Below are 230686 nucleotides of genomic sequence, written 5' to 3' on the forward strand. Positions count from 1 at the left end.
TCTTCTTCTCCTCTTCTTTTTTCTTTTTCTCTTGCTCTTTCTCGGCTTTCTTTTTATTTTTCTCCGATTCTTTCTTGCTTGTAAAATTCACATAATCTGGATTTAAATAAGAATCCTGAAGATCATCTGAGGTTTTAGAAGCACGTTCGATTTTTTGTTTTTTGAACAGCTTATTTACAAGCTCGCTAAAAGTATCAAAATCCACTTCGTAAGAAACACCGACACCTTGCGTATATCCAATTCCTTGTCCTATATAATTAATATCATTTTCTTTATTAAATAATCGAAGGTTCATTGTTCCGTCTTCATTTACACGATACAAAATTTCAATATCTCCAACAATTGCAGATTCATTAACCCCTCCAACCGGAACTCCGACTTTCCCATTAATAGTAATTCGCTCATTTACCTGAGAAGAAATATTAGCCACAAACTGACCATCTACTTCCTGCCCTGTTCTTCTATCAGCAGCAATATAATTTAAATCAATATTTACCTTATCATTATCTGATTTAATAATTCCTCCTAATAAACTCGATGCCGTTTCTGTCAATGTTCCAGAGAAATCGCCTTGACTAAATCCGTCTGTACTCATAAACGAACCTGTTGACAATAAATATAACGCTTGTGTCTGGCGAATATCTTTATCGTCTAATTTATATTGAATTTCAGATTTCAAGACATTACTTACGGATGGAAACTGAATATCAAAATTGGGCTCTGGACTTGCCAAATCTCCTCTTAATCCGATAACAACTTCTACAGGCACTTTTTTATTGAATGAAGAAGTATTATCCAAAAGTACGGCTGGATTTGCTTGGGTTTTATAAACTGCTTCCAGATTTAACTGAGCACGCATCGGGTTTCCTTCCCAAATAATAGAACCTCCTTTTTTAACTGCGAATTTTTTATCGATAAGTCCGCCGTATTTAAAGTTATATGTTCCTTCGTATGCCTGGAAATCTCCCCACATATTAAACTTACCTAGAGTATTGATTTTAAACAAAAGCGATCCATATCCTTTTCCTTTCATTCCATGACCAGAATTTCGATCCAAAATAACTTCTACTTCGGCATCTGGCGTGATATCAAAATCAAATTCTAGTTCAAGTCCGTTATAGTTTTTTGTTTTTTCTTCAATTCCATTCGCTAGATTATATTTTTCCTGTGGCGTAACAAAATGAATCCAACTGCTTTCTCCAACACTTTGCACATTATTAATAGGTATCTTAACCTCCGTGCCTTTTTCAGACTTAGCGTCTACTTTTATAAACAAGCCATCAACTGGACCTCTAATACTAGCCGATCCGTTTATGAATGCGGTTCCGAAATAAGCCGCGTCATCACTATCTTTTGTATCTAAGGCTAATAAGCGTTTAGAAGTTATATTCAAATCCAGTTTCCAATCGCCGAAATTCTTATGCTCAATACTTCCATTAAGCAAACCTTTTGTTCCGTATTTCGTGTCTGTTAACTGATTATTTCTAAATAAAAACTTTTCATTCGTCAAATCAATTACAGTTCGATCGCTTAATTCATAATCTGTATTGAGATACGGAATTGTCATACCTGCCTTTTCAACATACAATCGTCCATTGATTTCAGGTTTTTTCAGATTTCCGACTACCGATGCATTTCCAGAAACCGAACCTCGAATATTAGACAGCACATCGCCGCCAATCGTTCCTAAAGTTGCTAGATTGAATCCTTCCAATTTCAGACTCATATCCATGATTGTTTCTTTGTTTTCTATAGCAAAAGTTCCGTTAGCTCTAAAAGATTCTGTAAAACCATTTTGTACAGAAGAATTAACAGTAAACTTTCTAAAAGTTTCGTCTCCAGAAATATCAAAATTAAGCGTACCTAATTCTGTTTTATTCAACACAAGATGATCAATTTTAATAGATGCCGTTGGCTGATAAACATTTTTATTCTGCTTATAATTGACTCTTCCGTTTAAATTACCATCAAATACAAATTTGGAATTTAAAGGCGTAATTTTATTAATATCAACATCTTCAAAATTGAGTTCGAGATCTTTATAATCGCTTCCTTTCATCACTCCATTCAAATCAATTTTCTGATTTTCGTGAGATAAAACAATATTATCAAATGTGAAATTCTTAAAAAACTGATCAAAAACAATTTGATTATCTGGTCCCGCTTGTTCATTTAAATACCATATATAGTCTTTAAATTTCATTTCCGATTTCTTGATTCCGACAATATTATTTTTATTCTTATCAATCGTATGATATAAATCTAGATTGAAATAATCCTCGCCTTGATTTCCGCCTTTAAATTCAGAACGAACAAACAGCGTATCTTTAGAAGTAACATTAATTAAATTGAAATCTCTAATCTTGTAATAAGGCGTTTTTATACTATCTAACTCAACATAAGCGTTGTAAAGCGGATTTTTATTATCAACATTTACACGAATATTATCAAATGTATTTTTAGCTGCCGTAATTTTTTTAGATCTGAATCTAAATTTAAATTCCTGAAGATCAGAATCAATTTTCCCTCTAACAACTGTAGACGAATCAATATTAATTTCAGGATAAAGCATTTCTACAACTTTATCATAAACACGGAAATTAAATCTTAAAAATTGTCCTTTTCTAACTTTATAAGGTTTATAATTGGTATACAAACTACCAACCGAATTCATTACCAGTTTATCTAATTGGTCAAATCTAAATTTACCAACGATTTTTCCATCCACAACATCATTCGAACTAATTGTAATTGTTCTAATTCTTTCAGCATCAAAGTTTGAATTGATATTTACTTCATCAAAAACATAAGTTGCCTTTGGATTCTGATATTCTGTGTCTTTGATATAAATATTTCCTTGAAGATTTTCAATTGAATTTCCAGTTAACTGAACTTCAACATCTCCTCTAAATTTAGAAATAGAATCTCCAACAAACTTAAGTTTTCTTAAATCTGAATTTTCTACGTTAATATGAAAATCATATCGATTTTCTCTTTTGCTTAAATCTAATAAACCATCAAAAGTTAAATTCAGATTCGGATCATTTACAGCAATTTGTCCTTTATAATAAGGAAGTTTAAAATTTCCGTTTACTACAATATTATTGTACGTGTATTTATTATAATCTAACTTAGAAATATCTCCTTTTACAATGGTATTCAAGTATTTTTCTGTAAAACCAACTCCATCAACATCAAGATTTAAGGTTGTTCGTCCTACATCTTTTCGTCCTAAAACTGCTCCGACATCAAAATTATCCAACACAATATTTCCCGAATACGAAGCTTTATCAATAAAGTCCATATTATTCAGATGCAGATCGACTTTTCCGTTTCCTAAATCGGTCGCCATTTTAAAATCTGTTTCTAATGCAGTTGTAGAAACTTTAGCTTTTCCGACAATATTAAATTTCCCAATTCTTTTAAGTTCTTTTGGAAGTTTTTTGCCCAAAATTTCTGGAAGTAACACTACCAAATCATCATAACTAGAAAGCAGTTTATCAAACTTTCCATCCATGTAAAATTTCTGGGTTTTACTGCCTAAAAGATTTTTAAAGTTTATCGTTCCATTAATTTTCGATCCGTTTGTATCGCTCAATCTTAATTTAGTAAGAGTTAAATCATTAAGCGGACCATTTAATTTAGTTTTGATTTTAAAATGCTGATTCTTACCCAATCCATCATAAAAATGACGAATATCGTTGGTAGCAATTGATGCCGAATCCAAAACAACATTAAATCTTACTTTATCTGTAAAATCCAGAAAATCTGATGGTTTATAATTCAAAATAGCGATACCGTAAAGTGAAGATCGTTTTGTTTTAACGGCCAGATTTTCGACCTTAATTTGTTTTTTGGTATAGCTAAATTTACCCGCAAAATTAGAAACATACAAACCGCGATGATCCATAAAAGAAAACCTATGGATAGTCGTATTTACTTCCGGTCCATACAGTTTAAAATCGCTTATATAAGCATTTAATTTGGTGAAATCTAAAAACTTAGGCGTAGTTTTATTTTCATCGACAACAGAAAATCTTCCTTTTTCGATGTACGCATTTTTAGCAGTTAAGAGAAAATGTTTAGTCGATTTTTTCTTAGGCGTATTTTCAACCTCAAAAGCTTTAATAAATTTATTGATATTATTCTCATCTTCACCTTTGTAGGTTTTCAGATTAAAGATTAAACCCGTCAGACGCAAATCTCCAAAAATTAAATCGCCGTCAAGTAATCGGCTAAGACTGGCAATATCAGTTGTAATAATATCAGAATAAATAAGCGTTTGTTTATGATGATCTAAAATCATCACATTTTTTAGTTTAACGCCTCCAAAAATATTAATCGCAGTTTTTTCTACACTGATATTAACTTTATAATCTTCGTTTAACGAATTAGTGACATAATTGGCAATCTGAGTTTGAACAACGGGTAAAGAAAGTATGATAGCTAATGCCAGCACAAGTAAAATCAACCCAAATAGGGTTCGTGATATTATTTTCTTTACTGTTTTTATAGCTGTTTTAATTTTAGTTTTCTTTTAATTTATTTTGAGCAGACAAAGAACAACTGTTTTTGATAAAAATTCTTTAATTTTGAACACTGCTTAAATCAAAGAAATCATTTCATTTGATTTGTCAAATATAATTCAAAATTTGTGCCTTTATATGCAAAATCCAGAGGTTTTTATTCTAGCCATCGAAAGTTCATGCGATGATACTGCTGCCGCGGTTTTACATAACGACAAAGTATTGTCAAATGTTGTAGCCAATCAATTAATTCATAATCAATACGGCGGTGTAGTTCCAGAATTAGCTTCTAGAGCACATCAGCAGAATATTGTACCGGTTATAGATGCTGCACTTCGCAAAGCAAATGTACAAAAAGAACAGTTAAGCGCAATCGCATTTACGCAAGGTCCTGGATTAATGGGCTCTTTATTGGTTGGAACTTCTTTCAGCAAATCTTTAGCTTTAGCTTTAAAAGTTCCGTTAATTGCTGTAAATCACATGCATGCCCATATTTTGGCTCATTTTATTGATGAAGAAGGTTACGATAAACCTGAATTTCCGTTTTTAGCTTTAACCATTAGCGGCGGACATACGCAAATTGTAAAAGTGAATAGTTTTTTTGATATGGAAATTATCGGAGAAACCACTGATGATGCCGTTGGAGAAGCATTTGACAAAAGCGCAAAAATTCTTGGACTTCCTTATCCAGGCGGACCTTTGATTGATAAATATGCGAAAGAAGGAAATCCGAAAGCGTTTAGTTTTACCAAACCAAAAGTTCCTGGATTAGACTTTAGTTTTTCTGGACTTAAAACTGCTATTTTGTATTTCATTCAAAAAAACAAACAAGCAAATCCAAATTTCATTGAAGAAAATCTAAATGACATTTGTGCTTCGATTCAGCATACGATTATTGAAATCTTAATGGATAAAATAAAATTGGCTGTAAAAGAAACCGGAATTACGCAAATCGCAATTGGCGGCGGAGTTTCGGCAAATTCTGGAATTAGAAATACATTGAAGGAAACGGAAAGCAAATATGGCTGGAAAACTTTTATTCCGAAATTTGAATATACAACAGACAATGCCGCAATGATTGGAATTGTTGGTTATCAAAAATACTTATCTAATCGTTTTGAAACTTCTGCAGTTGTTTCTAAAGCAAGAATTCAATTTTAAATCATGCAGTTATTTTTCAATCCGAATATAGACGAAACAACCGAAAGTTTTTCTTTTGATAAAGAAGAAAGCCGACACATTATAAAAGTTTTACGAAAAAAAGATTCTGATATTCTTCAAGTTACAAACGGTTCGGGATTATTGTTTGAAACTCAGATTACTTTGGCTTCAGACAACAAATGTACTGTTGAAGTACTTTCGATAAAAAATGCAGAAAGACCAAAATTTCACTTGCATCTAGCCGTTGCACCGACCAAAATGAATGATCGTTTTGAATGGTTTCTAGAAAAAGCGACCGAAATTGGGATTCAAGAAATTACACCGATTTTCTGCGATCGTTCTGAACGAAAAGTAATTAATCGTGATCGTTTTGAAAAAATCATTCTTTCGGCAATGAAACAATGTAACGAAACATTTCTTCCAAAATTAAACGAAGCTGTTTCGTTTAAAGATTTTATTAAGCAGAAAAACAATGGTTTACAATTAATCGCGCATTGCGAAGAAACCAATAAAAAATCATTGAAAGAAGTTTTAAAACCAAATGAAGACGTTACCATCTTAATTGGTCCAGAAGGAGATTTTTCTGAAAAAGAAATTGCATTGGCATTAGAAAACAATTACAAACCTGTAACTTTAGGAAATACCCGTTTAAGAACCGAAACTGCCGCAGTTGTGGCTTGTCATAGTGTTGTTTTTTTTAATGAATAAACTAAACCTATTACAAGCTTTGTCAAAGTTTAAAACTTTGACAAAGCTGATTTATACATAAATAAAAAGTTAAGTTTGTCATTTCGACGAAGGAGAAATCTCCGCGAGAAGCTCCGCAACGAAAAACCAAACTTTGTAGAGTTACTTGTGGAGATTTCTCCTTCGTCGAAATGACAAATAAAGATCTAAAAGAATGAAAAAAATATTCTACCTATTTTTACTAATTTCAATCTCTTCTTTCTCTCAAGAAATTGCTTTGCTAAAATACAGCGGAGGCGGCGACTGGTACGCAAATCCGACTTCTTTGCCAAATTTGATTAATTTTTGCAATGCTAATATTAATACAAGAATTAAAAGCAAACCTTCAACTGTAGAACCAAGTAATCCTGATTTGCTTTCTTATCCGTTTGTACACATGACAGGACACGGAAATGTGGTTTTTAGCGATGCCGATGTAACTAATCTGCGAAATTATCTAACGGCTGGCGGTTTTCTGCATATTGATGATAATTATGGAATGGACCAGTTCATTAGAAAAGAAATCAAAAAGATATTTCCGAATAATAACTTAGTCGAAATTCCGGCAAATCATCCTATTTTTCAAAAGCCATTTCCTTTTCCAAACGGATTGCCAAAAATTCACGAACATGACGGAACTCGTCCGCAGGCTTTTGGAATTTTTATCGATAATAAACTCGTTTTACTTTATACTTACGAATGTGATTTAGGCGACGGCTGGGAAGATGCCGAAGTGCACAACGATCCTGCAAACGTACGTGACAAAGCGCTAAAAATGGGTGCAAATATCATCAATTATATTTTTACTAATTAATCGCCAATAATTACTAGTCACTAATTAGTAGTCACTTTTTACCAACAAAAAATGCAGCTTACTCACGAAGAAAATCAATTTGAAAGAAAAACATTTCCGATAACGCTAGTTTGCGATCATATTTATTTTCAGCAGAATATTGGTTCTTTGTTCAGAATTTCTGAAGCTTTTGGCGTTGAAAATATTATTTTCTTTGGAAAGGACATTCCTCTTACGCCTCGTAAAATCAACAAAACTTCTCGAAGCACGCATCTTCATGTCGCTCATTCTGTAATTGAAGATTTTACAGAACTTCAATCTTTTCTTTTGGACAATGATTTTGAAATTATTGCATTAGAGATTGCATCTAACAGCAAACCTTTAAAAGAAGTTACAATTCCTGAAAATAAAAAAATCGCTCTTTTAATTGGAAGCGAAATAAACGGAATTTCAGACGAACTCTTAAAACTTTCTCATCAAATTGTTCATATTAATATGTTTGGAAAAAACAGCAGTATGAATGTGGTTCAAGCGGCAAGTATTGCGCTTTATGAGATTACTTCTTTATAAGTATTTCAACTAAAAAAATTCATTTTAAAAGCATTATTCCAACTTTTCGATAATTTTTAAATATTAAAATCATCGTTAAAAGACTAATAATCACGACGAAATGCATAAATAAAAATAAAAAATAAGTAAAAACTTATTAATATTTTTATCTGCGATTTTGTAAGAACCAGCATTTGTAAGGGGTCGTAAAAATTCTCACAAAAAAATTGTTATAAAATTTTTCTGTAATTTCATTTTGTTATAAAATTGTGTAAATATTTAACCAAACAATGTTTTTATAACAAAAAACCCAAATTATTATGAAAAAAGTTATTATTACAACATTTGCAGCTCTAATGCTGTTCGCTTGTCAAAACGAGCAATCAGAATCAACCAATTCAGAATCTATGGCAGCTTCTCGACGCGGATGCGCAACGCAGGAAGTATTAGAAGCACAACTTAAAGCTGATCCAATGTTGGCTATTAAAATGAATGAAATTGAAGCTTTTACAGCCAAACACGGCTTAAACAACTTTACTGGACGTTTAGTTAATGGCAAAATTGAAATTCCAGTTGTTGTTAATGTTTTATACAGAACAGCGGCGCAAAACATTTCAGATGCACAAATTCAATCTCAAATTGATGTTTTAAACAAAGATTTTAATGCTTTAAACTCTGACTATAATAATGTACCTGCATTATTTTCTGGAGTTAAAGCAAATGTAGGCATTACATTTAAATTAGATCAAATCATTAGAAAATCGACTACCAAAACTTCTTGGGGAACTAATGATGCGATGAAAAAAACAGCTCAAGGCGGAATTGCTCCTACTTCTCCAACAACAAAACTAAACCTTTGGTCTTGTAATATTGGCGGCGGAATTTTAGGTTATGCACAATTTCCAGGTGGTTCTTCGTCTACAGATGGTGTAGTTATCGATTCTCGTTATTTCGGATTATCTGGTGCAGCAAATGCTCCATTTAATTTAGGAAGAACTGGTACTCACGAAGTTGGACATTGGATGAATTTACGTCACATTTGGGGCGACGCAACTTGCGGAAGCGACTTAGTTGCAGATACACCAACTCATAACGAAGAAAATTATGGAGTTCCTGCTTATCCACATTACAGCACATGTTCTGGAACGCCTGTAGAGATGACAATGAACTACATGGATTATGTTGATGATCAAGCAATGTACATGTTTACAACAGGGCAAAAAAACAGAATTGCAGCGATTTTTACCACTGGAGGTGCTAGAGCCGCTTTTGCACAATAATTGCTAACAAAATAATGCAAAAAGCGAGATGTAATACGTCTCGCTTTTTTTATTTGAGCTATAATTTTAAAATGCTTTTTCCTATATTTATAGTCTAAATTTTAACCATGGTCACATCAAAAACTATTTCGAACGGAATTTTAAGAGCTTTAGCAACCATCTTAATAATTGGTATCGTTTTATATTTTTTATATGAAATTCAAACTGTAATCGTTTACTTGTGTATTTCTTTACTGTTATGCTTAATTGCAAATCCGTTAATCTTGTTTTTGAAAAACAAATTAAAATTTGGTAATTCGATGGCAGCAACAACCACAATTATACTTTTTATCTTTTTAATTGTTGGATTTATTTTGTTGTTTGTCCCTTTAATTATTTCTCAGGCCAATAATTTAGCTTTGTTAGATACGGCTCATCTTCAGACAAAATTTATAGAAACCGAAAAACACCTCGAAGAATATTTTAATATTCAACACATTGATTTAAACAAAATTATAAAAGATTCTAAACTTACTTCTGTACTGGATTTTAGTTATTTTACGGGATTCATAAATTCGATTATCAATTTTATGGCCGATATGGGAATGGGATTGGTATCGGTATTTTTTATTACTTTTTTCTTTATTAAAGATCAAGACATTTTTAAAGATCAAGCCAGAAGAATACTTCCGGACTCAAATGAAGACAAAATTTTAAATTCAATTACGAAAATAAACCATCTTTTAACCCGATATTTTATTGGTTTATTATTACAGTTAATTGTCGTTTTTATTCTTTATTTAATTGTCTTATTGATTTTTGGAAATAAAAATGCCTTTGTTATCGCTTTCTTATGTGCAATTCTAAACATAATTCCATATTTAGGACCAATTATCGGAACTACTTTGGCTGGAATTTTGACTATGATTAGCATGATCGGACAAGATTTTCAATCTGAAATTCTGCCAACGACGATTTATGTAATTATTGGCTTTTTAATTGTTCAAGCGATTGACAATAATGTAAGTCAGCCAATAATTTCGTCAAAAAGTGTAAATTCGCACCCGTTAGAAATATTCTTGATTATCTTAATTAGCGGTATTACATTTGGAATTGTCGGAATGATTATTGCCGTTCCAGCTTTTACAATGATAAAAGTAATTTTAAAAGAATTTTTCCCTAACAATAAAATTGTCTCTGTATTAACCGAAAGAATTTAGCTTTGAACACTTCTATTTTGCATCCAGATATTCAGGAATTTATAATTCGAAATACTGGTGCAGACATTACAAAAATGGCGCTTCAGAAAAATCCGTTTCCTGAAGTCGATTGGATTTTAATTTTAAATCAAATTGAAGCGCGTTCTAAAGCAAAAGACAAACTTCCGACTTGGTTCTCTACAGAGAACATCCTTTATCCAAGTAAAATTTCTGTAGAACAAACTTCTTCAGAAAAAACAGCTGCTTACAAAGCGGATTTAATTTCTGGAGAAACTTTAATTGATCTTACTGGCGGTTTTGGTGTTGATGATTATTATTTTTCAAAGAAATTTAAATCGGTTACGCATTGCGAAATAAACGACGAATTGTCTTTGATTGTGGCGCATAATTTCAAAAAATTAGAAGTTGAAAATTGCACTTTTTTTTCAGGCGATTCCATTCATTTATTACAAGAAACAAATCAGAAATTTGATTGGATTTATATTGATCCGTCAAGAAGAAATGATGCAAAAGGCAAAGTTTTTATGCTAAAAGACTGTTTGCCTAATGTTCCTGAACTTTTAGATTTTTATTTTAAAAAAGCAGATTCAGTTCTAATTAAAACTGCGCCTTTATTAGATATTTCAGCTGGATTATCAGAATTAAAAAACGTAAAAAACATTCATATTGTTGCACTTGAAAATGAAGTGAAAGAATTGCTTTTTGAAATTCATAAAAATTATTCTGGCGAGATAACCTTAAAAACGGCTAATATTTTAAAAGAAAAAACAGAATCTTTTGAGTTTGTTTTGGGCGAAGATTTATCATTTCCAACTTATGATTTGCCTGAGAAATATCTTTACGAGGCGAATTCTGCAATTATGAAATCTGGAGGTTTTGATGAAGTGAGTTCGAATTTCAAAATCGATAAACTTCACAAACATTCTCATTTATATACTTCTAAAGAATTAATTGATTTTCCGGGAAGAAGATTTGAGGTTCAAAAAGTCATTTCGTACAATAAAAATGAGATGAAAAACGAACTTGCCAATCAGCAAGCTAATATTACAACTCGTAATTTTCCTGAGACTGTAGAAAACATCAGAAAAAAGTGGAAAATAAAAAATGGCGGGAATTTGTATTGTTTTTTTACAACAGATGTAAAAGATAACAAAATAGTTTTAATTTGCACCAAAATAATCTAAACAATGAAACAACTAATTACGCTAACATTTTTTTTATTAACCTTTACCGCATTTGCCCAAAAACAAAAACCATGTGAATACAGTGTAAATGTAAATGATTCGATTGGATCTTATAAAGTGACAAACGAATACTTAATAAGTGAAAAATATTTTGGAGGAAGCTTCAATTATATTTTCTTCTCTTTAGCTCAAACTGACGGTTTGCCAACGCTTAATCTGCAATCTATTCAGAAAAGTAAAGATTTTATTAAAGCCAATTGTTTTGATAAAAATTCGAAAATCTTCCTTCAATTAGAAAACGGAAAGATTGTTACGCTAATGCACATTAATCAAGAAAGCTGTGGTACATTGGTTCACGACGACAAAGGCTATGACAATCGTATAAACACTGGAGTTTTTATGTTTCTGAAGGATAATTTTGAAGAATTGAAAAAATCTCCAATTTCGATTATGCGAATAAAATATCTTACGAACGTAGAAGATTACATTGTAAAACGTGAACTAACTTCGGAGTTAACGGGTAAAGTTACAAACCCGAATACTTATTTTATGGAAAATATTAGATGCGTTGAGTAATCAATCGCATTTCCATTTTTCGTTGGCAACTTTATCTTTTAAACCCGTTTTTAAGTTATAGTGCCACCATTCAGAATCAAATGAATTAAAACCATTTTTGATCATAGTTTTTTTCAAATATGCTCTTTTAGCAAGAATTTGTTTTGAAAGCTGTTTGAAATTATGACTTGCCTGAATTCCGAAAAAATCGAAAGAAGTTCCCATATCTACTTCTTTTCCAGTTATATCGACTAAAGAAATATCAACGGCTCCTCCTCTATTATGGATGGAGCCTTTTTTTGGATCTGCCACATATTCTGGATTTGATACAATCTCCCACATCTTTTTCTGAATATCTAAAGGTCTGTAACAATCAAATAATTTAATTCTGTATCCTTTTTTCAAAAAATCATTATTGGCTGCTATAAGCGCTTTTACGGTCTTTAAACGCAGCATACATTCTGCACAATCGTAAACTTTCGCCTTCAGGAAATTGTCTTCGGTTGCGTATTTCATATCGTAAATAAAATCGTTGCTATAATCTCGTAAGTTTACAAATGTTGTGTCTGAAATTTGTGCAGTAGACTCTTCATCTGTATACGCTTCATTTTGCGCTTGTAATGATGTAAAACAGAAAAGAAGACCGAATATTATTTTTGAAAAACAATTCATTGCTAGATAATTTTAAAAAATTGAAATTAAGCAAAAAATCTCAAAACTGCCTCTACATTTGCTTCTTCTTTCGATTTAAAATTTATAATAATTAGTCTCTATAAACGTCTTAAATTCCTTTCAAAACAAACATAATTTTAATATCTTTATAAAAATTAGACCGTTATGACTTTATAATTTTATTATTAATTCTAAAAATCAATTATTATGAATTGCAGAGCCAAATACATTTCTCTAGTTCTATTAAGCACTTTTATCTTTATTTCCTGCAAAAAAGAAATTATAAAAAGTGTTCCTACCACAGATTCTACTTCTATAAAAACAGAAGCTTTAAAAACAGATAGTACGGTTTTAAATCCGATTGATTCTTTATACACTTTAGTAGATAAAAGCGTCATTGGTACGCAATTTTTAACCAAAAGCAGTTTGGCTCCGAGAATAAAAAAATTGTTAGGATCGGATTATGAAGAAATGGTTAAAAATTGGAATACAGAAACTCCTTTTGAAAAACAGGAAAATATACTTCACGCTTGGGGATGCAAACAGCATGACTGTAATTCGTATTCTTATGATTTATATATTGATGTAAAAAACAACAAAATAAATGTTTACAAATTTGCCGAATCTAAACTAACCGTTTTTAAAGAAGATAATTTTGACATCGAAATTAAAGATGGGCTTTTAAAAGATTTAAATATTAAGAAAGAGGATATTAAGAAGTAATTGATAATTGATAATTGATAATTGATAATTGATAATTGTTAATTGATAATTGATAATTGATAATTGTTAATTGATAATTGTTAATTGATAATTGTTAATTGATAATTGTTAATTGATAATTGTTAATTGTTTAAATCTCTCCTGTCATCAAAATATTTTCTTTTAAACCTTTGTTTTTAAGCATTCTGAAATGAGATCTTACTGCGTGATAAAACGGATATGATGTATATGGTAAATCATACTCTTTTGCGTAACGTCTAATAATTGGTGTTATATACGGATAATATGTGTGTCCGACGCCTGGGAAAAGATGATGCGCAACATGATGGGTAAATCCGCCGTATAAGAAATTTGCTAGTTTACTTTCTGTGCTAAAATCTTTCGTTACAATCATTTGATGCATTGCCCATGTTGCGGAGAGATTCCCATCTTTATCTGTATTCGGAAAATTGGCATCTTCGTCTACGTGAGTTGAAACTAACGCCACAACACCAAGTGCGCTTCCGCACATATGCAAACTTAACCAAGCTAAAAGAACTGTATACCAAGGCTGGTTTAAAAAGATCATTGGTATAAAAAGCAAATAAATGAGATTAATAATTTTTGCGGCAAATAATCGGTAAACTTCTTGTCTTGGAATTTCCTCTACGACCTTTTTTACATAATTGTCTTTCTTGCCAAAAAAGTCTTTAAAGTCACGAATATAAATCCAATTTAAGCTATAAAGCGGATAAATAAACCACATGTAAATATGTTGGTATTTATGATAATCGAATAATGGACTATTGGGGAAAATTCTAATAATATTGCTTTGTTTAATGTCAATATCCCAATCTGGCACATTTGGATAGGCATGATGCAGTCCGATATGTCTTCTCATCCAAAGCCAATGATTACTGCCAAAAAGTTCTAAAACATATAAAAACCATTGATTATGTTTTGATTTTTTAAATAAAGCTCCGTGTGCGGCGTCATGAAAGGCATTTATAAATAAGACAATCATGGTAATACCAGACAGAATATAAAAAAGAAACAATAAAGGAGTTTTATTCCCAAAAATCAAAATACAGGCATAAAACAAAAAGAAAGCGGCAAGAAGTCCTAAAGACTTCACTACATTCAACAGGTACAAAGAAGATTTTTTTAAGACCGTTTCATTAACTTCTAAACGCATCTTTTTAAAAAAATCATCCGTTCCGGCTTTAAGATAAACCGGTCGTTTTAACTTTTCCATATAGTTATAGCTAGAAATTGTTTAACCCAAATTTAATAAAAAAAAGCTTAAAATATTAAAATTCACATATTTAACAATATCATTTTAAAACAGAAAGCCACTCATTTTAGAGTGGCTTTTGTGATTCATTAATTGGTAAGTTTGTTTGATATTTTTGGAAAATTATAATTATTCCTCAAATTTCTTTTCTGCTAAGCGCAATCGAATATTATGAATACGACCTTCGATTTCTTCCAAATCATTCAGAATATTTCTTTTTTCATAAACTGCGCCAGCTTCGTTAACCATATTTTGCTCTTTTTCTGGAGCAAATAGATCATTTAAATCTACATCTGGAAAATTTTTACTTAAACTAATAATAAATTCAGAACCAATATTAGCTGTACCATGTAAATATCTTCCAATCATTGCTGGGCTAAATCCTAAAATTGCCCCTACCTCTTTTTGCTTTAATCCTTTAGCTTTAAAGAATTTGCTTAGTTTTTCGTTGTACATCATCATTTAAATTCAACACAAAATGTAGTCATAATATATTTTTTAACATAAAAAATACTAATAAAATATAATATTATTCTTACATTTACATTAAATATGGAAATATTAAGTTATAAACTGCAAATATATGTCAAAATTAATCAATAATACAGATTTTAAAGAAGATAATTCTCACAATCAAAAAGCTTATGAATTTATTAACAAGCATTTACCTTCTACGTATGTTGACTTAACTATTAATCGTTTAGTTGAAAAAGGACACACTGCTCCTAGCAAAGCTTTAATTAGAAACGTAAAAAATAGAACTATACTTAGAAATGATATTTTACTTGCTTTAGTAGAAGTTGCAAATGAAAATAAACAGGCTATCGAGAGAATTAATTTTTTGATTTCTTAATTCAAATTCAATCTATAATAAAAACTTCAGCATATTATGCATAATCAAACCACTACAGAATTTAACGATAAATTTCCAGAGAAGGAAAAAGACTCAAATTTTGAACAAAATATGATAGTACCTACTACAGATTCTTTTTATCTGTACGGAATGACTTTTGAACAATATCAAGAAGGAAAAGAAATTCATTCTAAATACTTTGATCAGTTGAAGAATTTAGTCAATTAAAGTTTCCAGAATTATTCAATTTATAAAGACCTTAAAATATACCCATACCTTCAGGTTTAATTGTAAATCCGAGGCGAATCATACTTTTGTGTTCCTGATAATCAATTAAACTTTCTGTATATCCGACGAACCATTGTAACGTTACATAGTAGTTTTCTTCTTTGTAAGGTCTCCAATTTAATTGTGTCTGCAGCGAACCATAATTAATTAGCCCGCTTCCTTTTCTAAAAAGAACATCGGCGCTCCAACGACCTGGTTTTATTTGGTAAGTTGCACTTGCTTCGCCATATCCAACATATTTTGTTAGTTCTGGATTATCTTCTTTATCAACTAAAGGAATCCATCCTCTAATACCGACAGTCCATCTTGGTGAAACTTGCGATTTTAATGAAAATGCCAACATATTCCATGTTCTCGAATAAATGGAGTCTCTTCCATTAGATTCGTGTTCAAACGAAATTGTGCCATAAGTAAGTCTTCCGCCTTTGAGATAGAAAGGACGCACCATTGCAACTCCAGGATTAAAGTTTATTTCAGAAAATGGTTTTGAACTTGCGTAAATATCCCAAAAAGCTTTCTGTGTATACATTAAGTACGGAAAGAAACCTCCCAAAATTGGTTTTGAGTTTAATCTAAGCTTAAAACTAACTTGATATTTGACGTCGGCAGAATTTCGTGTAATAGGTTCATCTAGCGGCACTCCAGTTAGGAAATAATTGTCTCGATGTACTGAAAAACTGTTTTCTTTTAATAAAGAATCTGCTGCTCTAAAGTTTTTTTTCTCTTCTACAATTTGAGAATTAGATTGTATTGAATATAAAATAAGGAAAATTAATATCGATTTTAAACGCATTATTACTTGTGATTTAGGGTTTTATTTAAAGCCTTTTACACTAAGTTACGTTTTTTTAGTATTCAATAAAAAATATTTTAAATTTCGATTCCAAATTTTATAATTGGAAATCTATTTTCAATAAAAACAAAAAACCACTCAAAATGAGTGGCTTTATTTAAATTTATATAAGAAATGCTTATAAATGATTTACATCATAAAAAACAAAGCTCTTTGAAGAACTTCAAGCTGTTTTTGCTGCATTTGTGACTTTCCGAAGGTTTTGTTGGATATTTTTGGAATTAAACTAGAAGATTTAAAATAGCTTCTTAAATCCTGAAAAATCTCAGTTTTACTTTTTGATGCATCAATCAAAATTAGATCTTTAATTTCTTCTATCATAGATAAACTATTGTAGAGATGTTTACTAAATAAACAAACCATAAAATTTGTATTTATTCCTTCTAACTCAAAGAAGTCCAATAGTTCAGAGTATTCGTAAACTACAAATACAGAATGATCGTAAGCATTTGACTTTTTTTCGTTTTCTAATAAAAATGAATCCTCAGAAAATTCAAATTCATCTTTAAATTTTCTTTTGAACATTTTTAAAAAAATCCCCTTATTATCACGAACCAGAACTCTTTCTTTATTGACCATCTCTTAAAACAAATTATATTTTAATGATAAACACCCCGTTATATATTCCGCGTATATTAATTATACCGGAATTTGATTATGAAAAAAACAAAGCTTTAGCTATTTTGAAAAATAGCAAAGCCTATAGTAATCTTAGTCTGAATTTTTACTAGAATAATGTAAAAAACCAAACGAATAGATTCTATAAAAAAATACCAAAAACAGAAGGGGCTATTATTTATCGCTAAAAGGGACTTTTATTGATACAAATCGAATAAAAGTGATTAGGCAACGTATAACAAGGAAAGAGTCTGCAGGATTAAAGATTTGCTAAAAAATCTAAAAAAAGAGACTAAAAATGGAAGATTTTGGAGAGCTTCGAATTAATGGGCGACAACTTTTGCACTACGACCAAATCTAAAAGGGATAAGCCCGATATTTTTCGAGCTAATTCCTTTTAGATTTAATCATAAAATCGTCTAAACTTTTGGATGTATTCTATTTTTACTCAATCAAAAAATGAGAGTAAAAATTCAAAAAGTAAATATTTTTTATTTCACTTCACTAAAAAGCACACTTATTAGATTTAACTTAATTAATAAGCGTACAAAGGAAAAATCTAAATATATACAGTCTTAAACACCAACATTGTAATTTTGAGTTTCTGACGGACTCAAAGTTTTCAATTTTTTGATTTTGTCATTCAATTTTAAAATTCGATCCAATTGTTTTTGTTGGATTGTGTATTTAGTATAATATTTATACCATTCTTTTCCGATAAAAAAGGTTGTAACAGAAACTCCTGTAAGTAAACCGATTAAGTAATTAGTTATGTCCATGATTCTATTAGTTTTATTAGTTTATTTTTTAAAGTTATTTTGAGTTTATTTTTAAGTTCATTATTTATTAAAAGGCGTTTTTATCTCCTTTTAAGGTTACAATTACAGTTAAGAAGCAAATTTTAATATCTTTTATTAAGCTCCATCGCTGAACATATTCAATATCTGTTGTTACGCGTCGTTTCATATCAGATACTTTTTTTGTTTCTCCGCGCAGACCCGAAACTTGAGCTAAACCTGTAATTCCAGGTTTAACAAAATGACGAACCATAAAATTATTGATGTGGTCGTTATAGTCTGACGTATGTTTAATCATGTGAGGACGAGGTCCTACTACACTCATATTTCCAATCAAAACATTAAAGAACTGCGGCATTTCATCTAAGCTTGTGCGACGGATAAACTTCCCTATCGGTGTTACCCTACTGTCGCCTTTTTGAGCTTGTTGCGCTTCATTTGCATTATTAACGTACATGCTTCTAAATTTATAACACCAAAAGCTCTGATTCTTTTTTCCGGTTCTCATTTGTTTGAATAAAACTGGTCCTGGACTTTGTTTTTTAATGATAATCGCCAACAAAGGATATAACCAAGACAAGACGAAAACAATAACCAAAATGCTGAAAACTAGATCAAATATTCTCTTTGCTAATCTGTTATATGCATTCTGCAAAGGTTCAAAACGAGGTTTTATAACATGAAAATTATTTAAATGGCTTGAGTTGAAATGCTTTTTTGAAATAGACGAAAAATCCGGCACAAATTTCAAACGCATACAATGTTTATCTCCTAGCTCAAAAAAATCATTCAGATCTGAAATAAAATCAGGTTTAGAAACAATGTATAATTCATTAATATTATCTCTCGATGCTTTATCAATTCCTGCACAAAGTGCTAAAGAAAAATCTTCATTGTTGGTGTATTCTTCAGATGAATTTTCATTTAGAATACCAACAAAATTGATAAAGAACGAATTGCTTTCTAGATGAGAGGCTAATTCAATACTTGTCTTATTAAAGCCCCAAATTGCAACTGTATATTGTCTAAAAACCCATCCTTTGATCTTTCCTATAACTAATGTGAAAAGAATTCTGGATAACAAAAAGTAAGACAATAAGAAGCTTAATTGGATCAAATTGGCTTTGGTTCCGAAGAAATACAAAACATCATCTTGAAAGATGAAAATGTATCCGTGCCATAAAACTCTTTGTGTAAAGAATGCACGCCAGCTGTTTCTAAAAAATTCATCTAAACTGAAAAGAACGTCTACTCTATATAATTGAAAATAAGTAACTGAGAACAACCAGCTTAGAATTGTAATAGGAATCATTTTATTTACAAATAAAGTATTCCAACCTACTTTCTCTTCAATCGCAAAATTCAAAAATATTATTGTGCCAAACACCATCGCAATCATATCGGCAATAGCACAACACATTATGAAGGTAAATTTATGTCTGTTTCGCATTTCTTATTTTTTTCAGTAAATTATAACTTAACGCTCCTGTAAAACTTCCTATAACTCCGTAAAAAACATCCATTAAATCTGGACTTCTTCTCTGAATTACAAACTGCCCTCCTTCGGCTACACACACTATTATGGCTGCAATAATTATATTTTGTATAAAACTTAAATTCTTGTTATAATTTATATCTGTTTGCCCTTTTTGATCTGCATATATTTCTAATAAAAAGCCAACAGCCACAAACGGAACAGCAGTACGCAAATTGTAATAATGATTACTCCAGTTCAAAAGCCATCTTGGCAAATAGGTTTCACTAGACAAACTTGGATCAGAGAGCCAAGAGAAGTAAAACACAACCCCGATAACTGTCAGCAATAGTATAAGAACTATTTTGTTAAACATTTTTTAGTTTTAAATTTTAGTAAATAAGCCGAAATTGGTCAAATAAAAGACTGATTTTAAGCTTCTTTTACTCTAAGCCCTTTTTTATACCAAGGCCTCTTTGCTTGTGCTTCTTGATACTTATATCCGTAACTTGCGCCATATCCGTATCCGTAAGCCGTTTTCATATTTACTCCGTTTATAAGAATACCTACATTTTTGAGCTGTTCTTTTTTAATTAAATTACTTGCCTGAACTAGATTACTCTTATCTGTATAATCATATTTTACAACGAATACCGTCACATCTGCCAAATGGCTAAAGTTTAATGTATCTGAAACAATTTGCACTGGCGCAGTATCCAGAATTATATAATCATAAATCTCTCTTGCTTCTTCAATCAATGTTTCGAAATTAGAATTGGTAATCAATTGCGAAGGATTTGGAGGCGTTTCACCAGCAAATAAAACATCTAGGCTTTCTGAAAAATTATTGTCTTTTTGCAAAAACTCTTTCCAATCATCTGTTTTATTAGCTAAGAAATCTGAAAGTCCAGAAGCTCTTCTATCGATACTAAAATAATCATGCAATTGAGGATTTCTTAAATCTACACCAATTAGCAATACTTTTTTATTCAGATTACTAATGGTGATTGCATTATGAAAAGCGCAGAAAGATTTTCCTTCTCCTTGAATTGCTGATGTATATAAAATGACGTTTCCTTTACTTTCTTTTTTTCTTGGTAATAAATAAGACACATTTGAAACTAAGGCTCGAGATGCTTCTGCAATCATAGAACGTGATGTAGCTGTATTGTCTAATTTGTCATTTGATTTAATTTGAGGAATATGTCCTAAAATCGGAATATTAGAAAGTACTTTCTCAATATCATCTTCATTGTGTATTTTAGTATCAAAATATAAACGCAAATATGTAATTCCGAATGGAAGCAATAAAGCAAACATAAATGAACCAAGCATAAATACTTTAGGTTGAGGAAAAATGGCAGAATAATTTGTTTCTGGCGCATTTAAAGTTTTTAAATTCGACTCTAAAATGGCACCATTTAAAACAGCTTCTTCTTTCTTTTGCAATAATGCTACATAAGTTTCTTCTTTCAAACTTAGGTTGCTATTAATGTTTCCTAAAACTTTATCTTGGGTTGGAATGCTTTTAACTTTTGCTTCAGCAATACTTTGCTCTGCTCTGTTAGCTCTGCTGTTTTGATTTAGAAAGTTCAAATAACCTTCAAGCGTATTTATCAATTCTTGTTTCTGAACTCGTAATTGTGTCATCAAACTAATATAAGCTGGATTGTTTTTTTGAGCTCTTTCTAAAATCATCTGACTGTCCATAATCTTTGCATTATAACTTATAAGCATCTGATTTACTGACTGAGAGTCCAAATTATAACCTGTTCCTAAAGTTTGAGTAGGAGCAGCTCGTTTAATATCATTTAAAGCAAAATTGGCAAGCGAAATTTGTTTTTCATTTTGCGAAGAACTTTCTTTTTTCTGAGTTCTATCTGCAGTTTGTTCAACAACATAATTGTCCATTACCGCAATGTCGTTGTTTTGTAAATATTTTTCTTTTACACTTTCGATCGAATCTTTCTCTTTTGTAAAGTTTTTGATTCTCTGATTTAAGTAAGAAACTGTATTTCTAAATACTTTTTGCTTGTTTAGAACAATACTTTTATCTAAAAGAACAATAATTTCGCTTAAAATTTTTCTTGAACGATCTGGACTTACGCTAACATGGCTAAGCTCTATAACTCCTTTTGCTTTTTCATCTGCTGCAACAAAAAGAGATTCTTTTAAATCTTTTAAAGCAATCGCTGTTGGTTGAATCACTACTTTATATTCATTTTCGAAATAAAGAGTTGGATTCTTTTTTGCTTTAGCCGATAATTGAATTTTAAATGGCAATCCTTCAACTTTTTCATTTGAAGCATATCCTTTTACATTGTACGTTTGTTCAGTCTGAGGATTTGTTACAGTAAAACCATCTCTAATTACTTTAATTTCGTAAGTAACTTCAGGAAGAGAATCTTTCGAAACAGTTGGTATTAAAGCAAAAGGCACTTCATTTACATTATTATTTTGAACCGTATATACTTTTTCGAAATAAGAGAAATTCAAATTTAATTTCTTTACAACATCCAATAAAAATTCATTCGAAGTAATTAATCTGATTTCGTCTTCCAAATTATCTTCACTACTTTTTTCAGCTGTACTAATTGTAATTATTTTAGTTTTATCTTCTTGCTTTTTGTCAAACAAAATAGTAGCCGAAGTTTCATATGTAGATGGCGTTATTTTAATAAAAATAAAAGCTGCACCCACAAATACTATCAAACTCAGTACGAACCAAGGCCAATATCTCAAATACTTTAAAAGTTCTTTTTTGAAATCCATAATTATTTAATTAAATACAGTTGCATTAATCACAACAGGTAGATTCTAATTCTGAAATACTTATATAATCTTTTTAAACACTTGCCTTTTTATTGGGCAATAACAATAATCAAAGCCGAAAGTGACGCTACAATTCCCAGCAATTGAATTGGATCTTTGATAAGTCCTCCACTATTAGCTTTTAGTTTATTTGGAGTTACCACAATTACATCATTTTGTCTGATTCTAAAATTTGGATTAGACATCCAAGAAGCTGTCGTAAGATCAATATGATATACTAAACGTTTTCCATCTACTTCTCGAATCAGTTTAATATCTTTTCGAATAGCTGAATAAGTTAAATCTCTTGCCATTCCTATTGCATCTAGCAAACTGATCGATTCTTCGCTAAAAGGAATTACGCCTGGTGCATTAACCTCTCCTAAAATGGTAAATTTGTTATTAAGCACTCGAACCTGTACAGTAGGATTTACCAAGTAATTCTCGTTTATTAAACGCTCTTTTATTTTAATTTCTGCGTTAGCTGGCGTTAATCCACCAACTTTAACTTCATTAAGAATAGGCATCATAATAGTTCCCTGCGGATTAACCAAATAACCTGACAATTTCATCATTTCAACTGAGTTTTGTGCGGTTGTAACTCCTGCACTCATGTTAAAAGGTGCCGCCACAACAGGGTTAAGATCACCAATGTCAATTTTTAAGATATCGTTAGGCTGAATTTTAGGCGATGTATAAGTTAGCGTTGAATTTGCATAACTATCCAAATCTTGCAAATACAGCATTTGTTTTCTGGTAGTACAAGACCCCAACATTAATAGCGATAAAATAAAAGGAAAGAAAAATTTCTTCATGTTAACGGTGTATATATTAATATTTTTTATCACTCTAGAATTATTGAACGATGTACTGTTTTAAAGCAAGACCTTTTTTAAGAAATACTGCTTGTGCTGCTGTTAATCCGTGATATTTATAGATTCTGTAGTCTTCATTTAAAACTTTTAATGCCGTTTTAAAACTCGTACTCATACCTCCCATTCTCATTTTAACGATATACTTATCGATGTAGCTCATTTTGATTTTATACTTGTATAAATAGCGAAGTAAAAATTCTGTATCTGAAGCTATTTTAAAATCAAGATTATACAACCCATGTTTATCAATTACACTCTTCTTCAAGTAAACAGTTGGATGCAAAGGCAACCAGCCTCCTTTTACTTTTTTAAGACTAAAAACGCCTCCAATTCTATCGCGAACTAAACGTTCATCAGAATCATTGGTTACGTAAACTCCATCACCATAAATGCCCTCAATACTTGAATCTGTATTAAAACGAGCAGCAATTCTCGAAATGGCTTTTGTATCGTAGAATTCATCATCAGAATGCATTAAACCAATTACGTCTCCAGTTGCCAATTTCAAACCTTTGTTTATGGCATCATACATACCTTTATCTGGTTCAGAAATATACTGGCTTATTCTGTCTTTGTAAGATTCTATAACCTTCTGTGTTCCGTCTTTAGAATTGCCATCAATGATGATGTATTCGATGTCGTGATAATTTTGAGACAACACACTTTTGATCGCTTTTTCTATAGTCGCTTTCCTGTTGTAACATACTGTGATAATAGTGATTCTCATAATAATTACATTTTAAAGTAAATGTTTTTCATAATTTCAAGGTAAAACTAAAACAAAAGAACGCCACTAGAAAAACTTCTCGACGAAGCGCCACAATCCTCGTTAAAACCCAAATTTTATACTATTGATGTCCTTAATAAGGAAATTGCAAAAAAGAAAAGAGTATAAAGTGATACTTCCGAATTTGTCGAAAGAAGTTTATTGATTTAACAATAACTTGTCGAAATAGTTAATTGTAGTAACTAAACCTTCTTTCAATTGAATCTTAGGTTCCCAACCACTTAATTTGCTTTTAGCCAAAGTAATATCTGGCTGTCTTTGCTTAGGATCGTCTTTTGGAAGTTCTAAATGAATGATTTTCGATTTAGAATTTGTTAATTCAATAACTGCTTGAGCAAGTTCAAGCATTGTAAACTCATTTGGATTACCCAAATTTACCGGACCAAGAAAAGCGGGATCAGAATTCATCATTCTAACCATTCCTTCCACTAAATCATCAACGTATTGAAAAGAGCGAGTTTGCAGTCCATCTCCAAAAATGGTAATATCTTTTCCTTGCAAAGCCTGCACGATAAAATTAGAAACTACTCGTCCGTCTGCAGGATTCATATTAGGACCGTAAGTGTTAAATATCCTGATGATTTTGATAGCCACTTTATTTTGATTGTGATAATCCATAAATAATGTTTCGGCACAACGTTTACCTTCATCATAACAAGAACGAATACCAATCGGGTTTACATGTCCCCAATAATGTTCTGGCTGAGGATGTACAAGTGGATCTCCATAAACTTCACTTGTACTAGCTTGCAAAACTTTCGCGTTTACACGTTTTGCCAATCCTAAAACATTAATTGCTCCCATTACAGAAGTTTTTATTGTTTTGATTGGATTATATTGGTAATGAACTGGAGATGCCGGACAAGCAAGATTGTAAATCTCATCAACCTCAGCATAATATGGCTCTGTTATATCGTGTCGAACCATTTCAAAATAAGGGTTATCCAACAGTTCTATGATATTAGATTTGGCTCCTGTGAAATAGTTATCTAAGCAAATTACTTCATTTCCTTCGTTTAGTAATCTTTTGCACAAATGTGAACCTACAAATCCAGCTCCACCAGTTATTAATATTCTTTTCATATTAATTTATATTGTTTTTTATTGAATTTACTTTGGTTTGAATTTGAAAAAAATAATGTGACTTAAAACGTGCCAAGTAAAATCCTTCTTTACCATCTAGAAATCCTAATTTTAAAAAATAGGCTCCAATAAAATAAACCGCAGGAAGCAAACCTGTATTTAAAAGACCGTATTTAATCTTTTGGTTAAATGAAAGAAGTTCGTTTTTAGATTTCTTTAATTGAAGATAACGTTGTGCTTCCCAAGAAGAATAGGCATTGTGTTTGGCTATATAATGTTCTAAGTTTTTAAAGTCTTTATGAACAACTTTAGATTTAATGACACCAACTTTTCCTTCTATAATAGGATGTTCATGAACCTCCATATCCAAATGGCTCCACAAATCTTCTTCGATTTTTTCGTAAGCTCCTTTAGATTTCTTAAAAAGAGCCGACTTTTGAAATCCGTAACCATATTTAAGTTTTCTTCCCATAAAATAGTTTTCAAACTGTATGGTAAATCCGTTATAATTTGGATCTAAGGTTTTTATTGCCACTTCATCAACAAATGCTTCTGTAACAAATTCGTCTGCATCCAAAAACAAAATCCATTCATGGCGAAGATTTCCGTTTTGAAGCGTCCAATTACGCTTTTTAGGAAATTTTCCATTCCATTCAAATTGTAATACTTCGGCTCCCTTTGCTTTTGCAATAGCTATAGTATCATCAGTGCTGCCAGAATCTACCACGATAATTTGATCAAATCGTTTTAATTTATCCAAACAAGAAGGTAAATTAAGTGCTTCGTTTTTAACAGAAACGACTACGGTAATTGGAATTTTATTCAAAGCTTCTAGATTTTATAAGTTTAGCGGGATTTCCGCCTACAATAGTATTTTTTTCTACGTTTTTTGTAACCAAACTTCCTGCACCAACAATAGCATTTTCTCCTATTGTTAATCCTGGCATTATAATGGCTCTTACCCCAATAAAAACACCTTTTTCTATCGTTATTTTTTTTGTAATCAAATTGAAAGCAGGATTATCAAAAGCATGTGTTCCCGTGCATAGATAAACTTCCTGACCTACTGTGGCATGCTCGAATATTTCTATAACTCCTAGTGAATAAGCATTGGCTCTATCTCCTAGACAAGCATGATCATGTAAAATCAAATTCCAAGGAATCTGAATTCTCGCTCTTTGATGCACAAATGGTTTTCCATAAATTTTGCATCCAAATAATTTCAGCCAGAACAATCTCCAGGCATTAGCAGGTTTGGGTGTCCAAACACAAAATAGTAACCAAACATATTCCCAAAGCAGCATTTTTACTCGCTTTGAAATTGTCCACGGCGAATCATAAGGCGAATTCTGACTGTATTCTATTGTAGTGCTATCCATTTAATATTGATTGAAAATCCTCGATAAACATTTTGGCAATTTTAACTGTAGAAAAATCATCAAAGACTTTTCTCCCATTCAAAGAAATTTTTTCACGAAGTTCTGTATCGGTCATCAATCTCGTAAGTTGTTGAGAAAGTTCCTGTACTTGATTACTGTTGCTTTGATTAAATCTCAAACAATTTACATCATCAAGTGCATATTCATTAAAACAATCGTGATTAGAGAGAACTGTTGCGCATCCGTAAGACATTGCTTCTCTTGGAGCTACAGGGCCTGCATCTCCAGTTCCATCTTGTATAGGGTAACAAAAAATTTTAGATTCAAAGTAGAATTTTGATAAGGCGTCTTGATCGTAAACAGATCCAATAAAATTAACATTCCCTTTTTTACTTTTCAAACTTTCATAATATGCTTCTCCGCCGCCGCCTTCTGCTGGATCCCAAGGACCAACAATATTTAAAGTCCAATTTTGAGCAATATGTTCTGGAATGCTGTTGAAAGCGTCAATTAAAACATGAACACCTTTTTCTTTATCCAAACGGCCAACGAATAAAATGCTGTTGTTTTTTTCAGTTTTAAAATCTTTTAATTGAAAAGGAACAGGGTTCGGAATGTAAGAGATTTTATCATGATCTTTAGGTTTAAGTTTTTCTTTTACTAAATCAAAAATCATTGGAGAACAAGCTCTAAACCTACTAGCATTTGAGTACAATTTCATTTGCCATTTAGGTCTTCTTTCTACGCTTACATAAACTTTACCTTTTCTTTTATTTCTAAAAAAAATAGGCAACCAAAAAGTATTCGATACGACAATATCACTATCTATGTGTTTTAGTGTTCGTAAAGTGTATATTAAATCGTAAAATTTTAAAACGATTAAACTTTTTGGCGTAGCAAAACCTTTAACACGAATATGTGAAACTCCATTTATAGTTTCTTCATTTTCAAATGATGGATAAGACCTGCTAATATGCGTAACTTCATGACCTAAACTAACAAACTCTTGTCCTAGTTTGTAGTATATTTTTTCGACTGCACCTCCTAATATTGGAGGAACTGGAATAAAAGCTCCTTGAACTATCGTAATTTTCATTTTTAAACCGTTTTATACAATTCAAGCATTTTTTTACCTACGTTTTTCATATCATATTTACTAATGACCAAATCTCTTCCATGTTTCCCCATCATTTCTAACAGCATTGTAGGTGAATTGAAAACTTTAAATAATGCTTTTTCTAAATTTGCAACCGACAAATCGATCCACCAGCCACATTTATGTATTTCTAAATCTTCCCAAGGTGTTCCGTGAGTTGTAATTACCGGAACTGCAACTGCAAGAGCTTCTGCTACAACAATTCCAAAATTTTCACTATGTGTAGGTAAAACCATTACATCTGCAGATCGAAGAAAATCCCATTTTTCTTCGCCATATTTTGCTCCAACAAAATGTACGTTTTTTAAATCCTGAGTACTTTGCAGAAGACTTTCTATATATTCTTGTTCACCACTTCCAGCAATTTCAAGCGTCCAGTCTTCAGTATTGCTTGTACGCCAAGCATCTAAAAGCAATTCGATTCCTTTTTTAGGATGGATTCGAGACATGAATATCATTTTTTTAGTTCCGTAATTTTCCTTGATTTTTTTCACATCTTTTAAGTGAATTCCATTTGGAATAATGTGAATTGGATTTTTAAAACCCAGCGCCTGAATATTTTCCGCCTCCATTTTTGCTGTTGCATGAAGACATATTGAGCGCTTAAGAGCCGTTTTTTGATATAACAATAATGCTATTTTTTTCTTTATCGGATTATGAGCCATAATCCAAGGCTCTAGCATACCATGTGGAGATACGATTACTTTTATTCCTAATTTTTGAGCTTCATTTTGAAAAACCCAATTTTGAGGAGTCCAAATACCATTAATGTGAACAATATCTGGAGCTTCATTTTTCAAAAAAATGCGATACTCATTAATTAAAGAAAACCAGCGAGATATTTTATTATTAAAAAATTTCACAGGAACTCCTTCTATCGAAATTGGATCTTTAGAAACGCCTGTTGCAATACTAAAAGTGGTATCCTCTTTTAGCTCTTTACTTAACAAACGAATATATTCTGTTGTTCCTCCGCCGCTCTTATCAATACTGGCTATGTAATGAATTACTTTCATATATCTTGTAAAATTTCTTTATAAATGGTTTCGATCGAATTGACGAAACCTTGAGCAGAAAACTCTTTTGAGCGCAAAATTGATTTTGATACAGCATCTTTACGTTCTTCTGGACTAAACTGAATTATTCTTTCTAATTCTTTAGCAGCAATCAATTTCCACTCTAATAATTTTTCTGAATCACTAGGTTTTTTTGGAATATAAAAACCTGCATCTGATGCAACTTCTTTCATCGGATCTTCATTTGTTGTAATAACCAAAGTGCCAGAAGCCATTGCTTCTACGATTGGCCATCCAAAACCTTCATATAAAGAAGGAAAAAGCATTACAGAAGCACCTTGATAAAACTGTTGCAATTGTACATCGTCAATATTATTTATAAAATAAATTGATTCTGAAGCGATCGAATTTTCCTTAAAAGCAATCATCTCTTCAGTCGGATTTTCTCCAGCCAAAATCAAGGGCAATTCTATTTTAAAATCGTTAGCCCATTGATCGTAAATTTGTAAAACTCCTAATTTGTTTTTATAAAAAGCATTACCGCCAACATGCAAAACATATCCTTTAGATAAATCGATGTTATGTTTTTGGGACAATTTTTCTCTAATAAATGAACAATCTTTTGCGGGTTCAAAATTCTGATTCATACCGTTGTAGACTACTTTAGAAACTACGGGTTTTCTGTTTAATAAAGAATGCAGATCAATTTGAGTTTTTTTAGAAATCGATATAAAATTTTTCGCTTTACTATAACCTAAAAAAATAAACTTTTGGTAATACTTTCCGCTTAATCCTGTTTTATTTTCTTGCAATAAACCAAAAGCCGATTGTTGGGCTAAAAAGTCATGGCAATGCACTACATGAAATCTTTTTTTTACTAATGGAACCCAAGGACCTAGCGCATTATCAGAAAAAACAAAAAGTGTTTCTTTATTATAATTAAGTAATCTGAATTTTACTTGGATTGGAAAAACAATATACTGATCCAGATAACCAAGCCATTTTTCAAGAAACGGTTTCTTAAACGAAAGTTTAAAAAAGAATGCTTTTGGGCTCCATACTGTTAGCTCATGCCCTTTTTCTTTCATCCCAGCAATTATCATTTGAGCAAATCGAGGCATGCTTTTGTGTCCTAAAAAAGAAGGATGAGTAAATAATACTATTTTCATCTATCTTGACTCAAATTCATTTTTAAACTTGCTACTAAAAGACCAACCGTAAGAACAGCACAGCCTAACATACTTGGTTGAGCCCATTGTCCGAGAACAATTAAATATAAAGCTGTACCACAAAACGTTAGTGGTAATAATCTATCTTCTTGCGGTAATCTTATTGACTTGACAAATAAGCTAATTGCCAGAACCAATCTTAAAAAAATAAGTCCGCCACCTAAAATAAGTCCTTGTTCACCACCTACTCTACCCAGTTCATCTTCAGCAATTAAGAAAGTATTACTTCCTGAAAGCATTTGTGCACCCGCATTGGTTCCCATTCCTAATTTACCCACAAAAAAGGGCATTTTTAGTAAATTTGCTATTGGTCTCACAAAATCTCCCACAACTCTCGAGAAAAAAGATTGTTCGAAACCACCGCTTTGACCGCTGGCAGTATCTACTCTACTCATAAAGACTTCTGTTCCTAAATTAAAAATTGTTGTAGTATTTTGTAAAATGAAAAATAACACGAATAGTATCAAAATAGTAAATGCCACTTTCAGTAATTTTTTCACACTTGTCGCAGAACCGATAAAAGCAAAAACTCCTACTAATGCAACTCCTCCAACGGCTGTTCTACTTACTGTTAAGGGTAAACTAAATATCAAAGCCAGCGTACTTGCATACAATAGAATCTTAGAAACACGCTCTTTCGATAACCAAAAATAAAACACATAAACAGAAACCATAATATAAAAGGAAGCCAATCCTGTTATGAAAGAAAAAGTTCCTGGTGGTCTGAAATATCCCATTGCACCAGAAAAACCAGCGCTTCCTTCTCCACCTAAACCTCTATTGATAAAGGCTGTCTGTGGGCTAATAAATTGTAAATAGACAATTAATGTCATTATTATGTTTGCGACTAGCAAAGCATGTCCCATCTTGAGAACATCCTGTTTGGTAAAAATTGATCCGATAATAAAAATTAATGGAAAATGAACCAGCATTATTCGAGCGCCATATATTCCGACAAATAAATTACCGTGACCAAAAGTAAGCGTAACAATTAGAGCCAAAAGTGTAATAATGTATGCAAAAACTACATATCCGTTAAAGAATTTCACATTTAAACTAATTGCTTTAATGATGATGAAAATTGCAATAGGATCTCGCACAATTAGTAATGGTGTTGCCAAACTTGGCAAAACCCATTTACGCAAAGCACCTTCAAAAATCCATAAGAAAAAATACAGCCAAATTGCTATTTTTATCGAATTAAATTTTTCAATATCAGTAATATTTTCTTTCATTTAAATTTAATTACTTTTAGAATTTAGTACATTACAGATTTTACTTGCATAGTTATCCCAGCTGTAAGTATCAGCAAGTTGTTTTGCTTTTTTCCCCATTTGAAAAATTTTGCTTCTATTATCTAAAAACCAATTTATTTTTTCTGAAATGGCTTCAGGATTTCTAATTGGAACCAAAAAACCCGTTTCTTCTGCTTCAACTAAATCTTCTGCTCCTGTATTGGGCGTAATAATTATTGGCAAACCCTGACTCATAGCTTCTTGAATAACCAAAGCTCTACCCTCTACAATAGATGGAAGGCAAAAAACATCGCAACTTCTCATCAATTCTAATACTTTGTCATGCGATCTTGTAGGTTCATAAGTAAATTGTACCTGATCACTATAAAAAGAAAGTGGCGCAGCTAAAGAACCCAAAACAACCAATTCGACTTTTGAAGAATCTACTAGTTTTATAGCATCAAATAAATCGCCTAATCCTTTACGTTGTGTCATGGAACCAACAAATAAAACTCTTAACCTTTTGTTGGTATTCTTTTCTTGTAAATCAAATTGGTTGGAAGAAAAAGGCGTACCGAAAGGAGATTGAATAACTTTTTTGTCTTTTGCCCATTCTGGTAATGATTCTCTAACAAAATCACTTGCAACTACAATGGTATCAGCTAGTTCTAATTCTTTTCTTTTTCTTTCTAATTTTTGATTACTATCATTAATTCCTCCGCCTAATGTAAATGCCCAATTAGGTTTTCTTAGAGCTTCTTCATGCAGCAATTCTTGCAGAAGAGTATGATAGGCAATTGGCAAATCATAAATACATTCTAGCCCTAATTTCTTTGCCGCTTTAAAAGTTTCTAATGCTCCATCTTCATACGCATAAACAGCTGTTAAACCATTTTTTTTTGCGCTTTGAAGTTTTCTTGAAATTTTTCTATCCAAATTTTGATACACTCTATCTACACAGAAAATACCTGTTTCTGCTTTTGTTAAAGAATGCAAACTTAATTTTGAAGCAATCATTCTACCCAATTCATTTATCGGGTAAACTTCTGTATAGCTCTGCAAACCAGAATCATAAGAACGTCTTTTGATATCGCCTAAACCTTTAAAATTTGCTATTTTATGCCAGAAATTATTCGGAAATACCGCTATAGATGTATGAAATTGATATAATAATCCTTGAGTTAGAAACCCTTTTGCAATAGCACGTACATTACTATTTCCTGAAGGATGGGAAATAAGAATTTTCATGAGATGGATATTGATTTTATAAACTGATTTGCAACGCTATTCAAATCAAAACCTTGAACTGGTATTGGATTTAATTGCAAATTATTTCTTTCGTACTTAATAATGTTTGGAATATTATACTGCCCTTTTGTAGGTGTCCAATCTCTAGACACGCAAATAGCATTTATTTGATGTTCTTTATATGCAGCAAAAACACCACTTTTTTCACTCTGATAATAAGGAGTTGTAGAAATCCCGAAATCACTATTACTCAATACCTGAGATATCACATATTCTGGCTGAATACCTAAAACTTCGTAACGAATATTATAACTCTCCAATACCATTGTATAATGAGCCAACTCAGGGCCATTTTTACCAATGAAAACAAATTTTATAGGTTTATTAAATTGCCCAGAATTATTCATTAAATCTTCAATAAAATCTTCAAAAGGAGCTCCATTATGAATCGTTCCGAATAAAACAAACTGTTCAAATTCTCTAGCATCTTTTTTTATAGCCGTTAGCGGAATGTTACCACAAATTGGTAAAATTTCTGCATTAATATTCTGAGACTGAAGAAAGAATTGATATAATTTATTTTGTGTATTAACAAAATGCGTTTTAGTATTTTGAATTATTTTTTTTGCTATTAATTGCTGTAATCTACCAATACATTTATGTTTTAAAGAAGATTCTGCATCTATGCCGAGCCATAATTCATGAAACATAATATGCCATTTATGATTTCCTCTAATTTTTTTTAAATAAGAAGGCAACCAAAATGGTAATCCTTTTGGATTAAAACTGTAAGGAACATATTGTAATGAAATCCAATCAGGTTCAAAATCTTTTAAAATGGCTTGCAACCAAATTAAACGTTGCTTATTGGCAGTAGAAGCTGGAATTCTGTGTACCGTCACGGGAGTATCTTCAACAACCTGACTTTCTGTACTGTAATAAATAATCTGGTCACATAAAGCTAAAATTTGCGCCTTATGACCTGACTTTATAAGTTTGCCGCATAGTCGACGAGTATAGTCGCCTACGCCATCATTTCCAATTTCGGCAGAGCCACAAATAAAGAGAATGTCCATAGTATTGTGTACGTAAAAATTAAACTTTATAAAATCTTCCTAAAAATTTACTCATATTGATTGCCAATTGCTTTTTGCGTATTTTGGTCTTAGAATGTGCCGAAATCGGACTTTTACTATTTCTCCAATAAGCAACATCTTCCTTTCTAGGAATTCTTCCGTTAAAAAGTCTCGCAAAATGATTTACTTTCCAAGGTTTTAGACTTCCTAATGCATGAAACATGATTGCTTCTCCAGAAACGAACCCCATTCCGTCTTTTCCGACATAACTTACAGGACGATTGTAAGCTTCAATAGTCGCATTTAATGCATCTTGATCTGATTTATCAAAAAACTGAAAACCTTCCATTTTTACAATGGTTGAATTATGAGTTTGATTTAAGAAAATAGATTTATCCAGTCCGCCTATTGCATCTCCCATACTTTCTTGCAGTTTAACCCATAAGTGTAAGAATGCTATATTTTTTTTGACAACGCCAACAAAACCGCCATTTACATAAATTTGATTTTTGTACGTCAGGTCAATATTATAATTTTTAAAATAGTTTCTCCAACCTTGTCTGCGCGGGTGAAATTCTTGCAATGGCGAATTAATATCTTCACAAACTGCGACACCGCAATTAGCCCATTGTTCAAAACAAGCCCAAGAATCAATTACAACAATATCTGGATCAAAATAAAAAAGTGCTTCTGCATCCTTTGCTGGACCTTCCCACAATTCCAACATAAAATCAGGCTTGTAATTTGTTAAGCTATATCCTGTAGTTAATTCTAAAAAAATAAGTTGAATACCTTCAATAGGATTTAAAATAATGGCTTCATTCCATTTACCAATAGTTTCTTTTTTGCCTTCTAATGCCCAGCTAGGCAATACTCCTCGATAACCAACATAAATAGTACCTCGAAATCCTTTGTTATATAATGAATTCGAAAGTGCCGCTACCCCATAATGGTAATGTCCTTCAAATAATGTGCAAACAGATGAAATCATATTTTATGCTCTTTTTTTTATGAAACTGGCAGGGTTCTGCCTAAAAATGAATTGTCAGTATTTATTAATTTGATACTAAAACTATTGCTCTAATTAAGATTATAACTCAATAGTTTTTAATTTATATTTTCTTATACTGAAGTAGGATAATAACCAATTTTTCTAGCTAGTCTGCCCACATTATAATATATAGAAGAGGGCTTTTTTGAGTATAACATTTTTTTTAGCAACCAATCTTTATCAATTATTTTCATCGATTCCTTAAGAAACAGATTAGAGTTGGCTTCCTCACCTAATAAACGTTTAAAATATCCTTCTCTATCTTTAAAATCATTAATCAACCAAGTTAAAATAACTCCTTTTGATCTTTTAAAAGCTTTATTTGAAAGTGATTTGTCTATTGAAAATAATTTCTCTTGAGCTGATTGAAACATCAAAGGCCAACAATCTGTAGTTATCGATTGTGATTTTACTGCATCTTGATCAGGGTGTCTTCTCCAATAATTTATTGTTTCTTTTGTAGCGTATAAATTAAAATTCATTGCATTAGAATAGATCCAGAGCCAATCATTACCGCTATGAGGACTCGAAACGAATGGATATTTTAGTAGTGTGCTTCTTCTTGTAATAGTTAGTACAGGAAAACGTGGACCATTCAAAATCGCATCTTGCAATAATTCCTTTCCTTTCATCGGTCCTGGTTTGAAATGACGATAATAGATTGCATCTTTTTTATCATTTGAAAAAGTTGCAAACGAACCAAAAAAGACATCAATATTATTCTTTTTATTATACGCCTCTTCAAATAGTTTATATGCATTTGGCTCTATTAAATCATCACTGCATAAAATAGAAACAAAATCACCGGTTGCTTTTTGAATGCACTTGTTCCAATTAGCAAAAAGCCCAGCATTTTCTTTATTTTTAAAATACTTTATTCTATCATCATTAAATGAATTACAGATTCTCTCAAACTCGTCATGATTTGAATTATCATCAACAACTAATATTTCTGTAACTCCATCTACTAATAGTGCCGATTCTAAAGCGTTCTTAAATCCAAGAATTCTCATGTAAACCGGAATAGCAATTGTATATGTTGGTGCTTTCATAATAGTTTTTATTTAAGAGAAATATTAATGAACTTAATTATCTAGTTTAAATATTTTTAGAAAAGTAAATGTTCCATAAATTACAAGCCCCCATAGAGAACTAAATAAACTTAGCATCAATACTCCGTTAATAGTCGAAACATCAACAAAAAAAAGAGGAAAAACTGTACCGAAAATATTAAAAACCATAGTTAATATCGGATTGATAACCCAACCTCTAGAAGAAGAAAAAGATATAAAAATGCTAATACCTAAATTAACACAGCCAATTAAAACACTCAATATCATCTCATAAGATAAACCTTTATAGGATTTTCCTAAAACCATAAGTATTTGTTCTGGAAATATTGCGACCAATAAAAGTAAAATGCCACTAAGCAAAAGAATCAAACAAATTGTGTATAATACTTTTTTTAGCAAGTCATTTCTTTTTGGTGCTAATCTTGCAAATCGAGGAACGATTAATGTATTTATTAGTACACTAACAATATTTAATAGAACCGCTAATCTGCCTAAAGCTCCTAATTGTGCAACAGCTGTTGTATTTCCAAAAACAGAAATTAACCAAATTGTAATTTGTCCTGAAATACAAAAATAAATAGCTCCTGGAAGAATTTTTTTTACAATTTGCATTACTTCCTTTTCAACAGCAGGATCAGATTTTTGTGTTTTGTCTGCAAACTTATCTGCTATTTTTCGCAATTTAACGTTACCAATTACACGAGGTATTCCGTTAGCCAATAAAGCAATAAACGCCCAAGGAAAAATAAACATTGTTAATCCAAGAAACAAAAACCTCACAATACCAACTGAAACCTGATTTTTTTGTAACGATACAATATCTTGATGAAGTTTAGGAACAATTTCTAAAAGAGAATCTGATAAAGCTGCAAAGAATGCAGGAATCAAAGCACCAACAATAAGTAATGTAGTCAACCAAGAAGCATTATTATGAAGTAATAAATACATCAAAACTGGTGTAGCTACTAGTAAACTGCCAACGGCAAACTTACGGCGCAAATAAAGTCCAGTTGCAAGAACGGCACCTAATTTTTCTTTGTCTTGCCACACCTTTGCTCCTTGCGACATAATACCTGTAGAAATTCCTCCATCTGCCAAAATAGTCATCGTTCCTAACATCGTATTAGCTAGAGTATATAAAGCATATTCTTCTACAGGAAGTAAGCGTATTACTAATATTCCCGAAGCAAATCCTAAAGCTTGTATAAGAATTTGTGCGCTTCCTGTAATAGAAATCAATTTTCCCCAACTAATGATTGTTTCATACTTGGGATGCTGTTTTAATTTAATCAAAGTATCTTTCAAGAAAGTAGATTTAATAACGTTCAAAAACTTATTCTTTTTTCAAATGAAAAATTTTAGCCTTTTCCAATTCCTTTTATTTGGAAACCAATAGCTTTTAATTTTTCTGAATCCAGAATATTACGCCCATCAAATACAAAAGCTGGTTTATACATGTTGATATAAATCGAATTCCAATCGTATGTTTTAAATTCGTCCCACTCGGTCAAAACAGCTATTGCGTGTGCTTGATGTACAGCTTCTTCTGGTGATTTATATACAAAGATCTGTTTCAATTTCGATTCAATTTTTTGATCCGTAAATCCCTTTAATTCCCACAGATAGCTCATATCTGCTTTGACTTTTTCTTCAGAAACTTTAGGATCATAGACATGAATTTCCGCGCCATCTTCAATTAAATGTTCCGCTACATAAATTGCTGCAGATTCACGAGTATCATTAGTGTCTTTTTTAAACGCCCACCCTAAAAAAGTTATTTTTTTACCGCTTACAGTATTAAAAAGAGAAGTAATTATTTTCTTAGCAAAGCGGTATTTCTGATAATCGTTCAGAATTGTTATCTGTTCCCAATAATTTGCCACTTCAGGTAAATTAAAATAACGGCACAAATACACTAAGTTTAAAATATCTTTTTGAAAACAAGATCCTCCAAAACCAACTGATGCTTTAAGAAATTTAGGTCCAATACGACTATCCGTTCCAATTGCTGCGGCTACCTCATCGACATCAGCTTCTGTCGCTTCACATAAAGCGGATAAGGCATTAATTGAAGAAATTCTTTGTGCCAAAAATGCATTAGCCGTTAATTTAGATAATTCTGAAGACCAAACATTTGTAGTTAAGATCTGTTTAGGAGAAAGCCAATGTGAATAAACATCAACTAGAGCCTGAATCGCTTTTTTACCGCTTTCAGTTTGATTTCCACCTATTAAAACGCGATCAGCATTCAGTAAATCTTCAATAGCTGTTCCTTCTGCTAAAAATTCAGGATTAGAAAGCACTTCAAACTTAACTCCGTTTCCTGTATGATCTAAAATAGTTTGTAAAGTTTCAGCCGTACGAACAGGAAGAGTTGATTTTTCTACTATAATTTTATCATTTTTAGCTATTCTGGCAATTTGTCTTGCGCATAATTCGACAAATTTTAGATCTGCAGCCATTCCTTTTCCTTCTCCGTAATTTTTTGTTGGAGTATTTACGGCTATAAAAATCATGTCTGCAGCTTCGATTGCGCTATCAACATCAGTAGAAAAAAATAAATTACGTCCTCTTGCTTCTTTTACAACTTCGGCAAGTCCTGGCTCATAAACTGGTAATTTATCTAAATCTTCTTCGTTCCAAGCAGCAATTCGATTTTCGTTTAAATCGACTACAGTTACTTTTATTTCAGGACATTTTAATGCAATTACAGACATTGTTGGACCGCCTACGTAACCTGCGCCTAAACAACAAATATTTTTGATTTTCATTTAATTATCTTTTACGAGGCAAAAAATGTTTGTTTTCTTTTACTAATTTATTATTCAAAATAATTCATAATCGTAAAACCAGATTCTCTCAAAAGCTGTTCTTTTCTCATTAGCTTTATATCCGATTCCATCATTTCTTTAACTAATTCAGACAATTGATATTCGCATTCCCAGCCTAATTTTGTTCTAGCTTTAGTAGGATCTCCGATTAGTAAATCAACTTCTGTAGGTCTAAAATAATTCGGATCTACAGCCAATACTTCTTTCCCGATTGGCAATTGATAATCAGGATTACTGCAAGAAACAACAAAAGCTTTTTCTTCAATACCTTCTCCTTTAAATTCTAATTCAATACCAACTTCGGCAAAACTCATTCGTACGAATTCACGAACTGGAGTAGTTTTTCCGGTAGCAATTACAAAATCTTCTGGTTCATCTGCCTGAAGAATCATCCACATCATTCTAACATAATCTTTAGCATGTCCCCAATCACGTTGTGCATCCAGGTTTCCTAAGTATAATTTGTCTTGCAATCCTAAAGCGATTCTTGCTGTTGCTCTTGTAATTTTTCGAGTTACGAAAGTTTCTCCACGAATTGGCGATTCGTGATTAAATAAAATTCCATTACAAGCGTACATACCGTAAGCTTCTCTATAATTTACAGTAATCCAAAAAGCATACATTTTTGCAACCGCATAAGGCGATCTTGGGTAGAAAGGCGTAGTTTCTGATTGCGGTACTTCTTGAACTTTCCCGTACAATTCTGAAGTTGATGCCTGATAAATACGAGTTTTCTTTTCTAAACCTAACAAACGAACAGCATCAAGAATTCTTAAAGTTCCTAATGCATCCACGTTTCCAGTATATTCCGGAGTTTCAAAAGAAACTGCAACGTGACTCATAGCAGCCAAATTATAGATTTCATCTGGTTGAATTTCCTGAATTAAACGAGTTAAATTCGTACTATCACTCATATCACCATAATGAAGAATAAAATCTCTATTCTCTATATGTGGATCTTGATACAAATGATCAATTCTATCGGTGTTAAACAATGATGTACGTCTTTTTAATCCGTGAACGATATAACCTTTTTCTAATAAAAATTCACTTAAATAAGCTCCATCTTGTCCTGTCACTCCTGTTATAAACGCTGTTTTTCGTATTGGATTCATAATATTATTTAAGGCACAAAGGCATTATACTGCAATGTTGCAAAATTGATAAAATGTTAATTTTAAAGTCTTTAATTAAGTTTATAGATTACGTCTTAGTAACTTTTTTCTTTTAAACTTTCTATGTTTTCCAGAAACCAATTGTAGGTTTTTTGAATTCCTTCTTCCAAATCTACTTGGTGTTTCCATCCGATATTATGCATCTTAGAAACATCCATTAATTTTCTTGGCGTTCCATCGGGCTTGCTGTCATCCCAGATGATTTCTCCAGTATGACCGACAATTTTCTGTATTGTCGAAGCTAACTTTTTGATGGTTAAATCTTCTCCAGTTCCAACATTATATAAATGCTCTGGCAATTTGTTTTCTAAAGCAAAAACTACTGCTTCTGCCATATCGTCAACAAATAAAAATTCTCGCATTGGGGTTCCGCTTCCCCAAAGTATTACCGACGCATTATTGCTTTCTTTGGCTTCGTGAAATTTGCGAATCATTGCTGGCAAAACATGAGAACTGCTTAAATCAAAATTGTCATGAATACCGTATAAGTTGGTTGGCATTAAACTCACATAATCTTTATTGTACTGTTTGCGAATAGCCTCGCATAATTTTACACCAGTAATTTTAGCTAAAGCATACCATTCATTAGTTTTTTCTAAAGAAGCAGTCAATAAATAATCCTCTTTTAAAGGTTGTGGAGCCAGTTTTGGATAAATACAAGAACTTCCTAAAAAAATAAATTTATCTACATCTAAATTGTAAGCTTCACTAATTAGATTGTTTTGAATCTGCATATTTTCCATCAAAAATTGATACGGAAAATCATTATTTGCCAGAATCCCTCCCACTTTTGCAGCCGCGTCTATAATTACATCCGGCTTTATTTTTTGAAGAAATTCTCGAACTGCATTTTGATCTCTCAAATCTAATTCTTTACTAGATGCACCAACAAGATTGCTGTAACCTTTTGCAGTTAAGCTTCTCCAAATGGCACTTCCAACCATCCCTTTATGTCCAGCAATATATATTATCGCGTTTTTATTAATCATTGTTTTTTTTTATTATTTACAATTACAATAATGGTGAATCGATAGATTCTAATTGCTGATAAACCTGTTTTACTTCTTGAGAATTTTCCTTTTGTAATACCATCAAAGCATCGGCAGTATAAATCAGAATACAATTTTTTACTCCTATAAAAGTTGTATGCATCGAAGTTCCAATTACAATATTTCTATTAGAATCTATTGGATGACCTTTTTCAACCAAATAATCATAAACCGATTCAAAAGAACCAAGATCAGACCATTCAAATTGTGCAGGAACAACTTTAATTGCGTCGCTTCTTTCCATAACAGCATAATCTATGCTTATTGATGGTATATTTAAAGACAATTCATAATCTAGAAAACCGTCTTTATTTCCTTCCCAAGCCGTTTTTGACGCCCAATAAACTTCAGGTTCCTGACTAACAAGCTCCGCTAAAAACTTGCCAGCTTTGAAACAAAATAGTCCACTGTTCCAGAAATAATTTCCGTTTTCCAGATATAATGATGCTGTTGTTAAATTTGGTTTCTCATGAAATGCTATAACATTTTCATCTTCAAATTCGATATAACCATATCCAGTTTCTGGTTTAGTTGGTTTAATACCAAAAGTGACTAAATAATCTTGACTTGCAAGTGCAATTGCTTTTCGCAGAGCACTACTGTACAAATCATTACCATCGATAATATGATCAGACGGAGTAATTAATAAAATATCGTCTGGTTCTGATGCAAAGGCTGCAAATGCAATTGCCGCTGCAGTATTACGAGGAAGAGCTTCTACAATATGAGTAAAAGGTTTCTCGAATTTAGACATAATATCATTGCTCATTCTGTAATTCTCAATATTGCCAACTACTATAGTTTTATCAGAAATATTTAAATTACGAGCCACCGTTTTTTCAAAAAGCGACTCTCCGTCAAAAAGTTCAAGATATTGCTTAGGCAATGTCTTTCTGGAGAGAGGCCATAATCTACTTCCTACTCCTCCAGTTAAAATAACATGTGTAACGGTATTAATTTCCATTCGAATGCACTAAAACCTCTCTTTGATAAACTTCATGACGTAAATTAGTACTCGAAAATCGATGATCTCTAGTATTAAAATACAATTCAATTCCTTTTTCCTCGCAGTAAGTTCTGCCAGTAAAATCTCTCTCTTTATATTCGTCTCCTAAAATGCGCACATCAATAGCAAAGGCTTTCAAAATGTCCTCTAAATCTTGTTCTGTTGCATAAGGTACAATTTCATCAACAAACTTACATGCCTTAAGCTGTATGTATCTTTCGACAACTGTCTGAGTTGGTTTGTTTTTGGTCGGACGATCTAATGTTGGGTCCGTTTGCAAACCAACAATTAAGTAATCACAATGTTGTTTTGCTTCTTCAAGCATTTTAACGTGCCCTGCATGTAACAAATCAAAAGCACTAAATGTAATTCCGGTTCTCATATGCTTAATGTTTTAAATTAAAAAAATATGCTTGTTAATGTTGAATGCTTAGTAAAATTAACCATTTTATTATGTTTACAGGGCTTTTTTTTAAATTTTAAAAAAGGGTTCCCCGTGAATAGTTACATTATAACTACTCAAAAAATCAAATTATAAATGGTAAAAAAATCAAATTATCATCGATTTTGACTAACTGAAAATGATTAAAACTTCTAGAAAAAAACAAGAAATTTTGGTCATTATTATAGCACTAATTCTCAATAATAATTTGAGATAAAATTATAATAATAGGGCTAATCGAAAATCTCATTTTTGTTGCTAAATGTCCTTAATAAGGACAATTTAGTATAAAACTCATCTATTGTTTTCGTGTCTTAGATTTAAATTTACCACTTAGTTTACAGACCGAAAGTCTTGTAGATATTGACAATTTATAAAAAACTCTTATTTACATCGATTGCGAAATATTTCTTTTCTAAATGTTTGTATTTTAAAAAAGCAGTTACATAAAAGAATATCGTTTTTATAAAAATTTGAAAGAATACAAAAAGAGTTAAAAACAACATTTTCTATTAAAAAACTATTTAAAATTTTTACAGAATATGAAATGGTATGTAGTGTACACAAAACCTAAATGGGAAAAAAGAGCCGCAGAACAATTAACCAAATTCAATATAAACTGTTATTGTCCTGTTATAAAAAAGATACAGCAAAGATCAGACAGAAAGGTTAAGGTTGAAGTTCCGTTATTCAACAACTACATATTCGTGCAACTGCAAGAAAAAGACAGAAATTTAATATTTGATTCTCCTGGCGTGGTAAGATATTTATTTTGGTTAGGAAAACACGCAATCGTAAAAGATCATGAAATTGCGACTATTAAAGAGTGGCTTGATAGTGGAGATACTTCTCAAGAAATATCTGTTATGCAATATCAAATTGGTGATAAGGTACACTTAAATTCTGGACCTTTTTGTGATCAAAATGCTGTCGTAAAAGATATTACGAAAACACACTATGTATTGATTTTAGAATCTCTAGGTTATGTTTTAAAATTAAAAAACATAAATAATAAATCAGAAAAGAAAGAGCTGATTTAAAAGAATCATAAATCTTTTTCATTCTTTTTTTTATAAAAAAATAGAATGATTATATCTAAAATTTTAATTTTCTAATTGAAAAATTTGACTTTTTTTGATGCCAAGAATCTTAACTAATCGATCTAGTTTTGACAACTTAAGGTCGACCATTCCGTTTTCGATTTTCTCGTATGTTTTTACACTCATTTCCATTTGAATAGCTACATATTCAGGAGTATGATTATTCTGCAACCGATACTCTTTAATCTTTAAGTAGTAATTTTCCATGATTTTATTTTTTTTTATTTTAACCTATTAGCTTTATAACTTTAATAATTAATAAATTACCCAAGAAATATCATCTAGTTTCACTAAAAAAAATGGAAACATCGAATTTAAATATGAACTCAATTGAGACCTCTAAAACTTTTGAAATTTCTATCAATTTAGAAACTGTTAAATCAACATCACCTCTTTCGATTTTCCCGTAACCGCTGGTGCTCATTTTTAATTCCGCAGCTACGTACTCTCGGGTGAAGTTTTTTAATTCTCTTATTTTTCTAATATTTTCGTATACACTATATTTCATAAAAAATAAAAAAGTATAAATAATTCATATTTTAAAGCTACTGTCATCATAAAATAAAACTCTAAAAGGTTTCAAATTACATTCGCCTTATTATTTGTAAATAAATCACCTTTTAACAGTAACTATTCAATTATTAACAACGTTTAAAGCTAAATGACAGTTTTTCTTTATCATTCATTTTAATTTTCGATCAAAAATATAGAATGTTTTGACCATATAATAATAAATCTGTTCAACGGATTTTAAAATCCGATAAAATACACCATGTTGAGTTTTACGGCTTCTAGATTAGGTCAAAAATGACCGAAAAATATATTTTATAAGATAACAACCACGTAGTTTTACCTATGCAAAAGCCCTAAATCACTGGATTTTCGCACGAAAAATATTAGAAAATGAAATAGGAATTAAATTATCTCAGAATGACGATCTAACAATTTAAAATAAAACTGCATTTAAGAAAAACGATGTATTTGAAGATAAAGTCATTTAATGCATTTTACAGATCAATTTAATAAAGCAGAAAATCATTAAATACATCTAGTTTTATCTCGACCATTTAGAGCGTAAATAAATCTTCTAAAGGAAAAATTAATCTCTACTGAAGCAAAAAAGGTTCAATTTAAGCTATCTTAAATTGAACCTTTATTCTTTATATTATATTAACGTCTTTAGTTTATCAAAATCTTCTAACTTAATTTTGCTAAAAAAAACAATGCTAACAATACTTTATTTATTGTGTAACCAAAAATTGAGGATATGAATCTGATGATGAATTAATTATTACTGTTGGAACACCTGATTTTACATTAACTAGCAATTTGCTTAATGTTGGATTCGATAAAAATGTGCTATTCACATATACAGCAGATTCTAATCCGTATCCTTTATTTGCAGGAATATTAGTTACCACATTTCCTGTAATTGTTGAATTTACAATATGATTATTTAAGGTGTTATATACAACCGGAGAAAACATTGGAGAATTGTCTAAAAATTGGCATCCCTCAATATTGGTACTAATTGAATTAAATGTTGAACCCGTAATTCTATTATTATATATTTTAGAATTATAAATACAGAAAACATTACTTGTTATAATATTTGTACCTGTAAAATTTGTAAAATCACAATTTGCTGCTAAAGGAGCATTTTGCGCATTTAAAGCAAGCGCTATTTTACCGCCATCAAACTTGCAGTCTACCCATGCATCTAAATTATCTGCTCTTGTTGCTAGCATAGAAACCGATGTACCGCAATTTATAAATTGATTTTTATAGAACATTGTTTTGTCAACAAAGCTAGAAGTATCAATATCGTTGGCATAAGGAGTACGAGGATTTTGAAAGAATCCAATATTACAATTCACAAATCCTAGATTATCAAGGAAGTTATTGTCAAATCCTTTAATTTCCTTTAATTGTATACCATAATTTTGATCTCTAAAAACTACAAATTTCATGCTTTCATAAGACATATGCTGAGATCCGTAATCTTGCGACGCATATACTCCAACACTCCCGCCTTGAAGCGTCAAGTAACTTAAAATAAAGTTAGCATCTTGTCCGCCTGTAAGAGAGATTAAAGGAAAATCATCTGTTAAGCCCACGATAACTGTTTTACCTGTACCTTGACCTACAATACCATGATTAGAATCTACAGGAAGTTTTAAAGTAGAACCGATATAAAAGATTCCTTCAGGCAAGTCAGCCACTCCTTTAGTATTGATTAAATTTTGAAGATAACTTGTCTGATCAGGTTTACCTATCCTATTTGTTTTCCAATTCGCTCCCAGAGGATCTGGCAAAGTTTCCCATGATGGTCTAGCCCACGGAGTATATTTAGTTCCTAAAATAGAACTACTAAGATTTGCCAATATTGTAGAGTTAGATATTGCCGCTACCTGTTCAACACCATTATACTTTACTGTATTGCTTCCGTTTAGGTTTCCTTGCAAATCAAATCCTGTTACAGTTCCTGATTTTCTCACATAAGTTCCTGCTCCATTAACTACAAACATATTGGCTCTCGTAGACAAAACATCTGTTGGAAAATTCATCGCCTTATCTAAAAAGAAAACATTCGCAGCATCAATATCAAAAGATGGTGTTTTAACGGCAGAATAACTATTAGCACCATTAAAAGCTGTTATTTTTACGTTTCCTACATTATTAGCACTAATCATTGCTTTTGTTCCTTCTCCAGCAAGATTCCATCCTTCAGCATCTAAACCTACAAAAGTAAGCGAACGTAAACCATCAATATCAGTAGTATTTCCATGAGGAGTAAGGAAATTTGTATGCAAACTTACATTACCATAACTCGGTGTACTGCTATTTCCTTTCAGAACCAACATATTAGAACCACCTTGTGATTGGTGTTTGATAATTTTAGTATTCCTAATATAACCAGACTGACTGCAATCAATTCTAATAGGTCCGCTCATATTAATAAATGTATTGTTCTCCAGCATTACATTTGTACCTACTAAAGTTGCCCATTTAATTGATTTAAAAGTAATATTAGAAATTAATCCGCCAGATTGCAATGTAATTGTTTGATCTACAGGCGCAACAGATTCTAAAACTATGCCTGTACTACCTGCAGCAATTGTAACGGCAGAAATTCTGCTTTGTGTTGGATGCCCATATAATCTCTGATTACTTTTCATGACAATATTAACACCAGAATAATCACCTTTTTCTAATCTTACAGCACCATATTTATCCAATGCTTGCTGAATAGTTGCTTTTTGCGTTAAAGGCAACAAATAAGCACTAAAATAAGCTGTTTCTTCAACTTGATTGTTTACAACTGGTGTTTCAGGAGTTGTTTTAACCGGAGCCTCATCTATTGCATAATGATAATTCTGAGAAAAACCAACCGTTGAAAGAAGTAAAAAATAAATTAAATGTTTCATTGTCCTGATATAATATAGGAGTTTGTTCCCGTTTTTCTAAGAAATCCAAATCTCACGTTTCCAGCTGTACTTGTAAATTTAGCGCTTCCTGATGCAGTGTAATTTAGTGTAACTCCAGAAGCTGCCTGTACCGTCAACACTGCACCATTGTGAGCTTCTAAGTTAATGGTTTCACCAACTGCCATGCTTCCAAAATCTGCTGTTAAAGTCAAAGTTGATGCTGTTGTACACTCTATTGTATTATTTACATCACCAGCAGCAATATTTCTTGAAGAAGTAAATGCCACGATAGCAGATCTAAACGGAGTGCTTGAAGTTCCTCCCGCAGTTTTAGCATACAAAGCATACGGAACACTTAAAAGTTGTGTAACTCCAGTAATATTAAAATTACTTCCTCCTTTTACATCCACTTGTGTTTCTATATAATAAGGACCTTTATCCCAAGCTATTTTACTAAAATCACCTGTTACAATAGTTCCAGTTCCTATTTCTAAAGAAACCAAACCATTCGCGTTTGTAGTTGGAGAATGTGTTTCCTGATAAACAACGGTTCCCGTTGCGGTGCTTTGATGCACAATCACTTTTAGGCTTATCTTCGAATTAACAACCAAGCTATTATCTTGTGCACGAATGATTGCCTGATAACTCATTTTTTCAGGTGATTGTGCAAATACCTTAAGCGATACAGTTATAAATAATAATATGAGGGTATGTGCCAGTTTCATTAGATCTTCCGTTTTAATTTTTAATTATTTTAAATGATTTCAAAATCTTATTATCCACATATACTACAAGTATATATATAGATGGGCTAAGATTATTTAAACTGACTTGGGTATCAGCTTGATTGATTGTATTTTGTTTTAAAAGCCTTGCTTGGATATCGTAAAGTCTGTACGATCGCTGTCCACCTTCCAATTCTATTCCATTCATACTTATATTAACAAAGTCTGCGGTCGGATTTGGGTAAACAAACATTTCAGCTTTAGCAGGTTCTTCTACATCTGGGGTGTCTAATGTTTCGTCTTTAACTTGCTGTTGAATTCCTTGAGCTACATTGTAAACGGCATCCACTCCCATATAAGTGTAAAATACTTGCCCGATTGAATAAGCTACTGTTCCAGAAGTTCCCGTTGCATTGTTTCCAGACGTAATTATAGTTTCCATTAAATTATCATTACTTTGACTAATTCCTACAAAAGGAACGAAAAACATCATTATAATGATTAGGTTTATATGTCTCAAGCGCGGATACTTCACAGTTTATTATTCTTAGATTATTTTATAGTGCAAAAATATTTAATTTCAAAAAATAATCGATATAATAAAACTTATTTCCGATAATCTGCATATAATGTAGTATTTTAGTGACTATTTACTTACATTGAAAAAGTTAAAAAAACGCTTAAAATTTTTGATTCGCCATTTTGAAAATCACAATCCGATTCAGATAAATTGTAACACTAAATATTCTTTGGCTTTTAATCTTTAGTAGGAAGATTTACAAAATAACGACGATTTATTTGTTTAATTATACACATCCATGCTTTTTATTTAATTTTTAATACAGGTACTTATATTATCTGAATTTGATAATATTTAACCATTAAAATCATAAATAATTCACTCAAACACTTTCTATCTAATTGATTTACAAATATTTAAATTTCCTTATTAAGGATATTTCGTCCTGATTTGTACAATTGATCACTTTTAGTAGATTTTAGTAAAAGAATAAGAGACGAAAAGAAGTGAAAAGTGCTTTAGAAAGGACTAAATAAACATCAAAAGGAGGCAATTAAGACAAAAATTAGTTTTGAAATTCTACTTCATATTTTTTAATAAAACTTGTCCTATTCAATTCAAAATATGCCATTCATCGAGAATAATGGCTTTATATAGAAAATGCGCGTTTTACTGAAATATTTTTCCTTTTTTTGATCATCTTATTGAATAATAAGTGATAAAATCTATTTAAACATAGAAATAAAATAAAGGCCAAAACTAATTAAATTCTTACATGAAGTAATTGATAAGCGAACAAAGCTTTAATGAAAAATGTAATCTTATTCCGCTAAATAATTAAAAAAAACACGATTAAAAGTCTTGTTTCTTTTTTTAGTCCAACGCCAATATTACCATTTTATTTTACTCAACTTTAATTTTAAGACAATTAAAATGAAAAGATCTAACAATGACAATTCAGACAAAGAGATAAATGGAGCAAAGATGGTGTATCCAAAAAATGCCCTCCATGAACTTTTTGCTCTGCAAGCGGAAAAATCACCAAGTGATATAGCATTAGAATTTGGTGATGAAAAGATTACATATGCATCATTAGCAAATAAGACTAATCAGATAGCGAATTATTTTTTAGCGCAAGGATTAAGTCCTGGACAATTTGTTGCAGTATCGATGGACAGAAGCCCCAATTTAATTGCTTCACTTTTGGCTATTTTGCAATGCGGAGCGGCTTATTTACCATTGGATCCTAAATTTCCAACAGAAAGACTAGAATTTATGCTTGAAGATTCTGAAGCCGCATTTTTGCTTACTACAGAATCTCTTTCTCATTCTTTACCAAAAAGTTCAAAAACTATATTAATTGAGGATATATTATCTTCATTAGAACAATATCCTTCTACACCACTATCAATTACGGTTGCACCAGAAAAAGTTGCTTATATAATGTATACTTCTGGTTCTACCGGAAAACCAAAAGGTGTAACTGTAACGCACAAAAATTTAGTAAACTTTCTTTTTAGCATGGCAATTGAGCCAGGTATTGAACCAGCAGATAAACTGTTATCGATTACAACCATCTCATTTGATATTGCAGGATTAGAATTATTTTTACCATTAATTAAAGGTGCGTCTGTAGTTTTTGCTGATTACGAAACTACACGCGACGGTCAGCTTTTATTCAATCTTTTACAGAAAAAAGAAATCACAATATTACAGGCTACACCAACTACATGGCAATTGCTTTTAGATTTTGGCTGGAATACGCCTCTTCCTATAAAAGCTCTTTGCGGCGGAGAAGCTATGCCTTTAAATCTTGCACGTTCTTTAACTGCAAGATGTAATTCTCTTTGGAATATGTATGGCCCGACTGAAACCACGATTTGGTCTGCCGTAAAACAAATTAAAGCCGAAGACGAATTAATTACAATTGGATTTCCTATTGCAAACACGCAGATTTATTTATTAGATGAAAATCGTAAAGTTGTTGAAGATGGAGAAATCGGAGAAATTGTAATTGGCGGAGACGGAGTTGCAGAAGGTTATTGGAAACGTGACGAACTTACTGCTGAAAAATTCATCCAAAATCCGTTTTCAGATAAAAAAGATTCTATTCTTTACCGCACTGGTGATTTAGGAAAATTACTTCCGAATGGCGAATTGCAATGTTTAGGCCGTATCGATCATCAAGTAAAACTTAGAGGACACCGAATTGAATTGGGCGAAATCGAAGCAACTTTAAATACAATTTCTGGCATTAAACAATCTGCCGTAATTGTAAGCAGACATTTTGGAAATGAAGATAAACTAGTAGCTTATCTGAAAACCAGCGGAGAATCTGGAGATGAAAAACAGATTCAAGAAGCGCTTTCTAAAGTTTTACCAGATATTTTAATTCCATCAAAATATATTTGGGTTGAAGAATTTCCAATAACACCAAACGGAAAAATCGATAAAAAGAATCTTCCTCTTCCAGAAAATACCAGATCAGATTCTGCTGTTCTTTATAAAAAACCAACTACTAAATTAGAAAAAGAGATTGCAAAAATCTGGAGCGAAGAATTAAAAATAACAGAAATAGGCATTGACGATGATTTCTTTGATATTGGAGGAAGTTCTATTCTTGCTCAAAAAGTAACAACATCTATGAAACAGCTTTTATCTGTAGATGTTCCTGTTTCAAAAATCTATATTCATCCAACAATAAAAGAACTTGCTTCTATTTTAGAAGAACAAAATGGCACAGAAGAATCATTTGAATTTAAAGCACCAAATCATTATGGAGGCTCTGCAGATATTGCCGTAATTGGTATGGCAGGAAGATTTCCTGGTTCTGATACGATAGAAGAATTGTGGGAAAATCTTAGAGATGGTAAAGAAACTATTTCATTATTTACAAAAGAAGAACTAGACAGCAGTTTGCCAGAAAGTCTTCGAAATGATCCGCTTTATATTGGTGCAAGAGGAGTTTTGCCTTCTGCAAAAACATTCGACCCAAGTTTCTTCGGATTAAATCCGCAGCTTGCCGCAGCAATGGATCCGCAAATCAGAGTATTTTTAGAAATTTCATTTGAAGCACTAGAACAAGCTGGACATCTTCCTAAACATTATAAAGGAAGCATTGGCGTTTATTCTGGAAGCGAAATCAATACCTATTACGAAAACAATATTTTTTCGAACAAAGAACTAAAAAGTTCGATCGGAGAATTACAAATTTATACTGTCAACGGAAAAGACTTTATTGCACCGCGTACTTCTTACCATTTAAATTTAAAAGGACCTTCTGTAAGTGTTCACTCTGCTTGTTCTACTTCTTTATTGGCTGTTGCCGAAGCTGTAAAAGCAATCAGAACCGGAATGTGCGATGTAGCTCTTGCAGGCGGATCGAGCGTAACTTGTCCTATAAATAGCGGACATCTTTATGACGAAGGTTTTATAAAAAGTCCTGATGGTTCTACTCGTTCTTTTGAAGCTTCTGGAAAAGGAACCGTTTTTAGCGATGGCGCTGGAGTTGTTTTGCTTAAAAGATTAGAAGAAGCAGAAAAAGATGGCGATATCATTTATGGTGTAATTAAAGGTGTTGGTGTAAATAATGATGGCGGAGACAAAGGAAGTTTTATGGCTCCAAGTCCAAAAGGTCAGGCTGGCGCTATAATTAATGCATTTAATGATGCGCAAATTTCGCCTTCTACAATTTCTTACATGGAAGCGCACGGTACTGCAACGCCAATTGGAGATCCTATAGAAATTGAAGGTCTTAAAATTGCTTACGGAAAACAAGAAAAAAACAACTATTGTGCTTTAGGATCTATAAAAAGCAATATGGGGCACACGACGGCTGCTGCTGGTGTCGCTGGATTAATAAAAGTATTATTAGCCATGCGTCATAAACAAATACCGCCAATGGTGAATTTTGAAAAACCAAATCCTAACATTGATTTTGATAATAGTCCTTTTTATATCAATAATAAATTAATAGAATGGAAATCTGATGGAATCAGAAGAGCTGGAGTTAGTTCTTTTGGAATTGGAAGCACAAATGTTCATGTTATTGTTGAAGAATATGACAAAGAACCTATACCTTCTTCAACTGGAAGACCAATGGATATTTTAATGTGGTCTGCAAAAAGTCAAAATAGTTTGTTAGGCTATGAAAATACATTAGGTCATTTTATTGATAAATCTAAAGAAACACCTTTAGCAGATATTGCTTATTCTTTAAACATTACAAGAGACGATTTTAATCATAGAAGTTTTCTACTTGCCGATTCTACAACAGATGCGGCTGAAAAATTAATTTCATTAAAAGCCAAAAATACTAAATCTTCAATATTAAAAAGTGTGCCTAGCGAATTAGGATTTCTTTTCCCTGGACAAGGATCACAATACTTGCAAATGGGCAAAACGCTTTACGATAACGAAAAAGTTTATCGCGAAGCCGTAGACAAATGTGCCGAGATGTTAATGGCAGAATTAGGATTAGATATTCGTGAAGTTCTTTACCCGAAAGACCATTTTACTGATGCAGAAGAACTTCTTAGAAATACTCGTTTAACGCAACCTTCTTTGTTTGTTACCGAATATGCTTTAGCGCAATTATGGATGAGCTGGGGAATAAAACCAACTTTCCTTTGTGGTCATAGTATAGGAGAGTTTGCTGCAGCACATTTAGCCGGAATTTTAAATCTAAAAGATGCATTGCATATTGTCGCTGTAAGAGGAAGATTAATCAGCCAATTGCCAGGCGGATCGATGCTGATTGTTCGTGTGCCAGTAGAAACATTGAATGAATTAAAACCAGATACACTTTCTATTGCGGCTATAAACTCAAAACAGTTTTGTGTTGTATCTGGAAAAAAAGAAGATATCGCAAGCTTTAATCAAGAACTTGAAGCTAAAGAAATTCCAAATAGACTTCTTAACACAAGTCATGCCTTCCACTCTTTTATGATGGAACCGATTTTGGATGACTTTAGAAATGAGTTAGAAAAAATAAAATTGAATATTCCTAGATTACCAATTATTTCGACTGCAACAGGAACTTGGCTTACCGATACAGAAGCTACAGATCCGACTTATTGGGTAAATCAGTTAAAAAACACGGTTCATTTTGCGGATGCAATGGACACAGCATTCGAACTAGAAGATTTTGTTTTATTAGAAGTTGGTCCTGGACAAACTTTGATTACTTTGGCGCGTCAGCAGGCTGCTGGTAAAATTATACCTGCATTTCCGAGTATCAATTTCCCTAAAGATGAAAATGATAATGAATACACTACATTATTAACTGCGTTGGGCGAATTATGGTTACGAGGCATAAATCCTGACTGGAAATCATTTTACGGTCAGCAACAAAGACAAAAAATAGAATTGCCAAATTATATTTTTGACCGTAAACCTTGTTGGATCGAACCTTTAGGCATTGTAGAAACAATAGTTCCTCAAAAAGAAGTTGTTTCTGAAACACCAATTATTTCAATAGAAACAGAAAATAAAACAGCCGATTCTCAACATTCTAGAAAAGACGAAATTCTTTCTAAAATTTCAGATATTATAAAAAATGCATCTGGAATAGTGTATGAATCGGAGTCTTCTTCAAATACTTTCTTAGAGTTAGGTTTAGATTCTTTATCGCTTACGCAATTATCAGGTAAACTGAAAAAAGAGTTTGATTTGCCAATTACTTTTAGACAATTAAACGAAACTTACTCAACTCCTTCGCTTCTAGCAGATTATATAGAACTTAATCTTCCTCAAGAAGTTACAGCTGTAGTAAAAGAAGTCGAAAAAGTTGTAGAAAATGTTGCGACTCCAAAAGTTTCACAAAACGGTACACAATTATCATCAAATCAAAGTCAGATTTCTTTAGAACAAATTGTTCAGCAGATTCAGCTTTTGAGTCAGAAAGTAGATCAGCTACAGAATTTTCAAAGTACTTCTGTAAACGGAAATTCTTCATTTGTAAATCTAAAAGCAGAAAATTTTGATGTTTCTAAATTCAACAATGAACTCAAACCCGAAACCAATGGTTCTGCAAAAACTAACGGAAATTCTGCGAATATTTCGGCATTTCATGATCAAGAGCGATTTGAAAACAACAATTATGAAAAGAAATATACGATAAAATCAAATGAACCGCCAGTGCAAGGAAGCAAACTCGGAAGAGATGAAAGCGGAAATCCTGCATGGTTTATAGAAGATCCAAATGAGAACGGAAGTTTCGTTAAGATTAAGCTATAAGAATCGAAAAAAAAAGATAGTTAATATTTTAAATTACCAATTAAAAATTGCAATTACATTTAAAATAGGTGCAAAATGAAAAATCAACCTCAAATACAAATAGAAATGGAAGCTGAAACTAAAATTCAATTTAATCCATTTTCCCCTGAAATCGAAAGAGTAATTCATACCACAAATTCGCAGCAGGAAATATGGACTGATTGCATTTTTGGCGGGATTGATGCTAACAAGGCTTACAACTTATCTGTATCGATAAATTTTAAAGGAAATTTAATCATTGAGATTTTTGAGAAAGCTGTAAAAACTTTAATCGATCGTCATGAAGCTCTTAGATCTTCTTTTAGTCCAGACGGTCGCTTTATGTGTATTTATAAAGATTACAACATCAAAGTTTCTCAAAATGATCTTTCTGAAGCGCCTCCAATTGAAAAAGAATCTTCTATAGACAAACATATTAGAGAACAAGTTAGCGAGCTTTTTGATCTAGTAAGCGGTCCATTATTTAGAGTTAATTTGCTTAAAATTGATGAATTTGAAACAATTGCGACATTAACAATTCATCATATTGTAGGCGATGGACTAAGTATCGATATCATTCTAGAAGAACTCGGCGTACTGTATTCTGCTTATCTTGAAAACAAAGAATACGAACTGCATGCTCCAGAAAAATTTAGTGAATTTGCCGAAAAGATAAATTCTTTTATGGAAAGCAGCGATTACAAACCATTAGAAGATTTTTGGATTGATATTTATAAAGAATCTGTTCCAACTATCGAATTACCAATCGACTTTGTAAGACCTTCATTAAGAACATACAACAGCAGCCGTCTTGATTTTGCTTTTGATGATGCTATTATTAGTGAATTAAAAAATATCGGAATAAAAACGAGCAGCAGTTTAGTTACGACTTTACTTGCCGCTTTTGAGATTTTTCTATGCAAACTTACCGGACAAAATGATCTAGTAGTAGGTTTTCCTTCTTCTGGAAATACATTATACGGTATGAAACAGCTTATTGGAGATTGTGTAAATCTTCTTCCTCTTCGCAGTAAAATCAATTCTGACATTAGCTTTCTTGACTATTTAAAACAAAGAAATACCCAATTATTTGATGCTTACGAACATCAGCAAGTTACTTTTGGGCATCTTTTAAAGAGTTTCGCTATTGCGAGAGATCCGTCTAGAATTCCTCTGGTTCCGGTTATTCTTACTGTAGATTTAAGCAGAACTATCGAAGATGATTTTTCATACAAAGGTCTTACTCATAGCTTTAAGCCAAATCCTAGAGAGTACGGAACGTTTGAGATTCAGCTGCATATTTTTAGAGCTAAAAGCGGTCCTTCATTTCAATGGACTTACAACACGACTTTATTCAAACCAGAAACTATAACAAAAATGATGGCTTCTTTTGAAGAAATCATTAAGGAAGTCATTGTAAATCCTACAAGTCCATTGTCTGATATTGTTGGCGGTAATTATTTAGCAGATTATGCTGAATTAAATAATACCGAAATGGCTTATCCTGATATTACTCTAACAGAGTTACTTAGAAAACAAGCAGAAATTACACCAAATAAAACAGCCGTAGAATTTCATGAATTAAAAACTACTTATAAAGAATTACACGAAAAGGTAAATCAAATGGCGCATTATCTGAAAGATCAAGGCGTTCAATCTGGCGATTTTATTGCCGTATCTTTTCCTAGAAGTCCAGAATTACTATATGCATTACTTGCTATTATGCAATGTGGTGCAGCCTATTTGCCATTAGATCCGGATTATCCAAAAGAGCGTTTAGAATTTATGCTTAAAGATTCTAATGCAAGAGTTTTATTGACTACTAAAACCCTGTTTGCATCTTTGCCATCATGGCCGCAAACACTTTTTATAGAAGATGCTACAGAAACATTAAATAAGTATTCTGCATTACCGCTTCCGTTTATGGTTAATTCAGAAAATAACGCTTATATTCTTTATACATCGGGATCAACAGGAAATCCGAAAGGTGTTCCAATTACGCATAAAAATTTAGTAAACTTTCTTTGCAGCATGGCATTGGAGCCAGGTATTAGCGAAAATGACCGATTACTTTCTATCACAACAATTTCTTTTGATATTGCTGGATTAGAACTGTATTTACCATTGATGAAAGGCGCGACATTGATACTGGCTGATCAAGAAACGGCAAGAGACGGAAGACTTTTACTTGATTTGGTAAAGAAAGAAAATATTAATTTCCTGCAAGCAACTCCAACAACTTGGTCAATGCTTTTAGATTCTGGATGGTCTGAAAAACTGCCACTTAAAGCATTATGCGGCGGTGAAGCAATGCCAGTAGATCTTGCCAACGAACTTCTATCTAAATGCGATACGCTTTGGAATGTTTATGGCCCTACAGAAACTACGATATGGTCGTCTGTAAAACAAATAAAAGCCGAAGATAAATTGATTACCATTGGAAAACCGATTGGAAATACTCAAATTTATTTAATTGATACCCAAGGTCAACTTGTTGCGCCTGGAAATATCGGAGAGATTGTTATTGGTGGCGATGGTGTTGCAAAAGGTTATTGGAACAGACCAGAACTTTCATCAGAAAAATTCATTTCGAATAGATTTTCTTCAAACAAAGAAGATATAATGTATCGTACGGGTGATTTAGGAAAATTACTTCCAAACAATGAAATAGAATGTTTAGGACGTCTAGATCAGCAAGTTAAAATTAGAGGTCACCGTATAGAACCTGGAGAAGTTGAACAAGCATTAATGTTATTAGACGGCATAAAATCTGCCGTAGTTCTAGCCGATGAAAATTTCTTAATCGCTCACATTGTTCCAGAAACAAGCATAGAAGAAGCTGAAAGTCTAGTTGCTTCTTGGCGAGAAACTTTAAGCACTCGATTACCAGCGCAATTAATGCCTCACGATTTTAATATAATCGAAAAAATACCAACAACTTTAAACGGTAAAATTGATCGTAAGGAATTAGCAAAATACAAAGCCAATAAAAAAATCTCTTATACGGCACCTCGCACTGAAGAAGAAAATATTGTAGCGACGATCTGGAAAGAAAGCTTAAATCTAGAGAACATAGATATTTTTAGTGATTTCTTCGAAATGGGCGGACATTCGATAAAAGGTGTTAAAGTGATGATTGAAATTGAAAAACATACTGGAATCCGAATTCCGTTGTCTTCTCTATTCAAATATTCAACGGTTGAGAAATTTGCTAAACTATTAAACACAGGAACAGAAATTTATTCTGATTGTTTAGTTCCGATAAAACCTGCTGGAAACAAAGTGCCTCTTTTCATAATTCATGGAGCAGGATTGAATGTTTTAAACTTTATGAATTTGAGTAAACATTTTGATGAAGATCAGCCTATTTACGGAATTCAAGGTACTAAACCAAAAGGTTTTGACGGATGGTATGAATCAATTGAAGCTATGGCTGCGCATTACATTGATGCTATTATCAAAGTAAATCCGAAAGGTCCTTATGCTTTGGCTGGTTTTTCTTTTGGAGGTATTGTTGCTTTTGAAATGACACGCCAATTGAAAGAACAAGGAAAAGAAGTAAGCTTAACTGGCCTACTCGATTCTTATGTTGATTCTTCTTATTATTATGGAAGTTACAGAAGAAAACAACTTGTAAGATACTTCGATTTAACTCATAAAAGATTAGACTTTTTAAAGGAAATGTTATTAAGCTGGAAAGCTTTCAAAATGCGTATTAATGGAAAAAGAGAATATATACTGCAAAGACATTTTGGAAAAAAAGTCGAAATGACCGAGCAAGAAGAATTAGCATTGCAGCAATTTATTGAAGCCGATCGTATGGTGAAAAAAATTGTTGATCTCTATCATCTTAAACCTCAAAATTTTAGAGTGGATTTATTCCGATCAAAAGATGATGAAAATTACAAATTAGATCCGACGCATTTAGGATGGAAAAAAGCGGCTTTAGGTGGTGTTACAATTCATAGCATTTCAGGAAATCACCTCAACATTGTTGCTCCGCCAAATGACAAAGTTTTAGCGAGATTACTTCAAGATATACTAGATGAAAACCATGAAAACCTCTAAGCTCTCTATTTCGTTTTTAGAGATAAAAGGTGTTGATTTTAGTCCAGAAAAAGGGTATTCTTTAGATAGTGATGATATTGTTATTTACACTATTTATTTGCCCAATTTCATGGATATGAAATCAGATTTATCTCAATTTCTAAATTCTATTGAACTCAAAAGAGTCAAAAGATATTATAAAGAAATTGACAAAGATAGATTTATCATCTACCGATCTATTTTAAAGCTCATTTTAGCAGCTTATACAAAACTAAATATCAAAAACATTTATCTTGATTATGACTTTAATAAAAAACCGTATTTAGCTTCGCATCCTTGGCTGCATTTTAATATTTCTCACTCAGAAGACTTTGCAACGATTGCGGTTTCTAGAAAAAAAGTAGGTTTAGATATTGAATATATGAGCAAAGATTTCAACTTTACAAGTATGCTGCCAGATGTTTTTAACGATGATGAAACAAAAATAATTGAGAATGCCAATGATAAAAAAAATACTTTTTACACTTTATGGACAAGAAAAGAAGCCTTTGTTAAAGCTTTAGGAAAAGGTATCGACGAAGATTTTAAATACATTCCTTGTCTTGATGGCGAACATAATCTTGATTTTTCATTAATAAAAAACTCTCAAAACTGGCAAGTAAGAAGTTTTGATCTAGCAGATGATTATTTGGGCGCGATAGCTTTTGAAGGTTTGCCAACAACTTCTGTAAACATAAATTTGTATAATGTATCGCAAAATATATTTTCATTGTTAGAAATGGTCAAATAGCATCATTTCTTCATTCTATGAAATAAAAAAAAATTAAATATCAGATTTAAAAGCTGCTTTATTAAGTGGCTTTTTTTATTTGCTTTATGTTAAATAAATACTATATCGATTTTTCTTTTTCACTTTTATGAATGTTAGCTATTTGCAAAGCAACTCAAAAACCAATTTTAACAAAATTATCGCCATTATTTTGACCATATCTTTGAAAATCATGCGAAATAATCGAAAAATTATTCCATTTACTGATAAAAGTTATAGATTTGTTTCAAAAAACAATAGCAATTTTATTCCTTAAATGGAGAATACCTCAACAGATATTTTATTATGGCAACAGATAAAAAAAGGTGATATTACCGCCTTTGAAAAGCTGTATGATATCTATGCTGATGTTTTACTTACTTTTGCTTTACAATATACTAACGAAGAATCTCTTGCCAAAGATGCGATTCATGATGTTTTCTTAGACATTTACAAATACAGAAGCGGTCTCGCCGAAAATGTAAATGTAAAATCGTATTTGTTTAAAATTACCCAGAGAAATGTTTTCAAAAAGAATAAAGCATCTCAAAAAATATTTTCTTTAAGTTCTGATTATGATTCGGTTATACTAAAAGAACTTTCTTTTGAAGACACCTTAATCGAAGAAGAAAATAATACTGCCCTAAATTCCAAACTGGCTTTTGCAATGCAGGAACTTACCGAAAAGCAACGCAAAGCATTGTTCTACAGATTTAATGAAGACAAACCTTATGAAGAAATTGCATCTATTTTAGACATTTCTATCGAGTCTTGTAGAACACTGATATACAGATGTTTGAAAGAACTCAGAAAAAAACTTTAAAAAAAGGTTATTTTTTATGTCTATGTTTTACAAGAGTTGTTCTCTTAGTATTATATACCCCATAAAAACATCGCCTTGCAAATTAATTTTAACAAAATATCGAACGATGAAAAAGATTCTTTAAAGAATCAAATTCGTCACGGACTGATCGAACTTCAGCAAAAAGAATCTAGACGCAGGAAAAAGAAAAGATTTCTTGCTTACGGAGCTGCTGCGAGTGTCGTTTTATTAGTCGCTTTATTTATGAATCAGAATTCATCAGAAAGCGCCAAACCTCTAACAGCATTAGAGCAATTTGCCCAAAATTCTAAATCGACAGAATCAAACCTAGATTTAGAGAATATTTCTCTTGTCTTGCAAGATCAGAAAACTATTTCGGTGGAAGATAGTACTGTAATTAGCTACGGAAAAAACGGCGAAAAAGTTACTGTTGGTCAACAAGCAATAAACACAAATTCTAATAGCGCTTCGGCTTTTAATACGGTTAGAGTTCCTTACGGTAAAAGAACACAAATCGTTTTGACTGACGGAACAACTGTTTGGCTAAACTCGGGTTCTTCGCTAATTTATCCGACTCAGTTTGATGGATCTATTCGTGAAGTATACCTAACTGGTGAAGCCGCTTTTGATGTGGCTCATAACAAAGCCAAACCATTCTTTGTAAAAACAAAAGAATGCAATGTAAGAGTGCTTGGAACGGTTTTCAATGTGAGTTCTTATCCAGAAGATGAAACGGTGCAAACGGCTTTATTGCAAGGAAAAGTTAGAATTACTTACAACAAAAAAGGATTCTTAAACAATCAGGAGCTTCAGGAAGATTTGACACCAGGAATGATTGCTACAATCAATAAAGATAAAAAACAGCTAAAAGTAGAACATAAAGATGTTGCTTCGATTCTGTCTTGGCGAGAAGGTTATTTTACTTTCAAAAGTCAGTCTTTGAATACCATTTTGAGCAAGCTTTCAAAATATTATAAAATAGAATTCATTAAGGGATCAAACCTAAATCTGGATGCTAATTATTCGGGTTCTTTCGCATTAAATGAAAATCTTAATTCGCTGGCAAATACATTATCCAGCATTACAAATAACAGCTGTACTGTTAACGCAAACCAAAGAACTATTACAATTAAATAAATAAAAAAATCAATTCAAAAACCGTAAATGCCTATGATATAAAACCAAAAATAAACATATCAACCTTATTTGTAAAAACTAACCAAAAAAAAACCAAAAGATGTTGGAACCATCTTTTGGCATTGTAGAACGGTAGTCAACGCTAATTGACTAACTCTTAAATTCAAAACAAAATTATGAATAAAAAACATAATTCAGAAAAGTATTTTTCTGGACGATACCACTATTACCTATATCTGCTGCTTATGAGATCTGTTACTGCATTTATCTGGATAAGTATGTGTAGTTTATATGCGAACCCTTCTTTAGGACAAAATAAAATACATGTTCGTTTCAAGAACACTCCGCTAACTGAAGTTTTTTCTACTTTAGAAAAACAGACTAATTATGTCTTTTTCTATAATGATGACGTTTTAAAGTCTGCCAATACCATTACTTTGGATAAAGACGCAACTATAGAAGAAATCTTAAACAACGCCTTAAAAAGCAATAATTTAACTTTTGATATTATTGATAAACAAGTTGTTGTAAAAAGAAATAAAAAGAAAGCAGAACAATTAGAATATGAACTAACAGGAAAAGTTACCGATAAAAAAGGCGCTCCGCTTATTGGTGTAAACGTAATCTTAAAAGGAAAACAAAACTGGGATATTACCAGAAAAGAAGGAGAATATAGAATGAGAGTTTCTCCTTATGATACTATTGTTTTCAGTTCTTTAGGTTTTAAAACCGTTACAGTTGCTGTAAACAATAAAAGAGTTATTGACGCAACATTAGTACCAGATGTTATGGAACTTCATTCTGTAGAAATCCCAGTATCAAATGGTTATACTGAAATTCCGAAAGAAAGAGTTACTGGAGCAATTGGCGTAATGACTGCAAAAGAATTGGCAGAAGTTCCAACAGTTGACATTCAGTCAAGATTAGAAGGAAAAATGGCAGGTGTAAATGTCGATCCAAGAACTGGTTCTATCAGTGTTCGAGGAACTAATAATTTTAGCGGAACGGGATCGCCGTTGATAGTTATTGATGGTTTTCCGCAATCTAGAGAAGATTTCGCCTTCTCTAAAAGAGGTGTTCCGGGATCTTCTATTTTAAGTTTTCTTAACCCAGACGATGTAGAAAGCATTACCGTTTTAAAAGATGCTGCTGCAAGTTCAATTTGGGGATCAATGGCTGCAAATGGAGTTATTGTCATTACAACCAAAAAAGGTAAAAAAGGCGAGCCAACAATCAATTTTAACACCACTACAAGCGTTGGAGAAAAAATCGATTTGGGAAAACTTCGCGTTATGAATACTGCTCAATATATTGATTACGAAAAAGACCTTGTAAATGGCGGATTCGTTGTTGACAATATTTCAAACTGGCAGGCGCTTAATCCGAGTGCTGCACAAGAAATAATGTTTAGACAAAAAAGAGGTGAAATCACTGTTGCTCAAAGAGATCAATTGTTGGCACAACTTGGACAAAATGATAATTTAGGACAGATAAACAGATATTTGTTAAGAAATTCACTTACAACTCAATATGATTTATCCATAAATGGAGGAAATGAAAAAAGCACGTATTATTTGTCTTTAGGATATAATAAGGATCAAGCAGCAATGCAAGGAAATGATTCTAAATCTTATAACATTACATTAAACAACTCTTTTCAGCTTAAAAGCTTCTTAAAGTTAAACACAGGAATTAATTACGTTCCAACAACGTATCAAACTAATACAGTTGCAAACGAAGCTTTGTCTAATGTATCGGCTACGGCTTTACGTCCTTACGATATGATTGCCGATGAAAACGGAAACGGAATTGATCGTTATTATCTTTTTAGACCAGAAGTTTCTAAAGGATTTGAAGCAAAAGGATATCTGCCTTGGTCTTACAATTTTTTAGATGAACTAAATTATTCTAATGTAATAACAAAAGGTGCAAATATCAGATTAAATGCAAGTTTAACAGCAACTGTTACAAATTGGTTAAACTTTGAAGCATCTGGAATGTATACTTCTATTACAAACAAAACCAAATCGTTAAGCGAGTTAGATAGTTATTATACTCGAAATATGATTAACCAGGCAACATCTGTTAATACAGCTGGAAAACTAGTTTATGGTATACCGTTGGGATCTTATTTATATAATACGAACACTAACAACGATAATCAAAGTATGCGTTTTCAAATGAATATCAATAAGAATTTTAACGAAAATAATAGTTTACATTTCTTAGCGGGTACAGAAGTTAGAGAAGAACGCAGAGAAGGTTCTAGCCAAAGATATTACGGATATAATATTGACACTAATTCTGGACAATCTGTAAACCCAACAGTTTATTACAATACGGTTTACGGATGGCAAAGTATGATTGGAACTTCTGATAATAGTATCAGTATATCAAGAAGTCGTTATTTATCTTACTACGGATTGGGTTCTTATGATTTTATGAACCGTTACCATGTTTCAGGAAGTATTCGTTTTGATGATGCAAACATAATTGGAGCTTCTAGAAAAAATAGAGCATTGCCACTTTGGTCTGCAGGAGGTAAATGGGATATTAATAAAGAATTTTTCTTAAGAGATGTAAACTGGCTGAGCAATTTAGCTTTTAGAATTACTTATGGTAAAGGCGGAAGTTCTCCAAGCGGCGGATTTGGAAGCCAAAGTCCTGTAATTAGTATCGGAAGTGTAGATTTTAATACGCAATTGCCAACAGCTTCTATCTCGATACCAGAAAATCCTGAAATTAAATGGGAAACAACAACAACGTTAAATTACGGTTTAGATTACGGTTTCTTCAATAATCGTTTAAGAGGAAGTGTTGATTTCTATTATAAAAAAACTGAAGATATTTTAGCAAATCTTCCTTTCAATCCAACTTACGGATGGTCTTATGTAAATTATAATACAGCAACTCTAAAAGGACACGGCGTAGATGCATCTCTTTCGGGAACTGTAATAAATGCGGCTTTTAAATGGAACAGTAGTATAAATTTCTCTTATAATACTAATGAAGTTACAGACTCTCGATATGTATTAAATAGCACCAATCAGTATTTTGGTTCATCACCAATGGTTGGAACAAGTATCGGAACAATCTATGCTTACAAATGGGCTGGTTTAGATGCAACCGGACAATCTCAAGTTTATAAAAAAGACGGCACAATTGTAACTTCTAATCAAGGTATTGCATCAATTGATAAAGACGACCTGAAAAAAATGGGAACTTCATTTGCTCCTTATTTTGGAGGATTTATGAATGATTTCTCTTTTAAAAATTTCAGATTAGGAGTACAGATGACTTATTACGCTGGACACGTATTTAGAAATACAGTATTACAAAATTATCCTTCTTATTCTGGAGTACAATATGGAGCTGTTGCTAAAGATGAACTTGTTGCACAAAGATGGAGACAAGCTGGAGACGAAGCTACTACAAATGTACCTGGTTTAACAAATATCAGCTACAACAGCTTAAACCGTTATCAATATGCAGATATTAATGTACTTCCAGCAGACAATATCAGATTGCAGCAGGTTTCATTAGGATATAATGTACCATCAGAATGGTTACAAAAAACATTTATTAAGTCGTTAAGTTTCAATTTTGCGGCTAGAAATTTAGGGTTATTATGGGTTAAAAATGATTTAGGAATCGATCCACAATACCTATCAAACGGTAACTATAATACACTTGCGCCACAACGCAACTATACATTACAGTTTAATTTCAGTTTTTAATTTTAAAAAATAGACTTATGAAATTTCTAAAATCTACATTATATATATTCCTCCCTTTACTTTTACTAAACTCATGCCGAGATTATGTTGAAGTGGAACAGGTTGGAAACAACAGAATTTTAAAATACACCTCTGATTACAGAGCTTTGGCAAACAATTATAACGATATGACTTCTTCTGGAGGAATTTATCTTATTGCAAATGATGATGTTGAATTTCCAACAACGTATCAAAATGGAGTTACTACTATTTGGGGTAACAGTTACACTTGGCAAGACAGAATATACGATCCTTCTCAAGGCGATTCAGACTGGACAGGATTATACAAAGCGGTGTATTACAGCAATGTAATTCTAGATGGCGTAATGGGCAGTGAAAAAGGAACAGACGCAGAGAAAAAAGAAATCACTGCTGAAGCTTACGTTCACAGAGCATTTGCTTACTTACAGTTGGTAAATACTTACGGACCACAATTTGATCCAACTTCTGCGAATTCAGAAAAAGCAGTTCCGCTATTATTAAAACCAGAATTATTTTCTTCTTTAGAAAGAAATACAGTTGGGCAAGTTTACGATCAGATTATATCAGATTTAAAAAGTGCTTTGGATAATGGCATTCAAAACGATCCTCAATTCAATGTGCTTCCTTCAAAAAGAGCCGTTTATGCATTGCTTGCAAGAACGTATTTGTTAATGGGACAATATCAATTGAGTCTTGAAAATGCTGATAAAGCTTTACAGATGCAAAACAGTTTAATTGATTTTAAATCATTAGCTACAGCTTACAGTTATCCAGTTTTAATTCAGAATCCTGAAGTTATATTCTCAAAAACGTTGCTTTTGACTTATAACGGAGCGCCATTATCCACAGAGCTTTTAAATAGTTTTGGAGCCAATGATTTACGTTACAATTATTACACAGCTCCAGGAACTAGCTTCTATCCTACTTACACTGGAAGAGGTTTCGGAATATACACTTACAGCTATACAAACGGAATTAATATCGGAGTTTCTGTTCCTGAAATGTATTTAATTGCTGCTGAATGTTATGCAAGATCAGGAAAAATTGCAGAAGCGGTAAACTACCTAAATATTCTAAGAGCAAAACGTTTTAAATCGGGAACAGCTTATACTGTTTCGGCAACAACAAACAAGGAAGCTTTAGATTTGGTTTTAGCTGAAAGAAGAAAAGAATTCATCGGACGTGGCTTCCGTTGGTTTGATCAGCGACGTTTAAACTTAGATCCAGTTTATCAAAAAACATATACCAGAGTTTTTAAAGGTCAGACTTACACTCTTGCGCCAAACAGCGATGGTTATGTATTCCCAATCAATCAAAATTATATCGATTTAAGCCCTGAGTTAGGGAAATAAAAAAACTTACAATGTTTACAAAAATTAAAAATATCAAATTATTGGTATTGGCGTTCTGCGCCTTTACCTTACAAGTTACAAGTCAAGAAGTTAAATCGAGATTACAAGGAATGGTCGACATTCCAACTCCTGGATTAACTTTCAGCATGACTTACGATCCAAAAGGCGGACCATTAGAAAACGTGAAAAATATCAGCGGTTATGCCTATGTTTTCAACGATTACAGATGGCAAATCGAAGATCTTAAAATGAAAAAAAATGGCGCTGTTTACAGCGCCGATTTTACAGTTCCAAAAAACTGTGCTTTTATGGCTTTCAAATTCTATGGCAATACAGAAAATGGTTTAGTTACCGATACAAATCAAGACACAGGATATATGTTGGTTGCTTTTAAAGAGCCAAAAGTAAAAATGCCTGGAGCAGATTTGGCTTGGGCTACTTTTAGAAACAAAGATTTCAATGGTCAGTTTGGCGGTTATTTTAAAGATTTTTCTATTGATGGAGATGCTACAGAATATTGGTTAAAAAAGGAAGTTTCAGCTAACGGAAATAGATTTCCTGAATTTTTTGATACTTATTTTGATGTTTTGAAAAAACAGAAACCTGAAAAATTCGAAGAATTGGGAAGTAAATTTTTGGGTGACTTTACGAAAAACATGAAAGGACTTCCTGAAGAAGTGTACACAAAAGTACACCACATTTATTTATTCGATTTAAAGAATAAAACAAAGGCTGATTCTCTTGAAACTGTAATCACAAAACAATTTCCAAAAGGAGCTTTTGTAAGACAAAAAGCGTATCAAAAAATTATGCCGATTGCCGATGCTGCAGAAAGAAACAAAGTAATGACGCAGTTTTTGGCTGATTTTCCATACAGTTCTGAAGTTCCGCCATCACAGCAGTACTTCTATGATAATATTGCCAAAATGCAGTTTACTTACTATTTCGAAAACAAAGATTACAAAACGATTTTGTCAATGATTCCGACAATGAATTTTGCTAATCTAAACGATGCTTATCATCAAAATATTTCGAAAGCATTGTATTTAAAAGTAGTTGATCCTGCGGTTATCGAAACTATGGCAGTACCAATGATTCAGCAAATGCAGAAAAAAGTAAACGACATGTCTTACATGCAGGGAATTTACTGGTCGCCAAATCAGGCAACTGAAAATGCAAAAAATCAGCTTAACAACGAATTGGTAATTCAGATTCGTATGTACGATATTTTGAAAAAATACAAAGAAGTTCTAGAAACTTTCGAATTGCTTCCTTTTGAAAAACGTTACGAAAAAGCAAGTATCAACGATATTCATATCAAAGCTTTAGAAGCATTCAATAAACCAATTATCGAGGTTCTAAAAAACGCCGCAAGAGCAAATACTTTATCAGAAGCTTCAACTGCAAAACTAAAAGAATGGTTTTTGAAAGAAGGTAAAAAAGAAGCTGATTTTCCTGCTTACTTAGAACAATTGAAAAAAGAAAACAAAGCAGAAGAAAAAATTGCCTTGATTGATATCGCAGCTCCTGCAATTAAAGTGCAATCTGCAGACGGAAAAACAAAAGATTTAGCTTTAAACAGCGGAAAAATTATTGTAATTGATTTTTGGGCAACTTGGTGCGGACCTTGTAAAAAAGCGTTTCCAGCAATGCAACAATTGGTAAACAATTTTAAAGAAGACAAACAAGTCGAAATTAATTTTATCAGTACTCAAGAAACTAAAGAAGGTTATAAAAAAGAAGCTTTAGCTTATCTTAAAGAAAAAGGTCTAAAAATCACTACTTATTTTGATTTAGTTAAAAAAGGTGGTGGAACAAATAATGCTTCTTTTACCAACTATGCTCAAATCTTTAAATCAAGCGGAATTCCTAGAAAAGTTGTCATCAAAGACGGAAAAATCCGTTTTACATCTGAAGGTTATTCTGGAAATCCAGGACAGTTAGTTGATGAACTTACAAACGTTATTAATGCTTTAAAAAGCGAATAATTGCTTTTGAAAATCAAAAAAATATGAAAAAAATAGTTTTACTATGTGCGCTCGCTTTGGGTGCGCATAGTTTATCAGCTCAGAAAAAAGCAGTAGACGAATCGGCTTATCAATCTTGGAAAAGAATTAATTCTAAAGCTTTATCTTATAATGGAAAATGGATGTCTTACACTACCGTTTTTCAAGATGAAGAAAAAGAAAACAATAAACAGATTATTATTCAGGAAGCTCCAAAAGGAAAACGTTTGGTTTTGGAGAATATTAGCGATTTAAAATTCATCGGGAAAAAAGACTGGATTCAGTACAGCAAAAACGACAGTACACTTTTGCAAAATTTAAAAACAGGAGCAAAAAAACTTTGGAAAAGCAAGCATTACACGAATCCGCTTGAAGGAACTGATTTTCTATATTACACGCGTCCAGAAACGCCAAAAGGCCAAATCTTTTTACAACGTTTGGTTTGTTATAACTTAGAAAGCAACGACAGTATTTTTGTAAACAATATTAAATCGTCTCGTTTTTTAAAGAACAAGTCGATTGTGTATTTACAAGTTGAAAAAGATCAAATATTTCTAAAGCACGGAACAATCGGCGGAAAACAAGAAACTGTTTACAGTGGAAAAGCTTCTGATTTTGGAGATTTTCAATTAAATGATAAAGAAAACGGAGGAACTTTTACTTTAAAAGGAAGCAACAGTTCTGAATTCAATATGGTTTATTATTTCAATTTGAATACGAATTCGACGAAAGCTTTATTCAATTATGATGAAATTGCTTTAAACGATCCTAATTTTTCGATTTCAAAAACCGCTTATGGTTTAAACGAAAATGCTCAATTTATTTCTTTATTGATAAATTCGAACAAACGTCCTGAAAATACTCAGATTGCAAAATCAAATGTTGAAATATGGAAATCGAATCAAGGAACTATGGAACGTAGACAGGAATTGTTGAGAAGTTCTAAAACGCTTCCAAGTGAACAAAAATTCATTTATGACATTCAAAATAAAAAAGTTATAAAAGTAGCTTCAACTGGCGAATTTGATCAGGTTTTAATTCCAGAATCTGGCAATTTTAAAGGAGTTTTTGCTATTGATAAAAAACCTTATACAGTTGAAGTAGATTGGACTTTTAACGAAAGAAGCGATATTTATTGGATTGATGCTGAAACAGGAAAATCAACCAAAGTGCTTACAGGTGTTTTTGGAGGTATTTCATGGAATCCCCAAGGAAGTTTTGCGGTTATGTATGATGAAAAGCAAAAAGTTTGGACTGTATTTGATTCAGATTCAATGCAGTTTAAAAACATTAGTTCGCAAATTCCTTTTCCGGTTTCAGACGAAAACGTAGACATGAAATCTGCTAATACTGCTTACGGAATTGCAGGCTGGTTAAATAACGGAAATACGGTAGTTTTATACGATCAGTTTGATTTGTGGGCAATCGATCTTACGAATCAAAAAAAGGCTTATTCTCTGAGTCAAGGTTACGGAAGAAAAAACAAAGTTGAACTTCGCTATGGTGAAGAAGGTTTTATTGGTAATTTAGATCAAAAGAAAACAGTTACTTTAGTTGGTTTTGATTTCGATCATAAATCCAATGGCGTTTACAGATTAATCAACAATAATTCGGTAACAAAAATATTTGCCAATCCAGATTACAATGTTCGCGTTGAAGCCGTTTCTGGAGATAATTCAAGTGTTTTATTTTCAAAATCAAGCTATACTATTTTTCCTGATTTGTGGTGGGGAACTTCTAGTTTTGGATCACAGTCTAGAATGACAGATATCAATCCGCAGCAAAAAGAATATGCTTGGGGAACTACAAAGGTATTGACTTGGAAAAGTTTTAACGGAAAAGAAAATCAAGGAAATCTATATCTTCCAGACAATTATGATAGCAAAAAAACATATCCTGTAATTGTTCATTTCTACGAAAAACACACAACCGATTTTAATACGTATCAATTGCCAGAAGTAAGTTCTTCTAATATTAATATTCCAAGTTACTTAAGCAGAGGTTATATCGTTTTTCAACCAGACGTACATTATGTTTATGGCGATGTTGGAAACAGCGTTTACAATGACGTAATGAGCGGAGTTGAATATTTAATTGCAAATGGCATTACCGAAAAAGGAAAAATCGGAATTCAAGGACATAGTTTTGGAGGTTACGAAACTTCTTTCTTAACAACTAAAACAGATCTTTTCACTTGTGCGATTGTAGGTTCTGGCGTAAGTAATTTTACGGCAAATTATCCTGTAATGCGATCAAATGGTATTTCGACTATGTTTAAATACGAAGCCGATCAATATCGTATGGGAAGTTCGATGCACGATAATCTTGACGGATACATTAAAAACTCGCCTTTATTTTCTGCGAAAAGCATCAAAACACCAATTTTGATTTTCCATAATGATAACGACCGTGCAGTTCCTTATCAAGAAGGACAATCTTTATTCTTTGCACTTCGTCGTTTAGGAAAACCTGCTTTATTAGTGAATTACAAAAAAGAAGGACATACTTTAGACGATGCCGCAAACAGAAAAGACTGGACAATCAAAATGCAACAATATTTTGATTACTACTTAAAAAGTTCAGCAAAACCAGACTGGATGTAATTTAATGCTTAAAAATTAGACGCGGATTTTACGGATTCGCTATCGCGAAGACGCGGATAAAAACGGATTTAATTTAAAAAAAAATCTGTGTAAATCCGCGTCTTCGCAAGGCGAATCTGTTTAATCCGTGTTCCATTACAACTGTTTTTTGAAGATTTCAAATAAACAGCAGGGACTTTTTATACCTTTTTCAAACTAAAATTCAATCAAAAAAAGAACAATAACTATCAAAAATGAAAGCAAAATTAATTTTAGCGCATTTCTTATTTCTGGCTTTAACTCAGGTTTCGGCGCAGTTTAAAACCACTTTTCCGTTACCCAAAGAAGTGGTACACGGAACATTGCCAAACGGAATGCAGTATTTTATTATGCATAACGAATGGCCAAAAGACAGAGCCGATTTGTATTTCGTGCAAAATGTTGGAGCAATTCTAGAAAACGACGATCAGGACGGATTAGCGCACTTCTTAGAACACATGGCTTTTAACGGAACGGAACATTTTAAAGGAAAAGGCATCATCAATATGCTCGAAAAGCAAGGTGTTTCTTTTGGGAAAGATATCAATGCTTATACGGCTTATGACGAAACGGTTTATAACATCAGTAACGTTCCTGCGGACAATAAAACCTTATTAGATTCTTGTATGTACGTGTTGCATGATTGGTCTGGATCTCTGCTTTTGGCAAATAATGAAATTGATGCCGAAAGAGGTGTAATTCGTGAAGAATGGCGTACGAGAAGAAATGCAGATTACAGAGCGGGAGAAAAAATTGACAAAGTAGTTTTTGCAGGTTCTAAATATGCAAAACGAAATGTAATTGGAGATTTGAATGTTATCAATAATTTCAAATATCAGGTTTTAAGAGATTATTATAAAAAATGGTATCAACCGCAAAATCAGGCTGTCGTGATCGTAGGGGACATCGATACGGCTTTAATCGAAAAAAGGGTTAAAGAGATTTTCGGTTCGATACCAACTCCAAAGAAAATCAACAAAAGAGAATACGAAAAAATTCCTGTTCAAAAAGAAAACCGTTACGTTCTGGCAACAGACAAAGAATTACAGCGTTCGGGAATTTCACTTTCATACACTCAGTCAAAACCTTTGGTTCAAGATGAATCAAAAATGACAAAAAGTATGCAAGAAAGCTTGGCGATGCAATTGATGAATATTCGTTTTGGAGAATATATCATTAACAATGAAACTGCAGGTTTATCTTTTGGAGTTTCTAACAATAATCTTTCTAGGTTAGCAAGTAAATTTTCGATAAACATTACACCAAAAAAAGGCAAGTTTTTAGAAGCATTTTCAGAAGCTTATAGAGAATATGAAAGAGCAATTCAAAACGGATTTACGCAACAGGAATTAGACCGTTTAAAAACTAAAATGCGCAGTAGTTATGACAATCGTCTGGCTAATAAAGATAAAATCAGCAACGGATCTTGGGCAGAGCAACTGCAAATGTATTTCTTAGAAGCCAGTCCAGTAATGACAATGGACGAAGAATACAAATGGATGAATAACTTTCTGGATAAAGTTACATTTCAGCAAATTAATAGTGTTTTTAGAGCTTTAGAACCTAAACAAAATTTAATCTTATCCGTTTCTGCTCCAGAAGATGCGTCAACTAAGTTTCCTGAAGCAAATGATTACTGGAATGCGATGAAAATCATTTCCAACAGCAAATTGGAACCTTATAAAGAAGAAGAATTAACAGCTTCATTAGTAAAAGAACAATTGACAGAAAAAGCAATTGCAAAAACAAGCGACATTAAAGCATTCGCGAATGCGAAAGAATTTACTCTTGCAAACGGCGCAAAAGTGATTATTTACCCAACAACTTTAAGCAAAGATCAGATTTTATTTTCTGCTTACAGCTCGGGAGGAAATTCACTTGTAGATTGGCAAGAACTTCCGTCGGCACAAATTGCAACGGCTGTGGCATCTTATTCTGGTTTGGGCGATTATAAATTTACCGATTTAAAAAAGAAACTGACTGGAAAAACAGCAAGTGTTAGTCCGTATATTGGAGGTTTATATGAAGGTTTTAACGGAAGCAGCAACAAAGAATCTTTAACAACTTTACTGCAGCTGACATATTTATATTTCCAGCATCCGAGATTTGACACGACAACTTTTGATAAAATAAAAGAACAATATCAAAACAAACTAAATAATGCTCACAACAGCAATGAAAAAGCTTTAAACGATACTATTTCGGTTTTAAACACCAATTACAGCAAACGAAATTGGGCATTAAATCAGGATTTTATCAATGCTTTTGATTTGAATAAAGCGAAGAAATTCTACTCTGAACGTTTTTCTAATGCAGGAGATTTTACCTTTTTATTCGTCGGAAGCATTTCTGAAAAAGATATTGCTTTAATTAATACTTACTTAGGAAATCTTCAGTCAACTTCAAAAACAGAAAAATACGTTGATCATAAAATTTATATGAAAGACGGAAAAACGGAAAAAACCATTTTCAGAACAATGGATACGCCAAAAACAACGGTTTATCTTCATTTAGAAAACAAAGATGTTGTGTATTCTAAAAAGAATAAAATTCTGAGTTATATGGTTTCTGAATGGCTTACGAAACGTTATTTGGAAACAATTCGTGAAGAAGAAGGCGGAAGTTATGGTGTTCAGGTTGGAGCCAATTTATCGCAATCACCTACTCCATTATTTTCTTTAGAAATCAATTTTGACTGTAATCCTGACAAAGCAGATGCATTGGTGAAAATTGTACACGCAGAATTGGCAAGAGTGCAAACAGAAAACATTCCGTCAAATATGTTAGAAGACATTAAACAATCTATAATCAAGAATAATCAGGAACAGTTAAAAGAAAATAGTTACTGGCTGAGTGCGCTAACTTCTTACGTTCGCAACGACGAAATGCCTCTTGATATTGAACTTCTTAAAAATACATTAAACACTATTACAGCAAAAGATTTAAAAGAATTTACCGTAAATGCTTTAAAAAAATCTAACAGCGTACAAGTGCTAATGAAAGCAAAATAAGAATCTCTTATAAACCAAGTTTCCAGATGGTTTATAATATTCTTATCGATTTTTTTATTTTTTATTTTAATTAGTTTTTAAGGGCTGTCTATTTTAGACAGCCTTTATTGTTTTTTTAATTAAGATATTTTAATTGATGGCACAATCGTGGCTCTTTGTATAAACAAAGAAATAACATGGAAAAAACAATTCTTTTATGTTGCGTCTGAATTCGTATATTCGGCCTTTATTTTGAAAAAAGAGAATGATTGCAAAATTGAATGAAAGAAAATCCTATCCATGGATTGTTGTTGGCCTGCTATGGTTTGTTGCTTTATTGAATTATTTAGACCGACAAATGCTTTCCACTATGAAATCAGCGATGATGGATGACATTCCTGAATTGGCTAAAGCTGAAAATTTCGGTCTTTTGATGGCTGTTTTCCTTTGGATTTATGCGCTAATGAGCCCTGTTTCTGGAATTATTGCGGATCGGTTTAACCGAAAAAGAATCATCATAGGCAGTCTTTTTATCTGGTCTGGAGTGACTATGGCAATGGGTTATGCCACAACTTTCAATCAGATATATATTCTGCGCGGTATTATGGGTTTTAGCGAAGCCTTTTACATTCCTGCTGCCTTATCCTTAATTGCAGATTACCATCAGGAAAAAACGCGCTCTTTTGCAATTGCAATTCATACCACTGGAATTTATTTAGGACAAGCACTCGGCGGTTTTGGTGCCACTATTTCTAAGTATTTTTCCTGGCATTTCAGCTTTCACTCCGTAGGTTTATTCGGTGTACTTTACAGTTTAATACTTATATTTTTTATACAAGAAAAGAAAACTTATTTCTTAGATCCCACAAAGAAATCATCTTTACGCAATGAATTCAAACAGATGTTTAAAGGATTGGGAATATTATTCGGTAATATTTCTTTTTGGGTTTTACTTTTTTATTTCTCTGCACCAAGTTTACCAGGCTGGGCGGCCAAAAACTGGTTACCCACCTTATTTACTGAAACTTTACATTTAGACATGTCTATGGCTGGACCAATTGCAACGGTAACCATTTCGATGTCTTCCTTTTTTGGTGTTTTAATTGGAGGTGCCATTTCAGACAGATGGGTGATGAAACATATTAAAGGAAGAATTTACACCAGCGCTATCGGATTGTTTCTTACCATTCCGGCATTGTTTTTATTTGGCTATTGCTGTGACATAACCGCTATTGTTTTTGGCGCTGTCCTTTTTGGACTTGGATTTGGAATATACGACACCAACAACATGCCTATTCTCTGCCAGTTTGTTGCTCCCCGCTACAGAGCTACGGGATATGGAATTATGAATTTTGCAGGTATTTCTGCTGGAGCCGTTATTACAGAGTTTTTAGGAAAAGCCGCTGATAATGGCGGAATGAGACACGTTTTTGTACTGCTATTATTTGTTGTTCTTACTGCAATAGTTTTACAGTTAGTGAGCCTACATCCAAAAACAATAGATATGAAAGAGGATAATGAAGTTTAAGCACACAAACATATAACTACTTCTCTTCTGCTTTCTGGACTGTTTTGTACTTTTTCTAAAATAGTTTTTTGCTGTAAATGCATTATACAATGATTAACAATCAACACATTTTATGCATTAGGATTAGTTACATTTAATTCTGCCGCAAAAGATAAAGTATAAGTCCAAAAAGTACAGTTGAAAATAACGCATACAATTTATATATGCGCAATGTATACTTAGGAATTCTTTTTTTTATTTGTTTTTTATCTCTTGCATTTAATTTTTTGTACCATAGAAAATTAAATACAAGGACGATAATAGAACCAGCAATCATAGCATATAAATAGTATACCAATTCAAGATTAACTATTTTGCAAAATAAGCACAAAATAGTATTTAAATTTATAGATTGAATAAATGAGACATGCATAAAAATGTCTATTTCAGGATCAGAATCATACTTCTTTAATTTATTATATCTTGCTATGGAATAATCAAGCCAAAATTCTTTAAAACTAATCATTGCCTAAAATTTTACTTTTTTACCAATACGATCCATTAGTTATGATATTGAACAAATTAAAAGGTTTTATTTTTTTACAAAATACATTACAACACAATATAATAGGCCTATTGTTTAACATACCTTCTATTTTCCAAAAAAGCTGCTAAATTCGTTACCGAGCATGGAGAGAAAAACTTCTTATTTGAATCTGGATCAACCGTCCCATTTGAGACAATCCCGACAAGTAAACCATTTTCATCTACTAATGGAGCTCCACTAAGTCCTCCGAATTTCTCCGGCACAAGAATATCTTTTAATAAAATACGATTTGCAATTGTTTTATAATATTCAAATTCATATACCCTTTGAGGACCATTTTCCATTGTTCTGGTCCAGCCTACAACATATAATTTTTCTCCCTGAGTTAAAGGAGTCTTTCTTATTTCCAAAGGTATAATATTGGAAGAGCTTTCTTTTATGGAAAATACCAGCCAGTCATTGTCATAAGTTGACTTGGCTTCCAATTTCTCAGACTTGTCTTCATTTAATAATTTATCACAAATTACAATTTCGGACTTATTGTTTAATGGGTATAATGCCCAATTTTTAATATAGCTTTCCAACGACAAAGTTGTCATCCCCTCGGGCTTAATAATCTTAAGTAGATGTTTTGCTGTAACAGCAAATGTTTCATTATTATATTTTAAAAGAAAGCCGCAGCTGAATTTTGGCTGATCATATTTCGGGTTTGTAAATTCGATTCCATTCACCAAAGCTATTTCTTTGAATACTTTATTTGAAGAAATCTCCTGTCCGAAGCAACCTGCTGTCCATAAAGTTGCAATAGCAAAAAAAAATTTAAATTTCATAATACTTCCAAATTTAGAGTTCACTATCAGTCAATACAAAAACTTTTGTTTATGCAAATTTTCATTTCTAATGCCTATACATATTTTAGTAGCTAGTTATAAAGAGTAGGCTTGCAATGTTTTTCTTGCCCATTTCCCCCAGTCTTTCAAAGCATCCAAAAGTATTTTGTTTAGTCCTTTATTGTCAGTAGGTTTGCCTTTAATTGGTGGAGCTAAATCTTTGTCAGAAACTGGAATTTCAGTAACTTTTGTTGCAAACCATGTCATATTTTCATGTGGCATAGCCAAGCCTAAAATTGTTCCGGGTAAGCCTGTAAAAGATTCAGGACCGCCTGAGAATGGAATTTGAATAGTGTAATAAGCAACAACATAAACAGAATCAATAATTATGGCATTTGCTCTGCGGCATTCATAACCTGCGATTTCTCTGGTCTCATCGGTAATTTTCCAGTCAATTTTGCGTAAACTATCTTTTACTAAGTATAAATCATCGTAAACATTTTTTTGTGTAATACTGGTTTGCGTATCAAGATCTGTGGCGATAACATTTTTTAAATTAGCCATTGCATCATCTGCAATCCAAGCATTGTTATTTGCTGATTGATTTGTTTCTTCCCATTTGTATAAACTCTTGTTTTTTGAAAAGCTGAGTGTACTTTTTACGGTTTTAAATTGCGGATTGTTTTTTTTATAACTTTCAAAAGCAGCTTGATAATAACTATCAGTTTCACCTTTTATTTTTTTGGTAATCAAAGCATACATATTTGATTTTTTCTCAAATTCGATTACGCCATTTTCAACAAAGTGATCATTTTGTGCAAAAGTATTGCTGCTTATCAATACAATTATTAAAATTAAAATGCGATTTATTATTGTTTTCATGGTTTTAGTTTTGTTTAATTTCTCCTCCGCCCATTTTGCTAAAATCCCAGCTTACAGAGAACATAAAGTATCTTTGAATAGTGGTATAAGTACTTTGACTGATGTTTCCATTATAAGCCGAACGATTAAATCCTACATTTTGGTTCAAAAGATCTCTTCCCGTTATAGAAACTCTTAAATTATCTGATTTTAAGAATTTTTTGGTTATAGATGCATTCCAAATAAAACGTTCAAAAGTTTCCTGAATCACTTGCGTTTTTCCATTATATTGATAATTACCATCTGTGCTAATTTCTAGTTTGAAAGGTAATTCTACACTAGTCCAGAAATTTCCATTAAAACCCCAACCATTACTATCACTATTTTCGTTTATACTTGCATCGGCAACATTGTAAGTAGGTCCGAAGCTGGTATTAAAATTATATTTTTTTTCTTTATACTTTGATAAGTTTAAATTAAAGGAATAAGTTGAATTTTTAGTTTTATTCAGTTTAGTATTAATGTAATTATAGTTTACATTTTTGTTGGCGCTTAAACCAATTCCTGCTGTCATGTCTATGGCTTTTATTGTTCTGCCAAAATTACTATTCAAATAATAACTTGTTGTCGCTTTGTTTTCTAGGTTTACAAATTGAGAAATACTTTCTCCTCTATCATTTGTAGCCACATTACTTATTATTGGATTTATCGTAAAATTATACGATCCGTTAACCGAAAAATATTGATTGGTGAGCACTTTGTAGGAGTAATAACTACCTCTAAAAATATTTCTAAAAGAAGGATCTAAATTTGGATTACCTACAATTGTATTTAATTGGTTTTGATTGTTTCGGATAGGCTGCAACTGATCTAATGTAGGCTGATCCGTGTTTCCGTTATACGACAAACGTAGTGATTCTCTTTGTTTAAAATTATATTGATAGCTTATCTGAGGCATGTAGTTAACAAATTTTTGCTTAAAATAACTATCTGTATAAACATCATATTGTTTAAAGTTTACACCACTAAATTTGGAACCAAAAGAAAAAATAGTTTTATTTTTCTTGTAATTAAAAATCGCTCCAACCTGGTTTATTGTTTGGTCTAATTCATAATTATTACTAAAGATGGAATCCAAAACATTATAATCGCCACTTGAAGATTGATTAAAAGATTTACGATCTGCTTTTCCGTTACTGATATTGAATCCATAATTAAGAATTAAAGATAAGCTTTTGGATAAAGGTTCGGTATAGATTAAATTTGATTTAAAAGCCCTATTGCTAATATTATTGACTTTGTTTTGATCCACTACTTTGGTGCTATCTGGACTAATTACGGCTGGTGTAAAAAATTCAGCCCTAGAATTTAAGTAACCATTACTTTTGCTATCTGTACTTGATTGGCTTAAATTAATAGATAATGTTCTACCCGTTTTTTTTAGTCTTTTGGTTAACAAAGTATTTATATTAAATGCTTTATCATCAACATCGTTTGTAGTTGTCTGTTTCAAATTATTCAATTGGTTACCTTGTTCGTCAGTACCTTTTCGCATTTCTGCTTCACTTGAATTACTTTTTTTAAATAATCCATCAACATTTAATTTTAAAGTTAAAGTAGTATCAATTTTAATTTCATAAGCAAGATCAAGTTTGTTTTTAGTCATGTTTTTTTCAAAACTCTTGTCTGAAGTATTATAAATGCTGCTAGAACTTAAATTTTGCTGGTTAATATCATTGCGATTTCCTGAAAGTTTGATATCGCCAATTTTGTAATTTGCATTGATAGATTCTTTATCCTTGTTCCATTTATTGTCAAAATGTATTCCTCCAGTTTGAACTACTGGAATTCCCTCACCATTAAATTGCCCGTCCCAACTATCAAACTCATCATTTCCATTGTTTGAAAAATAAATACCGCCATCATCAGTTACCTGATAACCGCTTTGGCCATATTTGTCTTTATCTCCCCATCCTAATCCTACTTGTCCTGTGTTGCCTAAAATACCATAAGCTGCTAATTTTTTCTTATCCCAAAACTTATTAAACATGGCTTGACCTTTGTAAAAATTATCAGTTCCGCCTCCGAGTTCTACTTTTCCGAAATGACCATTTTTTTTGTCTTCTTTAAGTTTAACATTCAGCGTTTTGGTTTTCTGGCCATCGTCAATTCCTGTAAAAGCGGCTTGGTCACTTTTTTTGTCATACAATTGCACTTTATCAACCATGTCCGCACGTAGATTTTTTGTAACTAAAGTCGGATCATCACCAAAAAATTCTTCACCATCAACCAAAACTTTGGTAACAGTTTCGCCTTGAGCGGTAATTTTTCCATCCTTATCAATTTGTATTCCTGGGAATTGTTTTATCAGATCTTCCACTTTTGCATTAGGCTCAATTTTAAATGCTTTTGGATCAAATTCTAACGTATCTCCTTTGATTTTCATCGCGGCTCTATTGCCTTTTATAATTATTTCGGATAATATTCTTCCTTTGTCAGCCAAATTAATTTTACCATAATCTTTGATTAACTTCGTGGAATCAACAGAAAATTGATCTACAAAATCAGCATATTTGGGATAAGAAACCAATAAAATAAATTTACCGGCTTTAATATTATTCAACTCAAAATAACCATTTTCTTTGACTCTGGTAAATTTTACTAAAATGGAATCTTGTGCTCTTAACAAAGAGACTGATGCTTTCGTTAAAGTAGAATTGTTTATAGTATCTTTTACATATCCTTTAACTGTGCCAGATATTTGTGCCTGTAAAGCGTTTGATAAAAAAAAAAGCGATAATACTAGAATTGTTTTTCTCATTAATGGGTTGCGGTTTTTTGAAAAGAGGCATTATAATTCTATTCCATTTTTTTAGAAATAGAAATAAAATGCATTTGTTGTGAGATTTTTTTTAGGTAAGCAAAATTGTAGATTGCAGATTCTACAATAGAAATTGCAATAGTATCTTTTGATCTAGACCTACTGAAGGATAGCGGCTTAATTTTATGAAATTCATGTTCTTTTTGAGTGGTTTTGTTGTTAGCAGTTTGAATTTTAATGATTTTAATTAATAATTATTACTATAACAGTTAAATATCAATATGGCTCAAAAATAAATAAAAATACTACAATATTTAAAAAAAAAGAATTTACTTATAATTTCATGATTAATTATTTACATCAGCAATAATATTTATTGCCAATTTCTTCTGACTAGTTCAGAAAAATGTCGCAACTCATAGACTTTATCGCTGTATAAACCCATTCAAAAGAGAACATTATTTTAGATTTTTTTTCTAATCTTACTCAGCAAAAAGACGAATATTAACAAATACACAAGAAATATAAAATTACCTCCAAAAATGACGAATCAATTTTGGAGGTCTGGTGAATGAAGAGGAATTGCAACTATAGGTCACAATCCTTGTCTACTCTATGTTTTAAGTATATTTCAAAAATCGTTTGGCAAAATTTTGCCACATTATTTTTATCGATTTTAAAAACAGTTAAATATAGAAAACAAAAAAGCCACTCGATATGAGTGGCTTTTGTTGTGATCCCAGAAGGATTCGAACCTTCGACCTACGCATTAGAAGTGCGTTGCTCTATCCAGCTGAGCTATGGAACCATTTCTTTTTAAACTTTATGGCAAAGTTTCTGTCGGGGTGGCAGGATTCGAACCTGCGGCCTCCTGCTCCCAAAGCAGGCGCGATAACCGGGCTACGCTACACCCCGAGGCAAATTTAAGCGGAGAGACAGGGACTCGAACCCTGGCGACGGTTACCCGTCGACAGATTAGCAATCTGCTCCATTACCGCTCTGGCACCTCTCCTTGCTCAAGGAATTGCTTCCGTTTTGCGAGTGCAAATGTATAACAACATTCCTTTTCTCACAAGCTTTTTTTTGAGTTTTTTTAGTTTTTTTTTATCTTTTTTCAAAAACACTTCACAATCAAACAAATAGAATTAACAAAAATTTGACTCAAATTTAAAATCTACCCTATTCTACACAAAATTTGAATTTATTCAAATAAAGAGTAAATTTGCTTTATAACTAATATTAACAGAAAATGAACAAAAGAGTTGTTATCGTTTCTGCCGTTAGAACACCTATCGGAAGTTTCATGGGAGGGTTATCTACCGTACCTGCACCAAAATTAGGCGCTGCCGCTATTAAAGGAGCCCTTTCTAAAATTAACCTAGACCCAAAATTAGTTGATGAAGTTTTCATGGGAAATGTAATTCAGGCAGGCGTTGGACAAGCTCCGGCTCGTCAAGCAGCGCTTTTTGCTGGTTTGTCTGAAGAAGTTGCCGCTACAACTGTTAACAAAGTTTGCGCTTCTGGAATGAAAGCTGTTATGTTTGCTGCTCAGGCAATCGCATGCGGAGACGCTGAAATTGTAGTAGCGGGCGGAATGGAAAGCATGAGCTTGATTCCTCATTATGTACAAATGCGTGCTGGAAATAAATTTGGCCCTGCAACTATGCTTGACGGAATGCAAAAAGACGGTTTGACAGATGCTTACGATAACAACGCAATGGGAGTTTGCGCTGATTTATGTGCAACTGAATACAACATCAGCCGTGAAGAACAAGATGCTTTCGCTATTCAATCTTACGAAAGAAGTGCAAAAGCTTGGGATGCCGGAAAATTTAACAACGAAGTTGTTCCCGTTGAAGTTCCGCAAAGACGCGGAGAACCGATTATCTTTTCAAAAGACGAAGAATATACTAATGTTAAATTAGATAAAATTCCATCTTTAGGCGCTGTTTTTACAAAAGACGGAACAGTTACTGCTGCAAATGCTTCTACAATCAATGATGGAGCGGCTGCTTTAGTTTTAATGTCTGAAGAAAAAGCAAATGCTTTAGGTTTAAAACCTTTGGCTTACATAAAAGGTTACGCAGATGCTGCACAAGAACCAAAATGGTTTACAACAAGTCCTGCGAAAGCTTTACCAAAAGCTTTAGACAAAGCTGGAATCTCAATTTCAGATGTCGATTTCTTCGAATTCAACGAAGCGTTTTCTGTAGTAGGATTAGCCAATGCAAAAATCTTAAATTTAGATAATAACAAAGTAAACGTAAACGGCGGTGCAGTTTCTTTAGGGCACCCTCTTGGAGCATCAGGAGCACGTATTATTGTAACTTTACTAAATGTTTTAGAACAAAACAATGCAAAAACTGGAGCTGCTGCAATTTGCAACGGTGGCGGTGGAGCATCAGCAATTGTTATCGAAAGAGCTTAAAAACAATATCAATAAAAATCAGGAGTTATAATACATAATTCCTGATTTTCAACTTATAATTTTCCATACATGTTCGGAATTTGCAATCTTGCCATAGCACCCGTTCGATCTGAACCAAGCGACAGAAGTGAAATCGTCACTCAACTCTTGTTTGGTGAACACATCGAAATCTTAGAACGCCAAAATCAATGGGCTAAAATAAGAATTCAATATGACGACTATGTTGGCTGGATGGATTCAAAACAATATCAGGTAATTTCAAAAGAACAATTTGATCAACTGAGTAAAGAAGCAATTATCTTAAACGCAGATTTAATTGATTATATCACTGCTCCAAATAACTTATTACTTCCTATTCCGCTTGGAGCATCTTTATCTTTTTTGAATAATAGCGAAATCAATACTTCGAATTTTGATTTTGAAGGAACCAAAACGAGTGGCATCAAACCAAAAAGCGCTATTATAAACACAGCATTTATGTATTTGAACGCGCCTTATCTTTGGGGCGGAAAAACTCCTTTTGGAATTGACTGTTCCGGATTTACTCAAATGGTTTATAAATTAAACGGCTATAAAATTCATCGCGATGCTTCTCAACAAGCGCTTGAAGGCGATCCGTTAAGTTTTATCGAAGAATGCGAAGCTGGTGATTTAGCTTTTTTTGATAATGACGAAGGAAATATTACTCACGTAGGAATTATAATGGACAATAATTATATCATTCACGCAAGTGGAAAAGTTCGTATTGACCGTTTAGACCACACTGGAATTTATAATCCAGAATTAAACAAGCACACTCACAAACTTCGCGTAATTAAGAAGATTATTTAAAAACACAAATTTGCTTCGCCCGTTTGCTGTAGCTCGGGTCACAAATTACCACAGATTAAAAAATCCTTTAATCCGTGAAATCTATGGCAAAAAAAATTCGTGCAAATTAGTGAAATCCGTGTTTTTAAGCACTCAATCGAATTGACTTTCTAAACTCAGATGGACTATAGCCCTTTTGCTTTCTAAAAAACTTATTAAAGTGGCTTTCATCCGTAAAACCAAATTCATAAGCAATTTCATTAATACGCTTTTCGCTAAATTGCAAACGATGTTCAATCAGTTTTGTTTTGTAATTGCTGATATATTGTTGCATCGTTTCGCTGGCATGTTTCTTAAAATAACGCCCTAAATAGGTATTCGAAATTCCAAAATAATCGCTAATTGATTCTGCTTTGATTTTCTCTGGATAATAAATATTGTTCTGAATATATTGCAGAATATCCATCGCTTTTGCTTCTGTAGAAATATTTACTTGTTCTGGAAGGTATTTTGCAATATTTCTCGCTACAATAATAATAAGTGTGTTTACCAATTGCTGAATCAATTCTTGATTGTAAACATCCTTATCCTGATGTTCACGGCAAATCGCTTCAATCATTACTTTTACCAAACATTTATCAGGATCATTTTTAAGAATACATCCCGGCTGATGATTGGCATTTTGAAGAATATATTCTAATCGCTGAATATTTTCATTCTGAAGGCTCGAATTTTTCAAATAAATATCATTAAACCTTAAAAAGAAAAATTTCGTTTCGGTTTCAATGGTAAAATTATGACAATCCTCAGGCGTTAATAAGAACAAATGACCAGGATCATATTCAAAAATATTCTTATTAATACACTGTCTTCCTGTTCCTTCCAGAATGTAAACCAATTCGAAAAAATTATGACGATCTCCCACATCTGGATATTCATTCAGCGTTTCAAAAGAAACCGTAAAAGGCTCATATAAGTTTTCTTTTTTCATAATTCCATTTATTTGAAGATGCAAATATACCTAAAAAAGACAAATATATACCAAATAAGAATCATAAAAACAGTATAATTTTGCCTCATCAATTTTAAACGAAATAAATCATTATCATGGAATATAGAAAATTAGGCAACTCAGAACTTGAATTATCAGCTATTACATACGGCGCTTTTGCCATTGGAGGAACAATGTGGGGCGGAACAGAAAAGAAAGATTCAATAGCATCTGTTCAGGCTTCAATTGACCACGGCGTTACTACAATCGATACTGCTCCTTTTTATGGATTTGGCTTAAGCGAAGAAATGATTGGCGAAGCTATAAAACCTTACGATCGTTCTAAAATTCAATTACTTACAAAATTCGGTTTGGTTTGGGACGGAAGCAACAACGAAAAAGGTGATTTCTTCTTTGATGCAGACGATAACGGTAAAAAAGTTCCGATTTACAAATATTCATCAAAAGAAAATGTAATCAAAGAAATCGAAGAAAGCTTAAAACGTCTTCAAACAGATTATATTGATTTGTTGCAAATTCACTGGCCTGACTCAACAACGCCAATTTCTGAAACAATGGAAGCCGTTGAAACCTTAATTCAACAAGGAAAAATCAGAGCTTTCGGAGTAAGCAATTATAATGTTGCACAAATCCAAGAAGCACAAAAAACGATTCAAGTGTCTTCAAACCAAGTAGCTTACAGCATGCTAAACCGCTCAATCGAAGCAGATTTAATTCCGTTTACAGTTTCAGAAAACATCGGAATCATTGCTTACAGTCCAATGGAAAGAGGTTTGTTGACTGGGAAATATTTCACAGACAGCAAATTAAAAGAAAACGATCACAGAAACGGTTATTTCGGAAAATTCGATTTGCAGCAAGTAAAAACTTTAATTGAAGAATTGAGTTCATTAGCACATTCAAAAAACATTTCAATTTCGCAATTGGTTTTACGCTGGACAACTTTACAAAAAGGAATCGCAATTGTATTAGCTGGAGCAAGAAACGCAGAACAAGCTATTTCAAACGCCAAAACTATGGATTTCGATTTATCAGCTTCAGAATTGGAATTTATCAATCAGGCAATTGCTAAAATAAAATAATGCTCTTTTTATAGACACAAAATCTGCGCAATCTTGTCATTCCGAGGAACGAGGAATCTTCGCGAGAAACTCCGCAAAGCTTGGCATTCTCTATGCGGAGCTACCAACGGAGATTCCTCGTTCCTCGGAATGACAAACTTTGATAATCTATGTGTTAAAAAAAAAAAATCTCAAAAATTTAAATAATTAGAATTTGGGCGTTTTGCGCGGCGAACCGGGCTATTCGTTCCAATCTTTTATTCCGAACCCCGGCACAAAAGGATTTCCACTGCTATCCCTCACGCATCCATTTTTATAAGAAATAACAAATTAAAATGAAAAAGATATTTATAATAAATGGCGGACAGAAATTCGCACATTCAGGAGGAAAATTCAACAAAACCGTTCAAGATTGGACAATTGAATTTCTTTCTAAAAATAATAATTACGAAATAAAAACAACTCACATTGAAAACGAAATTGATCTTCAGGAAGAAGTTGAAAAATTCGTTTGGGCAGATTTAATTATCTATCATACACCAGTTTGGTGGTTTCAATTGCCGAACCTTTTCAAAAAATACATCGATGATGTTTTCACGCAAGGACACAACAACGGAATTTATAAAAGTGATGGAAGAAGCCGCGTAAATCCAGACATTAATTACGGAACTGGCGGACTTTTGCACGGACGCAAATACATGTTGACTACAAGCTGGAATGCACCTGCAACTGCTTTTACGCTTCCTGGCGAATTTTTCGATGAAACCTCTGTTGATGACGGCGTAATGTTTGGTTTCCACAAAATGAACAAATTCACAGGAATGGAAAAAATAAACGGATTTCATTTTCATGATGTAGAAAAAGGCGCAACACCAGAAAATATTATTACCTTTAAAGAACAATATACCAAACACTTAGAGCAAACTTTTAAAAATCTATAATCATGATCTCAATTACAGCAATTTTAAAAAGTAAACCAGAGCATCTAATTGAAGTTCAGAACCTTCTGACGCATTTAGTAACCGAAACTAGAAAAGAAACTGCCTGTATTCGTTACGATTTACATACTTCAGAAAATGTTTTTATTCTATGGGAAGAATGGAAAGATCAGCCAGGTTTAGATTTACACAACAGCCAATCTTATCTTCAAGATTTCATTAAAAAAACAGAAACGCTGGTTTCTAGTCCAATTCAGGTTTACAAAACTGCACAGACTTTATAACTTTTGTTTGCCACGAATTACACGAATTAGCACTAATTTTCATTAAAACAAGAAAAAAATCATTCGTAAAAATTCGTGTAATTCGTGGCGAATAAAACTTATTTAATTCCGCCAAAAGCTCCGAAACACATATTTTTATGTAAAATTTCAACTTTTGAAAAACCTACTTTTTTCATCAAATCCAATTGATAATTCATAGATCTCGGAGAATCTTCTTTTTCAATATAATCCAAAACTTTCTTACGATATTCCTCTCCTCCAATTCCTTTTAAATAATCACCGTAACGCTGCCAAGTATATTCATTCAATAATTCTGTGTCTTGCGTAATCAAATCAGAAATCATCAAGCAACCGCCTGGTTTCAATAATTTAAATAATTTTATAAAAGTCGTTTCCCAATCCTGATCCTCTCGTAAATGATGCAAAACTGCGCCAGCCAAAATAATATCAAAACTATTTTCTTTTAAATCCACTTCACGAATATCGCCCTGTTTTATTTCTACTTTTCCGTTTGTTTCAGCTGAAACCCTTTCAAAAGCACGATTCAACATTGGCAAACTCAAATCGACCAAAGTGCAATCTAGATTTGATAATTTAGATAACATTTTTAAAGCATAATTTCCTGCGCCACAACCAACATCTAAAATAGTTGTAGCATTAGGAACAATGCGTTTTGAAGCTTCAGTTATTAATTCTAAAGAAATTGTAGCATCAATTGTTGCCACTTGTCCTGTTTCTAAATTAGAAAATCGTTCGACATCATTGTCAAATCGTTCTTTGATTTCTTCAATAGTTGATTTTTTCATGTCTTTGTTTTTTTATCTCTCGCAGACAAAGCAGATTGAGCTAATCTTTTTGCTATTATATGATTGGAAATTATTATGATTAAGATGATTTATCTAAAATTAATAATTTGCCTTATCCGCAAATCTGCGAGAGAATTATTCTTTTTTCAAAACTATCTTTTTCATAAATACTTTAAAAATACTATTTTTATCAATTAATAATACCTTAAAAGTATCATGGAATTACGTCATTTAAAATATTTTTTGGCTGTAGCCGAAGAACTGAACTTTACCAAAGCTTCAGAAAAACTTTTTATTTCCCAACCTCCATTAAGCCGCCAGATTGCTGAACTGGAAGACGAACTTCAAGCAAAACTTTTCATCAGAAATAATAAAAAAGTAGAACTTACCGAAGCTGGAAAATATTTCGAAAAAGAAGTTAAATCTCTATTTCAGAATTTGGAACGCATTTCATTAAAAACAAAAAAAATAGCAGAGAATGTGTCAGGCGAACTTTGCGCTTTTTATGGCTTTACGCCGAAAATTATTCACGAAGCCAATAACATTAATTCAATTGTACAGTTAGTCAAAAACGGTTTAGGAATTTCTATTGTTCCGTCGAACATTGCCAAAAACAATCAAGATTCTGAAATTGGTTTTATCGAATTGAAAAAGGTTAATCTATATACAAATGTCTCGTTAATTACATCAAAAGAGGATCATTCTGAAATTACTCGATCTGCTGTTGAGTTTTTATTGCCACAAAGACGCTAAGATGCTAAGTTTTTTCTACTACACATTATCCATGTAGTTTGTCATTTCGACGAAGGAGAAATCTTCGCAAGTAGCTCCGCATAGAGAGGCCAATCTTTGTAGAGCTTCTCGTGGAGATTTCTCCTTCGTTGAAATGACAAAAATGAGAGAAATCTTTTTTAATCATTATAATCTGTGGCAATAAAAAAAATTCGTTACAAATTAGTACAGAAATCCACATCATAAAAAGAGAACTTTTAAATATCTTAGCAAATTCAAATTCTACAATAAAAATTTCAATATAAAATGGCTGAGCAATCTTCAATTCAGTGTCCAAACTGCGGAACTCCTATCGACGTAAATGATGTCTTAAAGCATCAATTGGAAGATAGTATCCGTAAAGAATTTCAACAAAAAGCTACTATTCAAAATAAAGAATTAGAGCTTAAAAATGAGCAGTTTGAAAAAGCTAAAGCCGAATTTGAAGCAAAGAAAAAGCAGGAAAACGAACTTTTTGCCGAGCGTTTGGAGCGTGAAAGAAAAATTGCGGAAAAAGAAATTTCGGAAAAGTTGAAAACAAAACTTGAAGAAGAAAACAAAGATCGTTTACTCTTAATGGAAAAAGAACTCTCTGAAAAATCGGAAAAAATCAGGGAATTAAATAAAATGGAAGGTGAAATCGCCAAATTACAGCGCGAAAAACTGGAAATGAAAGATGCCATTCAAGCCGAAGCTGAAAAGCAATTGAATGTTCAACTGACTTTAGAACGTGAAAAAATTAGAAAACAAGAAGACGATAAAAACGAGTTAAAATTTAAAGAGCTTCAAAAACAGCTTGAAGAACAAAAAAAGCTTACTGAAGAAATGAAACGCAAGCAAGAGCAAGGTTCTATGCAATTGCAAGGCGAAGTAATGGAATTAGCGATTGAAGAATGGCTGGCAAACAACTTTCCTCTTGACAGTATTGACGAAGTTAAAAAAGGTGCAAATGGCGCTGATTGTCTTCAAATTGTAAATACGCGCGAACATCAAAATTGTGGTTCGATTTATTACGAAAGCAAGAGAACAAAAGCGTTTCAGCCTTCATGGATTGAAAAATTTAAAAATGATATTAGAACCAAAAGAGCCAATATTGGAGTTCTGGTTACAGAAGTAATGCCGTCTGGAATGGAAAGAATGGGCATGCGAGACGGGATATGGATTTGCACTTATGAAGAATTTAAAGGTTTAAGCGCCGTTTTACGTCAATCTTTAATTCAGATCAATCAAGCAGTTCAGGCACAAGAAAACAAAGGCGATAAAATGTCGATGTTATATGATTTCTTGACTAGCAACGAATTCCGTTTACAAATCGAAGGAATTGTAGAAGGTTTCACCCAAATGCAAAGCGACTTAGATTCTGAAAAAAGAGCCATGCAGAGAATCTGGAAACAACGTGAGAAGCAAATCGTTCAAAGTTCATACTTTTTAGAATGTACGGCTCGATTCGTGGAATCGCTGGAAATGCCGTTCAGAGTGTAAAAGCATTAGAATTGGATTTTATTGAAGGTGAATCGGAAGATGAAGAACCTAAGGAATTGTTTGAATAATTTTATTCAAATTAAAACGCCAAGTTTGTCATTTCGACGAAGGAGAAATCTTCGCAAGTAGCTCCGTTCCCATAAGTCAATCTTTGTAGATCTTCTCGTGGAGATTTCTCCTTCGTCGAAATGACAAAAAATGTGTAAAAAAGATATAAATGTTAATCGACTTTCTTCAAAACCGCTAATTTCCCAGAAGGATTTGACAACGTAAGCCTATTATTTTCAATAGAATAAGTTGTTGTGCTTTGCAATGCTTTTAAAAAATCTCCTTCTTTATTTCCAGGTGCGCAAGCCATTAAAGTCGAAACCACTTTGGTAAAACGCAAAAGATCTTTTTCGTAAAAAATTTGTCCTGTAATCGAATTACAACCTCCAAAACCTGAAAATCTGTTTTCGGTTGAATTAATTTCAAGTCTCGGAAATTCTTTCTGGAAATCGGTTGCAAAAACTTTATATCCGTTCAATTCTTCCAAAACCCAAATATCATGAAGACGATAATCTGTAATAAATTTTCCGCATCCGCTCAATTTTTTCGTTTCTAATTCTGAATTGTTTTTAATCTCAACCTTGACACTATAAGGCGAAATTGCACCAGACATAGAATCTTGACAGTCTAATTGCTGAATTGTTATAGTTGCAGAAGCAGTTTCGTTACTTACTTTATACATTCGAACATTTGCATCCATAGCTCGTATTGCCTCAACGGCAGGAAAAGTAATACTTTCTTTTCCTGCAATTAATGAGGTGAAAATAATTTGATCATTTCCTATTTTAATTCCCCAAAACGGCTCATTTCCAGTAGCTTTAAAATAAAAATTCAAATCGTCTTGAGATGTTCCTGAAGGTGTTTTATCTTTTGATTCTTTGCCCGCTGTACTTTTACAGCCTATCATTAAAACTGATAATAGCAATATTGAAAGGATTCTTTTCATAGTATTTCTGTTTAAAAAATGTTCTTCTTAAGAAAAACAACCATAAAATTCTTATGAATTTACGACATTTTTTTGAAAAGCTTATTTAGAATCTTTTCAAATTTATAAAAATATCAATTCGCCAAATTCATCTAAAAGCCGTACTACGTAAAAGATTACGACAAAATACGTAGTCATGAAAACTTCAATCTACTCAAAAAATATTTTTATTACGTATTTTTATAAGTACAAATACTTATATTTGCGTAGTAATACTTAATTAAAAAAATCATGATTAGAGTAATAGTAGTTGGAAACGGCATGGTTGGTTATAAATTTTGCGAAAAATTCATTGCAAAATCAGGACAAGAAAAGTATCAGATTACTGTATTTGGTGAAGAACCAAGACGAGCCTACGATCGCGTTCACTTAAGTGAATACTTTGGAGGAAAAACAGCAGATGATTTATCATTATCTACAACCGAATGGTACTTAGAAAACAATATTATTCTAAACACATCTGAATTAATTACAGATATTAATCGTGATGTAAAAACAATTCACACGCACTTAGGAAAAACACATACGTACGATTACTTAGTTTTAGCTACAGGTTCTTCGGCATTTGTTCCGCCAATTGAAGGTGTAGAAAAAGAAGGTGTTTTTGTTTACAGAACCATCGAAGATTTGGATGCCATTATGTCTTACGCCAAAAAAATAAAAATAAAAGGTGCAACAGAAGCTGCAGTTTTGGGTGGCGGTTTATTAGGTCTTGAAGCAGCAAAAGCCGTTAGAGATTTAGGATTGAATCCGCATGTGGTGGAATTTGCTCCACGCTTAATGCCAAGACAATTGGATCAAGGTGCCAGCGATATGCTTCAAGCTAAAATTGAAGAATTAAATATCGGAATTCATCTTAACAAAGCGACGCAATATATTGACGGAAAGGAAAGTATAACAGGAATGATGTTTGCAAACGACGAATTGTTAAAAGTAGACATGTTGGTTATTTCTGCCGGAATTAAACCTCGCGACGAACTGGCAAGAGTTTCGGGACTTGAAGTTGGTGTAAGAGGTGGAATTGTGGTAAACAATCAAATGCAGACATCAGATCCTTCTATTTTTGCAATTGGAGAAGCGGCACTTTATAACCAAAACATTTACGGACTTGTTGCTCCAGGTTACGAAATGGCCGATGTTGCCGCCGAGCAAATCTTAAATGGCGAGAAAACCATGAGAGAAACCATCGATATGTCGACTCAATTAAAATTAATTGGTGTTGAAGTAGCAAGTTTTGGTGATCCTTTTATAGAAAATGAAAATGTAACCGCTATTATATATGAGAATAAGTTAAGCGGAATCTACAAAAGAATTAACGTTACCAAAGATTCTAAAACGCTTTTAGGTGGAATTTTAGTTGGAGATTCTAGCGATTACAATTCGCTATTTCAGATTTATAATAACGGAATGGCTTTGCCTAAAAATCCAGAAGATTTGATTTTAGGTTCAAGAGACGGTTCTGAAGGTTCAAGTTTAGGAAGTGTAATGGATTTGCCAGACACAGCAGTAATTTGTTCTTGCGAAAATGTGACGAAAGGTTCAATTTGCTGCAAAATTTTAGACGAAAGCTGTTCTTCACTTTCAGACGTAGTAAAAGCAACCAAAGCCACTTCTGGTTGTGGAGGCTGTAAACCTATGGTTTCTGATTTGGTAAAAGCGACTCAAAAATCTCTAGGAAAAGAGGTAAAAGAAGTTATCTGCGAGCATTTCAGTTACACGCGTCAGGAATTATTTGATTTGGTAAAAATTAATAAGTATGAAAATTTCTACGATGTCTTAGATCATCACGGAAAAGGCGACGGATGCGAAATCTGCAAACCTGTTGTAGCATCAATTTTCTCTAGTATTTACAACGATACGGCAAACAAGCACGTAACCACGCAAGATACAAACGATAGATTTTTGGCTAATATCCAAAGAAACGGAACATATTCTGTAGTTCCGAGAGTTGCTGGTGGAGAAATTACTGCCGAGAAATTAATCGTAATTGGCGAAGTGGCAAAACAATTCGATTTATATACCAAAATTACCGGAGCGCAAAGAGTTGATTTATTCGGAGCACATTTGAGTGATCTTCCAAAAATCTGGAAAATCTTAATCGACAATGGTTTTGAAAGCGGTCATGCTTACGGAAAATCGCTTCGTGCAGTAAAAAGCTGTGTCGGAAATGCTTGGTGCCGTTACGGAATGGACGACAGCGCCGGATTTGCTATCGAACTCGAAAACAGATACAAAGGAATTCGTTCTCCGCATAAACTAAAAGGTGGAGTTTCGGCATGCATTCGCGAATGCGCAGAAGCACGCGGAAAAGATTTCGGATTAATCGCCGTTGAAGGCGGATGGAATTTATACATCGCAGGAAATGGTGGTGCAAACCCAAAGCATGCGGTTTTATTAGCCGAAAAAATCGACAAAGAAACGGTTATAAAATACATGGACAGATTCTTAATGTATTACATCCGCACTGCCGGTCCGCTAATTAGAACTTCAACTTGGTTAGAAAAACTAGACGGAGGTTTAGAGTATTTAAAAGAAGTTATTATCGAAGACAGCCTAGGAATCTGCGAAACATTAGAAGCCGAAATGCAGACTTTAGTAAACACTTTTGAATGCGAATGGAAACAAGTTTTAGAAAAACCAAGATTATTGAAACGTTTCAATCATTTTGTGAACTCAGACGAGAAAGATGACAACATTGCTTTTGTGCCATTAAGAGACCAAAAAGCACCAAAAGCGTGGACTTAAAAAAATATCTTGCAACAAAGACACAAAGCCAAAAGTCAAATTATAAAAACTTAAAGAAAAAAACTTAGCGTCTTAGCGTCTTCGTGGCAAAACACCATAAAGCTCCAAAAAAAAAAAAAAAAAATCATTAAACGTTTGCTGTCCTTCTTACCCTCTTTTTTTACTGCGCCATCATAACTCTCATGATTGTAAAAAGAGGGCTAAGAAACAGGAAATCAAAACTTAATCAAAATGGAAGAAATCTTAAATCAATACGAAACGGTTCACGCGAGCGATGCAACAATTTGGTTCAAAGCAGGTAAAGTAGAAGATTTTCCAACCAATCGCGGCGGATGCATAAAATATAAAAACAAGCAGATTGCTATTTTCAATTTCACACGTCGTAACGAGTGGTACGCTTGCCAAAACGCCTGTCCGCACAAAATGGAAATGGTGCTTTCAAGAGGAATGACAGGTTCTGCTGATGATATTCCGAAAATCGCTTGTCCGATGCATAAAAAAACTTTTTCTCTTGTTGACGGTTCAAATTTAAATGGCGACGATTTCAAAATTGCAACCTATCCGATTAAAGTAGTTGAAAACGAAGTCTTTGTTGGATTTGCAGATTAGACTTTTTAAGAGGCAAGAAGCAAGAGACAAGATGAAACAATTTTTCAAATCTTGCTTCTTTCTTCTTTCATCTCACTTTCGACTTTTGACTTTTGACTTTCGACTTTTGACTTTTGACTTTCGACTTTTCTACTTTTCTACTTAATTACGTATCTTTGAAATCTATTATTAAACCAAAAAATGACTACACCTTTTCAAAAAGCAAGCGAATGGATTGATGCGGAGAATGCACAAGATCCAAACATCGAAACAGACAATAATAAAGAATATCCTAAAGAATTATTGTATTCAAACCGGATGTACGAAAGACTGATGCAGTTTGAACCAAATGCTTCAGAAGAAATCCAAATCGCTTCAAAAGCGCAGCATATCTGCAGATGGAAAGTCGCTCGTGAATCTTACCCAATGGATCGCGTTGGTTATTTGAAATGGAGAGAAGAATTGAAAAAATTCCACGCAAAAACTACTGCCGAAATTTTGACAAAAGCTGGTTATAATCAAACTTTTATTGATCGCGTTTCATTTTTAATTGAGAAAAAATTACTTAAAAAAGATGCCGAAACTCAATTATTGGAAGATGTAATTTGCCTTGTATTTTTAGAACATTATTTAGAGCCATTCGTTCATAAACACGACGAAGAAAAACTAAAAAACATCATCAAAAAAACTTGGGATAAAATGTCTGATAAAGGTCATCAGGAAGCATTAAAAATCAATTATTCTGAAGAAAATTTAAACCTAATAAAAGCTTCTTTGGGATTGTAAAAAAGATATGAAAAAAAGCAATCAGGAAGCTGCAGAAAAAATCACTTTCAAAAATTTACGCCGTTTGTATTTTTTTGCGCTTCTTACTATTGCCTTAACTATAATTGTCAGTCAATTTTTAGTGCAATACAATCTAAATCAGCAGTTAAGCGATTCTAAGATTATCAATTTTTCGGGCAAGCAAAGAATGCTGAGTCAGAAAATTGTAAAAGAAGTATTGATTTTACACTACGTTTCAGATTCTGCTTCTGATAAAAAAACTTCGCATCTAAAAAGTGTTTTAGCACTTTGGAAAAAAAACCAAAATGCGTTAGAAAACGGAAATGACAGCTTAGCTTTTCCTAAAGAAAAATCAGAAACACTTTCTAAATTATATCTTGAAATAAATCCTATTTTCAACAAAATTGCAGAAACCACCGATCTATTTCTTCTTAATTTAAAACAGAAAAAAAACACTTTAGAAAATCAAAAATTAGTTGAAGTAATTTTAGAAAACGAAGGCATTTTTCTTTCTAAAATGAATCAAATCGTAACGCAATACGATCTCGAAGCGCACGAAAAAGTAACCGAACAACGCAGAATAGAATATTGGATTTTTGGTTTTACCTTATTGATACTTCTTTTAGAATTTTTCTTCATTTTCAAACCTACAAATAAGAAAATCGAGAAATTAATTGCAAAACTTTTATCTTCTGAGAAGAAAGCTTTAAAGCTTGCATACGACACAGAAATTATCAGCGAAATTAAGGAAAACTCCGTAAAGGAATTAAAATCGCTTAATTACGCAATGGAGAATACTTTACTCTATTGCCGAATCGCGCCAGATGGATCGATTATACATGTTGGAGAAAAATTTGCCAAACTTCTTAATTATACCAAGTTTTCATCTAACAAAAAGTTTTCAGAAGTATTAACAGTAGATGAAAAAGAGCAAGTCAATTTTGACCGTTTAATTTTCGAAAAACAACGTAGCGGATGGCAAGGCGAAGTCAAGATTTTATCGAAAGAAAACAATGAAATCTGGCTCGATTTATCAATGGTTCCGGTAATGATTAAAAAAGATGAATTGGAACTTTTAATCGTCTGCTTCAACATCACCGAACGTAAAAAAGCGCAACGAGAAGTCGAACGTTTGAACCTTGAAAACACAACCGAAAAAATTAATCAGCAAAAGATTATTTCGAGTAAAATAGTTGAAAATCAGGAAAATGAACAAAACCGAATTGCCAAAGAAATTCACGACGGAATTGGACAAATGCTCACTGGTTTAAAGTTCAGTCTAGAAAGCATCAATTTAGATGACAGAGAAAAATCAGAACAAAAAATTGAGTATTTAAAGAAACTTTCTTTAGACATCATAAAAGGTGTCCGCACGGCAACTTTCAATTTAATGCCTCCTGAATTGAGCGATCACGGAATTGTTTCTTCGCTGGCAAAACTTACACAAGAACTTTCTAAACTAACCGGAAAAGAAATCCTTTTTTACAACAAAACCGATTTTAATCAGCGTTTAGATTCTTTAATAGAAATCAATATTTATCGCCTTACACAAGAAGCGATTAACAATGCCATAAAATACGCTGAATCATCGCATATAATTGTCGGACTTTCTCATAGCGAAACACTTCTAAGTATTATCGTAGACGACAATGGAAAAGGTTTCGACATCAATTCGGTCGACAAAAAAAGAAACAGCGAATCTGGAATGGGACTTTTATTTATGAAAGAAAGAATTCAATACATCAACGGCCGCGTTTTCATCAATTCAATTCCAGGCGAAGGAACGAGAATTACCTTTAATATTCCGATTCTTAAATGAGATAATGTGGCAATTAGATAATTTGATAATTACGTAAAGTATCTCAAAACATTTTCTAATTGCCGCATTAACTAATTATCTAATTATTAGGGCGAGCCAGCATTAGAAAAAGTGGGCAAACAAACTTTGTCTATATTCGCCCACTTTCCCTAATGCTGTCGGGCTATCCGGGCTACTTCGGTAGCTTCCTCCTATCCCTCTCGCGGGCAAACGGTTTCAAGATATAATCAAGTTCTATTTGTCATTTCGAGGAACGAGAAATCTCCACAAGGAGCTCTACAAAGATTGGCGATTTAGATTGCGGAGTTTCTTGTGGAGATTTCTCGTTCCTCGAAATGACAAACTTGATGTAAAACTTTCTCAAAATTTAGAGTTTTATCCTTGAAATTTAAAATTCCCAACATTAGAAATTTTAATATTGGAATTTATTTTTAAAAAAAGTACGTATATTAGCATCTTCTTTTAGATGAATATACGTAAAAATCCAAAATCAAAATTAAGTAAAGTATGAGCAATATCATTCGTGTAGTATTGGCAGATGATCATGTTTTTGTTAGAGACGGAATCAAATCTTTATTAGAAAACGAAGCAAACATCGAGGTTGTAGGTGAAGCAATTGATGGTGCAGATGCACTAGAAGTTGTCGCAGCTACAGCACCAGATTTACTTATAGTAGATATTCGTATGCCAAACTTAACTGGTATTGAGGTAGTAGAAAAACTTAGAAGCGAGAACAATAAGATAAAAATCATCATGCTTTCGATGCACGAATCGGAAGAATATGTTTTGAAATCTATAAAAGCTGGTGCCGATGGCTATTTATTAAAAGGATCTTCAAAAGAGGAATTTTTAAAAGCACTTCACAGCGTTGCTAGCGGAGGAAAATATTTCAGCGGTGATATTTCTTCTATATTAATCGGTCAATTAACTAATTCTTCATCATCAATAGAACCAAAACAAAATCTAAGTGAAGAAATGATGATTACCAAAAGAGAAAAAGAAATTCTGACTCTTTTATTATCTGGAAAAGGAAACAAAGAAATAGCTGAAGCATTAGATATTAGTAAACGTACAGCCGAAGTACACCGTTTTAATCTGATGAAAAAATTGAAAGTAAAAAACTTAATGGAACTTTCTAACAAAGCTGCAGAGTATTCTTTAATATAAAAATTACGTATTTATACGTAAATATTTTTCAAAAACTGCGTTTTAGCAGTTTTTAACTAAGTTATAGTACTTATTTTTACATAAAAATATAAGTGCTATGAAAAATACAAACTCTTTATCGCAATCACACAAAATTTTATTTTTGAACACATTGGCTTTTACAGTGTGTTTTGCTTGTTGGACTTTAAACGGGGTTTTAGTAACCTTTTTGGTCGATAACGGAATTTTCCATTGGGATGTTATTCAAGTTGGGTGGCTTCTTGGAATTCCGATTTTAACAGGATCAATAATGCGTCTGCCAATCGGAATTTTAACAGACAAATTTGGAGGAAAATATGTTTTTTCTCTTTTACTATTGCTTTGTTCTATTCCGCTTTTCCTTCTTCCCTACGCCGATAGTTTCGCCATGTTTGCCTTATTAAGCTTTTTGTTTGGAATGGTCGGAACTAGTTTTGCTGTCGGAATTGGCTATACTTCAATCTGGTATCCAAAAGAATGGCAAGGGCGCGCATTAGGAATTTTCGGAATGGGAAATGCTGGCGCAGCTATAACAACCTTTTTAGCTCCTTCCCTATTAAATCATTTTTCTATTGAAGATCCGCAAAACGGCTGGAAAACACTTCCTGTAATTTATGCCGTTTCATTAGTCGTAATCGGAATTGCGTTTTTAATTTTTACAGAAAACAAAAAAATAGAAAACAATACCAAAACTATTTCACAAACGCTTACACCTTTAAAATCAGGAAGAGTTTGGCGTTTTGGAGCCTATTATTTCTTAGTTTTCGGATGCTTTGTGGCTTATTCACAATGGTTGTTGCCAAACTTTATGAATGTTTATCAGACTAGTTTAGTAATGGGAGGATTATTTGCAACAATGTTTAGCTTGCCTTCTGGTGTTATTAGAGCTTTTGGAGGTTACCTATCGGATAAATTCGGAGCCAGAAAAGTGATGTATTGGGTTTTAGGTTCATCTGTAATTTTAAGCGCATTATTATCAATTCCGAAAATGGAAATCACAACTTCTGGACCAGGAATATTAGCGGCCAAAAAAGGTGTTGTAAATGAAATTAGCGACAAAGCCATAAAAGTGGGAGATAAAGAATATACGATTACACAAAAGACAGCTAACGCAGCAGAAAATGCTATTTTTCCAACAACATCAAGTTGGCAAGATGTTGTTGTTGCTCACAATCAAAGCGTTGCTAAAAAAGAATTGATTGCAAAAGGAGTTACTGTTATTAAGTTTGATGCTAATATGTGGGTATTTTTAATTTTAGTAATTCTAATTGGTATTTCTTGGGGAATCGGAAAAGCTGCAGTTTACAAACATATTCCAGAATATTTTCCAAATGAAGTCGGCGTTGTCGGCGGAATGGTTGGAATGATTGGTGGCTTAGGCGGATTCTTCGGACCAATTATCTTCGGATATTTATTAACTGCAACTGGAATCTGGTCAAGTTCATGGATTTTTATTTTAATCTTTTCAATTGGGTGTTTAGTTTGGATGCATTATACTATAACACAACTTTCTAAAGAAAAAAAGGTTAAAATAAAACAAGTTGAATTAGAACCAGCCTATTAAGACAAGATTAAAAAAATATTAGAAATTATGATATAAATCATAATTAACTACGGCTTTTTCTTATAAATTTACCCTCGATAAAAAATTACCAATTTATGAAAAAACTTAAACTAATTTTAATACTTATCGTAGGATTAAGTTTTGAAATCCAGGCACAAGAATTAGATGTTAATCTTCAAATCAGACCACGTTTTGAATATAGAAATGGATTCAAACAACCGTTGAACTACGGTCAAGAAGGAACATCGCAAATTTCACAACGCTCTCGTTTAGGCATTAATTATAAACAAGAAGATTTAATCGTAAAACTGAGTTTACAAAATACAAGAACTTGGGGAGATGTACCAAGTACTACGACAAAAGATGCAAATGGAGTTGCTGTTTTTGAGGCTTGGGCACAATATAATTTTACCGAAAAATGGAGCGCCAGAATGGGACGTCAGGTTCTTTCTTATGATAATCAGCGTATCCTTGGAGGATTGGATTGGGCACAACAAGGACAAAGCCATGACGCATTAATAGTTTCTTTTCATAATGAAACACAAAAATTAGATTTTGGAGGTGCGTACAACTCAGATGCCGAAAATCTAGTTCAAACTACTTATACAGTGCCAAATATGTATAAAAATATGCAATATGCTTGGTATCATAACCAATTCAGCGAAAATTTAGGCGCTAGCTTTTTAGCATTGAATACAGGATACGAATATACTCGCAATCCAAATACTCCAGAGAGTAAAATTCTAGTAGATTATAAGCAAACTTTTGGATCTTATGTGACTTATAAAAAAGGCAAACTAGACTCCAATTTTTGGGTGTATGGGCAAACTGGAAAAAGCAATGATCGTCAAGTGAGCGCTTGGAATACTGCTGCCAATTTAGGCTACAACTTAACAGAGGCTTTTAAAATAGATTTAGGTTACGAATTTTTATCTGGAAAATCTTCAAATGACGGAAGTACCGTAATCAAATCTTTTAATCCGCTTTTTGGAACAAACCATGGATTTAATGGTTATATGGATTATTTTTATGTTGGAAATTACACCAATAGCTATGGTTTACAAGATGCATTTATCAAACTAAACTACAATGTAAACAAATGGCAGTTTGCTTTGATTCCGCATTTGTTTTTAACAGCAGCTGATGTTGTTACACCTTTAAATGAAAAATTAGATTCGTATTTAGGAACTGAGATTGATGCGACTTTTGGATATAATTTCAAGAAAAACATAACCGTAACTGGAGGTTACTCTCAAATGTTTGGATCTAAAACAATGGAATTTGTTAAAGGTGGAGATACAAGCCATACTAATAATTGGGCTTGGTTAATGATATCTGTTGATCCTAAAATTTTTAACTGGAAAAAATAGCGTTTCTTTAAAATTTGCTTTAATATTTTACCCTTTTCTTATTTACAGAAAAGGGTATTTTTTTTTTAACATTTATAAATGATTGTATCATTTAATTAATTATATTTGAGCCGATTACGAACCCCAAATTCTATTCTAATGAAACCATTTCTAAAATTATCAATGCTGACTTTTATGGTCACGCAAACTGGTATCGCCCAAAAATACAACGATGCCTTAATTTCTCAGAACTCAGAAATAAATTTTGCTAAAACGCAAAAAAGAGGAATTAAAAAAAACAACATTATTTATTATGTTGAAAATGACATGCAAACTATATCTGCCTACAAAAAAAGCAAATTGAAATGGCAAACCAATGTAGTTTCTGTTTGCGGAAAACCAAAAAAAGGAGAACCAGAAATTAGATATGTTGGTTATAATTCTAATAAACTGCTTATCGTTATCGGAAAACATAATTTTGTAGAAATTGATATTAATAGCGGTACTTCAACGCTTGTTGGTTAAGATTAAAGAAATCTCTAGATATATAAACTGCCCTTTTTCTATTTTGAGAAAGGGTATTTTTTTGGCTTTTTAAACAGTATATTTGATTAACATTTTTGAAACAAAATACTACATGAACCTGATCATCAAATCCTTAATTCTAACATTATTTTTAACGCGATTAAGTTTTGCTCAAGATAATCAACAACTTACTTCCAAAGATATTTATTCTAAAGATGGATTAATTTATAAAATTAGTAACGATTCTATCTTTTCAGGTTCAATAGAAAATCGAAGATGGACCAATAATATATTATTATCAAAAAGTGAATATCAAAATGGCTACATAATACTTCATACTCAGTATTATAACAAAAATAAAGCAGGAATTCCAAGTAAAAAAACCTACTTCTATGAACATCAATATTTTAAAAAGAAAAAAGAAGACAAATTAGATTTCGACGGAAGCATATATTCTACTATCTATTTTGATGAAAATGAAAATAAAATATTAGAAGAAGGCTTTTCAAGCGGTAAATTAATTTATAGTTGTGAATTTAAAGATGGGAAGAAAAATGGGAAGGAATTTTGTTTATCTAAAAATGGAGAAGCATTCCATTACGTTTACGAAAATGGAAAAAAAAATAAAATCTAAAAATATTTATGCTCCATAATTTCAGATCTTAATTCTGAAATCCCTAAAATTCCCACACGTTTTCCTTCGGTTTTAATTAACGCTTCTTTTTTAAGACTTGACAAAACACGAATTGCTTGTTCTTCAGTTGTTCCTGCAAAATCTGCAATTTCCTTTCGCGAAAGCTCAATATCAATCAAACCATTGACTTGCCCGAATTTACGATGAACATAAAGCAGTAAATCGACCACGCGTTCACGAACATTCATATGTGCAATCTTGCGAATATTATTTTCGCTTTTGTTTAATTCTTCGGCATAAAACAGCATTAAAGCATAGGTAAATTCAGGAATTTCTTTTAGAATTTCCAGCATAATTTCATTGCTAAAATTACATAAAACGGTATCTTCTAAAGCGTAAGCTCCGATCAAATATTTTTTACCAGTTCCGAATCCGCGAAAGCCGATTGTATCGCCATTTTTAGTTAGACGCACAATCTGTTCGCGACCATTAATTCCTGTTTTTACTGTTTTTACTTTTCCTGAACAAATAAAATAAAGCCCCTGCAATGGCGCACCTTCCGTAATAAATTGTTGCGATTTTTTACATACAAAACTCTGCTTCTTAGCGACATATTGCTTCATTTGCTCTAAATGCAGATGCTTTTTAATAAAACAATTTTCATTGACACAGCTATAACAAATTGAATGTTCTTCTTTCATGAGTTCAATTTTTTAGCATGAAACATATTTATTGGTTCTCTTTTCTTGTTATCAAAAATAATAAAAATAAATTTAAAAAATAAGTATTAATACTTAAAAAATACTTATTTTTGTTTTGAGTTAAATAAGTGATTCATCTAAAATCAGAACTTATTAGTTAAGTAGTATCCAAAACCGAATTGTAATGCAAAGTACTAAGATCAAAACTACCTGTTCCTATTGCGGTGTTGGCTGCGGAATAATCGTGACTAACGATGCTAAAAATGGTGTAATGGTCGAAGGCGACAAAGATCATCCCGTTAATAAAGGAATGTTATGTTCTAAGGGAATGAATTTGCACTACGTAGTTAACGATACATCGGATAGAATTTTATATCCTGAAATGCGCGGAAGTAAAAATTATCCGCTAGAACGCGTGAGTTGGGAAACGGCGCTTGATCGCGCTGCGGCAGTTTTTTCTTCTATAATAAAGAAACATGGACCTGACAGCGTTGGATTTTACATTTCGGGACAATGTTTAACCGAAGAATATTACTTAGTCAATAAATTGGTAAAAGGTTTTCTGAAAACCAATAATATCGATACCAATTCGAGACTTTGCATGAGCTCTGCCGTTGTTGGTTACAAAAAGACTTTTGGAGAAGATTCTGTTCCAATTGCTTACGATGATATTGAATTGGCGGACACTTTTTTAATTACGGGTGCAAATCCCGCTTGGTGCCACCCTATTCTTTTCAGACGACTTGAAAAACACAAAGAGAAAAATCCAAGAATTAAAGTAATTTGTATCGATCCTAGACGAACTGATACAGCAGCTTTTGCCGATTTGCATTTGCAGATTATTCCCGGTTCGGACATTATTTTATATCATGCGATTGCCAGACGAATTATCGAAAAAGGTCATGTAGATCATGATTTTGTAAAAAATAACGCGGAGAATTTCAAACAATATAAAGATTTAGTTTTAGGAACTTCTTTAGAAAAAGCTTCAAAACTATGCGGAATTCCAGTAAATGACATTAAACTTGCCGCTGATATTATCGGAAAAGCCAAAGGTTTTATCTCGCTTTGGGCAATGGGCTTAAATCAAAGTGCGGTTGGTGTTGACAAAAATACCGCTTTACTAAACTTATCTTTATTAACGGGGCAAGTTGGAAAACCAGGTTCTGGGCCTTTTTCATTAACAGGACAGCCCAACGCAATGGGCGGACGCGAAGTTGGCGGAATGGCAACGCTTTTAGCCGCACACAAAGACATCGCAAATCCAACACATCGCAAAGAAGTCGCCGATTTTTGGGGCGTTGACGAAATTTCAGATAAACCGGGTTTAACGGCAACAGAAATGTTTGAAGCTTTGGAATCAGGTAAAATGAAAGCCGTTTGGATTATTTGTACTAATCCGTTGGTGAGTTTGCCAGATTCTCGAAGAGCCGAGAAAGCACTTCAAAATGCTAAATTTGTTGTTGTTCAAGATATTTCTCATAATGCCGATACAGCCAAATTTGCCGATTTAGTATTGCCTGCGGCGGGATGGCTTGAAAAAGAAGGAACGATGACCAATTCTGAGCGTCGTATTTCTTATTTACCAAAAGGAATCAATGCGCCAGGCGAAGCACTTCCAGATATTGAAATTCTGATTCGTTTTGCTAAGAAAATGAATTTTAACGGATTCAATTTTAACAGTGCAGAAGAAATTTATAAAGAACATTGTGCGCTGACAAAAAATACCAATATTGACATTTCATTTTTAAATTATCATCGCCTAAAAACCGAAGGAACTTTTCAGTGGCCAGTTCCAGATTATGGACATCCCGGAACTCCTCGCCTTTTTACAGATAAAAAATTCTATACTCCTTCTGGAAAAGCAATTTTTAACTTACCTGTTTCAATCGAAAACACTTCGGTTCAGCCAAATGCCGAATTTCCTTTTATTTTAACAACGGGAAGAATTCGCGATCAATGGCATACGATGACAAAAACAGGAAAAGTTTCGAGATTATTAACGCATATTCCGAGTCCAGTTTTAGAAATAAATCCAATTGATGCTTTTAAAAATGATATTAAAAACGGTGATATTGTTACTGTAACAAGTAAAAATGGAGAAGTTAGAGTAAAAGCAAAAGTTACCGATTCAATCAAAGAAAAAGTGGTTTTTCTGCCGATGCATTGGGGAAAACAACTTGAAAATGATTTAAATAGAACCAATAATTTAACCAATACTGTTGTCGATCCAGTTTCAAAAGAACCTGATTTTAAGTTCACAACTGTTTCAATTTCTAAATATATAAAACCATTTCAGAAAATTGCAATTGTTGGCGCGGGTGCAGCTTCATTTCGATTCATTCAAAATTATAGAGAATTCAATACAACAGATGAAATAATTGTTTTTTCGAATGAAGTAAATCCGTTTTACAATCGTGTTTTGCTTCCAGAATATATGACGGGTGAATTTACGTGGGAACAGCTTTTAAAAGTGAGAGACGGCGAAGCTTTTAACAAATTAAAAATTACGATGAAAGCTGGCGTTGCGATTGAAAAATTAGACGCAACAAATAAAACTATTTTAGACAGTCAAGGCGAAAATCATACTTTCGATTCTTTAATTCTGGCAACAGGAAGCCGACCTTTTGTTCCCGAAAATGCACAACTTCATCTTCCTGGCCGTTTTACCGTTCGAAGAAAAGAAGATGCCGATCGTTTGAAAAAACACTTAGATAGCACTAATCTTCCGCCAGAAGAACAACATGTTGTAATAATTGGTGGCGGATTATTAGGTTTAGAATTGGCTGCTGCTTTAAAACATAAAAAAGTAAAAACTACGATTATTCAAAGAGCTTCACGTTTAATGGAACGCCAGCTAGATCGAATTTCTAGCAAATTATTGGCAGAAGAAGTTCAGCTTCGCGACATTCAGATTTATTTTGATAATGAAGTCAGTACGGTTTTTGAAACTGATAATCCTAATGAAATTGAAATTGCTTTAAAAAGCGGAAAAATCATAACGGCAAATGCCATTGTATATACAATTGGAACTATTCCGAATATAGAAATTGCAAGAGAAAGCGGTCTTTTATGCGGTCGCGGTGTAAAAGTTAATCAGTATTTACAAACTTCAAATCCTGATATTTTTGCTATTGGAGAAATTGCCGAATTCAACAATAAGTTATTCGGAATTACTTCGGCAGCGGAAGAACAAGCTGATATTTTGGCGAATTTCCTAGCGGGCGATATCAGCAGTTATTACAAAGGTTCGATTTTAATGAATATTCTAAAATTAGAAGATATAAATCTTTGCAGTATTGGCGATCTCACAATTCCAGAAAATGATGATTCTTATGAAGAAATTGTTTTTACCGATTTGAAAAAACGTTATTACAAAAAGTGCATCGTAAAAGACGATCTTTTAGTTGGTGCAATTTTAATGGGTGATAAAAACGAATTTGCTGAATTTAAAACGATGATTGAAAGCAAAATCGAATTATCAGACAAACGAAATACTCTTTTAAGAGGAAGTTCAAACACAAAACCAGTTTTAGGAAAATTGGTTTGTTCGTGCAGTCAAGTTGGAGCAGGAAATATAGAAGAAACCATTAAAAGCGGTGTAAATGATTTCACCGAATTATGCAAAAACACAGGCGCAGGTTTAGGTTGCGGAAGTTGTAAAACAGAAGTCAAAGAGATTCTTGCAAAATGTAAATAGGCTCTTTTAGCTACTTTACTTTGAGCATAAATTTTAACGCAAAGAGCGCAAAGTTTTTTCGCAAAGTTTCGCAAAGTATATTTAAAAGGAGACAAAGCTCTCAAAGCTTTGAGAATAAATTTTAGTCAAGCTTTGTGAACTTAAAAAAAACAATTTCACACACAAATATAAACCTTAAAAAACTTTGCGAAAAAACTTTGCGCTCTTTGCGTTAAAATCAACACAACCCAAAAACCTGAAACAAAGAAAACCTGAAACCTGAAACAAAAAGAAAAATGGAACTAACAAGATTAATAGTAAAAGGAGGAGTTATTTCGCCAGGAGAATTACGAGAAGTGGTAAATATTGCTTTGGAGGAAGGTTTAGATTCCATTTCGTTTGGTTCTAGACAGGATATTATTTTTCCTCAAGGCTTTAAAACATTAGACAAAACCACTTTAGGAAAACATCATTTTGTTTATCCCGATCAAAAAAGCGGTAATAATATTGTTTCTTCTTATGTTTCTACAGATATTTTTAGAAATACAAACTGGCTTACCGGAAATCGTTTTTTATATGTATTAGAAGAATTTAAAGAACAGCCAAAATTAAAAGTCAATATAACTGATCCGAAACAGCAATTGGTTCCTTTGTTTACGGGACATTTGAACTTTATTGCTTCAGAACATGAAGATTATTGGTATTTATATATCCGTCTGCCTAAATGGGAAAAAATGGAAGTTTATCCTGTTTTAATTTACAGCTGGGATCTTGCAAAAATTTATTACGAAATCGAAAAAATCTCTGAAGAAGATATTTCTGCTGATATCGAATTGTTGTTTACTTTGGTTAGCGAAGCTTTAGACACTAATAACAGAACTATTGATAAACCGCTGAACATTCCATTTTATCCATTTCCATATTACGAAGGAATGAATAGAATGGGAATAGACCAATATTGGCTTGGATTATATTGGAGAAATAACCAGTACGATTTGGATTTTCTGAAAGAAATGTGCGATTTGTGTTTTGAATGTAAAATTGGGAAAATCTGCATTACGCCTTGGAAATCTTTCATTATAAAAGGAATTCCAAAAGACAGAAAACTCGAATGGGAAAAATTTCTTGGCAAAAGAGGAATCAACGTTCGTCATTCTTTACTAGAATTGAATTGGCATTTGCCAGTTGCAATGGAATGGGCTTTAAACCTGAAAACATTTCTAGTTCGTACTTTAGATCAATTTGATATTAGTACTTACGGATTGAATTTCGGAATTTCAGAATACAATCGCGATGGGCATTATTTCACTTCGATTATTATCGAAAAAAATGAACTTCCAGCCGCTTTAGAATCGATTAAAATCAGAGATACTTATAATGTTTTGTTTGCTAAAAATTTCGATCCGAATACGCGCGAATATATCGTACATTCTCAAGATATTGACAAACTGGAACTGCCGACTATTTTAATTGAATTGAGCAGAAAATATTTTGAAGAATTAGGAAACACAACTACCGAAACCACAGAAAATCAGCAAAAAAAAGAAAAACCTCAATTAGACATTTATCAATGTCAGGAATGTTTAACACTTTACAATTCAGAATACGGTGATGAAACGCAGGGAATTCCGAAAGGTATTTTATTTGAAAATCTTCCAGAAACTTATTGCTGTTCTTTATGCGAAGCTCCAAAAAGCAATTTTATAGTTTTAGAACTTGTCAAACAATAAAATTATAGTAGTAAAAGCTTAACACTTATGTATTTAAAAATTATGTATATTTAGCTTAGCTAAGAAACAACGATAAATCATTATACCACAGATATTATTTATTTTCTTAGAATCAAGCTATTTTACTCAACAAAAAAATACAGTTATGATAAAACGAAATTCAAGTACTCCTGCTGTAAATAATACTGATATTCCAGCAGAAACAGCTGTAGAGACCACTACAGAAGTGCAACCAGAAGCAAAAGCAACAGTAAAAAGAACCACAAGAACTGCTGTAAAAACACCAGCTTCAAAAACAACGGCCACTAAAACAACACCAACAAAAACAGCCGCAGCAAAAACATCAACGACAAGAACAGCGGCAGCAAAAGCACCAACGGCAACAGTTAAACCTGCAGCAAAAACACCTGTAACAGCTGCTTCAAAAAGTGCTCCTAGAGCTACGGTAAAAAAAGCAAGCACAACACCGGCAAAAAAAGAACCAATTGTTTCTGAAATTGTAGAAATTCAGACAAATGATATTCCAGTGCCTTTTGAAGAAAATAAACCTGTTTTGACTATTGAAAAAATTGGCAAAAAAAACGATATAAAATCAAAACTAAAAGCAAAATTAAAAGCTAAAAAAGAGAAGGAAAAGAAAAGAGAAAAAGCGATAAAAGCTGTTATTAAAAAATTAGAAAAAGCGAAGAAAGCAAAACTAAAAGCAGCCGAAAAGAAAAAGGAAAAAGCTAAAAAGGCAAAAGAAAAAGCCAAAGCTAAAAAAGCTGCTGAAAAGAAAGCAAAAGCTTCAAAAAAGGCAAAAGCTAAAAAGAAAAAATAATATATAAGAAAGGTTTGACGAAAGTTGAACCTTTTTTTATTAATCAATTTTAACTATTCGCAAACTTTGTCAAAGTTTAAAACTTTGACAAAGTTATCTCGAAACTATTATCCCCCAATCGCAATCATACTACGATTATCAAAATGTTTTTTCGGATCATCCATTTCAGAAACACTTACCATTCCTGCACGAACTTTCTTTTTATTTTTAATCGCATTTGAAATCAAATCAGTAATAGATTCTCCATTTCTGAAAGGCGTCAGCAGATCAGTTTCTGCGTTAGAGAAAAGACAGTTTTTTATTTTTCCGTTGGCCGTCAAGCGGATGCGGTTGCAACTGTCGCAAAACGGATTTGTAATAGAACTTATGATTCCGAAATTTCCTTGAAAATTGTTTATTTTATAAGTTCTGGCTGTGAAGTTTTTTTCGTCTTCTAATTTTTTTATTTCGTTTGAAGAAAAACTGTTTTCAACCAAAGATAAAATCTCATTTTGAGAAACCATTTTGCTTCTATCCCACTTATTTCCGGCAAAAGGCATAAACTCAATAAATCGAACAGAAATAGGAAGAAACTGAGTCAGTTTTACAAAATCAACAATTTCATTATCATTAAAACCTTTCATTAAAACGACATTTACTTTTACTTCAAAATCATTATTTAAAAGCAAATGAAGATTATTAATAACTTTATCAAACTGATTTCTAAGCGTTATCGAATTAAATTTTGATGAAACCAGAGTATCTAAACTCAAATTGATCTTTTTAATTTTAAACTGTTTTAAAACCTCAATGTGACGATCAATTAAAATTCCGTTTGTTGTTATAGAAAGGGAAACTTCTAAATCGGATAATTTGGAAACAATTTCTGGAAAATCTTTTCTCAAAAGAGGTTCACCGCCCGTTAATCTAATTTTATCAACACCATTTTTTACGAAAGTCTGGGCAATTGCAAAAATCTCGTCGGCAGTCATTAAACTGGCTTTTGGAGAAAGCGCAATTCCATCAGCCGGCATGCAGTACGTACAACGTAGATTGCATTTTTCCAGCAAAGAAATGCGCAGATAATTATGCTTGCGCCCAAAACCATCCGTTAAAATAGTGTTAGAGGCTGTCATGGTTTTTTCCTTTTAAAATATGAAAAACGTGCAACAAATGCGGAAAAACAGCATCCATAGATTCTCTTGCGCCGTTTGTTGAGCCTGGCAAAGCCAATACAACTGTTTTGCCTAAAGTTCCTGCAACAGTTCTTGACAACATTGCATAAGGCATTCTCTGCTGTCCATAATTTCGAATAGCTTCTTCTATTCCTGGAATCCTGCTTTCTAATAATGGCGCTAAAGCTTCTGGCGTAACATCTCTTGGAGACAAACCTGTTCCGCCTGTAAAAATAACTAGCTGATTTTCTTCAGCGAAAGCTTTTGTTTTTTCTTGAATAATATTTAATTCATCTGGAATGATTTCGTAGTGAGAAGTTTCAACTCCGTATGAATCTAATTTTTCTACAATAACTTTTCCAGATCGATCTTCTTTATCTCCCGCAAAAATCGAATCGGAACAAACGAAAACTGCCGCTTTAATTATGTTAGGAAATTTATTTTTAAAAGATGATTTTCCGCCTTCTTTGTTGATTAATTTGATTGTTGAAATTTCAATTTCCTTATCAATCGGTTTCAACATATCGTACATTGTCAATGCAACGATTGATGCGCCGTGCATAGCTTCAACCTCAACTCCAGTTTTGTAAACGGTTTTTACTTTAAAAATGATATGAATTTCTAAACCCTCAATATTATATTCAACAGCAGTATATTCAATAGGAAGCGGATGACAGTCTGGAATTGATAAATGCGTGTTTTTTACAGCAAACAATCCGGCAGTTTTTGCCATTTCAAATACGTTTCCTTTTGGCACTAAATTGTTGACAACGGCATCAATTGTTTCTTGTTTGCTAACTTTTACAATTGCAGTTGCGGTTGCGACTCTTAAAGTGCTTATTTTATGGGTAATATCTACCATTTTATTTTTTAACTATTTTGTTTCCAAGTGAATGTATCGTTCTCAAACATTTCTTTACCAAAAATTGGCACATCGGTTTTAATCCAGTTTACAATAGCTTCTGTTGCTTCATAAACTTGCTTGCGTCGCGTTGCCGAAACAAAAACGAACAAACAGATTTCGCCCGCTTTTACAACGCCTAAACTGTGGTAAATATGCATGCAGATTAAATCGAATTTGGCAAAAGCTTTTTCTCGAATGCTATACAACGCTTCATTTGCCATGTCTGTATAAGCCGAATAATCAATTGCTACGACAGTGTTATCGTGAATAACATCGGCGCGAACTTGCCCTAAAAAGATGTTGTGCGCTCCAATTGTATGTTTCGATTGATGTTTGGCAATCGATTCGGCTATAAATTCAGGAGAAATTGGTCCTTCTACAAATACATTTTTACTCATTTTTTTGTTTTATTACAAGAACTTTAAAAGCCATTCATCAAGCTTTTCAATTCTTTTGTTCTGCTAATTGTTAGTTGCATTCTACAATCTGCGTACATTTTATTTGCTATAACTCCACCCATTCCTTCGGGATAAGATTTAAATTTACAATTTGAATCTCGAAACTTTATCCAATCTTTTTGAGCAACAACTAAAGTTGTTTGATCTTTTGTTCCTAATTTCTTTTTCAGCTGATTATAAACTTTATTCAATTCTTTATCAGCTTTATCATAAGCTTCATAAAGTTCTGTTTCGCCAGTTGCATCGACGTGCTGTTGAGAAAAAGCAAATTGATTAAAACAGAAGAACAAAAACAATCCGAACAATATTTTTTTCATAACATTACATTTAAACAATAGTTTTTTCTTGTAAAATTTGTTTCATCGCCAAAGCGCCTCCAGTAATACTTTTTATATTTTTAAATTGATGTTTATGAAGTAATTCTACTGCGATTTTACTTCGAATTCCAGATTGGCAGAAAATGTAAATCGTTTGGTTTTTATTCAGTTTTTCTAACTTATTTTCCAAATGCATTAACGGAATCTGAATTCGATTTTTTAGATTGATTTTAGGCGATTCGTCAATATTTCTAACATCTAAAAAAAGAACCTCATCATTTTCAATTTCATTTAAAACCGAATCAAAATTTATTTCTTGAACCTGATTTTCATCTGAATTATATTTCCGTTCAAAATCTTCATTTGTTATCTGAAGATTAGAAGTCTTTTCGAAATCATATTTCTGTTGTTCGTTGTTCAGAATGTTGTAAACCAATATCTTTCCATTTAAAACTTCACCGATTTCTAGAATCATTTTTATGACTTCGTTAGCTTGAAGCATTCCAATAATTCCTACTGTAATTCCTAATACGCCAGCATCTTCGCAGTTTAAAGCATTTTGATTTTCATCTGGATATAAACATCTATATGTTGGTCCGTTTTGGCAATTAAAAACCGAAACTTGTCCTTGAAATCTAAAAATAGAACCGTAAACCATAGGTTTGCTGGTTAACAAACAAGCATCATTTATTAAATATTTAATCGAAATACTGTCTGTTGCATCAACAATTATGTCATATTTTTCGAATAATGCAATCGCATTTTTTCCAGATAATCTTTCTGTAAAGGCTATTACTTTAATATCAGGATTCAATTCTGAAATCATGATTTTAGCTTGTTCAGCTTTTGATTTTCCAACGGCTGAAGTTTTGTAAATTACCTGACGATGTAGATTCGAAATTTCAATAATATCATGATCTATAATTCCGATTTCGCCGACTCCAGCCGAGGCTAAATATGGTAAAATTGCTGCGCCCAAACCTCCTGCACCAATTACCAAAACTTTTGATTTTGCTAATTTACGCTGGCCTTCCTCTCCTATTTCTGGAAGAATAAGTTGTCTGTTATATCGGTTTGATGAACTCATAATTATGTTTATCCTCCTGCAAATGGCGGTAATAATGCTACAATATCAGTTGTCTGTAAAGTGTATTCTGCTGTTTTTGAAACTATTTTTTGATTTACAGCAACGCTAAAAGTCAGGGATTCGAACTCATATTTTTCATTCAAATCCTTCAATAGTTTTTGCAATGATAATTCTTCAGAAAAAGATAATTTTTCGAATTCACATTTCGTTTTTTCAGCGACAGCTCCAAAATATTTTACCTCAATCATTATTATAAATTTAAGTTCTGGAAAATAAATTCGTCTTCAAAGTGTTCTTGAAAATACGAAATCCAGCTCGATGTATTTCTCACCACTTCGCCAATAACAATAATTGCTGGCGATGATATGCTTTTTTCAGCAACCAATTTAGTAATTGTATTGATAGTTCCAATTACTTTTTGTTCTGAATTTTTTGTACCGTTTTGGATAATCGCGACTGGCAGATCGTCATTTCTGTTTTGCTGATAAATCGAAATGATTTCGTCTAATTTATGCATTCCCATTAAAACAACTACAGTAGCTGCCGATTTTGAAGCCAGTTGAATGTCTTTTGATAATTTGTGTTCAGAAGTTGTTCCAGTAATTACCCAAAAACTTTCGGCAACTTTACGTTGTGTCAAACTAATTCCAACGGAAGCAGGAACTCCTAAAGCCGAAGAAATTCCGGGAACAATTGCGGTTTCAATTCCAAAATCTTCTGCAAATTCAATTTCTTCGCTTCCTCTTCCAAAAACAAAAGGATCGCCGCCTTTTAAACGAACAACATGCCCATATTTTTTTGCCATCGAAACAATCAAATCGTTAATCTGATCTTGTGTGTAAGCGTGACAGCCTAAACGTTTTCCAACAAAAACAATTTCAGCATTTGATGCATATTCTAGCAATTCTTCATTTACTAATGCATCGTACAAAACTACATCGGCACTTTTTAAAGCTTTAATTGCTTTTAAGGTAATCAATTCAATATCACCAGGACCAGCGCCTACAATCGTCAATTTTGGGGTTTTTAAATTTCGCATAGTCTTTAAATTAAATTGATATTCAGATCGTTTAATTCATCAGCCGAATTAATATTGGTTAAATGAAAGTTTTCGCTTTCTTCTATATTTATAATTTGATGTGGTAATTTTGCCAACAAATCCATCATTTTCAATTCGTTCGCTTCAATTGCTTCTTTAATTGTCGGGACAATACTTTTAGAATAAATCCCGATTAATGGATGTGTTTTACTCTCTGAAGCAAAAACTGTAATTTCAGCTTCTTTTGTATGTTTTGAAATTAATTCCTGTAATAATTCTGTTGAAATTAACGGAATATCGCAACTTAAGATTAGATTGAACTCGGTTTCAGAATGTGACAAAGCGGTATAAATTCCACCAAGCGGACCTTTATCTAAAACCAAATCTGGAATTTTTTCATACTCCAAATAATCGTATTCTTTTGATGCCGTAATCAATTTTATTTGATCTGTAATCGGTAAAATTGCCTGAATAATATGTTCTATAAATGGTTTTTCCTGAAACAAAACCAATCCTTTTTCTGATTTCATTCTGGAACTTTTTCCTCCACAAAGAATAAATACCGTAAGTGTTTCCATGGTTTTGTTTTTTGTTGTTTTTGTTTCAGGTTTAAAGCTTCAAGCTAACATCTATATGTTTTCATTTATACACTGCTTTTCATCGATTACCTTAAACTTTTTCCTCTTTTCACTCTAATCTATCGGCAATAATGTTACTAATTGTCCTTTTTTATATTCCTGAATATCTTCTGGAACAATAAGCAAACCATTTCCAACGGCAAAAGTATTTAGCATTGCTGAACTTTGTCCGTCGAGAATAGTGACTTTTGTTTCGTCGTATTTTGCTTTTAAGAATAATGTTTTTCCTGTACTATTTTTAATCTCCGAATTTAATTTACGTACTACTTTTGTTTTATGAATGTTCGAAAATCCTAATTTGTTTTTAATAGCGGGCGAAACATAAATGTAAAAATTCGTTAGCGATGAAGCTGGATTTCCTGGTAATGCAAAAACCAACGTTTCATTTTTAGAACCAAAAAACATTGGTTTTCCAGGCCTCTGATTGATTTTATAAAACAATTCCTGAACACCGTTTTGCAATAAAGCTTCTTTTACAAAATCATAATCGCCAACTGAAATTCCGCCAGAAATTAAAACAACATCATATTTTTTTAAAATAGCTTTAAGCGCACTTTTTGTGGCTTTCAAATTATCTTTTACTCTGTAAACTTTCGTTTTTTTGATTCCGATAGTTTTCAGAGCTGCTTCTAGCATAACCGAATTACTTTCGAAAATCTTTCCTTTTTTTAGTTTTTTTCCGGGCTGTACTAATTCGTTTCCAGTTACTAAAATGGCTACTTTCGGCTTTTTGTAAACCTCAACTTCCGTGATTCCTAAACAAGCTAAAAATCCAATTGCTGCGGGTGTGATTAAAGTATTGGCTTCAAAAACTATATCGTCTTTCGCAATTTGTTCTCCTTTTTGGCGAACGTTTGAAAGTTTTTCAGGCATTGTAGCAATCAAAATCGAATCTTTGTTTGCCATTACATGTTCCTGCATCACGACTGTATCTGCATTATCGGGAACAAAAGCACCTGTAAATATTCGAATTGCTTCGTTTGACTTTAATTTTATGTTTGAATGATCTCCTGCCTGCAAAGTCCCAGCAATATCATATTGATGTCGAATACTATACATAAAGGCATATCCGTCCATTGCAGACTGTCGAAACGGCGGCATGTTGATTGGCGAAATTACTTTTTTTGCCAAAACATATCCTAACGCCTTGCTAACCGAAATTAATTTGGTTGGCATTTTTGTGCTATTAGCTTCAATAATCGCTATGGCTTCTTCTACTTTAATCATTAGGCTATTTTTTACAAGCAAAAAAATACTTATCACAAATATAAGTATTTTTACTTAGTTCAATCAATTAAGTACATTTTTTTTTAAAATATAAATTTAGCTTAATTCTTTTACATAGATTTATAAAAACTCAAATAGCTTTAAAAGTGAAAGTAGTTCTGCTTATTTATTTCTAAAATTACCTTTTGGAAGATAATACAACCAAGCAAATCCAATAAAAAATAAGATTGAAGAAGCTATAAATGCAGGAATTAAAATTTCTTTGTTATTCTCTAATGCATTATTCAAAGAAGCATATAAAAGCCAGATTTGAATACTTACATTTAAAATCAAAATAAAAATAAGTGTCGAAAGTATATTGTTCAGCTTATTAGGGTTAGCGCGATTCTGGCTTCGTCTAAAAGTACTCATATCTCTAAATTTAAATTATACAATCTAGCTGTCTTTTTTCTCAATCATTGCTTTTACAAAAACAGCATTTTCTTTAAAAACTACTTCTAATTGTGGTAAAGCTCGCGGTGGCGGTCCGGCAATAACATCTCCAGTCGAAGCGTCAAATGAACCTTCGTGACACGGACAATGTATAATTCCAGTTCCTGGTTTGTAATATACTGAACAAGAAAGGTGTGTACATTTTTGTTCGTAAGCTCTAAATTCTCCGCTTTCTAAGTGAATTAATATATATGGAATTGTACTTCCTTCTAAAACAAAACCTCTTGTTCCTCCAACTGGAACATCTTCCTTATTGCAGATAAAATGCTCACCTTGTACTTCTTCTTTTGGTAATAAAAAAGCTTTTGCAGTTACGAATCCGCTTCCAACCATTAATCCACCAGAAACAAAAGTCAGGAATTTAGCAAAATCGCGTCGGCTGACCTGAGTTGATTCCTGTTTTTTTATGGGGAAATCTTTTTTCCAGTTTTGATTTAAATTATCTTCTTTTGACATGATTCTGGTTTAATAAATTCTTAATTCTGTACTTCCTTTTGGCATCATAATATTGACTTTTGTTTTGACTTTTTCCTGTCCAAAAATGAAGTTATTAATTGGTGTACTGTTTGGTCTCATTTCTTCGATTTGTTCTCTCGTTCCGTAAAATAATGCACCACTTGGACAAACTGTTGCGCACATTGGTTTTTTACCGACACTTGTTCTGTCATAACACATTGTACATTTCATCATCAAATCGTATTCTTCGACTTTTTTAGGCACACCAAAAGGACAAGCCATAACGCAGTTGGAGCATCCTATACATCTTTCTGTATTTGCGGTATGCACTACGCCAAATTCGTCTTGCGAAATAGCATCCGCGGGGCAAACATTCGCACAAACCGGATCTTCACAATGCATACAAACCTGAACGGTTGTTTGAATTGTCGACGAGCGATCTACATAATTTACGCTTATTAAGGTTTGCTGGCCGTTGGTTTCACATTCGGCACAAGCCATTTCGCAGGCTTTACAGCCAATACAGCGTTGCATATCTACAAAAAATTCTTCGTTTGTATTAAAATTGGTCAAATTCATAACTTCACTTTTTATAGATTAAACACTTGCATACGCTTCAGATTCTTTTGCTGGCGGCGCTATTTTTCCTTGCGGATCTAATAAGCAGGCGCAGACTTTAAATTCTGGAATTTTAGAAATTGGATCTAAAGTTCCTGGCGTCAATTGATTCGCTGATTTATGTCCGGGCCAGTGATAAGGAATAAAAACGGTATCTTTTCTAATCGTTTCTACAATATTAGCAGGGAATATTCCTTCTCCTCTTCGGGTTACAACTCTCACTAATTCTCTTTGTTTGATGCCGTATTGCGCTGCTAATTCTGGATGAATTTCTAACATTGGTTCTGGAAACTGATCTACCAATTTTCCTATTCGGCGTGTTTGCGTTCCGCTTAAATATTGTGAAACGACACGGCCTGTTGTTAATGTTATTGGATATTCTTCATCGGTAACTTCGCCCGGAAGTTTATACGGTGCGGGATTAAAATGCGCCTTCCCATCTGGCGTTTTAAACTTTTTATCTTCCCAAAGTCTTGGTGTTCCCGGATGATCTTCGGTTGGACAAGGCCAAAAAACCCCCATTTTATCTTCTACTTTTTTATACGTAATTCCGAAATAATCAGCTGTTCCACCTTTTGATGCTACACGCAATTCATTGAAGATTTCTTCGCTGTTATTGTATGTGAATTTATCTTCTTCACCTAATCTTTTGGCTATTTCTAATAAAATTGAAGTATCAGTTCTGGCTTCTCCCGGAGGCGTAACGGCTTGCCTGATTCGGATTACTCTTCCTTCTGCAGAAGTTGTTGTTCCTTCTTCTTCTTCTTGTAAAGATCCTGCTAAAACAATATCGGCATGTCTTGCAGTTTCATTCAAGAAGAAATCGATACAAACGTAAAATTCTAATTTTTCAAGAGCCGAACGCACATAATTATTGTTTGGAAGTGAAACCAACGGATTGAAACAAATCGATATTAATCCTTTGATTTCATCTCTGTGAATGGCTTCTATAATTTCATAAGCCGTAAGTCCTTTTCCCGGTAAATCTTTTTCATCAATTCCCCAAACTTCAGATATATATTTTCTGTGTTCTGGATTTTCAATATCTCTGTTTCCGGGTAATTGATCACATTTATGTCCATGTTCTCTTCCGCCTTGACCATTTCCTTGTCCGGTAATTGTTCCGTAACCACAATATGGTCTTCCTATTCTTCCTGTTGCTAAAACCAAATTAATACAGCCTAAAACATTATCAACACCTTTTGAGTGATGTTCGATTCCACGTGCGTGAAGTAAAAAGCTTGTTTTGGCTTTTCCCCACAATTCGGCGGCGGCTTTTATTTTTTCTTTGTCAATTCCAGTAACTTCTTCTGCCCATTCTAAAGTATAATCTTTAACGGCATCTATAGTTTCCTGAAATCCTGATGTATGATTATCAATAAAATCATGATCGAGCATATCGTGATCTACTAAATATTTCAGCATTGCACCATATAAGGCAGAATCTGTTCCGGGTTTTACATCTAAGTGAATATCGGCAGTTCTGGCAAGCGGAATCATTCTAGGATCGATTACAATTAATTTTGCCCCACGATCTCTAGCTTTCCAAATCCAATGCGTTAAGGTTGGGAAAGTTTCACTAATGTTTGCTCCTGTAACAATGATAACTTCGGCATATTCTAAGTCCGAATAATTGTTGGAAGCGCGGTCTAAACCAAATGCTTTTTTATTTCCTGCTCCTGCGCTTACCATACAAAGTCTTCCGTTGTAATCAAGGTTTCTTGTTTTTAGAGCGACACGGGCAAATTTTCCAACTAAATAACTTTTTTCGTTGGTTAATGAAACTCCAGATAACATTGAAAATGCATGTTTTCCGTATTTTTCTTGAATTCTTTTTATTTCAGAAATGGTTTTATCCATTGCATCATCCCATGAAATTTTTTCAAATCCTTTTCCTTCTACTCTTTGTATTGGGTGCAAAAGTCGATCTGGGTGATTATTTTGAAGATATCTTTGAACTCCTTTTGGACACAAACGTCCTTCGTTAAACGGAAATTCCATCCACGGTTCAAAACCTACTACTTTATTTTCTTTTACCAATAACTGAATTCCGCATTGCATTCCGCAAAAGCAACAATGTGTTTTTACAACGTCATCTGGTTCATCTCGTCCGTTGTAACCATCTACAGGTGCATAGTTAAGATGTGGTCCAAATGCTTCAATTATTTTTTCAGTTGATACAGGTAGTTTTGCCATGTTTTTTTGTTTTTTTTGTTTCAAGTTTCAGGTTTCAAGTTTCACGTTCTGTGCAGAACTTGAAACTTGAAACCTAAAACTTGAAACTATTTTTTATTATCCAAATAAATTTCCGCCTTCTAGTCTGGCTTTTAAATGTGCTTGTGCTAAACGAGATCTTTTCCCTTCTGGGCTTAAATCAAGGTGAGAAGTTCCGTCTTCGTGGGTAAAATCAAAACCAAGTTCTTTGGTTACAATTTTTAGATCGTCGATATGGAGTTTTGTAGCAAATTCTTCTCCGGTATGCGGACAAACTGCCATTCCTTTTTTAATTCCTTCTTGTTTATAAATATGTGCTCCAATTTGTGCGGGACGCTGAATGATATGAAAGAATTTCCCAAACGGAATCCAAATCAAAAACATGATTACAGTTACAGCATGAATTACAGCAAGGAAATCATATGCAAATCCTTTCATAAATTGATAGGAATATGTTAAACATAAACCTGTTACAGAAATTGCTATTAACAAAATCAACGGTAATAAATCGCCTTCAAAAGTCTGCGTTGCAATTAATCCAGGATTGGTTAATCTTCTTCGCAAATAATAAACAGAACCAATTATTACTAACCATGAAGACCAGTTTAAAGCATGAAAAATCAGAAATGCCAAAAATGAATTTATCTGAAAATCCATCATTTTAAATCCGAAGAAATGTGCTTCGTAAATGGATATTGAATTTGGCGCAAGCGTAAAATGAATCCATCCAAATGTAAGCGGAATTGTTATTGCAAAAGCTGACAAACAACCTAATGCAATACAAAAATGAGCAAACCAGCGCCATTTACTTCTTGGGTAAATAAACTTTTGAACCACAATATTCTGAGCAGTTTCTTTTCCTAAAAACCATAAATGCGAGAATATTTTTCCGGTAAAAAGAAATTTTAAACTTCTCTTGAAGTACATCCATGTTGGAGGTCTTTGCAACCAAACTGTATAGCGATAAACGATTCCGAAGAAAGCAAATACAGTTCCGAATAAATAAGTGACTAGTGCAGCATCAAAATTTTGTAATTTTCTGGAACCATAAAAAACGAGCACAATAGTCAATATTGAAACTAAAGTTGCAACAAGTAAAGCTTTGGTATTAAACGTTTTATTTTTCATCTTTAATAAAATTAAATGATTACTTATTTAACTCGGTTTTTCACAATTCTTACGATTGTAAAACCACCAATTGATACCTGTAGCTAATATAGTGAAAATAGCAACACCAATAAAGAATTGATTTACAGTACCATTAGAAGAAATATTATTTCCAATTAATTTAGAAAAGATAAAAGGTCCAAAAGCTGCAATTGCTGCTGTCCATCCAATTACCCCAGCTGCTTGGCGCGGATTTTCTTTAAATATTATTGGATATTGTCTAAATGTTCCTGCATTTCCAATTCCAGTAAAAAAGAACATTGCTAAAATTACGGTTACAAAAAGAGGAAATTGTTCCATGCTTGTGGGTGCAACTAATCCGTGGGTTATCAGTATTATTGCTCCGGCTAAAATTCCTAAACCTGTAATGGTTGTTAGGATTGCTCCTCCAACTTTATCAGCCACAAATCCAAAAGCAATTCGGCTGGCAGAACCTAATAATGGTCCGTAGAATGCATATACTAAAGGATCTGGCGCATTTGGAAAATCTCCGTAAAGGAATTTAATCATTAAAGGAAAAGCGGCAGATAAACCAGCAAAAGTTCCAAATGTCATTACATATGTAATGGTGCAATACCAAGTATGTTTATTCGAAAAAATATCCATTTGTTCTTTTACAGAAGCCATCATTGGAATGCTTCTTAAATAAAACCAACTTAAAATTGCCATAATAATTAAAAATGGAACATACCAAAATGCTGCAGACTGCAAGTAAATTTCCGACTTTTTAACAGCTGTATTTTCAGGATTAATGTTGTCTAATATTTTTTCGGCCAATTTCGGATTTGCATTTGCAATCGCTTTTGCTTTAGCTTTTATTGGTAATGCATTAAAAATAACAACATTATCTATCGAATTTATTGCGTTACTTACCGAATCGATGACATTTGTCTTTACGTTAGAAAGTATTTTAGTCTGAACTTCAGCATCAAAAGTGGCAAAAACTTCTTTTTGTTTTTCTAAACTTGAAGTTTGTAAAAGAGCTAACGTTTCTTTAGGATCAACACTTGTAAAACTTGAAGCAGCGCCATAAATTCCGACACTAATTATCAGAGGCGTAACAAATTGAGCAATAGAAACTCCAAAGTTTCCAATTCCAGCTTGTAGTCCTAAAGCTGTTCCTTTTAATCTTTGAGGAAAAAACAAGCTTGTGCTTGGCATATAAGAAGAGAAATCTCCTCCTCCAAAACCTGTTGTAAAAGCCAAAACTGCAAAAACCCAAAATGGTGTATTGACATTCATAATGGCAAAACCAATCCCGATTACTGGAATTAATTTAATTAATGTCGCAAAAGATACTATATGACGTGTGCCAAAAATGGGTAACAAAAAAGTATGTACAATTCTCAAAAATCCAGCTGCAAGCCCAGGAATAGCTGTTAACCAAAACAGCTGATCTTTAGAAAAATTAAATCCTAATCCTGGCAATTTAACTGCAATGACACTCATCATAAACCAAGAAGCGAATGATAATGTTAAGGTAATTGTTGTGATGGTTAATGTCCTCCATGCAATTTTACTTCCGCCAGAATTCCAAAACGCTTCATCTTCCGGATCCCATTTGTCTAACCAAGTTTTCATATGTTTATTTTTTAATGATTGCTTTCTATGTCTCTTGTAAAGTTTGGTAATTTAGTTCTGGTTGCATTTATAATTGTTCTGTGCATCCATAGAAGACATAGAACAGAAACTACGAAAATAAATATCCAGGAACTTGTCCATAATCCAGTATAATTGAGAAGATATCCGAAGATTATTGGACCTAAAAATCCTCCCAAACCGCCTATTAAACCAACCATTCCGCCTACAACTCCTACTTCATTCGGGAAATATTCTGGAATATGTTTGTAAACAGCGGCCTTACCAATTCCCCATGAAATTCCGATAAGGATTACCAAAACCAGATATACCCAGAGATTTGCACTAAAATTTATTTGCGTCACTCCCTGCGCTAATAATTCTTTCTTTTTGACTTCTTGATTTTGTTTGACTATAATTTCCTGCCAAGATGTTTTTACCGGAAAAACGGATTGCCTGTTTATTTCCGAATCTTTCTTTACTTCTATTTGATGTATTTTTCCGTTTACGATTACTTTATCTGCGGTTATTTCTGTTACAACGCCATTGTTGACTGCCATAACTCCTGGACCTGCAGTAAAAATTTCCATTTTTGGAAACATCAATAAAAAGCTTATCACAATTGAAGAGCCTAAAACCCAATACATTACTTTTCTAGCTCCGAATTTATCTGAAAGATATCCGCCAAAAGCTCTGATGACTCCAGAAGGCAAACTAAACATTGTGGCAAACATTCCGCCCATTACTAAAGTTGTACCGTAAACATTCATGAAATTGGGAAGAAGCCATTGCGAATAGGCAACGAAAAAACCGAAAACTAAAAAGTAATACGTTCCAAAACGCCAAACTCTTGTTTTTTTGAGTGGGGATAATAATTCTGTTATGTTTTTTGAAACACCTTGATTGGTTTTATTTTTAGCAAAAACAATAAAAAGTATTCCAATAACTACAAGAACAACAGCATAAATAACTGGGAGCATTTTCCAACCATTTACAGGATCTTTTTCTGAAAGATTATTTAGTAAAGTTGGCGCAATAAAAGTAGTAATTGCCGCACCAGCATTTCCCATTCCGAAAATTCCTAAAGCTCTACCCTGCCATTCTTTTGGATACCAAACAGATGTATAGCCAATTCCAACTGCAAAACTGGTTCCTACTAATCCGAAGAAAAAGCTTAAAACTGCGAAACTCCAGAAGGAATCAGCAAAGGGCAGTAAAAAAAGTGGAATGGAACATAGCAAAAGTAAAGTTGAAAAAATTATTTTCCCACCATATTTATCCGTTAAAATTCCGATTGGAAGCCTAAAAATAGAACCCGAAAGAATTGGAATTCCTAATAACCAGCCAGTTTCAATAACCGTAAAATTTATAATTCCTTTATCTGCCAAAAAAGTTACTAAAACACCATTTAATGTCCAGCATGCAAAACATACTGTAAAAGCTAGTGTATTTAAAAATAAGATACGGTGTGATTGAGAGAGGTTATTCATATTAAAATTTTAAATATTATTGAAATAAGCTGCACTTCAATAATGCAACAAAATTAAAACCTTAAATACTTACAAAATATGACATATATCATATTAAAGACAAATTAGTCTTCAACATAAAAACCGATCTAAAATACAATATATTAACTAATTACAACAAAAACAAATACCTTTTTTTTAAATAAAGCGCGATATTTATAAACGTTCTATTGTAAGAATTTTAAAATTACTAAGCGCAACTAAAATTAGTTTTGATTTTCTTGAATTTAAATCTGCATTTGACAGACTAAAAGTTTGATTACTTTCTGTTTATGAGATGCTTTTTCTCTAATCTTGACGTTTTTCTGCTTGTTTTTAAATTTTAGAAGAATTTAAAAACCAAAAAATTAAGTATAAAATACTACATTTTAAATGCTTAATTATTATTTTTCTTAACATTTGTTTGAATTTTAAATTCTTTAAAAACCCTTTAAAAACAAGGCTTTACGTAAAAAATATTTTTAAATAAATTGCTAGGAGTGAATATTTTTCAAAAAAAACTTTACAAACTTTTGGTTTTTATTATATAAAATTTAACTTTGTCTATAGGATTAGTAGAGTTTAAATAATGTTTCAAACATAAAAATTATTATTGTGAAAACGACAGAAAGCATATCGCATTACATTCTTCCTAAAATATACACTTATAACACTTTCTGTTATATGTGTATCTGTTGTTAAAAACCTACATTTAGTTATGTGCTTTTTATTGTTTATTTCAAAAGCAGATTTCTTAAAAATTCACCACCGAAAATATTTATTGAGTTTATACAAAAATCATTCAAATGCATTTTTAATGCCCGCGATTGATTCTTGAAACCATACCTATATTTCAAAATTAAAATAACTAACAATTAAAAAAACTAAAATGAAAACAATGCAAACCTGTTGCTGTAAATAAAAAAAGCCATTTCTGCGGCAACAGAAATGGCGAGGCTTAAAGAACATTTATCACTAAATCAAGAACACTTTTAGAGTGCTGTATAAACAGTGCTCAGGGCGTCTTGTTAATTACTTAAAACCAATACAAAGAAATGAAAAAAAAGTTAAATATACACATACTGCTGTTTCTACTCTTCATAACGGCAGGCATACAAGCCCAAAATACTACCCCACTTATTCAGTCAAAATTGGATGGAACTGTGGTCGATGATGTTACAAATCAACCTATTATAGGTGCATCTGTAACTATTAAAGGAACAACTCACGGTGTTGTTACAGATGCTGAAGGAAAATTCTATTTTCAAACTGGACAGAAATTCCCTTATACCTTAATTGTAAGTTATATTGGTTACAAAAAAGCAGAAATTATTGTAGAAAAAAATCCAGTTATCATCAACTTAAAAGAAGAACGTCAAGAACTTGATGAGCTTGTTGTGGTAGGTTATGGAACTCAAAAAAGAAAAGATATTACAGGTTCTGTATCTTCTGTTCCAAAAGCTAATTTATCTCAAGTAACTTCTTCTGCTGATAATCTTTTAAGAGGTGCAGTTGCTGGGGTTGTAGTTACACAAAGTTCTGGGCGTCCGGGTGCTTCTTCAAGTGTACGTATTCGTGGAGGAAACTCAATTACAGCGGGTAACGAACCTCTTTATGTTGTTGACGGAATCTTAATTTATAACGATAATGCCAATAGTTCTGCGGGAGTTACATATGCAGGTGCAAGTGTAAACGTTTTGTCTACTATTAACCCAGCTGATATTGAATCTATTGAAGTTCTGAAAGATGCTTCTGCAACAGCAATTTATGGTTCTCGTGGTGCCAATGGAGTTGTTATTATTACAACTAAAAAAGGAACAAAAGGACAAGATAATATTTCGTATCAAGGTTACTTCGGGTTTCAAAATATTTCAAAGAAATTGAAATTAATGAATGCCAGTGAATGGGCAAGTTTACGAAATGATGTTCAGGCAAGTATCGGTCAAGCTCCTTCGTTTACAGCTGCACAAATAGAAGCTTTTAAAACTTCTGGAAATTACGATTGGCAATCTGCGGCTTTTAGAACTGCAGCACCTGTTCAAAGTCATAATTTATCTTTTTCTGGTGGCGACGAAAGATCAAGATATTCGGTTTCTGCGGGTTATTTTGATCAAGAAGGAATTGTTTTAGGTTCTGATTTTAAACGTATTTCGCTTCGCGCTAATTACGAAAGAAACTATTCTCAGAATTTCAAATTTGGAGTGAATGCCAATTACACTTATTCGCTTGCAAATGGAGTAGGAACTTCTGGAAGCGGAAGAACTCCAAACCCTTTGGTAGCTGCCGTTTTAACTGCGCCTGTCGTTCCTATAAAAAATGCTGACGGAAGTTATAATGTAACCAATAATCCGTACACGACTTCTGTAAATGGTTATGTGCCAAATCCGATTAATGATTTGGAGAATACAACTAATCAAACCAATTTAAATAGAATACTAACAAGTTTATTTGGCGAATATAAAATCACTAAAAAACTGACTGCAAAAGTTGCAGTAAGCGGCGACGTTTTAAATACAAAACAAAATTATTATGCGCCTGCAAACACAACTACTGGTGCAGGAACAAAAGGTTTAGCTTCTGTTGGGGATAGATTGGTAGGTTCTGTTTTGAATGAAAATACATTAAACTATAATACAAATTTTGGAGAAAATCATAAGTTTTCTGCTTTAGGAGGTTACACGCTTCAATATACAAAAGGTGAAGTGGTAAATGCAGGAGCAAACACTTTTGTAAACGATGCTAATACTTACAACGCGCTTCAAGATGGTGTCGCTGTAAAACCTTATAGTGAAGCTTACGAAAGTGTATTGAAATCTTGGCTGGCAAGAGTAAATTATTCTTATAAAGGAAAATACAATTTTACCCTTTCAGGTCGTGCCGATGGATCTTCAAGATTTGGTTCAGAATCACTTTGGGGTTATTTCCCGTCTGCTGGTTTTTCTTGGAACATTACAGATGAAGAATTTGCAAACAATATTAAAGGTGTTACCGAAGCTAAACTTAGAATTACCGCTGGAACAACAGGAAATCAAGAAATTGGAAATTATCTTTCTCTAGCTTCAATGGGTTCTGTAAATTATTCTTTTGGAGGAACATTATACACTGGTATCGCTCCTACCCGACTGGCAAATCCAGATTTGAAATGGGAAAAAACAGATCAATATAATATTGGTTTAGATTTATCATTACTTGACAGAAAAATCAATTTTGTTTTTGATGTGTACTACAAAAAAACAAAAGATTTGTTAATCAGCGTTCCAGTTCCGTTGAGTTCTGGTTATGCAACTGTTCTTCAAAATATTGGTGGAGTTGAAAATAAAGGTTTTGAAGTTGGATTAATAACCGAAAACTTGAAAACAGAAAATTTTGCATGGAATTCTAATCTAGTATTTTCTTTAAATAGAAATAAAGTTACGGAAATCGGAAATGGTGTAAACGAGTTTTTTCCTGTAGTTCCAAACGGTTCTTTATTACAGCAACAACCTGTTATTGTAAAAGTTGGTCTGCCTTTAGGAACTTTCTGGGGGTATAGAACAAACGGAATTTTCCAGACTCAGGAAGAAGTAAATACTCAGCCAAAAATTAACAGTTTGGCAAATACTAAAGTTGGAGACAGAAAATATGTAGATGCAAATGGCGATGGTGTTATCAATGCTTTGGATAAAGGAAACTTAGGAACTTCTCAGCCAAAATTTGTTGGAAGTTTCAGCAACACCATTTCATACAATGATTTTGATTTAAATTTCTCTTTCCAAGGATCTTATGGCGGAAAAATATTCAACGCTTTAAATCAGCAATTAGAAATTTCTACTCTTGGAACTAACGCAGCGGCTACGTTGAATGATCGTTGGACTCCAACAAATCCAAGCAATGAAATTCCGAGAGCGACAAGTTCACCGTTAGGAATTGTTTCTGAAAGATATGTTGAAGATGCTTCTTTCTTAAGATTGAAATTAATAACTCTTGGCTACACATTACCAAAAAGCGTTTCTAAAAAACTGGGAACAAAAAGCGTAAAAGTGTATATCTCTGCTGAAAACTTAATTACATGGACAAAATACACTGGATATGATCCAGAGGTAAGTTCATACGAACAAAACAACTTATATCCGGGAATTGATTTTGGCTCTTATCCAAACTCAAAAACATTCATCTCGGGCTTGAACGTAACTTTCTAAGTAAAAAAATATATTAAAATGAAAAAGATCATTATAACATTCCTTTTAAGTGCCGGTTTATTGGTATCGTGCACGGAGCTTGAGGTAACACCAAACTCTTTTGTAACCGAAGATAATTATTTTAATACTCAAGATGATGCTGTAGCAAGTGTAACTGCTGTTTATGCTTCTTTAAGCCTTGATCCAGGAGAACAAAGTTTGTTTGGAAGAAACCTTTATTTCTTAACCGATATGGGTTCTGATTATGCAGCAGCGGGAGTTTCTGCAACCAATCCGCAAGTAAGAGCAATGAGTGCTTTAACACACGATGCGACTACCGATCGAGTTCAAGTAGCTTGGAGACAAATTTATGCGGGAATAAACAGAGCAAATGTTGCTATTGATAATATTCCTAAAGTAACTGGTTCTGAAGTTATTAAAACAAGATTGATTAACGAAGCTAAATTCATTAGAGGTTTATTGTATTTTCAAGCAGTACGCCTTTGGGGCGGAGTTCCGATTGTTTTGCATGAAGCAACTTCTATTGATTTAGGCAGCTTAAAAACAAATAGAGCAACTGTTGAAGAAGTTTATGCTCAAATCATTAAAGATTTAACAGATGCTGAAGCTTTGCCTGCAACTTACTCTACAGCAGATGCTGGGCGTGCTACTTCTGGAGCTGCAAAAGCGATTTTGGCAAAAGTGTATATTACAAGAAAAGATTGGCCAAATACTATTTTAAAAGCGAGAGAAGTGATTAATGGCGGTTACGGATACGCTTTGTTTGAAGATTTTCAAGATATTTTCACTAAAACTAAAAAGAACGGAAAAGAACATATTTTCTCTGTACAGTTTGAGCCAAATCAAGCAGGAAATGGTTCTAGCGGAAGTACTTTTCAAGCGACTTCTTTTACAGGATTTACAGCAACTGAACCTGCTGATATAGTTTCTGACGTTGCATTATTCTATGACATTTATGCCGCTGGAGATAAAAGAAGAGATGTGAGCTACGCCAAACAATTGTTAAATCCAGCAACGGGAACGCTTTATACTTTTCCGAAACCAATTTTCAAAAAATATTTGGATTTGACCAATTTGGCTACTCCTGCAAACGTAGCAATCAACTTTCCTGTGATTCGTTACGCGGACATTCTTTTGTCTTTAGCGGAAGCGATAAATGAACAAAGCGGACCAACAGCCGAAGCTTACGAATTGATTAATCAAGTGAGAAGAAGGGCTTTTGGAAAAGCGATTACAACTCCAGATGTAACAGTTGATTTAGTTGGATTAAATCAAACCACTTTTAGAGCGGCAATTCAGGAAGAACGCAAAAAAGAGTTTGTTCAAGAAGGGCAAAGATGGTTTGACTTAGTGAGATGGGGAACTTTGGTTACTGAAGTGAAAAAAGTAACGGCTAAAAACTCTGTTTCTGAAAGAAATAATCTTTATCCGATTCCACAAAGTGAAAGAAATATCAACCCTGACGGTTTACCACAGAATCCTGGATATTAATTAGAACCACAACCAAAAAACTATTAAAAGATGAAAAAAATTAAAAATAACACTTCAATCAAAAGCTCTGGAAAAGGGCTTTTGATTACTGCATTGCTGGTTGCACAATTTGGCTTTGCTCAAGAAAAAGAAGAATTTAAAGGTACAATTGGTAAAACTCTTGCCGATTCTAAAGAATATTGGCCAGATCCTGTAAAAGCGCCAAAAGGTGCGCCAAACGTAGTTTGGATTTTATTAGATGATGTTGGATTTGGAGCGGCTTCTGCTTTTGGAGGATTAATCAACACGCCGACTTTTGATAATTTAGCCAACAATGGACTTCGTTATACCAACTTCCACACAACAGCAATTTGTGCTCCGACCCGTGCGGCTTTGTTAACAGGAAGAAATTCTGGAAGAGTTCACGTTAGCGGATTTTCGCATACAATCTTATCGGCAGGTTTTCCAGGTTGGGACGGAAGAATTCCTTCGGATAAAGGAACAATTGCAGAGATTTTACGTGAAAACGGATACAACACTTTCGCGGTTGGAAAATATGGTGTTACGCCAGATGAAGATGCAACAGATGCTGGCCCATTTGACAGATGGCCAACTGGAAAAGGTTTCGATCATTTTTACGGATTCTTAGGTTCTCAAACCGATCAATACAATCCTGATTTGGTTGAAGATCAAGTGCATATTAAACCTGACGGAAGACATTTAAACGAATTAATTACTGATAAAGCAATCAGCTATATTCAAAAACAGCAAAAAGCGGCACCAGGAAAACCATTTTTCTTGTATTATGCGCCGGGAACGGTTCATGCACCTCATCAAGTAGCTGAAAAATGGGTTGAACCTTATAAAGGAAAATTTGATGAAGGCTGGGATGTTTACCGTGAAAAAGTATTAGTAAATCAAAAGAAATTAGGAACGATTCCTGCCAATGCAGTTTTACCAGAACGTAATGCTTTAATTACAGAATGGAAAAAATTAACGCCAGATCAGAAAAAAGTATATGCAAGATTCATGGAAGTTTACGCAGGATTTTTGACATATACAGATTATGAAATTGGAAGAGTTGTTGATTATTTAAAACAAAGCGGACAGCTTGATAATACTTTAATTTTTGTAGCAATCGGAGATAACGGCGCAAGTAAAGAAGGAACTCTGCAAGGAACAATCAATCAAAGTTTGTTTTCTCAAGGAAAATCTGAGGAAGAAAATCTTCAAAGCAACTTAAATAATATTGGTGAAATTGGAACTGCAAAAGGTTTAAATACTAATTATCCTTTGGGATGGGCGCAGGCAACAAATGCTCCTTTCAAAAACTGGAAACAAGATGCACATTCTGAAGGTGGAACAAGAAATCCTTTGATTGTTTTTTATCCAAACGGAATTAAAGACAAAGGCGGAATCAGAAATCAATACAGCCATGTTACAGATTTGCTTCCTACAACTTTAGCAATTACAGGAATTAAAGCGCCAGAATATATCAAAGGAATAAAACAAGATATTATTCAAGGATCTTCATTTCAAGCTTCCTTAGATAATCCGAAAGCAGAATCTTTACATAAAGTACAGTATTATTATATTTTCGGAAACAGAGCCATTTACAAAGATGGATGGAAAGCTTCTGCTGCGCATTTACCAGATTCATTTGCGGTAAAACAATCTTTAGGTAAAAATGAAAAACCAGTTGCAAGTAATTTCGACACAGACGTTTGGGAATTATACAACTTAAACGAAGATTTTAACGAGCGTAATAACTTAGCTAAAAAATATCCTGAAAAACTAGCTGAACTTCAGAAATTATTTGACGAACAGGCAAAAGAAAACAATGTTTATCCGTTTATTGACTGGCAAGATGTTTACAACAGAAGAATACATAATACTGCTGCTGACAAAGGAAAAACGCTTCAGGATTTAGTAAAACAAGTAACTAAACCTGCAGATACAGAAACTACAAAATAATGATTACCAACCTGCAAGTTTTTTTAAATCTTGCAGGTTAATCAAAAAAAGAGATAATGAAAAAAATAAAAAATAACATACCAAATCTCAAAACTCCGCAAAAAGGGCTTTTGCTTACAGCTTTGATTTTTGCCCAACTTAGTTTTGGACAGTCAAAACCTGATCCAAATTATAAAGGAGTTGTGGGCAAAACTTTAGCCGATTCTAAAGAATATTGGATAGAACCAGTAAAAGCTCCAGAAGGCGCACCAAACGTGGTTTGGATTTTATTGGATGATGTTGGCTTCGGAGCTACAAGCGCTTTTGGAGGTTTAATTAACACGCCTACTTTCGAAAAATTAGCCAATAACGGTTTGCGTTATACCAACTTTCATACCACAGCTATTTGTGCGCCAACACGTTCTGCATTGTTAACTGGACGTAATTCGCACGCAGTGCATGTCGGCGGATTTTCGCATACATCAATGTCAGCAGGATTTCCTGGTTGGGACGGAAGACTTCCTTCTTCGGCAGGAACAATTGCTGAGATTTTGCGTGACAACGGTTACAACACTTTTGCAGTCGGAAAATATGGTGTTACGCCAGACGAAGACGCAACAGATGCAGGTCCGTTTGACAGATGGCCAACTGGAAAAGGTTTCGAACATTTCTACGGATTCTTAGGTTCGCAAACCGATCAATATAATCCTGATTTGGTAGAAGATCAGACTTGGTTAAATGGAAGCACAAAATTAAATGGTGCCGAAAAAGACAAGTCTAAAAATGAGTTTACGACCGATCTTAAAGGCAAACATTTAAGCGAATTGATTACAGATAAAGCGATTACCTATATCGATCGCCAGAAACATGCTGCTCCAAACAAACCGTTCTTTTTGTATTACGCGCCGGGAGCAACACATTCTCCGCACCAAGTAGAAAAACAATGGAGCGATAAATACAAAGGCAAATTTGATGATGGTTGGGATGCTTATCGCGATAAAGTAATTGCTAATCAGAAAAAATTAGGTTTAATTCCTTCTGATGCAAAACTTACAATTCGTGATTCTTATGTTCCGGCTTGGAGTACTTTATCTCCAGATGAGAAAAAACTATATGCTCAGTTTATGGAAATATACGCTGGATATTTAGAATATACCGATTATGAAGTAAGCCGAATTGTAGATCATTTAAAATCAATAAATCAGCTTGATAATACCATTTTCTATATTGTTTTAGGAGATAACGGAGCCAGTAAAGAAGGAAGTTCAATTGGTTTAATTGATGAATCTTTTAGAAAACTTTCTGATCCAAAAATTAAAGAAGAATCTTTGAAAAGTAATTTAGCTAAAACTAATTTATTAGGAACTCCAGCGGCGACAAAAGAAAATTACCCGCACGGATGGGCTTTGGCAGCAAATACTCCGTTTAGAAATCTAAAACAAGATGCACATTCTGAAGGAGGAACAAGAAATCCGTTGATTGTTTATTATCCAAAAGGAATTAAAACCCCTGGAATTCGTACACAATACGGACACGTAATTGATATTCTGCCCACCACTTTAGAAACTGTCGGAATTAAAGCGCCAGAAAAAATCAGAGGAATTGAACAAGATTCTATTCAAGGAACTTCTCTAGCCTATTCTTATGCCGACGCAAAAGCGCCTTCAAGACATAAAATTCAGCATTATTACATTTTTGGTTCAAGATCTCTCTACAAAGATGGTTGGAAAGCTTCGGCGCCGCATCATCCTGATTATATTGATATTACTCAAAATGATGCTTTATCTAAAAAAGACGAGCCAAGTAATTTTGATAATGACGTTTGGGAACTTTATAACTTAAATACTGACTTTAACGAAAGAGTCGATTTAGCTAAAAAATATCCGGAAAAACTGAAAGAGCTTCAAGCCGAATTTGACAATCAAGCGAAGAAAAACAATCTTTATCCGTTAATTGATTGGCAAGATGTTTTAAGACAGCGCATTCACAAAAAGAATAAATAAAAAAATATAACAAAAAAGTTAGTAGTTGAATTAATTTAATTCTACTAAATACATAGAATTAAAAGATATTTTATTTAGTTTTACATTAGCTATTAAAAATCAGACAGATGAAACGAGTAGATTATGAAATTATAGGAAAAAAGATTGTCGTTGGGATAATCTTGTTTTTAGTTCCGCTAGCAATTTTGGCTGGAGGATTAACAATAATTAATCAATTTTTAAAATAAGAAATCATGGCAATAGTTCAAAAAGAAAAATTAGTGAGAGACTTAACGATTAGTTTCTTTATTTATACATTGCCCGTATTGGCAATTTACCTTTACTTTAAATTAACTGGAGGAGCTGTAAGCGAATCTCATTTGACATTACCTTCTTGGTTAGAATTTGCGCAACCCGTTTTTGCAAATATCAGATCATGGGGATTAATCGTATTTACAATTGTTTTGGGAATTGTAGAATTTGCAGCAGGTTTATACGATGATGATTGGACTGGCGAAGAACGTAAAATTGATATTGTTTGTTTCTTAGCACCAAAATTACTTTTACCGCCTGTAATTGCTTTTTTCAGTTTAACAGCTTTACCATATTTATTGCCAAACGCGGCAAATTCATTATCATGGGTTCCGTTTTGGGGCGGATTTTTCTTAATCGCAATTGCAGATGATTTAACGCAATATTGGTATCACAGATTACACCACCAAGTTCCATTTTTATGGCGTTTTCACAGAACGCACCACTCTGCTCCTTATATGGGAATGGCGATGGCTTCTAGACAAAACTTTATTTATACCGTTTTCTTTTCACAAATATATTTAACTGCAACTTTAACGTATTTAGGTTTAGGATTACCAGCTTTATTTGTTTTGGTGATTAAAAGCATCATCACTTTGGGCGCGCATTCGAGTATTGCTTGGGACAAACCTTTCTACAAATACAAAGTTTTACATCCAATTGCTTGGGTTTTAGAAAGATTGATTTCGACTCCTGCAACGCATCACGCACATCACGCAGATACAAGCGGAGACGGAGTTGGACACTTTAAAGGAAACTTCGGAAACATGTTTTTTATCTGGGATATGATTTTTGGAACTGGCTTAATCACTCGTAAATTCCCAGAATCTTACGGAACAAAATCATACAAACAAGAAGAATGGTACGCGCAATTTTTGTGGCCAATATTCAAATCTAAAAAAGAAGGAAGTTCTCTTGCTGAAGGTGTATTGTCATTTCCTTTAAAAGCAAAACCTGTAGAAAATACAGTTCAAACCGAAGAACAAACGCCAGTTTTAGAACAAGCTTAATTTCAACAAGTTAAATAAAAACATAAAGTATGGCAGTGTATTCAAAATTAACCTTGAATACACTGCCAGCTTTTATCAAAACCTTTCTATCATGAAAAATAATAGCATTATTACAGCACTTATTTTGCTTTTTACAATTGTAGGTTTTTCGCAAAATAAAAGTTCGAATACCGTTTCTTTAGATGTTTTTTACAGCAAAATTCAAGCGGAGAAAAAACCACAGATAATTGACGCGCGCGGTCCGGAAGAATTTGCTTTAAACCATATTAACGGCGCAGTAAATTTCAATTTGGAATCGAAAGATTATACGGCACAAGTAGCAAAATTAGACAAATCAAAACCGGTTTTCACGTATTCTATCGGAGCTGGAAGAAGCGTTTGGCTTGCTGACGAATTATTAAAAAATGGTTTTAAAGAAGCTTACAGTTTAGAAGGTGGAATTGCAAATTGGATCGGAAACGGAAAACCTTTTTATGCCAATTCTAAAAGCAAATTAACGCTTTCTGAATACAATAAAATCATTGCAGATAATAAAACTGTTTTGGTAGATATTGGTTCTAAATATTGTGGCGCTTGTACAAAAGTAAAACCAGTTTTAGAAACCATCAGAACACAATATGGCGAAAATTTAAAAATCGTAGAAATTGATTTAGAAACGAGTCCGCAAATAATTGCCGATTTAAAAACGGTAAAGGTTTTTCCAACTTTGATTTTATATCAAAATGGTAAAGTTGTTTTCAAAAAAGATGGTTTTAACGATTTGAAAAAAGATGTTGATGTCGCTTTGGCTTCGAAGTAAATTCATATATCATTCTGAAATACAGGCAAAAAACTTTGTCAAAGTTTGAAACTTTGACAAAGTTCTCAATTCCAAGATAAAATTAAACTAACCCATAATGGCAAACTATAAAAAAATAACCAAAATTGCTATCGGCATTTTAATTGTGCTAGTTCTTCTCGCAACATTTTTATTCTGGCCAATTAATACGGACGGAACATTAATTAAACCCGATCAAAAATTAGTCGACGGAAAAGCTGCTTTTCTTTCTAAAAAAGATACCTCAACATCTACAGCAAAAAAGCCTAATATCATCATTCTCCTTGCCGATGATTTAGGAAAATATGATATTTCGCTCTACGGCGGAAAATCTACTCCGACTCCACAAATTGATTCTTTGGCGGCTTCTGGAGTCACATTTACAGAAGGTTACGCTTCTTCTTCTATTTGTTCGCCTTCTAGAGCCGGATTAATCACAGGAAGATATCAGGAACGTTTCGGGCATGAATATCAACCGGGCGATCGTTATCCAAAAAACAATTTAGAATATTACGCTTTTAAATATATCATGAATACCAATAATTGGAGATTAAATGATAAAATCGAATATCCAAATGATGCTTCAATTGCAACTCAAGGTTTACCGCAATCTGAAATCACTTTTGCAGATTTGGCTAAACGCGAAGGTTACAGTACTGGTATAATTGGTAAATGGCATTTGGGGCATAATAAGGGATTTTTTCCTTTAGATCGTGGTTTCGATTACCATTACGGATTTTATCAGGCTTTTTCACTTTTTGCTCCAGAAGACAACAATCCGGACATTATCAATCATCATCATAAAGATTTTACAGATAAAATGATTTGGGGTAAAGGCCGTGTCGGAATCGGGCAAATTCGTCGTGATTCAACCATTATTGATGAAAAGGCTTATTTAACGGAAAAATTTGCAGAAGAAGCAGAAGCTTTTATCGATAAAAATAAAAAGAAACCATTCTTACTTTACATTCCGTTTAATGCGCCACATACTCCATTTCAAGTTCGTAAAAAATATTACGATCGTTTTCCGAATGTAAAAGACGAAAACAAACGCGTTTATTTTGCGATGATTAGTGCGCTTGATGATGCAATTGGAAGAATCCGTGAAAAAATTAAAAAAGAAGGTCTTGAAGAAAATACTTTAATCTTTTTTGCAAGTGACAACGGTGGTGCAGATTATACTTTTGCTACTACAAATGCACCATTAAAAGGTGGTAAATTTTCGCATTTTGAGGGCGGAATTAATGTTCCTTTTGCACTTTCGTGGAAAGGAAAAATAAAACCGCATACCGTTTACAAAACGCCTGTTAGCACATTAGATATTTTTTCTACAATCGCTACCGCAATTGGTTCTGATTTACCAAAAGACAGAATTTATGATGGCGTAGATTTAGTAAAAACGGTAAACGAAAATAAACAAGCACACAAAGATTTATTCTGGCGTTCGGGCGATGCAAAAGCGATTCGAAGCGGCGATTGGAAATTAATCGTAAGCGGAAAAACACACGAAACATGGCTTTATAATCTTGCCAAAGACAAATCTGAAACTATCGATCTGGCTTCAAAAAATCCTGAAAAAGTAAAAGAATTAAAAACTGCATTACAAAATTGGGAAAAAGGACTAATTAAACCACTTTGGCCAAATTTAACGTATTATGAATTCGATTTTGGCAAACAAAAATACTTTGTCGATTTGTAATGAAAGTATTCTACAAACCCGACAGGTTTTAAAAACCTGTCGGGTATAATCTAAAATTTAATAAATGTCAACTCAACCCAAACCATTTACTATTCACGAAGACTGGACCGTCGTAATTCTCGGATTTATAATCATCGGAATTTCACTTTTTATCTTTCTTCCAGAAGTCCCCGTTTTTAGCTGGTCAGACACTACTGATTTAACAGCGAAAGTATTTGATTTTAAAAACCTTAAAATACTTTTCATTCAATTTATATATTTAATTTCTATTGGAACTTTTGGTGCTTTTTTAATTGGAAAATCCATAAAATATTTTCTATTTACTTTTCCAATAGTTTATGTTTTGACTTTAATAGCGCTAATTCTCGCAGGAAATTCAGCTATAAAATCCATCAATTTAGAAGCGGTTATTTTTAGTTTGATAATTGGTTTAGCGATTGGAAACTTTTTCAAACTTCCCGATTGGTTTAGATCGGCACTTTCTACAGAAGTCTTTGTCAAAATCGGCTTGGTTTTATTAGGCACAAGCGTCATCTTTTCAGATATTCTAAAAGCAGGATCTTTAGGATTAATTCAAGCTTTGATTGTGGTTTTATCGGTTTGGTATTTTGCTTTTTGGCTTTGCAAGAAATTAAAAATAGACGACGAATTAACGATGATGATTTCTAGTGCAGTTTCCATTTGCGGAGTTTCTGCTGCAATTGCAACTTCTGGAGCGATAAAAGGAGATTCTAAAAAATTGTCTTATGTCATTTCTATCGTTTTGGTAACTGCAATTCCCATGATGATTTTCATGCCAATTATTGCTAAGTATTTCAATTTCCCAGAAGAAGTAACTGGCGCTTGGCTCGGAGGAAGCATCGATACTTCTGGCGCTGTGGTTGCTTCTGGAACTTTGGTTGGCGAAACGGCATTAAAAATTAGCACGATTGTAAAATTCTCTCAAAACGTCTTATTAGGAATTGCCGCTTTTGCCATTTCTGTTTATTGGACTTACACGCATAACAAATCTGGAGAAGCTTTAGAATCAAAACCAACGCTGAATGTGATTTGGGAACGTTTTCCAAAATTTGTTATCGGTTTCATTGCCGCTTCGATTGTTTTTTCATTTTTCATTACGCCCGAAACTCGCGACGCAGTAAAAGAAAGCTTAAAAAATATGCAAGGACTTTGGTTTGCATTAGCTTTTACAAGCATCGGTTTAGAAACTAACTTCAAAGATTTGCTTCAAAATAATAGTAAGAAACCTTTAATCGCTTTCTTAATCGCACAATTATTCAATATCATTATTACTCTTATAATCGCTTTTTTACTTTTCAGTAAATAATTTAAAGTGATTAGAATTAAAAACAAAAATACATTACCATGAATACCAAACTTAAAAAGATTGCACTTGCTTTTCTTCTTTCTGGAACGGCAACTATTTCTAAATCAAATGCTCAAAATAATGCATCAAAACCCAATATAATTTTGATTATGGTTGACGATATGGGTTATTCGGATTTAGGAAATTATGGTTCAGAAATTAACACTCCAAACTTAGATCGATTGGCAAAAGAAGGAACGCGTCTTCGCGAATTTTATAACAATTCTATCTGCGCTCCAACAAGAGCTTCATTATTAACTGGGCAATATCAGCATAAAGCGGGCGTTGGTTTTTTTGATGTCAATTTAGGATTGCCAGCCTATCAAGGTTATTTAAACAAAGAATCTTTAACCTTAGGCGAAGTTTTTCGTTCTGGCGGATACAGCACGCTTTTATCTGGAAAATGGCACGTTGGTTCTGAAGATCAAGCGCAATGGCCAAATCAAAGAGGTTTCGATAAATTTTACGGTATCTTAAAAGGTGCTTCTAATTATTTCGATACGAAACCTTTGCCTTTCGGAAAAACGCCTTATCCGGTAAAATTAATTCGCAATAACGAAGAACTCCATCCAAAAGATGATTCTTATTATTTTACAGACGAAATTGGAAATAATGCTGTGACTTTCTTAGACGAACAAAACAAAGAAAATAAACCGTTCTTTTTATACTTAGCATTTACTGCTCCGCATTGGCCTTTGCAAGCAAAACCAGTTGATATTGCAAAATACAGAGGAAAATTTGATGAAGGCTGGGATGTTTTGAGAGAAAAAAGAATTGAGAAATTAAAAGCCAATGGTATTTTACTTCCCAACCAAACCATCTCGCCAAGAGATCCAGAAGTTCCAGAATGGAGCAAACTGACTTACGATGAAAAACAATTTTGGAAAGCAAAAATGGAAGTTTACGCGGCAATGGTAGACAACATGGATCAAAATGTCGGCAAAGTTTTAAACAAACTTAAAGCACTTAAAAAAGATAAAAACACGCTGATTATTTTCATTTCTGATAATGGTGCTCAAGGCGGATTTAATACTTACAATCCGTTAGGAAGAGGTTTGGTTAGAAATGAAGGACCAGTTGGAACTTCTGGATCATTTGATTATCAGGAACAAAATTGGGCTTATTTATCCAATACACCTTTACAGCAATATAAAAATAATATGCACGAAGGCGGTTTCAGTTCGCCATTTATCGCTTGGTTTCCATCAAAAATAAAAGCAGGAAGAATTGACAAAGGAACGGGACACATTATTGACCTTGCTCCTACTTTTTATGAATTGGCTGGAATTGAATATCCTAAAAATTTAAATGGCGTAAATTCTAATCCGTTGGCGGGAAAAAGTTTATTACCTGTTTTATTTGAAAATGCTTCTGAAGTAAATCGCGGTGAACCTTTATTCTGGGAAAGAGCCGGAAACAGAGCCGTTCGCGATGGAAAATGGAAATTGGTTTCTATTTATCCGTCGTACGAATGGGAACTTTATAATCTAGAAACTGATCGAGGAGAAACCACGAATGTCGCCGCTCAAAATCTTGGAATTGTAAACCAGCTTTCTGCCAAATATTTTGACTGGGCCGATAAAACTGGAGTTGTAGAATACAGTAAATTCAAACTTAAACCAGAAACAATGCCAGGTGGCGCTGCTTTAAAAAAATAATTACTTTTTTGATATTTTAGTAATTATAACCAAAAGGCGATTGTCTTTACAACAATCGCCTTTTAAAAAACAAACTATACATAAAAAAAGCAGCAATTACTTTGCTGCTTTTGTATTTTATCTAAAGAAGAAATTAAATTAATTTCTAAACTCATTCAAAGATTTCTCGATAATCTCCAGACATTCATTAATTTGATCTTCTGTCATAACCAAAGGCGGTGCCAATCTAATTTTATTTCCGTGGGTTGGTTTTGCCAATAATCCGTTGTCTCTGAATTTCAAGCAGATTTCCCAAGCCAAATCAGATTCTTCGTCAGTATTGATAACGATGGCATTTAAAAGACCTTTTCCGCGAACAAGAGTAATCAAGTTATTTTTCTCAGCGATTTTATTCAAACCATCTCTTAAAATAATTCCTAAACGTTCTGCATTTTCAGCCAGTTTTTCGTCTTTAACCACATTCAATGCTGCAATTGCAACGGCAGCCGCAACAGGATTTCCACCAAAAGTAGATCCATGCTGACCTGGTTTGATTACGTTCATGATTTCATCATTACACAAAACAGCTGAAACTGGATAAACTCCTCCAGAAATCGCTTTTCCTAAAATTAAAACATCAGGCTGAACGTTTTCGTGATGCACAGCTAATAATTTTCCTGTACGCGCAATTCCAGTCTGAACCTCATCGGCAATAAAAAGAACATTGTGTTTTTCGCAAAGCTCTTTCGCCTTTGCTAAATAACCTTCAGAAGGAACATAAACTCCTGCTTCACCTTGAATTGGTTCAACCAAGAATCCAGCAATATTTTTTGAAGAACTTAAAGCGTTTTCTAGCGCGTCTAAATTATCATATTCAATTTTAATAAAACCATCTGTAAAAGGTCCGAAGTTTTTACGAGCTGTTTCATCATTCGAAAATGAAATAATTGTAGTAGTTCTTCCGTGAAAATTATTTTCGCACACAATAATCTGTGCCTGATTTTCTGGAATTCCTTTTACTTCATAAGCCCATTTTCTAGAAATTTTCAAAGCTGTTTCAACTGCCTCAGCTCCTGTATTCATTGGAAGAACTTTATCGAAACCAAAATATTTGGTTACGTATTCTTCGTAATTTCCTAATTTATCATTGTAAAAAGCACGCGAAGTCAAAGTCAATTTCTGTGCTTGTTCAACCATTGCATTTACAATTTTTGGATGGCAATGACCTTGATTTACTGCAGAATAAGCCGATAAAAAGTCATAATATTTTTTACCGTCAACATCCCAAACGTAAACTCCTTCTCCACGCTCTAAAACTACCGGAAGCGGATGGTAATTATGAGCTCCGTATTTATTCTCTTTTTCAATCAAAACTTCTGATTTTGACGAAAGTGCTTTTTCTGTACTAATCATAATCTGCTTTTTATTTTGACAAAAATATTAAAAATTAAATTAATTTTCAGTTAAAAATTAAATTTTGACTTTAAAATAATAAAAAACAAGTCAAAAACTACATTTTAAAGCTTTTAAAAAACCATATTTATTTTAATAGAAACGCACTTTTATCATTGATTATTAAAAAAAAGAATTACTTTTATAAATCATCAACTACTGAAATTTTAAAGATTTTATTGAATGGATTTATTAGACGAATTTGATATTAGTATTATTAAAGAATTAGAAAAAGACGGCAGAATGGCTTTTTCTGCAATCGCCGCTAATTTGAAAATATCAAATACAATGGTGCATCAACGCATTAACAGAATGATCGAACAAGGCGTAATTGGCGGAATTAAACCGATTATTCAGGAAAAGAAAATTGGTTACGACTGGGCTTCTTTTACCGGAATCACATTAAATAAAGATTCTGATTCGGACCGAATTATCGAAGCGTTAAAAGAAATTCCCGAAATTACAGAATGTTATTATGTTACAGGTTCGTTTACCTTATACATTAAAATCATTGCCAAAAATCATGAACATATGCGTCGCATTCTTTACGAAAAAATCGATGGTATTCCAGGAATTGCCAAAACCGATTCTATTGTAGAATTGGGTTGCGCTTTTAAAAGAAATATATCATTATAAATATATTTATTCTTACAAATGAATATTCGTTACAAACCTCACAAGAATTTACTTGTGAGGTTTTTTTGTAACATATTATTTCTGATATTTGTTAAAAATTGTCGAATTATGAAAAACACAGCTCTAATTTTATTCAGTGCAATCTTATTTTCTAATCTTATGAATGCGCAATTAAAGCCCGTAAAATATACTGAAGGTAGCCAGCAACTGAATGGCTTATTTGTAAAATCTGCTAAAAAAAGCGCTAACAATCCTGGAATCTTACTTTTGCCAGCTTGGTTAGGAATTGATAATGCTTCTAAAGGAATTGCAGAAGAATTATCGAAACTTGGCTATCATGTTTTTATCGCTGATATTTATGGCGAAGGAAATTATCCAAAAAATACTGGCGAAGCAGGAAAACAAGCTGGATTTTATAAAACAAATTATGAAGCGTATCAAAAGAGAATTGATTCGGCTTTAAAAGAATTAGTAAAATCTGGAGCCAACGCCGATAATATTGTTGCAATCGGATATTGTTTTGGAGGAACTGGAGTTTTAGAAGCCGCACGCGGACATCTAAATGTAAAAGGTATTGCTTCATTTCATGGAGGTTTAGGCAAAGATGCGAGCAGAAAAATCGAACCAATTTCTACTAAAGTTTTAGTTTGCCATGGAGCTGATGATCCGTTTGTTTCTAAAGATGAAATCATTTCTTTTCAACAAGAAATGCGCGATTCTAAAGCAGATTGGCAAATGATTTATTATGCAAATTCTGTTCATTCATTTACAAATCCAGAAGCTGGAAGTGATAACTCTAAAGGAGCTGCTTACAATCCTGTTGCAGCAAAAAGATCTTTTGAGCATTTACAGCTTTTCTTAAATGAAGTTCTAAAAAAATAAAACCATTTAACTCAACCCAACCAAAAACAAATTAATCAACCAGTTCAATGTCACATAGCAAAATTAGAGAAGACAAAACCTGTTTAAACTGTAGGCACGTTGTGGAGCAAAAATTCTGTCCAAATTGCGGGCAAGAAAATAGCGACAGCCGAAAGACTTTTCATCATTTATTTGTTCATTTTTTTGAAGATTTAACGCATTACGAAAATGCATTTTGGAAAACGATTAAAAATCTGCTTTTTAAGCCTTCAACACTTACAAAAGAATATCTTTCGGGAAAACGTTTGTCTTATTTAGCGCCAGTTCGATTATACATTTTTATCAGTTTTATTACCTTTTTATTGATTGCCATGTTTCCTAGTAAAATCAATGGAGATATTGATAAAGGTGAAAAGGAATTAAATAAGGAAATCTCACAAGCTACTAAAGATCTAGATATTAAGAAGGAAAACAAGAAGTATTTTACTTTTCTGAACATGAAGAAAATTGATTCAATTCAGAAATATGGAAAAGAACAAGAGAAACTTAATGCCAGCAGCTATTGGTTTGTCGAAAAAGCAAGTCACGTAACTGAGAAGTATACAAAAAAAGAAATTTATGTAAAATTTGTAGAATCTTTTTTTCATAATCTTCCGAAAATCCTATTTATTATAATGCCGTTTTTTGCTTTCTTCTTGTGGCTTTTTCACAATAAAAAAAGATGGTATTATTTTGATCACGGAATTTTTACGCTTCATTATTTTTCGTTTTTGCTACTCATTTTTCTGATTATGTTTATAATCGACAGGATTATTGGTCTTTTTGGAGAAAACAGCCCAATGTCTTATATTTCAGGAATTACGACTTTTATTGGAACCATTTGGATGCTGTATTATTTTTTCCCTGCACATCATCGTTTTTACGGTGAATCTAGAATAGTTTCCTTTATCAAAAGTGTTTGTTTATTCATTATAAACTCATTTTTTATTCTTTTTTTACTAACCTTTTACGTTCTTTACACATTTATTAATTTACACTAACTATAGGAATGAAAAAATTACTCCTTTTATTATTAGTTGTTTCTGCGTACTCATGTAAAACCGCGCAGTCAACAGCTTCCAAAGACAATTCAGATCCAACAAAATACATTAATGCCATTTCTGAAAAAGATCTTAAAAAAATGCTTTACACTATTGCTTCTGACGAAATGGAAGGCCGCGAAACTGGCTCTCCTGGACAGAAAAAAGCTGGTCTTTATATGATCGAACAATACAAAAAAAGCGGTGTATCTTTTCCAAAAGGAGCTTCAGATTATTATCAACATATTCCTGCAGCATATTTAAATGCTAGACGCAACGAAAACTTAGCTGACTCTGAAAATATCTGGGCTTTTATTGAAGGTTCTGAGAAACCAGATGAAATCTTAGTAATTTCTGCACATTACGATCACGTTGGTATTAAAAATGGTGAAGTTTATAATGGAGCTGATGATGACGGTTCTGGAACTGTTGCCGTTATAGAAATGGCTAAAGCTTTCGCGAAAGCTAAAAAACAAGGACATGGACCAAAACGTTCTATTTTATTTCTTCACGTAACTGGAGAAGAGCACGGTTTACATGGTTCTCGTTTCTATTCTGAAAATCCGTTATTTCCAATTGCCAATACAATTGCAGACATTAATATTGATATGATTGGCCGTCGCGATGTTGAACATGCAAACACAAATAATTATGTTTACGTAATTGGCGCTGACAGATTATCATCTGATTTACACAATGCTGTTGTGGCTCAAAATGAAAAATACATCAAAATGGACTTGGACTTTAAATTTAACGACCCTAAAGATCCAAATCATTTTTACGAGCGTTCTGATCATTACAACTTTGCAAAACACGGTATTCCGTCTGTCTTCTTCTTCAACGGAGTTCACGCGGATTATCACGGAAAAGATGATACTGCAGAAAAAATCGAATACGATGCTTTAACAAAAAGAACAAAACTGGCTTTTTCAATTGCTTGGGATTTAGCAAATAGAGAAAACAGACCGGTAGTTGATAAGAAGTAGATTCTTATTATTAGGAACAAAGGTTCAAAGTAACAAAGGCTCAGAGTTTTTTTTAAACTTTAAATCATAAAAAAAGGATAAGCTAAGCTTATCCTTTTTTTTATATCTAGATTAAATTCCTAAAAATAAACCTTTGTGACTTTGAACCTCTGAATCTTTGCTCCTTTTCTAGTCATTCATCGAAATCAAAAACTCTTCGTTGTTTTTAGTTTTCTTGAAACGATCGTTTACAAAATCCATAGATTCTACTGGGTTCATATCAGAAAGATATTTACGCATAATCCACATTCTTTGAAGTGTTTTTTCATCTAATAATAAATCATCACGACGTGTACTTGACGAAGTAAGATCGATTGCTGGGAAAATACGTTTATTGGCTATCTTACGGTCTAATTGTAATTCCATATTACCAGTTCCTTTAAATTCTTCGAAGATAACTTCGTCCATTTTAGAACCTGTTTCTGTTAATGCAGTTGCGATAATACTTAAAGAACCACCATTTTCTACATTTCTTGCAGCTCCAAAGAAACGTTTTGGTTTTTGCAATGCATTTGCATCAACACCTCCACTTAATACTTTTCCAGATGCTGGCTGAACTGTATTGTAAGCTCTTGCTAAACGTGTAATAGAATCTAATAAAATCACAACATCGTGACCACATTCTACCAAACGTTTTGCTTTTTCAAGAACAATATTTGCAATTTTTACGTGCTCTTGTGGTTCTCTATCAAAAGTAGAAGCAATAACTTCTCCACGAACACTTCTTTGCATATCTGTAACCTCCTCTGGACGTTCGTCAATAAGAAGAACAATCAAATAAACTTCTGGATGGTTGGCAGCAATTGCGTTTGCAATATCTTTTAAAAGCATTGTTTTACCCGTTTTTGGCTGAGCAACGATCATTCCACGTTGTCCTTTTCCAATTGGCGAAAACAAATCTATAATTCTAGTTGAAACTGAACTTCCTTTTTCAGCAAGTTTAAATTTTTCCGAAGGAAAGACTGGTGTTAAGTGTTCGAAAGAAACTCTATCGCGAACTACTTGCGGATCGTGTCCATTAATTTTTAACACACGAACCAAAGGGAAAAACTTCTCTCCTTCTTTTGGAGGGCGAACCACTCCTTTTACAGTATCTCCGGTTTTAAGACCAAATAATCTGATTTGTGAAGTTGATAAATAAATATCATCTGGAGAAGCTAAATAATTATAATCTGATGAACGTAAAAATCCGTAACCGTCTGGCATCATTTCAAGAACACCTTCACTTTCAATAATTCCATCAAATTCAAAATCTGAATCTCTGAAATTATTGCTTTTTTTGTTTTTGTGATTAGGGTTTTGATTATTATGATTTCCGTTTCCATTACCATTCCCGTTTTGATTTTGATTCTGATTCGGGTTTTGATTTTGGTTCTGGTTCTGATTTTTATTCTGATTAGGATTAATCTTTTTTGCAGGAGCAATTACTGGAGATTTCTCAGCTGTTTCGGCTACTGGCTCAGAAACAACTGGTTCTGTTGAAGCAGGCTCTGAAACTTGTTCTGTTATCACTTCATTTGCTGCAACTTTTTCTTTATTTAGAGCCACTTTCTTCTCATATGCCGTCTTATTGAATTTTACAATTTTAGGCTCCTTTTTAGCTCCTGGTGTTTTATTTGCCTGTACCTCTTCAGTTGCCGTTTCTGCAATTAGATCTACTGGCGCAGGTGTATCGTTTTTTTGAACAGTTTCCTCTACTTTATCAAATTCTAAAACGGGAGTATTTTTGGTATTTGCTGCTTTGGTTTTTGCTGGTGCAATTCTAGCTCGTTTTGGTTTTTCTTCTTTTGATTCAGAAACTACAGCTGTTTGAGGAGCTTCTGCAGGTGCAAGAGTACTTTCTTGGTGTGCTAAAATCTGACTAATTAAAGTCTCTTTTTTGACACCATTAATCTTTATTGTTTTAGCTAACTTAGCTATTTCTTGAAGCTCAGCAAGCTTCATTTCTTTTAATGCAGAAATATCAAACATGAATATTCTATGAATTTAATTATTTTAAAGGAAATACTGTAAAAAGAATAGGTAGATAATTAATTTGAATTGACCGCAGTATGAAGTGCTTACGGTATTATGATGCAATAATACGAATAAAATTTAATCATACAATAGTATTTTAAAAAAAGAAAATATATTTTTGTAAAACATTTTTAGACCATGATACAAAGAATTCAGACTGTATATTTAATTTTAGCTTTTGCAGCAACAGGCATTTTAATGCTTTTTGTTCCATTATGGACAACTGCTGCAGGAAAGCCTTTCTTTTTTATGCAAGACCAGCTTTATGCTGTTATATTAGGTTTAACAACTATGCTTACTATTATTAGCATAATTTCATTTAAGAAAAGACAAAATCAGTTTGTGTTAAACAGACTGAACATAATATTAAACTTAATTTTATTAGGATTATTTGTATATCGATCACTAAATTTATCTGGAGAGGCTGAAGTCTCTGAGAAAGGTATTGGGATGTTTATGCCGATTGTTGCTATCGTGTTATTAGTTTTAGCTAATAAAGCCATCAAGAAGGATGAAGATCTTGTAAAATCTGTAGATCGTTTGAGGTAAACCTATAAACTTAATTTATTTGTGCGAAGAAAACCCGGATTTAATTATTCGGGTTTTTTTATACCTAAAAACAAAATTATGTAAGTATTTTTCTATAATTTTGTCGTTTAATTCGTTTTGCAACAAAATGACAACAAATATAAAAATCCATCTTGCAGATGATCATCAGGTATTGATTGATGGACTTTCGAACCTACTAAAAACGGTTCCTAATTTTGAAGTGGCAGGAAGTTCTCTTGATGGAACTACTGTTTACGATGATGTCATTTTTAATCAAGCAGATGTTCTAATTCTTGACATCAGCATGCCTAAAAAAGATGGCATTGAAACTTTAAAAGAATTTAAAGAAAAAAAAGCAACTTGTAAAGTTATTATTTTGTCTAGTTATGATGATTTAAAAATCATAAAAGAAGTAATGAAACTAGGCGCAAAAGCCTATCTGACCAAAAACTGTGCTGGTGAAAATATTATTGAAGCCGTCGAAGCCGTGCATGATGGTCAAGAATATTTTAGCGATGCCGTTAGAAAAAAGATTTTCAACACTTTCAAAGACAATCCGAAACTGAACCAAAATGCTGTAATCGAAAATCCAATTTTAAGTCCGCGTGAGATTGAAATTATCATTTTAATCGCCTTAGAATACAGCGGAAAAGAAATTAGCGAAAAACTTTTTATCAGTTCGCATACCGTAGAAACACATCGAAAAAACATTATGAAAAAGCTAAATATCAAAAGTACAATTGGTTTGGTAAAATATGCACTCAAAAACAACTTGATAAATTCATAAAAGACGTCTCTTATGTTTGGCTTTAATTTTCTCATATGTTTATTTTTTTCTTTTACTGAAAAGGGAATTTTTCTTTCTCAGCAAATTTTAAGCATAACGAAAACTACGGCTGGTTTTGCAAATCAGATTAACGATCTACACCAATTAACAAACAAAAAAATAGTTAGTTTATCAATTATACTGATTGTCATAATTTTTCTTCTTTTTTATTTTCTCTATCAAAACAACAAACTGAAACAAAAAATAAAGCGAAAAGACACAAAACAGAAAATACTTCTTAATATTATTAATTCTAGTATTGATTCTCAAGAAATAGAACGAAAAAAAATTGCCTCTTTTCTCCACGACAATATAAACTCCTTGCTTTCTTCTGCTGGATTGCATTTAAATACTTTTACAGTACAGAACGAAATTAAATCTGACGAAATTACTAAGGCAAAAACCATATTATCTCAAGCACATGATCTTTTACGAGATATCTCGCATGATTTAGTGCCTTCGCTTTTAGTTCGTTTTGGATTGTTTTATGCATTGGAAGATCTTTGCGAAAAAAACTCTAATTCCGCAATCGTTTTTGAATTTTCAAGCTCAATTTCGACAGATAAAAGATATCATGAAAAATTTGAAATGAAAGTTTATTTTATTGTTAGTGAATTATTTAACAACATTATAAAACACAGCAAAGCAAAAAAGGCCAATCTTTTAATGACAGAAAAAAACAACCAATTGATTTTGCGTATTGATGACGACGGAATTGGCTTTAAAACTCAAAAACCAAAAGATTTAGAAGGTTTTGGTTTAAACCGAATTAGAGCTAGAGTCAAAAAATATAAAGGAACTATTTCAATCACTTCAAAAGAAAACATCGGAACACAAATAAAAATTCAGATTCCGCTGCCACATTAAAAATTACTTTGCTCCTATTTCGATAATTTCCAAGTCTTTTATTTTATCATCATCAATTACAAATCGCAACATAGTTCGCACTTTATGAAATCCGCTTTTTCCAGCAGCTCCCGGATTCATATGAAGTAAATTATTTTTCTTATCAAACATCACTTTTAAAATATGCGAATGTCCGCAGATAAATAATTTCGGTGGATTTAAAGCCAATTCTTCTCTCACATTCGGATTATATTTTCCAGGATAACCACCAATATGTGTAATCCAAACCGAAACATTCTCGCATGAGAAACGATTGTTTAAAGGGAATTCCAATCTCGCTTTTGCGTCGTCTATATTTCCGTAAACTGCTCTTAAAGGCTTCAGTTTTTTAATAGTGTCAGTAACGCTTAAATCTCCAATATCTCCCGCATGCCATACTTCATCGGCTTGATTTACATATTTTAAAATGGTTTCGTCAATATGACTATGCGTATCTGAAAGGAGTAGGATTTTGGTCATTTTTATTGAGGTTCAAAGGTTCAGAGAGACAAAGGTACAAAGGATTTTTTTGTAGAGACGCACCGTAGTGCGTCTAACATCAAAATTGTAAATAATTATTTTTAAAATAGTACGAAAGACGCACTGCGGTGCATTTCTACAGATATGCAGAATAGAAACCTTTGTCTCTTTGTCTCTCTGAACCTTTGTTTCTAAAAGAAAGCAACTTTTTTTCGTACCTTTGCCTCTCTGAACCTTTGAACCTCTACAGTGAGATATTTTATTCAATTTGCTTATAACGGAACACATTATCATGGCTGGCAAATACAGCCAAATGCCTCTTCAGTTCAAGAAACTTTAAACAAAGCTTTTTCGGTTTTATTAAATGAACCTATCAGCATTATGGGTGCTGGAAGAACTGACACAGGCGTTCATGCGAGTGAAATGTTTGGGCATTTTGATACAGAGAAGACTTTGGATATTCCGGTTCTGGTTCATAAACTGAATTCTTACTTACCAAAAGATATTGCCATTTTTGACATTATCCTTGTTCATGATGACGCGCATTGCCGATTTGATGCAACCAAAAGAACGTATGAATATCATATTAATACAATTAAGAATCCGTTTTTACAGGAATTGAGCTGGTATGTAACTCAAAAATTAGATGTTAATTTAATGAATGAAGCAGCACAATTATTATTAAAACATACCGATTTTCAGTGTTTTTCGAAAGTCAATACCGATGTAAATACTTTTGATTGCACGATTTTTGAGGCATTTTGGAAACAAGAAAAAGGAAAACTAATTTTTACTATTTCGGCAAATCGTTTTTTAAGAAATATGGTTCGCGCAATTGTAGGAACTTTGATTAATATAGGTTTACACAAAATTACATTGGAAGATTTTGAAAATATAATTGCCAGTAAAAGCAGAGAAAAAGCTGGTTTTTCGGTTCCAGCACATGGTTTATATTTAACCAATATTTATTACGATTATTTATAATAAGCTGTAAGCTTTAAGCAATAGGCTTTAGGCTTATTTCTTAAAGCTTATTGCTAATAGCTTACGGCCTAAAGCCTATTGCTTAAAGCATAAAAAAAAATGAAAGCAAAAGCATTCGACACAGGATTATTCAAAAGAATTTTAAAATATACTAAGCCTTATAAATGGCGTTACTACGGTGTAATTATTTTTGCCGTTTCGCTCTCTATTTTCGCCGCCCTTCGTCCTTATTTACTTAAAGAAACTGTCGATGGCTACATCAAAACTCATGACAAAATGGGATTATTGATGTATATTATTTTGATGGGTGTAGTTTTATTGATGGAAGTTTTCTCTCAATTTTACTTTGTTTATTGGGCAAACTGGCTTGGTCAAGATATTGTAAAAGATATTAGAACAAAACTTTTCAAGCATATTCTAAGTTTTAGAATGAAGTATTTTGATCTAGTTCCGGTTGGACAACTGGTAACAAGAGCCGTTTCTGACATTGAATCGATTGCGCGTATTTTTAGCCAAGGATTATTTATGATTATAAGTGATTTGATGAAAATGTTTGTGGTCTTGATTTTTATGTTTTACATGAACTGGAAACTGACTTGGATTGTTGTAATCGCCATGCCAATTTTGGTTTATATTACACGAATTTTTCAGCGTAAAATGCAAGTTGCTTTTGAAGAAGTAAGAACGCAAATTGCCAATATGAATTCTTTTGTGCAGGAACGTGTGACGGGAATGAAAATCGTACAGCTTTTTAACCGCGAAAAAATTGAAGCCGAAAACTTTAAAGATATCAACAACAAACATAGAGTCGCTTGGATTAAAACTATTCTTTACAACTCAATCTTTTTCCCGATTGCCGATATTATTTCGTCTATTACTTTAGGCTTGGTTGTTGTTTACGGCGGTTTTAGAATTTTAAACGGAGATCATTTTACGACTTTTGGAGATTTATTTTCGTATACGATGTTTATTGGAATGTTGTTTAATCCATTACGTCAAATTGCAGATAAATTTAACGAGATGCAATTGGGAATGATTGCCGCCAATCGTGTTTTTGATATTATCGACACACAAGATCATATTCAGGATACTGGAAAAATTGAAGCGCCAGTTTTTAACGGAAGTATCGAATTTAAAGGTGTACGTTTTAGTTATATTCCCGAAGAAGAAGTTATTAAAGGAATTGACTTATCGGTTTCAGCTGGACAAACTATTGCAATTGTAGGTTCGACAGGTGCAGGAAAATCGACTATTATAAATCTTTTGAATCGTTTTTACGAAATCAACGGCGGAACAATTTCTATTGATGGTGAAAATATCGAAAACTACACTTTGGCTTCTTTAAGAAAACAGATTGCTGTGGTTTTGCAAGATGTATTTTTATTTGCCGATACGATTTACAATAACATCACTTTGCATAATCCAGAAATTACGAGAGAAAAAGTAATTGATGCAGCAAAGAAAATCGGTGTCCATAATTTCATTATGAATCTGCCGAATAACTATGATTTTGACGTAAAAGAACGCGGCGTTATGCTTTCGTCTGGACAAAGACAATTGATTGCTTTTTTACGTTCTTATGTGAGTAATCCAAGTATTTTAATTTTGGATGAAGCAACTTCTTCTATCGATACGTATTCTGAAGAAATGATTCAGCGTGCAACAGAAACAATTACAAAAGGTAGAACTTCTATAATTATAGCGCACAGACTTGCAACAATTGTAAATGCAGATAAGATTGTAGTTATGGATAAAGGTTTGATTGTTGAACAAGGAACGCATCAGGAATTGCTGCAAAAAACTGATGGCTATTATAAAAATTTATATGACTCTCAATTTTCAGTAGCTAATTAGTCATTAAAACTTAAGTTGATCAATAAAATAATGCTAATTTAATCTAAAATTCGCGTTTAGTTCAAAATTAAAAAACTGCATATTTCACAATTTGTGATTTAAAATCCGACTAAAAACTGTCAAAATGATTTCAAAACGTTAAAATAGCGTTATAGAAATCATAAAATTGACATTTCAGTATCAAGTAGATAGCTTACATTTTTGGTTTATTATTTATCTTTGAGAGTATAGAAATCAAATGTAAAAGAAAATGCCACAAAACCGATTTTACCCAAACGAACAATTTAAAGAAATAGAAATAAACGCCTCATTACAATTAAAATATGCCATTTCAAACAGAGGAAGATTAATAAGTTTTACCGACGAAATTGAAAATGGCCGAATACTAAAAGGTGGCTTAAGCGACGGATATCCAACTTTCCGTTTTAAGGTTAAGAAAGACGACAAAATCGTTAATAAATACCTCTTCTTATATAAATTAGTTGCTCAATATTTTATTCCAAAAGATTCCGAAGATCAAACTTATGTATTGCATCTGGATTATAATAGAAGTAATGATGACATCAGTAATTTACGCTGGGCGACCAAACAAGAAATGATGGCGCACAGCCGAAAAAGCCCACGCGTTATTCAGGCGAAAAAGAATCTTATAGAACATAATCTAAAAGCCGACGGAAGAAAATTAACAACCACAAAAGTGATGTTAATTAAAAAAATCTTAGCAAGACCTGAACAAAAAACGCGTCTAAAAATGATTGCCAAACAATTCGGCGTAAGTGAAATGCAAATCAGAAGAATTGCCAGCGGAGAAAATTGGGGACACGTGAAGATTTAATTGTTAATTGTTAATTGTCAATTATCAATTATCAATTGTTAAAAATTTGTCAGGCTGAGCGAAGTCGAAGCCCGCGCAAAGCTCTTCGACTTCGCTTAAATTGACAGTAAATTATGAAAGCCACAGATTGCACAGATTAACACAGATTTTTTAAAATCATTCTAATCTGTGTAATCTGTGGCTTATTTTTTTAATTTTTAAAAGTACTTCTCAGTATTCACTAAAAACTAATCACTAGGGACTAATTACTAAGAACAAATCACTAAATCATAAAAAACAATTCATAATTCACAATTTACAATTCACAATTCACTCAGTTTCTGTGAAAAGACTAAAATCTGTGCTTTTAAAAACAAATTTTCAGACGTTGATTTAAAATAAATCCTTAAATTCGCAATCACAAATAACAAAAGAATAAATCGAAAGATGAGTTTCGGAATTGTAGACTTCATTTTTCGGTAGTTAATACTAAAAACAAAAAAAATGAAATACGACGTTATTGTTTTAGGAAGTGGTCCTGGAGGATATGTAACAGCGATTAGAGCTTCACAATTAGGCTTTAAAGTAGCTGTAGTAGAAAAAGAAAATCTTGGTGGAGTTTGCCTTAACTGGGGATGTATTCCAACAAAAGCGCTTTTAAAATCTGCTCAGGTTTTTGATTATTTAAAACACGCTTCTGATTACGGATTGAAAGTTTCTGAATTCGATAAAGATTTCCCTGCAGTTATTCAACGTAGCCGTGGTGTTGCGGAAGGAATGAGCAAAGGAGTTCAATTCTTAATGAAAAAAAACAAAATTGACGTTATTGAAGGTTTTGGAAAATTGAAACCAGGAAAAAAACTTGACGTTACTGATAAAGACAATAAAGTTACTGAATATAGCGCTGATCACATTATCATCGCAACTGGAGCTCGCTCTCGTGAGTTACCAAACTTACCTCAAGATGGTGTAAAAGTAATTGGATACCGTCAGGCAATGACTTTGCCAACTCAACCAAAATCTATGATTATTGTTGGTTCTGGAGCAATTGGAGTTGAGTTCGCTCACTTCTACAACTCAATGGGAACAGATGTAACAATTGTAGAATTTATGCCAAACGTAGTTCCTGTAGAAGACGAAGATATCTCAAAACAATTTGAGCGTTCTTTGAAAAAATCTGGAATTAAAGTAATGACAAACTCTTCTGTTGAGCGTATCGATACAACAGGAGCTGGAGTTAAAGCTTTCGTTAAAACTGCAAAAGGAGAAGAAGTTCTTGAAGCTGATATCGTTCTTTCTGCAGTTGGAATTAAAACTAACATTGAAAACATCGGTTTAGAAGAAGTTGGAATCGCTGTTGACAGAGATAAAATCTTAGTAAACGCTTACAACGCAACTAATATTCCAGGATACTACGCAATTGGAGACGTTACTCCAGGTCAAGCTTTAGCTCACGTTGCTTCTGCTGAAGGAATTAACTGCGTAGAAAAAATTAAAGGTCTTCACGTTGATCCGATCGATTACGGAAACGTTCCTGGTTGTACTTACGCAACTCCAGAAATTGCTTCTGTTGGTTTAACAGAAAAACAAGCAAAAGAAAAAGGTTACGAATTAAAAATTGGTAAATTCCCATTCTCAGCTTCTGGAAAAGCAAAAGCCGCTGGAAATGCTGATGGATTTGTAAAAGTAATTTTCGATGCAAAATACGGAGAATGGTTAGGATGCCACATGATTGGTGCTGGTGTTACTGATATGATTGCTGAAGCAGTTGTAGCTCGTAAACTAGAAACTACAGGTCATGAAATCCTTAAATCTATCCACCCTCACCCAACAATGAGCGAGGCTGTTATGGAAGCTGTAGCTGATGCTTACGGCGAAGTAATTCACTTGTAAAATATACCGTTTTACGGTTATATATAATTCTCAATTTATAAAATCCGATTTGTGAAAACAAGTCGGATTTTTTTGTTTTTTTCCTTTAATTCTTTAAAGATTTCCAAATTAGGATTTTAAAATTTTAATAGTATTTTCGTACTGAAATTAATCTAACCAATTACAAAAAAACAAAAACTAACATGAAAAAATTAATCCTATTTATAATCTTAGGAATAACGATTAATGCATCGGCTCAGGAAGCTAGCGTAGAAAAATCAATATTTTCGTTACAAACAGGATTTGCCGGACTTTGGCTAAACAATGAATTAAAACTTGCTAATTCAATTGCTTTAAGAAGCGAAATTGGTATCGAACACGATTTTGCAGTGGGAGATCATTACGATGAAGCCGGTTTTATACTTCAGCCAGTAATTACTGCAGAACCAAAATTTTATTTTAATCTGAAAAAAAGAAACGCTAGAGGAAAAAACATTTCAAATAATAGTGGTAATTATATTTCTCTAAAAACAAGTTATCATCCAGATTGGTTTGTGATTAATTTAGATGATAATATCACTAAAAATGCAGATTTATCTATCACGCCAACATGGGGAATGAAAAGAGCAATAGGTGATCATTTTACTTATGAAGCTGGCGCAGGAATAGGATACAGAATGGTATTTATTAAAGCGAATTCTAATTTTGGAAACGCTCAAAGTGTCGATAATTTCGATTACACAAACGAACAATTTTTACTTTATTTACATTTAAGAATAGGTTATACTTTTTAAGAAATTAACTTCTATATTTTATAAAATCCGATTTGTGAAAGCAGATCGGATTTTTTTGTTTAATACGCTCTCTAAGATAAAAATACTTAAACCAAAGTCAGTTTTGTATATTTGATTAGATTTAAGCATTTAAAAATTCTCTAATTCTCTAATTAAAAAATGACCACCGACATTATAGAAGTAAATAATTTCATCGTTCTCATCGAACAATCCAATTCTGACAAAGAATTTGTGCAGCAATGTGAGATTGATGGTGATGCAGTTGGTTTTGCTTTTTATGGTTCTGGAAATGTGGAATTGGAAATAAAACACAACGATCAAACAAAATATCTAACAAACACAACGGGCTTAGCAATTTCTTTCTTCGGAAATCAAAAAGTTTCTTTTTCGCATAAAATTGCTCCCGAAAAACCTTTACAATCTATCAGCATTTTTGCGAAGCTGAAAACCCTGCAGACATTACCAAAAGAAGAAAGAGAAATTTTTGAAAAACAACTGCCTGAGTTAGTAAATCCATCGGCAAATTTTGTAAAAGGTCCAACGCTGTTTATGACACTCGAAATGCAATTGGCGGTTCAAAAAATATTCAATACCACTTATTCTGGCAATACAAGATTATTATTCTTAAAAAGTCAGGTGAATGAATTACTGGCGCATTATTTTGCACTGCTTTCTACAGAAAAGAAAACAGATTTAACCGAAAAAGACAAAGAAAAACTTTTTCAGGCAAAAGATATCGTTAGTACAAACTATTCAAAACCGCCTACCATTACAGAATTATCCAAACTAATTGGTTTAAACAGCAGTAAACTAAAAAAGAACTTTAAAGAACTTTTTGGAATTCCAGTTTACAAATACATTCACGAAGAAAGACTCAACAAAGCTTACGAATTACTTTGCAACAGCGAAAAAACAGTACAAGAAACTGCATGGGAAGTAGGTTACGAAAGTTTAAGTTCATTCTCTAACGCGTTTCAGAAAAAATTTGGATCAAGACCAAACGAAGTCAAAAAACAATTCTTTTCAAACAAATCTTAATTCCTTTCAGACAAATGTTTTCATATTGATGTGTGCAACTTTGTATCATCATTAATTAAAATCATTAATCATGAAAACAAAGAAAATTTTAGTATTAGGAGGCAACGGAAAAACAGGTCGCAGAGTTGCAGCATTATTAGAAACACACAAAGACGTAGAAGTCAGAATTGGTTCGAGATCTGCCACAATTCCTTTTGATTGGGAAAAACCAGAAACATGGTTAAATGCCATACAAGACATTGATATTGTCTACATTACCTTTCAACCCGATCTGGCAGTACCAACGGCACCAGAAATTATTCAGAAGTTTACAATTCTTGCCACACAAAATGGAGTTCAAAAAATGGTTCTACTTTCTGGAAGAGGCGAAAAAGAAGCGCAAGTTTGTGAAGAAATTGTAAAAGCAACAGCCAAAAACTGGACAATAGTAAGAGCATCTTGGTTCAATCAGAATTTTAGCGAAAGTATTTTTGTAGAACCTGTTTCATCTGGATTTGTGGCATTGCCACAAGCCGATGTTCTTGAGCCTTTTACAGATGCGGATGATATTGCTGAAGTAGTTACAGAAGCCCTTTTAAACGAAAAACATAATGGCAAGACTTACGAATTAACCGGTCCCCGTCTGCTTAATTTTGAACAGGCAGTTTCTGAAATAGCAAAAATTACAAAGAGAGAAATTATTTTTCAAGCAGTAGAACTTGACGAATATGTGAAGATGCTTCGCGAATATCAGGTTCCTGAAGACGAAATCTGGCTTGTAAATTATCTGTTTACAGAAGTATTGGACGGACGAAATTCTTACACTACAAATGATATTGAAAAAGTTTTAGGCCGTAAAGCAAAAGATTTTACTGAATATGTTTTAAAAACATCACAAACTGGAATTTGGAACAAAGTAAACCAGCTGTCATGAATTATCGCAGAGCAGTTTTATCGGGCGTAATACTCTGGACTTGTTTAGCTTTAACCTTTTTAATTCTCGAACACATTCCTATTGTAAAAGATTCCTTAAACATACAAACGGCAATAATCTGCATTTTAATTGTTTTCTATTCCTTTTTTGGAGCTTCATTTTATTATAAAAAAGCGATTTCAACATCAGGACTTCAAATTGGATTCATAATGTCTTTAACTGCTATTTTATTAGATATTTTAATCTTTGTTCCATTTGTAGAAATTCCAAAAGGACATAGTTATCAGGATTTTTTCAGTAATCCTTTGTTGTGGATTCTTGCGATTTTAAATGTTTTAACGGTTTATTTTTATTGGAAAATGAGATTTGAAAGTAAATAAAACAGAAACTTATTTAGATAATCCGATTTGTGAAAGCAGGTCGGATTTTTTTTACCGTTTTTCTCTCGAGCAAAATGACAATACTTTGATTAAAGCACTACATTTTTAAGTTAACAAATCTTTAAAATGATTAAATATCATTTCACTCAAAGTAATAAAAAGATTATTTTTATAATTCATTATAAAAATGTATTCTAATGGAAGAAACAAAAATATTCTACGCCGACGGAGAAAATCCAAAAATGATTGAAGCTTACAAAAAAGCGCAAGAAACCTTTAAATATTTCTGGAGAGAATTATCTTGGGAATACAGACGAATTGTTCCTGGATTAGACGTTGCTTGTGTAAAACTGGCTTTTACACAAGAAATAGACAATGAAACCATCGTGGAGCATATGTGGATTAATGATGTAAATTTTGATGGTGAAAATATTTACGGCATTTTAGTAAATGATCCAGATGAATTGACAAACGTAAATAATGGAGATGAAATAGCGATTCCGGTTAATCAAATTAGCGATTGGCTGTTTGCTATTGATGGTAAAACATACGGAGCTTTTACAATTCATGCGATGCGTTCTGAAATGAGCGATGAAGAAAGAGAAGATCATGACGCAGCTTGGGGATTAGAATTTGGTGATTTTAATGATATCGAAGTCGTTTCAGATCAAAAAGAAAATCCTGAAAATCTGATTGAACATCCGATGAGCATAAACATGAAAGAAAGCCTAATCGAATTTCTAAAAAATAATCCCGAAGAAATTACAGGTGAAGATGATTTAGGCTATACTTTTTTACATCGCGAAGCAATTGCTGGAAATAGCAGTTCGGTAGAAATTATAATAGAATCTGGCGCGGATTTAAAAGCAAAAAATCAATTTGGAAAAACTGCTTTGGATTATGCAAAAGAATTAAAATGGGATCATTTACTGCCTTTGTTGCAATAAACATTTAAAGAATCCGATTTGCTAATGTAAATCGGATTTTTTTGTTCTTTTCTTTAAAAATAAAATTCGATTTTTAGTAACTATTTCAAGACAAAGTTTTAATAATAAGCAGTAGTTTTGCACCGCCCAAAACATATCTGCCATGAATAAAATAATTTTCTACTTAACTATTGTTCTTTTTTTACCGCAACTTTTTTTTGCACAAACAAAAGCCGAACCTCAAAATATTTTTGCTAAATCTTATGATTATGTAAATGATTTTGAACACATTCTTACACCAAAACAAGTCAAAGATTTAAATGATTATTTAAAAGCAAGCGAAGTCAAAACAAAATCTAAAATTCTTATTGTTAGCGCTGCATCTTTTAGTCCTTATAATGATTTAAACGAATATTCTCGACAATTAGATAATTATTTATTTTCTAAACTCAAAATTGACACCTCGGTATTAATCGTAATAAGCAAACAAATGCGACAAATTCAGTTTCAAGGAGTTGCTAAGATTGGCGCTAAAATTACCGATCCAGAATTAAAAGATATTATTTCGACTTATGTAATTCCAGAATTAAAAAAAGGTGACTATTTTAAAGGTTTACAAGCAGGAACGCTTCAATTAGTTAAAAAAATAGAATAACAAACACAATCCGATTTTGCTGCAACAAATCGGATTTTTTTATGCTTCAAATTCCATTTTCTCCGATAAAAGCAATATCTTGTCTAAGCTTTAAACTAGAAAACTACAAAATGAATTTAGAAGAATATAAAAAACAATTTTCAGAAGATGATGCCGTTGGGTGGCTAGAAATCGATAAAGAATTTGACCTTCTTTATCCGGGTCAGGAACCAAAACATTTTGCTCCAGCGATTAGTTATATGCTTGGCGGAGAACATCCGCTTGACGGCGTAAGTTATTATGAAAGTAAAAATCAGGAAGATCATTTTCATTTTATCACTTACGGATTTTCGGAATTGTATTATAACGAAGAAAAAGTAGACGGAGAATTCAGCAAATGGGGATTTGAACTTACTTTTAGATTAAAGCCTTTTGAAGCCGATAACGGAAATCCAAGTTGGGCTGTGGCGCTTTTGCAAAACATTGCCAAATATGTTTTTAATAGCGGAAATTGGTTTGAAGAATTTCATTATATGCCCGTAAACGGTCCGATTCGTCTGGATACCGAAACCGACATTACAGCCTTAGTTTTTGTAAATGATCCTGAAGTTCCGAAAAAGCAAACACCGCACGGAGAAGTTTCTTTCTTGCAAATTGTAGGCATAACGTCTCAAGAATATGAAAATATTAAAGAAAATCCAGAAACGGTTGAGGCTTTAGTTAATAAATTAAAAGAAAATAATCCTTTATTAATTACCGATTTGAATCGAAAATGATCAATTACAATAACAAATTTTTTAAACCTGTAAGCAATTCGGAAAACGGAGAAACGTCTAATGAAACTGTCTTTCATTACAAACAAGAAGGAAATATTTTGACTTCTGAATACTCTGGAGGACAAATCATAAAAGGTCATTTAATTGGTTTAGTTGATAAAACAGGAAATATCGAAATGAAATATCATCAAATAAACAAAAAGGGCGAATTAATGACGGGCTTTTGCACTTCGAAACCTGAAATTTTATCAGACGGAAAAATAAGACTTCACGAAACTTGGCAATGGACTTCTGGAGATTTATCAAAAGGGAATTCTATAATTGAAGAACAATAAAAAATCTAAAAAACGCTTAAACGATGAAAAAATTTCTTTTGCTTTTTCTTATTTTAACCAGTATTTCTTACGCACAAAGTAAAAAAGAAATCCTTGTTGGCGACTGGCAAGGAACTGACATTAATGGTGTAAAAAATAAAATGATTTTTACTCCAGATAATTTTATTTCAATGACTATTAATGGCGAATTTATCGATGGGAAAAATTATATAATCAAAGGAGGAAAAAAAGATGGACAGAAAGCTTTGTTAAAATATGAAATTGACGAATCTAAAGTTCCTATAACAATGGATATTATCGCTATTGCTTTAGAAAAAGACAAAGAAGTTGAGAAAGGCAGAATTCTAGCAATATTAGATTTTAAAAGTGATGATGAAGTTAGAATAAATCTCGGTTTAAATGGCGTAAGAGCTACCGAATTTAATGATTCTAATGAAGGCAGTACAATTTTTCTGAAAAGAAATTAAACAGAAAAAATACATGTTGCATATAGTAGAATTCAGAAATAGTGATTTAAATTCTCTAAAAGAAATTTTCTTAGAAGAAAGAAAACGAACTTTTACATGGAATGATATTTCTGAATTTAAGTTAGATGATTTTATCAAACAAACACAAGGAGAATATATCTTGACAGCACTTTGGAATAACGTTCCTGTTGGATTTATTTCGATTTGGATGCCTAATAATTTTATTCATCATCTTTATGTAAATCATAATTATCAGGGTAAAAATATTGGTTCTGAATTATTAAAAGCGGCAATTTTGAAAGCTAATTTTCCGCTTACTCTAAAATGTCTCGAAAAGAATACAAAAACAATTGATTTTTATATCAAAAATGGATTTGTAGAAAAAGAAAAAGGACATTCTAACAATGGAATTTATATTTTATTTGAGTTAAAAAAAGAGGCAAAATAACTAAAGGAAAAAACTATGAGTCAGGAAATTCAAAATTACAACGATTCTCAAAGTTTAGAAGACAAAGAAATCTGCAATCTTCTTTATTCGATTATAAATAAAAAATTAGCCAAAGCCGAAAGCAAAATATGGCACGCGCATCCGGTTTGGTTTTTAGACGGAAACCCAATTGTTGGATACAGCAAACTAAAAGATTCTGTTAGATTACTTTTCTGGAGCGGACAATCTTTTGACGAAGAACAATTGCAAAATGAAGGTTCTTTTAAAGCCGCAGAAATGCGTTACACTCAAATAGATCAGATCAACGAAGAAGATGTAAAACGCTGGCTGACAAAAGCAAAAGAAATTCAATGGGATTATAAAAACATTGTAAAAAGAAAAGGAGTCCTAATTCGTTTAATGACCAAACCCTATTAACCAAAAAACCACTATGAAATTTTTTCAATTATTTGCTTTTATCTTAATAACCGCCACAACTTTATCACAAACAAAAATGCGACCAGTAGAAGACCTTATCGATCTAAACGACTCAGGATGGAAATCAGTAAAAGAATGGAGCAATTCTGCTAAAAACAAAGTAGAAATTCTTCCTGCCGATCCAAAAAAGGCAAAAGATGCTTTATATAACACGCAAGTTACAACCACTTCGCCAATGGGCGCGGTGGTTTATAGAACTGGCGGAATTTTAATCGATAACGGCTGGATTAGAATTTTAGGTTCTGGAAGCGCAAAACTAAACCGCAGTCTTCCTGATTGGAATAAAGGAAAATCTTTTAAAGAATTTGGAGAAGCGCCTTCTTTTCTCTTAATCGCAGACGATGCTCTCGGCGGATTTTATCTCCTAAACGGTGGTGGATTAGGTACAGATTTAGGCAACGTGTATTATTTTGCGCCCGATAATTTAGAATATGAGCCGCTGGATATTACTTATTCTCAGTTTTTAGAATTCTGTTTTAATAACGATTTAGACAAATATTATTCGGGAAGCCGTTGGGAAAACTGGAAAAAAGAAGTTGCTTCTTTACAAGGCGATCAAGTTTTTAATTTTTATCCGTTTTTATGGACAGATGAAGGAAGCGACATCAATAAAGTGCAAAGAAAAGTTATTCCTGTTGAAGAGCAGTATAATCTTAATTTGGATTTGAGAAAACAGCTTGGACATAATTAAAAAAGTACTTTAGTCCCCAAATAACAATAACGATTGATTAAAAATGGCTGTAAAAAGAAGCGTACTTGAACAGATGTCTAATTCAGAATTAGAAAAATATATTAAACCGGAAACTTCATTTGTTCCAGAAGCCACAAAAATTGCTTTTGAAATACTTAAAACTAGAGGTCGAGATTTTTCTGCAGAAGAACTTGCTACAATTAATATCTTGATTCATAAAAAAGAAGAAAAGAAAATACGACCGATACATAAAAATCATATAAAATCATCCAATTTTATTTTTATTTCATTGGCTATAGGTATAATTAATTTCTTTCTATTTATGATATTTACACAAAATGAAGGAGGTATTGTCTCAGCTTTGGTTACTTTTATTTTTGTTGGAATGCTAGGATATTTAGTTAGAAAAGGATATGATTTAAAAGTTTTTTTATTGGTGCTATTCCTGATCGGGTTACTTGGCTCTATCCGCACTTTAGTTTCTAACTTTATTTATTTTCCGTTAAACGGAATTTTAAGCCTTTGCCAGCTAATTATTCAACTACTTTCTATAATCTTACTTTTTAGAATTCCAAAGAAATTTGAAAGTATAAAAATCAACGAATTTGAATCGTGGCTTTCTAGCGAAAATGGAGATGATTATAAAAAATAGTAATTCATAATTTTGAAGTTCAAAGCAAAAGTTTTAATAAATTACGGCATGTCCGAAACACACCTCAAATTTGTCTTTTAAACACCTTAACTTTTTGATTTTTAGATTGTAATTTTACTTTACTAATTTCTAAATCAATCAAAATGAGCGCACAAGATTTTACCACAACAATACTTCTCGATAAATCTCCAGAAGAAGTTTTTAAAGCTATCCAAAATGTTCGCGGCTGGTGGTCGGAAGAAATTGAAGGAAAAACAGCAAATGAAGGCGACGAATTCAAGTATCATTATGAAGATGTTCACCGCTGTAAAATAAAACTGATTGAAGTAATTCCGAATCAGAAAATCGTTTGGCTAATTGAAGAAAACTATTTCAGTTTTACCAAAGACGACACAGAATGGACGAATACAACTGCTGTTTTTGATATTTCAAAAGAAGAAAACAAAACGAAACTTACTTTTACGCATGTTGGTTTGGTTCCAGAATACGAATGCTTTGAAGTTTGCAAATCAGGTTGGACAAATTACATTCAAAACAGTTTAAAAAAACTTATTGAAACTGGAAAAGGCGAACCCAATGCAACTGGAAAACCGCAAACAGAAACAGAAAGAAAACTTTCTGAAAAATAACTTTTTTTCATAATACTATTTTTAGGCTACGTCAATCAGAGATTTGGCTAAATCTATTTGCTTGATGCTGCGCAACTTTGTATCATCAAAAAAATAGTATTATGAAAATTATCATTACAGGTTCTTTAGGGAACATCAGCAAACCTCTTGCGAAAGCATTAATCGAAAAAGGACATCAAATTACGGTAATAACAAGCAGCAATGACAGAAAATCTGAGATTGAAAATCTTGGCGCTTCAACAGCGATTGGATCTGTAAATGACGTTGCATTTTTAACTCAAACTTTTACGGGTGCAGATGCTGTATATTGCATGATTCCGCGCGCGAATTATTTTGATTCAAATCTTGATTTAGATGCATTTACCCGTACAATTGGAAATAATTATGCAGAAGCTATTACAAAATCTGGTGTAAAACGTGTTGTATTTTTAAGTAGCGTCGGCGCGCATTTAGAAAACAATTCTGGAATAATTCAGCGTTACAATGAAATTGAAGCTGTTTTAAATAAACTTTCTGATGTTTCGCTTACGTTTATGCGTCCAACTTCTTTTTATTACAATTTGCTAGCTTATATTCCGCAGATTAAAAATCAAAGATTTATTGCAACCAATTATGGCGCAGACGAATTGATTCCGTGGGTTTCTCCAAACGATATTGCAGAAGCAATTGCAGAAGAGCTTATAACTCCGCTTGACGGAAAAAAAATTCGTTACGTAGCAAGCGAAGAACTTTCTGGACATCAAACAGCAAAAATTCTGGGCGAAGCAATTGGAATTCCAGATTTAAAATGGAAATTAATTAGCGACGAAGAAGTTTTAAATGGATTAATTTCTGTTGGAATGCAACCAAAAATCGCAAAAGGTTTGGTAGAAATGTACGCTGGACTTTACAACGGTTTATTGGCTGAAGATTATTATCAAAATCGTCCCGCAGTTTTAGGAAAAATAAAACTGGCAGATTATGCAAAAGAATTTGCTACAATTTTCCATCAAAATTAAGTAACTTGTACTATGGCAAATCAGCAACCTCTTCGATTTAAAACTATTAGCGAATTTCATGATTTTAGAGATTTGCCAAAACCCGAACATCCTTTGGTGAGCGTTTACAATTTTGAAGATCTCAAATATTTAAATAGCGAAGAACCGAAAAGTTTAATGCTAGATTTTTATTCGATTGCTTTGAAAAGAAATGCGAATGCTAAAATGCGTTACGGCCAACAGGAATACGACTTTAAAGAAGGGGTTTTGATTTTTCTTTCGCCTGGACAAGTTTTTTCTATTGAAGGAAATTCCGAAATGCAGCACACAGGATGGTCTTTATTGATTCATCCTGATTTTCTCTGGAATACGCCGCTTGCACAAAAAATAAAACAATATGATTATTTTGGTTACGCAGTCAATGAAGCGCTTCATCTTTCTGATAAAGAAGAAAATATGCTAATCGATATTATCAAAAATATTCAGCAGGAATATCAATCTAACATTGATAAATTCAGCCAAGATGTTATTATAGCTCAAATTGAATTATTTCTAACTTACGCCGAACGATTTTATAATAGACAATTTATTACTAGAAAAATCAGCAGTCATCAGATTTTAGCGCGTTTGGAAAAATTGCTTGAAGATTATTTTTCTGATGACAATTTGCGACAAAAAGGAATTCCGACTGTACAATTTATTGCCGAAAACTTACATGTTTCTCCAAACTATTTAAGCGGATTATTGAAAACACATACAGGTCAAAGCACGCAACAGCACATTCACAATAAATTAATTGAAAAGGCAAAAGAGAAACTTTCGACCACCAATTTATCCATTAGTGAAATTGCATTTGATCTTGGTTTTGAGCATCAGCAGTCTTTTAGTAAATTGTTCAAAACCAAAACAAACAGTTCGCCATTAGAATTCAGACAATCTTTTAACTAATTGCTTTATTTTTCATAAATTCGTTACATAAAAAACGAAAAATATGAATCCATTTTTAAGAAATACTTTGGCCGTTATTGCCGGTCTTGTAATCGGAAGCGTTGTCAATATGAGTATCATTTTAATTAGCGGTTCTATAATTCCTGCTCCAAATGGCGCAGACGTTAGCACTACCGAAGCTTTAAAAGCAAACATGCATTTATTTGAGCCAAAACATTTTCTTTTTCCTTTCTTAGCACACGCAATCGGAACATTTGCGGGCGCGTTTACAACGGCTTTAATAGCTATTAAGCACAAAACAAAATTAGCTTTCGGAATCGGTGCATTCTTTTTATTTGGCGGTATTGTCACTATTTTTACTTTGCCTTCTCCAATTTGGTTTAATTTCGTTGATTTGATTTTTGCCTATATTCCTACTGCTTATTTGGCTTCTAAAATTGCCGTGAAAAAGCAAATCTAAAATGAGTAATTCTCAAAACATAAAACCAGCAAAAAAATGTTATGAACATTTGGGCGGTAAACTTGGCGAACTGCTTCTGGAAACATTCATTGAGAAAAAATGGATTGCAAAAAAAGATTCTTCAGAAAAACATCTTTACATAACTGAATTAGGAGAAAAAGAGTTTGAAAAATTGGGTCTAGATCTTTCAAAAATTAAATCTGAAGTGCTTTAATTTTATAAATTTCTTTAGACTTTCTGCAAATATTATAGCGCTTTATTTCATAACTTAGTCTGTTTTTAAATTTTGAATTATGACTAAGAAAGAAATCGCAAAAAACTTCCTGACATTGGCAGCAAAAGGGCATTCTCATGAAGCTTTTCGATTATATGTTGGAAAGAATTTCAAGCATCATAATACGCACTTTAAAGGCGATGCCGAAACTTTAATGCTCGCTATGGAAGAATCTGCCAGAACAAATCCGAATAAGGTTTTCAAAATTCATCATATTTTGAGAGACGGAGATTTAGTTGCTGTGCATTCGCATCTCAAACAAACTCCAGCAGATATTGGTTTTGCTGTTGTTCATATCTTAAAATTCGAATCAGAAAAAATCATCGAACTTTGGGATTTAGGACAGCCAATTCCGAAAAATAATATTAATGAAAATGGAATGTTTTAATGTTTGTTTTTCAACGCAAAGTTCGCAAGGTTTTTTTATCAGTTTGTGTTTGCCAGCCGCAGAAGAACGCAAAGCTTTGCGAACTTTGCGTTTAAATTTATCAACGAACATGAAACCTAAAAATTTAAACAAAAAAACCTTTTTTAAATAACACAAAATGGCAAAAAATAAAACTACAGAAACCGAAAGCAGTGTAATTGATTTTATAAATGCTGTTGAAGATGACAAAAAGAAAAATGATGCTTTTGAACTTCTAAAAATAATCCAAGAAACCACAGGTATTGAACCCAAAATGTGGGGACCAAGCATTATTGGTTTTGGAAGTTATCATTACAAATACGATAGCGGACACGAAGGTGATGCACCATTAGCAGGTTTTTCGCCAAGAAAAGCTGCAACAACAGTTTATTTTTATTTGCCTGAAAAAGAAAGAGAAGAACTTTTGCCTAAGCTCGGAAAACACACTTCTTCAAAAGCTTGTATTTACATTAAAAAATTAACTGATATCGATATTGAAATTTTAAAAAAGATTATTTTACTTTCGATTGAATACACTCAAAATTTATATTCTTCAAAATAAAATGGTTACATTTCTTGTTCTAGCATTTTTTATAGCTCTTATCGTTTATAATTTCCTGCAGCATCCAAAATTTGGAAAAGCGCCTTCTGGCGAAAGACTGAATTTAATTCAGCATTCTCCTCAATATAAAAACGGAAAATTCGAGAATCAAAGTTTTACGCCAGATTTAGCTGAAGGCGAAAGTATGGCTGGAGTTTTACTTGAATTTTTCTTTAAGAAAGTTGATCGAAAAATTCCAACCGATTTAATTCCGTCAATTAAAACCGATTTAAAAGAACTTTCTCTCGACCAAGAAATTTTAGTTTGGTTTGGACATTCTTCTTATTTTATTCAATTAGCGGGAAAACGATTTCTGATTGATCCCGTTTTTAGCGGCAACGCCTCTCCTATTCCAGGCACAACAAAATCGTTTAAAGGTTCTGATATTTATACCGTTGAAGATCTTCCAGAAATAGATTATTTGCTGATTACACACGATCATTATGATCATTTGGATTATGATACTATTTTAAAATTAAAACCAAAAACTAAGAAAATAATTACGTCACTTGGTGTTGGTTCGCATTTTGAGTTTTGGGGTTTTCCATCAGAAAATATAATCGAAAAAGATTGGTATAGCACCATTCAATTAGATGAAAATCTCAAACTTCATACAACGCCTTCAAGACATTTTTCGGGAAGAAGTTTTAAAAGATGCAACACGCTTTGGACTTCTTTTGCTTTAGAAACTAAAGATTTTAAAATGTATTTGGGCGGCGACAGCGGTTACGATTCTCATTTTGCTGAAATTGGAGAAAAATACGGTCCGTTTGATGTCGCTTTGATTGATAACGGTCAATACAATCAAAAATGGAAATACATTCACAATATGCCCGAAGATGTTATAAAAGCGATGAAGGATCTGAAAGCAAAAAGAGTTTTTCCTGTTCATTCGTCTAAATTTGCTTTATCGCTACATTCTTGGGACGAACCTTTAAATAAAGTTACAGAATTGAATAATTTATCTGAAAATCCGATTCCGTTAATTACGCCAATGATCGGAGAAAAAATCGAATTGAAAAATGAAAAACAGGAATTTAAACAATGGTGGCGTGGTGTTCGGTAATTGACAATTGTTAATTGTTAATTGTAATGTCAACCTGAGCGATCCCGAGGCTTCGGGAGAAGGGCGTTCCAATTAGTACTTGGGCATCGACTTCGCTCAGCCTGACAACCAACTCAGCACTTTAAACTTGAAACCTAAAAATGAAACAAAAAATATACTCTTTTTTAATTGCATTTCTCTTAACCGTAAATCTGTTTGCGCAAAACACCTACGTCTTTTTAGGTTCATACAATCGTAATAAAACGGCAGAAGCAATTCAAGTTTATCAATTGGATACTTTAAATGGAAAATTGATCAAAATTACTTCGGTTAAAAATATTGTGAATCCCTCCTATTTAACGGTTTCTCCAAACGGAAAATACGTTTACGCTTGCACGGATACGAAAACACCAAATGCAGGAAGTATAAGTAGTTTTGAATTTAATCCTGAAACAAAATCACTTACTTTTTTAAATAGCCAAAGAAGCGGTGGCGAAAATCCGGTTTATGTTTCCGTTCATAAAAGCGGAAAATGGATTGCAAATGCGAATTATACAGAAGGAAGCGTTTCTGTTTTTCCGATCTTAGAAAATGGTAAAATCGATTCGATTGCGCAGAATTTTCAATATATGGACGGAAGCGTTAACAAAGAAAGACAAACTAGATCTCACGTACATTCGGCTGTATTTTCTCCTAATTCCGATTATTTGTTTTTACCCGATTTAGGCGCAGATAAAATTCGCTGTTATGCATTTAATGAAAATCAGAAAAAGCCTTTAATAGAAACTAAAAACCCATTTACAAAAACCGATTTAGAAGCTGGACCAAGACATTTTACTTTTCATTCAAATCAAAAATTTGGTTATTGCATTGAAGAAATGGCAGGACAAATAAGTGTTTATAATTATGAAAATGGAGTTTTAAATAAAATTCAGCGTATTGCAACGCATTCTGATAAAATTAAAGAAGGTTTCGAAAGTTCTGATGTTCACATTTCGCCCGACGGAAAATTTCTTTACGCTACAAATCGCGGAAAAGAAAATAACATTGCTATTTTTTCTATTGACGAAAATGGACTTTTGAAAAACATTGGTTATCAATCGACTTTAGGCAAACATCCACGTGTTTTTGCCATTGACGAAAGCGGAAAATTTTTAATCGCTTCGAATGTTCAAACTGGAAATGTAATTGTTTTTAAAAGAAATCCTAAAACTGGATTATTGAAGAAAACTGGAAAAGAAATTAAAATGCAGGATGTTTCTTGCGTTCAGATTAAAAGGATTTAACTTTAAACCATCAATCATAAAATCATAAAAAATGCAAACATCAAACTTCAATTTACAACCTCCTATTTTAGAAGACGACATTGTAAAACTTATTCCATTAGAAGAAAATCATTTTGAAGAATTGTTTGAAGTTGCTTCAGATCCTTTGATTTGGGAACAGCACCCATCAAAAGACAGAAGCAATAGAGAAGGTTTTAGAACATTCTTCGATGCGGGATTACAATCTAAAGGCGCTTTTCTAATTTTAGATAAACAAACCAACGAAATTATAGGAACAACTCGTTATTACGATAACAAACAGGAAAATTCAAGTATTGCTATTGGATATACTTTTCTAGCAAGGAAATTTTGGGGCGGACCTTATAACAAATCTTGTAAAAAATTATTGATTGATTATGCGTTTCAACACGTAAATTCGGTACTCTTCCATGTAGGGGCAGAAAATTTCCGTACGCAAAAAGCGGTTCTAAAACTTGGAGCAGAAAAAGCAAGAGATATGATTCTTACCACAAATGGCGTAGATATGCCTTATTTTGAATATGAATTGAAGAAAAAAGAATAAATGAGAGAAGAAAGATTCAAGAAGAAAGATTCAAGAAGAAAGATTCTCTTACCTCTTTATTCTTTCATCTTTATCCCTTCTCAAAAAATAAAAAAAATGAAAAGAATAACAGTCTTCTGTGCCTCTAGCTATGGCACTGAAAAAATATATGAAGAACAAGCCGCTGCTTTAGGAAAAACGTTGGCAGAACAAAACATAGAATTGGTTTACGGCGGTGCAAATGTAGGTTTAATGGGCACTGTTGCGGATGGCGCATTGAGTGCTGGCGGAAAAGTAATTGGCGTACTTCCGAACTTTTTGCGATCTAAAGAGATTGCTCATTTAGGTTTAACCGAATTAATTTTGGTTGACAGCATGCACGAACGCAAAACAAAAATGAATGATTTGTGCGACGGCGTAATCGCGCTTCCTGGCGGTTTTGGAACGCTAGAAGAACTTTTCGAAATGCTGACTTGGGCGCAACTTGGACTTCATAAAAAACCAATCGCAATTTTAAATATAGACGGTTTTTACGATTCTTTAATTGAATTGCTTCAGAACATGACGACAAAAGGTTTATTGAAAGAAGTTAATCGAGAAATGCTTTTGGTTAGCGATAATATTGATGATTTATTACATCAAATGAAAAATTACACGGCGCCAACAGTTGGTAAATGGATTGACAAAAAGAATGTTTAACTATGAAAATTTTATCTAGTTAAATTCTATTTTGATACATTCGCAATCCAAATTAACCAATCCAAAAACATGAAAAAAATTACCTTTTTATTATTTGCCTTTTCTTTAATTACTTTTAAAACAATTGCACAAGAATCTAAATTTAAACTCGGAATACAAGGCGGTTTAAATTATTCAAGTTTTAGAGGCTACGATTCTTATGCAGACGAAAATCCAGGTTTTGCTTATGTGTTCGGAATTTCTTTCCAACACCAAATTCAAGAAAACTTATCTATAAAAGCCGATTTGAATTATGAAAGGAAGACACAAAACTTTAAAGGTACAGTAGAAGTATTAAATCCAGAAGTTCCAACAGGACCAATGGAAGGAAATTATCGTTTTAAAACTACAGCTTATTTAAATTATATTGTGCTGCCGATTATGATTAAATACAATTTTTCTCGAGATAAAAGTTTTTATATAAATGGCGGACCTTATTTGGGATATTTATTAAAATCGGGAATTAAATCAAAGTCTAATATTCCTGGAGTAATAAATGCTGATGACGAAGATACGGATCGCAAAAAGTCATTAGATTTTGGACTTTCAGCAGGAATTGGAAAAGAATTCAAATTAGATTCTAATCATCAGATTTATGTCGAAATAAGAGAAAATTTAGGACTCCAAAATATTTCTAAAACAGAAGTAATAAACGATGGCACTATAAAAACCAACTCCTTAAATTTATTAGTCGGATTTACATTTAATTAAATTTTGACACTTTTACTGCAACTATTTCATAAATTAGAGGTCGCAAGAAAAAATTGAAATCTAGACGTAAAATGTGGTTTCATTTTTACATCTAACTTTCAACCTATAACCTCTCAACAATGAAAACAGAAAACAACAAATTTGCAAAAGCTGAAATGCTGATTCGGAAACCTGTTTCAGAAGTTTTTCAGGCTTTTATAGATCCACAGATAACGAGTAAATTTTGGTTTACGAAAGGATCGGGAAAACTGGAAGAAAACCAAAAAACCGAATGGACTTGGGAAATGTATGGTTTTTCTCTTTCGGTTAAAACATTGGTTCTTAAAGAAAATAAAAAGATTGTTATTGAATGGGGAAATCCAGATGAAATTACTTTGGTAGAATGGGTTTTTAATCCGTTAAACGAACATGAAACTTTTGTAAGCATAACAAACTCAGGTTTTCATGGCGACACAGATAAAATAATCGATCAGGTTCGTAATTCGACTGAAGGTTTTACTTTGGTTTTAGCTGGTGCGAAAGCGTATTTAGAACATAATTTACAGTTGAATTTAGTTTTAGATCGCTTTCCGAAAGGTCTTGCTTGATGGTGATTTAAACGCAAAGAACACAAAGTTTTTACGTAAAGTACGCGAAGTTTTTCGAGAATCATTAAAAATGATAAAGATTGCAAAGCTTTACAGATAAAGCTTTGCGAACTTAATATCTAGATTCTACCTCATCTCGTAATTTAAAAATCTTAGCGCACTTTGCGTTAAAAAAACTGACGTTGCTAGTGAAAACCTGAAACCTGAAACTTGAAACTTGAAACTTGAAACTAAAAAATGGAAACAAAGAAACCTGAAAATATCGATGAATACATTGGCGGATTTCCGAATGATGTTCAGGAAATTTTGGAAAAAGTTAGAATGACGATTCAGAAAGCGGCGCCAGATGCTAAAGAAAAAATCAGTTATTCGATGCCAGCTTTTGAGCAAAACGGAATTGTGGTTTACTTTGCAGCCTACAAAAATCATATCGGATTGTATGCGTTGCCAACTGGACATGAAGCTTTTGCTGCGGAACTTTCTAAATATAAATCAGGCAAAGGTTCTGTTCAATTTCCGTTAAAAGAAAAAATGCCTTATGATTTAATCACTAAAATTGTAAAATTTAGAGTGAAGGAAAATCTTGAAAAAGTAAAAAAGAAATAATTAAAATGAATCTAAACGAACACTACAACAAACTTTATGAAACTTCTGCGGCAACAATTGCGGCAGGAAAATATTCGATAGATTTAGAACTTAAAAATGAATCTGACTCTCGTTTTGGAATTACATTGCTAATTCGTCCAAACGATGAAATTAAAGCCAATATTCAGCATTTTATTAATGAATTAAAAAAAGTAGAACCTGAACAGTATTTTTATCCTGAATCGGATATTCATATTACGGTTATGTCTATCATTTCGTGTTCGGAAAACTTTACTTTAAATCAGATTTCACCAAAAGAATACATCGAAATTATCTGCAGAAGTTTGGTAGATGTAGAGAAAATCAAAATTCATTATAAAGGTGTAACCGCTTCGCCATCTGCATTGATGATTCAAGGATTTCCGAGTGATGAGACTTTAAATAATTTACGAAATAAACTTCGCGAGAATTTCAAAAACTCAGGTTTACAGCAAAGTATGGATAGCCGTTATTCTATATTTACGGCACATTCTACCATAATGCGTTTTCAGGAAAAGCTTCAAAATCCGAAAAAATTAATCGAAACCGCTGAAAAATTCCGTGATTATGATTTTGGAGAATTTGATGTCACAAATTTAGAATTGGTTTACAATGATTGGTATCAGCGTAAAAATACTACGAAAGTTCTAGGAGATTTTGGTTTGAGATGATTTATTTGAACTTTCCAAAATGCCATAAAATGCCAGACGGATCGTGCAGAAAACATTCACTTCCCCAATCTAAATATTTTATTGGAGTTAATTTCGCTCCTTCATATTTTTCTGGAAGATTTAGATTTGAAAGTTCGCTGTAATATTTTTCAACATCATTAACTTCTACAAAAATCATAGTATTGTCAATCCAGTCTTTGACGTAGGCATCTTGCAGATAAAAGGCGATTTCATCGGATTTGAAAACAGACATTTTTGCATCTAAAACAGTTTCTTCAAAACCTAAATCTCTGTAGAAACTTCTTGAAATCTCGTAATTTTTAGAACCAATAAATGGTCGGATTGATTTTATGTTATTTTCCATTTTACTACAAATTTATGTCGTTATAATAAATTAAAAACCATTTGTTGTTTATCAATTTAAATTGTCTTTCAACTTCAAAACCACTATCCGGAATCCAAAATCTTTCCGTAATTAAAGAATCTGTTTTTATTAACGAATGTTCATATTCTCCAATTTCTATTTTTTCAGAGACTGGAATAGCATGAAACTCCCAATTTTTTCTTGTCCAATTATATTGTTCAAAGCCTGAAACGTGTTTTCCTCCAATCGGAAAATCCACTCTTGAAACTTGAAAAATAGAATCTGAGTGGAATTTTTTATTGAATTCTCCGAAGTTTTCTACTATTTCAAGTTTTTCCTTTAATGCTTTGTTTTTATTTTCAATTAAATCTTGATTTGTTCTTTCAACTTTTTTTCCATCATTACAACTTAAAAAAGTAATAGAAACAAAAGCAATTATGAATTTAGAAAAGTTTTTCATCATTACCCTTTTTTCAAAATACTTCCCAAACCACGACCAATTTGCTCAATTGCTTCAATACCTTTTGCTAAAGGTGAAGCCGTAAAATCTTCATACGCATCCATTGCGCTTTCTTTTCTGTCATCTTGCGGATAAACCAAAATCACATTACTATCTTCAAAAGATTTTTCGAATTTCTGAGGTAGTTTATCAAAAATAGATTGGTACGAAACCGAACCTTTTCTTGAAAGATTAAAAACAACTAAATCAGTTGGTTTCATTTCGTCAGAAATTGATTCAAAATCTTCCCAATCCGAAACATTTTTAAATCCTAATTTAGCATTCAATTTCAAATTATTAGCAATCTGCTGAATAGTTTCGTGTGTTTTGTATTCGGCGTAAATCACAATCGGAATACTTAATTCTTGAGATAATCGGCTCACTTTCTGGATTAATAAATGAAAACCAATTCCTCTTTCCGAAAATGGCGGACAAACAAAAACCAACCTTTTTTCTTCTATAAAATTCTTTTGAAATCTACAGATGAATAAATTTTTATCTACATTATTGATAATTGAATCTACATTTTCTCCAAAAATTTTATCTAAAAATCCCGTTTTTCTTGGCCATCCAACAATCACAATGTCTGACATGATTTCTTTAGAAGTTCTTGCAATTCCGCTCGCTGGATTATGATCGATTCTTGCAATTGTATTTATTTTCACTTCTGAAGCCGAAGCCTGAACCACAAATTTATCAACGGCTTTTCTATATTTTAAAATATTCTTCTCTGCCTGATTATTATTCGGAACAATCGTTAATAATGTAACAGGATTTGACGATTTTTTATCTTTAATTAAAAGAGCAAAATCTAACAAACTCGCCGCAGCAGAAGTTTTTGCCAACGGAATCAAAATGTGTTCGTCTAAAATCTGATCTTTTTCTGCATCTTCATGTGAAATTTCTTCTTCGCAGATTGCAATCTTTTTAGCCGCTTTTTCTGTCGCAAAAGAAGCTACGATACAAGTAATTAAAATCAGAATAATAGTTCCGTTTAAGATATTTTCATCTAAAATTTTAGCTTTAAAACCAACCAAAATTACTGCCAAAGTTGCTGCCGCGTGCGCACTGCTCAATCCGAAAATAAGCTGTCTTTCGGTTTTGCTGTATTTAAAAACAATTTGCGTAAAGAATGCTGCAATCCATTTTCCAAAAATTGCCACAACACTCAAAGTTCCTGCAACAATCAAAGCTGTTGGACCGCTTAGAATAACGCTTACGTCAACCAGCATTCCTACCGAAATTAAGAAAAACGGAATAAACAAAGCATTTCCAATAAATTCAATTCTATTCATTAAAGCCGAAGAATGCGGAATTAACGGATTCAAAGCCAAACCTGCCACGAAAGCTCCAATAATTGGCTCTACTCCTGCTACTTCCGCCAAAAAGGCTGCGAAGAAAACGACAGAAAGCACAAAAATATAATGGGCGTGTTTTTCACTTTCTAATTTCTTAAAAAACCATTTGGCAATTCTCGGAATAACCAAAAACATAATGGCAGAAAAAATTGCCAACGAAATAGTCAATTTAATCCAAAAAGCCTGATTTAGACTTCCTTGCGCACTTCCCATAATTACCGCTAAAATAATTAGAACGGCTGTATCTGTTAGAATTGTTCCTCCGACAGTAATAGCAACTGCTTGATTCTTAGCAATTCCTAATTTACTAACAATTGGATATGCAACCAAAGTGTGCGTAGCAAACATACTCGCGGTTAAGAAACTTGCATTAAAATCATATTGCAGCAGATAAAAACAAACTGGAAATCCGATAGAAAGAGGGAGAATAAATGTGAAAAAACCAAATAATAAACTTTTGTTTCTGTTGGCTTTAAACTCGTTCATGTCTAATTCTAAACCTGCGATAAACATGATGTATAAAAGTCCGATTGTAGAAAACAAGTCTACTGCGGAGTTTTTTGCCAAAATATTCAATCCGTGAGGACCTATAATAACTCCAGAAATGATAAGTCCGATAATTCCTGGAATATTAATTTTCTTAAGTAAAATTGGCGAAAGCAGAATAATGAAAAGTATTAACGAAAAAATCAATACTGGATTGCTTAGTGGTAATTCGAATTCTTGTAATAGATGTTTGAAAAATTCTATCATATGGTAACTTTATCTTCTTGTGGCATTATAATTTGTAAAAAGACGTTTTCAGAATTAGAACAAAATCCAGGAAGTATTAATATTAAAAACCAAGTCTTTTACAGACTCGTTTCTTTACAAAAATACCGAAAAAAGGTGAACTTTTTACGGAAAGCGCATATTAAGGTTTTAAAATTATTTTGTTGCCAAATTATTAAAATTTAATATATTTTTTAACAAATACGCAAGATTAACATTCAAAGATGAATATTCATTGCATTATTCAATTATCTTTGTCTTAACAAAAAACGAACAATGGAAGAATGTATCTCTGTTTTTGATATGCTTAAAATTGGCGTTGGCCCTTCAAGCTCACATACTTTAGGACCTTGGCGCGCTGCCGAACGCTTTTTGGAAGAGCTAAAAGACGAAGCAATTTTAGACGATATTACGCGAGTAAAAGTCGATTTATACGGATCTCTTTCTTTAACTGGAAAAGGGCACGCAACCGATCTTGCCGTTATGCTGGGTTTAAGCGGGCAAGATCCTGAATATATTCCTGTTGAAGATATTGCAGGAATTATCAAAAAAATTGAAACTACTAACGAAATCAATTTGGGAAACCAAAAAGTGATTCCGTTCTTTTTTCTTCAAGACATTGTTTTCAACAAAGACTTTCTTCCTTTCCATGCAAATGGATTGAAATTTACTGCTTATAAATCTGACGATTCTGAATACGAATCTACGTTTTATTCTATCGGCGGCGGATTTGTCGTGAAAGAAGAACGCACCAATGCGAAATTAAAAGAAGAAATAAAATGTGCATTTCCTTATCCTGTTCAAAATGCAGCTGAGTTGTTGAATTATACGATTTCTGAAAACAAATCGATTTCTGAAATTGTATATGAAAATGAAATTTCAATGCGTCCAGAAGCCGAAGTGCATTCTGAATTAATGCGTATTTGGAATACAATGTTAGAATGTATGTACATCGGTTGTCATTCTGAAGGAATTCTTCCTGGCGGACTTCACGTTCGCAGAAGAGCTTTTGATATGCACCAAAATCTAATCGGATTATCTAATTATTCTGATCCGCATAGTTGGCTTCAAGAAATTAGAAAAACCGAAGTTAAATTTCGACAGATTTTAAAATGGGTTAGCTGTTTTGCACTTGCCGTGAATGAAGTAAATGCATCTTTAGGACGTGTTGTTACAGCTCCAACAAATGGAAGTTCTGGTGTAATTCCAGCCGTTTTAATGTATTATATGGTAATTGAAAACCATGATGCTGGCGAAAAAGAAATCAAACAATTCTTGATGGTTGCGGGCGAAATTGGAAGTATTTTCAAAAAAGGCTCAACTATTTCTGCTGCAATGGGCGGATGTCAAGCAGAAATTGGTGTGTCGTCTTCTATGGCGGCGGCTGCACTTTGCGAATTAATGGGCGGAACTCCTGCTCAGGTTCTTATGGCAGCAGAAATTGCAATGGAACATCATTTAGGTTTAACTTGTGATCCTATTGGCGGTTTGGTTCAAATTCCTTGTATTGAGAGAAATACGATGGGAGCGATAAAAGCAATTAATGCTGCGGAATTGGCTTTAGAAACTGATTCTAAAAATGCTAAAGTACCTTTAGATAAAGTAATTAATACAATGTGGGAAACGGCAAAAGATATGAATTCTAAATATAAAGAAACTTCAGAAGGCGGACTTGCAATTGCCGTAAATATGGCGGATTGCTAAAAACTTTCATTAAAGCATTTTTTTAAGCAACACATCTTTATTCTATGATAATGGAAAACAGTCAGTTTAGATTAGAATTTAAAGGTGGAAAATTATATTCTGTCGAAATATTCTTTTATTGCTGATTCCCATTTTACAATTATTCAATACTTTTACAATATCAAAAACAAAAAAAATGTCAGTAGCTAAGAAAGATTATAAAAGAATCACAACAAAGTCATTAATTGAAATGAAAAGCAACGGAGAAAAAATCTCTATGCTTACCGCTTACGATTATACAATGGCTAAAATCGTTGACACTGCGGGTGTTGATGTAATTTTAGTTGGCGATTCAGCATCAAATGTTATGGCAGGTCACGAAACAACACTGCCAATTACGCTAGATCAAATGATCTATCATGCTTCGTCTGTAGTTCGTGCTGTCGAAAGAGCTTTAGTGGTTGTAGATTTACCTTTTGGAAGTTACCAATCTGACCCTAAAGAAGCTTTACGTTCTTCTATCAGAATTATGAAAGAAAGCGGTGGTCACGCAGTAAAATTAGAAGGCGGAAAAGAAATTAAAGAATCAATTAAAAAAATATTACACGCTGGAATTCCTGTAATGGGACATTTGGGTTTAACACCGCAATCTATCTACAAATTCGGAACTTATAGCGTTCGTGCAAAAGAGGAAGAAGAAGCAGAAAAATTGATTGAAGACGCTCAAATGCTAGAAAAAATTGGCTGTTTTGCAGTTGTTTTAGAAAAAATCCCTGCAGATTTAGCCAAAAAAGTGGCTGACAGTATTTCGATTCCTGTTATCGGTATCGGTGCCGGCGGCGGTGTTGACGGTCAAGTTTTAGTTATTCACGATATGCTTGGAATGAATAATGAATTCAGTCCGCGTTTCTTACGTCGTTACTTAAATCTTTATGAAGAAATGACAAAAGCAATCGGGCAATATGCTGCTGATGTTAAATCTAGTGATTTCCCTAATGAAAAAGAACAATATTAATTTTTGAGCTTCTAAGTTGCTAAGGTTCTTAGATACTAAGCTTTCTTTTTAGTTTCAAAGCGGCAAAACGAAAGAGGTTCAAAGGTTTTACAATTCAATTGCCTCCAGCTTTAGCTGGAGGTTTATTTTTAAAGTGTCATTAGGCTTTAGCCAAATTTGCTCAATATATTTTATACATTCAAAATGAAAATTCTTTCTAATAAAGAAAACTTACAGATATTGCACGAAGACAATCATATAATTGTAGTCAACAAACGTGTTGGTGATATTGTGCAAGGAGATAAAACTGGCGATAAACCTCTTTCTGACATTGTAAAAGAATATATTAAAGTAAAATATAACAAACCCGGAGATGTTTTTTTGGGTGTAATTCATCGTTTGGACCGTCCAACAACAGGAATTGTGGTTTTTGCGAGAACTAGTAAAGCGCTTTCGCGAATGAACGAATTGTTTAGTAATCGCGAAACTAAAAAAACATATTGGGCTGTTGTCAAAAATAAACCCAAAGAAGCGAAAGCAAAATTGGTTCATTATTTAAAAAGAAACGAAAAAAACAATACTTCAAAGGCACATTTAAAAGAAGTTCCAGACAGCAAATTAGCAAGTTTAGATTATTCTATAATTAAAGAACTTCAGAATTATACGGCGCTGGAAATCAATTTACATACTGGACGTCATCATCAAATTCGCGCACAATTATCTGCTATTGGATCTCCAATAAAAGGCGACTTAAAATATGGTGCAGACAGAAGCAATCCTGACGGCGGTATTCATCTTCATGCTAGAAAACTAACTTTTGTTCATCCGGTTTCAAAAGAAAACATTACAATTATTGCTCCAACTCCAGAAGATCCGATTTGGAATGCTGTATGATTTTTATGATTTAATTGTTAATTTTTAAAATTTTATCGATTAACTTGCATAGAGTAAAAAACAAGCTGATCGGAAAAATGGATTATAAAAGTGACATCGGGTATCGAAAAGAAACACTGAAAAAGTTATTACACAACATTCAGAAAAGTGAAGATTTAATAATTCAAGCTTTATATGATGATTTTAAAAAACCTGAGTTTGAAGCTGTTGTTACAGAAACTCATTATGTAATTTCAGAACTTAAAGACACCATCAAAAACATAAATTCTTGGGCGAAACCTAAACGTGTTTTTCCTTCACTTCTAAATTTTCCTTCTCGCGATTACATTTACAAAGAACCTTACGGCAATGTCTTAATTATTGCTCCGTGGAATTATCCTTTTCAACTGGCTTTATGCCCTTTGATCGCAGCGGTTGCCGCTGGAAATAAAGTTACAGTAAAACCATCAGAACTTACTCCGCACACTTCTGCAATTATTGCTAAAATTATAGAAAAAACATTCCACATTAATCATGTTGAAGTTTTTGAAGGTGGCGTAGAAGTTTCAAATAAATTGCTGGCACAGCGATGGGATTATATCTTTTTTACCGGAAGTGTTGCCGTTGGAAAAATCGTTGCAAAAGCCGCAGCAGAAAACCTTACTCCAATAACTTTAGAATTAGGCGGGAAAAATCCGTGTATAGTCGACGAAACTGCCAATTTAAGACTAGCAGCAAAACGTATTGTTTGGGGAAAATTTATTAATGCAGGCCAGACTTGTATTGCACCAGATTATATTTTGGTTCAAAAAAACATGAAAGTCAATTTTATTACCTGCTTAATTGAAGAAATCATTAAGGCTTACGGAAAAAAAATAGACAAATCTCTTGATTTTGCACGTATTATTAATACCAAAAATTGGTATCGACTTACTAATATGATTCAAAATGAACATATTTTATTTGGAGGAGAAAGTGACGCTAATAAACTCTACATTGCGCCAACTTTATTAGAAGAACCTGATTTAGATAGTCCGGTTATGAAAGAAGAAATTTTCGGCCCGATACTTCCAATTCTTACATATGAAAATGAAAATGATATTGAAAACGTTGTGAGCCGTTATGAGAAACCTCTTTCATTTTATATTTTTAGTGAAAATAATTCATTTGTTAAGAAATTAATTTCAAAGTACTCTTTCGGAGGTGGATGCGTAAATGATACGGTGATTCATTTCTCAAATAAAAGACTTCCTTTTGGCGGCGTCGGTGAGAGCGGAATTGGCGCATATCACGGCCAGCGTAGCTTTGATACTTTTTCTCATCACAAACCGATTGTTAAAAAAGGAAATTGGCTTGATTTGCCAATGCGATATGCTCCTTACAAAGATAAATTAGCTTCAATAAAACGCATTTTAGACTGGCTTTAAAATAGTTGCTTTCTTGCGGAATGTTTTGTAGATTTTTATACGGATTTGATTTAAAATATTATATTTACGTCAAGATACATATAAAAGATTACAAGTCTATAAAACAATTTTACGCAAAAAATGAAATCTACACTTGATCAAATTGAGGACATTAAAAAAAATGGCTATTCTCTTGATTTTGCTACAACTTTTGATCACGCCTTTGAAAATTATAAAAAAATAGCAGTTTATTCAGGACTTATTTTTTTAGTCTTTTCAATCATTTTCGCTGTAGCTTACATGGGAACAATTACAGCTATTTTTGGAATAGAAAATATCAAAAAAGATTTCATTGAAGAATATAGCAAAAGAAAATTATCTGGCGACGAACTTGCAATACACACTATCGGAATTGCAGTATTATCTGGTTTATTTTCTCCTTTTATGGCTGGTTTCTTAAAAATGGCAGATTCTGCAGATAAAGATGTAGAATTTAATGTTTCAACAATTTTCACCTATTACAAGGCTCCTTATTTTGTACAATTATTTATAAATGCATTTATTCCCGCTTTAGTCGCAACAGGCATTTCGGGCATAATTAAAAACATTGATAGTTCTTCTATAGGAAATACTATTGCGATTGTAATACCGTATTTTATCTCCTACTTTATGTTTTTATCAATTCCGTTAATTGTCTTTGGAAAATTAAAAGGAATTGAAGCTATAAAATCAAGTTTTATTATCGTTACCAAAAACCCGCTTACCATATTTGCTTTTTTCATTCTTGGATTTATCGGCTCTATTGTCGGTCTTATTGGCTGTGGTGTCCTTGTATTTTTTACTATCGTCTTTAATTCCTCAATGATTTATGCAACATATTACGCGATATTTGGAATAAAACAAGAAGATTCAATTGATTCAATTGGAAATTCTAATGTAGATTAAAATAGAAAATTCTTGTTCGCAAGGAGACCGACCAACTCTTTTAAAGAATTTTCAAAGGCTTTTTAGTAAACCAACTACCCCAAATTCTATGGCCGTGGACTGTAGTTTTTTCAAATCGGTAATTTCAGGAATTTTCAGTATTGGAAATGCCTTAGAGGCTATTATGGCAAGTTGGCAACTGTTTAATTCGGACATTATTTTCTACAATAATCCAAAACTTATTGTCTTAGGTTTATCTCTTTTTGCTTTTCTTTCGCTGCTTGTTTATCAGTTTTTTAGAATAAAGGCAAAAATTGGATATTTTATAGAAAAAAAGAAAGAGCAAGATACGGTTAGCAAAGAATATCAGCTTTATATTTTATTTTTTGGAATTGCGGTAATTGTAATCGAGATTATCAATGAAATCTTCAAAATCAGACCTAAAAGTCTTTTAATTTTAAATGTATCAATTGGTATTGGCGTACTTTTAATTTATGCAATTACCGATAAAGTAAAATGGCTACGCGATAAAATTCAACAGATTTTTATCTTTTGTTTCTTTATATACATGAGCTATGTCGGCTCAAATATTATATTGCTTCGAAACGATGTTGTTCCAGTAATAGTTTTTTTAATTTCTTTTTTCTTTTCGTACAACATTCTAAAACCCATAAAAATATATTGGATTTTTGTTGGTTTAGTCTTTACATTTCTAATTCTTACGGTAGCCTTTCAGCTCATTCCTATAAAGTCTTCTATTTTACTGATTAATTTTTGCATTCTAATTTTCATTATAAACCAAGTAAAATATGCGGTTTTATTAAACAATCGTGACAATTTTAGATTTGCGAATGAAATTGTTCACAAAGGAAATTCACTCACAATTGCATCAAATCAAAACGGAGAAATTTTATTTTGCAGCGAAACCATTACCTCTATTTTAGGTTATCAGTCCGAAGAAGTTATGGGATTAAAATTTTGGGAATTAACTCATGATTCTGAATTTTCATCAAAATTAAATTCTGTAAAAAACGAAGAAGACAAGATTTATATCCGAAAATTGAAATGCAAAAATGGAGAGTTTAAATACATTCAATGGAAAGATAAAAAATTCTCGGAAGATTTAATTATAAGTATCGGTCAGGATGTTACAGAACAAATTCTTGTTCAGAATCAATATAAAAATCTAATTCAGACAGCAACAGACATTATTTTTGAGTTTGATACTAATGGTAATTTTACCTTTATAAATGAATTTGGTATTTCAATTTTAGGATATTCAGAAAACGAAATCATTAAAAAACATTATTCTAGTTTTATTCAGGAACAATACGTTAAAAATGCGGCCGATTTTTATTCTAATTTAGTTGTAAATGAAGCTAATAACCCTGTAATAGAAATTCCGATTCTGAAGAAAAACGGAAAAGAAATGTGGATTTCTCAAAAAATTACTGTCCGAAGAAATGAGTTCGGGCAATTTGCAGGTTTTTCAGGAATAGCAAGAGATGTTACCGAAAAAAAGAATATCGAAAAGGAGAAAAAAAGACGGCTTAAAAAAATTGAAGCTTACAATAATTCGACCAAAAAACTATCGACAACAGATTTCAGCAAATATGATAAATTAAACATTGTAATTGATCTTATTCTAAAAGAAGCTTCAACAATAAGCAATGCTAATCGCGTTAGTTTTTGGAAATACGATAGCGATCTAATTACTTGCCAAAACCTTTACAGTCTTGATAATCAAAATTTAAACGATAAAAACATTCTAAACAAAGAATCGTATCCAATATATTTTGAAACCTTAAACAACAAAGCCGTCATTAATGCTCCAGACGTTTTCAATAAACTAGAAACTTCTGAATTTCAAAAATTATACTTTACACAAAACAACATAAAGTCAATGTTAGATGTTCCTATTTTTCTAACGGGACAATTGGCGGGAGTTGTTTGTTTTGAAAGCACAGAAAAAAAACGAGAATGGGACAATGAAGACATCAATTATGCGAGAACAATCTCTGATGTTATTTCATTAGCAATTTCTTCGCAAATGCGATTGGAGGCAGAAAGAAAACTAGAATTCAAAAGTGATCTTTTATCTGCGCTTTCATTGTGTACTGAAAAATTTTTACTAAGCAAAACTACCGAACAGATGTTTCAGGAAACCTACAACATTATCGGAAGAGCTGCAAAAGTAGATCATATGTATTATTACGAAAAAGATCCAATTTATAATACTGTCTACCAAAAATACAAATGGTCTCGCGAAGGTGTCACTCATCAGATTACACCTCTGCGCCATATGACGGAAGAAAATTTAAAAGAAATTTACGACGCCGCTCAGCAAAAGAAAATTGTAAATACTTTGACGAGACAACTTGACGAGGGTTTCTTTAAAACGCTATTAATCAATAACGAAATTCAATCTATTTTAATTTTACCGCTTTATATCAATGATCTTTTTACTGGTTTTATTGGTTTTGATGATTGTTTTAATGAAAGAAAATGGTCTGAAGATGAAATCAATATTTTTCAGGTATTAGCCAATAATATTTCGTCTGCACTTGAAAGAAATCGTAACGAAAGTAAAATCCTCGAAAGTGAAGAGAAATTTAAATTAATAGCCAACAATATTCCTGGAACGGTTTATCTATCTAAATTTGATGCTTTTTCGACCAAAATTTTCTTAAACGATGAAGTTTTAAATTTAACTGGATATTCAAAATCTGAATTTATAGAGAATAATTTATCGTTTCTTTCTTTAATTCATCACGATGATAAAGAAGAAGTTATCAATAATCAAATTGATAATTTACAAAACGGAATGCCGTTGCATAATGTTTATCGAATTAAGCGAAAATCTGGAGAATATATTTGGGTTGAAGAATTTGGAGATGTTATAAAAAGAGATGATGAAATTGAATTTGTTGGCGGAATCTACTTTGATATTACCAACAAAAAAGAGATTGAAGACGCTATAAAAGCCAAACAATTGGCTGAAGCCGCAAGCAAATCTAAATCTGATTTCTTGGCAAATATGTCACACGAAATTAGAACGCCGCTCAACGGAATTATTGGTTTTACTCATTTATTGATGAAAACTGATTTGGAAGAAATTCAGGAAAAATACATGACAACGATAAATCAATCAGCACATTCGCTGCTTGAAATTGTAAATGATATTCTAGATTTTTCTAAAATCGAGGCAGGAAAATTAGAATTATTTATCGATCTCTACGATATAAAAAAGGTCTTGGCACAGGTTTTCGATTTAATTGTTTATGAATCCAATCAAAAAAATCTGAGTTTAGAACTAAACATTGATGCCGATGTTCCAAAGTTTATTTGGACTGATATTGTTCGAATCAAACAAATCTTAATTAATCTACTTTCTAATGCGATAAAATTTACAACTGAAGGTTCTATCAAATTAAATGTTTCAGTTTTAGAAAAAAAGAAAAATAATCATCATCTGATTCGTTTTGCCGTAATTGACACTGGAATTGGAATTTTAGAGAAAAACCAAAAGAAAATTTTTAAGGCTTTTTCGCAAGAAGATAGTTCTACAACGAGAAAATTCGGAGGAACTGGATTAGGATTAACAATTTCAAATCAGTTATTAGCTTTAATGGAAAGCCGATTACAGCTTGAAAGCAAAATAAATGAAGGAAGTACTTTCTTTTTTGATTTAAATCTAAAAACAAGCAATCAAAGCATTAATGATAAATACAATACAGAACTCAAAAGTTTAAATATCGAACTGGATTCTGAAAATATAGAGCGCGACGGCAATAAGATTACATTTTTGATTGTAGAAGATAATAAAGTAAATATGCTGCTTCTAAAAACGATTATTAAAAATCTCTATAGCAATGCCTTTATATACGAATGTGAAAATGGATACGAAGCGATACAACAATTTGAAGAGATAAATCCAACGATAATTTTCATGGACATTCAGATGCCAATTATGAATGGTTACGAAACGGCAAAAGCCATTAGAAATAGCCCAAAAGGCCGTGATATTCCGATAATTGCAGTAACAGCCGGAACAGAAAAAGAGGAAAGAAACAAATGTATTTCTGCCGGAATGGACGATTATATTTCTAAACCAATCATGAAAGGAATTGTTGAAGAAGCCTTAACCAAATGGCTGGGCTAATTTTTAGTTTTCAATTGCATTTTGACGGCACATGATCGAAAACTGAAACTGCAAATAAAAACTAATCTTTCAAATGTAAAATTTATCATAAAAAATCTATAAATTCGTACAACCTTTTAGATAATAAGTTTAAAAACAATTGAATATGAAATGGCAAGGCAGAAGACAAAGTGATAATGTAGAAGACAGACGAGGAATATCTGGCGGAAAAGCCGTTATCGGTGGCGGAATAATTGGCATTATTATCCTTTTAGTAAATGTATTTGGAGGTGAAAATGCTCAAATGATCACTCCTGTTTTAGAGCAATTGCAAGGCGGACAAAACCAACAGACTGAAACTGCTGCCCCACTTAGCAAAGAAGATGAAGAAATGGGGAATTTCGTTAGAGTTATTTTGGCAGATAACGAAGATATTTGGAGTAAAATTTTTGCTGAGCACGGCATGACATACGAAAAACCAAAATTGGTACTTTTTAAAGGTTCTGTGCAAACTGCTTGCGGTGGCGCATCATCTGCTTCTGGACCATTTTATTGCCCTGGCGATCGTAAAGTATATATGGACTTGGCTTTTTTTGAAGAATTAAAAAATAAATTTGGAGCAAAAGGAGGCGATTTTGCTATTGCTTATGTAATTGCGCATGAAATTGGTCATCACATACAAACTTTATTGGGAACATCTGCAAAAATGCGTCAAGAACAACAAGGAAAAAGTGAAGCTCAAGCAAATAAATTATCTGTTGCTTTAGAATTACAAGCGGACTTTTACGCTGGAGTTTGGGCACATTATAATCAGGAAAATTTAGATACTGGAGACATTGAAGAAGCCTTGAGCGCTGCAAATGCAGTTGGAGACGACGCGATACAAAGCAAAATGCAAGGACATGTAGTTCCTGATTCTTTTACGCACGGAAGTTCAGAACAGAGAATGTATTGGTTTAATAAAGGATTCAAAACTGGAGATATTAAACAAGGAACTACATTTGAAGAAATTAGATAGCATAATAAACCAAATATAATAACCACCAGAAAAGCCTAACCGTATAGTTGGGCTTTTTTTTGTACAATCAATTATTGATTCAAAATGTTAACGCACAAAAAAAGCCTTGAATTTCTTCAAGGCTTTCTATCTGGGTGGCTGACCGGGTTCGAACCGGCGACCCGCGGCACCACAAACCGCTACTCTAACCAGCTGAGCTACAACCACCATTTTTCTGCTTAGCGAGTGCAAATATAGAACAAAGGTTCAGTTCTACAAAGAAAAAAATGAAAAATTTTTATAAAAATTAAATCAAATTTTCTAAGCTATTGACTGCCAAACATCTTTCAACTGTAAAACCTTCGGCAAAATCTTTCCCAACTAGTCTTCCTAAGTCTTGCGCACGATAATTTAGACTTTCAAAAAAGTTTTTACTCGTAATTGGCGTTGCTGGTTCTTTAGAATTCGGATCATAAAATTGCGTTTTATATGCCGAAATCGCTTCCACTTTCTTTTTTTCAAATCCCGTAATATCAACAACAAAATCTGGAGTAATATTTTTCCATTGAATATAATGGTAAACAATCTTTGGTCTCCAAGCTTCTTGTTTCTCGCCGTCAATTGAAGTTTCAATTTTCATTAAACCAGAAAGAAAACAAGCGTCAGAAACTAATTTACTTCCTTTTCCGTGATCAATATGTCGATCGTCGATTGCATTGCATAACACAATTTCAGGTTTATATTTACGAATCATTTTTATTACTTCTAATTGATGTTTTTCGTCATTAACGAAAAATCCGTCGCGCATTGCTAAATTTTCGCGTACTTCAACGCCTAAAATCTTCGCAGCGTCTTTCGCCTCCTGATCTCTAGTTTCTGCTGTTCCGCGCGTTCCTAATTCGCCACGCGTTAAATCAACAATTCCCACTTTTTTCCCAAGCGAAACTTCTTTTAAAATCGTTCCTGCACAACCTAATTCTACATCGTCTGGATGCGCGCCAAAGGCTAATATATCTAATTTCATTATTTTTTGTTTCAAGTTCCAAGTTTCAGGTTTAAAGTTGTCAACAGAACGTGAAACTTGAAACCTGAAACTTGAAACAATTTATAAACTATTTTTTCAATACTCTTTTCATCGTCATCGATTTGTTGACGCTTTCTTCCCATTCTTTTTCAGGAATACTTTCTTTTGTAATACCGCAGCCCATGTATAAAATCGCTTTATCTTCCTGAATCTGCATGCATCGTAAATTTACGAATAAATCAGAACTTGAATTATTTTCCGAAAAAGTGCTGTTTAATTCGCCGAGAAAACCTGTATAGAAAGTTCTATCGTAATTTTCATTTTCTAAAATAAAAGCTTTTGATTTTTTCTTTGGCAAACCGCAAACTGCTGGCGTCGGATGCAAAGTATCGATCACTTCTTCTAAAGTTGAATTTTCTTTTAAAACTCCAGAAATATCCGTTTTAATATGCCAAATCGATCCCGCTTTTAAACTGTAAGGTTCAGAAACTACGACTGAAGCTGTAAATTCTCTAAGTCTTTTTACGATAAAATCAGTCACAAATTGCTGTTCGTCTTTTTCTTTTTGTTGCCAGATAATTTCATTTTGAGAATTATCTTTTTGCGTTCCCGCCAAAGCCATTGTTTCAAAAACATTTTCGTTTGCTTTTAGCAATTTTTCAGGCGTGGCTCCCATCCAAAGTCCAATTTTTGGATGAAAAAAACAATAGCAAAATGTCGTTGGATATAATTGAACCAAATGCTGAAAAGTTTCGATAAAGTCGAATTCAGCTAAAGGAACTTCTTCACTTCTTGATAAAACTACTTTTTTAAATTCTTCGTTTTTAATAGCTTGAATTCCCTGCGAAACTAAATATTCGTATTGAAATTTAGCTTCAGGATCAAAATTCAAATCATCAATTTCAATTGATTCAAATGAGGTTGTTTCTTTTTTTAAAGTGATAATCTCAGATTCGTTTTCTGGAATGAGAACTAATTGTTTTTCATCAAAAGAAGCGAAAACAAACCCTTTTTCGCTATAATCAGAAACTTTATATAATGTATTATTTTGCTGTAAAATGCAAACAAAGTTTGCTGAGTTGGGTTTTGAATAAAGTACAAAAGGTAAATTTTGCTCTTTATGATTTTTAATTTTTAAGAAAAATGGATTCATAATTTATTCACTTTTCTTTCTTTCTAAAACCATATTCGTCAATTTGCAAAGCGAAATTAAATTGCCTGCTTCATCGGTAATTTTAATTTCCCACAGATGAACTGTTCTTCCTTTATGAATAATTCTCGCAGTTCCAAAAACATAACCTTCACGAATACTTTTTAGGTGATTTGCCGAAATTTCGATACCTCTTACCTCCTGCTCTTTCGGATTGATAAAAAAGAAAGAAGCTGCACTGCCTACACTTTCTGCCAAGGCAACAGAAGCGCCGCCGTGCAATAGTCCCATTGGTTGATGAACGCTCGGATTTACAGGCATTTTTGCAGTTAAGAAATCTTCTCCAGCGTCAATATATTCAATTTTGAGCGTTTCCATTAATGTGTTTTTAGAAAACTCATTACAGCGCGCCAAAATCTGCTCTTTTGTATAATTCATTAAAATAAACTTTAAAAACGTAAAATTAAAGAAAGATAAGACACAAATCGAAAAAACGGATTCTAAAATTAAAAATCAATTATGAACTTGTCAGTTTTTTGCTATTTTTACAAAAACAATCGAACATAGATCTTTGGCTTAGAATTATTTTTTTATGCCACAGATTACACAGATTATCAAAGATTATTTTTTTTTTAGCATAGCAAAAAATCTTTTTAATCCTTTTAATCTGTGGCAAAAAAGAAAAACAATAATGCGTCAATACTTTGCACTTTTAATTTTCGGGATCATTCTAGCTTTCAGCTCTTGCCGAACTGACTTTGATACTGTTGCCAGTTCTGGAGATTTAAAGTTTTCAAAAGACACCGTTTATTTGGATACCGTTTTTAAAAATATCGGCTCTAGCACCTATCAATTAAAAGTTTATAATCGAAGTAAAAAAGACATTTCGATTCCGATTGTGCAATTCAAAAAAGGTCTAAGTTCAAAATACAGAATGACTGTTGATGGAATGAGCGGCATAAATGGAAAAATTTTTAAAGATGTAACGCTTTTAGCGAAAGACAGTTTGTACATTTTTTTAGAAACCACAGCAGATATTACAGACGCCAATCCGACCGATTTTTTATATACTGATGAAATTCAGTTTGACAGCGGTGCAAATCTTCAAGAAGTGGCTTTGGTGACTTTAATTCAAGATGCCGTTTTCTTATATCCAAATCAAAATCCGGACGGAACAAAAGAAAAAATTACAATTGACGGTAAAGAGGTTGACGGATTTTATCTTAACGAAAATGATCCTGTAAACGGAAACGAACTTCTTTTTACCAAACAAAAACCTTACGTAATTTATGGTTACGCAGGAGTTCCTGAAAACAAAACCGTGAATTTTGAAGCTGGCGCACGAGTTCATTTTCATGCCAATTCAGGTTTGTACGTTGGGAAAAATGCAACTCTTCAAATTAACGGAAGTGCTTCAACAACAGAAAAACTCGAAAACGAAATTATTTTTGAAGGTGATCGTTTAGAACCACTTTACTCGGATATTCCTGGACAATGGAAATCAGTTATTTTAGAGAAAGGAAGTACAAATCATTCAATCAATCATTTAACTTTAAAAAATGCAATGATTGGTTTAGATCTTAGAAGTCCATTAAATACAGCTGAAATTAAAAATACTCAAATTTATAATTGTGTAGAATACGGCATTTTAGCTCAAAATACTCAAATTGTTGGCGAAAATATTGTAATAAATTATGCCGGTTTAGCAAGTTTATCTTGTGTTTATGGAGGTGATTACAAATTTACACATTGTACTTTTTACAACAATTGGTCAAATCCTTCTCATTTCGCAGTAAATTTGAGTAATAATTTGAAAGGAGCAACGCCTGAAACAAATCCGTTAACTCAAGCTACTTTTAACAACTGTATTATTTATGGTTCGAATTTTAATGAATTCAATTTAAGCAAAAATACTGCCTCCGCTTTTGTTTATCAATTAAATAATTGTTTGCTGAAATTCGGAAGCACTTCAAATCCTGATTATCAATTTAAAACAGATCCGACGCATTATAACAATATTATTCTGAATGAAAATCCGAAGTTTTATAACGTTTCTCAGAATAAATTCAATATTGATAAAACTTCTGCCGCTTTCGCGAAAGGGAATCAAGCGTATAACATTCCGTTGGATATATTAGGAATTACAAGAACTTCTCCGCCAGATTTGGGCGCTTATCAAAGTCAAGATTTTCCGAAGTAATCATTTTTAACCATATAAGTAATTTAAGAAAAATAAGTTCTTTGTGAATTTTGCTCGCAAAGACGCAAAGTCGCTAAGATTTAGATGAAAAATTTAAAAAAAACTTTGCGCCTTCGCGTCTTTGCGAGATTAAATTTTCTCCATTCTGCAAATTCCTCGTATTTACTTTAGAAAAATTTGTAATTCCATTTTAAGACTCGCTTGCTCTTGATGAAGTCTTTTTTTGACATAAAATCGAAAAGAAACAAACGTTTACAAAGAAAAATTGAACATCAAAAAATGTTAATTTTTGAATGAGAAAACCAGCAAAAAAATTGCATTTTTAGGGCAAAAAAGAGTGGAAATAAATTATTAAAAAGGCACACTTTGTTGCTTTTTTTTTCGGTTTAGATTGACTAAATTTGCACCTCAATACAACAAACTACACAAATGATCCATTTCTTTGAAAACCAAAGCAAAACTGTTTTTGCCGTACAAACGCAAAACGAAATTTCAGCTCAAGACATTTCAAAATTAAACTGGCTTTTTGCCGACGCGAATAAGATTGAAAAATCTGCATTGACAGGTTTCTTTGTTGGTCCTCGCGCTACTATGATTACACCTTGGAGTACAAATGCTGTAGAAATTACTCAAAACATGGGAATTTCGGGCATTATCAGAATCGAAGAATTTCATCCGGCAAAGGAAGATTTTACTGATTTTGACCCAATGCTTTCTCAAAAATTCAACGAATTAGATCAAGAAATCTTCACTATCAATATTCAGCCTGAACCAATTTTAGAAATTGATGATATTGCTGCTTACAATAAAGTGGAAGGTTTAGCTTTAAGCGAAGAAGAAGTGGATTACTTAAACAATCTTTCGACTAAACTAGGAAGAAAATTAACTGATTCTGAAATTTTTGCTTTCTCTCAAGCAAACTCAGAGCACTGTCGTCATAAAATCTTCAACGGAACTTTTGTAATTGACGGCGAAGAAAAAGAAACTTCTCTTTTCAAATTAATCAAAAAAACATCTCAGGAAAACCCTAACGATATTGTATCTGCTTACAAAGACAACGTTGCTTTTGTAAAAGGACCAAAAGTGCAGCAATTTGCACCAAAATCGGCAGACAAACCTGATTTTTACGAAATAAAAGAATTTGATTCTGTTATCTCTTTAAAAGCAGAAACACACAATTTCCCAACAACAGTGGAACCTTTTAACGGAGCTGCAACAGGTTCTGGAGGAGAAATTCGTGACCGTTTAGCAGGAGGTCAAGGTTCGTTGCCATTAGCAGGAACTGCAGTTTACATGACTTCTTACTCTCGTTTGAAAGAAGACCGTAAATGGGAAAATGCTGTTGAAGAAAGAAAATGGTTGTACCAAACGCCAATGGATATTTTGATCAAAGCTTCAAACGGAGCTTCTGATTTCGGAAATAAATTTGGTCAGCCGCTTATTACAGGTTCTGTTTTAACTTTCGAACACTCTGAAAACGACCGCAAAATTGGTTACGATAAAGTAATCATGCAAGCGGGTGGAATTGGTTACGGAAAACTAGATCAATCAATTAAAAAGAAACCACAAGAAGGCGATAAAATCGTAATTCTTGGAGGAGAAAATTATAGAATCGGAATGGGTGGTGCTGCGGTTTCTTCTGCAGATACAGGAGCTTTCGGTTCAGGAATCGAATTAAATGCGATTCAGCGTTCAAATCCAGAAATGCAAAAACGTGCTGCCAACGCGATTCGTGGTTTAGTAGAAAGCGACAATAACCCAATTGTTTCGATTCACGATCACGGTGCGGGTGGACACTTAAACTGTCTTTCTGAATTAGTGGAAGAAACTGGAGGTTTAATCGATTTAGATAAATTACCGGTTGGAGATCCTACTCTTTCTGCAAAAGAAATTATCGGTAACGAATCTCAAGAAAGAATGGGATTGGTTATCGGTCAAAAAGATATTGATACGTTGCAAAGAATCGCCGACAGAGAGCGTTCGCCAATGTATGAGGTTGGAGATGTAACGGGAGATCACCGTTTTACATTCGAATCAAAATCAAATGGTTCAAAACCGATGGATTATGCTTTAGAAGATTTCTTCGGAAGTTCTCCAAAAACGGTTATGACAGATAAAACTATCGACAGAAAATATGCTGATGTAGCTTATTCAGCAAATGACTTCGAAAGTTATTTAAAAGACGTTTTACGTTTAGAAGCAGTTGCTTCAAAAGACTGGTTGACTAACAAAGTTGACCGTTGTGTTGGTGGAAAAGTGGCAAAACAACAAAATGCAGGTCCGTTACAATTGCCTTTAAATAATGTTGGAGTTATGGCTCTGGATTATTTAGGTAAAGAAGGAATTGCAACTTCTATTGGGCACGCTCCTATTGCGGCTTTGATTGATCCGGTTGCTGGATCTAGAAATGCTATTGCCGAATCGTTATCAAACATTGTTTGGGCGCCAATTAAAGATGGCTTAAAAGGAATTTCATTATCTGCAAACTGGATGTGGGCTTGTAAAAACGAAGGTGAAGACGCTCGTTTGTACGCTGCGGTTGAAGGTTGTTCAGAATTTGCAATCGAGTTGGGAATCAACATTCCGACAGGAAAAGATTCACTTTCGATGAAACAAAAATATCCAAATGACGAAGTAATCGCGCCGGGAACGGTTATTATTTCGGCTGGTGGAAATTGTACAGATATTAGAAAAGTAGTTGAACCAGTTTTACAGAAAAACGGAGATTCCATTTATTATATCAATTTGTCTCAGGATGATTTCAAATTAGGAGGTTCGTCTTTTGCACAAATCAGAAATACAATCGGAAACGAAACTTCCACTATAAAAGACGCTTCTTTCTTCAAAAATGCATTTAATACGATTCAGGAATTAATCGGCGAAAGCCAAATTTTAGCGGGTCACGATATCGGAAGCGGTGGTTTAATCACAACTTTATTAGAATTGTGTTTTGCTGATGTAAATCTTGGAGCTAAAATTGATTTCTCTACTTTCGCTGAAAAAGACTTATTAAAAATCCTTTTTGCTGAAAACATCGGAATTGTATTCCAAGCAAAATCAGATGAAGCTGTTGAAGATAAATTGAAAGCTAATAATATCGAATTCTTCAAAATTGGTTCTGCAACTTCTACAGCAACTTTAGAAATTGCAGATTACAAATTAGACATTCCAACTTATAGAGACGTTTGGTTTGAAACTTCTTATTTATTAGATCAAAAACAATCTAAAAACGGAACAGCAAAAGCACGTTTTGAAAACTATAAAAATCAGGTTTTAAATTATACTTTCCCAACACATTTTACAGGAAAGAAACCAGAAATCGACAATTCTAAACCAAGACCAAAAGCAGCTATTATTCGTGAAAAAGGAAGTAATTCTGAGCGTGAAATGGCAAATGCAATGTACTTGGCTGGTTTTGATGTAAAAGACGTTCACATGACGGATTTAATTTCTGGACGTGAAACGCTTGAAGATATTCAGTTTATTGGAGCTGTTGGAGGATTCTCTAACTCAGATGTTTTAGGTTCTGCTAAAGGTTGGGCGGGAGCTTTCTTATACAACGAAAAAGCAAAAACAGCTTTAGATAATTTCTTCAAAAGAGAAGACACTCTTTCTGTTGGAATCTGTAACGGATGTCAGTTGTTTATGGAATTAGAAGTGATTAATCCTGAGCATGAAGTTCACGGAAAAATGCACCATAACGAAAGCCAGAAACACGAAAGTATCTTTACTTCTGTAACAGTTCAAGAAAATAACTCTGTAATGTTATCTACTTTGGCTGGAAGTACTTTAGGAGTTTGGGTTTCTCACGGAGAAGGTAAATTCAAATTACCTTATGCAGAAGATCAATACAACATTGTTTCGAAATATGCTTACGAAGGTTATCCTGCAAACCCTAACGGATCTGATTATAACACCGCAATGATGTGTGATAAAACAGGAAGACATTTGGTTATGATGCCTCACATTGAGCGTTCGACTTTCCAATGGAACTGGGCGCATTATCCAAAAGACAGAAATGACGAGGTTTCTCCTTGGCACGAAGCTTTTGTTAATGCTAGAAAATGGATTGAGAAAATCTAAAAATATATTTTTATTAAAGCGCCCGAATTTATCGGGCGCTTTTTTTATAGCCACAGATTAAAAGGATTAAAATGATTTTTCTAAACTTTAAAAAAATAATCTTTGATAATTCTTTTAATCTGTGGCCATAAAAAACATCCCAACGCTATCCCCACATCGTTAAGATGTTATTTATTTTAATCTTTAAAAGCTGAAGCAATTCCAGTTACAATATTGGCAGTTCCAAAAGCAAATAATCCAGAAGCGATTGCCGTTTGTCCAGAGAAATATTGGCTTTCGCGAGCTATAATACTAAAAATTGTTCCGCCAGCTAATCCGGCAATTAAACCTAAACCAATTGTCGAAATAATCCACCAAGGTTCTGGTTCTGGAATCGGATGTTTCTTTAATAATTCGCGCCACCATCCAGGATACTTTGTACCGCACCAACCCATCGCTAAGAAAAAAGCAGTTTCCATAATAATTTAATTTTATGTAAAGCCTACTCTTTTGCTTTTCGGCTTCCGCATTATGACTGGGATAAAAGTAAGATTTAGGCTTTTTAATTATGTTATGAAATTTCCCGTTTTTGAAAGGGGAAAAATCCCCTTTTTTGTGCAACTTAATTTTATTCAAAGCAAACCATTAATAAGCCCTAAGTCTAATTTAATAATATCTTAAGGCGCTTTATTGGTCTGTATTTCATGCGATAAATAACTTTGTTGCATGGAAAAATGGAAACAAATCTTAGTCGCTGCAATTTTATTATTTGCCTTTAGTCAAAACTCATTTAGTCAAAAAACAAATTCGATAAACGGAACCGTTTCGGATGGAAAAACGCCTATCGAGTTTGCCGATGTGGTTTTAAAACCTGTAAATGACACAACCAAAACAGCTGCATATACTGTTACAGATGCTTCTGGAAAATTTATTCTGGAGAACATTAATCCTTCAGATTATATTTTAAAACTGAGATTGATTGGCTTTAAAACATTCACTCAAAAAATAAAATACACTGGAAATTCAATTTCACTTGGAAATATCACTTTACAAGAAGATGCCAATCTTTTAAATACGGTTGTTGTAAATTCTCAGAAAAAACAAATTCAAAAAACTGACGAAGGTTTTGTTTTTAATGCGGTTTCTAATATTTCGCAATCTGGCGGAACAGCCATTGATATGCTAAAAAACATTCCGACTGTTGCTGTAGATGCAGATGACGCGATTTCACTTAGAGGAAAAACACCTTTGATTTTAATTAATGGAAAAAATTCTGCCATTACTGATATGAATCAAATTCCGGCGAGCAGTATTGAAAGCATAGAAATTATTACAAGTCCGACGGCAAAATACGATGCCAATGCAGAAAGCGGAATTATCAATATTAAACTCAAGAAAAATAATTTAAACGGATTAAATGGTTCGGCGGTTCTTGGCGCTGGTTTTGGTGCAAAAGGAAGAATGAATAGTTCGGTTCTTTTGAATAATAAAACGGATAAATGGAATATTGGCGTTGCATACGATAATCGTTTTGCAGGAAGAACTAAAAGCATAAAGGGCGAAAGAACAAATTACTTTATTGATGATGAGCATTTTATTAATCAGAAAAGACAAGACCAAAGAACAGAAGGTCTGCAGAATTTAAAATTCAATGCTGATTTTTCTCCAAATGAAAAAAATACGTTTTCGTTTGAAGCACTTGGAAACCTAGAAAATAAAGACAATGATGAAACTTTAAAAACAGCTATTTTCAATAATTCTTCTCAGTTTTTTTCTGGAAATCAGCGTCATTCAATGGAAATACAAAAAGCTAAAGCGGCAGAAATGGCTTTCAATTATGACAGAAAATTTGCGGACGACAGAAAAAGCTTAAATGCAAGTATTACTACTTCATTCAATTTCGGAAGAGAAAATACCGATATTGATACGAATCAATATGATGAAAATGAAACTATAATTGGATATCCCTTTTTACAGCGAACTCATAATTATGCAAAAGAAAACATTTCAAATGCGATTTTGAATTATGCTTTTCCAATATCTGAAAAATCAATTATCGAAACGGGATATAAAGGAACTTTCAGATTCTTTAATTCTGATTTTCAAAGCGCCGATTTTGTCAATGATGAATACGTTGTAAATCCGTTAGTGAGTAATATTTTTGATTTTAATGAACAGATAAATGCCGTTTACGGACTTTGGAATTCTTATTCGGGTTCTAAAGAAAATCAAAAATGGAAATACAATCTCGGACTTCGTGCCGAACAAGTTTCGAACAATGGGGAAACAGCAAATGGAAGCGACAGTTTTTCAAATAATTATACCAAATTTTTTCCGTCGGCTTCTGTGCAATTAAATTTAAAATCAGACGAATCAGTAAAATTAGGTTATAGTAAACGTATTAATCGCCCAGATTTAGAAGACTTAAATCCGTTTGTAGATATTACAGACGCTTTGAATCCACATGGTGGAAATCCGTATTTAAAACCTGAAATTATTCATATTGCAGAATTAAGCTATAATAAAGAATGGGATAAATATTCTTTTTCTGGAAATGCTTTTTACCGAAATGCCAATAATGCAATTAGACAATATTCTATTTTACAAGAGAATGGCGCGGTTTTATTACAACCACAAAACATTGGAAACATGGTAACTTATGGATTGGAGACAATCTTTTCTTTCAAACCACTTTCATTTTATGATGCCAATATCAGTTTAACAGCTTTTCAGCAAAATATTGATTCCGGCAATTTAGCTGACGCGGAAGATGTTGTCAATAAAGCTTTTAGCTGGTACGGAAAAATCATTAACAATTTTATTCCGTGGAAAGGCGGTAAACTTCAAATTATCGGAAATTACAATTCTGCTGTGGCAACTCCGCAAGGAAAAAGAATTCCTATTTATAATGTAGATATGGGTTTTCAGCAAAAATTAGGAAAAGGGAATGCGAGATTAGGTTTAGTCGTAACCGATATGTTTAATACTTTAGAAAGCGGTTACAAAAACAATACTTTATTATTTAGAAACAACAGAACTTCTAAATCTGACACACGGGCTTTGATGGTGACTTTTGCTTATACTTTTAGATCAGATTTTAAAGAAAAATTACTAGAAAATCAGTTTTCTACGGAGTAAAAACTTACCAAAAATCATTCAATAATAAAAATTTCATTCTTGTATTTTTAAGGTTCATTTCTATTGAAAATTTAATTTATATTCGCCAAACCAAAAATCGGATATTAGATTTTTTCAGTCCCAAAAACATTAAACCTACATAGAATGAAATTTTTAAAATTACTTTTTTTAAGCAGTTTATTTTTAACTGTTTTTCAATCTTATTCTCAAATCAAAGTCGATCAGATTACCTATAAAATTCACGATCACTATATTACCACCACTATCGGATATCCGGTAACGGGAACTTTTATGTCGGAAGGTAAAAAAGAACCAATTGTGCAATTGAATCCAGATGGAAGCGGTATTTTTCAGTTTGAAGATTTAACGAAAGAAAATATTGTTTGGGGAATCGAATGCACCGAAGAAGGCGTTCCTACTTTTAAAGAAGGGTTCAATAGTGCTACTTATACTTTTTGGTATAGAGATAAAAATAAGGAAGACTGGAATTACACGCAGTTTTCAATTCACTTCAATAAGAAGAAAATGTTCATTATGGGCGAACGTATGAAAGATTACGAAGATTATAATGAGATGCAAAAACAGTATTCTAAATAAATTTTTCTCTATTTTTTGTAAAATTTGCTATTAAAAAGAAAACGTTTTCGTTGAATTTTAATAGTACTCATAAATTTTGCCATTTAATTATATAAAATTAAAAATCATTCCTAAATTTTATTTAATTTGCAGTAAAATTCAATATATTAAACATGGTTCCAATCACACGCCTTTTTGATTTTCCCTACTATCAACAAGAAACTTACAACCTTCCAGTCGCTCTTGCAACCAAAAAAAATGGAGCTTGGGAAAAAACATCTAGCCAGGAATATATTGCAAAAGCAAATGCTGTTTCGAGAGCATTATTGCGCATGGGCGTTCAAAAAGATGATAAAATTGCTTTAATTACTTCAAATAATAGAACCGAGTGGAATATCATGGATATTGGTATTTTGCAGACTGGTGCTCAAAATGTTCCAATTTATCCAACAATTGCTGAGGAAGATTACGAATATATTTTAAACCACAGCGGCAGTATTTACTGTTTTGTTTCTGATGATGAAGTCTATCAAAAAGTTCAAGCTATTAGAGCTAATGTTCCGACTTTAAAAGAAGTTTATTCTTTTAATGAAATTTCGGGTTGTAAACATTGGTCAGATTTACTTTTAGCTGGCGAAGATGAAAGCAATCAAAATGAAGTTGAAGCAAGAAAAGATAGCATTAAAACAGACGATTTAGCAACGATTATTTATACTTCTGGAACAACCGGAAGACCTAAAGGTGTAATGCTTTCGCATAAAAATATTGTTTCGAACGTTTTGGACAGCGCGCCAAGAATTCCGTTTGATCCAGGAAAAAGTACAGCATTAAGCTTCTTGCCTATTTGCCATATTTTTGAAAGAATGATTTTGTATATCTATCAATATTATGGTGTTTCAGTTTATTTTGGAGAATCTATTGATAAAATTAGCGATAACTTAAAAGAAGTTCGCCCGACTGTAATTACGGCTGTTCCGAGACTTTTAGAGAAAGTTTACGATAAGATTTATGCAAAAGGCGCTGAATTAACAGGAATCAAGAAAAAACTGTTTTTCTGGGCAATTGATTTAGGTTTAAAATATGAGCCATACGGTGCAAATGGATTTTGGTATGAATTCCAATTGAAAATTGCCCGCAAATTGATTTTCAGCAAATGGAAAGAAGGTTTGGGCGGAAATCTAGATTTAATGGTTTCAGGAAGTGCTGCTTTACAGCCACGTTTGACCAGAGTTTTTGCTGCGGCAGAAATTCCTGTTATGGAAGGTTACGGTTTAACTGAAACTTCTCCGGTAATTGCGGTTAACGATCAAAGAAACAAAGGTTTTAAAATTGGTACAGTTGGAAAACCAATCCGTAATCTTGAAGTAAAAATTGCCGAAGACGGCGAAATTCTTTGTAAAGGTCCAAACGTAATGCTAGGCTATTTTAACGATCCTGAAAAAACAGCAGAAGCTTTACAAGATGGTTATTTCCATACGGGAGATATCGGAGAAATTGACAGCGAAGGCTTCTTGAAAATTACAGATCGTAAAAAAGAAATGTTCAAAACTTCTGGAGGTAAATATATCGCGCCGCAAATGATCGAAAATGCGATGAAACAATCTCGTTTTATTGAGCAGATTATGGTTGTTGGTGAAGGCGAAAAAATGCCGGCAGCTTTTGTTCAGCCGAATTTTGAATTTGTGAAAGAATGGGCTAAAATCCACAAAATTACTTTAGGAAGTACTGACAAAGAAATCAGCGAAAATAAAGACGTTATCAAACGTATCGACGAAGAAATCGAAGGTATCAACAAGAAATTCGGTCACTGGGAACAAATCAAACGTTTTGAACTTACGCCAGATGTTTGGTCTATCGACGGCGGACAACTTACACCAACGTTGAAATTGAAACGTAAAATTATTAAAGAGATTTATAAAGATCTTTACGCAAAAATCTACGGGAACAATTAATAAATCAAAATAATATAACCAAACGAAAACGGCTGTCAATTGACAGCCGTTTTTAAATTTGCGAGTATATCACTCAATGACCAATGTCATTCTAAATATTCTAAAATATTATCTCGTTTTCTAGAAGAAAAAGTTTTTAAAATCTAGAAAGAAACTTCTTTTCTTAGACTTTTTCACAGACTTTTCTTTTTTCTCAAAAACAGCTTTAGTTTTCTCAATCCGTTTAACTGGTTTTATTTCTTCCGTTTTAGAGATTTCGTAAAACTTTTTGAAAGGTCTCGGATGAAAATCAACCAAAATTGCAGCCATGTTAATAGCGTCAATGTTTGATGGATCTGTTTCTCCTTTAAGGAATGTTTCGATAGGTCTAAACTTATCTTTTTTCTCCTTAAACTTATTCTTTTTCGAATGATCGAATTCTAAGCCCAAAAGATTGCTGAAAACATTCAGATCCTCTTTTGTTGGGTTATTTTCGAAAATCAACCAGCACAAATCACGAAGTTTTCCACGAGAAGGTTTGTACAAATAATCAAAGTATTTCCCTTCTTTTTCGATTTCGTATTTTTTTCTAATTGCGTTTTTATATTGTTGTAATGTATTGTTTTTCATGGTGTTTTTGGTTTTGTAATTCTTGGGAATCTCAGGAAATCGAAGGTTTTTCTAAGAAATCCAATATCACAAAGTCTAAAAGCACCATTGCTTTACCAGAGAAATATCTCTAAATGATATATATAATTTTCCTAAAATTCACCTTTCCATTCCATAGGTTAATAAGTCCTAAATCCATTTTTCCGCTCGAGGCAAATGGCGGCTCACTAAATTCCACTTTATCTGTTTGACTACTATCGTCTGACCTAAGTCCTATTTTTTGATTCATCCTTAAATTTTTATTGTTTTTTATTAAGCTTCTGAGGTTCTAAGATGCTAAGCTTCTAAGCTTTTTAAACCTTTGTCCCTCTGCCCCTTTGTTCCTTTGTCCCTAAGACAAAAAAAAAGCACCCGATTAAAGGTGCTTCATAACAAATACGATATTACTATCCTATTGCCTATATTGATGCACCGACATGTAAAAGCATTCACGACCTGAAGTCGAGGCTACTAATCCTGCGTTGTGTATGTATAATTTAAAACTCATTTTATTTATTTTTTAATTGTTGTTGTTTTTATTATTATTTATTGCAATTGACATTGTTATTGTTATTGTAATTTGTTTCAATTTTGTTTGGCAAATATATGATGGAAAAATTCATATTTCCAAATGTTTTTTAAGAATAATTTTCTGACTATCAATTAGTTACATATAAAATAGAAGCAAAGAAATTCCTGTCCGCAAACTGATGCAGATCTCGTTTTGTATCAAATGACTGTTACTCATCAAATTACTTTTCAAGAGGATATTTCGCTATTTGGTTTAATCATGAAACATTTGGTTAATTATTTTTTTTAGTTTTTTTAGTTATGGTTTGTTTTTCTATCATTTTTTTGTCCTATTGAACGATTTTTTGTCCTGTTGAGCGAAGTCGAAACATTCTCAAACTATTTCAAACAAAAAAAGCGTCCCGAAATTAGGACGCTTTTATATTTTATGTTGAGTTGAACTCTAAATTCTACATTTCAGTTTCATAAAAATACATATTGCATCCAAACACCTCAGCTGGAAAATCTCCGGCTAATTGTTCAAATTTTTTGCTTACTGAAAGTATCATACGTATTTTTCTGTTTATTAATTACAGATACAAATGTAGTATATTTTATATTAATTTAACAAAATGTACTTAAAATATATTTTTTTTATAACAAATCAACCTTTATTGAGACAAGCTTTCTGAATCTGCTTCTCTGAAAATGGCGATAACGTTTCTGCCAGATTTCGGCTGGTTCTTAAACAGCTCAGTATTTTTTGCCTTAAATTGATATCGTCCCCAAACTCTGTATGCATTAAAAGCTCGAAGATTTCCTGCAAATACATAGGCTGTTCTTTGTAATCTCCCTCAAACAATTCGTCTGAAATGAAATTAATTACGGATGGCACTACATCACGATGTGTTGGCTTTTGATTTTCTTTTTGCATAATAGAAAATTTTAGATGCGCGAATACCTCGCTTTAGGTGTGCAAAACATTCAAAGGAATGATTTAGGACAGTTTCCTGTTCCTTCACCATGACGAGGTATTCGTTTATGTTAACTTAAAAAAAGTTTTAAGGATTTCTCCTTTGATTGTTTTGCATTGCAAAGATATGCTTTTATTTTAAAAATAAAGAAAAAACTTACTTTTTGCTTTAATATAAAATTGATTCAACTTTCTTCATTGCTTCTATAAATGGCAATGGTTTTGACTTAGAGTTAATATAACTATTATTAGAATTGTCAATTAATAAATTAATGTGGAATATTCCAGTATCTTCATCCCTTGCCTTTAATTTATCTTTTATACCTAATAATACTTTTTGAACTTGAAGATAAGAAGTCTCAACTTTCGATAAATTAGAAACATACTGATCTAGAAAACTTGCCGAATTATTAAATGTCTTGTCAAATTTTTTATCTAAATAAATTTTATTAAAAAAAGATTCTATCATATTATAATCTTTAACTACATCGTAGTCTGCAAAATAATTTGAATGAGCGGAAGCATATAAATCAGTACCCAAAAATCTGTAATAAAACTCAATAGCTCTTTCAGACTTTACTTTAAAAAGTACATTTAAAGAGTCCGATATAAAACTCTTATTAAAATCGTCATCAATATTCTCTAAATATTCGAGAGCTTTATTTTCACAAAAATCATTATCTAATCCCTCTTCTAATAAAATAGAAATTGATTCCCATGCTTTGAAACTATATAGATCAATACAACATTCTTTGAGCAATTTTACATCATTTTCTAGTTTATAAAAATTAAATAATTGCTTTTTGAAATTATATTCTCTTTTGTGATTCAGTAAATATTCTCTAATTTCTGGAAAGACCTCTTTTAATAAATTCTCAATGGCATAATTTATATGTTTTTCCAAAACATATGTTGTAAGATTTAAAGTCTTAATATTTTCTTTTATCCTTTCATCAAAGGTGTTTTTATCAATAATTTTTTCTTTAAAAAAATCAAACCAACTTTTATCTTCATTATAGCTACTAATTTCTGGAATAATTAAAGAATTAAGCAGAAAATCTTGAGGCAAAACCAAATCTAATTTCCTTGAAAAATAAACAACATCGTCCCATTTATTATAGTCTCCTAATTGCGAAAACCCATAAGAATTTACAGCAAAAATTTCATTAAAATTTATTTCTATAGTTTTTTGCTTAACCCAATCTCCTATGTCTTTTTTTTGGAATTCAGAAATCTTAACTTTATCTGTAACTTTTTCATTACTCTTAATTTCGTTTTTTATTTCATTAAATATAAAGTTATCATCTTTTATGAGTTTCTCTACATCAGCAAATAAAGCTGGTCTCTTTATTTGATAAATTAATCGACTTAATATCTTTAGTGATTTATCAATTTTATTTGCATGTCCATTTTTTTGATACCATTTAAAATGGATTTCACTAAATCGTTCCTTACTAATTTCTTTTCCATTTTCATTGAAAACTTGCTTAATCTCGTCAAGCAACTCATCCCTTTTAAATAGTATATCCAAATTCATTTGAGGTTTTTTTTCAAAATCTTCCTGAATTTTTAAAATCTTTTCATCTGAATACATCTCCTCATTAAAAGAGAAACCTATTTTTATCATTTCATCATTAAAAAACTTAGCTAAATCTCTCTTGTTAGCATTTGCAGTAGCATTCCTAAAATATTCTATTTCTTTATATTCAACATCTATTGTTGTTTTAAACTTTTCAATTACATACCAAATATTTTCATCATTAACTAAAATCGATAATACATAATTAACATCTTTAAAATCATAAGATTTTATTAAATATTCAAAAATTCCATTAATGGATTTTCGGCTAATTTTGGATATTAATTCACTTATTGGTCGTTCAAAATAAAAATGTGTTTTTTGTATATCTAATTTCTTGAACATTTTAATAATAAATTGATCATCATTACTATCAAATTCCACACATTTTTGTATTAATTCATCCTCATCAGTAGAATAAATATCTATGTTATTATTGCTGTCAAAATAATACTGGGCAAAATTCATGAATTTATCAGAATCTCTAATTTTTAGTATTAATTGATTAAGTACATAACTATTTCCTCTTGATACATCATCTTTTTCCAGCCTTGGTTTAATATTATTTTCTCTTAAAAACTCTTCATTGATAAAATCATAATATAAATCAATGTAATCAAATTCATTAATTATATTTAAAATTTCAACATTAATTTGTTTACTGGTTTCATCCTTAAAAACATGCAATATTTTTCGCAAATAATCCTCATCATTATTACAAATATTCATTCTTGAAATACAATGAAGCATACTCGATTTAATTTGTTTTGAATTATTATTATCTGATAAATATTCAATTAAAAAAGCCTTAAACCAAGTTTGTTTTGTAGTTGATATTTTTCCAAAGAAGCTAATTAAATTCAAAGCAGAAATCCTCGCTCTAAAATGTCTTTCTTCGTCTTTTATAATATTACTAAGATAATCAAAGTTTATTTGACAATCTCCAAATCTTGCAATTTCCTCTATACTAAAAGTTCTGTCAGTGCCTATCCAATACGTTTTTTCAATACACGTATCTTCAAAATATTTTTGAAAAACTCTCTCTCTTATTGCTTCCGTAATTCTATCATTTTCAGCTCTAAATAATAATTCTGGTTCATTATCTACCAAAAAATCAATTAATTGTTTAAACTTAGATGTACTATGATCTAAAATATTTAGTAAAAATGTTATTGTATTAAATAATAGTGGATGTGTTTTATTTGTTCCAGTGATAAAGATAAATTTTTTAATATCTTCAAATTCTAAATCAGAGATTAATAATGAAGCAAAATATTCTTGAATATTTCTATGCTCAAAATTCCATCTCTTTGTTTGGAGTTGAAATTCAATAAGTGGATTTTTTTGAAATTCTTTAAAATCGTGGGAATCTTTTTTAACAATCTTGAATAAATCATCTTCACCAAATATGTTGGTTTGCATCAATTCATTTATTAAAGATATTTTTTTACAATAATCATTAATAAGAGTAATATCAAGAGTAATTTTTTTTAGCTTTTCATTTTCATCAATAAAGAACCTGCTTTCAATATATTCCTTCCATAATTCTGCATTATTTGTTGGAAGTTTTTTTTTGTCATTTACATAATTTGCTAAAATATTAACTTGGAAAGGCGATTTAAGAAAACTTACATCTAATTCATTTAAATTAAGAGAGTCAACAATATCACCACATTTATTTTTCAAAAGCTCAATACTTTGATCATACATTAAATCTTTTAGATAATAAACTTTGAAATCATAAACTCCTTTTACGATTTTTTCGTAGACATTTGTTCTACAACTAAGCAAAATCTTAAATTCTCTTTCTTCTATTTCAAGTTTTTGAATAAAATTTTCAAGCTTAGATGTAAAATCCTGAATATCCGTAATTTCATCTATCCCATCCAAAATAAATACAACTTTCTGAAATCTACGAAACATTAAATTAATGTAATTTTCAATTGTATTTACAGCTGTAAAATTTTTTAAATTCCTAAAAACTGGAACAAATTCGTTATCTTTATCATTCCAAATTTCATTAGCAAAACACTCTAATTCAACTGTTTTACCTAAACCTGGATTACCAAGTAGAATTACTTTATTATTATTTTTTAAGATATTAAGTAAGGTTAATGTATTTTGATTTTCATTAAAAAAATTTAAAATATCATTATTTTCATTTTCAAAATAAAATCTATTTAATAAAAAATCGTTGTCCTTAATATCAACAAATTTAATTTTATCACTTTCTGATAAAGTGCTTTTTAAGATTTTAGGCAATAAAAGTTCATCAAACTCATCTGTCGAATTCAAATTAAGATTTTCTATATTCGTCTGAATGATATTAGATCCTTCATTACCTTCATTAATAAAAATCGTTTTTTTATTAATTCCTAAAAGACTAAAAAGTTTTCCTAACATACTACCTTATCGTTGTTCGAATATTAGAATCTTTATTTTTTTTATTCATGACTTCAACATTATTATCACCTGAAATATCTGTATCAATATCAGTATTTTCATTTTTAATATTAGTCACTTTTGAAAGTTTTTCTTCAAAAAACAAGACAATGAGAGCTATAAATTGAGTAATAATTGCAATTAATGGTTCCTCGTTTTTATCTTTTAGATACCAATTAACTGCTATTACTAAAACTATAATATTAAGAGCAATTATTATGTATTTTATTTTTTTATTCATTTCAGACTTATGTTTAATCAAATATACAAATTTACTAATACTAAAGTTCTCAAACATTTCATTACTCCTAAATCCCAAAAAAGCTTTTAGAATTCCTCGTCGTTTCCTCCGCCACTTTAGCTAAAGTAATTCCTTTAAACTGTGCAATTGTTCCGGCAACATACGGCAGAAAAGCGGGTTCGCAACGGCGTTCGTGGTATTTCTTCAAAAGGCTGTTCGGGACATTTTTAGGAAGCATAAACGGCGCATCGGTTTCAATCATCATTCGGTCGAGCGGTACGTACTGAATGACTTCTTTTAAATGACTGAAACGTTTGGCATCAGAAATCGCTCCCGTAAAACCCAGATAAAATCCGTTATCGAGATAGGTTTTGGCTTCTTGCGAAGTTCCCGTAAAACAATGCACAACGGCTTTTGGCAATTGCGGTAAATAGTCTTTGGTGATGTTCATAAAAGAATTAAAAGCTCTTCTCTCATGCAAAAACAAAGGTTTCTGGACTTCAATCGCCAATTCTAATTGGGCTTTGTAACATTCTTCCTGTTTGTTTCGGGGCGAAAAATCACGATCAAAATCGAGTCCGCATTCGCCAACGGAAATAACTTGTTTCTGCTTTAATAAATTGCGCAGTTTCGAAATGCTTTTTTCATCGAAACTCTTCGCATCATGCGGATGAATTCCTGCCGTCGAATATAATATTCCTGGATATTGTTTTGCGATTTCTAATGAAGCTTCGCTGTTTCGTACGCTTGTTCCCGTGAGTATCATTTGCGATACATCGGCGTCGAGCGCGTCTTGTACGACATCGTCTATGTCGTTTTGGAATTGTTTGTTGGTTAAATTAATTCCGATATCTATGTATGTTTTCATTTTTTTTTATTTTTTGCCACGAAGGCACTAAGACACAAAGTTTTTTTTATTCTTTGTGTTGGTTATTATTTTGTTAATCTCGCAAAGGCGCAGAGTCGCAAAGTTTTTTTACGCAGATTTAAAATGATTTAAGCAGATATGCCCAGATTATTTATAAAAATCTTTTTAAATCCGCTGGAATCTGCAAAATCTGCGTGAAAAAATTATTTAAGCTCAAAGCAACCACAAAGTTGTCATTTCGACGGAGTAGAAATCTTCGCGAGAAACTCTACAAAGATTGGACTCACGTTGTGGAGCTACTTGCGGAGATTTCTCCTTCGTCGAAATGACATAAAATGAGAGTAATCACTGTGATGAGAAACCTTTGCAACTTTGTTACTTTGCAACTTTGAACCTAAAAGAAGATCTAATCTTCTTTACTTCCATCATCTGCCATTCTAACCAGTTTCGGTGTAAACTTCGCCACAACATCAACCAAATCCTGTTGCGCTTCCATCACCTGATTGATATCTTTATACGCCATTGGGGCTTCGTCTAGACCTGCGCCGATAAGCGTAACGCCATGATCTTGCAGGATGGATTTCATTTCAGTTTGTGTGATGTTTTTTATGGCTTGAGTTCTACTCATTTGTCTTCCTGCCCCATGCGAAGCCGAATTAATAGCGTTCTCCTCTCCTTTTCCTCTCACCAAAAATCCCGGTGCAGTCATACTTCCTGGAATGATTCCCATAACGCCTTTTCCCGCTGGAGTTGCTCCTTTTCTATGTACGATCACTTCTTCGCCGTTCCAGATTTCTTTCCAAGCGAAATTATGGTGGTTTTCAACTTTGGCTAAAATCGTTGCACCCAAAGCGCATTCCATTTTATTATGGATAATCTCGTGACAAGCCGAAGCGTAATCTCCCGCCAAATTCATCGCCAGCCAATATTCTTGTCCTAATTGTGAATTCATATCCAAATACGCTAAGTTTTTGGCCACTTCTGGAAGTTTACATTCGTCTTTGGCGATTTTAGTATAATGTCCGGCAATTGTGGCGCCCATTCCGCGTGAACCAGAATGCGTTAGCAAAGCGACGTATTTTCCTTTTGGAATATTCAAAACTGCATCGTCTTGCGCAAATTCCATGATTCCGAATTCCACAAAGTGATTTCCACCACCCGAAGATCCTAATTGCGACCAAGCTTTATCTTTCAAATTCTTCACAAACGGATTCATATTGAACGTTTCGTTCTCTAAAACCGCATGATCTGATTTGTACTGACCGTGAAATCCGTGACCTGCTCCAAAAATAGAATTCGCAATTAATTCTCTTTTGAATTTGGCTTCGTTTTCAAAGTAAAAATCTTCTGGAATATCGTAAACCGACAACGCCATTCTACATCCAATATCAACACCAACGCCATACGGAATAATGGCATTTTTTGTGGCTAAAACTCCGCCAATTGGTAATCCGTAACCTTGGTGCGCGTCTGGCATTAAAGCTCCTGCAACCGTCACAGGCAGTTTCATGGCAACTTCCATTTGTTTTCTGGCACCGTCTTCGATATGATCTAATCCGTAAGCGGAATAAGCATTCGGATTTTCATTTAAAGCAATAAAATCTTCTGGTTTTTCATTCGATTTTTCGATTAAAGCTACAGCCAATTTGCTGAAGATTTTATCGTCGATATAGTTCTCTGGAGTTTCTAGAACGTTTTTGAAATTGGCAATCATTTCGTCTCTTGTGAATCCGTTTCTTTTACTGTTTATTTTTAAGGCAATTCCGATTATTTTTCCTTCTGGGAATCCTAATTCTAATATATCTGTTCCGTTTATTTGTGTTTTCACTTTTTTGTTTTTTAAGGGGCAAAGGTTCAAAGTGACAAAGTCGCAAAGGTTTTTTACTGCTTCGCAGTTATTTTACGTAGTTTTTTTTCTATTTTTTTGTTCAGCGAAGACATATTTCTCGCAAAGTCGCTAAGACGCAAAGTTTTATTAAAAGTGATTAACATACAGTTTGTCATTTCGAGGAACGAGAAATCTTCGCAAGTAACTCCGCAATCAAAATCGCCAATCTTTTTCTTTTTTAAGTCACAGATTATGAGGATTAAAATGATTTTCTCTTTTTTTGTCATTTCGACTGAAAGGAGAAATCACACTAGAAACTCCGTACAGAACGTCGCCAATCTTTGTCGAATCCCGCGTGTGATTTCTCCTTTCAGTCGAAATGACAAACCTTATGCTTAATTTTATTTATATGATGTTTTTCAACATCGATTTTTTTTAATTATAAAAGAGGTAACATTTAGGAATGGTTTAAATTTCTTTGGAACGAAGGAACCATTTCCCGACGACACTCTTTTTTTAAGAGCAATAATTGATAAGTGACTTTAGGATTCGAACCTAATAAATCAACCGACGAAGTAACACTTATACACGGCATCTTATTTTTTGAAAAAGTAATAATTGATGAGAGTATTTTGAAACCTTTACGAAGTAGCTCTCACACACGACATTTTTCAGTTTTTAAAAAGAAGTAAAAAGCAATAAGAGAAACGGGGCTTGTCTTGCCAGAGTCGAACTGGATAACCTTGCTGATTTTACAACTTCGCTATTCCTCCCCAAATTTGAGACGAAGTAACTCTTATTTACGACATTCTTTTTTTTATTTTTTAAACAAGGCAACAAACGATAAGTGAAATTTACGTGCTCTACCACTGAGCTACACTTCCTTTTATATTTTTTTTCTTGCGGAAGTGGCGGGGCTCGAACCCGCGACAACGTCGTTAACAGCGAAGTAACACTTATCTACGACACTTGTTTTTTATTCTTATTTTCAATGAACTAATTTCTTTTACAAATATTCAAAACATACTGCGCAATTATTTTGCGCAGTAGATTCTTTTTTACAATTCGATTCGGTTAATGTAATTCAAAGCACTGTTTTTATCTTCTAAAGCATTCAAAACATCAAATACTTTATCTGACCAACCGGCTATTAAATATACATCGTTTTTTTCGATGTTTATTGGTGACTGACCGTAACCAGCCAAATCAAACAAATACAATTTTGCATTTGGAGCGATCTTTTTGTATCGGCTCCAGGAGTTTGCAAAGGAGTCTTTTGTGTACGCATTATTCCACATTTGAACATCTGTAAACAACATTACCTTGTTTACAATTTCTTTTCGGCTGATTAAATCTTCCAAAACCAAATGACCGTTTGTAGCATAACCTACTTCACCTTCACGTTTGTAATATTCGTTAACGTTGGCTAATATGCTTCGTTTTGGCATATTGATTATTTTCCAACGATCACCAAACATACCGCTCATTACATTTTTACAACGGCTTTGCATTAACATACCCAACATCAAACCAATATCGTAAAGCAATACTTTACTTTTTGCTGAAATTGGCTGTTGCATCGAACCCGAAACGTCACACGCAATTACAATAGATGTATTCAAATCAAAACCTTTTATGTTTTGTGAACTTACCTTAACAGCATCTTCTAAAGCATCTAAAACCATAGAAGCGAATTTAAAATTCAAATCTTTCACTTCACGATACGCTGCTAAAAATCGGAATGGCAATTGTTTGGAGTTGGCGACAGCTTTTTCGTTAGAAAGGTAATCGCATACTTTTTGGATATGAAAACCAGAAACATTCGCTTCTAAGATATTTCGTAAGTTACGCAACAAAGCCATGTAACCTACTTTACCGCTATCGATCAATTCTTCCCATTTCTGGGTGAAAGCTTTTTGTTTTTCAAATTCGTTATAAAACTTTATTTGACCTAATTGCGACAACTCCGTTTCCCAAGTATATGGTGTTTGCAAAGTATTCGTTGCAACTTTATTAAAAATTGCTTGCTGTGCTTCGTCTTTTGCTTTTGGATGAACCAAAAACAAGGCGTCTTTTAATTTAACCACACCATCGCGGTTGTATTTTGCGAATTGATATTCGTCAAATTTATTAAACGAAACCGCCAAACCTTTTTGGATTTGCTTTGACAAACGATTTAATTTTTTAACGCCGTTTCGTTCGTTTGCCATTTGATAATAAGCCAATAATTCTGTTATCTCGTCTGCACGCTGAATTACGTGTGTTATCATTTTACTGATTAAAGAATCGCCTGAATATATTTTGGCTAATTCAACAACCAAAACCAATGGTACAGAACGCATATGCATTTCGTTACGTGCATAAACCGCCAACTTTGCCACAAATAACGGGTTACATTTTTTGATCAAGTTTTTGATTCGCTCTAAACGAGTTGTATCTTTTTCATAAAACGAAGCACTCAAACTTGTTGTTACAACTGCAGCATATAATTCGTATTCTGATGTTAAAGAAAAAGCTAGAGCATTTTCATGATTAACTATATTGTTTTTCTCTTTTGCTAAAAAATTGAATTTCATAATTTCTGGTTTTTAAAATTAGACAATGATTATTGTTTTATTTCTTGAGCAAAGATTTCAAAACCACTACGCAATTATTTTGCGCAGTAAAAAAAGAATTTTAAATTTGAGTAAATATTAATTTGAAAAAAGCGCGTAAGTCCAAGAGGGGCGGCATATTTATAGATATTTCTAAATTAGAAAAAATAGTCCCAGAGGGACGAAATCTTTATAACAACTTTTCAGTATCCTTTTCAAAAGCCCCAGCGGGGTGACATATGTATTGATGAAATATAAAAATTGAAGGTGTCGCTCCTCTGGAGCTTTTTAACCGTCGTTTACAAATTGGCTATAAATATTACGCTCCTCCAGAGCTTTTCATAGATAAAAACAAAAACACAAGATGAATTTAAAGGAAATCTATTCTGAATTACTTTCTAATATTGGCTTTTCAGCGAATGAAATTCAGCAAAATTGGAACGATCTAGAAAAGTCATATTCAGCGAAATCAAGACATTATCATAATCTCACACATTTAAAAGAAATGATTGTCAGTTTTGAAATATATCGTGATCAACTTCAAAAGCCAAACGAAATATTATTTTCAATTTTCTATCATGATTTTATTTATTCGGCTTCTAAAAAAGATAACGAACTCAAAAGTGCTGAATATGCTTTGGCGATTTTAACTAAAAATCACACCTTAAATAAGCAATTAGTTTTTGATATAATCTGTGCGACACAGCAACATCAACACAATTCAATCGAAGATATTAATTGGTTAATCGATTTTGATTTGAAAATCCTCGCTAAAGATTGGAACGATTATAAAATCTATTTTGAACAAATTAGAAAAGAATACCGCATTTATCCTGATTTTCTATACAAACCCGGGCGCGCAAAAGCGTTGAAGCATTTTCTGGAGAATGAGTTTATTTTTCAAACGGATGAGTTTAGGGGTTTGTATGAAGAAAAAGCTCGGGCTAATATTGAAAAAGAGATTTTGTTATTAACGTAAATGCGTGAGGGATTGAGGCGGTATCCTTTTGTGAAATGAAATGGAACAAAAGATTTAGCCGAAAGCCCGACCCGAAGGGACACGCCCAAAATATGCAACGACGAATTAATCTCGCAAAGACGCGAAGTCGCAAAGTATTTATTTAAAGTATTAATTAAACGCGCAGTTTGTCATTTCGACGTAAGGAGAAATCTTCGCGAGAAGCTCTACAAAGATTGGCTTCTCGATGCGGAGTTACTTGTGGAGATTTTTCCTTCGTCGAAATGACAAAAAATGAGAGAAATCATTCTAATCCTTATAATCTGTGGCTTAAAAAATAAAAACTTTGCGCCTTCGCGACTTTGCGAGCAAAACACACACCGCAATGTCACAAAACAAAAACGCCTTAATACGATACAAAACAATCGATAAATGCCTTCAGAATAAATACAGGCAATGGACTTTAGAAGATTTAATCGAAGAATGTTCTGAAGCTTTATTTGAATATGAAGGACGACAGAATCCAATTAGCAAGCGAACCATTCAGATGGATATTCAGTTGATGCGAAGTGAGAAATTGGGTTATAATGCCCCAATCGTGGTTTACGATAAAAAGTATTATAAATATGAAGACGAAGATTTCACGATAACCGATATTCCGCTGACGGAAACCGATATGAATGTTTTGACCGAAACGGTTTCTATGTTGAAGCAATTTAAAGATTTCTCATTATTTAATGATGTATCGGATATTTTGCAACGTTTGGAGGATAAAATCTACGCCGAAAAATCGCATACAAAACCAGTTATTTATCTGGATAAAAACGAAAACTTAAAAGGTTTGCATTATTTGGACGAAATATATCAAGCGATTATCAAAAAAATGGTTCTGATTATTACTTATAAATCTTTTAAGTCAAGAGAAGAAACGAAATTCCATTTTCATCCTTTTATATTAAAGGAATTCAACAATCGTTGGTTTTTGGTGGGAAAGAAAAAAGCTTCCCAACCGATTACCAATTTAGCTTTAGACAGAATCATTTCTATAGATTACGATTTTAATCTTCCCTATTTAGAAGAAGATTTTGATGCCGATGATTATTATAAAGATATAATTGGCGTTACGGTTAATTCGGGATTAAAAGCTAGAAGAATCGAATTATGGGTTGACGCTTCCAATGCCCCTTATGTACTCACAAAACCGTTGCATGAATCTCAGCGTTTAATTAAAGAAAACGAAGACAGAAGTGTCATTATACATATATATGTAATACCAAATTACGAAATGGAACGGCTTTTATTAGGTTTTGGAAGCTGTGTTGAAATTTTAAGGCCAGAAGGTTTGAGAAATCGTATGAAAAAGATACTTCAAGACGCTATTTCCCGCTATGAATCAGAACAAACAAATGAATTAAATTTATAATTTTTTATAGAATAGAGAATTTTATTCGTTTTAAAAACCAAAAAGAGATTTTTACTGCATTAAAAATGTTAAAATCTAAAAAAAGAATAGTATATTACACTTAAAATAAACAACCAAAACCCTCTAAATCAGGGATATTTTATAACTAACCAAAAAATTATTAAAAAATTATATGCATGCATAGTATTTTTTAATTATATTTGAAATCGATATAGTTACCTATGAAAGACAAAACGATAGATTATATTTTAAGAGCGACATGGCAGGCTGTTTCAAGAATGTATAACGAAGAAGCTGCTAAATACGACGCAACAATGGCGACAGGATTTGCTCTTTTAAGTATGGACAAGGAAGAAGGAACTCCATCAACAGCTTTAGGTCCAAGAATGGGCATGGAAGCCACCAGCTTAACAAGAACCTTAAAATCTATGGAAGAAAAAGGTTTAATTGTTCGCAAGAAAAACCCAAGCGACGGCAGAGGTGTTTTAATCTATCTGACCGATTTTGGAAAAGAAAAAAGGGATTTATCTAAAAATACAGTTCTGAAATTTAATGAAACCGTTAGAAAACATGTTTCTGAAGAAAAACTGAAACATTTTATTGAAGTCTCGGAAATCATTAATGAATTAATTCATGACAAAAACATATTTAATCAAACAGAAAACGCAGAAAACGAATAGCATTTCGTAAGACAAGAAATAATTCAAAACCCTGCAAAAAACAAACAAGTAACAAATTATGAAACGCACAATTAAAAAAGTTGCTGTAATTGGATCCGGAATTATGGGTTCAGGTATAGCTTGTCATTTTGCAAACATTGGTGTCGAAGTTTTACTTCTGGACATTGTACCGCGTGAACTGACCGAAGCTGAAGCTAAAAAAGGATTAACACTTGAAAGTAAAGCCGTTCGCAACCGTGTGGTAAACGAACATTTGGCGAATTCATTAAAATCAAAACCATCTCCTATTTACAGTCAGAAATTCGCAAACCGAATTACAACTGGAAATACAACAGATGATATGGCAAAAATTGCTAATGTTGACTGGATTATTGAGGTTGTAGTTGAACGTTTGGATATTAAGAAATTAGTTTTTGAACAAATCGAGAAATTCCGTAAACCGGGAACTTTGGTTACTTCAAACACTTCTGGTATTCCAATTCACTTTATGAGTGAAGGAAGAAGCGAAGATTTTCAACAACACTTCTGCGGAACTCACTTTTTTAACCCTGCGCGTTACTTAAAATTATTTGAAATTATTCCTGGTCCAAAAACTTCAACTGAAGTATTGGATTTCTTAAACGAATACGGATCTAAATTCTTAGGAAAAACTTCGGTTGTTGCTAAAGATACTCCAGCGTTTATTGGAAACAGAATTGGTATTTACGGAATCCAGAGTTTATTCCACTTGGTAAAAGAAATGGGATTAACAATTGAAGAAGTTGATAAATTGACTGGACCAGTAATTGGTCGTCCAAAATCGGCTACTTTCCGTACCGTTGATGTTGTTGGTTTAGATACTTTGGTACACGTTGCCAATGGTATTTACGAAAACTGCCCGAACGACGAACAACACGAATTGTTCAAACTTCCTGATTTCATCAACAAAATGATGGAAAATAATTGGTTAGGAAGCAAAACTGGACAAGGTTTTTATAAAAAAGTAGATAAAGATATTCTTTCTTTAGACTTAGATACATTAGAATACCGCGCTGCAAAAAAAGCAAATTTTGCAACTTTAGAATTAACTAAAACGATTGATAAACCAATCAATCGTTTTAAAGTTTTAGTAAAAGGAACAGACAAAGCAGGAGAATTCTACCGTAAGAGTTTCGCTGGAATGTTTGCTTACGTTTCAAACAGAGTTCCTGAAATCTCAGACGAATTATACAAAATTGACGATGCCATGAAAGCTGGTTTTGGATGGGAAAATGGTCCATTCGAAATCTGGGATGCAATTGGTGTTGCAAAAGGAATCGAAATCATGAAAGCAGAAGGTTTAGAGCCTGCTGCATGGGTTACTGAAATGTTGGCTTCTGGAAGCGAAAGTTTCTACTCTGTAAAAGAAGGAGCAACTTATTTCTATAACATTCCAACAAAATCACAAGTAAAAGTTCCTGGACAAGATTCATTTATTATTCTGAACAACATTCGCGAAAGCAAAAAAGTTTGGAGCAACAGTGGTGCAATCATTCAGGATTTAGGAGACGGAATTTTGAACTTAGAATTCCAATCTAAAATGAATACAATTGGTGGTGATGTACTTCAAGCTATCAATAAAGCAATCGACTTATCTGAAAAAGAATATCAAGGTTTAGTTATTGGAAACCAAGCAGCGAATTTCTCTGTTGGGGCTAATATCGGAATGATTTTCATGATGGCGGTTGAGCAAGAATACGACGAATTGAACATGGCAATTAAATTGTTCCAAGATACAATGATGCGTGTTCGTTATTCTTCAATTCCAGTTGTTGTAGCACCTCACGGAATGACTTTTGGCGGTGGATGCGAAATGAGCTTGCACGCTGATAAAGTCGTTGCGGCTGCAGAAACTTATATGGGATTAGTTGAATTTGGTGTTGGAGTTATTCCTGGCGGTGGAGGTTCTAAAGAAATGACTTTAAGAGCTTCAGATTTATTCCGCAAAAACGATGTGGAGTTAAACGTTCTTCAAGAGTATTTCTTGACAATCGCTATGGCTAAAGTTTCGACTTCTGGTTATGAAGCTTTTGATACTGGACTTTTACAGCACGGAAAAGACGTTATTGTCGTAAACAAAGATCGTCAGATTGCTGAAGCTAAAAAACATGCATTGTTAATAGCCGAAGCTGGCTATACACAGCCAATCAGAAGAAACGATATTAAAGTTCTAGGAAAACAAGCTTTAGGTATGTTCTTAGTTGGAACAGATCAAATGCAGGCTGGAAAATACATTTCTGAGCACGACAAGAAAATCGCAAACAAACTGGCTTACGTAATGGCTGGTGGTGATTTATCTGAAGCAACTTTAGTATCTGAACAATATTTATTAGATATCGAACGTGAAGCTTTCTTATCTCTTTGTACGGAGAGAAAAACTCTGGAGCGTATTCAATATATGTTAACTAAAGGAAAACCGCTTCGTAATTAGATAATAAGATGCAAGAAACAAGAAGCAAGACTTTAGAAATATCTTGCCTCTTGCCTCTTTCTTCTAATCAATCTTAAAAAACAAAAACAAATGAAAACAGCATATATAGTAAAAGCATATAGAACAGCAGTTGGAAAAGCTCCAAAAGGTGTTTTTAGATTTAAAAGGCCTGATGAATTAGCTGCAGAAACGATCCAGTTTATGATGGATGAGTTGCCTAATTTTGATAAAAAACGTATCGACGACGTTATGGTAGGAAATGCCATGCCAGAAGCAGAACAAGGTCTTAACGTTGGACGTTTGATCTCTTTAATGGGATTAAAAGTAGAAGACGTTCCTGGTGTAACTGTAAACCGTTATTGCGCATCTGGACTTGAAACTATCGGAATGGCGACTGCTAAAATCCAATCAGGAATGGCAGATTGTATAATCGCTGGTGGTGCAGAAAGTATGAGTTTTATTCCGATGGGTGGTTACAAACCAACTCCAGATTATAAAGTTGCTGCGGCAGGTCACGAAGATTACTACTGGGGAATGGGTTTAACTGCTGAAGCGGTGGCTAACCAATACAAAATCTCTAGAGAAGATCAGGATGAGTTTGCTTACAACTCTCACATGAAAGCGTTGAAAGCACAAGCAGAAGGAAAATTCGACAAACAAATCGTTCCAATTACTGTTGAGCAGACTTTCATTAATGAAAATGGTAAAAAAGAAACAAAATCATACGTTGTAAAACAAGACGAAGGACCAAGAGCTGGAACTTCTGTTGCTGCTTTAGCAGGTTTAAAACCTGTTTTTGCTGCTGATGGAAGTGTAACTGCTGGTAACTCTTCTCAAATGAGCGACGGTGCAGCATTCGTTTTAATCATGAGCGAAGAAATGGTTAAAGAATTAAACCTTGAGCCAATTGCAAGACTTGTAAACTTTGCTTCTTCTGGTGTTGAGCCAAGGATTATGGGTATCGGTCCTGTAAAAGCAATTCCGAAAGCATTGAAACAAGCGGGATTAACATTAAATGATATCGAGTTAATCGAATTAAACGAGGCTTTTGCTTCACAAGCTTTAGCAGTAACTCGCGAATTAAATATAAACCCGGAAATTGTAAACGTAAACGGTGGAGCGATCGCTTTAGGACACCCTCTGGGATGTACAGGCGCTAAGCTTTCTGTTCAGTTGTTCGACGAAATGAAACGCAGAGGTAATAAATACGGAATCGTTTCGATGTGTGTGGGGACTGGACAAGGTTCTGCGGGTATTTACGAGGTATTATAAGACTTTTTAGAGGAAAGAAGAAAGACTTTCTATTTGGGATGAAAAGTTTTTTTTAGATAGATTTTCAAAAAGTAATAAAAAACCTACTTTTTAATTTTTCTTCTTATCTTGCCTCAAAAACATGAAACACAATTTTAAGAATTTGAAAATTTGGATTTTAGCTATGGAAATTACAAATGACATCTATAAACTAACTTCTACTTTTCCAAAATCAGAAACGTATAGTTTGACAAGTCAAATGAATCGATGTTCTGTTTCAATGCCTTCTAATATTGCTGAAGGTTCAAACAGAGGAAATAAACACTTTCAGCATTATTTGAATATTAGTTTAGGTTCGTCATTTGAATTACAAACACAATTGTTGATAGCTTTTCAAAATGACTATCTATCCAAAACAAAAACAGAAGAAATAGAGAACAAAATAATTGAATTTCAAAGGATGACATCAGGTTTCATAAGTAAGTTGAATTAAATCTTGCTTCTTGCTTCTTTCATCTTTTACCTAAACAAAAAACAAAATGGCAGATACAATCGAAAAAAACGTGACTCGTGGTGGTCAGTTTTTAGTTAAAGAAACAAAATGCGAAGATATCTTCACACCAGAAGATTTCTCGGAAGAGCAGTTAATGATGCGTGACTCTGTAAAAGAGTTCGTAGACAAAGAATTATGGGCGCATAAAGATCGTTTTGAGAAAAAAGATTACGCTTATACAGAATCATCTATGCGTAAAGCTGGTGAACTAGGACTTCTGGGAGTTGCAGTTCCAGAAGAATATGGCGGATTAGGAATGGGATTTGTTTCTACAATGTTGGTTTGTGACTACATTTCTGGAGCAACAGGTTCGTTCTCAACTGCTTTTGGTGCTCACACTGGGATTGGAACAATGCCAATTACACTTTACGGTACTGAAGAACAAAAGAAAAAATACGTTCCAAAATTGGCTTCTGGAGAATGGTTTGGAGCTTATTGCTTAACTGAACCAGGCGCAGGATCTGATGCTAACTCAGGAAAAACTAAAGCTGTTTTATCTGAAGACGGAACTCATTATTTAATTACTGGTCAAAAAATGTGGATTTCGAATGCAGGTTTCTGCAGCGTTTTCATCGTTTTTGCTCGTATTGGAGATGATAAAAATATTACAGGTTTCATCGTAGAAAACGATCCTTCAAACGGAATTTCTATGAATGAAGAAGAACATAAATTAGGAATTCGTGCTTCTTCTACTCGTCAGGTTTTCTTCAACGAAACAAAAGTTCCAGTTGAAAACATGTTGTCTGAAAGAGGAAACGGTTTCAAAATTGCAATGAACGCTTTAAATGTTGGTCGTATTAAATTGGCTGCTGCTTGTCTTGATGCTCAAAGAAGAGTTACTTCTGGAGCGGTAAAATATGCTAACGAACGAATTCAGTTCAATACGTCCATTTCATCTTTTGGAGCTATCCGTTCTAAATTAGCTGAAATGGCAACTAATGCTTACGCTGGAGAAAGTGCTTCTTACCGTGCTGCAAAAGATATCGAAGACAGAATTGCAGCTCGTGAAGCAGAAGGAACTTCTCACCAAGAAGCTGAATTAAAAGGTGTTGAAGAATATGCTATTGAGTGTTCAATCTTAAAAGTAGCGGTTTCTGAGGACGTTCAAAATTGTTCTGATGAAGGTATTCAAGTTTTCGGTGGAATGGGATTCTCTGAAGATACTCCTATGGAAAGTGCTTGGAGAGATGCTCGTATCGCTAGAATCTACGAAGGAACAAACGAAATCAACAGAATGCTTTCTGTAGGTATGTTGATCAAAAAAGCAATGAAAGGTCACGTAGATTTACTTGGACCAGCAATGAAAGTTCAAGAAGAATTAATGGGAATTCCATCTTTTGATACTCCAGATTTCTCTGAATTATTTGCAGAAGAAAAAGGAATCATTGCAAACCTGAAAAAAGTTTTCTTAATGGTTGCTGGTAGTGCTGTTCAAAAATATGGTCCGGATTTAGATTCTCACCAACAATTATTGATGGCTGCTGCTGATATCTTAATCGAAATCTACATGGCTGAAAGTACTATTCTTAGAACTGAGAAATTAGCTAAGAGAGAAGGTGAAGATAAAGTAAAAGAGCAAATCGCTATGGCAAAATTATACTTGTACAAAGCGGTAGATATCGTAAACTTAAGAGGTAAAGAAGGAATCGCTTCTTTCTCTGAAGGTGACGAACAACGTATGATGTTAATGGGATTAAAACGTTTTACAAAATACACAAACCTGCCAAACGTAGTGGCACTAAGAGAAACAATTGCCTCTAAATTAGTTGCAGAAAATTCATACTGCTTCTAATATCAAGATAGTTTTTAGCTTTTAATTTGTTATAAACCCGCACAAGTCCGAAACTGTGCGGGTTTATTTTTTCAGATTTTAATATCGAAAGATTTTAACTACAGGACGCAAGTTTTTTGCATTAATTTGCAAAATATTCGTTAAAATTATTATTTTCATTCAGCTGGCATAACAAAATATCAAATTTATTGCAGTACTTTTAGCTTTCTAAAAAACTCTAAAAACCAGAAAAATGAAACAAACTACTCTAATTGCTTTATTTTTAATGTGCTTTGGCATCTCGAATACTTTTGCTCAAAAAAATAAAAAAATGGATATTATTGCCTACTACACAGGCGATTATAAACTGATTGATGAATACGAAGTTGGTAAATTAAATCAAATCATCTTTAGTTTTTGCCATTTAAAAGATGGAAAATTGACTGTTGATTCTCCAAAAGATTCAATCACTATAAAACATTTAGTTTCTTTAAAGGCTAAAAATCCACAATTAAAAATTATTGTTTCACTTGGTGGTTGGGGCGGCTGCGAACCTTGCTCCGCTGCTTTTTCAACTGCTGAAGGACGCTTGAAATTTGCAAAATCAGTAAAAGAATTAAGTGATTCTTATAAGGTTGACGGTTTAGATTTAGATTGGGAATATCCATCAATCGAAGGACTTCCAGGACATTTATATCAACCTGCTGACAAACCTAATTTTACTGAATTGGTTAAATTATTGCGTACTACCTTAGGCAAAAAATATGAATTGAGTTTTGCTGCAGGAGGTTTTCAAAAATGTTTAGATGAGTCTATCGATTGGAAAGCTGTTGCTCCATTTGTAAACCGCATTAACATTATGAGTTATGATTTAGTAAATGGATATTCAAAAGTTACTGGTCATCACACTCCATTATACAGCACAAATCCGAAAGAAGAATCTACAGATAGAGCTGTTGAATTTTTATTGAAAGCAGGAGTTCCTGCTGAAAAATTAGTAATTGGAGGTGCATTTTATACCAGACAATGGAAAAACGTAGAAAACATCAACAACGGATTGTATCAAGCTGGAGAACATTTTGAAGGTGTTGATTTTAAAAACTATGCTAAAACTTACACAGAAGCTAACGGATGGAAATATTTCTGGGATGATAAAGCTAAAGCGCCATATTGGTACAATGCAACAACAAAAACTTTTGCAACATCAGATGATTTAAAATCCATTAAGGCAAAAGCTGAATATGTAAAAACTAAAAAATTAGGCGGAATTATGTTTTGGGAACTTACTTTAGACAGTTTCCGTGACGGAATGGTAAATGAAATTTACAAAGTAAAAACAGAAAAATAATTTTTGTTTAACTCACAAAAAAAGGCAGTTGATTTTATAAACAACTGCCTTTTTCTGTCTTTAGATAATAGTAAATTTATTGAACTTTTGATTTGTCTAATTCACCAATAAATGGAATAGCCTCTAAAATTTCACTACGAATAATGGTCTGTAAATAAACTTCTAACTGAATAAATTTTGCCGCATTAATTGATCCAATTGCTTTTTTCGCTTTTGAATACGTTTTACAATATAGTTTTTCGTAAGCAATATGATTTTTCAAAGTTCCTTTTGCCAATTCATCTGCTTTTGCATCTGTCAGAGTTTCATAATTTGCAGCATAATCATTTATCAATTTAAATTTGGTCTGACCTAATGCTTTTCGTTGCGTTTCATAATCATCATATACTTTAGCAAAAGCAGAAGCTTGAACATCAGACAAATTCATGTATTGTTTCACTAGTTCACTTTTAGATTTTCCATAAACACTTTGCACAACTTCTAAATCTTCCGTAAAAGAAGATTGCGCATAAGATGAAAACGAGGCAATTGCCAAAATAAGAATAAGACTTAATTTTTTCATAATTAAAATTTGTTTTGGGTTGTTTTTAAAAATTTTATACTTCAAACAATATTGATTTTTAACACATTAAAACATATTTAATAGGATGAGATTTGGGTAAGTTCTTTATTTTTTTACCTTTTCTTCTGGAGCACGAATAATTCCATCGTAACTAATAGGCGCCCTGTTAACACTGTTTATTGATAATGTTGCCGATCCGTTATAAAATATTCTAAACATTAGATCGTAAGTATCGTTGTTACCTTTTACAGTTGCCTGAAAATTAATGTTTTTAGATTTTTTTCCGACCTTAATATTTTCTGGTTTGCCTTCAAATTTCATTCCGCCATCACCGTTGTATGCTACATTAAAGGCGCGTCCAAAAAATGGCAAATCACAAGAAGTTGTATCCGTATTAAATTTTAAGAAATACGAATAATCATTTAAAATAATTAATCTACCGCCTTGCGGTGTAACTTTTTGAGCTTCAAAAACAAAAGTCTTAGCATCAATCAATTCTTCAATTTCCTTTTGTTTTTCTTGAGCTTTTTCTGCCTTAATTTCTTTCTTGGTTTTTTGCTGTGCAAAAACTGGAAAACTTAACAGACATATTAGCAATAAAATAGGTAGTCTAACTGACATAAAATATAAATTAAAGTAGAATTATTTTTCTTTTTTGGTAAATCGCATCATGGCAATATCGCCAGAAATAAAATTTAAAGTTTTTCCATCATCAGTAACATCAAATGATGTTATCTTTTGAAGTGTATTCATATAGACTTGTTCGCCTTGATTATCCAAACACATCATTTTAGTGACCGCCATAGGCTGAGTAAAATCAATTTTGTTGTCTGTTATAATCAATTTTCCTGTATAAGAATTACAGCTATTATTTCCTGAAACTCTATACTCTTTTGTGTCAAAATTTATAGTTGGTTTTTTATTTGGATATAAACCATCAAATGTAATTCGCGGTCCAGTAATATAGTTCAGTTCCCAAGTGCCATCAAGTTGTGAAGCGGCATTATTAATTTTGCTTTTAGAAGCACTACACGAAAGTAATATTAAACTAAAAAAAACGAGAGTAAGAATCTTTTTCATATAACTTTAAATATTAAATATGAACGAATTAGAGAAGTTTGGCTCCTAAAAAAATGCTTTGAAACCATAACGAATTTAAGCAATATTTTTCGGTTTTGTGCTCAATCGATATTAAATTATAACGTATAGTTTGACTTTTTTTTAACTTTTAGAGTTAAAGTATTCCGTTATTTTATGTTAAATTTACTTAATCTTTAATTAAAAATGCCCGTATATATGAAAAAACTAATCGTTTCTTTCGCTATAATTACAGCTTTAATCGTTGGCTGTAAGACAAATAACAAATCAAATGACGCAAAAACTTTGACAGTTGCTTTAGAACCAAAAAGCAATAGTAAAGTTGGCGGAACAGCTGTTTTTACTGAAAAAAATGGTAAAGTTACCGTTGTTGCAAAAATGACAGGTCTAGAACCAGGAGTTCACGCTATCCATATTCATGAAAAGGCAGATTGTAGTTCTGCCGATGGAAGTTCTGCCGGCGGACACTGGAATCCAACTTTCAAAAAACATGGAAAATGGGGCGTTGGAGAATATCATAAAGGAGATATCGGAAACTTTACTGCTGATGCAAAAGGTAACGGCTCTATAACGCTAACTACAGACGAATGGTGTATTGGATGTGGAGACAGTAACAAAGACATTCTAGGAAAAGGTCTAATTGTTCACGCAGGAACAGATGATTTCACCACTCAACCAACTGGAAATGCGGGAGGAAGAGTAGCTTGCGCAGGAATTATCAAATAAGAAAAATCATAATAACCGCTATATTTTCACAAAAAATAGCGGTTATTTCATTTAAAATTAATTCTAAAACAAGAAAAAGACATAGCTTTGCATCAGCAAAATTAAGTCAATGATTAACCCATCAGCACCAGGCTGGATCGATAAGTTTTTTAGTGAACAGAAGTTTTCAGAAGCAATTCCTTTTGAAACAGTAGATTCATTTTACTATAAAGTAAGAGAAACGGGGTTTATATATGGCCATATTATTGCTATAGATTCACAAATCCCGATTCCGATTAAAGGATGGTTTAAAACCGAAATTTCTAAAACAGCGTTACTTAACACGCTTTATCATGTTTTTTGTTTAGAAAAAAGAAATTCGGAACCTAAAAATTTTATTTCAGAAGTTTTAAAGTTTTACAAACAGATGAATCCAGAGGGGTTTAATTTGTTTAAAATCTTATTGCCTAAAGACACTCCTTCTCTATCTCTAGAAAATATAATTGATCAAAGAGTTCAGACAAACGATAGCATTATCAGTAAAAACTTTTCGCATTTGGTAACCAATGCTTTATTATTTATTGATGTTTTGGCTTTTAGACAATATTTAGAACACGGTCAAATTCCAGAAAAATATCTAAAACGTATTGAAGAAACCGTTCTTGGAATTGTAGGTTTGGCTTTGAAAACCAAAACTGTAAAATCACAGCATGATGATTTATTAATTAAACTTTTTGAAGCATCAATACGGTATTCAAAATTCTCAAAAGTAACTGTAGAAACTTTAGAAACTTTGAATCTTGATTATTTTAAAAATAAATTAGAACAATATTACCTGATCGACATGGCTGGAATGGCTTTATGGAGCGATGGTGTTGTTGAAAATGAAGAATCTTATTTCTTATACGCTTTAGGCTCTACAATGGGCGTTTCTGACGATTTTGTAACACAGAGTATGGATACAACCAATACTTTTATTACAACGCATAGAAAGAAAATTCCATATTTTAATTATTCAAATCCTGTTAAACATTTCTACGATCAAATGACGCATAGCGTTATAAAACTGATTGTCAGAAATAAAAACAGATTGGTTAGAGAAATTATGCAAAGTAAGGAACTTGTTGTACTGCTTGCCTATTCTACAACAAGAGATTTGGATGCAAAAGAGAAGAAAAAAGTAAAAAAGCAGCTTTTAGACATTTGCAAAACCATTCCGTCTCTGACTATATTTTTGCTTCCTGGAGGGAGCTTGCTATTGCCTATATTAATTAAGTTTATACCAACAATGTTGCCATCGGCATTTAATGAGAATTTAGACGAAAACGAATAAAAAAATCGCCTTTTTGAGGCGATTTCTTTTTTATATCGATTAAAGATCTAATTGATAAACTGAATCCAGTTCTTCGTTTGAACTAATGGTTACATTCAAATCAGTTACAAAACCTGAATTTAAACCGTAAACCCAGCCGTGAACCATTAAATCTTGTCCATTTTTCCAAGCATTTTGAACAATTGATGTTTTTGCTAAGTTGTAAACCTGCTCTTTTGCATTGATTTCAACAAAAGCATTAAAACGCTCTTCTTCGTTTTCAATTGAATTCAAATATTTATCATGTAAACGATATTCATCTTTAATATGACGAAGCCAGTTGTCGATAATTCCAACAGATTGGTGTCCCATTGCTGCTTTTACACCACCGCATCCGTAATGTCCGCAAACGATAATATGTTTAATTTTCAAAACATTTACAGCATAATCCAGAACACTTAACATATTCATATCAGAGTGAACAACCATGTTAGCAATGTTTCTGTGTACAAAAACTTCACCAGGTTTTGCGCCTACAATTTCGTTTGCAGGAACACGGCTATCAGAACATCCAATCCATAATAATGGCGGTTGTTGTCCTTTTGCCAAATCAGCAAAATAATTCGGATCTTTTGCTAATGAAGTTTCAACCCACTTTTTATTGTTTTCTAGCAACTGCTCATAAAATTTTCTCATTTTTTTTATTTTTTGTGTGGTAATTTCTAAGTTATAATAGTCTCAAAAAATGAACTTGATGTAAAGTTACCTAAATTTTGACATTTTTTTTACCTCAAAAGCACCTAAATTTTATTATTCTCCTCTAACAACTTCTTTTTTAACCACTTCCCTTTTTGCCACATCATAATAATGTTCAATCGTAACATGATTATTATTTTCAGGCGTATTTTCTAATTCGTAAGCTTCTTTAAAGCCTTTCAGCTTTACTTTAATATTTTCATCAATCGCTCTTGTTTCTTTGAATTCACGAATTAAATCCAAAACATCATGAGCGATATATTCCGTATCATGAGCATTTATAATTACTTTAGAATTTTCAGGAATTTCATTTAAAGTTTGTTTGATTGCTGCTTTATTTAAAAATGAAACTTCTTGCGCCAAATCGATATGAATAATATCTCCGTCTTCATATTCTTCTTTTTTGAAGATATAAGCTCTCTTAAGATTTCCTCTCAAAACAAAAATAATACTGATGATTATACCCAACGCAACACCTTTTAGCAAATCTGTCGCAACGACAAAGACCAAAGTTGCAATAAAAGGGACAAACTGGTATTTCCCCTTTTTCCAGAAATGCATAAAAGTTGCTGGTTTTGCTAATTTATATCCGACCAAGATCAGAACAGTTGCCAAAGTTGCCAAGGGAATTTTGTTCAGAATCATCGGAATAGATAAAACACTTATTAATAAAAGTACACCATGAATAATGGTAGACATTTTTGATTTTGCTCCTGCATTATTATTTGCTGATGAACGCACCACAACAGATGTCATTGGAAGACCTCCTAAAAGTGAACTTACAACATTTCCAATTCCTTGAGCTTTAAGCTCAACATTGGTATTAGTATATCGTTTCTGAACATCCATTCTATCAGAAGCTTCAATACATAAAAGCGTTTCAATAGAAGCCACAATTGCAATTGTGAGAGCCACAACCCAAACCTGCGGATTGGTAACCGATGCAAAATTTGGCATAATTATAATTGATTTAAAATCATCAAAAGATTTTGGAACTGGCAAAGAAACCAAATGTTCTTTTCCAATTGCCAAAGAACTTCCTGTTGATATAAATATTTCGTTTAAAACTACTCCCGCAATAACTGCAATTAAAGCTCCTGGAACTAATTTTATTCTTTTTAGAAAAGAAACTTTTTCCCAACAAAGCAAAATTGTTAGCGAAACTAATGTTACTACAACGGCTCCTAATTGAATGTGATTTAAAACATCAAACAGAAACGAAAAAGAATTACTTCCGTCATTTTGTATAAAAGCCTGATCTCCTTCGTAATCTGCATCATACCCAAATGCGTGTGGTATTTGTTTTAGAATAATGATAATTCCGATACCTGCTAGCATTCCTTCAATCACATTTGTTGGAAAATAGTTTGATATACTTCCGGCTCTTAAGAATCCTAATGCTAATTGAATTAATCCAGCAATAAAAACAGACATTAAAAATACATCGAAAGCTCCTAAATCAGTAATTGCG

The 230686-nt window shown here is 32.8% G+C and carries 192 protein-coding genes and 4 tRNA genes (2 of these 196 only partly in view); 112 read left to right on the plus strand and 84 right to left on the minus strand.

Annotation, left to right across the window (positions count from 1 at the left end; translation table 11 throughout):
- A protein-coding gene (locus tag NYQ10_RS19045; protein ID WP_289877804.1) for a translocation/assembly module TamB domain-containing protein crosses the window boundary here: on the minus strand, positions 1-4471 show its 5' portion. Its footprint begins 53 nt before the window's first position; only the first 4471 of its 4524 coding nucleotides appear in the window; its start codon is at positions 4469-4471; its stop codon lies off the left edge, out of view.
- Between the two features lie 193 nt (positions 4472-4664).
- Between NYQ10_RS19045 and tsaD the strand changes: the two genes are divergently transcribed.
- From tsaD to NYQ10_RS19085, 8 genes are all read left to right on the plus strand, one after another.
- Positions 4665-5687, plus strand: a complete 1023-nt coding sequence (gene tsaD / locus NYQ10_RS19050; protein WP_289877805.1) for a tRNA (adenosine(37)-N6)-threonylcarbamoyltransferase complex transferase subunit TsaD — start codon at positions 4665-4667, stop codon at positions 5685-5687.
- A gap of 3 nt (positions 5688-5690) precedes the next feature.
- The gene (locus NYQ10_RS19055) at positions 5691-6395 is read left to right on the plus strand and encodes a 16S rRNA (uracil(1498)-N(3))-methyltransferase (protein ID WP_289877807.1); all 705 of its coding nucleotides are present in this window, start codon (positions 5691-5693) and stop codon (positions 6393-6395) included.
- A gap of 193 nt (positions 6396-6588) precedes the next feature.
- Positions 6589-7227 (plus strand): DUF4159 domain-containing protein, encoded by a 639-nt coding sequence (locus NYQ10_RS19060; protein WP_289877808.1) that lies wholly within the window; start codon positions 6589-6591, stop codon positions 7225-7227.
- 51 nt (positions 7228-7278) lie between these two features.
- On the plus strand, positions 7279-7776 hold the full coding sequence (locus tag NYQ10_RS19065; protein WP_289877809.1) for a TrmH family RNA methyltransferase: 498 nt from the start codon (positions 7279-7281) through the stop codon (positions 7774-7776).
- Between the two features lie 299 nt (positions 7777-8075).
- Positions 8076-9035, plus strand: a complete 960-nt coding sequence (locus tag NYQ10_RS19070) for a zinc metalloprotease (RefSeq protein ID WP_289877811.1) — start codon at positions 8076-8078, stop codon at positions 9033-9035.
- Positions 9036-9142: 107 nt separating this feature from the next.
- The gene (locus NYQ10_RS19075) at positions 9143-10234 is read left to right on the plus strand and encodes an AI-2E family transporter (protein ID WP_289877813.1); all 1092 of its coding nucleotides are present in this window, start codon (positions 9143-9145) and stop codon (positions 10232-10234) included.
- Between the two features lie 2 nt (positions 10235-10236).
- Positions 10237-11418, plus strand: a complete 1182-nt coding sequence (locus tag NYQ10_RS19080) for a THUMP-like domain-containing protein (protein WP_289877815.1) — start codon at positions 10237-10239, stop codon at positions 11416-11418.
- Positions 11419-11421: 3 nt separating this feature from the next.
- Complete coding sequence (locus tag NYQ10_RS19085; protein ID WP_289877816.1) at positions 11422-11994, plus strand: hypothetical protein; 573 nt, start codon at positions 11422-11424, stop codon at positions 11992-11994.
- On the opposite strand, the gene NYQ10_RS19090 is transcribed toward NYQ10_RS19085, so the two are convergent.
- Entirely contained in the window at positions 11995-12645 is a 651-nt protein-coding gene (locus tag NYQ10_RS19090; protein WP_289877817.1) for a M15 family metallopeptidase, read from the minus strand.
- Between the two features lie 207 nt (positions 12646-12852).
- Here NYQ10_RS19090 and NYQ10_RS19095 point away from each other — a divergent pair, with 207 nt between their 5' ends.
- Positions 12853-13368, plus strand: a complete 516-nt coding sequence (locus NYQ10_RS19095; protein ID WP_289877818.1) for a hypothetical protein — start codon at positions 12853-12855, stop codon at positions 13366-13368.
- 130 nt (positions 13369-13498) lie between these two features.
- Here the strand turns inward: NYQ10_RS19095 and NYQ10_RS19100 are convergent, their stop codons facing one another.
- The gene (locus NYQ10_RS19100) at positions 13499-14602 is read right to left on the minus strand and encodes a fatty acid desaturase family protein (RefSeq protein WP_289877820.1); all 1104 of its coding nucleotides are present in this window, start codon (positions 14600-14602) and stop codon (positions 13499-13501) included.
- Between the two features lie 168 nt (positions 14603-14770).
- Positions 14771-15097, minus strand: coding sequence for a helix-turn-helix domain-containing protein (locus tag NYQ10_RS19105; protein ID WP_289877821.1), 327 nt, complete (start codon positions 15095-15097; stop codon positions 14771-14773).
- 127 nt (positions 15098-15224) lie between these two features.
- Between NYQ10_RS19105 and NYQ10_RS19110 the strand changes: the two genes are divergently transcribed.
- Positions 15225-15494, plus strand: a complete 270-nt coding sequence (locus NYQ10_RS19110) for a hypothetical protein (protein ID WP_289877822.1) — start codon at positions 15225-15227, stop codon at positions 15492-15494.
- A gap of 36 nt (positions 15495-15530) precedes the next feature.
- A complete protein-coding gene (locus NYQ10_RS19115; protein WP_289877823.1) occupies positions 15531-15722 on the plus strand; it encodes a hypothetical protein in 192 nt (63 codons plus the stop codon).
- Between the two features lie 31 nt (positions 15723-15753).
- Here NYQ10_RS19115 and NYQ10_RS19120 read toward each other — a convergent pair whose 3' ends face one another.
- From NYQ10_RS19120 to NYQ10_RS19240, 25 genes are all read right to left on the minus strand, one after another.
- Entirely contained in the window at positions 15754-16575 is an 822-nt protein-coding gene (locus tag NYQ10_RS19120) for a phospholipase A (RefSeq protein ID WP_289877824.1), read from the minus strand.
- Between the two features lie 189 nt (positions 16576-16764).
- Positions 16765-17214 (minus strand): hypothetical protein, encoded by a 450-nt coding sequence (locus NYQ10_RS19125; protein ID WP_289877825.1) that lies wholly within the window; start codon positions 17212-17214, stop codon positions 16765-16767.
- Between the two features lie 614 nt (positions 17215-17828).
- Positions 17829-18032 carry a hypothetical protein gene (locus NYQ10_RS19130; protein ID WP_184162437.1) on the minus strand — a complete coding sequence of 68 codons (204 nt, stop codon included), beginning with the start codon at positions 18030-18032 and terminating at the stop codon, positions 17829-17831.
- A 67-nt stretch (positions 18033-18099) separates the two neighbouring features.
- Entirely contained in the window at positions 18100-19500 is a 1401-nt protein-coding gene (locus tag NYQ10_RS19135; RefSeq protein ID WP_289877826.1) for an exopolysaccharide biosynthesis polyprenyl glycosylphosphotransferase, read from the minus strand.
- Positions 19484-19900 (minus strand): VanZ family protein, encoded by a 417-nt coding sequence (locus NYQ10_RS19140; RefSeq protein WP_289877827.1) that lies wholly within the window; start codon positions 19898-19900, stop codon positions 19484-19486. The genes NYQ10_RS19135 and NYQ10_RS19140 overlap by 17 nt, the downstream gene beginning before the upstream one ends.
- Before the next feature lie 56 nt (positions 19901-19956).
- A complete protein-coding gene (locus NYQ10_RS19145; RefSeq protein ID WP_289877828.1) occupies positions 19957-22296 on the minus strand; it encodes an exopolysaccharide transport family protein in 2340 nt (779 codons plus the stop codon).
- Positions 22297-22385: 89 nt separating this feature from the next.
- On the minus strand, positions 22386-23150 hold the full coding sequence (locus NYQ10_RS19150) for a polysaccharide biosynthesis/export family protein (protein ID WP_289877829.1): 765 nt from the start codon (positions 23148-23150) through the stop codon (positions 22386-22388).
- A 40-nt stretch (positions 23151-23190) separates the two neighbouring features.
- On the minus strand, positions 23191-23937 hold the full coding sequence (locus tag NYQ10_RS19155; protein WP_289877830.1) for a glycosyltransferase family 2 protein: 747 nt from the start codon (positions 23935-23937) through the stop codon (positions 23191-23193).
- 198 nt (positions 23938-24135) lie between these two features.
- Complete coding sequence (locus NYQ10_RS19160; RefSeq protein WP_289877831.1) at positions 24136-25080, minus strand: UDP-glucuronic acid decarboxylase family protein; 945 nt, start codon at positions 25078-25080, stop codon at positions 24136-24138.
- Between the two features lies 1 nt (position 25081).
- Positions 25082-25906 carry a glycosyltransferase family 2 protein gene (locus NYQ10_RS19165; protein ID WP_289877832.1) on the minus strand — a complete coding sequence of 275 codons (825 nt, stop codon included), beginning with the start codon at positions 25904-25906 and terminating at the stop codon, positions 25082-25084.
- On the minus strand, positions 25899-26459 hold the full coding sequence (locus NYQ10_RS19170) for a DapH/DapD/GlmU-related protein (RefSeq protein ID WP_289877833.1): 561 nt from the start codon (positions 26457-26459) through the stop codon (positions 25899-25901). The genes NYQ10_RS19165 and NYQ10_RS19170 overlap by 8 nt, the downstream gene beginning before the upstream one ends.
- Positions 26452-27555 carry a glycosyltransferase family 4 protein gene (locus tag NYQ10_RS19175; RefSeq protein WP_289877835.1) on the minus strand — a complete coding sequence of 368 codons (1104 nt, stop codon included), beginning with the start codon at positions 27553-27555 and terminating at the stop codon, positions 26452-26454. Before NYQ10_RS19175 ends, NYQ10_RS19170 begins: the two co-directional genes overlap by 8 nt.
- A 2-nt stretch (positions 27556-27557) precedes the next feature.
- Positions 27558-28631 carry a glycosyltransferase gene (locus NYQ10_RS19180; RefSeq protein ID WP_289877836.1) on the minus strand — a complete coding sequence of 358 codons (1074 nt, stop codon included), beginning with the start codon at positions 28629-28631 and terminating at the stop codon, positions 27558-27560.
- Entirely contained in the window at positions 28628-29800 is a 1173-nt protein-coding gene (locus NYQ10_RS19185; protein ID WP_289877837.1) for a glycosyltransferase, read from the minus strand. Before NYQ10_RS19185 ends, NYQ10_RS19180 begins: the two co-directional genes overlap by 4 nt.
- On the minus strand, positions 29797-31095 hold the full coding sequence (locus tag NYQ10_RS19190; protein WP_289877838.1) for a hypothetical protein: 1299 nt from the start codon (positions 31093-31095) through the stop codon (positions 29797-29799). Before NYQ10_RS19190 ends, NYQ10_RS19185 begins: the two co-directional genes overlap by 4 nt.
- Positions 31096-31101: 6 nt before the next feature.
- Complete coding sequence (locus NYQ10_RS19195; RefSeq protein WP_289877840.1) at positions 31102-32343, minus strand: glycosyltransferase family 4 protein; 1242 nt, start codon at positions 32341-32343, stop codon at positions 31102-31104.
- Complete coding sequence (locus tag NYQ10_RS19200; RefSeq protein ID WP_289877841.1) at positions 32340-33419, minus strand: glycosyltransferase; 1080 nt, start codon at positions 33417-33419, stop codon at positions 32340-32342. The genes NYQ10_RS19195 and NYQ10_RS19200 overlap by 4 nt, the downstream gene beginning before the upstream one ends.
- A 19-nt stretch (positions 33420-33438) precedes the next feature.
- Entirely contained in the window at positions 33439-34410 is a 972-nt protein-coding gene (locus NYQ10_RS19205; protein WP_289877842.1) for a hypothetical protein, read from the minus strand.
- Positions 34411-34541: 131 nt separating this feature from the next.
- Positions 34542-35522: a glycosyltransferase family 2 protein gene (locus NYQ10_RS19210; RefSeq protein ID WP_289877843.1), complete on the minus strand. Its 981-nt coding sequence runs from the start codon at positions 35520-35522 to the stop codon at positions 34542-34544.
- A 33-nt stretch (positions 35523-35555) separates the two neighbouring features.
- Positions 35556-36872 carry a polysaccharide biosynthesis protein gene (locus NYQ10_RS19215; RefSeq protein WP_289877844.1) on the minus strand — a complete coding sequence of 439 codons (1317 nt, stop codon included), beginning with the start codon at positions 36870-36872 and terminating at the stop codon, positions 35556-35558.
- Between the two features lie 29 nt (positions 36873-36901).
- Positions 36902-38314 (minus strand): UDP-glucose 6-dehydrogenase, encoded by a 1413-nt coding sequence (locus NYQ10_RS19220; RefSeq protein WP_289877845.1) that lies wholly within the window; start codon positions 38312-38314, stop codon positions 36902-36904.
- Between the two features lie 50 nt (positions 38315-38364).
- Positions 38365-39489: a GDP-mannose 4,6-dehydratase gene (gene gmd, locus NYQ10_RS19225; protein ID WP_289877846.1), complete on the minus strand. Its 1125-nt coding sequence runs from the start codon at positions 39487-39489 to the stop codon at positions 38365-38367.
- Between the two features lie 95 nt (positions 39490-39584).
- The gene (locus tag NYQ10_RS19230) at positions 39585-40538 is read right to left on the minus strand and encodes a GDP-L-fucose synthase family protein (protein WP_436836295.1); all 954 of its coding nucleotides are present in this window, start codon (positions 40536-40538) and stop codon (positions 39585-39587) included.
- A gap of 22 nt (positions 40539-40560) precedes the next feature.
- Positions 40561-41562, minus strand: coding sequence for a mannose-1-phosphate guanylyltransferase (locus NYQ10_RS19235; RefSeq protein ID WP_289877848.1), 1002 nt, complete (start codon positions 41560-41562; stop codon positions 40561-40563).
- Positions 41552-41986 carry an adenylyltransferase/cytidyltransferase family protein gene (locus NYQ10_RS19240; protein ID WP_184162518.1) on the minus strand — a complete coding sequence of 145 codons (435 nt, stop codon included), beginning with the start codon at positions 41984-41986 and terminating at the stop codon, positions 41552-41554. Before NYQ10_RS19240 ends, NYQ10_RS19235 begins: the two co-directional genes overlap by 11 nt.
- 602 nt (positions 41987-42588) lie before the next feature.
- On the opposite strand from NYQ10_RS19240, the gene NYQ10_RS19245 reads away from it, so the two are divergent.
- The gene (locus NYQ10_RS19245) at positions 42589-43086 is read left to right on the plus strand and encodes a UpxY family transcription antiterminator (RefSeq protein WP_289877850.1); all 498 of its coding nucleotides are present in this window, start codon (positions 42589-42591) and stop codon (positions 43084-43086) included.
- Between the two features lie 63 nt (positions 43087-43149).
- Here NYQ10_RS19245 and NYQ10_RS19250 read toward each other — a convergent pair whose 3' ends face one another.
- The 5 genes from NYQ10_RS19250 to NYQ10_RS19270 form a co-directional block, all read right to left on the minus strand.
- Positions 43150-43353 (minus strand): helix-turn-helix domain-containing protein, encoded by a 204-nt coding sequence (locus NYQ10_RS19250; RefSeq protein ID WP_184162524.1) that lies wholly within the window; start codon positions 43351-43353, stop codon positions 43150-43152.
- 70 nt (positions 43354-43423) lie between these two features.
- The gene (locus tag NYQ10_RS19255; RefSeq protein WP_144219045.1) at positions 43424-43654 is read right to left on the minus strand and encodes a helix-turn-helix transcriptional regulator; all 231 of its coding nucleotides are present in this window, start codon (positions 43652-43654) and stop codon (positions 43424-43426) included.
- 733 nt (positions 43655-44387) lie between these two features.
- A complete protein-coding gene (locus NYQ10_RS19260; RefSeq protein WP_289877852.1) occupies positions 44388-46574 on the minus strand; it encodes a hypothetical protein in 2187 nt (728 codons plus the stop codon).
- Positions 46571-47299: a hypothetical protein gene (locus NYQ10_RS19265; RefSeq protein ID WP_289877853.1), complete on the minus strand. Its 729-nt coding sequence runs from the start codon at positions 47297-47299 to the stop codon at positions 46571-46573. The genes NYQ10_RS19260 and NYQ10_RS19265 overlap by 4 nt, the downstream gene beginning before the upstream one ends.
- 13 nt (positions 47300-47312) lie before the next feature.
- Positions 47313-47834: a T9SS type A sorting domain-containing protein gene (locus NYQ10_RS19270; RefSeq protein WP_289877855.1), complete on the minus strand. Its 522-nt coding sequence runs from the start codon at positions 47832-47834 to the stop codon at positions 47313-47315.
- 918 nt (positions 47835-48752) lie between these two features.
- On the opposite strand from NYQ10_RS19270, the gene NYQ10_RS19275 reads away from it, so the two are divergent.
- From NYQ10_RS19275 to NYQ10_RS19325, 11 genes are all read left to right on the plus strand, one after another.
- Positions 48753-54056 carry a polyketide synthase gene (locus NYQ10_RS19275; RefSeq protein ID WP_289877857.1) on the plus strand — a complete coding sequence of 1768 codons (5304 nt, stop codon included), beginning with the start codon at positions 48753-48755 and terminating at the stop codon, positions 54054-54056.
- 75 nt (positions 54057-54131) lie between these two features.
- Entirely contained in the window at positions 54132-58142 is a 4011-nt protein-coding gene (locus tag NYQ10_RS19280; RefSeq protein ID WP_289877859.1) for a non-ribosomal peptide synthetase, read from the plus strand.
- Complete coding sequence (locus tag NYQ10_RS19285) at positions 58129-58911, plus strand: 4'-phosphopantetheinyl transferase family protein (RefSeq protein WP_289877860.1); 783 nt, start codon at positions 58129-58131, stop codon at positions 58909-58911. Before NYQ10_RS19280 ends, NYQ10_RS19285 begins: the two co-directional genes overlap by 14 nt.
- A 295-nt stretch (positions 58912-59206) precedes the next feature.
- Entirely contained in the window at positions 59207-59752 is a 546-nt protein-coding gene (locus tag NYQ10_RS19290) for an RNA polymerase sigma factor (RefSeq protein WP_289877862.1), read from the plus strand.
- Between the two features lie 75 nt (positions 59753-59827).
- Entirely contained in the window at positions 59828-60889 is a 1062-nt protein-coding gene (locus NYQ10_RS19295; RefSeq protein WP_289877863.1) for a FecR family protein, read from the plus strand.
- Positions 60890-61065: 176 nt separating this feature from the next.
- Entirely contained in the window at positions 61066-64626 is a 3561-nt protein-coding gene (locus tag NYQ10_RS19300) for a SusC/RagA family TonB-linked outer membrane protein (RefSeq protein ID WP_289877864.1), read from the plus strand.
- 17 nt (positions 64627-64643) lie between these two features.
- A complete protein-coding gene (locus tag NYQ10_RS19305) occupies positions 64644-65999 on the plus strand; it encodes a RagB/SusD family nutrient uptake outer membrane protein (protein ID WP_289877865.1) in 1356 nt (451 codons plus the stop codon).
- 11 nt (positions 66000-66010) lie between these two features.
- Positions 66011-67987: a TlpA family protein disulfide reductase gene (locus NYQ10_RS19310; protein ID WP_289877866.1), complete on the plus strand. Its 1977-nt coding sequence runs from the start codon at positions 66011-66013 to the stop codon at positions 67985-67987.
- A 23-nt stretch (positions 67988-68010) separates the two neighbouring features.
- Entirely contained in the window at positions 68011-70608 is a 2598-nt protein-coding gene (locus NYQ10_RS19315) for an alpha/beta hydrolase family protein (protein ID WP_289877867.1), read from the plus strand.
- A 233-nt stretch (positions 70609-70841) separates the two neighbouring features.
- Positions 70842-73637, plus strand: a complete 2796-nt coding sequence (locus NYQ10_RS19320; RefSeq protein ID WP_289877868.1) for a M16 family metallopeptidase — start codon at positions 70842-70844, stop codon at positions 73635-73637.
- A gap of 244 nt (positions 73638-73881) precedes the next feature.
- Positions 73882-75144, plus strand: coding sequence for an MFS transporter (locus NYQ10_RS19325; protein ID WP_289877870.1), 1263 nt, complete (start codon positions 73882-73884; stop codon positions 75142-75144).
- A gap of 133 nt (positions 75145-75277) precedes the next feature.
- Here the strand turns inward: NYQ10_RS19325 and NYQ10_RS19330 are convergent, their stop codons facing one another.
- The 7 genes from NYQ10_RS19330 to NYQ10_RS19360 all read right to left on the minus strand — a co-directional run bounded on the left by NYQ10_RS19330 (position 75278) and on the right by NYQ10_RS19360 (position 81194).
- Entirely contained in the window at positions 75278-75649 is a 372-nt protein-coding gene (locus NYQ10_RS19330) for a hypothetical protein (protein ID WP_289877871.1), read from the minus strand.
- 107 nt (positions 75650-75756) lie between these two features.
- Complete coding sequence (locus NYQ10_RS19335) at positions 75757-76500, minus strand: trypsin-like serine protease (RefSeq protein ID WP_289877873.1); 744 nt, start codon at positions 76498-76500, stop codon at positions 75757-75759.
- 96 nt (positions 76501-76596) lie between these two features.
- Positions 76597-77382 (minus strand): GLPGLI family protein, encoded by a 786-nt coding sequence (locus NYQ10_RS19340; protein ID WP_289877874.1) that lies wholly within the window; start codon positions 77380-77382, stop codon positions 76597-76599.
- A gap of 4 nt (positions 77383-77386) precedes the next feature.
- Positions 77387-80182, minus strand: a complete 2796-nt coding sequence (locus NYQ10_RS19345) for an outer membrane beta-barrel family protein (protein WP_289877875.1) — start codon at positions 80180-80182, stop codon at positions 77387-77389.
- A 734-nt stretch (positions 80183-80916) separates the two neighbouring features.
- Positions 80917-80990: transfer RNA gene (locus tag NYQ10_RS19350), tRNA-Arg, on the minus strand.
- 32 nt (positions 80991-81022) lie between these two features.
- A tRNA-Pro gene (locus NYQ10_RS19355) sits at positions 81023-81097 on the minus strand.
- A 13-nt stretch (positions 81098-81110) separates the two neighbouring features.
- Positions 81111-81194, minus strand: a tRNA-Ser gene (locus NYQ10_RS19360).
- A 237-nt stretch (positions 81195-81431) separates the two neighbouring features.
- Here NYQ10_RS19360 and NYQ10_RS19365 point away from each other — a divergent pair.
- Positions 81432-82610: an acetyl-CoA C-acyltransferase gene (locus NYQ10_RS19365; protein ID WP_289877876.1), complete on the plus strand. Its 1179-nt coding sequence runs from the start codon at positions 81432-81434 to the stop codon at positions 82608-82610.
- Positions 82611-82679: 69 nt separating this feature from the next.
- Complete coding sequence (locus NYQ10_RS19370) at positions 82680-83441, plus strand: C40 family peptidase (protein ID WP_289877878.1); 762 nt, start codon at positions 82680-82682, stop codon at positions 83439-83441.
- A 124-nt stretch (positions 83442-83565) separates the two neighbouring features.
- Here NYQ10_RS19370 and NYQ10_RS19375 read toward each other — a convergent pair whose 3' ends face one another.
- A complete protein-coding gene (locus NYQ10_RS19375; protein WP_289877879.1) occupies positions 83566-84411 on the minus strand; it encodes an AraC family transcriptional regulator in 846 nt (281 codons plus the stop codon).
- A gap of 116 nt (positions 84412-84527) precedes the next feature.
- Between NYQ10_RS19375 and NYQ10_RS19380 the strand changes: the two genes are divergently transcribed.
- The 3 genes from NYQ10_RS19380 to NYQ10_RS19390 all read left to right on the plus strand — a co-directional run bounded on the left by NYQ10_RS19380 (position 84528) and on the right by NYQ10_RS19390 (position 86715).
- A complete protein-coding gene (locus NYQ10_RS19380) occupies positions 84528-85514 on the plus strand; it encodes an aldo/keto reductase (RefSeq protein ID WP_289877880.1) in 987 nt (328 codons plus the stop codon).
- 314 nt (positions 85515-85828) lie between these two features.
- Positions 85829-86434 carry an NAD(P)H-dependent oxidoreductase gene (locus NYQ10_RS19385; RefSeq protein WP_289877881.1) on the plus strand — a complete coding sequence of 202 codons (606 nt, stop codon included), beginning with the start codon at positions 85829-85831 and terminating at the stop codon, positions 86432-86434.
- 2 nt (positions 86435-86436) lie between these two features.
- Positions 86437-86715, plus strand: coding sequence for a putative quinol monooxygenase (locus tag NYQ10_RS19390; RefSeq protein ID WP_276172914.1), 279 nt, complete (start codon positions 86437-86439; stop codon positions 86713-86715).
- A 98-nt stretch (positions 86716-86813) separates the two neighbouring features.
- Here the strand turns inward: NYQ10_RS19390 and NYQ10_RS19395 are convergent, their stop codons facing one another.
- Positions 86814-87521, minus strand: a complete 708-nt coding sequence (locus tag NYQ10_RS19395; RefSeq protein ID WP_289877882.1) for a class I SAM-dependent methyltransferase — start codon at positions 87519-87521, stop codon at positions 86814-86816.
- Between the two features lie 216 nt (positions 87522-87737).
- On the opposite strand from NYQ10_RS19395, the gene NYQ10_RS19400 reads away from it, so the two are divergent.
- Together NYQ10_RS19400 and NYQ10_RS19405 are read left to right on the plus strand one after the other, a co-directional pair.
- Complete coding sequence (locus NYQ10_RS19400; RefSeq protein WP_289877883.1) at positions 87738-88274, plus strand: LysR family transcriptional regulator; 537 nt, start codon at positions 87738-87740, stop codon at positions 88272-88274.
- Between the two features lie 285 nt (positions 88275-88559).
- A complete protein-coding gene (locus tag NYQ10_RS19405; protein WP_436836296.1) occupies positions 88560-89774 on the plus strand; it encodes a DUF2130 domain-containing protein in 1215 nt (404 codons plus the stop codon).
- 220 nt (positions 89775-89994) lie between these two features.
- Here NYQ10_RS19405 and NYQ10_RS19410 read toward each other — a convergent pair whose 3' ends face one another.
- On the minus strand, positions 89995-90768 hold the full coding sequence (locus tag NYQ10_RS19410; protein WP_289877884.1) for an META domain-containing protein: 774 nt from the start codon (positions 90766-90768) through the stop codon (positions 89995-89997).
- Between the two features lie 270 nt (positions 90769-91038).
- Here NYQ10_RS19410 and nirB point away from each other — a divergent pair, with 270 nt between their 5' ends.
- From nirB to NYQ10_RS19455, 9 genes are all read left to right on the plus strand, one after another.
- Positions 91039-93552, plus strand: a complete 2514-nt coding sequence (gene nirB, locus NYQ10_RS19415) for a nitrite reductase large subunit NirB (protein ID WP_289877885.1) — start codon at positions 91039-91041, stop codon at positions 93550-93552.
- 231 nt (positions 93553-93783) lie between these two features.
- Complete coding sequence (gene nirD, locus NYQ10_RS19420; protein ID WP_012026590.1) at positions 93784-94161, plus strand: nitrite reductase small subunit NirD; 378 nt, start codon at positions 93784-93786, stop codon at positions 94159-94161.
- Positions 94162-94341: 180 nt separating this feature from the next.
- Positions 94342-94926, plus strand: coding sequence for a DUF4202 domain-containing protein (locus NYQ10_RS19425; protein WP_289877886.1), 585 nt, complete (start codon positions 94342-94344; stop codon positions 94924-94926).
- Positions 94927-94933: 7 nt separating this feature from the next.
- The gene (locus tag NYQ10_RS19430; protein WP_289877888.1) at positions 94934-96745 is read left to right on the plus strand and encodes a PAS domain-containing sensor histidine kinase; all 1812 of its coding nucleotides are present in this window, start codon (positions 94934-94936) and stop codon (positions 96743-96745) included.
- A gap of 507 nt (positions 96746-97252) precedes the next feature.
- Positions 97253-97912 carry a response regulator transcription factor gene (locus tag NYQ10_RS19435; protein WP_289877889.1) on the plus strand — a complete coding sequence of 220 codons (660 nt, stop codon included), beginning with the start codon at positions 97253-97255 and terminating at the stop codon, positions 97910-97912.
- Positions 97913-98009: 97 nt separating this feature from the next.
- On the plus strand, positions 98010-99494 hold the full coding sequence (locus NYQ10_RS19440; RefSeq protein WP_289877891.1) for an MFS transporter: 1485 nt from the start codon (positions 98010-98012) through the stop codon (positions 99492-99494).
- 95 nt (positions 99495-99589) lie between these two features.
- Positions 99590-100864 (plus strand): alginate export family protein, encoded by a 1275-nt coding sequence (locus tag NYQ10_RS19445; RefSeq protein ID WP_289877892.1) that lies wholly within the window; start codon positions 99590-99592, stop codon positions 100862-100864.
- A 138-nt stretch (positions 100865-101002) separates the two neighbouring features.
- Positions 101003-101368 carry a hypothetical protein gene (locus tag NYQ10_RS19450; protein WP_289877893.1) on the plus strand — a complete coding sequence of 122 codons (366 nt, stop codon included), beginning with the start codon at positions 101003-101005 and terminating at the stop codon, positions 101366-101368.
- A 112-nt stretch (positions 101369-101480) separates the two neighbouring features.
- Positions 101481-102002, plus strand: coding sequence for a hypothetical protein (locus tag NYQ10_RS19455; protein ID WP_289877894.1), 522 nt, complete (start codon positions 101481-101483; stop codon positions 102000-102002).
- Here NYQ10_RS19455 and NYQ10_RS19460 read toward each other — a convergent pair.
- Entirely contained in the window at positions 101999-102703 is a 705-nt protein-coding gene (locus tag NYQ10_RS19460) for a Crp/Fnr family transcriptional regulator (RefSeq protein ID WP_289877895.1), read from the minus strand. The two genes, NYQ10_RS19455 and NYQ10_RS19460, sit on opposite strands and share 4 nt — an antisense overlap.
- 184 nt (positions 102704-102887) lie before the next feature.
- Between NYQ10_RS19460 and NYQ10_RS19465 the strand changes: the two genes are divergently transcribed.
- From NYQ10_RS19465 to NYQ10_RS19475, 3 genes are all read left to right on the plus strand, one after another.
- Positions 102888-106403 carry a nitrate reductase gene (locus tag NYQ10_RS19465; RefSeq protein ID WP_289877896.1) on the plus strand — a complete coding sequence of 1172 codons (3516 nt, stop codon included), beginning with the start codon at positions 102888-102890 and terminating at the stop codon, positions 106401-106403.
- A gap of 275 nt (positions 106404-106678) precedes the next feature.
- Positions 106679-108112 carry a rubredoxin gene (locus NYQ10_RS19470; RefSeq protein WP_289877897.1) on the plus strand — a complete coding sequence of 478 codons (1434 nt, stop codon included), beginning with the start codon at positions 106679-106681 and terminating at the stop codon, positions 108110-108112.
- 145 nt (positions 108113-108257) lie between these two features.
- Positions 108258-108932: a hypothetical protein gene (locus NYQ10_RS19475; protein ID WP_289877898.1), complete on the plus strand. Its 675-nt coding sequence runs from the start codon at positions 108258-108260 to the stop codon at positions 108930-108932.
- Between the two features lie 107 nt (positions 108933-109039).
- Here the strand turns inward: NYQ10_RS19475 and moaA are convergent, their stop codons facing one another.
- From moaA to NYQ10_RS19555, 16 genes are all read right to left on the minus strand, one after another.
- Positions 109040-110047, minus strand: a complete 1008-nt coding sequence (moaA, locus tag NYQ10_RS19480; RefSeq protein WP_289877899.1) for a GTP 3',8-cyclase MoaA — start codon at positions 110045-110047, stop codon at positions 109040-109042.
- Positions 110034-110948 carry a bifunctional molybdenum cofactor biosynthesis protein MoaC/MoaB gene (gene moaCB, locus NYQ10_RS19485; RefSeq protein ID WP_289877900.1) on the minus strand — a complete coding sequence of 305 codons (915 nt, stop codon included), beginning with the start codon at positions 110946-110948 and terminating at the stop codon, positions 110034-110036. The genes moaA and moaCB overlap by 14 nt, the downstream gene beginning before the upstream one ends.
- 8 nt (positions 110949-110956) lie before the next feature.
- Positions 110957-111388 carry a molybdenum cofactor biosynthesis protein MoaE gene (locus NYQ10_RS19490; protein WP_289877901.1) on the minus strand — a complete coding sequence of 144 codons (432 nt, stop codon included), beginning with the start codon at positions 111386-111388 and terminating at the stop codon, positions 110957-110959.
- Positions 111389-111411: 23 nt separating this feature from the next.
- The gene (locus tag NYQ10_RS19495) at positions 111412-111765 is read right to left on the minus strand and encodes a lysozyme inhibitor LprI family protein (protein ID WP_289877902.1); all 354 of its coding nucleotides are present in this window, start codon (positions 111763-111765) and stop codon (positions 111412-111414) included.
- Between the two features lie 10 nt (positions 111766-111775).
- On the minus strand, positions 111776-112852 hold the full coding sequence (moeB, locus tag NYQ10_RS19500; RefSeq protein ID WP_289877903.1) for a HesA/MoeB/ThiF family protein: 1077 nt from the start codon (positions 112850-112852) through the stop codon (positions 111776-111778).
- Between the two features lie 8 nt (positions 112853-112860).
- Positions 112861-113100 (minus strand): MoaD/ThiS family protein, encoded by a 240-nt coding sequence (locus NYQ10_RS19505; protein ID WP_289877905.1) that lies wholly within the window; start codon positions 113098-113100, stop codon positions 112861-112863.
- A gap of 2 nt (positions 113101-113102) precedes the next feature.
- Positions 113103-113891 (minus strand): uroporphyrinogen-III C-methyltransferase, encoded by a 789-nt coding sequence (gene cobA, locus NYQ10_RS19510; protein ID WP_289877906.1) that lies wholly within the window; start codon positions 113889-113891, stop codon positions 113103-113105.
- A 5-nt stretch (positions 113892-113896) separates the two neighbouring features.
- The gene (locus NYQ10_RS19515) at positions 113897-114469 is read right to left on the minus strand and encodes a molybdenum cofactor guanylyltransferase (protein WP_289877907.1); all 573 of its coding nucleotides are present in this window, start codon (positions 114467-114469) and stop codon (positions 113897-113899) included.
- A 114-nt stretch (positions 114470-114583) separates the two neighbouring features.
- Complete coding sequence (locus NYQ10_RS19520; protein WP_289877908.1) at positions 114584-115756, minus strand: molybdopterin molybdotransferase MoeA; 1173 nt, start codon at positions 115754-115756, stop codon at positions 114584-114586.
- A gap of 162 nt (positions 115757-115918) precedes the next feature.
- The gene (locus NYQ10_RS19525) at positions 115919-116167 is read right to left on the minus strand and encodes a DUF6755 family protein (RefSeq protein WP_276172886.1); all 249 of its coding nucleotides are present in this window, start codon (positions 116165-116167) and stop codon (positions 115919-115921) included.
- Positions 116168-116191: 24 nt separating this feature from the next.
- On the minus strand, positions 116192-116704 hold the full coding sequence (locus NYQ10_RS19530; RefSeq protein WP_229349941.1) for a Rieske (2Fe-2S) protein: 513 nt from the start codon (positions 116702-116704) through the stop codon (positions 116192-116194).
- A 9-nt stretch (positions 116705-116713) separates the two neighbouring features.
- On the minus strand, positions 116714-117283 hold the full coding sequence (locus NYQ10_RS19535; protein ID WP_276172884.1) for a 4Fe-4S dicluster domain-containing protein: 570 nt from the start codon (positions 117281-117283) through the stop codon (positions 116714-116716).
- Positions 117284-117301: 18 nt separating this feature from the next.
- On the minus strand, positions 117302-119518 hold the full coding sequence (locus NYQ10_RS19540; protein WP_289877909.1) for a molybdopterin oxidoreductase family protein: 2217 nt from the start codon (positions 119516-119518) through the stop codon (positions 117302-117304).
- Between the two features lie 96 nt (positions 119519-119614).
- Positions 119615-120664 carry an MFS transporter gene (locus tag NYQ10_RS19545; RefSeq protein WP_289877910.1) on the minus strand — a complete coding sequence of 350 codons (1050 nt, stop codon included), beginning with the start codon at positions 120662-120664 and terminating at the stop codon, positions 119615-119617.
- 27 nt (positions 120665-120691) lie between these two features.
- Positions 120692-122284 carry a magnesium transporter MgtE N-terminal domain-containing protein gene (locus NYQ10_RS19550; RefSeq protein ID WP_289877911.1) on the minus strand — a complete coding sequence of 531 codons (1593 nt, stop codon included), beginning with the start codon at positions 122282-122284 and terminating at the stop codon, positions 120692-120694.
- Between the two features lie 11 nt (positions 122285-122295).
- Positions 122296-123771: an MFS transporter gene (locus NYQ10_RS19555; RefSeq protein ID WP_289877912.1), complete on the minus strand. Its 1476-nt coding sequence runs from the start codon at positions 123769-123771 to the stop codon at positions 122296-122298.
- A 1073-nt stretch (positions 123772-124844) separates the two neighbouring features.
- Here NYQ10_RS19555 and NYQ10_RS19560 point away from each other — a divergent pair.
- The 9 genes from NYQ10_RS19560 to NYQ10_RS19600 all read left to right on the plus strand — a co-directional run bounded on the left by NYQ10_RS19560 (position 124845) and on the right by NYQ10_RS19600 (position 140234).
- Entirely contained in the window at positions 124845-127967 is a 3123-nt protein-coding gene (locus NYQ10_RS19560; protein WP_289877913.1) for a SusC/RagA family TonB-linked outer membrane protein, read from the plus strand.
- Positions 127968-127985: 18 nt separating this feature from the next.
- Positions 127986-129458 (plus strand): RagB/SusD family nutrient uptake outer membrane protein, encoded by a 1473-nt coding sequence (locus tag NYQ10_RS19565; protein WP_289877914.1) that lies wholly within the window; start codon positions 127986-127988, stop codon positions 129456-129458.
- A gap of 30 nt (positions 129459-129488) precedes the next feature.
- Positions 129489-131411, plus strand: a complete 1923-nt coding sequence (locus NYQ10_RS19570; protein ID WP_289877915.1) for an arylsulfatase — start codon at positions 129489-129491, stop codon at positions 131409-131411.
- 56 nt (positions 131412-131467) lie between these two features.
- The gene (locus NYQ10_RS19575; RefSeq protein WP_289877916.1) at positions 131468-133393 is read left to right on the plus strand and encodes an arylsulfatase; all 1926 of its coding nucleotides are present in this window, start codon (positions 131468-131470) and stop codon (positions 133391-133393) included.
- Between the two features lie 233 nt (positions 133394-133626).
- A complete protein-coding gene (locus tag NYQ10_RS19580; RefSeq protein WP_289877917.1) occupies positions 133627-134694 on the plus strand; it encodes a sterol desaturase family protein in 1068 nt (355 codons plus the stop codon).
- A 91-nt stretch (positions 134695-134785) separates the two neighbouring features.
- Entirely contained in the window at positions 134786-135493 is a 708-nt protein-coding gene (locus NYQ10_RS19585; protein WP_289877918.1) for a thioredoxin domain-containing protein, read from the plus strand.
- Positions 135494-135590: 97 nt separating this feature from the next.
- Complete coding sequence (locus NYQ10_RS19590; RefSeq protein WP_289877919.1) at positions 135591-137210, plus strand: sulfatase-like hydrolase/transferase; 1620 nt, start codon at positions 135591-135593, stop codon at positions 137208-137210.
- A gap of 64 nt (positions 137211-137274) precedes the next feature.
- Positions 137275-138537 (plus strand): YeiH family protein, encoded by a 1263-nt coding sequence (locus tag NYQ10_RS19595; protein WP_289877920.1) that lies wholly within the window; start codon positions 137275-137277, stop codon positions 138535-138537.
- A 38-nt stretch (positions 138538-138575) separates the two neighbouring features.
- Entirely contained in the window at positions 138576-140234 is a 1659-nt protein-coding gene (locus NYQ10_RS19600; RefSeq protein WP_289877921.1) for an arylsulfatase, read from the plus strand.
- Positions 140235-140372: 138 nt separating this feature from the next.
- Here the strand turns inward: NYQ10_RS19600 and rocD are convergent, their stop codons facing one another.
- Positions 140373-141626: an ornithine--oxo-acid transaminase gene (gene rocD / locus NYQ10_RS19605; RefSeq protein ID WP_289877922.1), complete on the minus strand. Its 1254-nt coding sequence runs from the start codon at positions 141624-141626 to the stop codon at positions 140373-140375.
- A gap of 222 nt (positions 141627-141848) precedes the next feature.
- Here rocD and NYQ10_RS19610 point away from each other — a divergent pair, with 222 nt between their 5' ends.
- The 4 genes from NYQ10_RS19610 (at position 141849) to NYQ10_RS19625 (ending at position 145227) form a co-directional block, all read left to right on the plus strand.
- A complete protein-coding gene (locus NYQ10_RS19610; protein WP_276172869.1) occupies positions 141849-142301 on the plus strand; it encodes an Lrp/AsnC family transcriptional regulator in 453 nt (150 codons plus the stop codon).
- 108 nt (positions 142302-142409) lie between these two features.
- The gene (locus tag NYQ10_RS19615; RefSeq protein WP_289877923.1) at positions 142410-143183 is read left to right on the plus strand and encodes a dienelactone hydrolase family protein; all 774 of its coding nucleotides are present in this window, start codon (positions 142410-142412) and stop codon (positions 143181-143183) included.
- Positions 143184-143230: 47 nt separating this feature from the next.
- Complete coding sequence (locus NYQ10_RS19620) at positions 143231-144202, plus strand: DUF3667 domain-containing protein (RefSeq protein WP_289877924.1); 972 nt, start codon at positions 143231-143233, stop codon at positions 144200-144202.
- An 8-nt stretch (positions 144203-144210) separates the two neighbouring features.
- The gene (locus NYQ10_RS19625; RefSeq protein ID WP_289877925.1) at positions 144211-145227 is read left to right on the plus strand and encodes a M28 family peptidase; all 1017 of its coding nucleotides are present in this window, start codon (positions 144211-144213) and stop codon (positions 145225-145227) included.
- A 168-nt stretch (positions 145228-145395) separates the two neighbouring features.
- On the opposite strand, the gene rho is transcribed toward NYQ10_RS19625, so the two are convergent.
- Positions 145396-147237, minus strand: coding sequence for a transcription termination factor Rho (rho, locus tag NYQ10_RS19630; protein ID WP_289877926.1), 1842 nt, complete (start codon positions 147235-147237; stop codon positions 145396-145398).
- A gap of 183 nt (positions 147238-147420) precedes the next feature.
- Between rho and NYQ10_RS19635 the strand changes: the two genes are divergently transcribed.
- The 3 genes from NYQ10_RS19635 to NYQ10_RS19645 all read left to right on the plus strand — a co-directional run bounded on the left by NYQ10_RS19635 (position 147421) and on the right by NYQ10_RS19645 (position 149524).
- Entirely contained in the window at positions 147421-147831 is a 411-nt protein-coding gene (locus tag NYQ10_RS19635) for a DUF4293 domain-containing protein (protein ID WP_289877927.1), read from the plus strand.
- Positions 147832-147958: 127 nt separating this feature from the next.
- Positions 147959-148618 (plus strand): response regulator transcription factor, encoded by a 660-nt coding sequence (locus NYQ10_RS19640; protein WP_289877928.1) that lies wholly within the window; start codon positions 147959-147961, stop codon positions 148616-148618.
- A gap of 360 nt (positions 148619-148978) precedes the next feature.
- Positions 148979-149524: a sensor histidine kinase gene (locus NYQ10_RS19645; protein ID WP_289877929.1), complete on the plus strand. Its 546-nt coding sequence runs from the start codon at positions 148979-148981 to the stop codon at positions 149522-149524.
- Between the two features lie 3 nt (positions 149525-149527).
- Here NYQ10_RS19645 and NYQ10_RS19650 read toward each other — a convergent pair whose 3' ends face one another.
- Positions 149528-150022, minus strand: a complete 495-nt coding sequence (locus tag NYQ10_RS19650) for a metallophosphoesterase family protein (protein WP_289877930.1) — start codon at positions 150020-150022, stop codon at positions 149528-149530.
- Between the two features lie 249 nt (positions 150023-150271).
- On the opposite strand from NYQ10_RS19650, the gene truA reads away from it, so the two are divergent.
- The 32 genes from truA to NYQ10_RS19810 all read left to right on the plus strand — a co-directional run bounded on the left by truA (position 150272) and on the right by NYQ10_RS19810 (position 174575).
- A complete protein-coding gene (gene truA, locus NYQ10_RS19655; RefSeq protein WP_289877931.1) occupies positions 150272-151006 on the plus strand; it encodes a tRNA pseudouridine(38-40) synthase TruA in 735 nt (244 codons plus the stop codon).
- Between the two features lie 99 nt (positions 151007-151105).
- The gene (locus NYQ10_RS19660; RefSeq protein WP_289877932.1) at positions 151106-152860 is read left to right on the plus strand and encodes an ABC transporter ATP-binding protein; all 1755 of its coding nucleotides are present in this window, start codon (positions 151106-151108) and stop codon (positions 152858-152860) included.
- 250 nt (positions 152861-153110) lie between these two features.
- Positions 153111-153695 carry an NUMOD4 domain-containing protein gene (locus tag NYQ10_RS19665; RefSeq protein WP_184161009.1) on the plus strand — a complete coding sequence of 195 codons (585 nt, stop codon included), beginning with the start codon at positions 153111-153113 and terminating at the stop codon, positions 153693-153695.
- Positions 153696-154178: 483 nt separating this feature from the next.
- On the plus strand, positions 154179-155567 hold the full coding sequence (lpdA, locus tag NYQ10_RS19670) for a dihydrolipoyl dehydrogenase (protein ID WP_184161006.1): 1389 nt from the start codon (positions 154179-154181) through the stop codon (positions 155565-155567).
- A 182-nt stretch (positions 155568-155749) separates the two neighbouring features.
- Positions 155750-156340 carry a hypothetical protein gene (locus NYQ10_RS19675; protein ID WP_289877933.1) on the plus strand — a complete coding sequence of 197 codons (591 nt, stop codon included), beginning with the start codon at positions 155750-155752 and terminating at the stop codon, positions 156338-156340.
- Between the two features lie 159 nt (positions 156341-156499).
- Positions 156500-157378, plus strand: a complete 879-nt coding sequence (locus NYQ10_RS19680) for an AraC family transcriptional regulator (protein WP_289877934.1) — start codon at positions 156500-156502, stop codon at positions 157376-157378.
- A 70-nt stretch (positions 157379-157448) separates the two neighbouring features.
- A complete protein-coding gene (locus tag NYQ10_RS19685) occupies positions 157449-158291 on the plus strand; it encodes an NAD(P)H-binding protein (protein ID WP_289877935.1) in 843 nt (280 codons plus the stop codon).
- Complete coding sequence (locus tag NYQ10_RS19690; protein WP_289877936.1) at positions 158288-158671, plus strand: DUF5367 family protein; 384 nt, start codon at positions 158288-158290, stop codon at positions 158669-158671. The genes NYQ10_RS19685 and NYQ10_RS19690 overlap by 4 nt, the downstream gene beginning before the upstream one ends.
- Before the next feature lie 197 nt (positions 158672-158868).
- The gene (locus NYQ10_RS19695; RefSeq protein WP_289877937.1) at positions 158869-159618 is read left to right on the plus strand and encodes a DUF2314 domain-containing protein; all 750 of its coding nucleotides are present in this window, start codon (positions 158869-158871) and stop codon (positions 159616-159618) included.
- 142 nt (positions 159619-159760) lie between these two features.
- Positions 159761-160252, plus strand: a complete 492-nt coding sequence (locus NYQ10_RS19700) for a TPM domain-containing protein (protein WP_289877938.1) — start codon at positions 159761-159763, stop codon at positions 160250-160252.
- A gap of 110 nt (positions 160253-160362) precedes the next feature.
- Entirely contained in the window at positions 160363-161007 is a 645-nt protein-coding gene (locus NYQ10_RS19705) for a suppressor of fused domain protein (RefSeq protein ID WP_289877939.1), read from the plus strand.
- Positions 161004-161342, plus strand: coding sequence for a n-acetylglutamate synthase (locus tag NYQ10_RS19710; RefSeq protein ID WP_289877940.1), 339 nt, complete (start codon positions 161004-161006; stop codon positions 161340-161342). The genes NYQ10_RS19705 and NYQ10_RS19710 overlap by 4 nt, the downstream gene beginning before the upstream one ends.
- Positions 161343-161365: 23 nt before the next feature.
- Complete coding sequence (locus NYQ10_RS19715) at positions 161366-161809, plus strand: hypothetical protein (RefSeq protein WP_289877941.1); 444 nt, start codon at positions 161366-161368, stop codon at positions 161807-161809.
- Between the two features lie 13 nt (positions 161810-161822).
- A complete protein-coding gene (locus NYQ10_RS19720; protein ID WP_289877942.1) occupies positions 161823-162257 on the plus strand; it encodes a GNAT family N-acetyltransferase in 435 nt (144 codons plus the stop codon).
- A gap of 15 nt (positions 162258-162272) precedes the next feature.
- Positions 162273-162674 carry a DUF1801 domain-containing protein gene (locus tag NYQ10_RS19725; RefSeq protein ID WP_289877943.1) on the plus strand — a complete coding sequence of 134 codons (402 nt, stop codon included), beginning with the start codon at positions 162273-162275 and terminating at the stop codon, positions 162672-162674.
- Between the two features lie 13 nt (positions 162675-162687).
- Positions 162688-163425, plus strand: a complete 738-nt coding sequence (locus NYQ10_RS19730; RefSeq protein ID WP_289877944.1) for a DUF2625 domain-containing protein — start codon at positions 162688-162690, stop codon at positions 163423-163425.
- Positions 163426-163468: 43 nt separating this feature from the next.
- Positions 163469-164077, plus strand: coding sequence for a hypothetical protein (locus NYQ10_RS19735; RefSeq protein ID WP_289877945.1), 609 nt, complete (start codon positions 163469-163471; stop codon positions 164075-164077).
- A 143-nt stretch (positions 164078-164220) separates the two neighbouring features.
- Positions 164221-164706, plus strand: coding sequence for an SRPBCC family protein (locus tag NYQ10_RS19740; protein ID WP_289877946.1), 486 nt, complete (start codon positions 164221-164223; stop codon positions 164704-164706).
- Between the two features lie 101 nt (positions 164707-164807).
- Positions 164808-165704 carry an NmrA family NAD(P)-binding protein gene (locus NYQ10_RS19745; RefSeq protein WP_289877947.1) on the plus strand — a complete coding sequence of 299 codons (897 nt, stop codon included), beginning with the start codon at positions 164808-164810 and terminating at the stop codon, positions 165702-165704.
- Between the two features lie 12 nt (positions 165705-165716).
- Positions 165717-166631, plus strand: coding sequence for a helix-turn-helix domain-containing protein (locus NYQ10_RS19750; RefSeq protein WP_289877949.1), 915 nt, complete (start codon positions 165717-165719; stop codon positions 166629-166631).
- A 43-nt stretch (positions 166632-166674) separates the two neighbouring features.
- On the plus strand, positions 166675-167091 hold the full coding sequence (locus NYQ10_RS19755; RefSeq protein WP_289877950.1) for a hypothetical protein: 417 nt from the start codon (positions 166675-166677) through the stop codon (positions 167089-167091).
- A gap of 1 nt (position 167092) precedes the next feature.
- Positions 167093-167305, plus strand: coding sequence for an ArsR family transcriptional regulator (locus tag NYQ10_RS19760; protein WP_289877951.1), 213 nt, complete (start codon positions 167093-167095; stop codon positions 167303-167305).
- Between the two features lie 79 nt (positions 167306-167384).
- A complete protein-coding gene (locus NYQ10_RS19765) occupies positions 167385-167753 on the plus strand; it encodes a nuclear transport factor 2 family protein (RefSeq protein ID WP_289877952.1) in 369 nt (122 codons plus the stop codon).
- A gap of 157 nt (positions 167754-167910) precedes the next feature.
- Positions 167911-168333, plus strand: coding sequence for a DUF1801 domain-containing protein (locus NYQ10_RS19770; RefSeq protein WP_289877953.1), 423 nt, complete (start codon positions 167911-167913; stop codon positions 168331-168333).
- A gap of 1 nt (position 168334) precedes the next feature.
- A complete protein-coding gene (locus NYQ10_RS19775; protein WP_289877954.1) occupies positions 168335-169438 on the plus strand; it encodes an MBL fold metallo-hydrolase in 1104 nt (367 codons plus the stop codon).
- 140 nt (positions 169439-169578) lie between these two features.
- Complete coding sequence (locus NYQ10_RS19780; RefSeq protein WP_289877955.1) at positions 169579-170703, plus strand: lactonase family protein; 1125 nt, start codon at positions 169579-169581, stop codon at positions 170701-170703.
- A gap of 31 nt (positions 170704-170734) precedes the next feature.
- Positions 170735-171265, plus strand: a complete 531-nt coding sequence (locus NYQ10_RS19785; protein ID WP_289877956.1) for a GNAT family N-acetyltransferase — start codon at positions 170735-170737, stop codon at positions 171263-171265.
- Positions 171266-171361: 96 nt separating this feature from the next.
- The gene (locus tag NYQ10_RS19790) at positions 171362-171943 is read left to right on the plus strand and encodes a TIGR00730 family Rossman fold protein (RefSeq protein WP_289877957.1); all 582 of its coding nucleotides are present in this window, start codon (positions 171362-171364) and stop codon (positions 171941-171943) included.
- Positions 171944-172012: 69 nt separating this feature from the next.
- Entirely contained in the window at positions 172013-172693 is a 681-nt protein-coding gene (locus NYQ10_RS19795; protein ID WP_289877958.1) for a porin family protein, read from the plus strand.
- A 119-nt stretch (positions 172694-172812) separates the two neighbouring features.
- A complete protein-coding gene (locus NYQ10_RS19800) occupies positions 172813-173280 on the plus strand; it encodes an SRPBCC family protein (protein WP_289877959.1) in 468 nt (155 codons plus the stop codon).
- A 237-nt stretch (positions 173281-173517) separates the two neighbouring features.
- Positions 173518-173886 (plus strand): iron chaperone, encoded by a 369-nt coding sequence (locus tag NYQ10_RS19805; protein ID WP_184160932.1) that lies wholly within the window; start codon positions 173518-173520, stop codon positions 173884-173886.
- Between the two features lie 5 nt (positions 173887-173891).
- Positions 173892-174575: a 2'-5' RNA ligase family protein gene (locus NYQ10_RS19810; RefSeq protein ID WP_289877960.1), complete on the plus strand. Its 684-nt coding sequence runs from the start codon at positions 173892-173894 to the stop codon at positions 174573-174575.
- A gap of 1 nt (position 174576) precedes the next feature.
- On the opposite strand, the gene NYQ10_RS19815 is transcribed toward NYQ10_RS19810, so the two are convergent.
- Genes NYQ10_RS19815 through NYQ10_RS19825 form a run of 3 tightly spaced genes read right to left on the minus strand, consistent with a single transcriptional unit; the run spans position 174577 to position 177549 of the window.
- Positions 174577-174939 carry a glyoxalase gene (locus NYQ10_RS19815; RefSeq protein ID WP_289877961.1) on the minus strand — a complete coding sequence of 121 codons (363 nt, stop codon included), beginning with the start codon at positions 174937-174939 and terminating at the stop codon, positions 174577-174579.
- 4 nt (positions 174940-174943) lie between these two features.
- Positions 174944-175402 carry a hypothetical protein gene (locus NYQ10_RS19820; RefSeq protein ID WP_289877962.1) on the minus strand — a complete coding sequence of 153 codons (459 nt, stop codon included), beginning with the start codon at positions 175400-175402 and terminating at the stop codon, positions 174944-174946.
- Positions 175402-177549, minus strand: coding sequence for a cation:proton antiporter (locus tag NYQ10_RS19825; protein ID WP_289877963.1), 2148 nt, complete (start codon positions 177547-177549; stop codon positions 175402-175404). The genes NYQ10_RS19820 and NYQ10_RS19825 overlap by 1 nt, the downstream gene beginning before the upstream one ends.
- Positions 177550-177843: 294 nt before the next feature.
- Here NYQ10_RS19825 and NYQ10_RS19830 point away from each other — a divergent pair, with 294 nt between their 5' ends.
- From NYQ10_RS19830 to ypfJ, 7 genes are all read left to right on the plus strand, one after another.
- Positions 177844-179271, plus strand: coding sequence for an L-serine ammonia-lyase (locus NYQ10_RS19830; protein ID WP_289877964.1), 1428 nt, complete (start codon positions 177844-177846; stop codon positions 179269-179271).
- Between the two features lie 175 nt (positions 179272-179446).
- On the plus strand, positions 179447-180265 hold the full coding sequence (panB, locus tag NYQ10_RS19835) for a 3-methyl-2-oxobutanoate hydroxymethyltransferase (protein ID WP_144218887.1): 819 nt from the start codon (positions 179447-179449) through the stop codon (positions 180263-180265).
- A 183-nt stretch (positions 180266-180448) separates the two neighbouring features.
- Positions 180449-181138 carry an RluA family pseudouridine synthase gene (locus tag NYQ10_RS19840; RefSeq protein ID WP_289877965.1) on the plus strand — a complete coding sequence of 230 codons (690 nt, stop codon included), beginning with the start codon at positions 180449-180451 and terminating at the stop codon, positions 181136-181138.
- A gap of 77 nt (positions 181139-181215) precedes the next feature.
- Positions 181216-182544 carry an aldehyde dehydrogenase gene (locus NYQ10_RS19845; RefSeq protein ID WP_289881053.1) on the plus strand — a complete coding sequence of 443 codons (1329 nt, stop codon included), beginning with the start codon at positions 181216-181218 and terminating at the stop codon, positions 182542-182544.
- Positions 182545-182664: 120 nt separating this feature from the next.
- Positions 182665-183468, plus strand: coding sequence for a hypothetical protein (locus NYQ10_RS19850; protein ID WP_289877966.1), 804 nt, complete (start codon positions 182665-182667; stop codon positions 183466-183468).
- A gap of 88 nt (positions 183469-183556) precedes the next feature.
- The gene (locus NYQ10_RS19855) at positions 183557-187609 is read left to right on the plus strand and encodes a PAS domain S-box protein (protein ID WP_289877967.1); all 4053 of its coding nucleotides are present in this window, start codon (positions 183557-183559) and stop codon (positions 187607-187609) included.
- Positions 187610-187754: 145 nt separating this feature from the next.
- Complete coding sequence (gene ypfJ / locus NYQ10_RS19860) at positions 187755-188606, plus strand: KPN_02809 family neutral zinc metallopeptidase (RefSeq protein WP_289877968.1); 852 nt, start codon at positions 187755-187757, stop codon at positions 188604-188606.
- A gap of 133 nt (positions 188607-188739) precedes the next feature.
- On the opposite strand, the gene NYQ10_RS19865 is transcribed toward ypfJ, so the two are convergent.
- The 4 genes from NYQ10_RS19865 to NYQ10_RS19880 form a co-directional block, all read right to left on the minus strand.
- A tRNA-His gene (locus NYQ10_RS19865) sits at positions 188740-188813 on the minus strand.
- A 79-nt stretch (positions 188814-188892) separates the two neighbouring features.
- On the minus strand, positions 188893-189609 hold the full coding sequence (gene bshB1, locus NYQ10_RS19870) for a bacillithiol biosynthesis deacetylase BshB1 (protein WP_289877969.1): 717 nt from the start codon (positions 189607-189609) through the stop codon (positions 188893-188895).
- Between the two features lie 88 nt (positions 189610-189697).
- Positions 189698-190762, minus strand: coding sequence for a chorismate-binding protein (locus NYQ10_RS19875; protein WP_289877970.1), 1065 nt, complete (start codon positions 190760-190762; stop codon positions 189698-189700).
- A 3-nt stretch (positions 190763-190765) separates the two neighbouring features.
- Complete coding sequence (locus tag NYQ10_RS19880) at positions 190766-191197, minus strand: PaaI family thioesterase (protein ID WP_289877971.1); 432 nt, start codon at positions 191195-191197, stop codon at positions 190766-190768.
- A 253-nt stretch (positions 191198-191450) separates the two neighbouring features.
- On the opposite strand from NYQ10_RS19880, the gene NYQ10_RS19885 reads away from it, so the two are divergent.
- Both NYQ10_RS19885 and purL read left to right on the plus strand, forming a co-directional pair.
- Positions 191451-192959: a hypothetical protein gene (locus tag NYQ10_RS19885; protein ID WP_289877972.1), complete on the plus strand. Its 1509-nt coding sequence runs from the start codon at positions 191451-191453 to the stop codon at positions 192957-192959.
- Positions 192960-193388: 429 nt separating this feature from the next.
- Entirely contained in the window at positions 193389-197042 is a 3654-nt protein-coding gene (purL, locus tag NYQ10_RS19890; protein ID WP_289877973.1) for a phosphoribosylformylglycinamidine synthase, read from the plus strand.
- Positions 197043-197218: 176 nt separating this feature from the next.
- Here the strand turns inward: purL and NYQ10_RS19895 are convergent, their stop codons facing one another.
- Entirely contained in the window at positions 197219-197500 is a 282-nt protein-coding gene (locus NYQ10_RS19895; RefSeq protein WP_289877975.1) for a hypothetical protein, read from the minus strand.
- A 247-nt stretch (positions 197501-197747) separates the two neighbouring features.
- Between NYQ10_RS19895 and NYQ10_RS19900 the strand changes: the two genes are divergently transcribed.
- From NYQ10_RS19900 to NYQ10_RS19910, 3 genes are all read left to right on the plus strand, one after another.
- A complete protein-coding gene (locus NYQ10_RS19900) occupies positions 197748-200159 on the plus strand; it encodes a TonB-dependent receptor domain-containing protein (RefSeq protein ID WP_289877976.1) in 2412 nt (803 codons plus the stop codon).
- A gap of 144 nt (positions 200160-200303) precedes the next feature.
- Positions 200304-200756 carry a hypothetical protein gene (locus NYQ10_RS19905; RefSeq protein WP_289877977.1) on the plus strand — a complete coding sequence of 151 codons (453 nt, stop codon included), beginning with the start codon at positions 200304-200306 and terminating at the stop codon, positions 200754-200756.
- Between the two features lie 152 nt (positions 200757-200908).
- Positions 200909-202687: an AMP-dependent synthetase/ligase gene (locus NYQ10_RS19910; RefSeq protein WP_289877978.1), complete on the plus strand. Its 1779-nt coding sequence runs from the start codon at positions 200909-200911 to the stop codon at positions 202685-202687.
- Positions 202688-202807: 120 nt separating this feature from the next.
- On the opposite strand, the gene NYQ10_RS19915 is transcribed toward NYQ10_RS19910, so the two are convergent.
- From NYQ10_RS19915 to NYQ10_RS19945, 7 genes are all read right to left on the minus strand, one after another.
- The gene (locus tag NYQ10_RS19915; protein ID WP_289877979.1) at positions 202808-203296 is read right to left on the minus strand and encodes a hypothetical protein; all 489 of its coding nucleotides are present in this window, start codon (positions 203294-203296) and stop codon (positions 202808-202810) included.
- 1192 nt (positions 203297-204488) lie between these two features.
- Positions 204489-204758: a hypothetical protein gene (locus tag NYQ10_RS19920; RefSeq protein WP_289877980.1), complete on the minus strand. Its 270-nt coding sequence runs from the start codon at positions 204756-204758 to the stop codon at positions 204489-204491.
- 208 nt (positions 204759-204966) lie between these two features.
- Positions 204967-208779: an NACHT domain-containing protein gene (locus tag NYQ10_RS19925; RefSeq protein ID WP_289877981.1), complete on the minus strand. Its 3813-nt coding sequence runs from the start codon at positions 208777-208779 to the stop codon at positions 204967-204969.
- A 1-nt stretch (position 208780) separates the two neighbouring features.
- On the minus strand, positions 208781-209059 hold the full coding sequence (locus NYQ10_RS19930; protein ID WP_289877982.1) for a hypothetical protein: 279 nt from the start codon (positions 209057-209059) through the stop codon (positions 208781-208783).
- Between the two features lie 67 nt (positions 209060-209126).
- On the minus strand, positions 209127-209927 hold the full coding sequence (locus NYQ10_RS19935; RefSeq protein ID WP_289877983.1) for a TatD family hydrolase: 801 nt from the start codon (positions 209925-209927) through the stop codon (positions 209127-209129).
- A 406-nt stretch (positions 209928-210333) separates the two neighbouring features.
- Positions 210334-211755 (minus strand): RtcB family protein, encoded by a 1422-nt coding sequence (locus NYQ10_RS19940; protein WP_289877984.1) that lies wholly within the window; start codon positions 211753-211755, stop codon positions 210334-210336.
- 1058 nt (positions 211756-212813) lie between these two features.
- Positions 212814-214331 (minus strand): TROVE domain-containing protein, encoded by a 1518-nt coding sequence (locus tag NYQ10_RS19945; protein WP_289877985.1) that lies wholly within the window; start codon positions 214329-214331, stop codon positions 212814-212816.
- A 382-nt stretch (positions 214332-214713) separates the two neighbouring features.
- On the opposite strand from NYQ10_RS19945, the gene NYQ10_RS19950 reads away from it, so the two are divergent.
- The 8 genes from NYQ10_RS19950 to NYQ10_RS19985 all read left to right on the plus strand — a co-directional run bounded on the left by NYQ10_RS19950 (position 214714) and on the right by NYQ10_RS19985 (position 224782).
- Positions 214714-215328 carry an HD domain-containing protein gene (locus NYQ10_RS19950; protein WP_289877986.1) on the plus strand — a complete coding sequence of 205 codons (615 nt, stop codon included), beginning with the start codon at positions 214714-214716 and terminating at the stop codon, positions 215326-215328.
- Positions 215329-215692: 364 nt separating this feature from the next.
- Entirely contained in the window at positions 215693-216730 is a 1038-nt protein-coding gene (locus NYQ10_RS19955; protein WP_289877987.1) for a helix-turn-helix transcriptional regulator, read from the plus strand.
- A gap of 221 nt (positions 216731-216951) precedes the next feature.
- Entirely contained in the window at positions 216952-217410 is a 459-nt protein-coding gene (locus NYQ10_RS19960) for a MarR family winged helix-turn-helix transcriptional regulator (protein WP_289877988.1), read from the plus strand.
- Positions 217411-217468: 58 nt separating this feature from the next.
- Positions 217469-219859, plus strand: coding sequence for a 3-hydroxyacyl-CoA dehydrogenase/enoyl-CoA hydratase family protein (locus NYQ10_RS19965; protein WP_289877989.1), 2391 nt, complete (start codon positions 217469-217471; stop codon positions 219857-219859).
- Positions 219860-219949: 90 nt separating this feature from the next.
- Complete coding sequence (locus NYQ10_RS19970) at positions 219950-221131, plus strand: thiolase family protein (RefSeq protein WP_289877990.1); 1182 nt, start codon at positions 219950-219952, stop codon at positions 221129-221131.
- Between the two features lie 121 nt (positions 221132-221252).
- Positions 221253-221603, plus strand: coding sequence for a four helix bundle protein (locus NYQ10_RS19975; RefSeq protein WP_289877991.1), 351 nt, complete (start codon positions 221253-221255; stop codon positions 221601-221603).
- Between the two features lie 46 nt (positions 221604-221649).
- Positions 221650-223455: an acyl-CoA dehydrogenase family protein gene (locus NYQ10_RS19980; protein ID WP_289877992.1), complete on the plus strand. Its 1806-nt coding sequence runs from the start codon at positions 221650-221652 to the stop codon at positions 223453-223455.
- A 232-nt stretch (positions 223456-223687) separates the two neighbouring features.
- The gene (locus NYQ10_RS19985) at positions 223688-224782 is read left to right on the plus strand and encodes a glycoside hydrolase family 18 protein (RefSeq protein ID WP_289877993.1); all 1095 of its coding nucleotides are present in this window, start codon (positions 223688-223690) and stop codon (positions 224780-224782) included.
- Positions 224783-224858: 76 nt separating this feature from the next.
- Here NYQ10_RS19985 and NYQ10_RS19990 read toward each other — a convergent pair whose 3' ends face one another.
- From NYQ10_RS19990 to NYQ10_RS20000, 3 genes are all read right to left on the minus strand, one after another.
- A complete protein-coding gene (locus tag NYQ10_RS19990) occupies positions 224859-225344 on the minus strand; it encodes a hypothetical protein (protein ID WP_289877994.1) in 486 nt (161 codons plus the stop codon).
- Between the two features lie 105 nt (positions 225345-225449).
- Positions 225450-225965, minus strand: a complete 516-nt coding sequence (locus NYQ10_RS19995) for a DUF4251 domain-containing protein (RefSeq protein ID WP_289877996.1) — start codon at positions 225963-225965, stop codon at positions 225450-225452.
- Positions 225966-225986: 21 nt separating this feature from the next.
- Complete coding sequence (locus NYQ10_RS20000) at positions 225987-226424, minus strand: META domain-containing protein (protein ID WP_289877997.1); 438 nt, start codon at positions 226422-226424, stop codon at positions 225987-225989.
- Positions 226425-226640: 216 nt separating this feature from the next.
- On the opposite strand from NYQ10_RS20000, the gene NYQ10_RS20005 reads away from it, so the two are divergent.
- Both NYQ10_RS20005 and NYQ10_RS20010 read left to right on the plus strand, forming a co-directional pair.
- Positions 226641-227168, plus strand: a complete 528-nt coding sequence (locus tag NYQ10_RS20005; RefSeq protein ID WP_184160782.1) for a superoxide dismutase family protein — start codon at positions 226641-226643, stop codon at positions 227166-227168.
- A 109-nt stretch (positions 227169-227277) separates the two neighbouring features.
- Positions 227278-228480: an LETM1-related biofilm-associated protein gene (locus NYQ10_RS20010; protein ID WP_289877998.1), complete on the plus strand. Its 1203-nt coding sequence runs from the start codon at positions 227278-227280 to the stop codon at positions 228478-228480.
- A gap of 39 nt (positions 228481-228519) precedes the next feature.
- Here the strand turns inward: NYQ10_RS20010 and can are convergent, their stop codons facing one another.
- Both can and NYQ10_RS20020 read right to left on the minus strand, forming a co-directional pair.
- Positions 228520-229155 carry a carbonate dehydratase gene (can, locus tag NYQ10_RS20015; RefSeq protein WP_109194404.1) on the minus strand — a complete coding sequence of 212 codons (636 nt, stop codon included), beginning with the start codon at positions 229153-229155 and terminating at the stop codon, positions 228520-228522.
- A 114-nt stretch (positions 229156-229269) separates the two neighbouring features.
- A protein-coding gene (locus NYQ10_RS20020; protein ID WP_289877999.1) for a SulP family inorganic anion transporter crosses the window boundary here: on the minus strand, positions 229270-230686 show its 3' portion. The gene runs 230 nt beyond the window's last position; the window shows 1417 of its 1647 coding nt (coding positions 231-1647); its start codon lies beyond the right edge, outside the window — the gene reads right to left on this strand; the stop codon is at positions 229270-229272.

Source organism: Flavobacterium johnsoniae, from assembly GCF_030388325.1.
Taxonomy (GTDB): Bacteria; Bacteroidota; Bacteroidia; order Flavobacteriales; family Flavobacteriaceae; genus Flavobacterium; species Flavobacterium johnsoniae_C.

Coding starts and splice junctions, on each gene's coding strand:
- tsaD (WP_289877805.1), top strand. CDS start 4,665: ATGCAAAATCCAGAGGTTTTTATTCTAGCCATCGAAAGTTCATGCGAT.
- NYQ10_RS19055 (WP_289877807.1), top strand. CDS start 5,691: ATGCAGTTATTTTTCAATCCGAATATAGACGAAACAACCGAAAGTTTT.
- NYQ10_RS19060 (WP_289877808.1), top strand. CDS start 6,589: ATGAAAAAAATATTCTACCTATTTTTACTAATTTCAATCTCTTCTTTC.
- NYQ10_RS19065 (WP_289877809.1), top strand. CDS start 7,279: ATGCAGCTTACTCACGAAGAAAATCAATTTGAAAGAAAAACATTTCCG.
- NYQ10_RS19070 (WP_289877811.1), top strand. CDS start 8,076: ATGAAAAAAGTTATTATTACAACATTTGCAGCTCTAATGCTGTTCGCT.
- NYQ10_RS19075 (WP_289877813.1), top strand. CDS start 9,143: ATGGTCACATCAAAAACTATTTCGAACGGAATTTTAAGAGCTTTAGCA.
- NYQ10_RS19085 (WP_289877816.1), top strand. CDS start 11,422: ATGAAACAACTAATTACGCTAACATTTTTTTTATTAACCTTTACCGCA.
- NYQ10_RS19090 (WP_289877817.1), bottom strand. CDS start 12,645: ATGAATTGTTTTTCAAAAATAATATTCGGTCTTCTTTTCTGTTTTACA.
- NYQ10_RS19095 (WP_289877818.1), top strand. CDS start 12,853: ATGAATTGCAGAGCCAAATACATTTCTCTAGTTCTATTAAGCACTTTT.
- NYQ10_RS19100 (WP_289877820.1), bottom strand. CDS start 14,602: ATGGAAAAGTTAAAACGACCGGTTTATCTTAAAGCCGGAACGGATGAT.
- NYQ10_RS19105 (WP_289877821.1), bottom strand. CDS start 15,097: ATGTACAACGAAAAACTAAGCAAATTCTTTAAAGCTAAAGGATTAAAG.
- NYQ10_RS19110 (WP_289877822.1), top strand. CDS start 15,225: ATGTCAAAATTAATCAATAATACAGATTTTAAAGAAGATAATTCTCAC.
- NYQ10_RS19115 (WP_289877823.1), top strand. CDS start 15,531: ATGCATAATCAAACCACTACAGAATTTAACGATAAATTTCCAGAGAAG.
- NYQ10_RS19120 (WP_289877824.1), bottom strand. CDS start 16,575: ATGCGTTTAAAATCGATATTAATTTTCCTTATTTTATATTCAATACAA.
- NYQ10_RS19125 (WP_289877825.1), bottom strand. CDS start 17,214: ATGGTCAATAAAGAAAGAGTTCTGGTTCGTGATAATAAGGGGATTTTT.
- NYQ10_RS19130 (WP_184162437.1), bottom strand. CDS start 18,032: ATGGACATAACTAATTACTTAATCGGTTTACTTACAGGAGTTTCTGTT.
- NYQ10_RS19135 (WP_289877826.1), bottom strand. CDS start 19,500: ATGCGAAACAGACATAAATTTACCTTCATAATGTGTTGTGCTATTGCC.
- NYQ10_RS19140 (WP_289877827.1), bottom strand. CDS start 19,900: ATGTTTAACAAAATAGTTCTTATACTATTGCTGACAGTTATCGGGGTT.
- NYQ10_RS19145 (WP_289877828.1), bottom strand. CDS start 22,296: ATGGATTTCAAAAAAGAACTTTTAAAGTATTTGAGATATTGGCCTTGG.
- NYQ10_RS19150 (WP_289877829.1), bottom strand. CDS start 23,150: ATGAAGAAATTTTTCTTTCCTTTTATTTTATCGCTATTAATGTTGGGG.
- NYQ10_RS19155 (WP_289877830.1), bottom strand. CDS start 23,937: ATGAGAATCACTATTATCACAGTATGTTACAACAGGAAAGCGACTATA.
- NYQ10_RS19160 (WP_289877831.1), bottom strand. CDS start 25,080: ATGAAAAGAATATTAATAACTGGTGGAGCTGGATTTGTAGGTTCACAT.
- NYQ10_RS19170 (WP_289877833.1), bottom strand. CDS start 26,459: ATGGATAGCACTACAATAGAATACAGTCAGAATTCGCCTTATGATTCG.
- NYQ10_RS19175 (WP_289877835.1), bottom strand. CDS start 27,555: ATGAAAATTACGATAGTTCAAGGAGCTTTTATTCCAGTTCCTCCAATA.
- NYQ10_RS19180 (WP_289877836.1), bottom strand. CDS start 28,631: ATGAAAGTAATTCATTACATAGCCAGTATTGATAAGAGCGGCGGAGGA.
- NYQ10_RS19185 (WP_289877837.1), bottom strand. CDS start 29,800: ATGAAAATAGTATTATTTACTCATCCTTCTTTTTTAGGACACAAAAGC.
- NYQ10_RS19190 (WP_289877838.1), bottom strand. CDS start 31,095: ATGAAAGAAAATATTACTGATATTGAAAAATTTAATTCGATAAAAATA.
- NYQ10_RS19195 (WP_289877840.1), bottom strand. CDS start 32,343: ATGAAAATTCTTATTTCCCATCCTTCAGGAAATAGTAATGTACGTGCT.
- NYQ10_RS19200 (WP_289877841.1), bottom strand. CDS start 33,419: ATGGACATTCTCTTTATTTGTGGCTCTGCCGAAATTGGAAATGATGGC.
- NYQ10_RS19205 (WP_289877842.1), bottom strand. CDS start 34,410: ATGATTTCATCTGTTTGCACATTATTTGAAGGACATTACCATTATGGG.
- NYQ10_RS19210 (WP_289877843.1), bottom strand. CDS start 35,522: ATGAAAGCACCAACATATACAATTGCTATTCCGGTTTACATGAGAATT.
- NYQ10_RS19220 (WP_289877845.1), bottom strand. CDS start 38,314: ATGAAAATCAAAAATATTTGTTGTTTAGGCGCAGGTTACGTAGGCGGT.
- gmd (WP_289877846.1), bottom strand. CDS start 39,489: ATGAATCCAATACGAAAAACAGCGTTTATAACAGGAGTGACAGGACAA.
- NYQ10_RS19230 (WP_436836295.1), bottom strand. CDS start 40,538: ATGATTAATAAAAACGCGATAATATATATTGCTGGACATAAAGGGATG.
- NYQ10_RS19235 (WP_289877848.1), bottom strand. CDS start 41,562: ATGGAAATTAATACCGTTACACATGTTATTTTAACTGGAGGAGTAGGA.
- NYQ10_RS19240 (WP_184162518.1), bottom strand. CDS start 41,986: ATGAGAACCGGAATTACATTTAGTGCTTTTGATTTGTTACATGCAGGG.
- NYQ10_RS19245 (WP_289877850.1), top strand. CDS start 42,589: ATGAAATGGTATGTAGTGTACACAAAACCTAAATGGGAAAAAAGAGCC.
- NYQ10_RS19250 (WP_184162524.1), bottom strand. CDS start 43,353: ATGGAAAATTACTACTTAAAGATTAAAGAGTATCGGTTGCAGAATAAT.
- NYQ10_RS19255 (WP_144219045.1), bottom strand. CDS start 43,654: ATGAAATATAGTGTATACGAAAATATTAGAAAAATAAGAGAATTAAAA.
- NYQ10_RS19260 (WP_289877852.1), bottom strand. CDS start 46,574: ATGAAACATTTAATTTATTTTTTACTTCTTTCAACGGTTGGTTTTTCT.
- NYQ10_RS19265 (WP_289877853.1), bottom strand. CDS start 47,299: ATGAAACTGGCACATACCCTCATATTATTATTTATAACTGTATCGCTT.
- NYQ10_RS19275 (WP_289877857.1), top strand. CDS start 48,753: ATGAAAAGATCTAACAATGACAATTCAGACAAAGAGATAAATGGAGCA.
- NYQ10_RS19280 (WP_289877859.1), top strand. CDS start 54,132: ATGAAAAATCAACCTCAAATACAAATAGAAATGGAAGCTGAAACTAAA.
- NYQ10_RS19285 (WP_289877860.1), top strand. CDS start 58,129: ATGAAAACCTCTAAGCTCTCTATTTCGTTTTTAGAGATAAAAGGTGTT.
- NYQ10_RS19290 (WP_289877862.1), top strand. CDS start 59,207: ATGGAGAATACCTCAACAGATATTTTATTATGGCAACAGATAAAAAAA.
- NYQ10_RS19300 (WP_289877864.1), top strand. CDS start 61,066: ATGAATAAAAAACATAATTCAGAAAAGTATTTTTCTGGACGATACCAC.
- NYQ10_RS19305 (WP_289877865.1), top strand. CDS start 64,644: ATGAAATTTCTAAAATCTACATTATATATATTCCTCCCTTTACTTTTA.
- NYQ10_RS19310 (WP_289877866.1), top strand. CDS start 66,011: ATGTTTACAAAAATTAAAAATATCAAATTATTGGTATTGGCGTTCTGC.
- NYQ10_RS19315 (WP_289877867.1), top strand. CDS start 68,011: ATGAAAAAAATAGTTTTACTATGTGCGCTCGCTTTGGGTGCGCATAGT.
- NYQ10_RS19320 (WP_289877868.1), top strand. CDS start 70,842: ATGAAAGCAAAATTAATTTTAGCGCATTTCTTATTTCTGGCTTTAACT.
- NYQ10_RS19325 (WP_289877870.1), top strand. CDS start 73,882: ATGATTGCAAAATTGAATGAAAGAAAATCCTATCCATGGATTGTTGTT.
- NYQ10_RS19330 (WP_289877871.1), bottom strand. CDS start 75,649: ATGATTAGTTTTAAAGAATTTTGGCTTGATTATTCCATAGCAAGATAT.
- NYQ10_RS19335 (WP_289877873.1), bottom strand. CDS start 76,500: ATGAAATTTAAATTTTTTTTTGCTATTGCAACTTTATGGACAGCAGGT.
- NYQ10_RS19340 (WP_289877874.1), bottom strand. CDS start 77,382: ATGAAAACAATAATAAATCGCATTTTAATTTTAATAATTGTATTGATA.
- NYQ10_RS19345 (WP_289877875.1), bottom strand. CDS start 80,182: ATGAGAAAAACAATTCTAGTATTATCGCTTTTTTTTTTATCAAACGCT.
- NYQ10_RS19365 (WP_289877876.1), top strand. CDS start 81,432: ATGAACAAAAGAGTTGTTATCGTTTCTGCCGTTAGAACACCTATCGGA.
- NYQ10_RS19370 (WP_289877878.1), top strand. CDS start 82,680: ATGTTCGGAATTTGCAATCTTGCCATAGCACCCGTTCGATCTGAACCA.
- NYQ10_RS19375 (WP_289877879.1), bottom strand. CDS start 84,411: ATGAAAAAAGAAAACTTATATGAGCCTTTTACGGTTTCTTTTGAAACG.
- NYQ10_RS19380 (WP_289877880.1), top strand. CDS start 84,528: ATGGAATATAGAAAATTAGGCAACTCAGAACTTGAATTATCAGCTATT.
- NYQ10_RS19385 (WP_289877881.1), top strand. CDS start 85,829: ATGAAAAAGATATTTATAATAAATGGCGGACAGAAATTCGCACATTCA.
- NYQ10_RS19390 (WP_276172914.1), top strand. CDS start 86,437: ATGATCTCAATTACAGCAATTTTAAAAAGTAAACCAGAGCATCTAATT.
- NYQ10_RS19395 (WP_289877882.1), bottom strand. CDS start 87,521: ATGAAAAAATCAACTATTGAAGAAATCAAAGAACGATTTGACAATGAT.
- NYQ10_RS19400 (WP_289877883.1), top strand. CDS start 87,738: ATGGAATTACGTCATTTAAAATATTTTTTGGCTGTAGCCGAAGAACTG.
- NYQ10_RS19405 (WP_436836296.1), top strand. CDS start 88,560: ATGGCTGAGCAATCTTCAATTCAGTGTCCAAACTGCGGAACTCCTATC.
- NYQ10_RS19410 (WP_289877884.1), bottom strand. CDS start 90,768: ATGAAAAGAATCCTTTCAATATTGCTATTATCAGTTTTAATGATAGGC.
- nirB (WP_289877885.1), top strand. CDS start 91,039: ATGATTAGAGTAATAGTAGTTGGAAACGGCATGGTTGGTTATAAATTT.
- nirD (WP_012026590.1), top strand. CDS start 93,784: ATGGAAGAAATCTTAAATCAATACGAAACGGTTCACGCGAGCGATGCA.
- NYQ10_RS19425 (WP_289877886.1), top strand. CDS start 94,342: ATGACTACACCTTTTCAAAAAGCAAGCGAATGGATTGATGCGGAGAAT.
- NYQ10_RS19430 (WP_289877888.1), top strand. CDS start 94,934: ATGAAAAAAAGCAATCAGGAAGCTGCAGAAAAAATCACTTTCAAAAAT.
- NYQ10_RS19435 (WP_289877889.1), top strand. CDS start 97,253: ATGAGCAATATCATTCGTGTAGTATTGGCAGATGATCATGTTTTTGTT.
- NYQ10_RS19440 (WP_289877891.1), top strand. CDS start 98,010: ATGAAAAATACAAACTCTTTATCGCAATCACACAAAATTTTATTTTTG.
- NYQ10_RS19445 (WP_289877892.1), top strand. CDS start 99,590: ATGAAAAAACTTAAACTAATTTTAATACTTATCGTAGGATTAAGTTTT.
- NYQ10_RS19450 (WP_289877893.1), top strand. CDS start 101,003: ATGAAACCATTTCTAAAATTATCAATGCTGACTTTTATGGTCACGCAA.
- NYQ10_RS19455 (WP_289877894.1), top strand. CDS start 101,481: ATGAACCTGATCATCAAATCCTTAATTCTAACATTATTTTTAACGCGA.
- NYQ10_RS19460 (WP_289877895.1), bottom strand. CDS start 102,703: ATGAAAGAAGAACATTCAATTTGTTATAGCTGTGTCAATGAAAATTGT.
- NYQ10_RS19465 (WP_289877896.1), top strand. CDS start 102,888: ATGCAAAGTACTAAGATCAAAACTACCTGTTCCTATTGCGGTGTTGGC.
- NYQ10_RS19470 (WP_289877897.1), top strand. CDS start 106,679: ATGGAACTAACAAGATTAATAGTAAAAGGAGGAGTTATTTCGCCAGGA.
- NYQ10_RS19475 (WP_289877898.1), top strand. CDS start 108,258: ATGATAAAACGAAATTCAAGTACTCCTGCTGTAAATAATACTGATATT.
- moaA (WP_289877899.1), bottom strand. CDS start 110,047: ATGACAGCCTCTAACACTATTTTAACGGATGGTTTTGGGCGCAAGCAT.
- moaCB (WP_289877900.1), bottom strand. CDS start 110,948: ATGGTAGATATTACCCATAAAATAAGCACTTTAAGAGTCGCAACCGCA.
- NYQ10_RS19490 (WP_289877901.1), bottom strand. CDS start 111,388: ATGAGTAAAAATGTATTTGTAGAAGGACCAATTTCTCCTGAATTTATA.
- NYQ10_RS19495 (WP_289877902.1), bottom strand. CDS start 111,765: ATGAAAAAAATATTGTTCGGATTGTTTTTGTTCTTCTGTTTTAATCAA.
- moeB (WP_289877903.1), bottom strand. CDS start 112,852: ATGAGTTCATCAAACCGATATAACAGACAACTTATTCTTCCAGAAATA.
- NYQ10_RS19505 (WP_289877905.1), bottom strand. CDS start 113,100: ATGATTGAGGTAAAATATTTTGGAGCTGTCGCTGAAAAAACGAAATGT.
- cobA (WP_289877906.1), bottom strand. CDS start 113,891: ATGCGAAATTTAAAAACCCCAAAATTGACGATTGTAGGCGCTGGTCCT.
- NYQ10_RS19515 (WP_289877907.1), bottom strand. CDS start 114,469: ATGGAAACACTTACGGTATTTATTCTTTGTGGAGGAAAAAGTTCCAGA.
- NYQ10_RS19520 (WP_289877908.1), bottom strand. CDS start 115,756: ATGATTAAAGTAGAAGAAGCCATAGCGATTATTGAAGCTAATAGCACA.
- NYQ10_RS19525 (WP_276172886.1), bottom strand. CDS start 116,167: ATGAGTACTTTTAGACGAAGCCAGAATCGCGCTAACCCTAATAAGCTG.
- NYQ10_RS19530 (WP_229349941.1), bottom strand. CDS start 116,704: ATGTCAAAAGAAGATAATTTAAATCAAAACTGGAAAAAAGATTTCCCC.
- NYQ10_RS19535 (WP_276172884.1), bottom strand. CDS start 117,283: ATGAATTTGACCAATTTTAATACAAACGAAGAATTTTTTGTAGATATG.
- NYQ10_RS19540 (WP_289877909.1), bottom strand. CDS start 119,518: ATGGCAAAACTACCTGTATCAACTGAAAAAATAATTGAAGCATTTGGA.
- NYQ10_RS19545 (WP_289877910.1), bottom strand. CDS start 120,664: ATGAAAAATAAAACGTTTAATACCAAAGCTTTACTTGTTGCAACTTTA.
- NYQ10_RS19550 (WP_289877911.1), bottom strand. CDS start 122,284: ATGAAAACTTGGTTAGACAAATGGGATCCGGAAGATGAAGCGTTTTGG.
- NYQ10_RS19555 (WP_289877912.1), bottom strand. CDS start 123,771: ATGAATAACCTCTCTCAATCACACCGTATCTTATTTTTAAATACACTA.
- NYQ10_RS19560 (WP_289877913.1), top strand. CDS start 124,845: ATGAAAAAAAAGTTAAATATACACATACTGCTGTTTCTACTCTTCATA.
- NYQ10_RS19565 (WP_289877914.1), top strand. CDS start 127,986: ATGAAAAAGATCATTATAACATTCCTTTTAAGTGCCGGTTTATTGGTA.
- NYQ10_RS19570 (WP_289877915.1), top strand. CDS start 129,489: ATGAAAAAAATTAAAAATAACACTTCAATCAAAAGCTCTGGAAAAGGG.
- NYQ10_RS19575 (WP_289877916.1), top strand. CDS start 131,468: ATGAAAAAAATAAAAAATAACATACCAAATCTCAAAACTCCGCAAAAA.
- NYQ10_RS19580 (WP_289877917.1), top strand. CDS start 133,627: ATGGCAATAGTTCAAAAAGAAAAATTAGTGAGAGACTTAACGATTAGT.
- NYQ10_RS19585 (WP_289877918.1), top strand. CDS start 134,786: ATGAAAAATAATAGCATTATTACAGCACTTATTTTGCTTTTTACAATT.
- NYQ10_RS19590 (WP_289877919.1), top strand. CDS start 135,591: ATGGCAAACTATAAAAAAATAACCAAAATTGCTATCGGCATTTTAATT.
- NYQ10_RS19595 (WP_289877920.1), top strand. CDS start 137,275: ATGTCAACTCAACCCAAACCATTTACTATTCACGAAGACTGGACCGTC.
- NYQ10_RS19600 (WP_289877921.1), top strand. CDS start 138,576: ATGAATACCAAACTTAAAAAGATTGCACTTGCTTTTCTTCTTTCTGGA.
- rocD (WP_289877922.1), bottom strand. CDS start 141,626: ATGATTAGTACAGAAAAAGCACTTTCGTCAAAATCAGAAGTTTTGATT.
- NYQ10_RS19610 (WP_276172869.1), top strand. CDS start 141,849: ATGGATTTATTAGACGAATTTGATATTAGTATTATTAAAGAATTAGAA.
- NYQ10_RS19615 (WP_289877923.1), top strand. CDS start 142,410: ATGAAAAACACAGCTCTAATTTTATTCAGTGCAATCTTATTTTCTAAT.
- NYQ10_RS19620 (WP_289877924.1), top strand. CDS start 143,231: ATGTCACATAGCAAAATTAGAGAAGACAAAACCTGTTTAAACTGTAGG.
- NYQ10_RS19625 (WP_289877925.1), top strand. CDS start 144,211: ATGAAAAAATTACTCCTTTTATTATTAGTTGTTTCTGCGTACTCATGT.
- rho (WP_289877926.1), bottom strand. CDS start 147,237: ATGTTTGATATTTCTGCATTAAAAGAAATGAAGCTTGCTGAGCTTCAA.
- NYQ10_RS19635 (WP_289877927.1), top strand. CDS start 147,421: ATGATACAAAGAATTCAGACTGTATATTTAATTTTAGCTTTTGCAGCA.
- NYQ10_RS19640 (WP_289877928.1), top strand. CDS start 147,959: ATGACAACAAATATAAAAATCCATCTTGCAGATGATCATCAGGTATTG.
- NYQ10_RS19650 (WP_289877930.1), bottom strand. CDS start 150,022: ATGACCAAAATCCTACTCCTTTCAGATACGCATAGTCATATTGACGAA.
- NYQ10_RS19660 (WP_289877932.1), top strand. CDS start 151,106: ATGAAAGCAAAAGCATTCGACACAGGATTATTCAAAAGAATTTTAAAA.
- NYQ10_RS19665 (WP_184161009.1), top strand. CDS start 153,111: ATGCCACAAAACCGATTTTACCCAAACGAACAATTTAAAGAAATAGAA.
- lpdA (WP_184161006.1), top strand. CDS start 154,179: ATGAAATACGACGTTATTGTTTTAGGAAGTGGTCCTGGAGGATATGTA.
- NYQ10_RS19675 (WP_289877933.1), top strand. CDS start 155,750: ATGAAAAAATTAATCCTATTTATAATCTTAGGAATAACGATTAATGCA.
- NYQ10_RS19680 (WP_289877934.1), top strand. CDS start 156,500: ATGACCACCGACATTATAGAAGTAAATAATTTCATCGTTCTCATCGAA.
- NYQ10_RS19685 (WP_289877935.1), top strand. CDS start 157,449: ATGAAAACAAAGAAAATTTTAGTATTAGGAGGCAACGGAAAAACAGGT.
- NYQ10_RS19690 (WP_289877936.1), top strand. CDS start 158,288: ATGAATTATCGCAGAGCAGTTTTATCGGGCGTAATACTCTGGACTTGT.
- NYQ10_RS19695 (WP_289877937.1), top strand. CDS start 158,869: ATGGAAGAAACAAAAATATTCTACGCCGACGGAGAAAATCCAAAAATG.
- NYQ10_RS19700 (WP_289877938.1), top strand. CDS start 159,761: ATGAATAAAATAATTTTCTACTTAACTATTGTTCTTTTTTTACCGCAA.
- NYQ10_RS19705 (WP_289877939.1), top strand. CDS start 160,363: ATGAATTTAGAAGAATATAAAAAACAATTTTCAGAAGATGATGCCGTT.
- NYQ10_RS19710 (WP_289877940.1), top strand. CDS start 161,004: ATGATCAATTACAATAACAAATTTTTTAAACCTGTAAGCAATTCGGAA.
- NYQ10_RS19715 (WP_289877941.1), top strand. CDS start 161,366: ATGAAAAAATTTCTTTTGCTTTTTCTTATTTTAACCAGTATTTCTTAC.
- NYQ10_RS19720 (WP_289877942.1), top strand. CDS start 161,823: ATGTTGCATATAGTAGAATTCAGAAATAGTGATTTAAATTCTCTAAAA.
- NYQ10_RS19725 (WP_289877943.1), top strand. CDS start 162,273: ATGAGTCAGGAAATTCAAAATTACAACGATTCTCAAAGTTTAGAAGAC.
- NYQ10_RS19730 (WP_289877944.1), top strand. CDS start 162,688: ATGAAATTTTTTCAATTATTTGCTTTTATCTTAATAACCGCCACAACT.
- NYQ10_RS19735 (WP_289877945.1), top strand. CDS start 163,469: ATGGCTGTAAAAAGAAGCGTACTTGAACAGATGTCTAATTCAGAATTA.
- NYQ10_RS19740 (WP_289877946.1), top strand. CDS start 164,221: ATGAGCGCACAAGATTTTACCACAACAATACTTCTCGATAAATCTCCA.
- NYQ10_RS19745 (WP_289877947.1), top strand. CDS start 164,808: ATGAAAATTATCATTACAGGTTCTTTAGGGAACATCAGCAAACCTCTT.
- NYQ10_RS19750 (WP_289877949.1), top strand. CDS start 165,717: ATGGCAAATCAGCAACCTCTTCGATTTAAAACTATTAGCGAATTTCAT.
- NYQ10_RS19755 (WP_289877950.1), top strand. CDS start 166,675: ATGAATCCATTTTTAAGAAATACTTTGGCCGTTATTGCCGGTCTTGTA.
- NYQ10_RS19760 (WP_289877951.1), top strand. CDS start 167,093: ATGAGTAATTCTCAAAACATAAAACCAGCAAAAAAATGTTATGAACAT.
- NYQ10_RS19765 (WP_289877952.1), top strand. CDS start 167,385: ATGACTAAGAAAGAAATCGCAAAAAACTTCCTGACATTGGCAGCAAAA.
- NYQ10_RS19770 (WP_289877953.1), top strand. CDS start 167,911: ATGGCAAAAAATAAAACTACAGAAACCGAAAGCAGTGTAATTGATTTT.
- NYQ10_RS19775 (WP_289877954.1), top strand. CDS start 168,335: ATGGTTACATTTCTTGTTCTAGCATTTTTTATAGCTCTTATCGTTTAT.
- NYQ10_RS19780 (WP_289877955.1), top strand. CDS start 169,579: ATGAAACAAAAAATATACTCTTTTTTAATTGCATTTCTCTTAACCGTA.
- NYQ10_RS19785 (WP_289877956.1), top strand. CDS start 170,735: ATGCAAACATCAAACTTCAATTTACAACCTCCTATTTTAGAAGACGAC.
- NYQ10_RS19790 (WP_289877957.1), top strand. CDS start 171,362: ATGAAAAGAATAACAGTCTTCTGTGCCTCTAGCTATGGCACTGAAAAA.
- NYQ10_RS19795 (WP_289877958.1), top strand. CDS start 172,013: ATGAAAAAAATTACCTTTTTATTATTTGCCTTTTCTTTAATTACTTTT.
- NYQ10_RS19800 (WP_289877959.1), top strand. CDS start 172,813: ATGAAAACAGAAAACAACAAATTTGCAAAAGCTGAAATGCTGATTCGG.
- NYQ10_RS19805 (WP_184160932.1), top strand. CDS start 173,518: ATGGAAACAAAGAAACCTGAAAATATCGATGAATACATTGGCGGATTT.
- NYQ10_RS19810 (WP_289877960.1), top strand. CDS start 173,892: ATGAATCTAAACGAACACTACAACAAACTTTATGAAACTTCTGCGGCA.
- NYQ10_RS19815 (WP_289877961.1), bottom strand. CDS start 174,939: ATGGAAAATAACATAAAATCAATCCGACCATTTATTGGTTCTAAAAAT.
- NYQ10_RS19820 (WP_289877962.1), bottom strand. CDS start 175,402: ATGATGAAAAACTTTTCTAAATTCATAATTGCTTTTGTTTCTATTACT.
- NYQ10_RS19825 (WP_289877963.1), bottom strand. CDS start 177,549: ATGATAGAATTTTTCAAACATCTATTACAAGAATTCGAATTACCACTA.
- NYQ10_RS19830 (WP_289877964.1), top strand. CDS start 177,844: ATGGAAGAATGTATCTCTGTTTTTGATATGCTTAAAATTGGCGTTGGC.
- panB (WP_144218887.1), top strand. CDS start 179,447: ATGTCAGTAGCTAAGAAAGATTATAAAAGAATCACAACAAAGTCATTA.
- NYQ10_RS19840 (WP_289877965.1), top strand. CDS start 180,449: ATGAAAATTCTTTCTAATAAAGAAAACTTACAGATATTGCACGAAGAC.
- NYQ10_RS19845 (WP_289881053.1), top strand. CDS start 181,216: ATGGATTATAAAAGTGACATCGGGTATCGAAAAGAAACACTGAAAAAG.
- NYQ10_RS19850 (WP_289877966.1), top strand. CDS start 182,665: ATGAAATCTACACTTGATCAAATTGAGGACATTAAAAAAAATGGCTAT.
- NYQ10_RS19855 (WP_289877967.1), top strand. CDS start 183,557: ATGGCCGTGGACTGTAGTTTTTTCAAATCGGTAATTTCAGGAATTTTC.
- ypfJ (WP_289877968.1), top strand. CDS start 187,755: ATGAAATGGCAAGGCAGAAGACAAAGTGATAATGTAGAAGACAGACGA.
- bshB1 (WP_289877969.1), bottom strand. CDS start 189,609: ATGAAATTAGATATATTAGCCTTTGGCGCGCATCCAGACGATGTAGAA.
- NYQ10_RS19875 (WP_289877970.1), bottom strand. CDS start 190,762: ATGAATCCATTTTTCTTAAAAATTAAAAATCATAAAGAGCAAAATTTA.
- NYQ10_RS19880 (WP_289877971.1), bottom strand. CDS start 191,197: ATGAATTATACAAAAGAGCAGATTTTGGCGCGCTGTAATGAGTTTTCT.
- NYQ10_RS19885 (WP_289877972.1), top strand. CDS start 191,451: ATGCGTCAATACTTTGCACTTTTAATTTTCGGGATCATTCTAGCTTTC.
- purL (WP_289877973.1), top strand. CDS start 193,389: ATGATCCATTTCTTTGAAAACCAAAGCAAAACTGTTTTTGCCGTACAA.
- NYQ10_RS19895 (WP_289877975.1), bottom strand. CDS start 197,500: ATGGAAACTGCTTTTTTCTTAGCGATGGGTTGGTGCGGTACAAAGTAT.
- NYQ10_RS19900 (WP_289877976.1), top strand. CDS start 197,748: ATGGAAAAATGGAAACAAATCTTAGTCGCTGCAATTTTATTATTTGCC.
- NYQ10_RS19905 (WP_289877977.1), top strand. CDS start 200,304: ATGAAATTTTTAAAATTACTTTTTTTAAGCAGTTTATTTTTAACTGTT.
- NYQ10_RS19910 (WP_289877978.1), top strand. CDS start 200,909: ATGGTTCCAATCACACGCCTTTTTGATTTTCCCTACTATCAACAAGAA.
- NYQ10_RS19915 (WP_289877979.1), bottom strand. CDS start 203,296: ATGAAAAACAATACATTACAACAATATAAAAACGCAATTAGAAAAAAA.
- NYQ10_RS19920 (WP_289877980.1), bottom strand. CDS start 204,758: ATGCAAAAAGAAAATCAAAAGCCAACACATCGTGATGTAGTGCCATCC.
- NYQ10_RS19925 (WP_289877981.1), bottom strand. CDS start 208,779: ATGTTAGGAAAACTTTTTAGTCTTTTAGGAATTAATAAAAAAACGATT.
- NYQ10_RS19930 (WP_289877982.1), bottom strand. CDS start 209,059: ATGAATAAAAAAATAAAATACATAATAATTGCTCTTAATATTATAGTT.
- NYQ10_RS19935 (WP_289877983.1), bottom strand. CDS start 209,927: ATGAAAACATACATAGATATCGGAATTAATTTAACCAACAAACAATTC.
- NYQ10_RS19945 (WP_289877985.1), bottom strand. CDS start 214,331: ATGAAATTCAATTTTTTAGCAAAAGAGAAAAACAATATAGTTAATCAT.
- NYQ10_RS19950 (WP_289877986.1), top strand. CDS start 214,714: ATGAATTTAAAGGAAATCTATTCTGAATTACTTTCTAATATTGGCTTT.
- NYQ10_RS19955 (WP_289877987.1), top strand. CDS start 215,693: ATGTCACAAAACAAAAACGCCTTAATACGATACAAAACAATCGATAAA.
- NYQ10_RS19960 (WP_289877988.1), top strand. CDS start 216,952: ATGAAAGACAAAACGATAGATTATATTTTAAGAGCGACATGGCAGGCT.
- NYQ10_RS19965 (WP_289877989.1), top strand. CDS start 217,469: ATGAAACGCACAATTAAAAAAGTTGCTGTAATTGGATCCGGAATTATG.
- NYQ10_RS19970 (WP_289877990.1), top strand. CDS start 219,950: ATGAAAACAGCATATATAGTAAAAGCATATAGAACAGCAGTTGGAAAA.
- NYQ10_RS19975 (WP_289877991.1), top strand. CDS start 221,253: ATGAAACACAATTTTAAGAATTTGAAAATTTGGATTTTAGCTATGGAA.
- NYQ10_RS19980 (WP_289877992.1), top strand. CDS start 221,650: ATGGCAGATACAATCGAAAAAAACGTGACTCGTGGTGGTCAGTTTTTA.
- NYQ10_RS19985 (WP_289877993.1), top strand. CDS start 223,688: ATGAAACAAACTACTCTAATTGCTTTATTTTTAATGTGCTTTGGCATC.
- NYQ10_RS19990 (WP_289877994.1), bottom strand. CDS start 225,344: ATGAAAAAATTAAGTCTTATTCTTATTTTGGCAATTGCCTCGTTTTCA.
- NYQ10_RS19995 (WP_289877996.1), bottom strand. CDS start 225,965: ATGTCAGTTAGACTACCTATTTTATTGCTAATATGTCTGTTAAGTTTT.
- NYQ10_RS20000 (WP_289877997.1), bottom strand. CDS start 226,424: ATGAAAAAGATTCTTACTCTCGTTTTTTTTAGTTTAATATTACTTTCG.
- NYQ10_RS20005 (WP_184160782.1), top strand. CDS start 226,641: ATGAAAAAACTAATCGTTTCTTTCGCTATAATTACAGCTTTAATCGTT.
- NYQ10_RS20010 (WP_289877998.1), top strand. CDS start 227,278: ATGATTAACCCATCAGCACCAGGCTGGATCGATAAGTTTTTTAGTGAA.
- can (WP_109194404.1), bottom strand. CDS start 229,155: ATGAGAAAATTTTATGAGCAGTTGCTAGAAAACAATAAAAAGTGGGTT.